We start from the raw sequence: 230,686 nt of genomic DNA, 5'->3' as shown, positions 1-230,686 counted from the left end.
ACATATAGTCCATTGCCATAAAAGGAAGTATACAATTAGTGGTCATAAACGGATAAATAGGTGGTTCTAATACATAATCTAACACTTGTCTACTTGTTTTACGATAACCACATTGTTTACAAACATATCCTGCCATATCATCAACTCCTTAGATGTTATAACCTCTATGTTTTATTTTTAGACAAACAAGCTAAAAATATACAAAAACATCCGCCTTATTTAAAGACGGATGTTCAGTATTTTTTTCTTATTAATATACATTATTTTTTGAATTGAACAGGTACTGTTTCACTTGTTAACTTTTCAAATGTAAAGCCTTGTTTTCTAAGCCCTTCTACAATTTCTGGCAATGCTTCTACTGTAGTTGTTTTAGGTGCTGCATCATGCATTAAAATAATAGCATGCTTTTGGCCCTCTGCACCATTTAGTACAGAATTGACGATTACGTTTTTATCTTGTTTATTAGCCGATGCATCCATAGAGTCTACATTCCAGTCAAAATAAACTAATCCTTCTTCTTTAACCTTCGCAATAATTTGATCCATTAAATCTTTTCCACCATGTTTTATACTAATAGTATTATTGGAACCTCCTGGAAAGCGCATGACATCTGGTTTTACTCCTGTTACACTTTCTAGATGATTCGATAAAGCATTAATATCTTGCATAAAACTATCTACGCTTGTATAAATTTGATTATATTGATGGGTATTAGAATGAATCGCTAGCGTATGTCCTTCATCTACAATACGCTTATAAATATCATCTTGATTTTCTTTACCTAATACAAAAAAGGTAGCTTTTAAATGATTTGCTTTTAAGAAGTCTAAAATCTTAACAGTGTTATCACTTGGTCCATCATCAAAGGTTAAATAAGCATATTTTTCTGTTGCTCCCGCTAAAGAATTTGCTAATTCTGGATTTTTCTTTTGTGCTTCTTCTAAATCTAGTTTTACTTGTCCTACTTGCTCTTTTATTTGTTCAATTCTACCACTATAATCTTCTAAATCTGCTTGCATACTTACCTTAGATGCTTCAATCTCTGCAAGTTCTTTCTTCACCCCACTAAGCTCTTGTACTTTATTGGGCATTTTAAATGCTAACACACCAGTTGTACATACAAAAAATATTGATAAAAATAAAAATACGAGTGTTGCCCCTACACGAGACTTTTTCCTATATGCCATTTTTCCACCTTCTACATCCCTATGCTAACTTATGTTTATTCACTCTTCATTGATTCTGGTATGACGATTGGTTCATATTTAGCTAGTTCTTGGCTAAGCCCTTCTAGCTGATTTTTATATTCTTTTTCTTGCTGTACCATCTCATCTGTCATGCTTTTTATACTATCTAGTTCGCTAGATAATTGATTAATTGTTACGTGATATTTATTTAGACTCATATTAGTATATACAAAACTTCCTAATAAAATACTCGTTACAACACATGCTCCTCCAGTAATCCATAATAAAGTCATGTAAAATCTGTTTTTTGATTTTCCAAAGTGCAAGTTGTTTCTTTTCACATTATCCCCTCCTTATTACCCAGTATACTATCTTTTTATACAGTTTTAAACCTTATTCTCTAACAATTTATTTGGTATTTAATAGCTATTTTGAACCTGGTTTTAAAAATGTATCAAAAAAAGTACTTTCTCTATATATAGACAGAATAAATACTCAAAAAGTTTCATCTATCTCTATTTATCGTTTTCTGTATTAACTTACTTAGAATTCAAAAGCTGCCTTTGCACAACTATTTATAACTATTGTTACTCATATAAAAAGAATAACCTATAAAGATTATTCTTTTTCACTTACTTCTCTTCGTCTTTGTTCTTCCATGGCTTTTAAATAGCTAATTTGTGTAGGGGTTTTCCCCGCGTATTTAATCGCATCATCTATCCCACCACTTAAAGCACCCTTTAATTCCTCAAAACGCTCTTTGCTTACTTCTATGTAGCTGTTACAGACTGGACACATCATGCAATAAGTCGTTTTATATGGAATAACTGGAATAAAAAACAAAGTAAACCATACCCTAAGTACACATAATTCCCACTGCGCTTCATTGTTACAATTCCCACACTGCAATCTTCCAATCGCTCCTAAAAACTTCTTTGTTACTTTTCCCCATCCAAATATAATCATTCTCCCACTCCTTATTTAATTATTTAAAACTCATTTTCTTACATTAATAAATCATATAGTAGCTTTACAAATAGTAGACCAATCACTACAAAAATAACATATCTTACTTTTTTAGCACCACCCTTAATAGCAAATTTAGCCCCCATATAAGCCCCTACGATGCTACAGACTGCAGCTGGAATAGCTAAGATAAAAATGACTTTGCCTTCTATAAAATAGAGTACTACAGAGGTTAAATTAGATGCTAGGTTAGAAACTTTAGCACATCCAGAAGAAGTTACTAAATCAAGTCTCAATAATCCGGAAAACCCAAGTATCATAAAAGTCCCTGTTCCAGGTCCAATTAAACCATCATAGCATCCAATAATAACTCCAATCATGCCAGATAGACTTATAAGCTTTATTGCACCTAAGCTTCTTTCTTCTAATTGTTCCCCAAGATTTTTTTGTGTCATAATAAACAGAGCTACTAAAGGAAGAGTAACAAGCATCAATACCTTCAGGTGTTTTTCACTAATATACAAAGCTAGCTTAGTCCCTATAGTTGAACCGATGATAGCCCCTATGGCTGAATAGATAGCTATTTTCCACTTAATCTTACCACTTTTGATGTACTTACCTGCTGCTATAATTGTTCCGCAGCTAGCTGAAAATTTATTGCTACCAGCTGCCATATGAATAGGCATTCCTGTCATCATATAAGCAGGCAAAGAAATTAGTCCGCCGCCACCTGCTACTGCATCTACAAAACCAGCTATAAAAACAAGAGGGCAAACAATGAATAAATTTTTAATTATCTCTTCCATGAAGTTCTCCTTAATGTCATGAATATGTATTTAGATTCTACATTATTTTTTAATTATTTTCAATTTTAAATCTTTTTATTTATAATAATTTAAATTTCATTGCAAATAAATCCCCTGAATTGTTAGTACTCACTCAGGGGATAACTTATTTATTTTTTTAACTTTGGAAAGCCTATTACAATAGCAATAATTCCACATATGCCCATTAAAATAGGATAGTGTAAGTAACCTAATATCTCCATAGGTGATACACCTACTAAACCTGCTGCTATAAGGAGCTGTGCACCATAAGGAATAATTCCTTGAATACACGCTGAAAAAATATCTAAAATACTAGCCGTACGTCTTGGATCAATATCATACTCCTCAGCAATGTCTTTAGCTAGCGGTCCTGCCATAACAATAGCTATCGTGTTATTCGCTGTACACATATCCACTAAACTTACAAGAGCTGCAATACCAAATTCAGCACCTTTCTTCGTATGGATACGGCGCTTGATAAAGCCAAGCAAATAGTCAATCCCACCATTTCGCTTAATCAGTTCTAGCGTTCCTCCAATAATAATGGATAAAATAATGATTTCTGCCATACCAATCATTCCATTAGAAGCTGCTTCTACTGCTGCAAATAAATCAAGGCTTCCTGTTAGTACACCAACAGCACCTGCTAAAAGTGTGCCACCTGCTAATAGCACAAATACATTAACACCTGCCAATGCGCCTACTAGAACGGCCACATAAGGAAGTACTTTTACCCACTCATAAGTATATCTTCCTGGTATTTCTTGATGATACTGCCATGTCATAACAGTTAATAGCACAATAGTAATGAGCGCTGCAGGCAATACAATAAGGAAATTCACCTTAAATTTATCTCTTAATTCACAGCCTTGTGTACGTGCTGCTGTAATAGTAGTATCTGAAATCATAGATAGGTTATCGCCAAACATTCCTCCACCAATAATGGCACCAATTACTAACGGAATAGGCATACCTGTTGTTTCTGCAATTCCCAGACCAATTGGTGCTAAAGCAGTAATCGTTCCAACTGAAGTTCCCATTGATAGTGAAATGAAACATGCTATTAAAAATAAACCGCCTATCAGAAACTGAGAAGGTATAAAGGATAAGCTTAAATTAACAGTAGCATCAACACCACCCATGGCTTTTGCTACACTAGCAAAGGCCCCTGCTAAAATGAAAATGATGCACATCATCATAATATCACTATGCCCTGCTCCTTCACAAAACACTTCTATCTTCTTATTTAATGGTTCCTTCCTATTAAACATAAGTGCTACAGCTGTGGCTGTAATAAAAGCTACAAGTACAGGCATTTTATAAAAATCTTTCGTAGCTATTCCAACCCCTAGGAAGAGCACAAGAAATACTGCTAACGGCAAGAGTGCAAAGGGATTTCCCTTTTGATTGTCTTTTTTCATGATGTCTATTCTCCTTCGTCATATCCATAGTTGTCGCATAGCCATTATATTAACATAATTTCTTTATAATAATCCACAAAAATATAGTAAAAGGAGAAACTCTATAGTCTCTCCTCCTATTTCTTTAATTTCCATCACCTATTACTTAATGGCTTTTTTAAAGCTTTAACTTATCATCATTTTTAATCTATTTAACTTCTCCACCTTCTACAACAACGCTCTCAGGATCTACGCTGTCACCATAAACAGGTAATAAAGTAGCTTCATAAGCTGAATGGAAAAAATTCTCTTTAGCTAGCGCTTTAATTTCATCATTAATCCAGTTTAGTAATTCTGTATTACCCTTTTGAACAGCAGGTGCAATCGTATCTAGACCACCCAGTGACTCAATGCCTGTTGTAAAACCTGGATTTTGAATAGCCCATGCAAATACTAAAGTATTATCATGTGCAAGTGCAGCTCCTCTAACATCTTTTAGTGCATTAAAGGCTTCTGTATTCTCATCATATTTAAGAAGTTCAATATTAGGATAGTTTTCTGTAAAGTAAGTCTCTGCTGTCGTTCCTTTATTTACAATTAATTGCTTTCCTTCAAGCTGAGAAACATCTGTAATAATGGCCCCATCAGGTGATACAACACCAAGAGCTACCTTCATATAAGGTAATGCAAAATCTACAACTTCAGCACGATCTTTTGTTACTGTAAAGTTAGCTAAAATAATATCTACCTTACCTGACTGCAGATATTCCACCCTACTTGCTGCTTCTACTAAAACAAACTCTACAGCATTTTCATCGCCTAATAAGTCTTTAGCAATACGCTTAGCAAAGTAAACATCATAACCTTGGTTTACTCCATTTTCATCTACATAACCAAAAGGTGGTTTATCACTAAAGACGCCAATTCTTATCTTACCTCTTTCCTTAATAGCTTCTATACCAGAAGCACTTTCCCCATTACTACTTGCCTGCTTATTACTTGAGCAAGCTGTTAAACTTCCTAAAATCACTAATAAACCTACTAATATACTTAATACTCTTAAACGTTGTTTCATTTTGTTTCCTCCTCAAAATTAAAGATATTTAAAAATTGTTTTGCTCTTAAAGTACTAGGGTTTTCAAAAAACGCTTTTGGTGTGTTTTCTTCTATAATTTCACCTTGGTCTATAAATAAAATTCGGTCTGCCACAGCCTTTGCAAATTTCATTTCATGAGTCACAATAGCCATGGTTGTTCCTGCTTTAGCAAGTTCCAAAATAACATCTAATACCTCTCTTACCATTTCTGGGTCAAGTGCAGCCGTCACTTCATCGAAAAGTAAAATCTCCGGGTTCATACACAGAGCTCTTACAATAGCTACCCTTTGTTTCTGTCCTCCTGAAAGTTGACGAGGATACGCATCTTTTTTATCGCTTAATCCGACCCGTTCAAGCAATTTCTCAGCTTGCAAAGACGCCTCTTCCTTATTCCTTTTTTGCACTTTTATAGGTCCTAATAATATATTTTCCATCACTGTCATATGCGCAAATAAATCATAACTTTGAAATACCATGCCAATCTTTTGCCTAATTTGGGGCCAATCCTTCTTACTCCTAGTAATACTTTCACCATCTAATTTAATGTTTCCTGCTTGAAAAACCTCTAAACCATTTAAGCAGCGTAATAAGGTACTTTTTCCACATCCTGATGGTCCTAAGATGACAATTACTTCTCCCTTTTGAATTTGAAAAGAAATATCCTTTAAAACAGGTGGATTGTTATCATAACTTTTATATAAGTGTTCTATTTCTAATAACATTTCTGCCATATGTATGCCTCCTTATGATTGCCACTTCATTTCTAATTTTTTAGAGAAAATAGAAATGGGATAACAAATAATAAAATACAAGATAAAGATAAAGCCATATACCCACAGAGGAGCACTAGGCACTTTTAAAATTGAGGCTTCTATAATCTGTTGACCTACCTTCAATACCTCTACAACACCAATTAGTACAATTAACGAAGTAGTTTTAACCATACGAGTTGCTAAGTTAATAGCTGCCGGCAGCATTCTTCTTACAGCTTGTGGGATGATAATATAACGATAAATTTGAATTTCGCTTAACCCAATAGCCCTGCCACTATCACTTTGTGCCTTAGGCATGGAAGTAATGGCTCCTCTTACTATATCTCCCATCTCAGCTGTTCCCCATAAAGTAAAGACAATAATCGAAATAATCTCTGCCTCTATATGATAACCAATGAGCTTTGTTAAACCAAAATAAAAGATAAAAAGCCATACCAAGATAGGAATAATTCGAATAGCTTCTAAATAAATCCTACAAATCACTTTTACTGCCTTGTGCTTGGAAGTCATCAATATGCCTAACATAATACCCAGTACACCAGATAAAATCATTGCAATGAGCGCTACTTTCATAGCTACTCCCAAGCCACCTATCAGTCTAATCAGGTTCCTGCCTTGGAAAAGCACGTTAATTCCCAAATCCTGCATATCTCATCCTCCTTTCAATCCAAGTAAATAATATGGAAAGTGGCAATAAAATAATTAAATATGCAATCACTAATAGAAAAAGGGCTTCATCTGTCTTGTAATACATACCAATTAAATCTTTAGCAACAAACATTAAATCAGCTAAAGCAACTGCACTAAATATAGATGTTTCCTTTAATAAAAAAATAATATTAGCACCTATACCTGGCATAGCAACTGCAAATGCTTGAGGTAAAATAACATGTTGTATCAGTTGCCATTCATTTAGTCCGATACTTAAGCCTGATTCAATTTGAGACTTACTAACAGCTTCTAATCCTGATCTGAAGGCTTCCGCCATATAGCTTCCACCTAGAAAAGTTAGTCCTATCACTGCACAGGTTTCCGCACTTATCTTTACTCCCAACTTTGGTAACCCATAGTATAAAAAGAAAAGTTGTATTAGTAAGGGTGTATTTCTAGATAATTCTATGTAAGCTCCCACCACTTGCTTCGCAATTGGAATCTTATAGTATCTAATCATGGCACATATAAACCCTACTAGAACAGCTAGAACAATTCCTACTCCTCCTAAGGTTAAAGTCAGTTTAGATGCTTCAACGTACAAGGGAACATATCTTTCTATAGCACTTATATCCATCTTCGTCCCTCCTTTGATTTCATTTCCTAGTATTCCTATTTGTTTTGTTTTTTATTTTATTCAGTATACTCTTATTATTTTTACTTTGTCAATATTTTTAGATTTAACTAAACCTTATTCCATATCAATTCTATGAAATGGACAATCTTATTAATGACCTTATTTCTTAATATTTTTACTAGTTTTTCGATGTCTTTTCCTTTTTTGTGTCCACATACGCCCTACACTTTTCTTTTTTATGTTGTGGACAGATACTAGACTTTTTACCGCATACAATTGATTTTTAAAATTTTTTAACTTTCATTAGGGATTCCCCTGGTTCATCACATATACATAGATGTAAAACAAAATAAGCAACTTCCTCGGCTTTAGTCTAGGTAGCATCAACTTGACGCGCTAGCAGTAGAGGTCCATCTATAAGTTGCTAAATACGTTTTTACATCTAGTAGTACCAAATAAAGTTCTAAATCAGAGTCTTAAAGTCTTAGTTTCCTATCATAAGGGTGCACCGGCTAAGACTATAGGAGCTCCTCACTCATTGGTTTAACTTTAATAGCTATCCTTAATGCCTGTTTCTAACTACATAAACATGCTGAGGAGCCATTTTATGCCTAGAATTAGGCCAATTAGGAAGGCTATGTGAGTTTCTCCCATGAGACTGTAACAAAAAAAGACCTAGACTTGTATCAATTGATACTTAAGTCTAGGTCTTTTTTTTACGCACGCGGTAGGATTCGAACCCACGACATTCTGATCCGAAGTTTGATTTTTATGTATAAACAGGTAAATAGCGTTCATTATTTAAAATATTTTTATGCTCAATCCTATTATTTTCAACAATAAATGCAAGATGTGTTCATTAACTTCATTGAATAAATTCTGTACGTAGGTGTCAGATAGGTGTCAGCCAAAACAGCGTGCAACCCCATATGCTAAAGTTGCACGCTATAAATTTGTTTAGGTTATTGTAGCAGATTAATGTTGCAAGCCTTTATTTACTATAATCGAAGTATTTAATAGTTATATAATTTTCTAACTCAATTTTATCTGTTATTTTGCTCCACTCAACAGTAGAAATAATATCCGTATCTACATACGCGAACACTCCTACACCTCTTTTATTATCCATGCTTATAATTATAGTTTTCGGACTGTCTTTTGTGATTTTTAGTTTAGATATTTTATGCAAAGTATCTCTTATAGTTGTATGAATTTTGCTATCAAAGTCGTCTTTTTCGCCATCCTTGCTAATATCTATAGCAATTATTCCATCATCTAATACTACCTGGCTATAGTCTGTTAATACGTTTTTTACACCGTCCACATCTAAATTATCCGCTCCACACCCAGTCATCATAAGGCAAATACAAACTAACAATATTGTTATAGTTTTCTTCATTCTTCCCCACCCCACAAATGATATTTACATTGAGCAATACTCGTATAAAGTTATAGAGAATAATATTAAAAGTAAAGCATAGAAAGCTATAATCATAAAATCTCCCCCTAATATCAAATAAATTTTAAGATAATTCTACACTATTTGATTATGTTATTCAATCTTTCCTTTAATAAACACCATTTTACTAATATATCTATCTGCCATTGCTTAAGGTTTTTATTATATTTTTGCATAAAAAAGACCACACCCTTTTTATTTTAGAGTGTAGCCTTATGATCTTGCTTTTAAACAAACTATCTTTTTAATTACTAATCTAAATAACTATTTAGTTGGTCAAAAACATTTTTAACTTCTTTATGTGCTCATTTACTTTACTTAAGTTTTCGTTGTTTTATTAACCAAATGCAGCCGAAACTTATAGCTAACACAGAAATTATAGGCAATATAAGATTGTAATAATAAATAGATTCCTTTGTTGATAGAATTAAAAATGATGACACTAAACTACATAAACATGTAAAAATCATAACATATATTGAATATTTTTTCTTTTTGTTCATAGAATTACCTCGCATTAATTTATATGTAGTTGTTACATAGTATACCACTTTATCCTTGTTACATTTTGTAATTTTATGCAACAAAAAAATAAGACCAGGTATTCTCACCTGATCCTATCTAAAACTATTCTTTTATTATTTATAACAGAAATCCTTTAGTTCTTTTTTATCTTTATTCCGTTTCTCAATTTTTTCAAGTAAATACTTTAAATCTTCATCATTTACATATCCACACATGCCTTGTGATAGGTTTTTTGTTCTAAAATCAATGTTTACCTCTTTAATAAACTTACTAATCCTAGTAAACATCTCAACACCCCCTTCTTCTAATCTATATTAGCATATGATAATAATGTTGTATTATGTGTATATTTTAAAGTTTAATTGTACATATCATTTGCCATAGATGATTTACTATTATTCCACAAATTATATTAATTAAAATAGTTACTAAAATACTCAATATCATGTCAACAGTATATTTATTATTTGCTCTGGCTAAATTTAGTTGGGTAATTGAATCTCCCTTAGTTATAGCAAAAGTAAACGTATCACCATACTCCATCGCAGATTCAATCACTTTTTTCCCCAATATAAATGCCACTCTTTTAACTATATTATACGTTATATATCCAAAAAAACAAATACATATTATACTTTTTAATTGATTAACAGTAATGTCAGAAACAACTTTTATAGATGTATTTGATAGGTAATACATGATCCATACTAATATGGTCCCTGCATATACAATTGGCGTTATGTATCTTATAGCATTAGCTATAGTTCCTTTATGCTTCCGTATAAATTTTAACCTATTATTAATCTGCTCTGATGCTATTAGTGTTTTGTTCCATTCTTCTACTATATTAGTAATTTCTTCGGCTAATCGGTGATTCACGAAATCCACTTTGCAAATAACTGGAGCTAAATTTCTCTCTACAGAATCCATGTCTTCTATTTCTCCACTTAGCAATAATTGAAATACCTGTTGAGCATTTAATCCTGAACTCATTCTCACCACTAGTGTGTGTTTTTGTGGAATTTCATAATTTGGTAGTTTTAATAAACAGTCCCATTTCATAATTACATTTTCAATAGCTTCAGGTATATCGAAATTAGTGTTTGTAAAGGAAAGCCAACTTCCAAAATTTTTAATCTTTCCATTATCAAATTTTATATCAATAGAGAATTCATTGGCTCCTACTATATAGTGCCCCAATTTATCTTCAACATTTTGATAGAGTAACTGCAAATCATTAAATCCTATCTGAACATCTTTAGGAAATACTTTTATCAAGCTATCAGGTTGTCCATTTAATAAGTGAAATAATGCCCTTATTTCATTTGGATCAAAACTATTCCATACTTTTGATTCATGTTCAGGATATCCTGATTGTATAATAACTTCATTATCCATATTCCCCTCCAGTATTACTCGTCTTTTTTCAAATAATATATAATATTAAAAACAATTAGTCAATATTTTTTGAACGTAATGCTAAATTATAAATTCGCAATTGCTCACTTATACTTCTAAAACAAATCTACGTTTTAGGCATAAAAAAAGAAGCTAGAGCCTAAGCCCTAGCTGGTACCATTAACCCTTTCCTTTTAGTCGCATTATCATATGTTACTTCTGCTCCTAGCATGTTAGCTAACTGGCGCATTGGGATATAAGTAACCCCATCCTTTGTAATGCTATCCACTTCAACTTCTTTTCCGTTTACATTAATCTTTTCTTTAACTAGCATTTCATCACCCTCTTCTATTTTATTCTTTACATCTATTAAAAAAGCTCTCCATGCTTGCTCATTGACTACATAGTAATGTGGACAATCCTTTTTAGTTATGTCGTAATGTCTCTCTACATCTACTAGAGGACTTAATTTATATCTAGTGCATAATTCTGCCACTAACTCAACAAGGCTCTTATACGTCAATTCTGAGAACTTACCACCCCAATCAGGATGACACGTTTCTATTCCTATTGCCATATTATTATGGCTATTGCCATGGTATGCAATTTCATCTTCTGGAACACATAAAACAACCTCCCCTTGTAGCCCTATAATGTAATGTGAACTAGCAAATATATAATTATCATATGCATTCTTCTTGCCCTCTTTAAGCCCTTCAAAGTAGTTACGATTAGCAATAGCTGAGCTACCTGCATTCCCAACCCAATGTACTGTTATCTTTTTAATATGACCTATTTTAGATCCAGGCCTACTGTACTTATTAATGGTTAATAGTTTTTGTTGTATCTCCATCTTTATTACCTCCTTGTACGTTTAAATCTGCAGCACTATCTATCTTGTCCCTAGCTATGTTAAGGGCCTTAACAATAAACTTAGGCAAGTCTATACCTGCTAAAGCTAAATTCTCTAGGTTACTAATCAACTCCCTAACAAAAATCCAAGCTAGTGTAAATGCAGTAAATATAATCTTAGTGGCTACATTTATACCCAATGTATCAGCTATAAGGACCAAACCGGAATCTAATATAAGAGTTAAAATAATAAGCATACACATACCTAGTTTCCGATATATACCTAGCATTACTTTCTTACTCTCTACTTTTTCAGTTTCGCTTGAACCTGCAGCATAGATTCTAGTTACTAGATCACAAAACATAGCTACCAGTGTTAATACTAGAAGTGGAGTAAATACCCCAAAGTAAGCACTAACCCAAATATAAATAGCTGTTACAACACCTGTTAAAGTTGCTTTTATATCGTTCATGATTTCCCTCCTCAGGAAAAAGGCATAAAAAATACAGCCTATTAAGCTGCTCCTCTATGCCTCGTATTTTATTATTTTTGTGTTACTTTAGGTGGAAAGTCTGTAATTAATTCTACTAAATCTAAATACTCTTGATCTGTAAGTAATCCGGCATTTTTATACTTACCTAACTTCTTAAGCATATCTTCTTGGTCATAGTTTTGGCTCCTAATCACGCTTTCACAAACAATATACAACATAATCATCCTCTCCTTTTATAGCATATCTATAATTTGTTCTTGTAAACTTAAAACCATTTTCTGAGTAGCGAGTAACTGTTCCTCTACTGTAGGCCCTGTACAATTATCAATTTGTTTTGGCGGTTCTTCGTCCACCCATTCTGTGCCTGTCCATTTAGGTTTACCCATTGCATTAGCAATCTGCCAATCGTTTTTTATAAGTTGCTCGTTTTCTTTAAGAGTATAGTGTAGAATATTATCATTTTCATCTATGCACACAAAAGCTGTCTTATATCCTTGCTCATTTATAATTATTCCAAACATCACTACACCTCCAAATCATATGGAATAACAGCAAACACATAATCACTTGCGCTGGCTGTGTATACATTTATGGTTCCGTTTGGTAGTATCTCTACGCTACACCCAGTCATAGCACTATTCCTAGCACCTACGCTATAACCTTTAGAAGGAATATATCCACTAGGTAATGTAGCTATAGCTGTTTGTCCTGCGCTAAATTGCCCCGTGCTTGGTTTTGCATTTATTACTAACTTGCACTCATTAAGTCCATTTTTTACTACATAAGACTCTAATGCTCCAGTAGCATAATCCACAAACCCAGAATTATACGGTAATGGAATTTGTGTTTTAGATTTTAAAACATTGATTTGTTCTTGTAAATCTGTATCTCTAGCTTCTACCTCTGTACACATAGCATTCATAACATCATATCTAACTGGTGTACTAGGTTCAAATCTAGTTAAAGCATTCATTATTCATACCCCCCTAAGCAAATATAGTTATTTCCTTGAACTAAAAAACACACCCTGTCATTTAAGGTGGGCGTGTATGATTTAGGCTTCTTATATGTGTTACTGGAATCCTCCCCATCAAATTGCACTTTAAACGGTGAGGTGCTTGTAACAGTTCCACATTTTAGTGTGGGTTGTTGTTTCTTTAGCTTTTCTATTTCTGCATTCAAAATAGCAAAAGAATCTATCATATAGCCACCACCTTCCTACTTTCGACTTTTGCTTGTTGTCCCACGGCGCATTTAAACGTAATGGCTGTTATGGTATATTTAGCGTTTATGTCTCCAACCTTTATCCATACATTTGGCATATATAAATTCATAACATCAGGATCTATTGCTGTTTCAAAGTTTAGATGACTAAACTTACTATTGCTTTCATAAGCATCTTTCTTAGCTATTGCTTGTAATGTGATTAAGTCGGTGGCTTCTACACTCTGTGCATCAACTATACTGCGTCCACGATTAACCGTAGATGTTGGACTGTCAGCGTTGTCGTTAGTATAAGTAAAGCTTAATGGAGTAGCTACGTCTAAGTTGTTAGTATAGCGTACAAATACATTAGGCACATTAAATAAATCTAGCTCATCCACCATGTCCGGTAAAATTATACTAGCTTCATTATCCTCATAGGTCTTAATGTGTATCCTGTCTGTCGGCAGTACATAAGGTTCGGCTTTAAATACTCCGTCCTTATCTACCCATAGGCTTGTATAGTTAATACTAGCAAGTAAGTCGTTAATAATCTCAAGTTTACTTGTACCAATTTCATAATTAAACTCACTATTAAGCGTTTTAGAGGAGTCAGTAATATTGTAGCTATTATTACTACCTATTAGTCGCTTAACCTCATTCACAACATTAGTTCCTACAACTGCTGTGTACCTAGTAGTCACTTTATCATCTAACAACATTTGCAATAGACTGTATGCTGTAATATTTCTAGTCTTTTTGGTTCCTGTAATATTTCTGCTAGGAGAACACAGCATAAACACTCCTAATGCGGTCTTAACTTTATTTAAAGTCATGTAAACCTTAATTCTATCCTTTAAATAATCAATGCTACTATCATCATCCATAACAATAGTAGCACTAGATTTTAGTTGGCTTAGAAATTTGTAAGAAATGGAGCAAGACTCTACATTATAAAGCTTCTTCTTGAATGTGTTTGTATCGTCTAGCAATTCATATTGGAAGCTTAAATATCTGGTAGACATCTTACTCACCCTCTCCATTAAATGTTAATGTTCCATCAAATCGATATGCTCCGTCAAAAAATACTACCGCTGTGTTGCCATCACCTTTATACATATCTTTTTCAATAAAGCTTACTTCCGTAAAAGTAAATCCTATACTATACAAGCTGTTAGTGATTGGTGTTTTTGTAACATTAGATGTAACTTTCCCATAAATCTTTTCCCCTCTACAGTCTCGATAAAGTATTACTTCGCTGCTATCAAAGATATCCATAAAGGCATCATATTCATTAGCTTCTACAGTAAAGCTACACGTTACAATCCTATATTTAACTTCTCCAATTTCCGGTTTAGGAGCTGTACAACCAGCATAAATAGTAGTAACTATCTGTCTAATTTCTTGTACCCTTACACTAGGATCACCGACAAACTCTATAGATTGCGTTAAGTCGTCGCAATTAGCAAAGTTAAAGTTGCTTATGCTAATACTTGCATTTACCACATCACTCTCTATAATTCCGCCTGTTGTTCCTATGGCACGCACTTTATAGTAATGTGTTCCACTACCTAGAAATTCATCTTCATAAGTAAAATTATTATCTAGGTTGTAGGCTATTCTAATCCATTCACTTCTAGGAGATTTTCTCCATATCTCTGCTTTTTCAAATTCGTCACTGTAAGCAATATTAAAGTTAATAACAATACTATTTTTATTAGTAGCATAAATATTTACGATAGGCTTGTTAGGCACCACAAACGCTGTAGTGATTGTTTTACTATCCCACGCTGACCATAATCCAAACTGATTTTTAACACGTACTGCGATTGTATACGTGCCATTATTGGTAAGTGCATAAGTGGATGTGTAAGATGTAGCGCTACTTACCACCTCGTTAGTATTTAATACCTCTGTTCCCGCACTATTGCTAATTTTAAAATGATAGCTTGTATAGGCATCAGAACAAGTCCAGTTAAACGTGGGAGTAGCACTATTATAAATACTTATATCTTCTAGCTGTGGTGTATTAGGGGTAGCATATGCCAAAAATGTTACAGTCTTAGTTGCTGTCCTAACCTCTCCCCAACTACTTGTATAAGTAATTGTTAATGTCATGCTTTTTGTTCCACTTTTAAGAGTTTTAGCTGGAATTACTAAGCTATCGGCAGTTGTGCCACTGTAACTTAAATTGTCCAAGCTTAAACTATATGACTGTTGATTTGTAGTAACCCAAGATACTGTGATATTATTGTCTGCATTTTGGTTTACGTTATCAGGCTCCAAAGATATAATACTAGGCTCTACTCTAGTTAATGTAGCCGTTGTGGTAATCTCCTTACTATCTCCACTTACACCAATTAACTTAAATGTCCATCCACCATTTGTGGTTAATGTACCTTTAGGAATAGTTACACTAGTTTCTGTTGTACCAGTCCAATTTTTTACTACATTACCATTTAAAATAGCTTGTAATGTCCAACTATCACAGGTTCCTTGCCAACTAACCGTAATATCATCATCTAAATTAGTGCTACTTAAAACTAAATTGGATATATCTACTTCGTTATATTCTATTGTAATATAAGGCCTATAAGTTTCCGTAGGATGTCTTGCACCATAAAACCTTGCAAAATCAGTGTTGGTATAACCATAAAAAGCATATGTCAAACTTCTTAATGTATATTCGTTTTTTAGATTTAACTCGTATGCAGTATCATGCTGACAATACAAAGGGCCGAACCATGTTGTCCCATCACCATATATAGTTATTGGGTAATTATTAGCACCATCGTTACACCTATAGCCGAGCTTTTTTAGTGTGTATTTGCTTATATTGCTAGGTATATCAAACACAATATTTACATCGGGATAGCTATACCCTAGCTTAAAGTAATCTTGCTCGGGATAAAGCTCTGGTTGTAAGCTACTTGTAGCGTATATTTTTAATGTTTTACTTGCCAACTACTCCACCCCCATTCTCATATTCACTTGTGCGTTATTGCACATTTCTACTACATCCACAAATTCTTTCACGCTGTTGGCTGGAATAGTGACATAAAAAGTGTTGTGCGTTTCACCACCGCTAACTAATTTCTCACTCTGTTGATTATTAATAATCTTCTCCCCACCACCAAAGTACATAAGTTCTCTACCTTTTTCACCTACCCAGTGCCATCCTTGACTAGCATAGTTAGTACCAGTAGCGTAACCACCGACATTAGGTGTAGCCATCGTTGTATAGGTGCTACCAGAAGCAGCTTTTTGTAATTTACCTATTTTCTCATACTGTTGCTTCAATGCCTGGTATTGCTTTTCACTCATTTCCGCTTGCTTATTACTATAAGCTTCTTCTAACTCTAACATCTTAGTTTGAGCATCAGCTTTAAGTTGTAACTTCTTTTCTTCATTGACACGATCTAAATCAACTTCACGTTGTAGTCTCTCTTTGTATTTATCAAGCTTTTCATTGTAACGCTTCACATCTTGTAAATCACTCATGTCGTACTTTTCTTTAAGTTCTTTTTCATACTCAGCTAGACGAGCATCCATGTATGATTTATAGACATCATCTAAACCCTTAAGCTTGTTTTCTAGCTCCTCTTGAATAGCTTTTATAGCATTTGCAGTAGCTTCCGCAGTTTCAGTTGCTTTTTCTCCCGTTCCGTCTATGTTAGTTTGTACTTCTTGCATTTTATCAATGCTTACACCAGGAATAAGATTTAAAGCATCTATTACACCGTTGCAAGCCTTAACTCCTACATTCTGTACGTCCGTGAAGAAATCACTCGCCCCATCAGCAGCGTCTTTAAAACCTCCCAAAATCATATCCATGTTTAAGGTAAGTACACCTAAAGCCACTCTTAAGATGCTTGCTATAACTTTTATAACAGGCTCAAGTACTAACTTAATACCTTCTAGCACATTCTTAAAACCTTCAATAAAACTATTCATAGATTCGCTTATTCTTCCAAAAACACCGTTAACAGCTTCAAATATTACGTCTAAAATAGGACTTAACAACTCTACAACCGTATTAAAAACCGCGATAACTGGCTCTATCCACGCGGTCATAATGTTTATGATATTTCCGATTATCGCAGCTACCTTGTTATACAAATTAGAAAAAAGACCTAAAACCGCATCAACCCACATAAGCATACGACTTATAATAGGCTCTAGCATTTCAAAAGTGGCAATTTGAACAGACTCCCATTTACTTTGTATACCTTTAACAAGGCCGTCTACGTTATCAGCCATAGTCTTAGCCATACGATCTGTTGCACCTGCCGAATTGTCTATTGCATCAGCGAGCTTGTTAAAATCGGCTTCACCGGCATTAATTACAGCTAAAAAGCCGGACATACCAGTTTTGCCAGCTATAGATTCCGCATTCATTATTTTTTCAGATTCACTCATTTGGTCAAAAGCTTCTCGTAAGTCTAAAATTACATCCTTAAGCTCACGCATAGAACCATCAGAGTTAGTTGTTGCGATATCCATTTCTCCAAAAGCTTTAGAACTAACCTTACAACCTGTTGCTAGTTCGGTAAACATACGTCTAAGTGCTGTACCGGCCATAGAAGCTTTAACACCACTGTTAGCCATAAGACCTGTCGCTAAGGCTACATCTTCAATACTATAACCTGCAGCACCTGCGGCGGCAGCACAATATTTAAACGTTTCACCCATCATGTCAACATTCGTATTAGAGTTACTAGACGCTTGGGCCAATACGTCACAGAATCTTGCTGTTTCTTCCGCACTCATCCCAAAAGCAGTTAAAGCATCTGTTACAATATCTGATGTTCTACCTAAATCACCATTATTAACAATAGCTAGGTTAGCAAGTGGTTCTATACCCGCTAACATATCTCCAACTTTCCATCCGGCCATAGCCATATATTCCATAGCTTCTCCGGCTTGACTTGCTGTAAGAACTGTATTTTTACCTACTTCCTTAGCCTTGTCACTTAAGAGTTTCATTTCTGCAGTTGTAGATCCACTAATTGCTTCAACTTTAGACATTTGCTTTTCAAACGCTACTCCAACTTGTACAGATGCTTTTATAAAGTCTAGAAGTGCTTTAGTGGCTATAGCTATACCAGCAACAGCTAACGCAACATAAGCGGCTTGTAGACCGCCCACGGCACTAACCTGGTCTATAAGCGTGCTCTTAAGACTTCCTAAGTTTGCACCAAGAGATTTAGTTGGGTCTAAGGCTCCTAACAATGCATTTTTTAAATTACCTAGTCCAGTTTGACCGTTTGCGCCAACACTCGTTAGACTTTCTTTTATCTTATTAAGTTCACTAGCTACATTTGTTTTATCAATAGCCACCTTAATAGATAGCGTAGCTAAATTTAAATTAGCCATTGTTATTCACCCCCTCTAACTTCTTCTTAAGACTTCTTAAGCCTTGTAAATCACACTCTTTAGTTGTTAGCCTTATACCATCAGCTAGTGCTTTTTTGCCACCATGGCATTTTAAAATGTTATTTATATAGGCATTGCGACTAAGCAAAGCGAACTCATAGAAGTCTAATTTTTTGACATCTAAATAACTCATGTTGCAATAGTCAGCTACTTGCTTGTAAGTAGCTACAACATTATCCTCGTACGTAAAAAGACTAGATATATCGTACTTTTTCCCCTCGTCATCATCTTTAAAGTGAGCAAAGGGGATTGTTAGTTTGGGTTTGCTAAAACTCCTTGGCACCACATAAAGTAATCTTGTAAAATTTCACCTTGTGTAAAAATGTCGTAACCTTGTTCGGCTAACCATTCTTTAGTAAATTCATGTTTTTCTACATTGTTATTAAGCACCTTAAGTACTAAGTCCCCAATAGTAGCGAGGGCACTAGCTACATTTTCCGTACTCATTCCGGATACTTGTTCACCTATTTCAACAAATACCTCCTGGCTACATCTTTTTACATGTACAATTTCTTTTTCTTCTTCATCTAACGCGATTTCCCATGTTTTAACCTTATTTGATTTCTTAGCCAAGTTATAAGCCACTAAAAATTCCTCCTTTATACAAATAAAAAAGAGAGGTTTCCCTCTCTCTTAAGCGCTTAATTGTGGTAACTCTTCTTCGATTATTACTAATGTTCCTTCAGTATCCTGTGCAAAGGCTTTAATCTCTGCATCAATTACGGTAGCGTTTTCTTTTTCAAAAGGTAAGCTAAATCCAGCTGTATTCTTACCTTTGATTGTCACACGAATATAGCAACCATCATCTTTTTTGTGTCTAAAACGGATAACGTAATATTTGCCGTTAGCGTTATCACGTCCACCAATTTTAGTAACACGTTTGCCTTTAGCGTCTGCTGTAGCATTTGTTGTGGTTACTCTAGCTGTTTCACAAAGCATTGCAATTATGTCACCATTCCAAGATAAAATTCCAGTTCCAAAGGTTACATCTTCTTTCGTGATGAAGCTCTTTACCACTTGCCCCTTGGAATCCTCTACATCTTTATAAGTAACTCCATACTTAAGTGTTGCACCACTATCAATATGCGCTACATTATTCGCATCTACTTCTAACTCCGCGTCTTCCGGTATAGCATTTGCATAAAGCATCATAAATAAATCGCCACTACCTAGAGTGACTTCTGTTGTATCTGCTAATTTATCCATTTAATTTCCTCCTTGATAAAATAGTATAATTTGCTTTTAATTTAAACATTTTTAGATCACCATCATACCAACACCCACCACCGTTTTGACTCACTTCTAAAATACCATTAGTAAGCGGTGTATCACCTATGGTTATAAGTAGCTCATCTAATTGCTCTTTTATTTCGTAGCACCTTAGTAAGTCGGTGTTGATGACTGTTAACTCAAATTGACTTTGCTCTTTCACACCATCACTTGTAAGAGGTATAAAGGTGTAACCTATACCATCTGTTAAAAGGGGCATAGGCATTATTTTAGTATTTGTTACTGTAGCTTTTAAAAGAGTTTTTAGTGTAGCATCATTTCTAAGTATCGTTATCAGCTCAACAAGTACCACCTAATCACCCCTTTAAAATATTTATAATTTCCGGTATATGATTATAAATTGCATCACGCAAAAAAGGGACTCCGGGAAAACTTCCGTGCCCCTCATGGAACGGTACAGCATATTCGACGTCAGTACCTACTGTGGTTGTTAAATCACTTACATCATGACTTATACTGGCGCTCAGTATACCACTACGATTATGACCTGCCATATTTTCTTTAGCTTTATTCTCTCCGAATTGGCCTACACGTTCAATTTTGTGCTCTAACATCTTATCTATTTCATCACTAACACCACTATTAATAATTATCGTAATATCACTCACTCATTACCACCTCTTTCAATAGTAACTGTGTAAGCCTACTGTCAGTATTAAATGAGTGTACTTCATAAGTTATATCGTTATTAACAATACGATAAGTGCCACACTTTTCAAATCCTTTAAACGTAGTTATACCAGTAGGTGCATACTTGCGATACACAGCGTCGTTAGTAACGGTAGAATAAAGCTTGTTAGATGTAGCCACGCTAATATCTTGTATAGGTTCCCACGACTCTTTCCACTGCCCTAAAGCATCTTGTACTCTTACAAGTTGTTCGAGCGTAAACTTTATATATCTCATAATAGCTTCGCCCTCCCTTTACCAATACAAGGTAAGCCTAAAGCTGATAGTTGGTCGTTAATATAACTAGGATAACCTTTTACAAATGTCTCAGACATACCGTTAGCTTCATAGTGGCTAGTTCCCTCGTGATTAAGTCTGTTAATCTTAATAATTACAATGTCCTCAATCACATTATCCCATATATCACTATATTCTTTACCTGTAGACTCTAACTCTTTCTTGGTTTTATCAATAAGGAGCTGTATAAGCACCTCATCGGTATTACCTGTTAGCGTTTTAATATTTTCCAACACAGCTCCTCACCAACCTCTCTATTAAGCTGTAGCTTTTGTCATTTTAATAGATTTAGTTTCATCTACAAGTGCAATTACACCATAACGAGCATAAACTACAGTGTTTTTCTTAGCTTCTACATCACGAGCTTGTTCAATAGATGCATCTTTCTTAACAAAGAATTTAACCGCATCTTTAGATGTGATGTAAACTGTATCAGCAGGTACAAGTTTGGAGAATAGTACAGGAATACCAGCAATAGTACCAAATTGACCAGTATAAAGAATTTCACCTTGTTTAGCTGCTTTAAAGTCTGCATCCTTACGAATTTCTTTTCTTTGAGTGTTGTTCATGATAACAAACATACCCTCTTCTACTTCTTGATCAATCACAGCTAATGCATCTACAATATCATCATATTTAAAAGCTGATGCTTTTGGCCATGTTGTAGCATTTGTGATTTTAGCTAATTCCGCAAAATACTCAGTCTTAACTTGATTAGCCATGAGTGTAGAAGCACCTGTTGTAGCAACATCCAAGAAGTATGGGTCTTTCATAACATCTTCATCAAGATACTTGAAAGTTTGTTGATAACGAGATACTACATAATCTGTGCCAACATAAACCACTTTACCTAGTTGAGCATCTGCATTTTTTGCACCAGCTGCTAATTTTTCTACACCACCAGAGTAAGTGTACTTGTTAATAGTTTTCTTCATACCTGCTACTTCTGTTAAGCTATAATCGATAGTCATTAAAGACTTAGCTTCAAGCTTTGTGTTTACCAGGTCAGTCATCTTGTTCTCAATTACGCTATTAGCATAAAGAGTGTGTGTAGGGTCTGCAAAGTATTGTAAAGATAAAATAGTATTTCTTGCTTTAGTAATAAACTTTTTCATGTAATCGCCCTCCTTTTGAGCATAAAAATAAGCGCCCTCTTAAGCGCCATAATAAGTTTTGTATAGTTCCGGATTAGATAAATAAAGCTTGTTTTGCTCAAATAATGGAAGCTTTTTAAACTCCTCTTTAGATACAACACCATCTTTATTATCGCCACCTCCGGCAGGTGGTGTTTTGCCTTTAATTCTAGTTTCTACTTCTGCTTTTACAGCTTCTTTAAATGCTGTTTCAAAGCTATTAATGTTAGCTAAAGTTACCTCTGCATCAGCACCAAGTAGGAAATTTGCAAAAGAAGTAGACAAACCTCTTTCTTTAAGCACATTCTCACATTCTAGCTTATCCTCAGCCTGCTTAATTTTAGCTTCTCTTTCTTCAAGTGCTGCTAACTTCTTCTTAGCTTCTTCTTCTGCTCTTTGGGTGGCGTCTAAATTAGCCAATCTAGCAGCTTCTGCTTTTTCTGCTTCTAGCTTTGCGTTATAGTCTTTTTCCCACTTAGCTTTTTCCTTAGCTAGTCGCTTAGCGATAATGTCATTAACTTGATCTTGACTCAGTTGCTTGTCACCTTGTTTGTCGTCATCATTATTGTTATCATCTTCACCAGCAAAGAATTGTAAGTTAAACAATGTAGCCTTAGTTACAGTTTTAAAGTATCTATTTTTTAATTTCATAAATTACCTCCGTTTAACGTCCGTAACGACTAGTTTCCATACTCAGTTTTAAGCCTTAAGTATGTTTAGGGCATAATAAAAAGCACTAGCAAGCTACTCTCTGCCACCTCCTAGTAACAGCTCATTCACTCATATAATCGCTAGTGCTTAATTATCAAATCTGTTTTAATAAATCTTCCTTAATCAAGTTAACATCTTTAGTTTGATTTATAGCGTGGCATTGCCGAAAGCCATAAACTAAAAGACATTCATCATTTTCCCACACCTCTATTTCGGGTGATTCACATTCATTAAGTACCTCTAAGGCAGCACACAAGTTAACAGTTACTAAACGTGTCTCTTTTTCTTCATACACGCCAGTCATAACAACGTATATTTTCAAAGCACCCCACCTCGCTCCTACTCAATTAACTTTTGATTTTCCATAATCTTCTCTTGTAGTTCAATGGTTTTTATCATTTCAGAGTTGATTTGCTTTAACTTTTCCAACTCTTCCTCAAAATTAGTTGTCATCTTAATACTTATCCCACATAGAAAACTTGCCATTACACAACACGCTCCTTTAATTTAGCTTCTTTAGCATACTTCTCAGCTTCACGCTTAGCATTTTGCCACATTTTAAAGTTTTTCTCATGTATCTTACCTTTACCGACGGTAGTTCTAGTTTTCAACATTGCCAATCTAGCTATGTCTTGTAAACGTCTAAGCTTTTCATCTGTAACCATCAAAATATGTTCTTTATTGCATCTTGGACATACCACATAAGTAATTTCTAGCTCGCCTTGCTGTCTTACTTTTATATCCGCTTCAAACTCATTGGCACAAACATCACACCTAATCGTCAACTCTTTCACCCTCATTCATTTCAACAATTATGCAACAGCGACAGTGTGGATGTAGAGGTGGTGGGCTTCCACCTTTTAAGCTAAAAAGCTTACCCTCATACTCGCTATAACACTCGTCACAAGCATCAACTTCAAGTAGCACCCTGTAGTATTCATATCCTCGTTCTATTGCTTTGTTTATTGCTGCACTATTAAGCACACGCATAGTCTCGGTTCTTACTAACCGCCTACTATCACTTAAGCCTACTTCTAATCTGCTAGCCAAGTCACGACTTACACTTTTCCAGTCCTTACCTAGCACAGCACTATTAGTAATAACCCTTGTAAGCTGTTCTTTAAGTAAGTCTTGCCTTTTCCAAATACGGTCACTAAATGCAGCACCTTTAAAGTTGGCATTAGCTACTTCATATGCTGTTTGCGTATTCAGTAAACTAAAAGAACCACTTAAGACTTCACCGCCGAGATAACGAGCGGATTCCGTGAAAGTGGTTTCGTATAAAGATTGTAATTGTGTGTTTATAATGCTTATTTCTTGTTGCCCTAAACTTGTAAGTATCTTATTTATTTGTTCTTGCATTACGATATATCGACCATACTGGTAGAGCTGCCATTGACTAATTGAGCCATTCTGCAACATCTTAAACCATAAATCATTTACTAATGCTTGAAGTTCTTTACTAGCAAGCTTATATATTTTAAGTATTTCTTTGTCCATTTTCTTAGTACCAAGTTTGAATTGATTTTCAATCAATCTTTCTTCCCAGTAGTTAGTTCTCAAGATCATCACCTAACATTCTATATGTGTTCATGAGTTCACGTTCTTTTTCACGCTGAGCATCACGCTTCTTTAACTCTTCGATAGGATTTGTGATTCCTGGTATAAGGCTTATTAGGGTTTCATCACTAATCAAGTCTCTAAGCTTGCTAATTGGGTCAGCTATTGATTCCAAACCTTGTGGGATGTTGCGATTAAACGTAATCTCTATATCTCTATAATCATAGTTGGTATCAATTCCTTTAACATTAAGTAAATGTACTATTTTTTCAAGTCGTTGCTGTAGGCCTTTTTTAAACTTCTTTTCTTTCTTACTCACCAAGTCCTCTGTAGCAAGTAAGCTGTAGAACACATGTGAAGCAGTCGTATGTGATACAAAAGCACTAGGGTCTAGGTTCGGAACTTTAGAAAGCTTGTGGATTTCATCTACTGTACGTTTCTTGGTGTTCTCACATTGCACATCATCAGCATTTTTAGTAAGCCATTGCACAACAGCAGCTTGGCCACTATCTCCACTTGTGGCTTGAATAATACGATTGTTCTTCATGTCTTGAACACTATCAGTATCAATTTCACAGTTGGCGAACAATAAGTAGGCATCGCTAAAGTAATCTAACTCATTAAGAGTATCAGAACACATTAAGTCGTAAGCGTCTATTAGGCTAATAACCTTCTCAAAGTCGCCCTCTAAAAAGTTGTTGTTGATGTACTCATTGATTTGAATGTACCCAAATACATTCTCTACAGTATCTATAAGTGTTAAGTCACCTACACTTGAACCTCTATACTCACTACAACCAACATCATCATATACCCAAGCTGTTACGGTAGTAACGAGTGTTACTGGATCCTGTTCTTCACAATAGCGTATGAAATATTTTAGGTTGTTCTCAACAGTACCATCATAAACGGCTATACTCTCTAAAGTGTTTAAGCACTTAAATCTTGTATGACCATCTTCATCTACGTACATGAGTTCATAAGCGCGACCATAAATACTTTGACTTTCAGCGATAGATAGGTCGTTATCAGCAGAATCATTGTAGTTCATAATGTCAGCAATTTCAGTATTTAAAGTATCATCTTGCGCTGAATAAGACACTGGTTTACCTACCATGTATGCCGATAGTGTATCAGTGATATATGCAGCATAAGCATGAGCCAATTTATTATTAGGTTTACTAATATCCTCAAAAGTACGATTAACAATCGTGTCATTCTTAGCTTTATAGTAGCGTTCTAGCTTTTTCAAGCGCGGCAACTCTTGTGCCTTGAACAACTCAATATATTTTTTAATTAGATCTAATGTTAATTTTCCTCTACAAGTAAACATTCGTCACCTCCTTTATAATCCTAATACTGCTTTATTCATTGTTTTTACTTTACCTTTTCTTACTTTCTGAATACCATATCTCATAGCGTCCATTAAGTGATTATATTTATCAATCGGCTCATTAGTGTACTCACCAGTTTGCTTATTCTTCTTCCAAGCGTAGTTGTTAAACTCCATAATGTGATTTTCACAACTAGGGAGCACGTATATCTTGAATTGTTGGATGTACTGTATTCCTTGAAGCACTGAACCTTTACCTTTCCAGCTTCTTTTAATTCGACTTATACCATACTGGGTTCTAAGCTCATCTATACTTTGTTGGTCTTGACAATCGGCTGTAATAACCTCTTTTTGAAAACCATGATATATAATTTCAGCAGCCAGTTGATTATTCAACAATCCCTTTTTATATATCTCATCAAATATCCATATCTCACGCTGATCTTCATTTACTACAAAAGCACTAAATGCTGCAGGGTCATTAGTATATCCGAAGTCCATTCCAAAACAAGCTATTCCAGTTTTAAGCTTTTCTCGCCAATCAAAGTCTTTAATCTCATATGCAAATATAAGCTTATCAAGAGTAGCAAAGTCACCCTCCACATATATCTTGTAGTAGATAGGGTTACTATCTTTCATAGCCATAAGTGAATCTATATAGCTTTGTGGTAAGAATTTATTATCTTTAAAAGTAGTCTTAAGCACGAACATATTAGCAGGAGTAGTCTCCGGTGCATCCCTATGAAAGTACTTGTATACCCAATTATCTTTTGATACTGGATTAAAGCTAAAATACATTTGTAGGTTATCAGCCTTAGCACGTAGACGTAAATCTAATTGACTAATATCATCTAACGTACATTCAGTACACTCTTCTACCCATATATCTGTAATACCTGCGATAGATTTAATTTTCTCAGGGTCGTCTAAACCTTTGAAAATAAAAATAGAGCCATTCATCAGCTCTATAGTTAAATCAGTCTTATTCACTTTGCATTGATCATATATTTTAAAAAATTGTAGCGTGTCCTTAATCATTTGAAACGTAGAGTCTTTAGATGTATTACCAACTTTACGTATGATTAATATTTTACGCTTACTACTCAAACCCTTAAGCACCAACTTTTGACTTAAAAAATGTGATTTACCGGAGCCCGCACCACCATATTCGCACTCATACCTATGTGAGTAATCAAATAAGTAAGGTAAGTAAGCGTCATTAAAAATTTGTGGATCTAGTTTTAATTCCATGCGCCACTCACCACTCTTAGGTAGTCCGGATATTGTTGTTGTATATTTAATAAGCCATAATACAGCATTAGGATAACAGCATCTAACCTCTCATCACGGTCATTATCAACCACAGTAACATCCATTATTCCTTTTGTCTGGTCCTGCTCATTAATCATCCAATCAACCATATTTAGTGCTGCGCCAACTAAAGCACTCACACCAGCGCATGCAACGTCTTGCCCAGCAGGAGCCATATGTGCGTGGCCCTCCACTCTAAAACCATTATTTCGTATAGTTGCTGTTATCATAACGTATCACCTTCTTTCGTGTTCTAATACCTCTATCGTTAATTGTGAGCGTCGTATAGACGTTTTATAGCGTTCAATGTTCAGATGTTAGGGTAAATCATAAGGCTTTTGTACGAGCGTGATAGCTAGGGTTATTTTTGTGTAAAAATATTTTGAGCAATGATTCACCCGCCCCCGCCATATGTCAAGGGTGGTGTACCCCATCTACGTACGCACCATCTACGTTGCTACGCTACTTTGTTTAGTCACACTGTTACTTTCATTTCAAAATTACAATTTACAAATAAACGAATACTATGTTTAACATAAATAAAAGAGCATAGCCAATGACTATCAAAGGCTACACTCTTTCATGTTCTTTATGTTACTATTCGCTAAAGAAAGCTATCGCGAAGAGTTACGTAACTATTAGGACTCACTGTCCGCCAGTGTGATAACAATTTCGCTAGGGTTTTGCGTAACGTCCACTTTCGTGTCTAAGTATCCATTCAGCTTGACGATATCCTCAGCAGCTTTCAAAGCCGTACGACTATCCTCACACCTCATAAGCTTTAGCATAGTTCTCAATGCTTCTGATAATCCATCTTGATATAATCTCTCACACGCTTGCTTATAAGCTTTCATAAACTTTTCATCATCAAACCATTTGTATAATGTTGACCTTGGAATGTCTAATGTCTCACACGCTTTAGTCTTATGTCCTCCGTTTGTAAGTAACTCTACAATCATATCCTTTTGTCTCTGATCTAACTCTTCACAGTAAGCAAACGTACCGTCTGCATTACGTGGTCTATCTTGTCTGTATCCTCTCTTGTATTGTCTTGGCATTTGCTCACGCTCCTTTCTGCAAAATAAAAAGAGATACTCTGCGATTGAGTACCTCTATTGTTTAGTTAGATATTTATTAAATAGATCTTCACTAGCTCTTGCTAGATTCTTTATAATATAATACTAGCATATATGCATAGGACATGCTAGGACATCTTTTCTAGCTTTTCATAGATTCTCTTGTATATCCTAGATGTATGCCTGTATGTATATCCTAATATGCAGGATATCTCTTCTAACGGCTTACAATCAATGTAATGCAATCTTATTAGCTTCTGTTCTTGATAGTCTAGCTTGCTAATCATGTCTATTACTTCTAACTCCTCCTCGGCTACTTTCCCCCATAATTCAATATACTTATCTCTTAGGTCTTTTAACTTACATAATGCTTCTGTAAGCTTATCATTATCCCCATGGCATATAGGCATGTTATCAAAGTTAGTACTGCTTACGCTAGTCATGCGCTCTTTTATTTCTGCTATTCTATATTCTAATTCTCTTGCTTGGTCTAGTAAGTTTGCATATCTTTGCAATTTCTGTTTAATAGTCAAATATAAGTCACCTCACAATTTTTATAAAAAGCGTGCATGAAATGCACATATTATTTTATTATTTATTCTTTACATTCTTGTTTGTGTCAACTTTCTGTTCAACTTGATGCAGTTTTGCTGTTACTTTGTTGTTGTAATTGCTGTTACTTTTGCTGTCATTCTGCTGTTATGTAGTAGCCTATAACTACTTGATAGTCATAGTGTAAAGGCTGTTACTTTTCGTACAGTTTTGCTGTTACTTTTGCTGTTATAAAACTAGCAGTTTTGTTGTTAAAAAACCTGTTCTATTTTTGAGCCATTTTTACAGCATTTTAGTAGCTATTTAAATGAATAATTATAAGTAAATATAAATAAATATTCTAAGCGATTTTGATTCCAAACAGTCCGAAAATTAACTCATTGTCACGAGGTTTCAAGTAGCTTTTAGTCATGTCGATACTCTTATGATGAGCTAACATTTGTGCCTCTTCCATAGTGAATGGTCTGCCTATTTCTTTACATAGGTAATGTGTTCCATCCGTAGTGTTTTGTAAAAAGGTATGCCTAAAGCTATGCGGTGTAAAGTATGGTGTGCTAGGATCTAGTTTCTTAAGTATTTTGCACATATCATTTACCCATCCTCGCAAGGTGCTAGTGGTTTTAGCTGGACCATACCTACTTTGCCAAAATGCTTCGCCTGGCTTCTTAACACCAAGGTGTAACTTTAGGCTTTCTTTGGCATGTTTATGTAGTAGTATGTATTCACTACTTCCGCCTTTACATATAACCTTTAAAAATCCTTTATGTGCTGTTTCTGTATCTCTAACTTGTAATACTTCATTGACACGTGCCCCTGTATCGTATAGGATATCTAATAGGCATAGATGCTGGTACATCTTATGCTCTAACAGATGTGACCTTAATAGGTCAATTTGTGTTTGGCTTAGGAAAGCATTCTCTTTGACGGGTTTCTTTTCTAAGCCTTTTATACGTGCTGCCGGATTTCTAAAGTACTCTTCATACTCGTCATCATCATCCTCAGCATAGCTCATCATGGTCCTTATTGCTGATAGCAGACGATTGATTCTAGCATTACTTGCGTTACGTTCTTCCACCATGAAAAATTTGAATTCATTAAAGTGCTTTTTCTTAAAATCCAAAACGCTCATATTGTCGTTAGATAATAAGTTCCAACAAAGGAAAAATCGTAGATCATAGCCATACTCCCTTATTGTTCGCTCTCCCTTTCTATCTGCCTTACAATTCCTTAAATACTGCTGCATTAAACGTTTGTTAATATCTAGTACGTTCTCCCACCGCTCTTTGGTGTATAATACTCTGCTCATTTTATTGCTCCTAACTAGTTATAGTTAACGTCCCCAAGATGTTTACCACTAGTCTAAAAGTCGAATTTGTTTGATGATTATAAATATTATATACTACTCTCCAATCAACATGTAGTAAACTACTTATAGAGAGGAGGTGAAATTATGCAAAGAACTACAAAACTTATAAATCTAGTTGATTCTTTAGACTATACTTTTAGCTACTTAGAAGTGACAAGTTGTCCTATATGCAAGGCTCATATTTCTCCACGTAATCTATCTTCAACACTCTTCAGAAAAGATAATGGCGAATATCATACATCTGTATTGAATTACTGTACAGCATGTAGTTCTACTTTTTTATCAGATTATATTGTGAAGCGTGATGCAAATGACACTAGAATGGATGGCTATAAGAGATTTTCTTCATGTATACCGCCAATTTGTGAACCAAATCGCTTTAAAGAAAAATCATTTGATGAGCATATTGGCAACTTATCTCCATCATTCGTAAAAATATACAATCAAGCTTTAGCTGCTGAATGTGCATCATTAGATGAAATTGCTGGACTAGGATATAGAAAGTCATTAGAATTTCTAATAAAAGATTTTGCAATTTCTGAACATCCTGATGATGAAGCAAAAATAAAATCCATGTTGCTTAGTCCTTGTATCAAAACTTATATTGATGATCCACGAATCAAAACATTAGCGGAAAAGTCTGCTTGGATTGGTAATGATGAAGCTCACTATGTAAGAAAACAGGAAGATAGAGACGTTTCTGATATGAAAAGCTTCATCACGGCCACTGTATACTTCATTTCAATGATACTTATTACAAAAGATGCAGAAACTATTTCTCCTAAATAATCTCATCATGCGAGAAACAACATACCCTATCTGTAATGTGTTGATCATTATAGAAAAAAGCAAATGGTTCTCCTGATACTGAGCTATAACCCACAACAACTCCCTTACCTTTAGTTTTGTGGGTTATTGTTTTTCCTAATAAATCTAATTCTATACAACTTGTCTCAACTATCCTTACGATATTCGTATTTAAGTGTTCCATCTAAATCCCTCCAAAAATCAGATTTTATTCACCTATTTCTATCTCAACCTTGCCTGTTCCATTCATTCTTACCGTAGCTGTTGAAGTTGGGTTATCATCTGCTACTGGCCCTATTGATTTATTCATAATGTCAGCTAATTCAACGATTGCTTTTACGTTGTCATAATCAGCTTGTGTTAATAAATTACTCCCACATTTAGGACATGGCTTGTTTAACCAATTAGAATAATCCTTAAGTTCCACTGACTGATCCATATAATCACATGTTGGGTTATCACACTTTATTCCACCTATTGCAAACTGTATTGCATCTTTCATACTTATTCCTCCTCGGTGTTTAAATCATAATAAATTCCCATACAGCCAAGTTCATCCAGCATTTCCTCTCTCATAACAGCTACTGCCTGTGTAGCATGTTCTCCTCTAGCTCCACAATATGGACAACCTATGTGTTTACAACTACCAGATAAATCTGCCCCTACAATAAATTCAAGTCCACATTCTGTGCATTCATATTTAACTAACCCATCCTGATAATAGTTTTCTCTGATTAATTTACTCAACTTTATCCCTCCAAACTTATATTTTATTAACTAAACATTCTAATGCTTCACATTCAGTTTTAAATAATGGTTGCTCACATTCTAAATTGAATGTTATACTTACTCGCTTTTTCTTATATTTATATGGTTTATTCGCTACGAAGCAATATATAAGTATACATCCACCTGTGATATGAAACTCTCTTACATTTACTTCTACCACTTCTTGTATTTCATTATCAGCATAGTAAAGTGTTTCTCCTAGCTCTATAGGTAGGACTAAGTCTCTTCTATCTATCTTCATTTTCTCTCACTCCAAACTCTGATTTTAATTAGTTAATACATTATCTAGTGTTTCAACATAAAGTTGGTCTTCCTCATATCCATGCAACACCCCTATAATCTCATAGAAAGATGTTCCATATGCTACATATTCACTAATCATAGGTAATCTTGAAAATCTTTCATTCTCAATTATTGCTATAGTTTTTTTTGTTTTTTCATCTACAATTCTTATTTTCTTATTCATTTAAACGCACCCTTTCAAATTCTTATTTTGATGTACTTTCCTATAAACTTGATTACTTTTACAAAAAACTACATTTATTAAATATAATTTTTGTAATATTATAAATATAATAATTATTATTAAATGGAGGTGTAGCAATGAATCTAGATATTTTTAGAAAATATGAATTTCTTTTTCTGTATGCTGTATTTATAGCTGCCCTATATGTTACTTGTAAAATACTATATATTTAATCCATTACTCTCCACCATGCCCTATATCTAGGGGCTTATTTTATTTAAAAGCATCTCACCTTTTAACGCATAAACTTTATATTTAGGTATATATTAATAATGTAACGATTATACTTATGCCAACAGACATTTATTCAATCTCTAACTAAGTTTCCAGGCCCCTTATTGGGGCCATTAGTATTTAAAAATTCATTTTGTTAATATAGCTTTAACTGCTCTGGATAAGGCTTGTAGTTTATTCCCATGTAGTCCATTACTTCGCCCAATCCTAACTTATTAATACAATAGTCATAAATCTTCGGATGATTCTTAGCCATTCTTGTAAATCTGTTATCCCATGGTGGCTCAAATTGAATACCGTATAAGCAAAACATGCATCCAGTCCTATCCTCTCCACTTGTAAAACATTTGCCCCATTAGGGCACTCTATATCTCCATATTCTTCTGCATAATCTATATTGTTTGTCTTAACATATGTTAGTATGTCCTGGTCTGTCCAAAATGCCATAGGAACACATTTAGGATGTTCTAAGCTATGCATCTTGCAACCATGCTTTACATATAGATCACGTCTATTTCTGCTTTCTCCTACCATTTCTGCTGTTATGGGCTTTAAACCTGTCTCTTTATCAAACTTATGAAAAGGTTTCTTCTTGATCACGTCACAACATTTATTACTTACTTCAAAAGGAGCATCTAAAAGTATTTTCCACCTTTCACTAAGCTTGCCTGCTGTTCCTTTTTCATCTCCATGAAGTAACTTATTTCTGTATTTGTCAGTTAAATTGTTATGCCTTAGTTTGTATACTGCTAAAGACTGTGCCTTGCTTACTACTGGATAACCATACTTTTCTAGTACTTGCTTAAAAGACATATCAGGCTTTAAAGTTATTGTTGCATACTTTAATCCCATCATTCTTACACTTGGGTACTCTAATCCTGTATCCACAAATACTATAGGCATAGGGCTCATTTCTGATTTATTTTTATGGTATATATCAACTAGAACCCTTGAACCTAAACCACCACTATAACTTATGTACGCTCCATCATGTGACCAGCTAGCCATTGTTTCAACTGTATGTTGTATCTTCCAGGCTAAAGGCATCTTTAACCTTTGCTCTAAGATCTTATTGTTATCCATGCCCTCACTTCCTACCTAAACAAAAGTCAATTTTAAAACTCCTCGAAATAACTATCTAATGTATCTTTGTTAATCTTTATATAACCGTACTTATCTTTTTCTAACTGTCTCAGAAAAACTTCATCCCATGTTTCAATATAATCTTCAATAAACCATTCGCTACCTTTATCTACACTAAAGCTTTCATTCTCAATTTCAAATCCATCATCATCTACTAATTGAACTTGAAACCCTTCTGTACATCTATAATTCATACTCTCACCTTCTTAAAAGATTAATTTGTACTTCAATTTTCCTTTATCTTCCGCTTGTCTCCTAATTAACTTCCATATATACTTGTCTAGGGATAGAGTTTCGAGTATATTTTTATCAAAAAGGCCTAGTATTTTCTAGTGCCTTTTTGTGCTACTATCAAAAAATTTTATCTGCATTTCTATTAATCAATAGTCTTTACATCCACCGGAATCCACATCTTAGGATTATAATTGAGAGTGTATTTGTATTTTGATACATTCTTTACGCCTAGCTGCTCTACTACATATGTAACATTATCACTTAGCCCTACGAAGTGTTTCTGATAATACCCATTTTCATCTTCTACAATAACTTCTAACTGATTGTCTGCTGCATCTGCTGTTATAGACATTTTCCCGGTCATTTGAAAAAGCACATCACCTTCAATACAATTAATTACTGTAAGCTGTCTAATCACATTAAAGTTATCAGCTTCTTGTGATAGGTTGTACGATACTCTTTGTGATTCTGTTTGGCACCCTACAAATACTGTTGCCATTATTAACATTGCTGCTACCACTACTATTATTTTTTTCATCTTATTTTCCTCCGTTTAAAAAAGTTATTTTATTATCCTTATTGCTTCAACCTTCCAGCCTATTTGCATTATGTATATTTTTCGCTTGCCTTCTTCTTGGAAATAGAATTCATAGCAAGGTTCCCAACCTTCGCTTTCATAGCAACTCCATCCACCACTTTTAGGATTGTAAAAACCTTCTTGTTGTAAACCACCTTTATACTTGCCAATTAGTGTAATTAGACCATCTAATGCTTTAATATCTATTTCTATGTTTGCGCCTGGTTCCACTGATTTAATAAGTTCAAACATTTCTTTATCAATCATTCCTCTTCCTCCTCGCAAGCATCTGGCCCTTCTCCGTATTCTTCAGCACAAGCCTTGCTGCTAGGATATAGAAACATACAAGGTCCTTCTGTAATGCTGCATTCCCATCCATGCCATTCATCCGTTTGCTTTGCACATCTACAACTCACGTTCATTCCCCCTATCAACAAAAAACACTTTGTTCTATGTATTGCTAATAACTGGCATTTCATATTTCTCTAATGCATACTTCATCCAAAACTCATACCAAATAAGTCTAGCGTAAAACCAGTCAAATCCTTGCTGTTTTTCATACGTTTCTCGTTCATTCCAACTCATGTCTTTATAGTTTTCTGGTTCTGTATATTCATATGGTATCTTTTGTTTGCATTCCGGATAATCTAATTCCCATTTTTCTTTTGCTGTAACTACTGCCTTTAAATGCCTTTTTTCAAGCGGTACGCAACCAGGATGATGCCTTAATATGCCATCCTCTTTATCATAAAACAGATTATAAAGCCCTGTTTCTCTACAAAAATTAGCCATTTGAGAATATCCAGGATGTCTCCCATTGCCTTGACCACTAATATCTCCATACCCGAAGTTAGGCGCTTCTTCATTTACTTCTCCTTCGGCTTCAACGCTTACATATGCGTCTCCTTCTTCATTGCTATATGAAATAATAGCTTTACCAATATAAATGCTATAGCTCACCTTTATACCTCCCTTAATAAAAATCAACTTTTAACAACCTTAACTATATGTTGATAGTAGTAACACTCTTCCATGTACCCTTTAATTTTCCCGTAGAAGTAATTGTCGAATGTCCTTGTTACCTCTATTTCAACTGCGTTGTCGTAGCTTATTTTGTAGTCAACTATTTGCCCTGACTTGATGTTATCCTTAAGCCATGCAATCCTACTTTTGCTTTTAATAACTGCTTCATCTAACTCTATTTTCAGCTCTTGACATGGTTTTTCTTTTAGCTTAGTCTTATCTGACTTTGCTATCTTAACGGCCATCTTTTGTGCTTTCTTAGCTGTGTTGTATAGCTCTGCATCTGTTCCTTCAACTAATTCAAGCCTTTGTTGTGCTGCAAAAACAGATATGTTGGGAAACAAGGCTTCATTTGCATCCTTTAGTGTACATTTGTTATTAATTATGTACCTCGCTATAATAATCCCCTCTTTTGCTCTATTAGGGTTGCGTGCTGGCATATTTACACCCCCTTACTGTTTTCTTCGATTAACCTGTTAATATACCATACTGCCTTTTTTAAGTCCTCTACACCGTTTTTGTGCTTCCAGCGCCACAAATACTTAACTGCATTAGCTGTGCATATAGCGTCTAAGCCTTGCAGGTCGCTTGTAATGTCTTGTAATATATCTATGCATTCATACTTGCCATGCGTGTAATGGCTCGGGTGATTAACATTGTCATCTAACGACTCTTTTACTACTTCAAACCTAGACTTACTCAAACTAACAGGAAGATTCCCATCATTAAGTATCATATATAATGTTGGGTATTCTTCTAAAACTTCATATATGTTATTTTCATTTATGCCAACTATAGGAATGCTATTAATACATCTAACCTTCATCAATCTTGCTCCTTTCATACTTTGCCTTAGCTTCTAAGTGGTCTAGCACTGCATAAACTAGACTTTGCCATAAGCCACTACCTTTATATCTGTTGCATATAGTAGGCAGCTCCTGTGCCAACTTATCAAAGTCAGTATTGTCATAGTTTTCTTCTAGCCACTTATAAGCATCATCAAACATTTGTCTTTCTTTTAGCATCTAACCACCTTCTAGAATGGAAATTTTTCTTGTCTTATTTGCTGTTTAATCTTTTCAACTTGCTCTGGTTTCCATGTATATTGTGGTCTGGCTCCTGCTATAAATATCTTGTTAACAGTATCAAAGTCAGCTCCTATTCTGAACGTATCTCCTGTAGGCCTATCCTTTGTACAGCTAATATAACTGTTATAAATATGTTGTCCACCAGCTTCTGCCTTTTGCATTTCATCTGCCGTTGCCCTTCTAACTGTAATTACTACACTGGCTAGGTTTACTACGTTAAATGATCCTGATACGTCTTTATTCTGTATGTCTAATTCGCTAGATTTATTAGGATGTGCTATTAATACAACTGTAACATTATAGTTTTTACAAAACTGCACCAGAGCATTAGTTAATTCTGTTTGTATGGAATTGAGCTTTTGGGTTTCTATTTCGCATGTTAAAGTCATAAGGTTATCTAAGAAAAACACTGTTACACCTTTTTCTTTATGCATACCCTCTAGCATTTCAATTACACTTTCTACTAGGTTGTTTTTCTTGAATTGCCCATCAAATATAAAGTATTTATTTTTAAGCCACTTCTTAATTTGATGATCTGTTTCATATGTAACCGAGTAATCAAAATCAAATGCTGAATACCTTCCACCATACAGTTTTCTTGGAGTCTTAATTATGTCTTTTTGATCTGCAAGCTTAAGCTCTAGCTTACTTAAAAACCTTTCCTTTGTTTCTTCACCAGCGTAATAAAACACCTTGCCATCTTGTTGTACTACGCTCAAACTTAGTTGCATTGCAAATTCACTTTTACCGTTTCCTGTATGTCCTGTTATTAGCCATAAGCCACCACTTTCAAGCCCTCCAGTTTTGCCATCTATCATGTCTATTTGAGTGAAATACTTCCGTATTTTAGTCTTATCCTCTGACTTCACGCTTGATATATCAGTTACACCAGGTATGCTTACATCTTCTAAATCAGTCATTAGTGCCGCCAACATATCGCTTGTAGCTTCTTCACCATACTTGACTAAAAACTCATTTACAGACCTGCAGTCTCGCAAGTAGCTAAGACTTATGGTTTTAACTTCTACATTGTCGTTACATATGCGTTTATTTGCTTCGTATAGCCATCTTTGAGTGTCGGATGTATTAATTAACACCACTCTGTTAAACTCGTGTATAAAATCAAATGCATTGCTTATAGACACATATTCATCTAAGTTATCAATCAAAGCTATAACGTTGTATTCAAGTGGTCTTACTTGGGCTATGGTTAATAAATCCCACTCATTTGTTGTTATATAAAGTACACTTCTATCTTCATTACACCTATGTATCCCCATTGGGAAAGGTGAAAGCCGTTCAAATGTCAAAGGGTTGTGCGTTATACCTACCTTTGCTTTGTTACTAAGATAATCTATAGACTTGCTATATCGTAGTCCTTTGTCAAAATCCATATCATCATAGCAATTAACAAGCAATTTTTGCCCTGTATCCGTACAACCATATAGACCACAAGCTACGGCACTATCTATATGCTTATCTTCTAAAATCATCTAATCACCTACATTGCGTCAATTGGCATATATCCGTTTTGATCTAAGTTAACAGCGTTATTAGATACAGCAGGTTCTGATTTCTTATTTCTGTTTTCCCAAGTTCTAATAGCTGCTTTCCAATCCTTCATTTTTGTGTTTCCTACTTTCCATCCCTTAGAAGAATAGAAATCAATAAACCTTTGTGCATCTATTCCGTTATTTCTCTCGCCACAATAAAGTTGTACTTCTTCAAGAGTAGGAGGAGTGAAACGACATATATTATTATTCTTTTCTTTCTTTAAATTCTTGTTTGTGTCAACTTGCTGTTTATTTGCTGTCACTTTGTTGTCAATTTGCTGTTCATCTGATGTTATTTTGCTGTCAACATCTTCTTCTCTTGATTGGTATATCTCCCAATTTTCAATGGTTATAACTCTATATTTGCTGTTCATTTTCATTGATATTATGTTTAGTTTTTCTAATGCTTTTAAGTAGTTGTCTGTAGTGCTTTCTTTTAGCCCTAATTCACTTGCTGCTTTCTTTCTTCCAGTAACAAATTGTCCAGGTATAAGCTCTATATTACTGAGTCCAATAACTTGTTCGCGTTCCTTGTGAGAAGCCTTTAATAAGCACCATATAAATACCTTTAAAAGCTTCTCATTTTCAAAAACGCTACTGGAAAGAAGTTTTCTGTGTAATCTTACCCATCCTTCCATAATTACCTCCTAAAATGGCATGTCATCCTCTTCCTCATTATTAGTTGGCGCCATATCACGATCATGAATTACTCCTTGTAATAATTTATCCTTTGGAGCATCAACACCCTTTCGTGCCTTGTCTACAGTCACAAAATAACGACATTTAGTAGAGAACTTAAGCTCTTGGTTGTTGTTCTTGTATTCCTCTCTACCGAATACACCGCCAACTAATTTGCCTTTAAACTGTGGACCAAAGTCCTCACCCCACTTAATAGCAAACCCACCATTAGACTTTTCTGCTGAGTCACAGAATGTCTTAAATCCGGTGCTTGTATTTCCGTCTTTATCTTCAACTACAACATAAACCATGCAACCCCATTTTTTATCAGCCCTTGTGTCTGAATCGAATTGTTTTTTGTAATAGCCAGCTTGTTCACCTTCTGCAATATCTAGCGCTATTTTAAGCATATCTTTACCCGTACTGCTCTTTGTTTCTTCTAGCTTAATAATCTTACAAACATGTCCACCTAATTTAAGTGGTTCAAATGCTCCTTGTACTGCTGTGTTGTCATAGTTGTTTGGTTTTTTCATAGTTATCTATCTCCTTTTATTTAAAATAGTCCTTGTTTTAATTTTTCGATTAAACAACCTGTTAGAGTTGTGTAAATCCAGTATCCACTAGCTGTAGTATCTTTTAAGTAGTTAACATGTAAGTCGTACTTATGTTCAAACTTGGTCAAGCTGGCTCTAAATGCCTTTTTATTAAACTTAGTGCCATAATTACCTCTCTCAATATCATCAAAGCTTGTATTTTCTATTAGCAAATAAATCTTGCCCTTAGAACGTTCAAATTCTGACTCAAATCTATCTCTGTTGTGAGTGAGATTGCCACTTAATTCGTTTAAATTAGCCTTTCTTTCAATAGTGATAATGTCTGTTAGGTATAAATCTCGATAAGCTGCTGGGCTTTCTATTCTTATACTGTAATCTCCATAATCTAGCTTTTCGGTGGCCCACTTGATTCCTTTTTGATTAAAGTAATCTGTGATATGCTTGTTTTCTTTTTCTCTTGTATCTACAAGAATCACAGCAGTATCAACTATTGCTTTTATTTCTTTTTCTGTATACTTGTAAATGCTAACCACCCCTTAAAGCTCCCAATATTCTCTAATTGTTTTGTCCACCAGCTTTAAGTCGTTATCTATTTCTTTATCAAACATTTCTAAAGGACTCTTAGCTGTGGTATAACCATCACTTTGAGTAATAAACTTATAATTAGATCCATCTGTCTGAGCTAGTAATACAATACTGAATAATCCTTCTACAGTTAGCTGATTATCTAGCATCTTCCCACTCGTTTTAGCTTTTATTCTCCCACTTTCATCAACTTCTGTATGATGTAAAAAGTAAACAATTACGTCTGCTGGTGTATCTGTGATGATATATGTAAGCAAGTTTTTAAAGTCTAGCGCTATATCCGTAAACTTTCCGTAGCCTGTTTCCTTGGCCCTGTCAAACATGCCAAATGCCATTAAATACTGACTATCATCTATTGCATAAGATTTAAGTGTAGGAGCCTTTAGAGCCTTATATATTTTTTGATAGCTAGCATTGTCAACCTTTGGCAATTTCTTTCTAAATGGAAGCGGCTTACTTGCTACATTTAAAATTCCAATTTCTCCTTCTTCAAAATTTCTTAAGCTTGTACTTTTACCTGAGCCACTTGGACCCATTACCATTACTGGTATTCCCATCAAACCACGTCCCTTCTAATACAAACAATGCTTATGAAAAACATCTACTTGCAATTTGCCTAAGCCATCTACATTCTTTAAATATGCTTCTTGGCCTTTAACTATAAGTGTGTTGCAATCTCTGCACCACCCAGCATAAATAACACCGTTAATCTTAGTTTCTAGCTTTCTTTTAGCTTCATCCTCTTGCTCTTGTGTGTAGTCAAGTTCTAGCTTATGTATGCCAGCATTAGGCCCATTCAAGCATAATGTTTCTATTACCTTACCCATTACAGCACCACCAAATTACGCTTTAAATAAGCTTCTAAGCAATCAATATGTATCATTCTATCGCCATGCATTATTACGCTCATTCCTTTGTATAAGTCCTTATGGCATCCGCAATCACATGCACCCATGTAGTTAGCTTGATAATCTAGCTCTCTAGGAGTTTCTAAATGAATAATTATGTGTGTATTACCAACACGCTTAAGTTGCCTGTTCTTTGCCTTTAACATTTTAATGGCATTTTGATTCCTACATATCTCTAGCTGTGTACTAAGCTTCACCATGGCACCTCTTTTCATAGCATTTACGATAATCTTTAACCTGGTTGTAAGTTAAGCCTGTAGCTCTGCAAATATCTATATTCACCATGTTAGCTGCAAACATATTAAATACTTCTTGCTGTTCTGCTTCGTTTGTTACGCTTGCTTTCTCGTCTATCGTAGGCATATGTATTCTCCCTTCTTATTCCATTTTTATTTATGTCTATAACTATTTGTCTTTCATTGTTTAACCAGTTTATGTACTTAGCTTTATCTCTACATGGCCCTCTACACCAATAGCCACTGTCAGAGCAATATCTACAAGGGCTGTCCATCTACCTCACCCCTAGCCTTTTTATTAATTTTTCAAAGCCTTTACGTCCTCCAACTTGAACATACTTCTTTCGGTTTTCTCTGCCGTGTTTGGCTATCTCTGCTACTGCCAAAAGTCTTATTGTGCTTTTAATAATGTCGTTTGTATATCCTAATTTTCTCAACTGCTTTGCATCTATAAAAAACTTATAATTTTGCGCTTTTATTAACTCATCAAGCAAATACTTTAAAAAATCTTCTTCAGCTAAAGTTAATTCGTTTATTAAATTATTAATATCTCTCATTGCACCACGCTCCTTTTTGTGGCATAATAAATTAAATGAATTTTTTCTTGTACGCATTATTTAAGTTGGCGCTTAAGTAATGCTTTTTCTTTTTAGTCAAATCTTCTCACTCTTACTTTAGGTTTATTGTTGCTCGGCTTAGTTTCATAAAACCTCTTAGATTGCTTAGATTCTTTGATAAGCTTTGCTAATTTTTTATTACTTGCTTCTGCAAGCTCATTAGGCTTAATTGTTTTCACGTTTCTTCATCTCCCTTTTGGCAATTAAAGGTTGTCCAACTTTCCAAGATGTGATTAAGATTGCTGATAAAGCTAATATGTATTCCCATGTCATAGCAGCACCGCCAGTACAAAAATAAATACGAATGATGTAACACCTGCTAAAACGTCCGCTAAAATCTCAAGCTTTGGTTCTCCTCTACATAGCTCTTTAAACTCGTCTAGCATTAAAGCTTTTCTAAGCATTAGATCAACTCCTTTGTTAATTATTAGAATTGTGTTAAAATTTATTTATCAGCTTGGCAGAGCTGAAATACAAAAGAAAGGTGGTACAAGATATGAATAGAACTCCTGTTTCTTCTAGCAACATATCATCTATTGGTTATGATCCATCTACATCTACTCTTGAAGTAGCTTTTAATTCTGGTGGTGTATATCAATACTATAATGTTCCTAGTAATGAATACTCAGCTTTAATGAATGCTTCTTCTCACGGTAGCTACTTAGCTCACCATATCAAGGGCAGATACCAATATAGACAAATCTAATCTATAACCACCAATATAATTGCTGGGCCATTCACCTTTACCTGAACATCTTTATATGGTTCAGCAATTGTTTTTTCTATACCTTCTCTTCTTGACAATTCTTCAACTAACTCTTTTGTTGTAAACCGACTTAAGTTATTCTCTTTCATGGTTCTACTCCTCCTATTCATTAACAATCTCACTAATTTCCCCTTGAACTCTCCAGTACTCTCCATAAATAAGTTCTGCCATTTCTGCTATTGTTAGGGGTCTTTTTTCACCTGTTGAATCATCTGTGGTTGTATATTCAGCCGCTTCAAGAATATATTCACCAAATTCATTTACTAGAGCTTCAATAGCTTTCTTGTTTTCTTCATCAATATCACGCTTAATAACTTCAATAATTTCTTGCTTACGTTCATCCTTTGATAAGCTGCAATCACTTAGGCTTATAAAATTACACTCAACGGCTTTCTCTACTACTTTTTCAATCACTTCTCTTTTCATTCCTATACCCTCATTTCTCTATTCTCTAAAAATTTACCTATAAAATAAGCTTGTCCTTTTGGTGTAACATATGTAGTAAAGTTGGTATGCAAGTTGCCTTCTTTGTCTTGATTAATCCTTTCAACAAGTTCAAGCACCTTTAAATTAATAGCTTTTTGAGTAGCCTTAGTAGAATTTTTTTCAACGTAACCATTTTCTCTTAGCCACGTATACAAACTTCTTTCGCCTATTTTGATACCATTTTGAGATATTAACCTAGCAAGCTCACGAACTAATATAGAATTCTTAGAAGCTGTTATGGCATTTGCAAAGGCTACTTTCGGTTCTTGTTCTTCTAGCAGCTTTCTATTTTTAGCATTTTCAAGCTCAATAACCTTTTTCTCCTCTTGCTCTTTAATCCATGCCTTAGCACGTTCTACTGGATCATCAATCATATATGAGTCTTTCTTAAGTGTTTTGTTTTCTTTCTCTAGCTTCTCTATGTACTGTGTTGTCTTAAATCTTACAACTGCTGATTCTTTGTTGAGCATTTGAAGAACACCGGCTTTATTTAGTGAGTAGCAAGGTCTTGTTTCACCTTTGCCATCTTTGTAACTAACCTCCACAAAATTGTGGGCGTTGATATTTGCGTTTTCTAATGCCTGTATTTCGCTTCTAATGTCCCTAAGAAGAACGTCATGTCTTTTATCCGTTGTATTACCTTCTTCTTTTCTAAACTGATTAATCAATTGTGTTAGTTCTAAACTTGTAATGCTAATGCCTGCTTGTCCATCGGCACCTTTTAAAATAACTTCTGTTTGATCTCCTTGTTCTAATGCACTACTCATTTGCTTGTTCATGCTGTTTCTCCTTTCTGATTTTTAAGCCATGTTATAAAATCTTTTTTTATAACCCTAAGCTTTTTTTCGCCTAGTCTAAAGCTTGGGAACCCATCACTATGGAATATGTTATAGGCTTCTGTTTTTGATACTTTTAATAACTTACTAACTTCTAATGGAGATAGACATTCAATTCCATCTTGATCAATAATTTCATAATTCATAGCATCCTCATTTCTAAAAGTTATCATTTAACATAACCACAGGTTAAGTTGATAACAAAAAAATTATTCTAAAATATCAATCTCTAAAATTTTTCCTAGTTTAATCAGATTATCTAATGACATTTTCTTTTTCCCACTCTCTAGTTGGCAAATAAATGATGGAGATACGTCTAGTAATTTAGCGATATCGCTTTGTAATAGCCCCTTATTTTCTCTTGATTTCTTAATCCTTTCTCCTAATTTAACCCAGTTCAGAAAAATCACTCCTTTCTTTAAAAAAAATGTTGACAATTAACCTACAGTAAATTATTATAATAAATGTAGGTAAATTAACTATAGGTTAATCATTTGTATTACAACAAGAAATATATGTACTTGGGGAAGTCCTTTGTTTCTTGTAGTTATATATTAACTTAACCTGTGGTAATATGTCAATACCTAAATTTATATTTTTGAAAGAGGTGTCAAATATGAACTTAGGTCAAAAAATTAAAGACCTTAGAGAAAACCGTGGGTTGAAGCAACAAGAATTAGCAGAATCTATTGGAATAACAGCTTCTATGATATCAATGTATGAGTCAAATAAAAAGAAACCAGGGAGAGAGAATATCGTTAAACTTGCAAATGTTCTAAATGTAGATCCTAATTATCTAATGTACGAAGACGTAAAAACTCTTACCGATAAAGATAAAAGAGATGTTGCAAAAACACTAGATAAAATTATGGGAGATCTTAATGATGGCACAAATGCACCTCTATTTTATGGAGATGAAATGTCTGAAACAGATAGGATGCTTTTAAAAAATGCTCTTGGTAATGCTTTAGAAATATTAAAAATTAAAAATAAGGAGAAGTATACACCTAAAAAATACAAAAAGTAGGGGGATCCGGATTGAATAATCAATTTATTCTAAACAAAATAAATCGTATACTCAAATCCTTTAAAACTGGTGACTTATATGAGCTTGCTGACTTCTTAAATATAACAGTGTTAGAGGACGATTTAGGTGAAATGGGTGGATTTTATTTCTATGTAGTAAAAAACAAGTTGATACTCTTGAATTGCAACTTATCAGAAGCACATAAAAAAATTGTTTTGGCTCATGAAATTTCACATGCAATACTTCACACTAAATTAAATTGTGCATTTTATAAAACACATACACTTATGAGTACTGCAAAAATAGAGAATGAAGCAAATTATTGCGGTGCCATTCTTTTAAAAGAATTAAAAGTCTTGAATGATGAAATGTTTTGTATTTATTCAAAAGAAATTACCGAAAAAGACGAAGGGTTTATTAAAATAATGAACGAACTTAGGACTCAGCTAGAACAAATATGTTAAGGAGTTGATTTATATGGCTAAGAAAAATGCCAATGGTGATGGATCTATCTTTTTAAGGAAAGATGGGCGATGGTGTGGAGCTATAACTATTGGATTAGATGAAAATGGTGTGCAAAAAAAGAAATATATTTATGACAGAGATAGGGATGAGCTTAGAAAAAAAATGCTTGCACTTCAAAATGATATCTCCATAAATGGTGGATATGTTAGAGATGATATAATAACTTTGAATCAGTGGGGTAAAACTTATCTTAATGAATTTGTAAAAAGCTCTGTTAGGCCAAGTACTTATGATTCCTATGAAGTAATACTAAGGAGACATATAAACAACGACTCAATAGGAACAATGAAGTTAAAAGATATCAAATCATTTCATCTTCAAAAGTTTTTAAATTCAAAATCCAGTCTATCTAAAAGCTATATCAAAAAAATGCATATGCTACTAGATATGTTCTTTAGTAATGCAGTTAAAAATGATTTAATACCTAAAAATCCAATGGATGCAGTTAATATGCCTAAATCTCAAAAACAAGTTAAAGATGTTAGAGCACTAACTCGACAAGAGCAATCAGAATATATGAAACAGCTTGAGAGCACTCGTTTAAAACCGTTGTTTTTAACCTGCTTATTTACAGGTATGCGCATGGGAGAACTAATGGCCTTAGATTGGGATCATGTGAATTTTAAAAAAGGAGAAATTAAAGTTGAGTTTAGCTATAAAGAAGTTAGGATGCACGACCAAAAAGAACCGTATTGGAAATTACTTAAGCAACCCCCAAAAACTAGTAGTGGACTAAGAACAATCCCTATTCCACAAGAAATTGTAAAAATGCTTAAGTCTCACAAAACTGCTCAGGATAAATTATCATTAAAACTAGGCAAAGATGAATTTAACAAAGAGAAACTTGTATTCTGTAGCGAGGTTGGAACTCCACTATCTAGTAGAAATATACAGAGAACACATTATTCTATATGCAACAAAATAGGGTTAAGCGGAATAGGGTTTCATGCCCTTAGACATACATTTGCTACACGCATGATAGAAGAAAATGTACCTGTAAAAACAGTACAATATTGGATTGGTCACAGCTCTATTGAAATCACATACAATATATACGTACATGTACAGGAAGAAAACAAAAAAGCCGCTGCACAAGTGCAAAGCGACCTTTTCAAAAACCTTTTATAGCTACGGTAGGTGTCAAATAGGTGTCACTACCACCATACGACTACCGTAACCCTACGCACGCGGTAGGATTCGAACCCACGACATTCTGATCCGAAGTCAGACGCTCTATCCAGCTGAACTACGCGTGCATATCTATCATATTTTAGCATAAATAGTATTGAGTTGCAATGGTTGATAACCTAGTCTATTTTTCTTGTTGTCACACAGCAACTTTTCTATTAATAAACGAATATACTCAAACAGCTGAATTAACAATATATGTAGAGAAACCACCTACTTTAGAAATATACCAAAAGCTTATTAAAGGGTGTTGTTGTAAAGAGACTATATTCTTTATCCAGATTAAAAACAATTCAAATCGAGATATAGAAAATCTAGAACTTATTAATTGGATTTATAGTAATGGGACTTTTACTATTAAATGCATTGAGCTTAAAGAAGGATGCCATCATTTACACTCCCATCATATCTCTTTCTACATTCCTCTCCTCAAAAAAAAGAGCAACTTTATATAATCTTATCTTTATGCAATAACTCAAGCCATCATATTACAAATTGCATTAAAGCTACTCATTATACTATGACTTCATCCCAAAATATAAAAAAGGAAATCTCTTTATATGGGTCAGCTATTGCTATATTGCTCACTGTAGTAATTGCCATAAAATCACATCCTTTTATACTATCTAAAATATTTTTCTATAACATACTATGAAGCAAACGACCAAAGTTGACATGCTCTAATCCTAAAATAAAAATTTGCTATTATTCCCAACTATCTTTTTGAAACTTTTTCTCTTTCTCCTTTATCTAACGAATGTAAAACACTTACAAAAAAACAAGGAGAACTTATTATGAAAACAAATAAATTTTATGCATTAGGTACTTTAACTTTAGTAGTTACAGGAGTCTTATTATCTGGATGTAATTCATCTACCTCATCACCAGAACCTACAACTTCTCCAATTACTACTAAAAAACCTAATACTGAAACTAATACGCAAACTTCAGAACTTCACGCCATTATTAAACTAATGGGTCAATCTGATTCCGCTGTGGTTGAAGCATTGGGTGAAGGTGAACCCTCTTTATCAGAAGCTACAAAAGCCGTACTAACTCGTGATTATACTTTAACTTTCTTAGATACTGAAGTAACAGCTTCAGTAGCTATGAATGAAGCAGAAAAACTTAGTTTGCTATCGATTTACTTACCTGATAATGATTTCTCAGCCTGGTCCTCTAAGTTAACTTCTCTTCTAGGTGAACCTAGTTCTACTAAACAAGATAATGGTGAAGAAGCCAATGGCCTTAATGAAGCACTCTGGGAAAATGATGGTACTAGTATTTCATTAAGAAGTGTTTATGGTGCGCTAATCATTGAACTCTATAAACTTTAAGAGGTAGCTTTCTATGAAAAAAACACTCACTTATCTTATTATGATTGCACTGATTTGTAACTTACTTTTTGGCTGCAATAAAGCACTTCCAAAGCCAGAAGGTGTCACACTTCTCGACTTCCAATTAGGCGAAAGCTCCACATTTGAACAAGATACTGAGATTTCCTATCCTCTAGACGGCCTTCTTGGTATTCCTAAAGGAGATACTAACCCTGTTGTATTTATTTTACATGGCGCACATCCTGTAGAAGATGTTACTGAAACTAGATACTACAAAGGTTTTGAATATCTTGTTCGTCATCTAGCTGAAAATGGCTATTTAGCTATTTCTATTAATATGAATAGGGCTTATAGCTTGGAACCTATAGAGGGTATTGAATCAGACCGTGCTTATAATATATTTAAGGACTATTACTCACTCTTAGAAAAAGCTAATAGTGGAGAAAAAATCTTTTCATATGACCTAACAGGAAAAGCTAACTTAGATCAAATCAATTTTATTGGTCACTCTCGAGGTGGTGACAATAGTTTACATCTTACTAAAACTTTAAAGGAGCAAGGTAACTCTTCTGTACAATCTGTTCTTTTAGTGGCACCACCCTTCAATTCTCCACTCGAAGAAGCTTATACAGATATACCAACTGGTATTATCCTTCCTCAATACGACGGTGATGTAGCGACTTTAAATGGAGTTGAAGTCTTTAACTATGTTTATCTTTTAGATTCTAATCGTAAAACGCCTATAACTTCTGCTTTCCTATATGGTGGTGATCATGGTCAATTTAATACTGAATTAGCAGGCAGAGATGTTCTTTTCACTTATGAAAATGTCACCTATATCACACCTACTGAGCAACAAGATTTTCTTAAGCAATACGCTACAGATTTTCTAAACCATTTTAATTTTAATATGACTACTACAGATTTAATTGAAACACTAGGTAATGTAGCTCCTCCTAGATATCCTGTGGACTTTATGCCTTCTATTCGTTTACCAGAAGAGAAAAAACTTGTTACTCCTAACAAAAACCTTGCAGCTTTAAAGGAAAATAGGCCGAACTTATTAGTAGAGTATGCAGAGATGAGTATTGTGCCAACAGAAGATACAATTGCACCCTTTAATCATCCCTATGCTTTAAGTGAAAATATGCCGCTTTATCGTATTTCTTGGCAAGACAATGCGCTAGAGCTTACCTTTCCTATGAAAAATATGGATTTTACCAGTTTTAACTATCTTTCTTTATATATGGCAAATAACCCGACTGTCCTACTTAATGATGATAGTACGCCTATTGCTTTTGAAATTGAATTATTAGATATGAATGGGCATAAGGCAAGCTATAAGCTTGATGCACTTAAAGATTCCGCTTTAAGATATATTGCTACGCCTATCGTCAACGTATTTGAAGGCATGGATGATTTCAGCCCTTATTGGAAGGCTAAATATTATACACCATTAAGCACACAAATCATTCCACTTTCAAACTTTAGCAATCTAGATTTTAGGGGTATTGAGTCCATTACTTTAAAAGGTATTAGCTCATCTGGTTCCATCATCTTAGGTGGTATCGACTTATACTAAAATACAACTTATTGGCAATTTCTTTGCCAGCAACCTAAAAAATCAACCATCATTTAAACTGGTGGTTGATTTTTTTGTATTTGTTAATTCTTCTGGTACTAACTACTTACTTTGGACTTTGACCTATTTTTCGTTTGGCAATATGCCATTTAACTGCGATTTCTTGATTTTCTTCTAATGCCTTTAACCAAGTTAAAGCTTCTTCCTTTGTTTCATAAGGTCCCAATTCTAAAACAAAGTTCCCTTGGTCTGTTTTTTGAATATGATGCGGGTAATCTGCTGATAAACTCTCACTAGATAAGGCCATTGCTTCATTATTAGCATAAGTTTCACTTTGCACAAAATATCGGGGTGTTGTATTTTCTCTAACTTCTTCTCTAGTCATTGTAATATGAAGTCTTCCGGGATTCTTATACTCCTCCATTTGTACAGCCACATTTTCCTTAAAAGCAACCACAATATGATAACTCGAATCATCTAAGGTAATAATATTATACACATCTTTTACTAAAGGTAGCTGTTCCAGCTTTGCTTTTACCGCTTGAATGTCAAAGCCTCTTACTCCTTGTAATTTCATTTCAAGTTCGTAGGGATACTGATGATACGTAAATTCATAAACTGGTACATCTGATTCAAGATTATTGTTTCTGGTAAAGTAAAGATCAATGCTCTCCTCTTCATAACTATCTACATTAATATATAAACCATCATTTCTAACCCCACCTTCTGCGATGCTGCCTGTGAAATTTAAGATTTTAATAAGTTCTCCTACTACAGGAATTTTAACAAGCTCTTTAGCTAAAATAGGAACATTGGCTACAGTAGTAGTTAGTCCTCCTACAATTATAATAGTTGCCACCACTAGCCTCCATTTTTTATGTCCTTCTTTATCCTTTTTATAAGTAATCCCTCTATTAATCCCCTTTTCAATAGCTGCATTTAATTCTTTCGGAACAGAAATATAATCATAATCTTTTAAATCCATCTATTTTAGCCTCCCTCTAAAATTTTCTTTATTTTTTTCAGTGCTCTATAATGTATGGTTTTAACTGTACCTTCTGACTTATTTAAAGCCTGTCCAATATGGGTAAAGGTCACGTCTCCAAAATATTTCATAGTAATTATTTCCTTTTCTTCTTCTTTTAAGTATTCTAAGGCATCATATAAATCTACTTTTTCCTCTAAACCTTTATGTGTGGTTGGTTCTATCTGTTCATGCTGGCTTTCTAGAGAAATAAGTTTTTTCTCTTTCTTAATCCTTGTTAAAGCTTCATTAATTACAATTTTGCAAAGCCATGTATCAAAGTATTGTATTTCTCTTACTTTATGGATATGGATGTAACTTTTAAATGTTGCTTCTGAAACTACCTCTAGCGCTATGGTTTCATTTTTTACATAGCTATACGCAAGTTTATACATCTTTTCTCCCCTGTCTTTAATAAGCTTTTCAAAGCTTTCATTACAGCCTCTCTTTGCTCTTTGTATCAGTAGCTCATCCTCCATCTTTCTCACCTCACTATTAGGTATTCCTTTCCCCTATTATTAGATACTCTAGTATGCGTAATAGTTTCATCGTTCATGTATCAATTTTTATCTGCCCTTGTTTTTAATTTTTATATTTACAATTCATTTTCATACTAAACTTACGATACGAGGGACATACTATTTTAGAATATTAATCTATTACTTTGAAAGGAGTACATTATGAATAAAGTACATTGTTCTGTGTCAGGTTTACAAAATTCCACTTCAAAAACTAGTCTTAAAAACGCATTAGGTAAATTAGATGGCGTTCAAATGATTAATGTGGACTTAGGACGCGGTTCTATTGAGGTTGGCTATAATGAAGCTACTTCTGAAAATGAAATAAAACATTGTATTGAATCTACTGGCTTTTCCATCCAATAACTCATTTATTTCATATTAAAGCAGGGGTTATGGTATAATTAATATTTATAAAATCTAATGAATAAAAGACCTATGAATCTAGAGGTTTACACTAGTTTCATAGGTCCTTTTGATATAAATAAACTATTATTCATTTTTGCTGGGCATTTATATATTTTGCGACAACCGCTTCTTTAAATGCTTTCATTTATTCTTTTAATGCTTCTTATCACCCCCAATATGCCTATTTTTGAGATTATTATTTTTCTTTCTCGCCCTCATAATACATCCCCCACTCTTTTCTAATAGCTGTCATAATCTCCATAACATCTGTCGTATAAGGTAACATCATCTCATCTTGTTCTCCGCCAACAGCCCTTTCCATATCCTCCATTTCATATTGTAATGCTTTAGAACCTTCTCCCAATTGAATCACTTCTTTTTCTCCTGTAGCTGTGTAAGTAATGGTTGCTTCTGCTGCTCTTGGATATTCCATAATTTCAATATAAGCTTTATCACAAGATATCATGGCACGTTTAGGTTGCTTTGAATGTAGTGTTAAGGCAAGTACTGCCATTTCACCTTCATCATTCATCATCAAAATACCTGATTGTTCATCTGCTCCACTTGGTGCATATTTCACCTGAGATGCTATCTTGTTCGGTTTAGAGATCATAAAACACCTTGCCAAGGTAATGGCATAAACTCCAATATCTAGTAGTGCACCACCAGCAAGAGACATGTTAAAGAAACGATTATTCATATCATATTCTTTATAGCTTCCGAAGTTAAGCTGAATCATTCTCACTTCACCAAGCACACCTGATGCAACCATTGCTCTAAGCTTTTTATAAAGTGGCATGTGGTAGATGGTCATTGCCTCAGCTAAAACAACCCTCTTTTCCTCAGCCAAAGCCTTTGCACGTTCTAGCTCTTCACTATTTAAAGTAATAGATTTTTCACAAAGTACATGCTTTCCATGTGCCAACGCTACCATAAGGAAATCAATATGTGTATTATGTGGAGTCGTAATATAAATAATATCTACTTTAGGATCTGTAAACATCTCGTGGAAGTCATCATATACCTTATTTATATGATACTTATTTGCAAATTCAATTGCCTTTGAATGTGTACGATTTCCTACTGCATAAATTTTCTTTCCTGCATTCGTTAAGGCCTCTGCCATTTCATTAGCCACAACACCTGTTCCTAAAATAGCCCAGTTAAATGCTCTTTTATCTTGATTCATTTCTTTTTCTCCTTATAATCTTATGCTAACTATTTTTAATTGCAGAACGTACTTGTGAAATGTGTTCTTGCATCAGTTGATGTGCTTTATCAACTTCCTTGTTTTCTATTGCATTAAATATTTTTCTATGCATAATGGCTGATTCTTTAAAGTGATTATGATTAATTGTATTTTCTTTACTAAAATAATCTTGCTTTGCTGTGACATAACGTAGCGTTTCAATCATCTGTACTATAAAATTATTATGTGAAGCAGCTGCAATGCCCAAATGTACTTCCCCATCACACCTCATCATTTCTTTTTCATCCACCTTCTTTTGTTCAAATAAAGCAAGGGTCATCTCGTGATTAATCAGTGATTTTTCTAAATGAAGCAGGTCTTCCTCTGTCCTATTAAGTGCTGCTAATTTTGCTGCATCTGCTTCAATAAGGCTTCTTGCTTCAAACACCTCTTCAATAAGAGAGCGGTCAAAAAGGCCATATGTTTGTATGATATTACCTATCATATGTGGTTTATAGCCACAAACATAAGTCCCTCCTCCCTGTCTTGTCTCTAGTATTCCCATTGTCCCTAATATACAAATAGCTTCACGTAGTGAGACTCTACTTATTCCTAATTCTTCAGCAAGTGCTCTTTCATTAGTAAGCTTGTCTCCCTCGCTAAACTCCTTTTGCTTAATCTTTTCTAGAATATAATTCACTGCCACTTCTCTTGGACTTACTTTTGCCTCCATCTACAACTCCTTTGTAATTGGTATGACCAAACTTAAATTGGTATAACCAATTTTAAAACACTCATGTATTTTATGTCAACTTTTAATTATTCTTTTCATTATAAGTCCCTTAATACCCTATCTTGTTAAAATAATATGCATCCTATATACTATTAGTTGCTATTCATCTAACATTAGGAGGTTTTTATGACAATTTCAGCTTTTCTTAAATTAGTTGAATTACCTACCAAGGTAGCCAGTGTTATTCCTTTTTTATTTGGCACGCTTTATGCCTTTTATGCCTTTGGTGAGTTTAATTTTACTAATACCATTATCATGTTTTTGAGCATGTTAATCTTTGATATGACTACTACTGCTATTAATAACTATATTGATTATACTAAAGCGCTTCAGAAAGATGGGTATGGTTATGAGATACATAATGCCATGGGGGCATATGGACTTAGCCCCAAACTAGTACGCTTTCTTATTTATGTAATGTTAATGGTATCTACAGGCTTAGGATTTTATTTAGTTTTCCGTACAAATATCATCGTACTAGGTCTTGGTATCCTTTGTTTTGCTATTGGGATTTTATATACCTTCGGACCTTTGCCGATTTCTAGAACTCCCTTCGGCGAAATTTTTTCTGGATTTACTATGGGATTAATTCTCCCCTTTATTGCTATTTATATTCAGGTCTTTAATCAAGGTATTGTAAACTTTAGTTTTGATGAATGGCAACTTCTTTTAGTACTAAATATTAAAGCACTTATAGGCATCTTTTTAGTTTGCCTTCCCTTTATTAACTGTATCGCAAATATTATGCTTGCTAATAATCTTTGTGATATGGCAGAAGACCTTATTAATAAGCGTTACACTTTACCTATTTATATAGGGAAAAAAGCTGGACTTATTTTATGGGAAGCCCTTTATTATTTAAGTTATGTTGCGATTATCATTAGTGCTGTATTAGGTTACCTTCCTTGGTTTTGCTTATTTACTTTAATTACACTTGTTCCAATTCGTAAAAATATTGCCCTGTTTAAAGAATTGCAAACTAAAGGAGATACTTTTGTCTTCGCTATAAAGAACTTCTTACTACTTAGTAGCTCGTATATCATTACGCTTATATTAGGTATTATTTTCTAATGAAAAACTAAATTGTTTCTAAAGAATGAACTAAAATAATTAAAGCGCTGCCATTGCAGCGCTTTTTTAAAGTTTCCAAATACGATTCATGATAGATAAATGCTCTTTATCAGGTGCAACGTGATCACTTAAATAAGTGCCTGTAATAACACCTATCACTAATGCACTTAGCTCTTTCTTAGTACCAGGTAAGGTAATTTCACCTCCAGCCTTAGCTTTTTCACACATTTCTTCAAAAAGCTTGCCTAAGGTTAATTCATTATAATAAGGGTACTCTTCTTCCTTGATGCCATTAAAAAAATAAACAAACTCAGCATCAATAAGTTTCATTTCATTAGCTTCTTCACCTACGGTTAATAAGAAGTTAATATAGCTGCTAGTGAACTTAGTATATTGCTTTTCTTCTAAAAACCACTGGTAAACTTCTTTTAGCTTGTCTTCAAAAGCCATATCCTCTTTCCACTGCTTCATACGAAGTGCAATTTTAACTGTAAAAATTCTAATGAAGTAGTGAAAAATATGCTCTTTCGTTGAAAAGTAATTAAAGAATGTACCTCTTGAAATCTGTGCCTTTTGACAAATCTCATCAACTGTAATCTCAGTAAACTCCTTTTGTTTCAAAAGGTTAGCTGCTGTTTTTAATATAGTGGTTCTAGTTTTAACATAGTTAATTTTCCTTAGTGAAAAATTCTCTAATGATTGATACATCATAATAAATATATCTCCTCTCAAATTTTACATTTTATATTCTTCTAAAGTATGGTCCATTTTGAGGTTCTTATACATTTTTACAAAAAAAATTATTAAAAATAATATCATTTTTTAGTTTTCTTTTATAAAGTTTGATGTTTACATTCTATTAGTATATAATGTTAGAAGATTTATGGTTATTTTTTTGAAAGGGGCCCTAAATGCAAAAAAAATATTTATCTTTTTTACTTTGCTTTATTATTTTTTCGAATTCATTATTTGCATCAGCTCTACCTGATATTAGTGCCGATGGTGCAATTCTTATAGAACCTAAAACCAATACTATTATTTATTCTAAAAATATGTATCAAACCTTTTATCCTGCTAGTACCACTAAAATTCTCACTGCTCTTGCAGTACTTCAGGATTTACCTACAGATATGATTATTACTAAAACACAAACTGCTGCAGATGAGGTTCCTGCTGATAGTAGTCAAATTGGTTTAAAGGTAGGTGATCAATATACTGTTTTAGATGGTTTGTATGCTGTACTTATGGCTTCAGATAATTATGTTTGTTATGACCTTGCTTTAGCAGATAAGGGGAATATCTCTGCTTTTGCTAAGCGAATGAATGGGTTAGCTATTGACAGTAATGCTCTATTCTCCCATTTTATTAACCCTCATGGCTATCACGATCCTGATCACTATACGACACCTTATGATTTATCCCAAATTGCTAAGGCAGCTTTTGATGACCCTATTTTAACTAAAATTGCTGGAACAAGCAGCTATAATTTTAAAGTAGCTAATAGTGATGTGGTTATTCCCCTTACACATACCTCTGCTTTATTAGATAAAAATAGCCCTTATTATAATCCTCATGTAGTGGCTTCAAAGACTGGCTATCATACACCTGCAGGACGTACTTTAGTGGCAAAGGCCGTTTATGATAATATTGAACTCATTGGTGTGGTTATGAGAACCGATGCGCCTAATCAGTTTGAAGATATGAATAAACTCTTTGAGTATGGTGCTAGTAACTTTACTTTATCTACTCATGTAAAGGGCTTCGACTATCTTACTAACCATACGTATTCTAACTGGGCAAAGCCCTATGTAACTCAGGCATTACAAGAAGGTTGGATTACTAATACCACTCATAACTACCTCTCTCCTATTACAAAACGTGAATTTGTGACTTTACTCAAGAGTGCTACCCCTACAAGCTACAATTCACTTTTAGAAAATATAATTCAGTTTAATGGTTCTTCTATTTACAAAGAAAACCTTAAAACTACCAGGGGTGAAGCCGCCAAAGTCCTTTATCAATTTTTAAGCCAATTAGATTTAGCTAATATCTTACCTTCAAAAACTATTGTTGATCTAGACCAAACCACTGATTCCTATGCAAAAGCTATTCAATTTTGTGTAGATATAGGTATTATGAGTATTAATGAAAATGGTTATTTTGGTGCTAACGAACCTTTATCTTATGAAAACGCCCTATGTATTGTTTCAAAGGTTAATGATATTATTAAGCGCTATGATTCCTATGGTTTGCCAGTATCTTAATAGCAACTAGTTAGAAACCATGATAACTATTCAGTCTTACCTCATAACGACATGTGCTATTCATTAATATAAAAATTAATATGTTATCGTATAAAAGAAAAGTGATTGGCACTGTCCTCTTAATCGTATAATCATCTCTAGCTAAATAGAATAAAAAAACTGTAGACATTGTTAGTGCCTACAGCTTTTTACTTTATTGTCTATTTATTGTACATCTTGGAGGGCCTCATATCCTTCTTCACCTGTACGAACCTTGATAACATTTTCTACATCATAAACAAAAATCTTACCATCTCCAATATGTCCTGTGTATAGTACCCGTTTAGCTTCTTCAACCACTGTACTTACTGGAATTTTACATACTACAATGTCTACTTGGATTTTAGGAAGTAAGTTAAGTTCCAAAGGTACACCACGATAATATTCAGTAGCACCTTTTTGCATACCACATCCTAATACATGATTAACTGTCATTCCTGTTATACCAATAGTATTCATGGCTGCTTTTAAAGCTTCAAATTGACTTTCTTTAGTTATTATTCTAATTTGAGTCATTTTTACATCAGAACCTACTTCTGTAGGTTTTAATGCACGCTCTACAGGAACAGCCACCTCTGGACTAACTTTCGCTTTATCCTTTGTTGTAGCAACTTCTCCCATAGCCCCCCCATTCATAGTATAAAAATCTGCATAAGCACTAACTAGACCATGTTCTGGTAAATCTAGACCACTTATTTCTTCTGCTGGTGTTACTCTTAAACCAACTGTGTGTTTTAAAACCAAAAACACAATTGTCATGGTAATTGCTACCCAGAAAAAGACTGATACAACTCCTAATATTTGAATACCTAAAAATTTAATGCCATGTCCGTAAAAAAGTCCTTCTGAAGTAGAGAAAAGCCCTGTCAAAATAGTTCCTACTGCTCCACAACAGCCATGAACCCCAATGGCACCAACAGGATCATCAATCTTTAATACCTTATCAATAAACTCAATACCAAAAATTACGACAAAGCCTGCAATAATACCAATAAAGAATGCCCCCATAGGATCTACCACATCACATCCTGCTGTAATAGCTACAAGTCCTGCTAAAGAACCATTTAATGTCATGGATACATCCGGTTTTTTATAACGAATCCAAGTAATAATCATAGTTGTTACTGTTGCTACTGCTGCTGCTAAGTTAGTAGTTGTAAAAATAGATCCCATAGCCATAAGTGCTTCATCACCTTCTGCACTCACCGTAGACCCACCATTAAATCCAAACCAGCAGAACCAAAGAATGAAAACTCCTAATGCCCCAAGGGTAATACTATGCCCTGGTATTGCCTTAGCTGTACCATCTTTAGCGTACTTACCAATTCGTGGTCCTAATATCTTAGCACCAACAAGTGCTGCAACACCTCCCACCATATGAACTGCTGTAGACCCAGCAAAATCATGGAAACCTAATTGTGAAAGCCAACCTCCACCCCAAATCCAATGACCAGATATAGGATAAATAACTGCACTAATGACTGCACTGTAAATACAGTATGAAATAAATTTCGTTCTCTCTGCCATGGCACCAGATACAATCGTTGCTGCTGTGGCACAAAAAACGGTTTGGAAAATAAAAAATACATACTTAGGGATACCTTCTGGTAGAACCGAAGCATAATCCCCCATACTAAATAGGTCAATTCCCCCCACAAGGGCACTACTTCCGGCAAACATTAATCCAAAACCAAATAGCCAATAAATAGGTGTACCAATGGCAAAGTCCATTAAGTTCTTCATAATAATATTTCCTGCATTTTTGGCTCTAGTAAAACCTGTTTCAACCATAGCGAATCCTGCTTGCATAAAAAATACTAACGCTGCTGCTACTAATACCCAAATGACACTTACTGATGAATACATACTCATTTCCCCCTTATATCGAATCTATTTTCTTATTAATCATCACCGTCACTACTTCGCGGTCTTCTAGTAAGTCAAAGCTTGTTACTTTCTAGTCTATTTTCAGCTGCTTAAAAAATAAAAAAGGCGCTATAGATTTTCATCTATAGCGCCTTTGCTATTAACTATTAGCATAGCACTTTTATGTGCTAATTTGTGTTAAGATTTCGTAAAGATTCATATCTCAATTTACTATTTGTTTAATCTCTAACCTTTTAGTGGCACCCCATCTGCATCTAAATCTAGTTGCCCACATAAAATTAAAATACCATCAATAAATCCCCAAATATATCCGATTCCAAACAAAGGTAGGGTACATAACTGGCCTACTGCTACCCCTGTGTAACCCAAATAAAATCTTCCCACTCCAAATCCACCTAAAAAAAGTTGAAGTAACCCAGCGATTAATCTAGACTTTTGATGTTCATAAACTTCTTCCTCTAAAACTTCCTTTTCATGACCACTCATTTCATTTTGAAGGCTTACTTTGTTTAAATAATCTTGCTGGAATATTTTATTAATTCCTTCTTGCTCATTCATTAAGTCCTCTTGCATTTGTTCTTGTGACCTATTGCTTACTTCATTTATTCCTTGTTCTGCTTGGCATATAGGACAAACCTTTACTCGTTCCCCTAGCTCTTGCCCACAATTTTTACATTTCATAGGTTTTCCTCTCTTTTCCTATCTCATATTACTTTCATTTTACCATGATTGGTTTTATCTTTTCAATGTTAGTACCACTATTATTCTAGTTTTAAAAATTGTATATCCTCTATACATATGTTAAAATATTCTAAATAATCTTTTACAAATTACTCATACAAGGTAGGTTATTATTATGTCAAATCCAAATCGTAAACAATGGAATAAACCTTATCTTCCCATTAGAAACCTGATTCTATGGGGTTGGGATAATAATCATAATCCTAGCTTCTTAGTGCTCTATGGGGAACATCAGTATGAAACTACTAGCTCACCTGCGGCTACTTCTACCATCTCCTCCGACAAAACAGGATTCCTCGGTTCTTTATTCAAATCTTTATTTAGCTCCTCTGCCACTCAGAACCCTGATCCACCTAAGGCTATTATCCCGACTCAATCCTCTTTTCTAGATGAACAAGTGACTTATACTCACTATGCTATTTTTAAAGGCCATAAAGGTCACTTACCTAGCTTTGAGGCTTTAAAAATACTTACTGAGGATGAGCAGAAAAAAATGTATTATAAAAAAGGTGTATCTTATGACTGGCGTTACCATACAGATGCTAATAGCCTTGTAGAAAGTTTTAAGCCACTAGAGGCTCCTACAACTTTCACTTACTTTAATCCACCACCTTATGAATACTATGTGGTGCAGTTAGAAAAACAAGGGTTAGTATTTTCTAATTTCACCTTAGCTAAGCACCCTAATGATTTTCTAAAACTTTCAGGTGATACCTTTAAATATTATTCTGAGATGTCCAAAATCCTTTCCCATCCGCTTTTGTATATGAGAAAAAAATATTTAAATGCGTTGCTTGATCAAAATCCACCTGCTGAGCTTTTACAATTGCTATTTAAAATTGGGAGCTCCGAGCTTATTTCAGGACTTTGCCTAGAACTTGCAAAACGTAAAAATCCTATCTTAATAGAAGAAACCAAGGAACTTCTTAAAAATCCTATTAACTTTGAAAGTATAAGCTACAGTCAAGGTGTTTTGCGTTGTGCTAATATTTATGTTCACACATTAGATCCTAAGTCAAAACAAGCACGCCTCCAAACTATTTATAAGATGCTGCCTGATGCAGATTTGCATTTAATCAATATTCAAGGCAAACCAGTTGCTGAAGGTAAACATTTCTCTGGTGCTCAATATCATACATTTGCTAATCAAGGTGTTTTTAAGAAAGATTACTGGACATATGACCGGGAGCTTCGTACCTCTATTAAAAGGACTTATCCCGCCTTTTATAAAGTAGGCCCTTATACCGATGGCTATGATCTTAATATTTTAGCTTTTAAAAATACACTTCAAGAAGCCATTTCCTATGACTTAGCTGATGTAGTTGGGAAATTAGCCTATTACCTAGATTCACCTAGACTTAGATATTACTTTAAAGGCTCAGGTAAAACAAAAGCTTATAACTATCTTATTGGAAGTGTAAGGCGCACCATAGATGATTATGCTAAAAACCAACCTGACTTATTTATAGCTGCTATGAAATCCTTACTGCCTAGCTATACCTGTGATGATTATCTTTGTAGATTCCCTGGTAATTTTCAGTTTAACTATTTTATTCGCCGTTACCTTTATCATGACTTCACTGAAAAGCCACCTACCAATTGGCGCAATAGATATAGTTGGTTTAGTGAAGATCAGCTGATAAAACTAAATGGACGTTATGAAATGATGAAGGAGCTATGGGATCAACACTTAGAAGATGTCCTTTACATTGCTAGTCATGCACAAATTCCTTCTATTCAGAAAGCCTGTTACTACATCATAAAAGAATCTCCTACTACAACTGAGCTAGTAACCACTCTTTCTCATCAGCAGCTTATTCTTCTTAGCCAGTCAGCTTTTTTACCTTTGGCAGAATTATTTATGCAGTATTTAAATGAAAGACTTAATGCTTGTACCACTTGTGAACCAAAGTTGCTGCTAGCTTTAATGGATACATCTAACGAAAAAATCAAAGCGCTTGCACTTCAATATATATCACAAATTAACGGCTCTTTCTCTCCTCTTTTGCTAACAGAATGTATTTTATTAGAACACGCTGATGGCTGGTTAGAGACCCTTCAAGGTGAGCTAATGGCATTAGATATGAATCAGTATGCAGATTTCATCGTCGCTTTAACCGAAAAACTCATTACTTTTAAAGACGAAACCCCAAAGCTTACAAGCGAACTTGAAGAACTCCTTATGCTATCAGCTCACAAGCTAGAAAGCTTATCTTTCGAAAAAGCCAGCTATGTTATGATGCATATAAGAAATGTACTTAGTCAGGTACCAAAGCTTTCTTCTAGCTTCTTAAATTATTTTGAATGCCTCCTTTTCTCCTTTAATGAAGATACCTTAGAAGTACTTCTTAAAGGTGACGGAAATCTAGAAACTGCCTTGCCTGTAGCTCAGCGTCAAAAGCATCTATTAGCTTTATTAACCGCTATTAAGGAGCAAACCTTACCTTCTGATGCAGCATTCAAGCTCATTTTAGAAGAAGGTAATCCCCCTATGATAAAAACCTTACTTACTTTATTAGAAAAATTACAAAGCACCTTACCGCAGAGACCTACGCTTTTACTTCTTATGCTGGAGTCTGACGTGGTCGTACTTAATGATTTAGCTACTAGTGTATTTGAAGCCTTGCCTCAAGAAGCTTCTGTATTAGCACATCAGCTTATCATTGATTCGCCTCTGCCTAAGGTCTATAACTATGGACTTTTAAATTTAGATAAGCTGTATGGTGATTTTATTCCTAAGACTTTTATCCTTCAGCTTTTAGAACATCCTAGTAGTGAAGTCAAAGCTTATATCAGTCATAAAATAGATGCTATTCTAGAGGACTTAAGTACAGAAAATGCTGAGACCTTCATGTATTATGTAAAAACCCTTTTGCTACTACCTAATAAGATTTCAAAAAGTAAAGATATCATCTACAAGCTGCTTCCTTCATTTGTTTTACAAAATCCTAGTTTTAAGGAAGTCGTTGAAGCCGAACTTTTAGCCATTGGTGGTTCAAATATTAAACGAGACAGTGAGCGTGCATTAATGAGTCTCGCCCAAATCAGAAAGGAGTTCTCAGCTTATGAAAGTTAATTATGATTATGCAAGTCCTTCTCTTTGCACCCAAGAAAATAATCAAACAACTCTAGGCCTTAGTCCTGATCTTTCAAGAAGTGAGCAAGTTTCCTTTTTAGGACGTTTAAAGCACCCTCTCATTTTTCGTGATGCTATGCTTATGCTTAGACAAATTGTTATTTCAGATGCAAGGCCCGCTAAAAAAGAGCGTGTAGAATTTTTTGACTGGCTAGATAGAGAAATTGAACGCCGTGTTGTATTACATGACCAATATGCCCCTCAGTTAAGAGCTTCTCTTTCTCAAGATATTGATGAAACCATAGAAGCACTTGGTTCAAAAGATGATGAAATTGCTAAATTACTAGAGGTAAAAGCTGCTTTAAAGAAAGAAATTGATGCTTCTGATACTTGGAAAGACTACTATAAGCTAGAACGTAGCTTTTGGCAATATATCAAAAACAAGGATTTAGACCTCTGGTTTGTTTTAGATCCTGTTATTACAGTTCATGAAGATCAAGTATCTTTCGAGGCTTTTTCTTTAGATGAATCTATTTATGGTATCTTATCCATAGACAAAGAGGAATTTGAACTCTTAGCACCTCCTAAGCTGGGCACTACCAATATTGACTTTTCTTACAAACTTGCTCAGGAAATGGAACGCTTTCGAACCTATAATGATGTAGTTCTTTCTGTTAATCCTGGTGGCTTTACTGTAGCTAGCGGTGTCCTACCTGAACATTTAGAAAAGAAAATTGACTTACCTGAAACTTGGATTAAAGGCTTTAATCAGGTCTCTGCAGCTGCTAGCTTAGATGGTTTAGAACTAGACTTATCACCTATTGATTTTTATGACATTTGTAGCTTTTTGAAAAGACATAAAGCTCATAAAAGTCCTCGTTATATGAAATGGGTGCTAACACCTAATAAGCCTATTGAAATTGTCTTTGAACCTTTTAAAACAGTTCTTACTTTACAAACCTATTATACTGGAAGCAAAAAACGCGAGGAAAAGATTTGGGGCAGACGCCGTTTTCTGGTGGCCGAAAAATTAATTCCTTTAGCCAAAAGCTTTAAAGTGAAACTTCTGGGCTTTGGTATGCCTCAGTTTATTACAGCTGACTTAGGTACTATGAAACTTACAATCGGTTTATCCTCTTGGTCTAGTAATGATTGGGTCAAAGGGACAGCCTTTAATGTTATGGCAGGTTTTATTGGTGAAGGTAATTATCCAAAAATCTACAAGCTTTTAAAAGAAAAGCGTGCCTTAAGCTTTGATCAAATCTATCACTTGATTCCGGAAGACTCTAAATCGCTTTGCAAAGCTGGCATTGGTAGCCTCTTAAAACGTGGTGAGGGCTACTTTGACTTAGTCCATGGTCTTATTCGTTTTAGACAGCTTTGTAATACACCTATTCCTCTAGCCTTATATGAGACAACACCTATTGAAACAAAGGTACAAAATCATTTAAATGAAGGAATGGATTATTTTACGGCTCAGCTTAATCCAGAACAAATCTTTACTTTTACCCATCATCTTCAAATGCCTAATGAAAAATATCACCGCTGGAATTTTAGAAATACCCCTGACTATGAAAGAGAATTTGATTTAACGGATACAACTCTTTCTATTAATAATGATGGTGAGATTTGCATGGTAAACTGCAACTGTAGAGCTTTCCAAAAAGGTCCTAGAAATATCTCTGCGCCTTGTGCTCATATTCTTGCTTTATATATGATGTCCTCAAAATTTTTAAAGCTAGATTTAGAATATCATAAGGTTTATAAAATAAATGATATTATGGAGACGTTATTATGATAGATCAAACACATTCACAAAATCAAAGACAAAGTTATCGAAGTGAAGTAAGTCAAAAAGGTAAAAAGGAATTTACTTTATTAAAAATGCAGGAATACGGCTTTTGGCCTAAAAATTTACCTACACCATATGAAAAGCAAAAAGCTGAAACTAAAGAAGATTATGAAAAGCGAAAAGCACTATTAAAAGAATACGACAAGCTTAGTAATGACCTGGCCAATCTTTATGGAGAAAAAGAGGCCATTAATCTTAAGCTTCAGGAATTAAAAAAGAAATATACTGCCACCTGGGATTATGAAAAAATCCGCCAAGACATTGCCAAAACTATTATGGCAGAGTCAATAGCTAGACGAGCTGAGCGTAAAAAAGAACGCGAAGTAGCCCAAGCTGAAAAATCAGCCGCTTGGCAAAAAGCAAAAACTGAAAACATTGTTTTTATCGGTAAAGGTTACTCTAGTGGTCTGCAAGACAAATTGACCCATACTAGCAAATTAGAAAGTTTAGGTCTCCCCCTTATCGAAACAGATCATCAGCTAGCTAGTTTTCTGGGACTTACCTATACAGAGCTAAGATTCCTTACTTATCATCGTGATGTGGTCACCTCTGACCATTACTATCGCTATGAAATACCTAAGAAAAAAGGCGGATTTCGCCAAATAGCTGCCCCTAAGCCCCTTTTAAAACAGGTTCAAAGAAAAATTCTAGTAGAAATACTAGAAAAATTACCTATTGCTGAAGAAGCTCATGGGTTTATTAAAAATCGCTCTGTTGTTTCTAGTGCCGAGGCCCACATAAAAGCGCCTACATTATTGATTACCATGGACCTAGAAAACTTCTTTCCTACCCTTACCTTTGAGCGAGTAAGAGGTATGTATAAAAGCTTTGGCTACTCAGGTTATATCGCTTCTTTACTAGCTATGCTTTGCACCTATTGTGAGCGCATGACTATTGAAGTAAGTGGAACTACTAAATATGTAAAAACTTCACCTCGCATACTTCCTCAAGGCTCTCCTGCAAGCCCTATGATTACCAATATTATTTGTAAAAATCTAGACCATCGTTTAAAGGGCCTATCAGCTACCTATCAGCTGACCTATTCTAGATATGCTGATGATATGAGCTTTAGCTATAACGAAGCTGAGGAAAATCTTAAGTTAGGGCAGTTTCTAGGATTAGTAAGTCTCATTGTAGAAGATGAAGGGTTTCATATTAAAGCTTCAAAAACGAAAATACTTCGTCCTCATAACAGGCAATGTTTAACAGGCATCGTTATTAATAATGAAGAAATAGGCGTTCCTAAAAAGTGGGTCAAAAATCTTCGTGCTGCCATTCATCACGCCAAACTCCTTAACCAAATAGGTCAGCCTATTCCTACTTCGTTATCACAAGAAATTCAAGGTAAAACCTCTTGGCTTAAAAGTGTCAATCCTGAACGCTACAAAACTATTATTGAAGCTGGTTTAAGTGTAATAGCTCATTTCTAACACTATATCATTTTTCTTACATTACACGTTAAATAATTATACACTTTTTACAATTATTATTGAATTCCATCACTTTTCATGTTATAGTTTTACTATCCAAATTGTGTACTATAAATTTCTTGGCCTTTATGCTACGGTGTTTCGCCGTGGTGCGTCATATAGCTTACATACTTCACTAGGCTCTGCGCAATTCGCTACGCTGCCACTACTGTGCACATTTAAAACCTATCCTGCGGTTATGTGACAGTAGTGGCGCTACGCTGAAGTGTCATAACCTAATCATTGGCTTGTTAGCAAGAAATTTATAGATCAATGCCTAGCGGCACAAAAAGAAGTGTCATACAACTCACATCCACAAGTTGTATGACACTTCTTTTTGTAAAATTTTATAATATTTTTCGAACTATAACCTTCATTAACTACCTAACTTTATTTTTGAGGGGCTTCAATCTTTTCTATCCCACCCATATATGGACGAAGTGCTTCCGGAATAATAACAGAACCATCTGCTTGTTGGAAGTTCTCTAAGATTGCTGCTGTAGTACGTCCAACTGCAAGACCACTACCATTTAAAGTATGAACAAATCTTGCTTTATCTTCTTTGTTATCTTTGAATTTGATATTAGCTCTTCTTGCTTGGAAATCTTCAAAGTCAGAACAGCTTGAAATCTCTACATAACGACCATAGCTTGGCATCCAAACTTCAATATCATACGTCATAGCTGAACTAAAACCTAAATCTCCTGTACAAAGTCTAACTACTCTATATGGAAGACCAAGTGTTTTTAAGATATCTTCAGCATCATTTGTTAGTTTTTCAAGTTCATCATAAGAATCTTCTGGCTTTGTGAATTTAACCATTTCTACTTTATTGAATTGGTGTTGACGAATGATTCCTCTTGTATCACGACCTGCTGAACCAGCTTCTGCTCTAAAGCAAGGTGTGTACGCACAGTGTTTAATCACTAAGTCTTTACCATCTAAAATTTGATCTCTATACATATTGGTTACTGGTACTTCAGCTGTTGGAATAAGGAAGTAATCTGTATCTACTACTTTAAAAGCGTCTTCTTCAAACTTAGGAAGCTGACCTGTACCTGTCATACTTGCACGATTAACCATAAGTGGTGGAAATACTTCTGTATAACCATGCTTATCTACATGCATATCAAGCATAAAGTTCATAATCGCACGTTCAAGTCTAGCACCAAGCCCTTTATAAAATACAAAACGAGAACCTGTTACTTTAGCTGCTTTTTCAAAGTCAAGAATATCTAAGTTTTCACCAAGATCCCAGTGTGCTTTGATTTCAAAGTCAAAGTTTATTGGCTCTCCTATTTTACGCATTTCAAAGTTCTCTGTATCATCTTTACCAACTGGCACAAGTGGATTAGGAAGGTTTGGAAGTCTCATAACAATATTTGAGATTTTCTCATCAATTTCCTTTACTTCTGCGTCTAATACTTTTACTTCATCAGAAAGCTGTTTCATTTCTGCAAAGATTGCAGTTGTATCCTCCCCTGCTTTTTTCATAGCTGGAATTTGTTTAGATACTGCATTTTGTCTACTTTTGTGAGCTTCTACTTCTTGAAGAAGGGTTCTTCTTTTTACATCTAACTCTGTAAATTCATCTAAATTGTAGTTACCACTTCTTTTAGCAAGTGCTGCTTTAACGCCTTCTAAGTCTTCACGTAATAATTTGATATCTAACATTTTCTTCACCTCATGAAAGTATAATATATAGTCTTACGCTTCACAAAACTGGCTCCGACTACTATAGAACCATACGCTAAATAGAAATTTTTCCCAATAAAAAACGTCCTTCTATTCAACGTTTTGTGAATAAAAAGGACGAGACTCTCCCGTGGTGCCACCTTCATTTATTAATAACCGAAGTTATTAACCTCCAACGCTGCTATAAAGGGCTGCTCCCTCTGATTCATCACCAGTAGCTCCAAAAGCGGACCGCCAAAGTCTATTTACTAGTTCTCACCAACCACTAGTTCTCTGAAAAATACATCTTAAGCTTTTCTTTTATCATCGCTATTATTTTATAAGATTTGCATCTATTATAAAATAGAATACCAAAGATTACAATAGTTATTTATGATTTTACTAGGCATTCATCACTTATGATCTTTCTAAACTTTTTAACAATGAATTAGTAAACTAGAGCTTTGCATTTATAGATACTTTTTCATTTCATTAGAAGTACTTAATAGTACTTCAGCAATAGCTTTGGTTTGCTTGGTACGTGCTTTATTTTTCTCAGTTGTTAAATTTGTTTCTTCTACACCTGCCATCGTTTCTTCACTAACCGCCGAGATTTCATGTATGCTATTAACAATTTGTTGGTTAGACTCAAAAACCTCTTCTACTTTATTAGATACAAGCTTGATATTATCATTAACCTGACTCATATTTCCAATTGTTTCTTTAAATATCTTTTCGGTATCTTTAATACTTTCATTCTGCTTTTCATTAGTTTGTCTAAAGTTCATCATCATTTTCACAGACTCATTTGCCATCTCTTGTAACTCATTTACAATCTGAGTAATATTTCTTGTTAATTCACCACTTTGTGTTGCTAGATTTCTTACTTCATTAGCCACTACAGCAAAACCTTTACCAGCTTCTCCAACACGAGCACTTTCAATAGTTGCATTAAGAGAAAGAATATTAGTTTGTTCAGATATAGACGTTATATTTTTGGTAAGACGTTGAATCTCTATTACCTTTTCGTTTAAATTAATCATTGACTTATATACATTATCACTATTTTCATTTAAAAGGTCTGTTTGACTACCTAACTCGTCAACTATGTTTACCCCTTTATTCATAGACTCGATGGTATCCTCTGAAATCTGTCTCATACATTCTGAGGCTGTTTTGGTTTCTTCAATCATATCCCCTATCTTACTTGTAAGTTCTGTTTGACTTTGAATATTGCCTACGGTATTAACAACCCCTTTAGAAATATCACTTACTGCATTATTTATAATATCACTAGATAACTCTAGTTCTGAAACAATATCATAAACATCCTTTGCATTTGTATCTAATACTCTCGCTGTTTTTAACACTTCTTTTAATAATTCTTGCTGTTTGTCGGCACCTTCTTGAATATGATACGTCTGACTATCATTAAGAAGTATAGCAATTTTGGTACCTAACATAACTGTAATACAAACAGCACTAATGGATATGACCTGCATAAATAAATCTCTAAAACTTGCTTGGTCTACAATAGGATGAAGTACTCCCGAAATTATCACATAAATCAAATTACATAAAATAGTACTGATTCCTATGATCTTAATCAGCTTATAATCATAGTATAGATAATAAATAACGATTAAAGGGATGATATATGTATAAAGCATTTTCATGTTACAAGTAAACATGGTGATCGTATACATAATAAAGAAACTACTGAAATTAATCCACCTTAAAGATTGATTCTCCGGATTTTGCTTATACTTGAAGATAGATAGACTCATGCTTAAGAAAATTGATCCCCATACTAACGTCGTATATATAGGATTAATATCCTTTATGATTCCTAACACACCAAAAGCAATTAATCCTTCTAATATGGCTAAATTAACTAGTACTATTTTATTAACACTTTTTCTACTTTCTGCATAATCCATCGTTGCATTATATAATAATGTTACCTTCTTAACTTCATCATTAATTTGCTCCATCTCATGTTCTTCCTTTCATCCAATTTATAGTATCTTTCTTACTCTTTTCTATTTTATTGTCCTGCATAAACATCTTTTATAAATGTTTGTACTTCATTCCATGCCTTCTTTCCTTCAGGTACTATTTGCCATGCCATTTGAAAAACATGAAACATTCCATTATAAGTGGTTTCTTGCACCTTAACTCCAGCTGCTTCTGCTTTTTTTGCTACATCTATAGCATCATCATAAAGTATTTCATGCGTCCCTACTTGTACAAGTAAAGGTGGAAAATCTTTATAATCACCATAAACAGGAGATATATACGGATCCTTTATATCATGCTCCCCTACATAATCAGGATTACTAATTTGAAGGGCTATCCCTTGTAAACCTTGTCCAAGACACGGATCTTTATCATAATTGTCAGTTCGTGAAGGTGAGGTATTCTCTAGATTAGCCCAAGGTGACATCACAATCACTGCTTTAGGCAAAGGTACTTCATTGTCTCTTAAATAAAGAGTAGTTGCTAATGCTAATCCACCTCCTGCTGAATCACCTGTAATTATAATATTTTCATTACTATAGCCTTGCTCCATTAACCATTTATATGCTGCAACTGCATCCTCGAGTGCTGCTGGATAAATATCCTTAGGTGCTACTCTATAATCAATAGTAACTACATCACAATCTTCATTAGCTTGTGAGTATTTAATAGCTATATCTCGATAAGAATTAATTAAAGGCATAACATAAGCACCACCGTGTAGTTGCAAGATCACTCTTTGACTATTACTCTCTTCTTTAGAAAGCTTTTCTATAGGCAAACTTCCTAGATTCGTTTTTTCTACAACATAACCACTTGGTGCGCTCCAATCGGCTTCATTCATATAGTTTGCATTAGCAGCACTTTTTGCTGCTACCAATTCTCTCAAAAGTGCCCCTGATAAACTTACTTGTTTTGTTAACTGGAAATCGACAATTATAAGAACAATGATTAACACCCAAAATAAAAAACCCTTTATCCCTTTCCATGCTACTTTGCTACGTATAATAATTGAGCCTATAATAATGAGACCTAGCCCTATCCAACCCCCTATATTATTTTCACAGATTAACATGGCATAGCTAGACAAGGCCACTAGTATCATTATTCCTATAATATATATAATCCAACTTATTCCCCATCTATTTTCTTTTTTCATCCCAAATACCCTCGAATCTTTTAAATTTTCTAACTTTTATATCGACATTTCATTCGTTCCATATTATAGGTTGACTATATATTAATTACATATTTTATTTTTAAATCCAATTTTAACTATTTTTTTATTATGATATTTTATTTTCAAAATATGTATATAAATAAAATTCACGGGCAATAATACTATCGTACCAAGTGTGAGGTACATCGCTAAATCCCCCCTCAGCCTAGGTTTCTCCCCCTGAAACCTAGGTCCTTTTTATGTCATCATTTATCAATAATTTGTATTTTTATACTATCCACTTATTGTTTGATAAAAAGATTTTTCGCCAATTATTTCGTTATTATTTTAACATTATTGTTTAGTAGATTTCCTTTCTATTCTTAATTCAGTCTCTTACTTTCATTAACTTGTATATTTTTTTCTGTCTTTGTATACATAAAAAACTTATTTTTTAGTATGTTAAATTATTGACAACTTATTCTCCTTATGTTAACATCAATTTGTAGTCAAAACGAAGAACACTTCGAAAAACAACTACATTTTTTCAACAAATCAATTGTTAAAAAAATAACACTTCAATACACTTACACGTTTCATATTTTCAAAAGAAACATCACATAATAAACTTATATTGTTTACATCAAGGAGGCTTACTTAAATGTCTGAAAACAAAAAAGCAAAAATTGACGCACCAGTAATTGATGCAGTAAAAATGGTAGATGAATTAGCACAAAAGGCATCTGTTGCTTTAGATGAAATGCTTAAACTTGACCAAGAACAAATCGATGAAATCATAAAAGCTATGGCTCTTGCTGGGCTTTCAAATCAAATGCATCTTGCAAAAATGGCAGTTGAAGAAACTGGCCGTGGTATCTTTGAAGATAAAGTAACTAAAAATATCTTCTCAACAGAATATATTTATCACAGCATTAAATATGATAAAACAGTTGGTATCATCGAAGATAATGATGATGAAGCCTATATGTTAGTGGCTGAACCAGTAGGGGTTGTAGCAGGGGTTACTCCAGTAACAAACCCAACTTCAACTACAATGTTCAAAGCCATCATCTCTCTTAAAACAAGAAATCCAATCATCTTTGGTTTCCATCCATCAGCTCAAAACTGTTCAGCTGAAGCTGCTCGTATTGTAAGAGATGCTGCGATTAAAGCTGGTGCTCCAGAAAACTGTGTACAATGGATTGAACATCCATCAATCGAAGCAACTAATGCTCTGATGAATCATCCAAAAGTTGCATTAGTACTTGCTACAGGTGGTTCTGCAATGGTTCGTGCAGCTTACTCAACTGGTAAACCTGCACTTGGTGTTGGTCCTGGTAACGTACCTGCTTTCATTGAAAAAACAGCTGTAGTTGAAAGAGCTGTAAATGATATTATCTTAAGTAAGTCTTTCGATAATGGTATGATTTGTGCTTCTGAACAAGCGGCTATCATCGAAGCACCTATCTATGACAAAGCAGTAGCTCTTATGAAAGCACAAGGCTGCTACTTTGCTACTAAAGAAGAAGTTAAAAAACTTGAACCAGTTGTTATCAACCTTGAAAAAGGTATGGTTAATGCAGCTATTGTAGGTAAATACCCATATGAAATTGCTGCCATGGCTGGTATCACAATTCCAAAAGAAACTAAAATCCTTTGCTGCGAAATTGAAGGCGCAGGTCCTGAGTATCCACTTTCAAGAGAAAAACTTTCTCCAGTACTTGCAGTTATTAAAGCTAAAGACGTAAACGATGGTATTACAAAAGCTGAAATCATGGTTGAAATGGGTGGTCTTGGACATACATCTTCTGTTCACTCAACTGATGATGAAGTCATCAAAGAATTCAGCCGTCGTCTTAAAACTGGTCGTATCGTAGTTAACTCACCATCTACACACGGTGCAATTGGTGATATCTATAACACAAATATGCCATCATTAACACTTGGTTGTGGTTCTTACGGATGTAACTCTACAACTCAAAACGTAACAGCAGTAAACTTAATCAATACAAAAAGGGTGGCAAAACGTAAAGTGAATATGCAGTGGTTTAAAATTCCAGAAAAAATCTATTTTGAAGCTGGTTCAATAGCATACCTTGCTAAAATGCCAGAAGTATCTAGAGTATTAATCGTAACTGATCCAATGATGGTTCAATTAGGTTACGTTGATAAACTCGTTTACCAATTAAATAAAAATCCTAATAACCCAACAATTGAAATCTTTAGTGATGTAGAGCCAGATCCAGACTTAACGACAGTACGTCGTGGTACAGAAATGATGAACTCATTTAAACCAGACACAATCATTGCTCTTGGTGGTGGTTCAGCACTTGATGCTGCTAAAGGTATGTGGTTATTCTATGAACAACCAGAAGCAGACTTTATTGCTATGGCTCAAAAATTCGCAGATATTAGAAAACGTGTTTATAAATTCCCTAAACTTGGTCAAAAAGCACAAATGGTATCTATTCCTACAACTTCAGGTACAGGTTCAGAGGTTACTTCATTCGCTGTTATCTCAGATAAAGCAAACAATATGAAATATCCACTTGCTGACTACGAATTAACTCCAAACGTGGCAATCATTGACCCTGACTTTGTTATGAGTGTACCTCCAGTTCCAACAGCTGATACTGGTCTTGACGTATTAACACATGCTATTGAAGCTTACGTTTCTATCTTAGCATCTGACTATACTGATGCGCTTGCACTTAAAGCGATTCAACTTGTATTTGAATACCTTCCACGTTCATACAAAAATGGTGCTAAAGACCCAGTAGCTAGAGAAAAAATGCATAATGCATCAACTATCGCTGGTATGGCCTTCACTAATGCCTTCTTAGGTATTAACCACTCAATGGCTCATAAACTTGGTGGTGAATTCCATATCGTTCACGGTCGTGCAAATGCCATTTTATTACCACACATTGTAGAGTACAACGGATGTACAAACCCAAGTAAGTTTGTTATCTTCCCTAAATATGAAAAATATATTGCACCACAAAAATTCCAAGAAATTGCTAAAGCATTAGGTCTTCCAGCTTCTACGCCAGAAGAAGGTGTTAAATCTCTTGCTAATGCAATCCGAAACTTAATGAAAGAGCTTAATATGCCTCTTACTATTAAAGAACTTGGTATCGATGAAAAAACTTACATGGCTAAAGTTGATGAATTAGCTTACAAAGCATTCGAAGACCAATGTACAACAGCAAACCCAAGACTTCCAAAAGTAACTGAGCTTGCTGAACTTTATAAAAAAGCTTACTACGGTAAATAATTAATCCTTAATTATTTCCTTTCAATTCAATCAATCCCTCACAAAAAGAAGCTGTTACAAACGTAACAGCTTCTTTTAATTTCTCTTCTTTAATTTTAGTAGACGTTTTAATTAATAATGAAAGTCTCTACACTTGCATCTAGCGTTTCAATACTAGTCATAAGTTCACTTGCTAAATGTGCAAGCTGCTGCATAACAGCTTTTTGTTCTTCACTTAATGCATTAACTTCTTCTACCGCTGCTGCATTTTCTTCGGTAACGGTAGTAATACTTTCAATTCTGATACCCATCTCATCTTTATACATAGTCATTTCGCTAACGCGATTATTAACATTTTCAAGTTCTTCGCCCATTTCATGTAGGCCACTAATCATTTGCTTCAAGGAGTCATTTGTTTTGCTAACAGCTACTTCCTGTTTACTAAATACTTCATTAGATTTAGATACTAAATTCGCTGTATGTAGAACCTTCTTCTCTATATCTCTTAAATTTTCTTTAACATGACTAGAGGATTCTTTTGATTGGGTTGCTAAATTTCTTACTTCATTTGCAACTACTGCAAAACCTTTTCCTATGTCTCCAGCCCTAGCCGCTTCAATACTAGCATTAAGCGCTAATAAATTGGTTTGTTCGCTAATACCATCTAGTAAACTCATTACCTCACCAATAGCCTTTGTTAATGCACTAAGTTCCTTAATACTCATACTGATCTCATTAGAAATAGTATGAGTAGATGCCATAGTTCCATCTAAAAGTTGCATATTTTTGTTAGCTTCTTCGATAATTTGTCTTGTTCCTTGATTATGTTTAAAGAGAGTAGATGTATCTTCAATAACCTGACCAATGCTTTCAGAGAGTTTCTCCATCACAATAGCACTATTTTGTGTATCCTCTGCTTGACTATTAGAACCTTCCGAGATATTTTCAATAGACAATGCCAATTGTGAAAAAGTCTCCGTCGAATTACTAGTGCTCTTCTTTAAAATATCGCCTGCTTCTAAAGTATGATTAATAGTATTTTTAGCTTCTTGTAGTAAAGCTTTAATATTCTCAATCATATGGTTAAAGCTATGACCTACTTCAGTAAATTCATTATTTCCTTTAATATTCGCTTCGACAGTTAAATCACCTGTTTCTGCTTTCTTCATTAAATCCTTAAGCTGTTTTAAAGAAGTAGTAATACCTCTAGAAATAAAAACGCCTGCAAAAACTGCTACTAAAGCTGCTATCGCAATAACTAGCCATACAACTCGAACCACCTGGCTAATACCTGTGGTTAGTGCGCTCTCTGGAATTTCAGCCACAATTTGCCAACCATTATTACTTTTCGCATAAGTCACTAAGCTATTACCAACTGTTATAGGCTTTTCAGATTCTTCAAAGTTAATATTACTTTTTACCGCATCACTCATAGGAATATCAGAATTAGAGCAGACGATTTCTCCATTCATATCTACAATACTCACCTTAGAATTATCAAAAAGCTTAATGCTATTTACCTTTTCTTGCAGTACTTCTAAATCAACTTTAGCTATTAAAATACCTGCTGCTTTACCTCGTCTTAAATTGGCAAGCTTCCTGATTGCATAGATTTCTTTACCTTCATCAGTATTTACAAGGCGCCAAAGTGTACCATTACCAACTTCTTCTTCTAAAAAGCTTACTAAATTAGTGGTTGTCTTCATACCTATAGTAGAGCTTATTTGATTTTCTTCATCTATCACAATAGCGTACCCTTCTATAGATTCATCTAAAGAAACACTATAATTAAGCAATTCTCTAATTTGCTTAGATATGTTAAACTTATTCAACTTTCCTATATCACTATCTTCATTCTTTATTGCAGTTATATATTCATTAATTAAATTAGTTGATGAAGCATTTAAATCATTAATAATAATTCTCGTCATGCTTGTTTCAACACCATCTGTATAATAACTTATATTGGCACTTGTCTGCTTAACCATCTCTAATGCTAACTGACTGCTGGTTTCTTTTACTGTTGACTTAGATTGACTAGAAGAAAACAAATTCACTAGTACCAAAGGAATAACTACACAAAGTACATAGGATAAAATGAGTTTATCCTTTATTGTTCCTGCTTTTTTAGGTTTAATTTTTATTTCTTTAGATTTATTTTTTATCTTCTTTACTTTAGGGCTAGTTTCCTTTTTATTTCTTACTTTCTTCTGTTTCTTTGTAACTTCCTTGCTTAGCTTTAGTTTTTTCATGTCCACTCCCCCATTTACCTTTTAGCTATTTTTTTTATTTTTTTAGCTTATTTTTAAAGTCATATATTACTATTATGACCTATTTTTTTAGTTAAGGGAATAGATTTTCTTATATTTTTCTTATTTTTTCTAATTATTTATACTTGACCTATCTTATCCACTAGAAAAATTTATACTTTAAAATGTTTAACGCTCTTATCTAAGCAATCCATCACTTTATTAAGCTCCAATGCCATTGCTGAAAGCTTCTTCATAACATTCTTTTGTTCTTCACTTAAGGCATTTACTTCTTCAGTAGCTGAGGCATTTTCTTCTGTTACCATGGTGATTCTTTCAATTTTATTACTCATATCATCTCTTAATTGTTGCATATCTATGGCTTGATGATTTACTAGTCCTAATTCTGTGTCAATATTTTTAAGTCTATCGATTATCTCATTAAAAGCATTATAGGCTTTTTGTACAGCATGTTCTTGCTCTTTAAAAATAGCATTGGACTTGGTTACCAGTTGAACTGCTTGAGTTGTCTGCTGCTGAATTGTATTTAATGTTACTCTTACATTCCCTGTAGATTGTTTAGATTGCTCTGCAAGATTTCTAACCTCATGCGCAACTACAGCAAATCCTTTACCTACTTCCCCTGCCCTTGCTGCTTCAATACTTGCATTAAGTGCCAATAAATTAGTTTGTTCACTAATACCATCCACTAAGCTCATAATTTGTTCTATACTCTTAGTTAACATACTTAATTCCAGAATACTTGCTTTAATCTCGTCTGACATACTAATAGAAGAAACCATAGTTTTATTAAGGAGTTCTATACTATCTGTAGCATCCTCAATCATACGTCTTGCACCCTTAGTATTTTCAAATACATTTTGTGTATTAGACCTTACCTGCTGAATGCTGCTTGATAGAGCCTCCATAACTACAGAGCTAGTAGCTGCATCCTCTGTTTGTCTCGTTGAACCTGCTGTTATATCCCCAATAGACGTTGCAAGCTGTTCAAAGGCCTCAACAGATTTTTCTGTATTGCTACTTAATACTTCTCCATTTTCCAAGGTTGTATGAATCACATCCTTAGTTTCTTCAATTAGCTTTTTAATATTAACAATCATATTATTAAAGCTTACACAAAGCATGTGCATCTCGTCCTGACCCTTTGCTTCTACTTGTACCGTTAAATCTCCACCTTCTGCCGCTTTCATCTTCTTCATTAATTCAATAATAGATGAAGTAAAGCCTTTAGAAACCAAATAACCTACTAGTACAGCTAATATAGCTATAATACTTACCAACCCCCATACTAATAGGTTAACACTCTTAACTGAACTAGTAAGTGCTGCTTCTGGTATTTCAGCAATGATTTTCCAACCATTATCAGAGGTTGCATATGCATATAAGGTTTTATTAACAATTTCACTCCTTACTTCTTCCTTAGTTGCTAGAAGTGTGTTTAATGCATCACTTAAAGTCTCTGGAGACTTGCCACATAAAATAGTATTTTTTTCATCTACTGCATATACATTCGCACCGTTGAACAACTCAATATTAACTAAATCATCTTCTAAACCTTCCATATTCACCCCAGCTACAAAATAACCATTATCTTGACCTGTAAGGCTATTTTTAATTGCTTGCAAATAATAGATATTATCTTTTCCATCTCTATACCATAGGCCATCTTTTGATACTTCAAGCGTTCCAAAGGCTTTCTTTTCTTCTTCACTTAAGGTCCCCACAGTTCCTAATACTGTTCCATCTTTTTGTACAATCATTGCACCGCTTATATTCTTCTCAATAGCAGTAATACCAGCTAGAAGCTTCCTAATATCATTTAACGCTGCCATTTTTTTATTACTATCTTCTGCTGATATGTATTTATTAAGTAAATTATTACTCGTATCATTTAAACTATTCAAGATAAATTTAGAGACATTTTTTTGAATATCATTTGTAAAATAATTAAGATTAGATCTTGCTTGCTTTACCATTTCTGTTGTAAGCTGCTTACTCGTATTTCTTAAGGTAGTTGTAAATCTTCCTGATGCCACCATATTTACAATGAGTAGTGGAATAGCTGCAAATAAAACGTAGGATATAATTAGCCTTGATTTAATAGATTTTTTACGTGTTTTACTTCCCTTCTCCATGATTTTAGTAGATGGTTTGCGCACTTTTAAACTTCCATTAATTCCTTCCTTCATGCTAAATCTCCCTTCGTTTTCTTTTATTACTACTGCACTTTAATATCTAAAAATAATTTTGCAATAATATCACTGGTATTAAGTAGCACCACTTCTGTGATTTTATTATTTTTATCTATTGTTATTTGTGTTTGATCACTCATGGCAATTTTTTCTACCTTTTCCCCCTCTTTTTCTACTGGAATAATTTGATAATTAACATCAAAGGTATAGGTTTTTAATTCATTACCTTGCTTCGTAACACTTTTGCATACAACACTTTTTATTTTTACCTGATCTGCATTTGTTTGATAATAGAGTTGTGGATACATATATCCTACTACATCATCCAAATACTTTTGGTAACTTTCTTCTGTGAAAAATTCCGAGAAACTTTTTTTTAAAATAGCTTCATCACCTTGAGCTTCTTTATAAGTTTCACATTGCACTTGTTTAATTATAAATTGCTGTAATACCTTGATGCTGGCATCTTGCTGACATCCTGATAAAATCAAACTTAAACTAACTATATAACTTAAGACAAAAATTATTTTTATCCTCTTCATTTTTCCTTCTTTCCTTTTCCATTCATAAGTTTATTACATTTGGTAAATATTAAACATAAATCATATTCTATTGGAGGTAATTATGAAAAAGAAATCCTTGCTTATTTTTATTTCTATTCTGCTCATATTTTGTTTAACAAGTTGTTCCAAACAAGAGACTGAGAATCCTGGAGAAACAGTTGTTAATTTTCTTAATGCACTTCAGCAGCAGAATTATGCTAGTGCTAAAGCCTACTATAGTGAGAATCTAGATAACTTACCTAACTTTAGAAATAAAATAGAAGCTATTTCTCCCGCAGTAGCAAATGAACTCTTCAATAAACTAGCTGACTTTAGTTACACCATTAAAAAAGTAGAAATTGATCCTAATGATAAAAATAAAGCTAGTGTAACTGTTAGTTTACAATGTTATGACTTAGGTAGTGCTTTTCAAAACATTATTTTAGACTATCTCAAAACGGATTTAGAAATGACTTTTGATGGTGCCAAAGATGAGGAAATTATACAAAAAGCTGAAGAGACAATCTTGGCTGACATTTCAAAGAGCGAAAAAAACTTTCGCCAAGCGATTATAATTGCTTTAACTAAAGAAGATGATGTTTGGAAGTTAGATAAGATTAGTGAAAATCGAGAATTGCTTAACGCTCTGTCCGGTAATATTATTAATACTATTGAAGAAATTAATAATGACATCAATACTATCAAATAAGCATATAAAACTCACTGGAAAATTTTCTAGTGAGTTTTATATCTTTTGTTTTATTGTATCATCATTTTTACAAATATTTAATAAATTATTTTACTGTTTAAGTTGATTTTCTTGTTGTTTTTATATAAAAGACTCATTATCAATTGCTATATTTTATACAAAGAATAGCATACATTAATTCCATATATTGTATAATAAGTTGATTTACTCAAATAATATAAACCTTATTTCTCACCTAATACACTTAATAGAACTCTCATTTCTTCATAGTAAGTATCAATGATAAAACGCCTTAAATGGTCTGTTGTTTTTCCTTGATCAATGAGATTCTTTCTTTCTAAAGCCTCATACCATACCTCTGGCTTTGTTATAAGTTTAACTTGTGATGCCGTTAGTAATCCCTGCCTATAATTTACAACCTTATAATTTTTTAATTCTAAATAGTCTCTTATTTTAGCATAAGTAGTTTCAAAAAGTCTTAAATAAAATTTTTCTAAGGCTTCTTGGTCCAATTCACCTAAAATATTTTTTTCTATCATGTTTCCTAACATTTGTGTTAATTCTGCATAGCTTAATGATTTACCTTCTCTACAAAATGTTGTTTCCATAGCCTGTCCCCCTGTTTCGACATTAATTTTATATCATTATAACATCATTGTTTTTAACTTTGTATATTTTTATATAAAATTTCTTATTTTATATACTTATTTACATTCATTTTATTGTATTTTTTAGTATAGACAAAAAAACAAGCTTAATGTTTAGTGCATATTTAACTAAACATTAAGCTCTGTTACTAAATTTGATAAATATCGCAAGCTTTCATCATTTCCATTTGATGACTGCAAAGACTTTCTATTGTTTTTTCACAACTTTCCGTTCTTAAGATAATAGAAGCATCACTTCCTATTGAGAAAGCATACATATATTCAATGCTAATATTATCTTCAGAAAGGTAAGCTAGCATTTTCTTTAATCCCCCTGGCTTATTAGGAACCTTACAACATATAACCGGTGTGATTTGTACAGAAAAAGCTTGCTCTTTTAATAAGATTAAAGCTCTGTGAGGATCACTTACAATGAGTCTTACAATGCCATAATCAGATGTATCTGCAATTGATAATGCTGACACATTAATACCGTTATCTCCTAGAATAGCCATAACCTCATAAAGTCTACCTGATTTGTTCTCGATAAATACAGATAATTGTTCAATAATCATACTTATTCCTCCTTTAATCCTATTTAGGACGCTTATCGATGATACGCTTTGCTTTTCCTTCGCTACGTTCAATCGTCTTAGGTTCCACTAATTTCACCTTAACTTGAAGTCCTAAAACACTTTTAATCTCTTCTGTAATTCTCCGTTCGATTTCCTTCATATAACGCATGCCATCAACGAATGTAACATCTTCCTTACCTTCAACCCATACTTCCAGGGTATCTAAGTTATTCGTACGATCTACAATAAGAAGATAGTGTGGTGCTGTCTGACCTAATTTAAGAAGAACACTTTCTATCTGTGATGGGAATACATTAACGCCTCTAATAATTAGCATATCGTCAGTACGTCCATCACACTTAGTCATACGCACGGTTGTCCTACCACAAGCACAAGGTTCAGTCACCAAACTAGAAATATCCTTGGTTCGATAGCGAAGAAGTGGAAGTGCTTCTTTAGTAATACAAGTAAATACTAATTCACCTTTTTTCCCTGGTTCAAGAGGCTCTAGTGTATTTCTGTCTACAATTTCAGGTACAAAGTGATCCTCATTAATATGTAAATGTTGTTGCATACCACACTCAAAAGCTACACCTGGCCCAATGACCTCACTTAAACCATAGCTATCATGTGCCTTCATTCCCCACTCAGCTTCAATTTGATTTCGCATTTCATAGCTCCAAGGCTCAGCTCCTAATGGTGCTGCTTTAATCCCCATTTCTCTTGGATCAAGTCCCATTCCCTTAATGGTTTCAGCTAGGTATAAGGCATAGGATGGTGTACAAATCAAAACGTTACTTTCAAATTCTTGCATGATTTGAATTTGCTTTTTAGAGTTACCTGTAGAGATGGGGACAATAGTTGCCCCTAGTTTTTCAGCACCATAGTGGAATCCTAGGCCACCAGTAAAGAAGCCATAACCTAAGGCATTTTGAATAATGTCTTCATCTGTTACCCCCATAGCTGTATAAAAACGTGCAATACAATTAGCCCATATGTCTAGGTCGTTCTTGGTATAGCCTACTACAGTGGGTCTACCTGTAGTTCCTGAAGAAGCATGAACTCTAACTACTCGTTTCATAGGAACTGCAAATAATCCATAAGGGTAATGATCCCTTAAATCTTGCTTAGTTGTAAAAGGTAATTTAGATAAATCTTCTATGCCTCTAATGTCTCCTACTTCTAGTCCCATGTCATCCATTTTCTTCTTATAAAAAGGCACATTCTCATAGACACGTTCAACTGTTGCAATTAATCTTTCACTTTGTAACTGGTTCATTTCGTCTCTAGATAAGCACTCCTCTTTCTGCCATATCACAACCATCACCCCTATTTTTTTCTTTTATCAATAATACGTTTGGCTTTTCCCTCACTACGTTCAATTGTTTTTGGTTCAACTAGCTTGACTTTTACATGAAGTCCTAATAAGCTAAATAATTCACTTGTGATATGCTTTTCTACTTTTTCTAGAGATTTAATGGCATCTGTAAATAACCCTTCCTTAGCTTCTACCCATACCTCTAAAGTATCCAGGTTATTAATACGTTCTACGATAAGAACATAATGAGGTGCTACCTCTGCTACTTTTAGAATAACACTTTCAATTTGAGAGGGGAATACATTAACGCCTCTAATAATTAGCATATCATCACTACGCCCTGTGATTCTGCCCATACGTACTAAAGTTCTACCACAGCTACAAGTACCACCTTGTAAACTTGTTAAATCTCTTGTTCTATAACGAAGAAGTGGTAATGCCTCTTTAGTCACACAAGTAAATACTAATTCTCCTTCTTTGCCATAAGGTTGTACTTCTAAAGTGTCTGGATGAATAATCTCTGGTACAAAATGATCTTCATTGACATGAAGGCCGTTCTTTTCCTCACAGTCAAAGGCTACACCAGGCCCCATGATTTCACTCAGTCCATAAATATTCATAGCTTGTATACCTAGTAAATCTTCAATTTCTGCTCGCATCTCTTCTGTCCAAGGCTCTGCCCCAAATATACCTACACGTAAATTGGTACTTCTAGGGTCAATCCCCATATTACGCATACTTTCTCCTATGTATAAAGCATAAGATGGTGTGCAAGCTAAAACAGTGCTTCCAAATTCCTCAATCAATTGAATTTGTTTTTTTGTATTACCACCTGAAATAGGAACAACTGTTGCGCCTAAATGCTCGCCACCATAATGAGCACCTAGACCACCTGTGAAGAGGCCATAGCCATAAGCCACTTGCACGATATCCTTTTTTGTTACACCATAAGCAGTAAAACATCTTGCTACCATATCTGCCCACATGTCTATATCATTTTTAGTATAACCTACTACTGTTGGTCTTCCTGTGGTACCTGATGAGGCATGAATACGAACAACTTCTTCCATGGGCACTGCAAATAAACCATAAGGATAATTATCCCTTAAATCTTGCTTGGTTGTAAAAGGAAGTTTGCTAAGATCATCTATACTTTTTATATCACCAGGCTCGATACCCATGTCTTGCATTTTTTTCTTATAAAAAGGTACGTTTTTATATACACTTTCTACAGTTTGAATAAGCCTTTCCCCTTGTAGTACCTTTTTTTCATCTAAACTCATTGTTTCTTCTTTCTGCCAATAACCCATTTGGTACCTCCTTATATCTCCTGTTTACTATGACATACACCTAAAAATTCTAACATTTTTTATTTTATGTATCAATAATATAATATTACATATTAAACATAATATTTAGTCTATTTTTCATAAAATCTTTGCATATTTAAAAGTATACTGTATTTTTATACTTAATATTTCTTCATATCAGTTATTCACCTCTTTTCTTACAAAAACTACATACGCTGTCACAAGAAAGTAATTAAGTAATCTCTTATGAAAAAACTCGCCAATAAAAATGTTTTTTACACTTTTATTGGCGAGTTTTCTAATTCCCGTAATAATACATTAACCTTGGCGTTTTATTCACTTCAATATACTTTTGTATCTCACTAAATTGGCTTAGTAAATCTTTACTTTCCGTCTTAGCACCTAAAAGCATATCTAATAACCCCACAGTAGGTGCATCTTCGCTATACCAACCACAATTTTCTAGCTGATTTTCACTCATCATGGCATGCATGGCATCTTCTACCGTACCTACTTCATCAATTAATCCTAAATCCTTTGCCTGTAATGCAGAATACACTCTACCATCAGCCAATTCTTTTACTTTCGCTTCGGTCAGACTTCTATTTTCTGCTACCACATCTACAAAAATATTATAACTTTCATCAATCATCGTTTGAAGAATTTGTCTTTGTTCATCTGTTAAAGGATTACCCATGGCTTTATTCTCACCTGAGACAATATTTTCAGTTTTAATGCCTAATAATTCTTGCAAGCCAGTGGTATCTGTCATTGACATAATAACACCTATAGATCCTGTCATTGTCATACGATTGGCATAAATTTTATCTGCCGCCATACAAACATATAAACCACCAGAAGCCGCTGTTTGTGCCATGTAAGCATAAACAGGTCTTTCGGTAACTTCCTTATATTCTTTAAGCTTTAAGTAAAGTTCATCCGATTCATAAATGCCACCACCTGGCGAATTAACATATAAGAAAATCCCTTTATTTTGTTTATCATACATTAGCTCATTAATACGATTAATCGTCCAAGCATGATTATAATTCATTTCACCCTCTGCAATCGTTCCTTGTACATAAATGGTATCAATGATATTACCTACTCTAGGCATTTTACTTTCTGTTCCTGTTAGACCACTAATAACTGCCCCCCAAATGTTAACAAATACAATAATACCAATGATAATGCTAATGCCCACTACTGGTCCACTTATTCTTTTTTTATATCTGTTTTTTTCCACCTTGGAACCTCCAACTTCTATTTACAGTACTTGGTCTTTCCTGTTTCATATAAATTATTTCCCTTACTATCAATGGTTACAATAACGGGTAAATGCTCTACTTCAAGCTTGTAAATAGCTTCTGCCCCTAAATCTTCATAGGCAATACAAGTCATTTGCTTCACACATTTTGAAATGAGTGCACCAGCACCACCTATAGCTGTTACATAAACAGCACCTTCTTTCTTCATTGCTTCAATAACAGCTTCATTTCTAAGGCCTTTACCAATCATCATGGTTTCTCCCCATGCCATAAAAGTAGGTGCATACGCATCCATACGCCCACTAGTTGTAGGACCACAGCTTCCTATTACTTGACCTGGTTTAGCAGGTGCTGGACCAGCATAATAAATGGCTACATCTTTCATATCCATTGGGAAAGGTTTACCTGTCTCATGTTCTTCAATTATACGTTTATGCGCCGCATCTCTAGCTGTATAAATAGTTCCGTTTAAAAGTAATTTTTCTCCTGCTACTAAACTTCTTGCTTCCTCTTTTGTAATAGGTACATTTACTATTTTACTCATTTCCCTTACTCCCCCTATAATCTCACATGTTTATGTCTATTGACATGACAGCCCATATTAATAGCTAATGGCATAGAGGCAATATGACAAGGATAATCTTCAATATGTACAGCTAAAGCTGTTACGACGCCACCTAATCCTTGTGGTCCAATACCTAGTTTGTTAATTTCTTCTAGTAATTCTGTTTCTAATGCTGCCATACGTGGGTCTTTATTATGACTGCCAATTTCTCTTGTAAGTGCTGTTTTTGCCAGTAAAGTACACTTTTCAAAGTTACCACCAATCCCAATCCCTACAACTACGGGCAAGCACGCATTGGGGCCTGCTAAAGTGACTGCCTCTAGGACAGCTTTTTTCACACCTGCTACTCCCTGTGATGGTGTTAACATATATACCTTACTCATATTCTCACTACCACCACCCTTTGGTGCTAGCATAATATCAATATTTTCTCCCTCTACTATTTCATAATGAATAATAGCTGGTGTGTTATCCTTTGTATTAACACGATAAAGTGGATTTTCCACAATTGACTTTCTAAGATAGCCTTCTGTATAGCCTTGTCTAACACCTTCGTTAATGGCTTCTGTTAATAAGCCCCCTTCAAGGTGTACTTCTTGCCCAATTTTAACAAAAACAACTGCAGTTCCAGTATCCTGACAAATAGGAATATCTTCTGCTTTAGCAATATCTGCATTAGTACAAATATCTGTTAAGATATCTTTTCCTACCGGACTTATTTCCTCTTCTTCACCTTTTTTAAGTGCTGCATAAATGTCATCTGGCAAATAATAATTAGCTTCTATACAAAGCTTTTTAACTGCTGCTGTTACTTCACTTACTAGAATGCTTCTCATGAACTTTTTCTCCCCTACTATCTGTTTTCGCTATGGGCTTAAATTTGGGTAAGGCCCCAACATTTTGCAGCATCTTTAAAATAACCGCTAATGCTGGCCCTATAATAAGCCCTATAAATCCCATGGTTCTATAGCCAATATAAACCGCCATAACGGTTACAAGTGCGTAAACACCTATTTGTGTAGATAAAATCTTTGGCTCAAAAATTTGTCTTGTTACAAAAATAATACCATAAATACAAAGTAATCCAATAGCTAAAGTGTATTGTCCGGTAACCAAATTATAAAGTGCCCACGGAATCAAAATAGTACCACTTCCAAACACTGGCAGCGCATCTACAATTGCAATAATGACGCTTAGTAAAAGTGCATAGCTCACTTGAAAAATGAACAAGCCTACCATACAAATACTAAAGGTAATACTCATCATAATCACCTGTGTTCTTACATAACCACCAATAGCACTAAGAACGCCTTTTTGCATAATGACAACCTTATCTACAATAGTATCAGAAAATTGTGCTTTAACAAAGTCTTTTATTTTATAATAATCCTTGGTCATAAAGAAGGTTGCCACTAACATAACTACCGTAAAAAGCACGATATCTGGTACCTTAGACACTGCATTATATGCCACAGGAATGACTGAACCTAAGTAACTACTTAATTTATCCATAATTTGTTCAATAAGTTGGTCTAAATTACTAATAGCACTAGGTGTCTTGCCTGTTCCAAAAAAAACTGAAAAACGTTCTTCTAATTGACCAACTTGCATAATCAGTTCTTCTGTTAAACTAGGCAAATTATATGCAATAGCTACCACTTGCTCCCATAGCTTCTTAATGAGAAATGTTAATAGCCCCAGAACGCCACTTAAAATGGTTAGCATACTTAAAATCGTTCCTAAAGCTCTAGGAAGTCCTGTCTTCTTATTAATCCAAGTTACAAAACCATTTAGCAAACTAGCAAATAGCCACGCTACAATAAAAGGTGCAAAAAGACCTAGTATATTAAGCTTTATAATGACAAAAGCAATAAGTAAAATAACTAAAATCATTACTACTTTTTTTCCTCTTTTTTCATACCACACCTCTAGTTTATCCTCTAGCATTCCTTTCTCACCACTTTCTTCTTTAACAAATGTATTTTTATTAATTCTTTCTTTAGTTTATTTTTATAATTACATCACACTTATGTATAAATATAGCCGAAAAAGGTTCATTAAAATCATCTCACAAATTAATTTTATTATAGTATAACTGGATAATATGTAAGAATCATAAATTATATTTTTTAATTTCTAGGGATACTCCGTTTTACCATAATCCAGATCTAAGCTAATTAGGATCCGTTCATACTATGACATTAGCTCAGGAGTCCCTCAAGATGAGTATGGTCAAGCATCACCTATATTTTCTAGAAGTCCTCTCCCCAAGGAATATTCGATGGGCTCTTCCAAGGTATATTGACCTAGATAATAGGTGCTACTGACTACTTGTCGGCTTTGGGACAACACAAAAGGAGGCTCATGCAAATAAGCCTCCTTTTGATGCGTTAAAACGCCTTTCCTTATAATTCTATTTCTACTTGTACACCATGATGATCCGATATCACAGCTTTATTACTGCCATTAAAAATAACTTTGGAACTTCTAACCTCTACTTTTTGATTTGTAAAGATATAATCTAAACGAAGGCCTCCGGCATTTTCTTCCCAGCCATGAATCTTACCTTGAACAGTAACCCCATTATCTTTATCCTTGGCAAGCATATACGTATCTTTCCAGCCTAATCCTAACATATAGTCATAGCCTTTATCTCTTACATTAGCATTATTATTAAAGTCACCTAACAAGAAAGCCCTGCGCTTAGGATGTAACTTTGCATTTAGTTTATTAAGCTGCAGTTTAGCTGGTTCTTCTTTATCTTCCCACCATCCTAGGTGACAGCTATAGCAATCTATTTCTTCTCCCTTATAATTAATAGTCGCTTTAACAATCCTTCTTGATTTCCAGTTTAAAGTATCCTTAGTCTGACTAACAAAGAAGCTTTCTTCTTCTATAATGGGATGTTTACTTAGAAGGCATAGGCCTTCTTCATAAACTTGAAATCCTATGTGTGCAAAATCCCAAACTACCTCATAATGATTTACTCCTAATTTCTGCAATGCTTCTTGTAGTATAACTACATAATTATCTGTTTTAAGTTGACCTTTAAACTGCTTGCCTAACATATGCTGGCTAACTTCTTGAAGTGCAATAACATCATAGTCGTTTTCTTTGATGGTTTTAGCCAAATAGTTAATCTTATCTAATTGGTGATCTTCCTGCCAAGAATGACAGTTTAAAGTTAATAATTTCATCTTTATACTCCTAATACGTCTTGAATATGAGACTTAAGCACATCTGCTTTAGGTCCGTAAATAGCTTGTACCCCTTTATCTTTCATAATAAGACCAAGAGCACCATTTTGTTTCCATTCTTCCTTACTTCCTACTTTGGCTGTCTCTTTAACCGTCACACGTAATCTTGTCATACAAGCATCTACATCAACGATATTTTCTCTTCCACCTAAAAGCTCGATAATAGCCATTACTTGCCCATCTGCTGACTCCTTTGCCTTACTTGTTTGCGTCGTAACTTTCGCTTCCTGAGCTACTACTGGTTCTTCCTCGTCAATGTAGTTGCCATTACGCCCTGGTGTTGCAATATTGAATTTCTTAATAAGAATATTAAATATACCAAAATTGATACCAAAGAATACAACACATGTGAGTAAAAAGTTAACAATATCAAGTCCAATACCTGCATTTACCATCATTGGTACTCTTGTTAAAAATTCAATGAAACCAAAGGCATGAATTCTTAGATTTAAAACATCCGCTAATGCAAAACCAATTCCTGTAATAATAGCATAAGCTACATATAAAATAGGTGAAACAAACATAAACATGAATTCAATAGGTTCAGAAACACCTGTTAAAAATACTGCTAATGCTGCTGATAGGAAAATCGTTTTGTATTTTGCTTTCTTCTCTTTATCTACATTACGGTACATAGCAAAAGCAATACCGATAAGAGAAGCTGATGAAAGAATCACTTGGCCTACTTTAAAACGAGCTGGTGTAATAGATGTTAAGAGTGTGTTATAAGCTGTCATATCACCAGCCGCTTTTAAGTTGTTAAGGTCTGTTACCCATGCAAGCCATAATGGGTCTTGTCCTGCTACAATTTGTCCTGCCGCAGAACCAGTAATCATTGTATAAACACCACCAAGTTCTGTATAGTTCATTGGCACAGTTAACATATGATGAAGTCCGAATGGTAATAAAAGTCTTTCTAAACAGCCATAAATAAATGGAGCGAGTACTGGTGCTGTATCTTGTGAACTTGCAATCCATGCACCAAAGCTATTTAAGCTTCCTTGAATAAATGGCCATACTATAGATAATATCACAGCTGTTGCTGTTGAACCAAGAATAACTACAAAAGGTACAAAACGTTTTCCATTAAAAAACGCCAATGCTGATGGTAATTTATCAAAATTATAGTATTTATTATATAAATTAGCACCTAAGAAACCTGAAATAATCCCTACAAATACACCCATGTTAAGCGCTGGTGAACCCAAAATAGAAGTAAAATAATCTCCTACTGCCATTGGCGCCCCAAGTAAACTATTAACAGTAGCTGTTCCTTCTGCCAACATAGCACTTGTCACACCAAAAATAGCACCTGTAATACGATTAATTAGTATAAAGGCTAGAAGTGCTGCAAATGCCCCTCCTGCACGTTCCTTTGCCCATGATCCCCCTATTGCTACTGCAAAGAGGATGTGTAAGTTCCCTATAATGGCCCAACCAATGTCCTCCATTACCCTTGCAATCACTTGAACAAAATTTACATCCACATACATACCTAAAAGCTTCGCGAGTGAGATCATAATACCTGCTGCTGGCATAACAGCAATAACTACTAAAAGGGCCTTACCAAACTTTTGCCAAAAGTCAAATGAAAATAGCTTTGTTTTTTTTACTGTTTGTTCCATTTTGTCTTCCTCTCTTATCTCTTTCTAGTCTATTCTTAGTATTTTTCTAGCTCTTTTGCTTCTCTACTGCTTGTACAACTCTTATTTTTATGTTCTTATTTCTTCCCTTATATTTTTACCTATTACTTTTTATTGCCTATTCTTATATTTCTGCTAGCTTAAACGATATAGTCTTGCTTCATAAGGCCTTATTACTTCCAGCTGATGCTCTTGCTGAATTTCATAATTGCTTAAAAGTAATTCTCTATCTTCTAAATCAAAGTCAGCCGTAAACTGAGCTTCTTCACCTGTTAGATTACAAATAATAAGGAACTTGCCATGATCATCTGTTCTTGTATAAGCATAAAGCTGAGTATCCTCTGGCATGACTAACTCATACTTTCCTTCTATAAAAGTAGAATTTGCTTTTCTAATACGAATCAAGTCTTTATAAAAGTTTAAAATAGATTGTGAGTCCTCTAATTGATTTGCTACATTAATAGCTTTTACATTAGGATTCATTGCAAGCCACGGTTCTCCTGTGGTAAACCCGCCTTTTTCACTACCATCCCACTGCATAGGTGTTCTAGCATTATCTCTTGAAGCTGCCCACTCATGCTTTAAAGCCACTTCTTTTAACATGCCTTCTTCTCTATTTTTAATATAACGATTATAGGTTGCAATATCGTTATAATAGAAGATTTCCGGATAATGAACATTTGTCATCCCAATTTCTTGTCCTTGATAAATAAAAGGTGTCCCTTGTTGCATAAAGTACATCATAGCTAAAGCTTTACTACTTTCTGCCCAATACCTCTCATCATCTCCCCATTTAGAAACAACCCTTACAATATCATGATTTTCTATAAAGAGAGCATTCCAGCCTTCTTTATAAAGAGAGTTTTGCCAACGACTAAGTACTTTCTTTAAAGCTAAAACATCTAGCTTCTGCTCCCCTTCAGTATCCCATAAATCAAGATGTTCAAATTGGAAAACCATATCAAACTTGCCATTCTTTTCTCCTACCCACAGCTTAGCTTCCTCGGCATTTACGCCATTAGCTTCTCCTACCGTCATAATGTCATATTTAGAAAAAGTTTCTTTATTTAACTCCTCTAAAAAATCATGAATTCCTTCTATATTCATATGCTTATCGAACGATGAAACATATTGAAGTCCTTCTGGATTGGGCATATCTAATAGACCTGGTTCTTTCTTAATATGGCTAATAGCATCTATTCTAAAGCCATCTATTCCTTTATCTAGCCACCAATTAACCATTGCATAAAGTGCATGTCTAACCTCCTTATTCTCCCAGTTTAAGTCTGGTTGTTTTCTACTAAATAAATGAAGGAAATACTCATCTGTCGCTTCATCATATTCCCAAGCTGAGCCATGGAAAATACTTTCCCAGTTGTTAGGCTCTTTGCCTTCTTTGCCTTCTCTCCAGATGTACCAATCTCTTTTATTACTTTCTTTAGACGCTCTTGATTCTAGGAACCAAGGATGTTCATCTGATGTATGATTAAGTACTAGATCAATAATAAGCTTCATACCTTTTTCATGAACCTTTCTTAAAAGTTCATCAAAATCAGCCATGGTTCCAAATTCTTTCATAATGCCTTGATAGTTACTAATATCATAACCATTATCGTCGTTAGGTGATTCATACATAGGACAAATCCAAATCACGTCAATCCCTAAGTCTTTTATATAATCTAATTTAGAAATGATGCCTTGTAAATCACCAATGCCATCACCATTTGAATCCATAAAACTTCTAGGATAAATTTGATAGCCTACGGCCTCTTTTCTCCAATTCATTTTTTCCTCCTGTGCAACCGGTTTCACAGTTGCTTAAAAAATATTTCTTTTATATTATTTATGTTAACATATGAAAACGGTTTGTGCAACCGTTTTCATTAAATTAATTAAAAGATTCACGTTCTATCAGCTTGGTTTCAATAATAGCATGCATATGATCCTTTATATAACCCTCTAATTGTTCTACTAGCAACTTAGCAGCTGCATACCCCAATCTTTCTCCATAGATTTCTACAGACGCTAAAGCTGGTTTTTGATAAGCCGCTAACATAGTATTATTAAATCCCACCAAAGCCTTAACCTCTCTCCCTATTTTGTTTAAATAGTCATTTACGCCTACTGCTATCAAATCATCCGTAGCAATAATGGCTGTAGGTGATTCTTTTATAAGTAAATCCATTGCCTCTTTTCCTGTTTGCTCATTAAAGGCTTCTCCATGATAAACCAACTTTTCTTCATAAGATATGTTGTGAACTTCTAGTGCTCTTTTATAACCTTCAAGACGATCTTTAGATACAGTCCATTTCTGCTTTGCTCCTACAAAAGCAATTTTTTTATGTCCCTTCTTAATCATCGCTTCTGCTATTTCATAAGTAGCTCCAAAGTTATCATTATCCACCCATAGCACAGATGTTTCACGTCCCGGACGCCCTATAACTACAAAAGGAAATCCACTTTCTCTTAATTTCTTAATTGTTTTATCATTTACCTCTGATTTCAAAATAATAATCCCATCTACAATACCATTTTGACTAAATTCATCTATATTACGTTCCTCTTCTTCTTCCTTTCCAAAGGCATACATTAGAAAATAATGTTTTTCTTGAGCATACATACTAATCCCTTGCATCATTTGAATAAAAATAGGATTACCAAAGGATACACTAGCATCCATAGGTAAAATAACACCTATAGTCTTGGTTTGATTTCTAGCTAGGTTTCTTGCCATCACATTAGGCTTATACCCCAAGCGTTCAATAACTTCTTTAACCTTTAATCTTGTTTCTTCACTAATCCGTTCATTATTAGACAGTACCCTTGATACTGTTGCTTTTGATACCCCTGCTTCGCGAGCCACATCATTAATTGTCACCTTCATAAAATAGTCCTCTCTTACCTTTTCTCTTATTTTGATTATATCGTAATTTATAAGACCTATCCAATAGAATATATTTAACTTCCTTGGCATTATGCTCTTTTCCTTTTAATACCATGCCTATAATTGTCTACTTTTTCTTGTTTCATCTTTTATTGTATATTATAATCCTGTTGTTATGTTAACTAAAGGAGACTAATTTATGAGTAAATTAATTAAATGTAAAACTTGTACTACAGAAATGGCTTCATCTGCTACCACCTGTCCAAAATGTGGTGCAAAAAATAAACAACCTATTTATAAAAAATGGTGGTTTTATGTAGTTATTATTCTAATAATTGGAGCTTTAGCTGGTACCACAGAAGATACACTATCTTCAGATGCTACTAACAAACCTAATACTGAAAATCCAGTTACCACTCCAGAGAATACTACTGCAAGTGCTACTCCAGAATCAACGCCAACACCTGTAGATAAAAATCCTGCTATTAAAGCTGGAACTTATAAAATAGGTGCTGAACTTCCTGCTGGCGAATATTTATTTATTGCAGATTCTATGGGTTACATGGAAATCACTTCTGATTCTACAGGTAGCTTTGATAGCATCATTGCTAATGATACAGTTACTAGTCATCGCTATATTACTGTAAAAGATGGTGAATATCTAAAATTACAAGGTGGTAAAGCTTATGCTTTAGCTGATGCTCCAAGTATCGTGCCTGAAAATGGATTATATCAAGATGGTATGTATAAAGTAGGAACAGATATTCCTGCTGGAGAGTATAAAGTGATGCTTACTTCTAGTATAGGATATATTGAAGTAACTTCTGGAAGTAGAGGCGTGTTTGATGAAATCGTAACAAATGATGCCCCAACAGGAGATACTTATATTACCGTTACTGAAGGTCAATATTTAAAATTACAAGGTGTTGAAATTCAAAAATAATTAATTAGTCTTATATAGATTAATAAACAAAAAGGTATTGTACTTATAATAAATGTACAATACCTTTTTTGTATTTCATTTCTATATTAATAATTAGCCTAACCTCAAATTTTGAGCAAAAAAAATACACCAAGTTGGGGGACTCGGTGTAAAAAATAGAGTTTTGTAAGGGTTTGCTATTTGGATGAATAATGCTACTTTATGTGTTTAGGGGAGTTTCGAGTTTAGGGGAATAAAGTAACATTACTTCCATATGTAATCGTTTATTCGATTACTGTTCCGTTCGTATATAAGAATAACATCATTTCTTGTCTATTTTACCTCTAATTTGTAAACAATATGTGAATAAATCAGATTTTGTGAATTTTTTGTTACTTAAAATTTAATAGAAATAAGATTTCTATAATCTTCAATTGTGCCGTCATTTAAACAACATTCAATAATCTCTCTACCTAATGGATTTAAGTCAGGAGATAAATATTTTTTAAGTTCTTCTTTAAAGAAATCACCTAAAATAGTTGCTCCTTTATCATAGCCTTCAATTCCTATTTCAGGTTGTAATTCTGTACGAAGCAATACTTTTGGTACATGTGTACCGTCTACTCTTAAATTTTCAAGAGAGTAGCCTAGAAGTGGACATCTTGACTCTATTAATTGCTCTTCTCTAAATTGTACACTGCCTCGTCTTGCTAAGTAATCACGAGCAATCCATTGAGACATGAAACCTACTTCATAAGCGCCAATATGCTGGTTAGGAATAAGAATATATCTTGTATCTGGTGTTGCTAAAATTTGCTCTAATAGTAAATTAGCTTGATCTACTCTTCTTCCTGTAGCAAATGGCCAATAAGATCCTACACCTTCACTCTTCATACCACCATCACTATCTAGAATACTTGGGTTAGCATGGCCTCTTGGTGCAACAAGACGCCAAATCCAAGCAAGTGCTGGAGGAAGGATATGGAACATACCCATAATACCATAAGTAGGTTCTTCTTTTGTACAAAGAGGTGCACGTACACCAAAGCTACGAATATCTACTTCTGCTGGACCATCTTCTACATTTGGCACAAAAGCTCTAGGCATAATAATGCGTGGGTTAGGACAAGGTTTTCCAAGTTCTTCATCTATTGTATGTTCCCAAATTAAGCAAGTTGAATCTGGTGTTGCATTCATATTTAAGAACACAAGTGGTGTCTTAGGATGGATACACATTTTTTCATAATAAGGGTCTGTCCCATATTCAGTAATATGATTAACACGAAGGAACCAACCTTCTTCTCCATCAATAACCACAAGCTTTTTGCTATCATTTTGAATACTTGGATGACACATAGCCATATCATCTGTTACTGGTCTAAGTTCACATTTTGCACTAATATTAACATAGCTGCTGTCACCTGTTACCATGTTAGTTGCAAGACGTACGCGTCCTTCTGCATCTTTATGCATTTGCTCAGCCATCTCACTCTTACCACCGCCACTAGCACCTTCGTGCATAATAGTAAGTACATTTTCATATGGCGTAATAACTTTTACAGTTGAAGCATGAAGTGTTACCCATCCTTCTCTTTCACCGATATCTAAAAGGACACTATAAACACCCTTTTTAGCACTTGGGCCTGGATAAAGGTTATATGCAAATACTTCATGTAAGTTATCTAAACGATTATGTACAACAACTTGTTTACCATCAAAATGCGTATGTCTAAATGGTGGTGCTACATAAACAATAGCTCTTGGTGTGAAACCATCTCTTATCTCTTCTGCTGGAATAAAAGCTTGAAGGTCAGAAAGTGCTGTAGCAAAGAAAGCAGCATTGCGTGGTCCTATCATAAGAGCTTCATACCCCATTTTGCTGCCACCTGCTAAAAATGGCATTACTATAAGGTCTTGTTCATTAAGCCATTCGAAAGTTTCTTCTCTAACGCCTTCAAAATCCATACCAAACTCATCTTTATATCTTCTTTTATCTGTTGGTTTATGATCTCCAATCACCATTGAGTTTGGATCACGTCTTCTCATGTACATATCTTTATAATTAACTGATATACCATTTTTGCAACGTACTACATCCGCTTCTACTACAGGTCCTTTTCCTTTTACATTATAAGCAACTTGAAAGGTTTTCTGATATTTTTCACCTAGCGAAAGCTCTAAAAGTTGTTCTCTAGATGACGGTACAATAATATTATCTTTCTCATTTAATAGATTTTCCACTTCTTGTGGCAGGTTCATTTTTTCCCAAGTTTTCATCTGCTTCATCTCCAGTATAAATTTTTTAATGTTTTTATATAAATAGATACAAATAAATCCTTACTTATTTTTTCTTGCATTTTTCCTATCTCTACCATCATACAATATTTAATTTTAAGAGTAAATAAAATACAAGAAAAAAATTTTTAGTTTACTTATTATTTTTTATAATTTCACTTATAAATTGCGTATTTTTGTATTATATTATAATTTATTCTGTATATTTATCTTAAAATTATTTTTATTCATTAATGTTTATGTTTTTGTAATTTCATGTTAAGAATTCCATATGTATACAAAAAAAGACCATTGTAATAAATACAATGATCTTTTTCATCTTAATGCGATTGGGGGGACTCGAACCCCCAAGCCCGTTACAGGCACTAGATCCTTAGTCTAGCGCGTATGCCAATTCCGCCACAATCGCATTTTTCAATATTAATATTTTCAGGACAGATACTATTATACCTAAACCTATTACATATGTCAACACTTATTTTTTATATAGCCTATAAACTCAATCTTCTCTATGCAAAAACCCCTCTTTTAACAAGTAGTTAAAAGAAGGGTTTTTCTACTGCGATTGGGGGGACTCGAACCCCCAAGCCCGTTACAGGCACTAGATCCTTAGTCTAGCGCGTATGCCAATTCCGCCACAATCGCATTTATATCTGCCTTATCTCTTAAGACAAGACATATTATATCTAATACATTGGCATATGTCAACTCTTTTATCCATTCATTATTTATTTAAACAGATAATAGTACTTTTTTGATTTTTTATAGTATAATTGTCTTGTATTTTTCTAAATTATCTATTTTTTAAAGGAGTGAGCTATTTGATTTGTAAAAACTGTGGTGCGAATAACCCTGCAGACGTTGTTACCTGTCCCTACTGTGGTACAGTAGATGATCAGGCTTTAATGGAAGTCAAAAAAATAGAACAGCAGGAAAAATTGCAAGCCCATTTAACCGCTAATAGTGACGAAATGATTACAAAAAAGGCTTCTAAAGTCTTTGGTCGTCTTACTATTGCTATTTGTGCTGTACTTAGTGTTATTATGATTGTGTTTGGTATAGTAACCTATTCTTGTGAACACCAAGAGGAATGGTATAGAAAATCACAAGTATCAGGCGCTAATTATAAAGCTAATTTAGAACGAATTAGCAACTATCTTGATAACAAACAGTATAGCCGCGCTCTTGCACTTGTTTATGCTACTTCTCCAGATTATAGTTCTCTTGATTATTATCCAGACTTTTATAAAGAACTTTTTATGATTGACTCCTACGCTTATTTTATATATGATATCCAAAACTATATTACTTATGATGACTCTTTATCTAGTATCGAACTCTCTACTTTTAAGTTAGAATATGCTAAAGATGTATATGATACTACTCCTACTAATGAACGCTGTGCTGCTATTAAAGAAGAGCTTAGTGAAAGTCTTGATTTATATCTAAGATATTATTATCGTCTAACAGCTGAAGAATTAGAAGAATTAAAAGAGATTCCTAATATCGAACAATTTCAAATAGAAGGTACGACTCACTTTGAAAATATCATTCAAGAAAGGATGGCTGAATATGAAAAAAACAACTAATCCTTTAAAATACATTATCATCATCATTACTTTTGTTATCATTTTTGTCGTAGTAATGATTAATCTCTATACTAAATATAAGGAAGTAGCTAGCCGATATGAATATAATTCTATTGCTAGTAGATTGAAAATGCTAGAATGGGATAAGGAAGATGGCTATCTTAAAAATGTAGCTAATAAGCTTTACATAGACCAAAACTTTGAATCAGATTTTGATGAATATTGGGAGTTTGCAACAATAGAATCTTGCTATTTACAGGGCTTAACTTTAAAAAGGGCTATTGCAGAGGGGGACACCTCTAGACGTACTCAACTAGACTTTTGTATTCAGAAGATTTCTGACTATGTTTCTACGGTAAATGATCAAAAGCTGAAAAACAATGCTAAAAGTTTTCTAAAATCACTTACTAATAATTAGCATATTATTCCTTAAGTGCTTAAGACTAATTCATTTTAATTATTCTTAGGTACTTTATTTAATTTTTCTTAAGATTTCTGTTGGATTTTTTAATACTTTATATGTTCTTTTTAAATCTATAGTATGCTAAAATTGAACCATTATCTGCGGAGGTATAGTCATGAAAAACTTTTGGAAAAACAATTCTTATTTAAAAGTTTCTTTATACGCTATTATGGTCGTAGTGGTGTCTATTCTTTTTTATCGTATTTCTTCTAATACAGATAATATTGCACCCTCGATTTTAGCTTTCTTTAAAGGAATTATTAGTATTATCGCCCCAATCTTATATGGATTACTCATTGCTTATTTATTTAATCCTATAATGATTTTCTTTGAAAATTATTTTATTAAATGGTTTAAACCTTCTACTGTGAATCAGAAAAAAGCCATTCGTAGCATTTCAATTGTGGCTGTTTACATTTGTATTATAGGTACTGTTATCCTTATGTTCCGTTATCTTGTGCCACAAATCACAGAAAATATTAAAGATCTTTCTGTGGCCTTACCTGATTATGCTAATAACTTAGAAGAGAAAATTAATGCCCTTGAAAAATCCGTTAATCAAAGTATCTCTGGCTTACCTTATCAGTTAGATACTTCTCAAGTTTTTACGATGATTGATCCTGCTAAATACCTTAACACTGACTTTCTTGGAAATATCGTAAGTAATTTAATGGGACAAGCTATGAGCATTGTTTCTTCCTTATTTAACTGGGTTATGGGACTTGTGATCGCTTTTTATGTACTTATGCAAAAAGAGTCATTTTCTTATGGTACTAAACGTCTATGCTATACTCTTCTTAGCCGTCAAAAAGCTGATAAACTTATTGCTGTCTTTTCAGAAGGACATGAAATCTTTATTAAATTCTTTGTAGGTAAATTTATCGATTCCTTTATTATTGGTGCCATTTGTTTTGTAGGCCTATCTATTCTAGATAATCCTTATGCGATTCTATTGTCCTTCATTGTAGGTGTACTTAATATGATTCCTTACTTTGGACCACTATTAGGCGCTATTCCTGCTGTTATCATTACACTTTTTACTGGTTTTATGCCAGCTGTTGTCGTCGGTATTTTTATTTTCCTTCTTCAACAATTTGACGGACTTGTATTAGGTCCAAAAATCTTAGGCGATTCTATCGGACTAAGTCCATTTTGGATTATCTCAGGTATCTTAATAGGTGGTGCACTTTGGGGCCCTCTAGGTATGTTCTTCGCTTCTCCTATTATCGCTGTACTCCTTAAGAACCTTAATCGCTATATGGACCGTGTATTAAGCCAGAAGGATGTTCATCTAGACCCCATTCCTGTAGATACTCCATTGCCTTCTGAGGAGAAGCCTGTAAAAGTAGGTAAAAATAAAACTAAATAGATGAAACTAAGCAAATAAAATATAATAAATAAAAACGCTGATTTCCTTACATAAGGAACATCAGCGTTTTATTTACTATGCTATTTATTTTAAAGCATACTATTGATTTTTTGTTCTAAAACTGTTTTTGGAACAGCACCTACTACTTGATCTACTACTTCACCATTTTTAATGAAAAGAATCGTTGGAATGCTCATAATATTGTATTTAGAAGCAGTTCCACGATTTTCATCTGTATTCACTTTCCCAATACGTACTTTTCCTTCATAATCGCCTGCTAACTCATCAATAACTGGAGCCATCATTTTACATGGTCCACACCAATCAGCGTAGAAATCTACTACTACTGGAATTGAAGATTCAAGTGCATCTGTTTTAAAATTATCATCTGTAAATTTATATGCCATATTTATTTCCTCCTTATAGACGTATATATATGTCTAGTTGATTTTTATACTATAATATAAGGTTAGTTTATTATATCTTGTCATTAAATGCAACATATAATTATTCTTAGTTAGTATATCTTACTTTTCATATTCTATGCATGAGAGGAGAAAAAAACTTTTTTAATATATCGTCATTATAATTGATTACTGACGTGGATTAACTGCTTCTAGGCGGTTAATCGTGAAGCCTAGCTCTGAGAATTTTTTTTCGTATTCTGTCATAATGTTATCTTCCATGCCACTGTTATGAAGGTCCAAAGTTACATTTTTCATAAGCCAGCCACTAACTGAAAATTCTTCGATTGAAAAAGCAAAAAGGCCTTTGTTATCTGTTTTAAAGTGGATTTCTCCCTCTTTTTTTAGAATATCAGCATATTTTTCGAGAAAACCTCTGTAAGTTAACCTTCTATTAGCATGTCTTGTTTTTGGCCATGGATCAGAGAAATTAAGGTATAGACGTTCTACCTCTCCTATTTCAAAAATTTCTTTACAATTACTAACATCAAAATATAAGAATCTTAAATTACTTGGGGTTTCTTCTGATAAATTTGCTTTTTTACATGCTTTATACACGACTGTCTCTGCTCTTTCAGCTGCAATATAATTAATGTGTGGATTTCTTTTGGCTAGTTCTGTAATAAAACCGCCTTTTCCACATCCAAATTCAACATGAATAGGGTTATTATTGCCAAATACTTCATGCCATTTTCCTCTAAAGCTTTCAGGATTTAATACAACTCTTTCATCTTGTGCTAAATACTCAGGTGCTCTATTATCTCTTCTTAAGCGCATGGGTTATTCCTTCCTCTTCTATATGAAACTCACCAGTATCATGATTTTTCGTTTTTGTCATACTTAACTATTATAATAAGTCCATGACTTAAAAGCAATATATCTAAATTTGGTAGGTCTCTGAGGAACATCTCTTTTGAACTCTCTCATTTAGTGAAAGTAATTTTCCCCTCTTGATAGCTTACTTTATATCCTAAATTTTCACCTACAAAACGTATAGGTAAATACGCTGAGCCTTTATAAAGTTCTACTTTAGCTCCCTCTATTGTTAATACGGTTTCGCCATTTTTAACTGCCTTATTGTAATATAAGGGAAGCTCTAAGGTCACAGCGCCTGAATCAATATAAGCCACCTTATGCTGCGGAGCATATGATACACTAATACCCAATGCATTTCCTAATGCACGAACCGGTAAAAAGGTCTTTCCTTCTACACTCATAATAGGTGCGCTTAACTCTATTTTTTTATTTCCTAAATAGAAATCCACCTCTGGAAAAGTCATTTTACTTGCGTCTGATACTTGCTTCTTTTCTGTACTCATTATTTTTTGTACTGCTTCGCTTAGTTTGTATTCCTTCTCTTCTGCCCCTAGAATCGTTCCTTGAAATAATGTTACTCCCAATAAAATTACACCTAACTTTTTTAACCGCATGCTTTTTCCCCCTTTAATATAAATCATAGATGTCCTTTTTCTTCCGATCACTAAAAAATTAATAATAAAGCATTTTATTATTAGCCTGTACTTTTTTATTTTATCATACACTAAATATTCTGTTAATAACAATTAACAGTTTTCATGAATATCCTATCTACTTGCCTTTCTGCTGTCTCTCTCTTTTTCCATGAGCTTTTGTATCAAATAAGAAAAAAACTATCACACAATATCGTAATCGTGTGATAGTCTTAGTGCATTTTACTCTTTCACCTTTACTGTGGCATTGTACCACTTACGACTGCATCATTGTAAAGTACAACAGCCCCATTACTGTAAGAGTAATCATTACTTTGGTCAAAGTTTGACCAATTCGTATTTGTTAATCGCCCTTCTATTTCCAGAGTATCTCCTACTTCTAGGTCATATCCAACCTTTTCGAAAGTTAGCTCTAAATACGTGTCAGCACCATTAACAGGTGTATCTAAGTTAACAACTTTATAAGTTATATCACTTGTTAACGCTGCATACCAAGGTGCTTTATTAAAGGTCATGCTTGCATGGTCACAGAAATAGGTTTGCCCCACATTCCCCTCTTTAGTGAAATAGTAACGTACACTTAAAGCCGCTAAATCAACTGACTCACCTTCTGTATTTTTCATTATTATTTTTCGACCTATTGTGTTGCTAGTAATTGACTCACTTCCTTGCATTTTAAAACTAAAACCTTCTAAGTCACTTACCACTACTGGTAATTTAATTTGCATTGTTACAGGCTTACCTTCTTTTTCCTCTCCATTTGCTAAGGTAGCAACTGCTTTAAATGTTACTGTTAAGTTACCACTAGCTCCGCCTTTAGATGGCGTATTATAAAGCGTTGTATAGGTTAGTCCACTGCCTTCTCCTAGCTTTTCATTATTAGCATAAATAGCAATCTTCGTCACAGCTTCATTTTCACTAACGGCTGTCACTGGTATACTTACACTTCCTTTAGTAGCATCCACTATACTTCCTTCTGCAGGCTCTATAAGTTTTACAACAAGGGCTTCTGGCATGCGATATACAACAGTTATAGTAACAGGCTTACTTGTGATTGTTGTACCATTTGCCAAATGAGCTTTTGCACTAAAAGCAATTTTCCTTTGTTCAACGTTAGAGATATTATCTGCCACATAATCAAAAGTATATGGTGCATTTTGAACTTCTCCAATTTGAATACCATCTGCATAATAAGCAATACTTGTAACAGATTCTTCTCCAGCACCAACAATTGCTTCTAATGTAATAGGCTTTTCTCCTTCTATGTAGCTTATTGTACTACCTTCAACAGGTGTATTAATACTCACATTATAACTTGTAGGCTCTTTGCCAAATACTTTCTCACCATTTAAATAAACAGGCACATACTCTGTAAGTACTTCTACCTTTGTTAAACCTTCATGACTCCAGTCATTTGTAAAATCCCAATGTACCTTATACTGACTATCTTGAGCTGGCACAAGGCCAAAATGAATTTCACGATTACCATGAAAACTATTTTGAGACCAGTCTAATTCTATATAAGCAATATTTTTTTCCTCATCCCACATAAAAGGTCCATTGATATTGGTTTTAACACCATCCACAATACTTGCTTGGTCATACATTACTTGCACTGATAATTCTTTTAAACTTTGCCCTGCCTCTACCATCTCAGAAATATCAAAGAAATACCTAGCTTTTAGTCCACTTTCAAAACTTGGTGGGCAGCTGGTATCATTATGAATTTTCACTGTTATTTGAGAACGCTCACTATTTTCTTGTTCAATCTTTGCTGTAGCATAAAATGGACGTTCATCTTTTTCCTCCGGTGGAAAGTTTTCTAGAGGTGCTTGTCCTTTTCCATAAAGCTCATAAAGTCCGGCAAGGGCACCTACAAAACCTGCATTATAATCGATTGCCACTTCATTATAGACATAGTCTGTAATATCATCTTTATGATAATCTTCTCCATCTGGTCCACCTACTAAAGCACCCCAAAGTGTATGTCTCTCTACTACGGGCTCAAGCATACTATTGGTTAATGAACCATGTGCTGCGCGGTGGTGTGGATAAATAGCAGAGATATCAGAGTATCCTACTTCATAACAGCGGTTCATCGGATTATCTCCTAATAAATAGTCCATTTGTGATTTACACCACTTAGTAAAATCACTATTGGCTTTATACTTATTATAAACAAGTGCACATAGTTGAGCTGTTGTTTCATACCTTGCAGATCCCCAAGTGCTTACTACCTTATAGCCTGCTGGTGTACTTGCCATGTAAGTGGTATCATTAGGATTTTCATGTGGCACACCTGACCAGTATTCAATATTCCATCTAAAAAAGTACCAATGCTCAGGATTATTGGTAAGTGGTGCTAATTTAGCAAACACACCTCCCCAAACCGTATCCCACGAATGTACCCAAATATTTTGCCAAGTACTTGAGGTTGTACTAATAATACGACTCATATAGCCTGTATAAGCGCCATTTGCATCTACAGCTGTAATATCCGTAAGATAAGATTTATCTCCCGTAGCAATGCTTAGCCATACAGCTGCCCAAGACATCTCATCCTCATCATAGCTTGAATTATAAAATCCTCCTGAAAAACCAAGTCCTCTATTTTCTTTTGCAAATTCATAGAGTGCCTCGGCTGTTTCTAAGCTTTTCTCTGCATAAACAGGGTCAGAATCCTTAAAGTTTAAGTAGTTAATAGCAAGTGAAGCTGCTGCTCCTGCACATTGGTCACTAGCAGGTGTCTGTGCTGATGCAAAAAAGGCCGGTCTGGCTGTTTTTTGAAGTTCAGGTGGTCCCCAATAATTATGGTCTGTTGTACCATCTCCTACTTGATAAGCAAAAGCAACAACTTCACCCTCACTATTTTTAAAGGTACAACGCATAAAATAATCATTAAACCATCTTAAAATACTTTCAATATGCTCCTTCTCTCCAATTGCTACATAAGACTCTTTAAATTCATAGTACCCCCACCCTAATGTAGAGCCAGAATAACTTTGAGGTAATCCAAATTTTACATGATCTCCTGCATCATGAAAACCACCACTTAGGTCTACAGTGCCATCTCCATCAGGATCTAAAGCCTCCTTATTTTGTTTAATGAAACTGGCTGATAGATTAGTTCCCATGCCTGTCACATCATCTTTGGGTACTAAGGGAACAAACTTGTCCTCTGTATGACAATCTCCACGCCAAGTTAATTCCCCTTCACCTACACCGGACCCACATTTGTTTGCATCATAGAAATACATGGATTTTTGGAAAGCTTCAGCATAGTTAAAGGGTGGTTCTACAGGGCCTGCAATAATAGGCATACTAACACCTAGATTGAGTACCATAGAAGTTGCCATTAAGCTGACCATAATTTTTTTATACCTTTTGTTCATAAAACTCCCTCCTTTGTATTTTCTAAATATTTTGTACTTTAATCCTATCACTGCTACCTTTACTGTAAATATATTTTGTATACTATGTAAAATATCTACACTTATTGTGTAAGTTTGTAAAATAAAAAAGTAGTATAACTAAAAGGTCTCTGAGAAATATGCCTCTCGATGACCTTTAGTTATACTACTTCTACTCTCTCATTCATTTAATCTATCCCTAATCTTCATTCCAAATCTCATTACTACTCTAAATATTATCCTTTATTCTCCCAGCATCCACAAGATTGCTATCTCTAAGTACTCATTCCAGAACTTCCAGTCATGCACACCTTGGCTTTCTTTATAAGTTACATTCACCCCTTCTGCTTTTAAGAAATGATGAAAAGCTCTGTTTTCTCTTATTAAAAAGTCTTCTGTTCCACAAGCCATAAAGATAGGTTGAATCATTTCTCCCTTTTTCTTTCTTTCCTTCACTAGATATTCTGGATTATTTACACTTCTTTCTAACTGATTTAAATCTCCAAAAGTATTTACATAATAATCATAATCAGCTTTAGCATCTCTAAAACCTTCTTTTTTATTTTTAATATTATGTATGATGAGAGCTGATGATAAACCAAACATCTTTCCAAAGTTCTCTGGATATTGAAGCCCTGTATGGATTGCACCAAAGCCCCCCATAGATAAACCACCAATAAAGGTATCTTCCTTTTGATTAGATAGCCCAAAAGTTTTTCTAATATAGGTCACTAATTCTTGACCTGTAAACTGTCCATAGGCCCTTCCTGTTCCTTTTCCATCTAAATAAAAGCTATTTTCTCCAGAGGGCATGACTATTGCAAGGTTATATTTGATTGCCATCTCCTGGGCCAGACTTCCCAACATCCAATCTACAGTGTTCCCTGAAAAGCCATGAAGTAAATACAAGGTTTTAGTTGCTCTTTCATAATGCTTATTACCCTGTATCATTCCTGATGGTACATCATTAGGTAAAATGACATGAATTGTATTACTCCTCATAAGTGAGTTTGAAAAAAAGTTGACTTGTAGTAATGCCACAATCTTACTCCTCTCATTCGTGAATTTTATAAGGCTAATCTTTTATCTATGGTAGCACATGGATATAGGACTGTCTTATTAAGCATTTCGGCTTATAGTGATTATTCATTAAGGCCATTTCATTTGATTTAGCCCAACAAATGATATATTAATAAGGAATATGCTTTTAGTGGGACAGTCCCATAGATCTATCAGCTCATCAGCTATATACTTTTTATAATGTCACCTGCAAATTGCATTAAATAAGGCGCTGCTGCTTCTCCATATGCTTCAACTATTTTTACAATGGCACTACCTACAATAATGCCATCAGCATAGTCTTTTAATAAAGTCGCTTGTTCTTTGGTAGAGATGCCAAAACCTAAGGCAGTTGGTATAGTGCAGTGCTCTTTAATATTTTCAAAAAAGCTTCCTAAATCAGTTTCTATGCTTTCTCTCGTACCTGTTACACCCAGAGAAGAAACACAGTATAAGAAACCTGTAGCCGTTTCACATATGGCCTTTATACGTTCTCCCGAAGTAGGTGCCACTAAAGCGATTAAATCTACTCCGTTTGCTTTTGCATAGCTATTAAACTCTTCCTTTTCTTCTAAAGGCACATCTGGAATAATAATGCCATCCACGCCTACTTCCTGACATCTCTTAAAGAAGCTCTCTATTCCGTAGTGATGAATGGTATTCGCATACATTAAAAATACCAGTGGAATCTTCGTTTTTTCTCTTACTCTTTCTACTAGTTCAAAAACAGCTTCTAAACTAAAACCCTTTGCCATAGCCCTTAAATTAGCTCTTTGAATGACTGGACCATCTGCTACTGGATCTGAAAAAGGAATACCAAGCTCAATAAGGGTACTTCCTGCTTTCTCTAAGGCATAGATAAATGCCTCTGTTGCTTCTATATGTGGGTCACCTGCTGTAATAAAAGGAATAAAAGCCTTTTTTCCTTCTTCATGCTTTTTATCAAATGCAGCTTGTATATTACTCATGTACATCTACCCCCTTATATCTAGCAATAGCGGCTACATCCTTGTCGCCTCTTCCTGAAACATTGACTACAATGGTTTGATCCTTGCTCATGGTACCTGCTATTTTCATGGCATAAGCTATAGCATGAGAGCTTTCAATAGCCGGAATAATACCCTCTGTTTTTGAAAGATATTCAAAAGCAGCTACTGCTTCTTCATCAGTGGCAGGAACATAGGAAGCTCTTCCAGTATCAAAAAGATAAGCATGCTCTGGTCCAATCCCTGGATAATCAAGTCCTGCTGAAATGGAATACACAGGTGCAATACTGCCTTCCTCTGTTTGTAAGAAATAAGATTTCATGCCATGAAAAATGCCTACTTCACCCTTACTTAAGGTAGCTGCATGTTCTGTGGTATGAATACCATGCCCTGCTGCTTCTACACCTATAAGTTTTACTTCTTTATTGGGAATAAATTCATAAAAAGCGCCCATTGCATTACTGCCTCCACCTACACAAGCAATCACCACATCTGGTAATTTGCCTTCTGCTTCTAGCATCTGACTCTTCATTTCTTTACCTATAATACTTTGAAAATCTCTTACCATTTCTGGATAAGGATGAGGCCCCATAACAGAACCAATACAATAAAAGGTATCTTCTACTGTCCTGGTCCAATCTTGAAGTGCTGCATTAACTGCATCTTTTAAGGTTCTAGTGCCCGTTAAAACCGGTGTTACCTTAGCACCTAGAAGCTCCATACGAAATACATTAAGTGCCTGTCTAATGGTATCTTCTTCCCCCATAAACACCTCACAACTCATTCCCATAAGTGCTGCTGCTGTGGCTGTGGCTACGCCATGTTGACCTGCGCCTGTTTCTGCAATAATACGTTTTTTACCCATACGTTTTGCTAATAACACTTGGCCTAACACATTATTAATTTTATGAGACCCTGTATGATTGAGGTCCTCTCTCTTTAAATAAATCTTAGCACCACCTAAGTCCTTTGTCATCTTCTCTGCATAATAAAGTAAAGAAGGTCTACCCGTATACTTTGCAAAAAGTTCCTCTAGCTCTCTATTAAAAGCTTCATCTTCTTTATAATAGGCATAAGCTTCCTCTAATTCCTTCACAGCACTCATCAATGTCTCTGGGATATATTGTCCTCCGTAAATGCCATATCTACCTGTTTCTTTCATATCATTCTCACCCCATTTGATTCTTATTTTATTTTTTAATTTCTTTCATTACGCTTCATAAGCTCTATATTTTTGTATCAATTCACTCACTTTTATAGCATCTTTTACCCCATTAGTTTCTACACCACTGCTGACATCAATGGCAAACGGTTTCCATTTACAAGCTTCTTCTATATTATGAAGTCCTATCCCTCCAGCTAAGAAGTAAGACCTTTCAACTACCTCCAATAACTTCCAATCGAAGCTCTTGCCACTACCGCCATAAAGTCCTTCCTGATACGTATCAAAAAGTAGATAATCTGCCGTCACTTCTTGAATAAAAGGTAACAAATGCTTTAATTGCTTTTCATCCTTAATTCTCATAGCCTTAATCACGGGGATACTCACTTGCTGCTTTAGTTCCTTGATCATTTCTAAGGACTCGTCTCCATGAAGCTGAATGACATCAATAACCTTATCCTCGGCATACTGACCTATTACCTCAAGGCTTTCATTCACAAAAACTCCAACAGCCAAAATCGAAGGATTGAGTAATGCTTTTAGCTTCTTAGCTACCTCGTAATTAACCCGCCTTTTGCTAGGAGCCAAAATAAATCCCACATAATCAGGCCCATACTTATTCACAATTTTTACATCATTTTCAGACTTTAATCCACAAATTTTAATTTTACTCACATTTCTATCCCCTCTTGTTTCTCTCGTTGTGTCTAATAAGCTCCTTTAAATAGCTGTAGTTTCTCCACTCTATTAGGCGCAGTCATCAAACTTTCTCCTATTAATGCTGCATCACAGCCTATTTCTTTTAATAAAGCCATATCCTGAGTTGTATGAATGCCACTTTCAGCTACAAATACTTTGTCTTTAGGTACTAAAGCTCTTAGCTTAATAGAGGTTTCTAAACTTACTTCAAAGGTCCGTAAGTTTCTATTATTAACCCCTATTATCTCTGCCCCGGCTACTAACGCTATATCTACTTCCCTTTCATCATGGGTTTCTACGAGTGTTTGTAAATTCAAACTCTTAGCTAAGCTTAAATAACTCCTAAGCTGAGTTTCAGATAAAGCAGCTACAATAAGTAAGATAGCATCTGCTCCTATTGATTTTGCTTCATAGATTTGCCACTCATCAATAATGAAATCTTTTCTAAGAATAGGAAGTCTCACCTTTTCCTTAATAGTTGTCAAATAACGATTATCTCCCTGAAAATACTTAGGCTCAGTGAGTACTGATATAGCAGATGCACCTCCTATTTCATAGTCTTTAGCAATAGTTAGATAATCAAACTCCTGACATATTAAACCTTTAGAAGGAGAGGCTTTTTTTACTTCAGCAATAATATGGATGGACCTTTCATCTTCTCTTTTTAGTGCTTTCTTAAAATCCAAAGTAGCAAAGTTTTGAAACTCTATATCCCCCATTAACTGCGAAGTAGAATAGCGTTCTTTAAGTGCTGCTACTGCCCTTTTTCTATCCGCTATAATTTGATCTAGTATCATATGGCCTCCTTCACGAAGCTTTGTGTTGCTTTAATGAAAGCTTCTAATTTCTCCATAGCCTTGCCACTATCAATAAGCTCCTCTGCTAAGCTAATGCAGCTTTTCAAATCTTGATTTTCTAAAGCAGTATAAAGTGCCACACCTGCATTTAAAGCAACCATATCTCTTTTGGGTCCCTTTTCACCCTTTAAAATACTAAGGGCAATTGCCTTATTTTCCTCTGCCCCGCCCCCTGTTACTTCACTTAAAGGTGCTACGCTAAGCCCTAGACTTATTGGGTCAATGCTATAGCATGTAAGCTTCCCCTCTCTTACTTCACACACCTTAGTCTTACCGCTAATAGAGACTTCATCTACCCCATCTTCACCATGAACTACCATAGCTCTTTTCACTCCTAGGTTAAATAGCACCTTTGCCATAGGTTCTACTAAAGCCTCATCATAAACCCCCATCACTTGAAGATTGGCATAAGCCGGATTAGCTAAAGGCCCTAAGATATTGAAGATTGTTCTAACCCCTAAATCCTTCCGGGTCTTAGCCACATACTTCATGGCACTGTGATAAACTGGTGCAAACATGAAACAAATACCTATTTCTTTTAATACCTCTTCATTTTGTTCTTTGGTTAAGTCTAATTTCACGCCTAAGGCTTCTAGTACATCTGCACTACCACATTTACTAGAAACACTGCGATTTCCATGCTTAGCTACCTGAATACCTGCTGCTGCTACCACTAAGGAAGCTACCGTAGACACATTAAAGGTATTTGTACAATCTCCTCCTGTCCCTACAATATCAATAAGATTACCTTCTCCCTTCAGCTGCAAACACTTTTCTCTCATACCTTTGGCACTGCCTGTAATCTCTTCTATGGTTTCTCCTTTCATACGAAGAGCAGTTAAATAGCTTCCTATTTGTGCTTCTGAAGCTTCTCCACTCATAATCCAATCCATTGCTAAAGTGGCTTCTTCGATGCTTAAGTTTTTACCTTCTAACACTTTTTTTGCTATTTCATTCATAAACTACACCTCCAAAAAGTTTTTGATTATTTTTTTACCTTCAGGCGTTAAGATGGACTCTGGGTGAAACTGAAGTCCAAAGGTTGGATGACTTTCATGTTTAAGAGCCATAATAGCTCCTTCTTTATCCTCTGCTACTACAACAAGTTCTTTTGGCAAGCTCTTTCTCTCCACAATAAGGGAATGATATCTACCAACTAGAAGCTCCTCCGGTAATTCACTAAAAAGCTTACAGCTCTGATCCACCTCAATATAACTGGTTTTACCATGTAAGATTTCTTTTGCTCTCATTACCTTCCCACCAAAAGCTTCTCCTATAGCTTGATGTCCAAGACATACCCCTAAGATAGGTACCTTCCCACTAAAATACTTAATCGCCTCTAAAGAAATGCCTGCGTCTTTAGGATACTTAGGTCCCGGAGAGATGACTAAATGACTAGGCTTTAACTTTTCTATTTCAGAAAGCGTGATCTCGTCATTTCTAAAAACTTTTATATCTTCATTCATGCTTCCTATAAGCTGATAAAGGTTATAAGTAAAGCTATCATAATTATCAATCATTAAAATCATAAAATCTCCCTCACCTTCTTCATGGCTTCTAATACGGCTGCTCCTTTATTAACACTTTCCTCATATTCCTTTTCTGGAATGGAATCTAGTACAATACCACCACCTGCTTGAATATAAGCATAACCGTCTTTTTTCACAACTGTACGAATAGCAATGCATGTATCTAAATTACCATCGTAGCCAATATAGCCAATAGCGCCTCCATAAACACCTCTTCTTGATTCTTCTAGCTCTTCAATAATCTCCATAGCCCTTACTTTAGGTGCTCCTGACAAAGTCCCTGCTGGTAAGATGGAACGAATCGCATCTATGCTTGTTAAACCTTTCTTAAGCTTTCCTTGAACCGTACTGGTGATATGAGTCACATGAGAGAACTTTTTAAGCACCATATAATCTATAACTTCTACAGTATTAAATTCACTAATGCGTCCTAGATCATTTCTAGCCAAATCCACTAACATGTTGTGTTCAGCTAATTCTTTAGTGTCTTTTAATAGTTCTTCATCTAACAATGCATCCTCTTCTGGGGTCTTACCTCTGGGTCTTGTTCCTGCAATAGGCATGGTAGTCACTACACTACCTTGCACTTTTACTAAGGTTTCTGGTGAAGCCCCTGCCAGCTGCAGATCATCGAACTGCATTAAATACATATAAGGTGAGGGGTTAATGGTCCTAAGTACCCTATAAACATCAAATAAATTACTTTCTAGTTTTGCTTTGAAAACCTGTGAGAGAACAACTTGAAAAATATCTCCATTGCGAATGTATTCTTTGGCTTTTTCTACACGTTTCATAAAAGCTTCTTTGCTGGTGTTACTTTCAAAGCTTAACTCTTCTTCAAATTGCACCTTTCTACGTTTAGTCGGTCTACTAATGAACTCTGCTAATTCTTCTAACCTTCTTTTACCTTCACTATAAGCTTCCTCTATAGCTCCACTCTTAGTATCTACGTTGAAAATAAGAATGAGTTTTTGTTTAAAGTGATCAAAAGCAATGATCTCATCGAAAAACATAAGTTTCATATCAGCAGCCTGAAGTTCGTCTTTATTACTTAACTTCAGCTTCTCTACATATTTCACAGTTTCATAGCCAAAGTAGCCTACCGCACCGCCTGTAAAAGGTGGCAAACCTTCTAGCTTTGGTGCTTTATAGCCTTCTAAAATCCCCTTTAATACCTTCAAAGGATTTTCCTCACTACAGCTCACTTTCTCTCTAGTCACATAAAAGCTTTTACCATCCTTTACGAAAAAATTGGCTTTTGGATTGCAACCAATAAAGGTGTATCTAGCAATCTTTTCGCCGCCCTCGATGCTTTCTAACATAAAATAACGATCATACTCTTCCTTAATCCTACTGAGTATTGCAATAGGCGTTTGAAAATCCATATACATCTCTAAACGAATAGGGATTTTGTTATACTTCTTGGCTAAAGCCTTTACTTCTTCTAAACTTGGTTTAAATATGTCCGGTCTTTTTAATTGGGTTTCGCTCATTATTACTCCTCCTTTTCGTTCATAACCTTAATCACTGGCTTTTTTTGGGGTTTGCATTGATTATCAAATCAAATATAAACTAGGAATAATGGCCTCTTATGAGAGAGAAGTAAGCCTGTAAACCAAATAAAAAACGCCCATCCTGGATGAAAAATCATCAAGGATGAGCGTATAGTTAGTCTATGCCCACGGTACCACCTTGCTTCGTATGAAAAAATCATACGCACTTATGCAGAATGCCATCACATTCCTCACCCGTAACGGAGGTGCATCGTCATAAGATACTTAGAGACTTGCTCTTTTCATTATGCCCTCAGGAGTCCATTTGTCTAATTCGTTTACTGCTAGGTTTCCACCACCCCTAGCTCTCTGGAAGTTCGTGATTAGTTTTATCTCTCCCTCATAGGTTTTTAAGGTCTATTTGATTAATATCTAATATAGACTTATTTTTTAAAAAATTCAATACTTTTTATTTTATTTTTTAATATTATTTTTATTAAATGTATTTTCTCTTTAAATATCATATATATCAGAGAATTCAATGTTACATTTTTCTTCTATTTGTTGACTTGTACTTCCATAATAAATATCTTTCTCATCTGAAATCTGCACGATAGGGATTTCAAAGATAAAGCTAGAGCCTTTATTTAGTTGACTCTTCGCCCAAATGCTTCCCTCATGCAATTCCACCAAATATTTACTCACTGTAAGCCCAGTACCACTACCCTCACATTTTCTATTAAGTGAGGTATCAATCTTTGCGAAACGTTTAAATATGTACTCTAATTCTGTTTTTGGAATACCAATACCATTATCTTTCACTGTAACTCTTACCTTATTATCCTTTACTGTTAAACTTACTCGTACTTTGCTGTCATCTTTCCTATATTTTATCGTATTAGATAACAAGTTAAGCATAATTTGTTCAATAGCTGATGGATCACAAGCTGTTATTAACTCTTGTATATCTGTGTCAAAGGTTATTTTAACTTTGGTACTTTGCATATGGTCTGCTACTGCCAAGCTAATTTGCCTAACTATACTTACAATATCACAGTTTATAAAATTTAACCGATATTCATCTGATTCCAGCTTTGCTATTTCAGTCAAATTTCTAATCAGTCTTAACAACCGATACACATTACGCTGAATAATTTTATCATGTCGTTTAAGAATATTTAACTCTATTCCTTGCCCATTCTTTTCTAGCGCACTCTTTATTTCTTCAGATTCTAACTGCAATGTCATATAAATGACATTAAGAGGTGTCTTTAATTCATGAGACATATTAATAAGAAATTCATCTTTTAACATTTCTAACTCTTCTGCTTCTCGCTTAGCTAGGCGTTCTTCTTCTTGTTCTTTTTGCAGGGTAATATCTCTCCCTGTAAGCAAATGAATTTTTTTATTAGCTATATATTTACCACGCCACTCGATCCACTTATATTTTCCATCTTTACACTTACATTTTGCTATATTTGTAGCTACTTGCCCACTTGCTTTACACTCATTGATGGCTGTGATAATTTGAACAGCATCAGGAGAATCAATAAACTCCACATAGTTCTTTTTTAACACCTCGGACTCTTCCCACCCTAAGATATCCTGAAAACCATTATTACAACTAATAATCTCTAAATGCTCATTTAATATAGCATGTATGTCTGTTGCTATGTTTAAGAAGGTTTGAAGCTCTTGTTCTAACGCTTGGTATCGTTTTAGTTTTTCCGATGAATGTTGATGTACTATTGATTTTTGTGCATTGCAAAATTGAGTTTTTGCTACCTGATCTGTAATTAGCAATTGGTCATTTAATTGATCAAAAATATTAAACACGAAACCCCTCCTTTTCCCTTTCCCCTAGTTTATCTATATTTTATCAGTGAATTCTTTATTTTCCTATGATTATATACAATATCGTCCTATTTTTTGTTTTAATTTACAGTTTTTATAAAAATACTATATTTTACTTAGTTCTTCAACTTTTTTTGTGATTTTGGAGGCTCCTATAAATATAAACTTCTATTAGGATTACTAAAATTTTTATCTATATTATTGTTTTGTTTCACACATACTAGAGTTAAGACATAGAAAGGAGCTTTTATATGAAAGCAGGTATCAAATGGTTAATCGGCATAGTTGCCCTTGTTCTTATTATTATTTTTGTAGGAGTTGGTTTTTATAACAGCTTAGTCACACTTGAGCAAGATGTGGATACTGCTAAAGCTAATATAGATACTCAGCTCCAGCGTCGCTCGGATTTAATTCCTAATTTAGTCAATACTGTTCAAGGTTATGCCTCACAAGAAAAGGAGATTTTTACGCAAATTGCAGATGCTAGAACTCAGCTTGCTGGTGCAACTAATGTAGCCGAAGAAGCAACTGCAGATAGAGCTTTATCTAGTGCTTTATCTCGCCTACTTTTAATTGTTGAAAACTATCCAGATCTAAAATCCAATCAAAACTTTAGAGATTTATCAGTTCAATTAGAAGGTACTGAGAACCGTATTGCTATTGCAAGACAAGATTATAATACTGCTGTTACTAGATACAATACCACGAGAAGAAGATTTCCAAATAATATTATTGCCGGCTTATTTAATTTTGAGCCTAGAACTTTATTTGAAGCAAGTAGCGGTGCTCAGGAAGTCCCTACTGTAGACTTTAATCGTTAGTCATGAAAATAAAAGGGGCATTGAAGCGATTTTCTTCTCTGGTTTTACTTGGTATACTCATTTTTAGCAGTTTTCAGCTTAAAGCAGCTTATCGCTTTCCTGAGCCTACACCTAATAAGTACGTCAATGACTATGCAAGTGTAATCGATGAAGCATCCGCAAGGCAGATGATTGACTTAGGCTATGAACTGGAACAAAAAACAGGAGCACAAGCCATTATTGTAACTATTTCTAGCTTAGATGGTGCACCTATTGAAGATTATGCTAATCAACTTTTTCGCTCTTGGGGTATTGGACAAGCTCATAAAGACAACGGGCTTCTTATTTTATTAGCTATTAATGATCATAGTTGGCGTATTGAAGTAGGTCGCGGTCTAGAGGGAGCCATACCTGATATCCTAAGTAATCAAATTATGCAAGAACTAGCTAAACCTGAATTTGTACAAAACAATTATGGCGTTGGCCTTGCTAAAGCTTATAGTAAATTCTGCGATACTATAGGTACCGAATATAATGTAACCCTTACTCACTCTCTAGGTGTAGCCTTACCAGAAAGTACCACCGCACCTATCAGTCACAGAAATGGCTATATCGGTACACTAACTATTATTCTCTTTGTTATTATTGACCTTCTTTTTAATAGAGGACGTATTTTTTCTTTTATTTTACAAATGCTCTTTTGGAATAACTTCTATAACAGAGGTGGTCCTAGAGGAGGTAGTGGTGGTGGAGGCTTTGGAGGCTTTGGTGGTGGCTCCTCAAATGGTGGAGGTTCTTCTGGTAATTGGTGAGTGACACCATCCATTTATAATAAGAAAAAGCTTTTTTTTAAATACAATATAAAAAGGACTATAACATGTCCCTTAATCGGGCGATAGTATAGTCCTTCTCTATTTCTAGCAATGTATCATAAAATTCATGTCCTAACAACTAAGAAAGCCACTGAGTACACTAGCTATTCATTTATCTCAGTATAGCCATGATAAATTTTCTATGATGTTGCATTTAATTTCTTTTGTATAATCTTTTTATATGAAAGCACGAAACAAATAACTGTTGTTGTGGCAGCTAATGTATCTGCAATAGGTTCTGCATAGAAAATCCCATTAAATCCTAATCCTAATGGAAGAATGAGTACTAATGGCACAAGTAAAATGACCTTTCTTAATAATGCTAAGAATAAAGAAATTTTTGCTTGCCCAAGAGCTATAAAGGTTTGTTGGCAAGCCATCTGTGCACCCATTACCCAAATCATACTAAGGAAAATACGCATACCCCAAATCGTCATCTCTGTTAATTCCGGTTTATCATTAAATAAACTCACGAAGAAACCTGGGAAAATCATAACCATTGCCCACAATGTTAAAGCCATTGTTACAGAACTAATAAATAATACTTTAAAAGTCTTTTTAACACGGTCCATATTATTAGCCCCATAATTATAACTAATAATAGGCTGGGCACCTTGTGCTAAACCTGAAATAGGCATGAGCATCACTTGAAGCACACTAGAAATAATCGTCATAGCACCTACTGCCGTATCGCCATATGCTTCTCCCCCTACTTTACTGCCGTAGATAAATAAACTTTTATTAAGCACAATATTAACAAGACTTTCTGTAGCTTGCATAATAAAAGGCGCTACACCTAATGCTACAATAGGTAATAAAATCTTTTTACTTATTTTCATGTTGCTTTTTCTAATTTTTAATTTTGTCTTTTTTCCAAGCAAAAACCACATTACCCATACAGCAGATATGGTTTGAGAAATAATAGTTGCTATAGCAGCTCCTTTTACTCCCATTCCAAATCCAAAAATAAAAATAGGATCTAAAATAATATTACTAATAGCACCAATTAAAACGGTAGCCATACCCATTCCTGCAAACCCTTGAGTATTAATAAAAGGATTCATTCCTAAGGCTAATTGGACAGATATAGTTCCCAACAAATAAATACTTAAATAATCATTGGCATACCCAAAAGTATTACTACTAGCTCCAAACATCATCAAAAGAGGTCCTTTAAAGCTATAGAAAAATACCATTAAGATGGCCGAAATAACTAAAAGTGCTGATAAGCTATTTCCTAAAATCTTTTCTGCTTCCGCCTTTTTACCCTCCCCCATTTTAATAGCGGCACAAGGTGCTCCACCCATACCAATAAGTGAACTAAATGCTGTAATAAGCATTAATATAGGGAAAGTAAGCCCTATTCCTGTTAATGCTAAATCCCCTGTTTCAGGGATACGCCCAATGTAAATTCTATCAACGATATTATAAAGGGCATTAATAATCTGTGCTAAAATAGCTGGCACAGCTAACTTAAAAAGTAATTTCCCAATTGACCCCCTGCCTAGGTCATTGCTTGCTGTTTCCATCCTTTTCCCTCCTCGTGATTATTATTATGTCATCTATGCACTAATTTTCATTGTAGCAAGCCCTTTTGTATTTTTTATGAATCACTTTATAAGCTCAGAATAAAAACCTTTTTCATCCATGTTTTCTTTTAGCATTTCTTCGTATAGCTACAATTTTTTTAATATCTTCTAATCTATCCCCCTCGTCTTCAAGATCAATCATTAACCAGCATTGTCCCATTCCTTTGTCTGTTTTATGATACAAGTCTTGTAAATCCTTTGTTAATTCAGTAAGTAACTTAATAAATTCTTCTTTTTCATTTTCTCCTATTACCACAAGAACTTTGAAAAAACCTTCATGTGGATATAGTGTACATAGGGTTTTACCTAATCTTTTTAGTTTTATATTCCAGCCTGGAGCCCAAGAACATTTACTATATTCAAGTATAGTCTTTACCCCATATTCCTTTATCAAATAACTATAAAATTCATCCCATAAGCTATTATTTACATAATCACTTATCTCATATAATGCTGGCATTCGATCTCTCTCTAATATATCTATCATATCTATTCTCCCCCTGAACTCAAAATTAAGTATTTTAACTTATCTCATCTATTTATTACCAACTTATGATTTCAATGCAACAGGCTTTACCCAAATCTCCATAGACGTAATCTCTTTATCATGACTTTCATAACGTTCAACAGAAAACGGCTCAATAAACAACTTATGATTGGGTAGCCAAACGTTAAATAAATATTGTTGTGCTTTATAAAGTCCATCCATTACCAAGCTCTCAAAATTTTCAGTTTCGAATGAGCAGACAATATACTCCCCTTTTTGAAGCTCCCAATTACTAAAGTCTTTTAGTATTATTGGTGACTTAACCTGTGCTCCTGCAAAATAAACGAAGAATCCTTCTTCTATACAAGAGTATGCGACACCAATTTCATATCCTTTGTTTACTAAACCTGGAATATTCACTTTACGTTCATGAAAGTTTCTCCAGAACTTATCCAGTGGATCAATACCTGATTTAATGCCAAGTCCTTCAATAAATTGGATAGGTGTTTTTGTTTCTAAACCCACGTAATATTCTGGCTCCAGAAGCTTCTTTCGACTGATTTCGATTACAATCCCATCACTGATTAGTGGCACATTTTCGTCAATAAGTGTGTAATTAAGACTAAGCTGCGGCTTTGTCATACGGTTTAATGCCACTGGATTTTTACGATAGCTCTCTGGAGTCATATCAAAAGTTTGTTTAAAAATACGTGTAAACTGTTCATGGGAAGAAAACCCTAAATCTAATGCAACATCCAAAATACGCTTATTCCTTTGAAGCAGACCTTCCGTTGCTTTTGCCATACGACGTAGTTTGATATATTCCATCACTGATTTCTTTACTAGCCTACTGAATAATCTTTGATAATAGAAAGGTGATAAAGCAGTCATTTCAGCAAGCTTTTTAATTTCAATTGTTTCGGATAAGTGTTCATCAATATAATCAAGCGTCATTTGTATTTGTTCCCATGCATGCATAACAACATCTCCTTTTATTTATATCTTATGCCTAGAATAACACAAAAACAGTTTATAAGCTTGACTATCAATGCTCTTTTTACACATCATTTATTTAATATCCAACTACTTGTTTCCTAAAAATATTTACTGAAATTAATTGACACGCAATAAAAAACGGTATAACATCAGAAAATGTCATACCGCTATACTTATTATTCAATTTCCTGCTTCTCTATTGCTTCGCCCATCCTAGCTCTGATAGCTTGTAATCTTTTATCAATTTCTAGTAAATAATCCCTTTCTTCAAGTGCTTCTGAATCTAGTAATCCTTCTACCTCACTCATTTCATTAATACATTCTATGGCTTTCTTAGGATTAGTATCTAAACCAGGCTCTTCCTCCTCTTCCTCTAGCATATCCTCAATATTAATCTGCTGAGATATATAACGAGACTCTATGGTCTTTTGGATATGAGCTTTGTCAAAAAGTTTTTGACTTTGAGGAATATTACTCATTTTACTAATTTGCTCTTCTAATTCTCTAGCTTTTTCTTCTACTCTCTTATCCTTACTAATGCTATCGATAATTCTCTTTAATTCCTTGGTAATCGGCTCTGTACTCGTTTCCTTTGTTAGGTCGCCTACCACAGCACCTTCTGGTAAAATAAAGTCTTCCTGCTCTTCCACCCTTGGCTTAGGACATATAGGTTTGCATATAGGCTTACAAACGGATTGCTGTGCTTCTTCTTTATGCTCACATGGCATTTCCTTATGCATATACTTTTCCTTGTGCTCACATGGCATTTCCTTATGCATATACTCTTCTTTGTGCTCACATGGCATTTCTTTATGCATATGCTCTTCTTTGTGCTCACATGGCATTTCTTTATGCATATGATCTTCTTTATGCTCACATGGCATTTCTTTATGCATATGCTCTTCTTTGTGCTCACATGGCATTTCTTTATGCATATGCTCTTCTTTGTGCTCACATGGCATTTCTTTATGCATATGCTCTTCTTTGTGCTCACATGGCATTTCCTTATGCATATATTCTTCTTTATGCTCACATGGCATTTCCTTATGCATATGTTCTTCTTTATGCTCACATGGCATTTCCTTATGCATATACTCTTCTTTATGCTCATATGGCATTTCCTTATGCATATACTCTTCTTTGTGCTCACATGGTAAGATAACAGGACCTGGTTCTAGCGGTACTTTTGGCTTTGGTAATATCACAGGTCCTGGCTCCATTGGTACTTTTGGCTTTGGTAATATGACTGGTCCTGATTCCTGTGAAACTACCACTTTAATTTTTTCTATGGAAATTGTCTTTTCAGCTACTACTGGCACCGGCAATATGACTGGAACTGGTTCCTGTACTACTGCTTTAGGCTTTTCTACTGGTACTGGTTCCTTTACCACTATCACTTTGACCTTTTCCTCTGGCTCTGGTTCCTTTACTACTACTTTAGGCTTTTCTACTGGCATTGTTTCCTTTACTACTACTTTAGGTTTTTCTACAGTTCCTGTTGGCTGCTTTGTTACGGTTTTAGGCGACACTTGATTCGTAGACTTTTGTTCATTTCTTGGAAATAGACTATCGACCATCGATAAAAGCATATACCTATCTCTACTAAAGCCAACTACTACAGCCTCTGCCCCTCTCATTTCATGTTCAGCCACTAATGCTACACCGTCAATCTCCTCTAACCTTAAGCCACTTCCTAGAATATTTTTTTCATCTACAATCCATTTTGTTTCCTTTTCTGTCCCTAACTTTCCCACCTTAATGCCTTCGTTATGATTTTTACTAAATATACAAAACACATAACGATTACCTGATGGTAATGCCTTTAGATTTTGTACATAGCATTTAATCATACCTGGAGAAGAAAGTGTTACATGCCCTGTTACTTTGCGGTCGTCTATGCCATATGTAGAAATGTTTTCTTGCAAGCTAATCAAATTATTTACATACATTTCTCTATCCCTCCGTTGTCCTTGTTAGTCATTCTATACTATGTATATGAAACTTCTTTATATCCTATGACAACAAAGGGATGAGCTACTTTGAATAATTATAGCAATTCGTTTAATTTGCTAAGTACTATCATCATTTCCGCCCTTGTAAGTGTTTTGTCTGGTGCCATCTTTCCATTATTCATACCCTTTAGCAAACCTACTTGATTACAGTATACAATGGCTTCTTTATAAGGTGATTCCTCAATATCTGTAAATGTTGTTATTTCATTAACTATTTCTAACTTACCTTCTGTTATCTCATATAATACCTGTGCAAAAAGCTCTCTAGACAAAGGCTTTTCTTGTAAAGCAGCTACTTCTTTTAAGGTTTTCTCACTTAATTTGCTGCCTATAGACATTTTATGAGCATAAGACCAGTTAGTCTTATCTGTCCAATACTGACTTACTACATCTCTTGATAATTTAGTTTTCATCTGTCCATTTAAAAGCAAAACGCGGTCTAAGAAGGTAAAAGCATCTGCAACTCCTAAAGCTTGATTTGGTGCAAAGTTTTCTTCGTCCATACCTCTAGCTAAGCCTAATTGAAGCGCCTTCTCAATATTTCCATATGCCCAATGAGTGTTAGCTACATCTTTAAAATTCATCTCCTTAATAGGTGTAAGAGTTACATAATTTAGCGTTATACCCATTTTTTCTAAAGCCTTTGGATCAGTTAATAAAGCTTTTAACTGTTCTGTTGTAAATATAGAACCTGTTAGTTCATCTAGCCATTTTAGATCTTGACTCGTTTGTAATAGGGTATAAGGCATATACTTACTAAGCTTTTGAGTAATCTCCTCTTGCTTAGAGGTAGATAAGTTATTATAGGCGTTTAGAAAACTATTACTTGATGTACTAGAGGTTGTTTGTGTTGTATCACCACTATCTCCACCTGTACTACCTCCACCGTTATTGCCAGTATCAATTTCTTTAGAATTTAAGTAGCAGACAAAATCATCTATGGTTCCCCAACCATTTGCATCACATTTAATAGCAATACCAATCGTTAAGGTACCCTGTTCTACTAAAATATCTTTAATCGTTGGTGTGTTCCAATTAGCCCAACCTTTAACGCCTGTCTCAGCTTTATACGTTTTGTCTCCTACTTTAGCATAAATAGTCATCTCACTATTATTGCAATCGCCCCCTTGTAAGGAAGCGCTAAAATCATAATAGCCTTTTTCTAGTCCCGTAAGTGTTTGCTCTACAGTAAAATTGATAGCTTCATCATTCCAAAAATGCACACTATAATTCCCTGTTTTTGCATCAGAAGCTTTGTTTTGATAGCCTACATAATCAGAACTTTCTCCTAAATAATCAATCTTCCACATACTATGATCTGATTGTTCAAAGCTTGGGTTAAGTACAAGGTTCTTTGGACGAATAACAAGCTGACATTTAACTTGAGCCCCATCTATTAAGGTACCTGTGATTTCATAAGTTCCTGCACCTTTTTCTTTAGCTACTGCAATAGCCGCTTCATCCCAAGTAACATTAAATGTCTCCTGTGTCCCATCATTAAAGAAACCTTTGATAGCTTCTGGTAATACAATCTCTGCTCCTACTTCTGCTGCTACTGAAAGTGTTTCATAGCTTGTAAGCTTACGATCAGTTACTGCTCCATTCTTCAAATAGCTATAGGTATATAATGAAGGAAGTGGCTTACCTTCTTTATCAAATAGAGCTTGATTATCCCAAGAGCTACCACCATACCATACCCCTGCATCTTCTGGGTCATATTCTTTTGCATAGCTAGATGCCCAACCTGAACCATAGCGTTCCCAAGTCTCTTTTCTTTCTTCTAAAGTAATTTGTGGTACAGTAATCCAGGCTGGTTCCCAGTAAAATATACCTATTCCCGCTTCTCCCACATTAACCACTGCTTCTGCTACGTCACGAAGTGAATTAGCTTGGCCTTGTGCAGAGATTTCATAGTTAAGATCCTGACCTGATTCTTTAGGTGCTGAATTTTCATGTCCATCTGTATCTTCTTTAGTATAAACATAAGAAGTTTCTGCTACCATTACCTTTTTACCATATGTATCTGCTACATTTTTAAGTACAGAAGTAAGATTACTTAATGTACCATGCCAAAATGGATAGTAGGAACTAGCAAATACATCATAGTCTACATTATACTCATTCAAAGTCTTAGCAATTTTTGCATACTTACCTGAAGTTTCAGGATTGGTAAAATGTAATGCTATTAGTATATTAGCATCTATTTCTCTAATAGCTCTGCTACCTTCATTAAATAAGGCGCACATATTGGCCCAATCTGTTTCTCCGCAAAAACCATTTGTTGTTTCATTACCTACTTGAATCATGCCTACATCTACGCCTGCTGCTAATAATGCCTGTAAACTTGTCTTTGTGTACTCATACACAGCTAATTTTTTCTCTTCTAAAGAATAGCTCTCCCATGCCTTTGGAGCTTTTTGTTTAGCTGGATCAGCCCAAAAATCAGAGTAATGGAAGTCAACTAAAACCTTCATCCCTGCCTGGGTTGCACGCTTACCAATTTGAATAGCTTTAGCTAAATCATTATTACCGCCACCATAGCCATTTCCATTAGCATCATACGGATTATTCCATACGCGTACACGCACATAATTAGTGCCTGATTCCTTTAAAGTTTTACAAATGTCTTGTACATTTCCAGCTTTATTATAGAATTGAACACCACTTTCTTCTAATGCAATTAAACTTGATATGTCCATTCCTCTAATGAAATCATCACTAATACCCGGAACATAATCAATAAATAAATCACCTTGCTCTGGTATTGGTTTTTCGTCAGGTTTTGGTACATCTGAATCTTCATACGTCTTTAAGCTTACTTCATCTATGTAACCATAAGCATTAGGTGAGCCTTCTATTGTAATTTGGATAGGTACATCTTTTGTTTCCGTTGTTTCAAATACTAAATAGACCTTTTCCCATATATTCCAGCCTTGTGTTGCCGCCGCCTCACCGGATTCATCTAATGCATTAAGGATTACCTTACCACCATCGCCTCCCATAGAATAAACACTTAGGGTATACTTACCAGCTGGTAAATCTTTTACTGTTTGTTGTAACGTAATCGTATGACTAACGATTTCACTACTATCAATCCAATATTTGATGCACTGCTGACCTTCTCTAGCTAAAATATCAGCATTACTTGCATAAGCAAATTCTTCTGGTTTAGCTTTATTCCAATCTGTTGTATCAATCTTCCAATCAGACCACAGCGTACTACTTTCTTCAAAACCACCATTAACAATGGATGGTGCATCCGTCTCCTCTTCCTTAGCAGGTATTGCCTCTACTCTTATATCATCGATATAACTATAAGCTCCCGGGGTAGCTGCTATAGTAAGCTTTATGGGTATATCTCCCGCCTGTTCTACTTCAAAGGATAGTTCCACTCTCTCCCAAGTGTTATAGCCTTTATTAATAGCAAGTGCTGATGAAGTAGTTGTTCCTGCACTTAGCTGAAGTGTGGCAGACTTCTCTCCCATAATATACGCTGATAAAGTATACTCTCCCTTAGGTAAACCTTGAATGGTTTGCTCTAAAGAAATCTCATAGCTATTTACTTGCTGATCATTTACCCAGTAAGTTATAGCTTGCTCTCCTTCTTTGCCCTGGATATACGAATCAGTATTATACTTAAAGGACTTTACATTTGCATCAGCCCATGACTGAGTCATAATCGTCCAGTCCGTCCAAATAGTAGCATCATCTTCAAAGCCACCATTTGTTATGTAATTAGTAACCACTTCTTGACCATAAACCACTATCTTATCCACTGGTATACCTGTTAAACATAAACATAGCATTAATAAATAAGTTATTCTTCTTCTCATTCTATCATCCATCCTTCTCTCATGGTTGTATACTAAATTTGAAAATGACTTATTGCTTGTTCTAGTTTCTTCGCATCTTGATCTAATAACTCCGCTGCCTTACCCAGTTGTTCTACAGCTTCTAATTGTTTATCTGCTGTATTTTGTACCTCTTGTGAAGATACTGCTGTCTGCTGTGATACTGCAGTAATATTACCAATAGCACTTAATGTATCATCCTTGACTACTTCAATTTCCTTAATATCCTTTGAAACTTCCCCCAAATTAATAACCAAGTTTTTAATATTTGAATTGATATCATTAAAGATTTCTACAGTTAACTTAAGTGCTTCTTCTTGCGATGAGGCAATTACTTCTGTTTGCTTAACAGCTTTTACTGTCTCTTTAGTTTTCACCGCTATATTTCCTAAAAGCTCTTCTATTTTTCTTGCACCTTCCGCAGATTGCACTGCCAATTTATTAACTTCTTGAGCTATAACGGCAAAACCTCTACCCGCTTCCCCTGCTCTTGCTGCCTCAATAGAAGCATTTAAAGATAATAAATTCGTTTGTTCAGCAATGCCATTAATAACGCCTACAATGCTTTCTATGGCTGCAGAAGCTTTTGATAGTTCTTCAACATCTTCAATGACACTACTAGTGGCACCAATCGTTTCCTTTACCTTTTGAGTTAGATTATCTACTAATCCAACCCCTTTTTCTACAACTATCTTAGTCTGACCAGTAAAAGTTTCAATTTCACCTGTACTTTTATATAGACCTTCTATTCTATCTGATAAGTCACCCATTTGCCTTAAGCACTTACTAGAATCCTCTGCTTGCAAAATAACACCTTTTTCAATTTCACCAATGGCGCAGTTTATTTCTTTACTAGCCGTTAATAGTACATTAGAAATATGAGACATATCCTTAGAAGACCTTACAATCTCTTCCCCTACATCTGTCGTTTTATGTATGAGCCCTTTCATATCCGTGAGCATACCCGTTATGCTCTTAGATAACTGTCCGAACTCATCTTTTCTATTTCCCTTTATTTCAACTGTTAAATCTCCTTCAGCAGCTTTGGATAAGGCTTTTTGCATATTCTTTATGTTCTTTTCAATCCCCCCTGCCATAAGAGAACCTATTAAAATCGCTACTATGCCTGCTATAATCACCATAATAAAAGTAAGCCTTTTAATAGTTTCGGCTTGTGCAATAATTGCGTTCTTAGGAATAAGCGTGGTAAGCATTGCCCCTGTATCTCCTATTTTGGAATAAACCAACAACTGCTGAGCGCCATTATAATCTACATAACTATAGCCCGAGGTCTCCTCACTTGCCTTAAAATCCTTTAAAACCTGAAAGGTACCAAATACACTAGTTTCCTTAGTCCCTAGTAAAGTTTCTCTTTCATCAGGTGCTATAAAACCCACAACATTGCCTTCTTCACCACTAAGCTCTTCTAAGCTGTTTACAAGCTTCTCCTTACTAATATCAACGATAATGTAGCCCTCTCCTTGAATAAATTGACGCGTGTAAGACATCACATAAGCTGCGCCTTCACTGCCTGTTGCTTCATCTAAGAAAAGATGATAACCGTTCCACTCATACTGCTTCCCACCAGCTGCTAGCGCTTTGTTTTCTTCTGAATCTAAATACTCCTCATAATGCTTAGTGCTTAAGGTACCTCCTGTAGCATAACTTTTGCCATAAGCCGATAAAACGTTAAAAGAGTTAACAAAATCATTACTAGTAGCTACTTTAACAAAGGTCTTATAAAGTGCTTTTTGTAAATCTTCCTCTTCTGACTTTGTAGTACAAGCTGCTGTATAGTACTTAATAAAATTTGAATCTGTTAATAGCTTAAGCACTTCATTTTCAATATTTTTTGTTACTAAGCCTAAGTATTCCCCTTTACTTTCTATAGTCCTTACAAGGCTTGTCTCATAATTTTTCCTCAAGGCCGTTGAAGATTGTAAATACGAAATAACACCTAATGAAATCATTAATAATACAGGGATTAAAAAAGCAATGATAAGTTTATTTTTTATTTTATGCCACTTCATACTTTCTTCCCTCCTTTAAACACTTTTCCTTAAACCTTACCTCATAAAAAAAGTTACCCAACTCTAATAATCTTTAACTTATTGTTGGGTAACTTTTGTCACAGTTATCATGTCATTAGCATTAGTTCATTAAGAAATAGCATGCTTATATTCCGTCATTACTTCTACACTCATTAGTTCACAAGCATAGCCCTTTTCCATTGTTGGCCATTCTTCTAAGAAGATTTCTGCATTCTTTTGTAAAGGCATAATTTCTACTTTAAGTGTTTTAGGGAATCCAAAGTGTTTCAAACCAATCTCCCACGATCTACCAGTATAGAAATGGTCATCTACATACTCATCATTGATATATAATTTTGCACTATCTCCTACATAACGTAATTTAATAAATAAATCATTTGCTGATTGATCTCTTTGACCAATGTTAATCTCATAGGTCTTCTTTTCCTTGGTCTCTTCTAATAGCTTATAGCTCACTATGGATGTCATCATTTCTTCTTTCCCTTCATATACTGCAAATTGGCCTTGATCTACTTTTCTTACAAAGCCTTTTGGTGTTTCCTTTAGCGCTGGATAAGCTTTTAAACCAGCTTTACCTCTTCCTATTAATTGAGTACCTTTGTCTGTTTGTAGAACTGCTCCCTCAGTGATGATTAAATATTCTTTATCTAGCTTAATCTTCCATGCATTTTTAGCTTCTTGTCTCGATAAAGTCAATAATTCACTTTGCTTTAACTCACCTTCAATTTGATAGCAAGGCTTCTTATCTCCATAAAAAACATAAGTTGTCATATCTTCATTATTTAATTTGCAAAGTGGTGTTACTACAGCTGTTTTAAGCCAAGTGTCTCCTAACTTCATATTAAATGGGAAGAAGAAAAAGTCTTCATTTCTCACATCTATAGCTGGGTAAGTAAGTGTTTCATCCTTTAAAGGTACTGTTAACACTACATTTTTATGTTCTGCCATCTGGCAGCGTCTTTGATAGTTATTAATGAAAAGGTAGCCTGATTTACCATTATGTCTATAGCTCGTTCTTAAGTCTGTGAAATTGGTTGGGTATAGTGGATTACTTTCTGGCATAGTAGCTGGCATTTCACAAAGTTCACTACCAAAATCTTTGATAAACATGGTTAATAGCTTAATTTCTTTATAGGTTTCTGAAATCTGACCATATTGCCTAATAGGTGCTCTAAAGTCATAAGATAGTTCTGGCAAGTCATTAATAGACCCTGTTTCCTTTGATTCTTGTAAAAAGGAAAGCTTACCTTTTGGATTAGTACCACCATGATACATATAATAACCTAATAAATTAACACCACTTCCTAACTTCACCATAGACATAGCCCCAATATCCTTTGAAGTTGCTATAGGCCTTCTATGATGTGTCACTTGATGACCACCTCCAAGTTCAGCTGTTAAATAAGGGAACTTATTCATATCAAAGGTAATCCCTGTACCAAAGCCGTAATCACTACCAATATTATGGTCATTACGTTCATGAGTAAAAATATAATTACCACTTGGCTCAATATCTGTTAGGCGTTGGTCCCAAGGCGCTTCACAATAACCGCCCATTACAGGAAGAAGTCCTCCTGTTACTGCACCTCCCCAGCCTGTGGCTGTATAAATAGGGACTTCAAAGCCAATCTCTTTTGCCATTTGTGTCAGAATACGCATATGTTCTTCGCCTTCTTCTCCTGTTAATCCACCACAATGACCGTATTCATTCTCTATTTGAAGACCAATAATAGGGCCTCCATCTTTTAATAACAATCCCTTTACTTGCTCATAGATTTTACTATAAAATTTTCTTACTTCTTCTAAGTATGCCGAATCATTCGTTCTTACTTCAAAGTCCTTCTGTAATAACCAATCAGGAAAACCACCATTTCTCACTTCGGCATGACACCAAGGCCCTATACGAAGAATCATATAAGCATCACAAGCTTTGCAGGTCTCTACAAAGCTTCGTAAATCTTTATCACCTGTAAAATCATACTCTCCTTCAATTTCTTCATGGTGAATCCAAAGGACATAAGAGGAAATAACATCTACCCCTCCTGCCTTCATTTTATAAATAGATTCTTTCCAATATTCTCTTGGATACCTAGAATAATGGATTTCACCCATAATAGGAAACCAAGGCTTTTGATCTTTCAGCATGTATTTTTCATTGTAGCTAAATGTTGTACTTTTCATATCTGATCCTCTTTCTCTCACTATTCTTTTACAGCAGATCCACCCATACTTGTAATCATTGTTTTTTGCATAACTACAAAGAAAATAATAAATGGGATAGCGATTAATAATGCCCCTGCTGCAAAGGTTGTAAATTCATTTTTCTTCTCTGTTAAAAAGCTACTATATAATCCAAGAGCTAAGGTTTGTTTATCTGATGAACGTAGCACCATTTTAGGGAAAATATAATCCATCCAAGGTGCTGTAAAACTAGTAATACCAAGGAAAATAATAATAGGTCTAGCTATTGGGAAAATAATGCTTCTAAAAATTCTAAAATGACTTGCACCATCTATTCTAGCGGCTTCATCTAAGCTTTTAGGAATCGTATCAATGTAGCTTTTAACCATCCAGGTATTATAAGGAATATTACCTGCTAGATAGACTAAAATAAGGCCCCATAGTTTATCTAAACCACCAATTCTAAGTAAAATAACATAAATAGCAACCATCCCTACAAAAGAAGGAAATATTTGTAAAATAAGCATTGCCATCATCATACTCTTCTTCATTGCAAATTGAAAACGAGAAAAAACATAAGCGCCTAATGAAGCAATCAGAATTGTAGCTAACGAAGTACATACTGCTACATATAAAGTATTTTGGAACCATTTCACATAGTTCGTATCATTAAATAAACGTTCAAAATGCTTAAAAGAAATACCATCTCCAAAAGGAATAATGCTTAGTGAAGCTATAGAGTTTCCTGGTGAAAATGCCCCACTAACGACATACATCAAAGGATAGATTACAAATAATGAAGTCCCTATTAAAAATAAGAGGATGAAGGCTAAATTAATTTTTTTAATAACTTTGTTGTTCATTAGATTTCACCGTCCTTATAGGATTTTGTCTTTCTAAAGTTGTAGATTGCAAATGGCGCAAGGACAACGAAGATTACCACTGCAAGCACGGCAGCATAGTTGTATTTCAGTAAGTTAACTGTTAACTTATAAATCCAGGTTACAAGTATATCTGTTCCGCCAGCACCTGTGGTTGTGCTATCTGCTACAACAGGGTTACCACTGGTTAAGAAGAAGATTGCACCGAAGTTATTGATATTGTGAGTAAAAGACATGATAATCAGCGGTGTTGTTTGATAAAGTACAATTGGTAAAATCATTTTCTTAAAGATTTGGAATTCACTTGCCCCATCAATTTTAGCTGCTTCATAAATATCACTTGAAATAGCTGTCATAGACCCCATAATGAGTAACATGAAATAAGGGAAGCCAGCCCACAAGTTAATGAGTACACAAACGAATTTAGCAAGCCATTCATTACTCAGCCAAGGAATTGTCCCTGATATAAGTCCTAGTTCTACTAAAGTACGATTCACAATACCAAAACTACCATTTAATAAGTTTTGCCATACAAGCATACTTACAATAGCTGGTACTGCATAAGGCAAGATAAAAATTGTTCTAAAAACGGGTGCTAATTTTAATTTACTTTGCTGGAGAATTACAGCCATTATCATGCCACCGAAATAACAAGTCATCGTAGCAAAAGCACCCCATACAACTGTCCATATTGCCACTCTTGCGAATCCTGTAGACCACGCTGCACTTCCACCAAACATCGCTTTAAAATTAGCAAATCCAACCCAGTCTACCGTATTATTAGGCGGAATATGATTGGGTGCTGCATAGTTTGTAAAAGCCACGCAAGCAGAGAAGACTAAAGGAACAACAACGAAAAACAAAACAAGACCTACAGTAGGCGCAAGCCCTAAAATAGGAAAGGCTTTCTGAGCTGTATCTGATAGGATTTTTTTCTCACTTTTAAATTGACCTTGAATACAATATTCTTCATAGGACTTTAAAGCACTACGTACAGAAATCACATAGATTGCAATGAAAATAAAAACAACAGCTAAGATAATGACACCATCTATCAGCATAAATATGGAGTTATCTCTTTGTTTCACTGGTAAATTCGGTTGAGGACTTCCTAAAGTAATCATATTTATTAACTTCTGAACCACTATTGGTGAGAAAGCTAACATCATTAATTCGATAAGTGCATAGAATGCACCTTTAATATATTCTTTTAAATAAACGATATGACCTAGCCCCATAAATAATATGGATGTTAGCAGAACTTTTTTTCTAGAAGAACCATCTGTCTGTAGATTGGTTTGCATAAATTCACCCCTCTTTATGTATTTCCTTTATTAAAAAGGTGCACAGATTCCTCTGTACACCTCATCTTTAGGCTAGCACTTATTGGGCTAAGATAGTTGCATTACAAGCGTCTAATTCAGTTTGAACGTCTGCACCGTCCCAAATATTAGCACTTGCAGCTTTCATAGCATCCCAGAATGCATTCATTTGTGGTATAGATGGCATTGGGAAAGCGTAGTCTAATTGTTTTAAGAAACCTTCGATATATGGACTATCTACTTCAACATTGATTGCTGGTAATGCCCCTGTAAGGTCAAAACGTAATTTTTGCATTTCTTCTGACATTAAAAATTGTGAGAATAAGTTAGCTTCTACTGGATGTTCACTATAAGCTGATACGAACATCGCTCTTGTTCCTGAGAAAGAAGCTGATGGTGTATCATTGCCTGGTAAACTTGGAAGTGCTGATACTCCAAAGTTAAGTCCTGCACCTTCAAAAGTAGCTACGTTCCATAAACCAGTAATATAAAGTGCTACATTACCACTACTAAATGCTGAATCACAGGCTGCTGTTGTAAGGTCAGCTGAAGGAACGTCTAATGCACTTCTAAGGCTTTGGAAGAATTTCATTCCTTCTACTGAAGCTGCTGAGTTAATATTAGAATTGGTTGTATCTGTTCCATCTGGTCCAAACATACGGTTATCTTGGCTTGTTGTAAAGATAATTGTATAGTAACCATTTTGTACGTCCATCATGAAACCATATTGATTATTATGTTCTGCATTGAATTTTTCACTAAACGCTTTTAAATCTTCCCATGTAGTTGGTACTTCTTCTTCAGCAATAAGGTCTTTATTATAGAATAAAGCATAAGTTTCTGCTGATACTGGGTAACCATACATAGTACCATCATATGTAAGCGCTGATGTAGATGCTGCTAATGCAGTTTTTGTAACTTCTTCAGCATTTTCTGTTGGAAGTACATGACCACCTGCTACTAATTCCCCTAATTTATCATGTGGTGCTGCAAATACATCTGGTCCTACCCCTGCTGGACCATCTAATGCGATTTGTGTAGTTGTATCACCTAATTCTACATTCACATATTCAACTGTAATATTAGGATATTTTTCTGTAAAAGCTGCTCCTGCTTGTTTAATGAACTCATCAGGTCCAGCTGTTGATTCCCATACTGTTAAAGTAACTGGATCTGTTGAGACAGCTGGCGTAGATGCCTCAGTACTTGCCGCTGGTGCTTCACTTGCTGCAGGTGAAACTGCTGCCTCACTACCCCCATTACTACTACATCCTACTCCCATTGTACCTGCCACACATACTGCTGCTGCTAAAGCTAACTTTTTAAGTTTCATATTAAAATACCTCCTCGTAAATTTTTACATGGTTGATTTTTTTAAAACTATTTCATAATCTAATAAGGTTTTATTTACTATTTCTTTACCTGCAATGAGGTTAATCAAACACTTGCCCGCTTCAATACCCAAGGTTTTAATATCAATCCTTAATGAGGTAATTGGGGGATTATAATTTTCTAGGTAAGCGCTGTCATAAAAGGATGCAATCTTTACATCCTTTGGCACACTGTACCCAGTCTCATTAAGTCTTGTGAGTACTCTGCTACAGATAATATCATCACTACATACAATGCAATCTACTTTCCTATTCATAATCGTATCTACTGCTCTATCAATCAGAACATTGCTAGTCATATCTGTGTAGACAAGTGTTTCATTAACAGGTATGCCATTATCTTTAAAGGCTTTTAAGAAACCTTTATAGCGATTTGTATTAACTATATGACGCTGATTACCTGCCAGTAAGGCCATGGTGGTATAACCAGATTTAATGAGGACAGATGTCAGTTCACAACACCCATCTATGTGATTATTATCAATCTGTATAACCTCATCCTCTTCACTAGAACCTACTACTACAAAAGGAAGGTGTGTTTGCTTCAGATAGTCGATAGATCTATCATTCACTATTGGTCTTGTTAGAACGATACCATCTACCTTATTATTTTTTATTAATCTTTTTAACAAACTAATATCATTTTCTGTTGCCGTTGTAACAACTACATCATAATCAAAGCTTGCCGCTACATCACAAATACCCATTAAGCAGCTTTGAAAGAAAGGAATTTCTGTTAGATTTGTATCTGCCGGAAGCACCACCCCAATATTAAAGGTTTTGGATTGCGCTAAACTTTTTGCGATTAAATTAGGTCTGTAATCATGTTCATGAATATATTGTAGAACACGATTTCTGGTAGCTTCACTAAGCCTTCCTTTTCCTGATATAGCTCTGGAAACAGTTGTTTTAGATACGCCTAACTCTCTAGCAATATCACTAATAGTAAGGTTTTTAGATACTTCACTTACACTTGCATCTTCCACAAATACACTTCCTTTCATTGAGCAACCGGTTGTTTATATATTCAGATTATCACCAATTTTTTGCACTGTCAATGTCTATTTTATATACTCAAACCTTATTTTTTCGTATATTTTTTAACATTTTTCACAATGCATTGATTTTACTTCTTTGCAACATTGCGCAACCGATTATTCTTTTTTAAATTTTTTATCAAATTTAATTTTACCTCTATTTACTTACATTAGCACACCTTTTTTCTGATTAGTCTAAATCATTTCGCACTATTTTTGCACCTACGTTGCGCTTTTATAATAATTATTTTTGTACTCTTACTTTTTTATATTTATTTTTACACTTCGTCACCTATTTCGCTACATTTTAAGCTAATATCTTCCGTGTTTACATTTATTTTTATATAATATTTTTAGATTCAAATTTATTTTCATATTTCTTAATAAAGGAGCAAAAAAAATGTTAAAGTGTTTAAAAAAGATTTTCAACTATTCACTATCCGTTTTTGTAGCTATTAGTGCCATGGCTATTTCTCCCTCTTCACTTCTAGCTGCTTCTAGCATTACCCTTAAAAGTAGCGGTGCTTGGTTCGAGTCTGCTTATGCTGAATGGGAACAATACAACGGCGCATCTAGCTACAACGTGTACTACAAATCTTCTTCCAATGATTACACTCAAGTAGATAACGAGCTTATCCGAGGTACTCGTGTTGATATTCCAGGTCTTAGAGGTGATACTAACTACACCATCAAAGTAGTTCCTGTCGTATCTGGAGCTGAGGTTACTTCTGCAACTGCACAATTTAATGTCACACCAGCTACTTATGATCGTTCTGGTTATGCTTTCTTTAATGGTATGACTACTGGTGGCTACAACGAAGATGGTACTGTTAAGTCAAATGCCAATATTGTTTATGTAACAGATGCAACAAAAGATACTGTGCAACTTAACGGCTACACAGGCATTGCCAATATCCTTTCAGAATCTGCAAGGAAAAATGATAAAACACCTTTAATCGTTCGTTTTATCGGTACAATCAATGTTCCTAAAGGTGCTACAAGCTATCCTGAGAATATGGTTAAGGTCAAAGCTGCTGATAATGTAACACTCGAAGGTATTGGACCAGATGCTAATATTTCTAAATGGGGTTTTTGTTTCCAACGAAGCTCCAATATAGAAGTAAGAAACCTTGATTTTTACTGGTATCCAGAAGATGCTATGGGGTTTGAATCAAACTGTTCTAGAATTTGGGTACATAACAACACCATTAGAACCGGTCACCAAGATAATCCTTCTGAGTCAGATAAAGCTCATGGTGATGGTGGTACAGACTTTAAATATACCGATTATGTAACAGTGTCTTACAACCATTACGACAGTTGCGCAAAAACCTCTTTATGTGGTTTAAAAGAAAATGCAACTTATCGCCTTACTTTCCATCACAACTTCTTTGATGGAACCGGCTCTAGAACACCTCGCGTACGTTACTTTGATATTCATGTTTATAATAACTATTACAAAGGTGTATCTACCTATGGTATTGGCGCTTCTGTTAACTCTAATATTTTCTCTGAAAACAACTATTTCGAAGATACAAACAAACCAATGGTTATTTCTATGCAAGGTAATGGTGGGACAACTTTCTCTAGCGAAAATGGTGGCACCATCAAAGCATATGGCAACAAATTAGTTAACTGTACTAATTATCTTCCTGGTACAGATTACTATGAAGCTGCATCTAGAGACCAAATCATTAATTTCTCAGCGAATAAAGGCGGCTCAACCTATAACAACTTCGATACCAATGCAAGTAAATTCTATGTCAATGATTATGTACTTCATTCTGCTGATACTGCTAAAGAAATGGTTCTAAGCTACGCTGGAAGAATGAAGGGTAGTATATCCGATTCTACTACTCCACCTGATACAGGCGACAATAATGGTGACACTGATAATGGTGACACTGACAATGGCGATACTGATAATGGTGGCACTGATAATGGTGATAATAATACGGGCGACATTTCAGATTGTGTTGCATTAGGTACTTATGACCTTAATAAATCCACCATTCCAGCAACAGAATGCATTGTTAATAACATTACTTTTAATGTAAGAAGTGTAGAATCTACTGGTGTTAAATTAAGAAGTAATAATACGATTACTTTTAAAGTAGCTTCATCTTGTACACTTAAGATAGAGACCACTGGTAAAGGGGTTACTGTTTCTTCTACTGACGGCCAAATCAATTTCAGCGGCTCTACTTCAAACTCAGTCACGACTGAAGCAGGCTCAACAACTATGGCACTTACAGCTGGCACCTATACGATTACAGGTGCCGAGTCAGGTAGCAATACCTTAATGACTAGCATTGCATTTTATTAAAACAAAAAGGCAGAGACTTTTTATATGGTCTCTGCCTTTTTTGAGAGCTTCCTCTCTATTTGTTATTTTATTGATTAATAACGCCTTGTTCTACCAATAATGCCAAGATCTCCTCATATGCAGCTACTTCTTTTCCTGTCCATAAGTAAAAGCTATGAACAGCCTGATTGATGAGCATACCTATGCCATGAACTACCTCCAAGCCATTGGTTTTAGCCCATAAAAGTAGTTTAGTATCATGTGGTGTATAAACAATATCACATACTACCAATCCCTTTGGTGGACTAATAGCTTCATCTATTGGGCAAGAATCTTTTTGCTTACTCATCCCTACAGGCGTTGTATTAATTAAAAAATCCACACCTTGCAAATCACTTTCAGTCATATTGAGTGATTCAATTTGAATACTTACTTTTGTAAAACGCTCTTTAATTTGTTCCCCTAGCTGCTTGGCTTTTGCTAAGGTGTTATTACAAATAATAAGTTTATTTACACCAGCTGCTGCTAACTCTACGGTAATCGCACGACTTGCACCTCCTGCGCCTAGAACCATAACTGTTTTCCCTTTTAAGGTATGGCCTGCTTCTATAACGGATTTTACAAAGCCTACACCATCTGTATTATAACCAATAAGCTTTCCATTGTCGTTTTTAATTGTATTAACAGCTCCTATAATAGCTGCATTGGGATCAATCTCATCTAGATAATCCATTACCTTAATCTTATAAGGAATCGTTACATTACTCCCCACTATACCTAATGCTCTAATTCCCTTTACAGCAGCCTCCACTTGATCTTCCTCGACATCAAAGCATACATAACGCATATCTAACCCACATTTCTCTGCTAAATAATTATGTATATAAGGTGAAAAACTGTGACTTACTGGATGTCCTAAAAGACATGCTAATTGGGTAGTTCCACTTATTTTCATTCGAATCACGCCTCTCCTATGTTCCTCAAATTTCCTGTTTATCTCATTTTTATTATAAAAGGTTCTATCACCAAAAACAATCAATCCAGGCTACTCTTTTAGCTATTATATTCATCAACTAAAATTTAAACGGTATACTATATAGAAAATAGGTCAATTTAAGAAACTGCTCTTAAATTGACCTATCTCATTTACCTTCTATATCTTATAACAAATACAACCCTAATATACAATCTCAATAGCTTTTTCTGTAGGTAACCAAAGCACATTAGCTCCTACTGTTTCTGAAACAAATCTAAGTGGTACTAAGGCTCTTGCACCTTTAATCAGCATACCATTTGTACTACTTAATGTTAGCGTTTTACCATTTAAAATAATAGTTGCTTGTTTGGCTTCATGATCCCATTTTACTTCTGCACCTAAATTTTCCACAATAAAGCGGATAGGTACCATTGTTGTATCCTTTACAATCATAGGTGCAACATCATTAACAATTATTTTACCATTTACTTCTGAACTTGTTTTACCAATAATTAGATTTAATTTAAAGAGTTCTTGCGCCTCTAAAATGCCGTAGTTACCTACCTGGTCTACCTTAGCTATGAAAGTTTTTGCTTTGGCATCATAGTTACCACCCAATTTCACAACTTTAAAGGTACCATCTTCTTGTTTTTCATATCTTACAAGCGTTAATTTATCAGCATTCTCAATATTAGCTTTTGATAAATCAAAGGTCAGTGTAGCTGGTTCACTCATCACTTCTACTTTTTTATTTGTATTCATTTCAAAAGCTATTGTTGCTACACTACCAGCAAGTGTCTTGAAATTTTCATCTTGACTTAGTTGTGCTTTAATAGCTTCTAATTCACTAGCTAATAGACTTGGCGCTTTAATCGTTAGACTTAGTTTTTCTTCCTTTGTTATTTCTTTAATGAGTTTCTCATTGAAGGTAATGGTTACACCATTTCCTTCAATAACAATACCTGTTTGGCTACCTATTAACTCGCTTATTGCCTCTGCAACTAATTGAACCGCATTGTTTCCATCTATTTTAATAACTGGTGTTTTACCCTCTTTAAGTGCTTCTATAATTTTATCTATCACTGTTGCTATCGGTTTTGTTGTACTAGAATTTGTGGAGCCTCCACTTGATGAACCGCCACCTGTTGAACCTCCGCCTGTACTAGTCCCACCAATTTCTTTACCAATGGTTATTACTGTTGGATTTGGATTCTTAGTTAATACAGCTCCTACACCATCTGGTGCACTTGCTGTTAATACTAAAAGACCTTTCATATCAATACTTCCGTCTTCTGCAATAGTAGGAACGATAGTTGTATCCAAATTGGTAAACCAGTCATCACCAACAGAGGTACCTTCAGTATTCACTCCATTAATATAGTTACTTCTATCTGCTAATGAATCTTGACCCTTAAGATCCATTGTATCGCTATCATTTCCTTTATAGGATATAAAGTTTTCTAATACCCAATCTGTTATTTTGGCATTCGTATTAAAGAATAGATTCTTACCTTCATTACCATAAGAAGTTGTATTATAAACCATACAGCTTGGATTACTATTACTAAATACACCATTATTTAAGTTTGCAAAAGAAACACTATTTTTTAATACATGTGGTACAGATATACTTTCACCACCTAGTTTGAAACCATTACCTTCACCTGTTTTACTTAGATTACCAAGTAATGTACCATTTGCATAAGCTACAGAGCTTTCAATCGTCACCGTACCAATTGGTCCTGTCGTTGATTTCGCATATAAATCCCAACCATCATCAATATTATGATGTGCGATACAATAGCGGAATACATTACCTTCTCCAGCGGTTAATTTAGCTGCAAAACCATCTGCATCATTCCCTAACGCATCACAGCTGTTATAAACCTCACAGCTTAATATTAAGTTATAGGATGGCCACATAGTGTTTGGCTCATATGCACTACCACTAATTTGAAGGCCTGTATCTGCATTATCATGAATTAAAAGTTTTTCAATCGTATTATAATGTCCACTCACTTGTACCGGACGTTTAGCATTTGGTGAATTCATAAGCTCAATATTATAAATATGCCAGTAGTTACCATTTACTGTAATACCATTTGTGCTGCAGTTTGATAAATCAAAAACAACTCGTTTACCCGGCTCTGACATTAATACAATAGGCTCTTCCTTTGTACCATTGTTACCTCTAGCAATATTAATACCCTTTGTTAATTTATAGGTACCATCCAAAAGAACAATCTCTTGACCTGGCTGTGCAAAGTTAACAGCTGTTTGTACATCTAAAGGACTGGCTTTTGTCCCTTGGTTAGATGCTGAGCCATTTGCTCTTACATAAATGGCATTTTCACTTGTTCCATATTGTTTGTAAGTTATGCTAAAAGGTATTTCAATAGACTCATAGGAACTAAGTTCCTCATTATCTGCTAATAATTCTCCTTGACCTAATTTATCTGCTGGAGTAAATATAGCTGTAAATTGATTTGTTTCTCCTGATAATTTCACTGGAGCTACCGCTCTAAAGGTGCTTGCCTCTCTAGGATCAAGTACAACCTTAGAAGCCACTACATTTCCTGCTGCATCTTTAATATCAATTGTTCCTACTACATTAGCTTTAAAAGCAGCTTCATAGTTTTTATTAGACGTTGTTGTTGTAGAATCTAGACTAACTGTTGGTGTTACATATTTTAATGGTCTTTCTTCCTTTGGCTCATCTGCACTTGGATGAATAGTTGTAAAGCTATAATCAAGTACAGTCACCATAATTTTACGGCTTGCACACATACCTACATAATATTTACTACTATCTTGTTTCAATAAAAGTTCTGGCTCATAGCAAATCACTTCATTCGTTTTGTCATTACTCATATATGCATGGAAACCAGTATTACTCTTTCTAAGTGTTAAAGTATACACTTCCCCATCTTCAAACTTAGGTGGATTTGAATTAGTTGCTGTTGTATAGTCTTTCTTAAATTCCCAATCAAATGGCTCTGTATCAATCGTCTTTCTCGCTGAGTTTGCAACAGTTGGTCCCGCTGTATAACCTGTTACAAAATAACCTCCTGGAATACCATAACCATTAATGAGTGTGCCATCTACTGTTTTCACATACTTTCTAAACATAGCACCCGCTGAGTTAAAGTAACGTGCACTACTATCTCCAAGCACCATTGTATCAATAGCCATTACACCAAAACCTGATTGATTATCTTTACTACCAGAGTCATCTACTCTGAAAGTAGCTGTTAAAGTAAAGTTTTCTGTTTCTGGATTGATTTCTGTATAATAGTATAAGAACCCATCTTCACTATCTGCTAGCTTACCTCCAGTATTACCACCGACAGCTCTAGCATCTAAGGTAATAGAACCGTCACTATTTTCAGTGATGGTTCCAGAAGCACCTGAACCTACTAAACCGCCTAAAAATCTTTCTACGCTAGCTGCCACCTTTTTAATTGTTGTAGCCGACTTAGATTGACCACTACCATAAGCAGTTACCTTAATTGTATAGGTTTCACCTACTGTAAGACCCAAGATGTCACAAGTCGATACTTTTAAATCCTTTTTTTCAAAAAGATTATTGGCTGTATCCTTAACTTCCACATCATAGGTTTCTGCATTGAGTGCATCATCCCAATCTATTGTTAAAGTAGCATTTGTTGGTGCTTCAATAGCTGTCGTTTTGACATTCGTAATCTTAACATCACCTAATGGTACAACAAAATCATTCAGTGCAAATATATCACTGCTATAGCTTGTTTTACATCCCTCACGAATAGCTTCTGCCACTATTGTGTAATCCCCTGATTTTTCCAGGGTTAAAGCAGCAATGCCTGTTCCATCTGCTTCTAGATTGTCAAGTAATTTACTCGTTGTTAGCTTATTAGAACTATCATAAATCTTTACCCATATTTTATCTGTCTCAGCATTTGGAAGTGTACCAGATACTGTAACATTCACTTTTCTTTGATCAACAGTATCTTGCACTGCACTTACAACAGAAGGCTTAGTACCATCTGCAAAAGTAACTGTTTCTACAGTTCCTTGTATTACTTTTACATAATAAATATTGATTCCACTACCAGTTGAACGGATATTATAGGTACCTGCCGCATCAATAGTTGCTTCACTCATAGGCAATTTTCCATCTGAATCACTGCTTTTACCTACTGCTTTTAGTGTAGTTACCTGATTATCTGCTTCATCATAAATACCTAATGTCCTATCTGTAGAAGAACTGCCACTTAAAGCAAATACTTGAACAGTAGCTGATCCCGTTGTTGTAAACTCAATAGTACGCGCTGCAGCATTTCCGGTACCATTTAGCTTAATACGTTTGCTAAAGCTATGATAATACTCACTCATATAACTACTGCCATCAATATCTACCTCTTTGCCAGCTGCTGCTTTAATTGTAAAGTCCCCAGCCACCTTATCTGCTGCTAACTTAGCATTTTCTAAATCACTAGCATTCAGTATTTTTATGCTGCTCTCTGTAGTCGTTGGCATCATACTATCATTAAATACCTGGATGCTCGTATCTACTGGTTCTTCTTGCAATAACATCGTTGCATTTAATGGTAACCCTAAGGTTAACATGATCACACTCAGAACCCATGCTACTACCTGATTCTTTACCTTCTTACTCATAATAGATCCCCTTTCAATAATTTAATTATGTATATTAGTATCATTACATACGGATGTATGTAGTTTTACTCAAATAAGTAATTAGGACCTTCTAGTTTAATTTTGTATAATAATTATAATTATTACCTAATTTAATAATTATTTTAATAATTTTAATTATATATTACACCATAACGCAAATTAATTTTATGATATTTTTTAACTTTTTAACGTTTTTATGATATTTTTTGTTAAATTTTTATATTGTCTTATTTTTATTTATTCATCTCAACCTATATCCATCTACTTATTTGTCATGGAACAGAAAAACTGCATCAGCCTTTAATGATTTATTAGAGTGAATTTTTAATCCTTTATATTTTGCTCGTATTCGAGAAATAATAATTTCAAATCTAAAAGGGGGCTCTTATGTTAGAAGAATTAATCATTCGCTATCTTCCTCTTCCTATTCATCTCCTCGAACTAATGGGAATTACCGTTATTACTATCGGTGCCTTTAAAGCCTTTTACCAATACGTAAAATCCTTGCTTTTGAAAGAACATTACCCTGTCAAATACCAATTTGCTGAAGCCATGGCTATGGCCTTAGAATTCAAACTCGCTGCTGAGATTTTAAAAACGGTATTAGTTAGAAGCCTTCAAGAAATCGCTATCCTTGGAGCCATTGTCCTCCTTCGTATTCTTATCACGCTTATCATCTACTGGGAAATCAAACAAGATAACGCCGAAAATGCTCCCGAATATAACTCCAAACAAAAAAACTGACCTTGATGGCCAGTTTTTCACTTTACTCTGGTGGTAAATAGATTAAACAAATATTTGGTATTGCAGCATTAGGTAAAGCAAGATTATGAGAAAAAAGTTCTGAATTGAAATAAGCTTTATTTTCTATTGTTGTAAATATCATCCTTTCCTTCACAATATGCGCCTAATCTTGGATTAAAATAATCCTGATTATTAATCACAATATCACTTCTTTGCTCAGGTCTGTATTCTTCAAGATACTTCCTCTGTACTGGTATATACTTATTTGTATATTTTTTTATAAATCCTTCTCCATATTTCGGGACATCCCTTACCTGCATCCGCCTTAATACTTCATCAAAATCAATATGCAAAAATACAGTTGTATCCAAATATTTGAGCAATGGTTCTCTAAACAAAAGCACCCCCTCTATTAGTACAATGGTATTTTCATCTATATTGTAATGAATAAAATTTTCGTATTTATTAGTATCTAAATTTAAACACAAAATATCTTTGTCAATAGAGCCCAACTTATTCAATGGACCTAAAATTTCATCAATAACTTGGTCATAGTTAAAAGCATTATGATAATAAGCTTCTATTTCATTATCTCCCTTACAACGCAATTCAGCAGGATTATGGTAGTCATCAATATGTATAATCGTATTCTTGATTTTTAAACTTGAAAGAAACTTAGAATATGCTTTTGTAAATACTGTTTTTCCCGATGTATCTACACCGTTAATACCTATTACCTTTTTGCCTTTTCGTATACTTCGGTCTGTTATGGTATAAAAGATTTCTATTCGATTTACATATCCGATGATGTCTGTAACATTCTGTATAATATACGTAGCCGCCCCCAATTCATTTATATTGCCATAACCATACATAGCAGCTATAGATGGAATATTATTTTCCGCAGCTGCCTCTATATCTGATAGAGTATCTCCTATAACAACTGCTGAGGAATTATTGTCTAATATTTTTCTTATAACCTCTCCTTTATTGTTAGCCTCTTTTGCGCTATATATATTAGAAAAATATTTAGTTATTCCTGTCTTTTTTAGTACAAGTTCAATATATTCTGAGCTTCCGTTTGAACAAATAATAAGTGTATGTCCCTTCGATACAAGTTCTTCAAGCAGCTCTATAACATTTGGGAATAATATGCCATTTTCTCTTACTTCTTTCTGCTCTAATTCACGAAAACGATCATACACATCTTGCTGTTTTATATGAGGAGGCAGTATGTTTGTTAAAAACTCAAAAGTTTTTTTCCCAATATTATATGTTATTACCGTATCATCTACTTTTTCTATCGCTAACTCATCAAACAAGTGATTTACAGCTGCAATATCGCATAATGCTGTTTGAAATAAAGTCCCGTCCAAATCAAATATAATTATCATTCTGGCCTTCCCCCTTAAATTCATCTCTTCTATACCACTACTAACACTAATAAACCTAATTCTTATATTGTTAGGTTAGGTGCTAATTGTATTTTTACTTTATCTCCTAATAAAGTGATGTCCTTGTAGCACCCCTCTCCTTATCCACTGACATAGGTATACCATAGGTATAAAACTTGTATGTCCTCATGTCACATCCCTTTCTGTGATTATGTAAAAATATTACTATTTATAGCATAACTTGTTATAGTATAATTTTCAATTAGATGACCAAATTTTTTGACATTTTAGTAAATATAAGAACTTCTTTTAAACATAGTGTTCTAGAAAAACTATGTTTAAGCTTGAATAAATGGATAACAAAGTTCTAGATTGAAAAGGAGTGTTGCAAAACTAGGTAACTAGTTCGCAACACTCCTTTTTAGCGTGCTAATTTATATGATATAAATCATTGTTATCTATTCAAATTCTCATAATCGAGATACAATAAATCTATAATTCAAATTTTTAAACAAATTATTAATAGTGTATTTCCCCAGTAACACAGATTTATTGAGCTCTTAATAAGATTATCGCTTTCAACATATGCCAATTTTTCTTACAACTTGCCCCTATTTTTCTGACAATTAATCTCTTTATAGTATAATTTGTATTGTCTTAGACATCACGTCTTATCACTTTTAGAAATAATTTGTTAAATCTAAATCCAAAATTCTAAGGAGGAACAGAGTATGAAAAAACGTACTCACATGAAAAGAAATGTGGCTTTACTTACAGGTTGCACCGTTTTTGGCTCTATATTCTCACTACTAGGTAACTTCAATCCAACTCAAGCTGCTACTGATTATGACTATTTAACCGCATTAAAGTATGGTATCCAATTCTATGATGCCAATAAATGTGGTAAAGAAGCTGGTACTAATAATGCCTTTGACTGGCGTGGTGCCTGCCATGTTAATGATGGCAAAGATGTAGGCCTTGATTTAAATGGTGGTTATCATGACTGTGGTGACCATGTTAAATTTGGCATCACTCAAGGTTACGCAGCAAGTGTACTTGGTTGGAGTTTTTATGAATACAAGGATGGCTTTGATAAAGCGGGTGCTACAGAAAAAGCATTACAAACGCTTAAACATTTTACAGATTATCTATTAAAATCTCATCCTAATGCAAATGTTTTCTATTATCAAGTAGGAGATGGTAATGCCGATCATAGTTATTGGGGTGCCCCTGAAGCTCAAGGTGACCGCTCTACTATGTTTAAGGTAGATGCGAATAATGCTGGTTCAGATGTTGCCGGTGAAGCTTCCGCTGCACTTAGCTTAATGTATCTTAACTATAAAGACATTGATTCAGCTTATGCTGATCGCTGTTTAGCTGCTGCCAAATCACTTTATACCTTAGCTAAAGTTAAACCAGGTACTAGTCAAGGCCAAAGCTTCTATACTTCTAGTAGTTACAAAGATGATTTAGCTTGGGCTGCTACTTGGTTATATCAAATCACTGGTGATTCAGCTTATCTTAACGATGCTGAAAATTATATGAAAACCTCTACCGGAATTGCAAAAGATGAATGGACTATGTGCTGGGACAATATGCTCAGTCCTGCTACTATTCAGCTCTATAAGCTAACTAATAACTCGGTTTATTTAGATGCCATTAAACATAATTTAAATTACTGGTATAACAGTGTTCCAACCACACCTGGTGGATTAAAATACTTAAATAACTGGGGAGTACTCAGATATTCTGCGGCTGAGTCTATGATTGCCCTTCAGTACTATGATTTAACAGGAGATACTGCTGCTAAGTCCTTAGCTACTACTCAAATCAATTATATTCTTGGTAAGAATCCTAATAATATGTCTTACATGGTTGGCTACGGCTCTAAATACCCGCTCTATCCACATCATAGAGCAGCTAATGGTTATACCTATGCAGATAGCGGTAACTTAAAACCTGCCAAACATGTACTTACAGGTGCATTAGTGGGTGGTCCTAACTCTAACGACCAATATAGTGACAATGGTAATGATTATGTTTATACAGAAGTAGGTATTGATTATAATGCTGGGCTCGTTGGTGCACTTGCAGGTTTAGCCTCCAATCAGGACGGACCAGTTCCTACACCAACACCTACTCCTACACCAACACCTACTCCTACTCCTACTCCTACACCTACTCCTACACCAACGCCTACTCCTACACCAACGCCTACACCAACGCCTACTCCTACAGAAGGTGTTATTCCTAAGGTTAGTGTTACTACGCAGTTAGGTAGCTCTGTCAATCAACAATATGCTATCACCTCTATAGGTAGTCAAAATCTTGATCTTTCTAAGCTCACTATTCGCTACTACTACACCAAAACAAGTACAAAGAGTCAAAGCTTCTGGTGTGATAGTGCAGGTCTTCAGCTTAATGTATCTCCATGGTATGTGAACCTTTCTTCTGGAGTAAAAGGTACTTTTAAAGATGGTTATCTAGAAATCACTTTTGATACTACCTATAGCATGGCACCAAACTCTGGTTCACTTAATTTAGGTGTTCGCTTTGCTCAAAGTGATTGGTCTGGCTATGAAAATCTAGTTGATAAAGGCTATGAAGTTTATTACAACGGTACATTAATTAAATAATGATAGATAAAATGCAAATAGAGCCGAACAAATCGTTCGGCTCTATTTGTATCTTATTATCTACTTTTCGGTAAAAATACAGAAAAGCAGCTTCCTCTTCCTACGTCTGAAGTCACCTTTATGTAACCGCCCTCTGCCAATACAATTTCTCTAGCTAAGTATAAGCCTATCCCTACTCCCTCTTTTTTTGCAACTCTAGGACTTCTGTAAAAGCGTTTAAAAATAAGAGCCAACTCTTCTTCTGTAATACCTATTCCTGTATCTATAAAATCAACTCTACAAAACATCTCATATTCACTGATCTTAATAGTAATGCTACCTTCCTCAACCGTATACTTAATGGCATTGTCTAATAGATTAGCAAACACTTCTTGCGTCCATTTACCATCAAAGCTTGCTATATCTCTTCCCTCACTTGGCTCCCATTGAAGTTTTATCTTCTTCTCCTCTAGTTTTGCTTTTGCTTCCTCTAATACCTTATTAATAAGCGGCGCCAGGTTATTGGTTGCTGGCGTTACGGTAATGATGCCATTCTCAAGACGAGAGAGTTTCACTAAGGAGCGTATAAGAAAATCTAATTTTTCGCTTTGAAAGCTTATTTGTGTCACTAACTCACTTGCTTCTTCTGTCAATTCCTTCTCTTTTAAAAGCTCACTATAAAGTAATAGATTAGCAATAGGCGTCTTGGTTTGATGTGAAATATCAGAGATTAAGCTTTTAATATGCTGATGCTGTACTTTAATACTTTGCTGAGATAGCTGGCTACTTGTGAGAAATTCTGCTAGTTTTGCTTCTAATCTTGATTGCCTAGATTCATTAAAGCTACTTTCTTTAAACTCATCTTTAATAACAAGCTCTAACATCTTCTCTAATCCCTGCATAGTTCTATTAGCTTCTTTATAAGCTCGTATACCTATAATGATACATACTAATGCTATTAAACAAACTATTATCATGATAATGACTAATAGCTTCATTCTGCCTCACTCCTTATCACCCAGGTATAGCCAATACCATAAATGGTTTTGATATATTGAGGCTTTGCAGGATTATCTTCTAATTTTTCTCTGAGCCTGCGAACTGTTACTGAAAGCGCATTTTCATCTACAAATTCGCCGCCATCCCAGATGCGCTCCAATAGATCCTCTCTGGAAAGGATTCGTCCCCTATTCATTACTAGTAATCTAAGTAAGCGTTGCTCTGTTTTACTTAAAGCCAACGCTACATCCCCTTTTAAAAAGGTCATGGCATCAAAATCAAAACTAAAGTTCCCTAAACAAATGATTTTCTTATCTACCTGTTCTTTTCTTCGCAAAACTGCTTGTATTCTAGCACGAAGCACCGCTAAGCTAAAAGGCTTGGTAATATAATCATCTGCCCCTGCCTCTAATCCTACTACCTCATCCATCTCTAAGTCATTGGCTGTAATAAAAATAACAGCTGAACTGAATTTTTCTCTTATTTCTTTACAAAGCTCTAGGCCGCTTCCATCAGGCAGATTAATGTCTAAAAGGATTAGGTCAAAAGGCTTAAGACTCAGCTTATGCCTAGCTATTCTTAAATCCGAAGCTTCAGACATTTCATAGCCTAGTTGCTGCATAGCTAGAGCAATTCCTCTGGATAAGGCTAAATCATCTTCTACAATAAGAATGTTTTTCATGCTACTTCTCCCTTTAACGACTGACGATCATTATTTAGTCTATAGTGCAATATTAAATATTACGAGAAAATGAGAAGGGCTAGGTATCCTCAATTGCCCTCCCCTATTTTCTTAATTATATAACATTAATAGGAGCTTTGTAACACTTTCTCTTAGAGCCTGTTATGTACTTACTCACCATCTTTTAGTTCTTCGACAATGGACTTCTTGTGATTGGTGTGATAAGACCAACGAGGTATAATGGCTGTTAGAATGACTAATAAGGTACATGCTATTAATAGGGGTGCTAAAGTAAGTTCAAAACTTAGAAACCACATAGCCTTGGTTAAGCTTTTTAAGACTGTATAGGACACCAGTAAAGTAATGACTATAGAAACTATGGAAGTGTATACTGCATAGTAAATGCCTTCAAAGGTAAGCATGCTGAGCAATTGCTTTTTGGTCATGCCTATGCTTTTTAACATGGCAAATTCTTTTTGTCTTGCAATAATACTCGTACTCATGGCATTGACAAAGTTAAGTAAGCCAATCAAACCAATAATTAAACACAACGCTCCTCCTACAAGCACTAATACATTTCTAAATTCAAAAAATTCCTGTTTATAGCTTTCTCTTGAACAATAACTCATGGTCTGATTGACCGCTTCTGTGTAATTTTTAAGGAATAATTCTATTTGTGACTCTTCCCCATCTATGCTTTCGCATAAATAAGTCATTCGGCTTATTTGTGGTGTATAGGTTTTAAGCTCTTCTACTGGCATAGCAAAGGTTACTAAATCTCCATAGGTTCTACTAGTATTGGTATAAGTCATGCGATAGAAACCCATGATTTCATATTCCTTTTCTCTTCCGTAAACTTCAGTTGTTGGCTGCTTTATAACTTTCCCCTCTTTGTCATAAGCTACCCCAGCTTCATCAAAGTAACTAACATTAGGATCTGTTATTGTCTCTTCAAGTACCTTAAGCTTTACCTTATCTCCTATATCATAAAGGGCTTCATCATAAACAATATTGCCATAGTCATCATCCATTAGCCCTAGTAGCAAGTAATTTCCTGACTTGAACTTTTCTAAATCTAATTCACCTTTAACGATATCCAAGTTTTCAAGGTTAAAATCATCCATTGCATAAATTCCTGTATAAATACCTTGCGTTTTATCAAAATGCATCTGCTGTCCATAATAAGTAACTTCCCCTTCATATTCAGCCCTAATATCTACTCCCATAGGTGTATAAACGCCTCCACCTCCTGCAAAAGCTGGTTGCGCTTCAAGCATTGCTACTAATTCCCCATCTACCTCTTTTTGCTCCTGAAGATAATCATTACTAAAGTAGCTAGCATGAGCCACTTGAAAATCACAATCTATAAACTTGCTTACGAATTTATTCATATCAAAGCTATTGGCTAAACAAAATACAGCATTCATCAGCACTAAGCTAAGTGACATGGAAATCACAGCTATAACGGTTCGCTTTCTATTTCTACCTAAGTTAGCAAAAGCCATTTGATAAAGCTTAGACCCATTGGTTCTTTTCTGTTTTTTGGTATAGCCTTGGTCTACGCCGCTAAATTTAACGGCTTCTACCGGTGTTATCTTAGCTGCAGCTTTGGCAGGCTTATTACAACTCAGGAGTACTGTGGCCATAGCAAATAGAGCTGAACCTATAAAAATCATAGGACTAAAGTTTAAACTACTTTTTCCTCCATTCATATGAGCTGTTAAAAGCGGCAGAAAAAGCGCGCCCAATCCAAAGCCTAGTATAAGCCCCATAGGAATTCCCCATAAACACATTTTAAGGGCTTCTTGTTTAATAATACTTTTAATTTGTCTTCCTGTAGTTCCTATAGTTTTTAATAAACCATAAAAACGTATTTCTTTGATAACTGAGATTTGAAAAATATTATATATAATTAAATAGCCTGTTAGCATAATAAGCACTATGCCTAAAACAACTGCCACAATGCTTCCAATGTTATTATCTAAGGAAGCGCTCATATAAGACCAATTCACACCATAATGAATACCATTATCAGCATTTTCTTCTATAGCATAGCCACTATCTGTAATCACCTTCTGCACATTACCTTCGATATCCTTGCTATTGTTAAAGTAAAGATCTGCTCTAATAGAACCATTGATATCAAAGTCTTTTTTATAAGCTTGTCCTCTCCCCGGTAAGTACGCTTTGACAAAGCTTTCTGAAACAAGTCCTATTCCAACGGTAAAGGCAGGCTCGCCTTCATACCAACCACTTAAAATAAAATCTACCGTTTCAATTCGGTCATTAAAATCTATGTCTAAACTAACCTTTTCCCCTACCTTAGGTGTTATACCCAGCCTTTGGAGGGTTAGATCATCTAATACAATGTGATTTTTATCTCGCGGAAAAGTGCCTTTCTTTAATTCGATAAACCCTAGCTGGGCACACACCTTATCATAGTAATCAATCTCAACAGGCCTTTTAACTAAAGTTTCATCTGCTACTGTTCCTACATAAATACATTTACCGACCTTATCAATCAAAGGGTGTTTTGTTAACTTCTGATACTCCTCTTCGCTTAAATACTTTAAAGAAGCATGGGCAGCCCCTCCCGCCATACGCATATTGTTATATTCCATACTTTTGATAATACCTGCACCTAAAGTAAATAAAGTGGTAAATAAAATAGTCGTTAGAGTGATGGCAATAATAGCTGTTCGGTTACGTTTTTTATTACTCTCATAGTTCTTTTTTGCAAGATTACGAATAGCCTTGGTATTTTGCACCTTAAACATGAGCCTCACCTGCCTTAACCAGTAAACCATCTTCAATACGCACAATACGGTCAGCTAGCTGAGCAATTTCTTCATTATGGGTAATCATCACTAAGGTTTGTCCAAATTGATCACTGGTAATCTTAAGCATGCCTAAAACATCTTGAGACGTACGGCTATCTAAATTTCCTGTTGGCTCATCCGCTAAAATAATGGCTGGCTTAGCTGCTATAGCCCTGGCGATAGCTACTCTTTGCTGCTGCCCTCCTGAGAGCTGACTCGGTAAACTCATGAGTTTCTTTTCCAAGCCCAAGGTATGTATAATTTTATCTATATAGGCTTTATCCGGTTTATTGCCATCTAGTTCAATTGGCAAAACAATATTTTCATAAACATTAAGTACTGGTACAAGATTATAACTTTGAAATACAAAGCCGATTTTGCGCCTTCTAAAAATAGTTAGCTCCTCTTCTTTAAGTTTAGATAAGTCCTTACCATCTACTATTACGGTTCCGGAAGTAGGCTGATCAAGCCCTCCTAACATATGCAAAAGCGTAGACTTTCCACTTCCTGAAGTGCCTACAATAGAAACAAATTCTCCTTTTTCCACCGTAAAATCTATTCCATCCAAAGCATGTACAGCTGTATCCCCCTGTCCATAGTACTTTTTTAGATTTTCAGTCATTAATATCTGCATCTTATTCCCCCCTTAGCTTATAACTCTATTATAGCTCTAACATATGTCCATAATCTTTCCACTCCTAAAACAAATCTAACAGTATTGAAAGATTGTCTATTCCTACTTTATATCATGATGACTTAATCATATAAAGGACTTTTTCTCTTCCTCTTACTTTGTGTTATAATCATTCATAGCGACATAAAAGTAAAAATATGATTATTTTGAGAGGAAGTGGGTAATATGAAGCATTACTCTAATAGTAAAAAGAAACTATGTCTTATCCTGACCACTGTAGGTGTTATACTAGCTGGTCTTATCCTTGCCTTTTTTATTTATGTTAATAACTACTATCATACAGAATCATTAGCTATGAGGTTCTTAGAAGATAATCAAACTATTAGCTTAACCTATGAAAAGGATTATCTTGTTCTGGCTCCAAAAGAAAATGCACTAGACACAGCCCTTATTTTTTATCCTGGTGGCAAAGTAGAATATACAGCTTATGCCCCTATGCTGAGCAAACTGGCAGAAGCTGGCTACATTTGTATTATTCCTAAGATGCCTTTTAATCTAGCTGTTTTTGATCAAGACGCGGCCACACCTATTATGGCAGACTTTCCTGAAATCAAGCATTGGTACTTAGGTGGTCACTCACTAGGTGGTGCTATGGCAGCAAGCTATGCTAGCAAACATAGCGAAGCTTTAGATGGCCTCATTTTATTAGGCGCATATAGCACCCAAGATTTATCTCAGCTTCCTCTTAAAGTCCTTTCTATCTACGGCAGTGAAGATAAAGTCTTAAATAAAGCAAACTATGAAGAAGGCAAAGCTTTTCTTCCTAATGACTTTACTGAGCTTTGCCTTGAAGGTGGTAACCATGCCTATTATGGTGAGTATGGCGAGCAAGCAGGTGATGGTCATGCTACAATCACTAGTGAAGAGCAAAAACGACTTACTGTGGAGGCTATCCTCGAATTTTTCCATTAACATAGAAAAGGTAGCTAGTCTAGCACTTCCCAAAATAGTGGCTAAACCCTTAGGAGATGTCATTCTTTTTATACCCAACTACTACAATAGCGGACTGTCAACTTATTAATTGACAGTCCGCTATTAGATTTATAGATTTAACTATGATTGTATTTTAATTGTTGGGGATAATCATTATTACTTTTTGCTATCTTATAACCTTTTCTAAACTGCTTAGGAGATGTATTTTTATATAGCTGAAATAACTTGATAAAATAACTCGTTGTACTAAATCCCACTGTATGAGCAACCTCTGTAATATTCAGTGTTGTGGATATAAGTAATTTTTCTGCTTCTGTAATTCTTATTCGATTAATATACTCACTTAAATTCATTCCCAGATATTCATTAAACGTTCTAGAAAAATAACTATAGCTCATATTACAAAGGTTGGCTAACTCTGCGGCTTTAATTTCTTCGTCGTAATGATGTAGTACATAATCAAAAGCAGGCTGCAATCTTTTCATCGTTTCTCTATTTACATCTACATCAATCACAATATCTATTCCTTGCTTATGAAAATATCTTAGTAGCCATAAAAATATTCTTCCTATATGATTTTTTATGGCTAGTTCATACCCATAACTCCTCATTTCAAATTCATCCAACATTTCATAAAGAAGCTTTGGAATAAATGTATTTTCAATCTCAGACTTGTCAATGACCTTTTGATGTTTCCCGTTTTCTAGAATAAATGGTAAGACATATTTTAGCTGCAAATGATCTTGAAACATTGTATTATAAATGACTTCTGGTTCAAATCTAAGGACAATATACTTTCCTCCTTCACAAGAATGTGAATCAATTTGATGCACTTCTTTTGAATTAATAATCACCAAATCTCCTTGCTTGAATAAATGGGCTTCTCCATTTAAAAGCACTTTGTATATACCTGATATACCATATAAAATCTCGATATAACTATGATAGTGTGCTGGAAAAACGTTTCCCTCTGCCTCTACATTGTGAATATGACAGAGATAATTATAAGATATTCCATCAATAATTTCCTTTTTTTGTTCTAGATAATGCATATCACCCTCCACGACAAAATATTTCTATTTTTTTATAAAAATATTATATCATCTATTTTATCAATCATTTATACTTATTTTATCATCAAATTTTGGGAGGTAAGATAAATATGCATAAAATAGGTATTCCTTTAGAAGGATTTGCTGAATTTTCCAAAATAGTTGCCGCTAACGGTGCTGTATTAATAAAAAATCAAGAACAAATTCTTCCTATAAAACCAACTGACAGGGTATCCATCTTTGGAAGAACTCAAATCAACTATTATAGAAGTGGCACCGGATCCGGTGGTAGCGTCAATGTGCTTTATAGCACTAATCTTTTAGGCGCTTGTAGAACCCATGAAGCGATTACAATAAATGAAGATTTAGCTACTATTTATGAAACTTGGGTCTCCCAAAATCCTTTTGATAATGGCGGTGGACGTTGGGCCTGTGAACCTTATCACCAAAAAGAAATGCCCCTCTCAGATCACATTGTAAAAGAGGCAGGAGGCAAATCAAACAAAGCAATCGTTGTTATTGGACGTACTGCTGGTGAAGATAAGGATAATACCAATGAACCAGGTAGTTATCAGCTGACAGACGAAGAGAAAAACATGCTTCAACTTGTAACAAAACATTTTGAGCAAGTTGTTGTTATTCTAAATGTAGCCAATATCATTGATATGAATTGGATAAATGACCCTAGTCACCGTCATCCTATCCAAGGCGTTCTCTATGTTTGGCAAGGTGGTATGGAGGGCGCCAGTGCAGTAGCAGATTTACTAGTTGGTACGGTAACACCTAGTGGTAAGCTTACAGATACAATAGCTTACTTTCTTGAGGACTACCCTTCTGCTTCAAACTACGGTGATCCCATCAGAAACTTCTATCAAGAAGATATCTATGTGGGCTATCGCTACTTTGAAACATTTTGTCCTGAGAAAGTCCAATATGAATTTGGATATGGTCTATCTTATACACAATTTGAGATTACTCCTAGCGAAGCTTCTGTTATTACAAAGAACAATGAAAAGCATATCCAGCTTGAAGTGCTCGTTAAAAATATAGGTACTCATTTTGCTGGCAAAGAAGTTGTCCAGGTCTACTATAGTGCACCTCAAGGAAAATTAGGCAAACCTGCTAAAGCTTTGATTGCCTTTGAAAAAACAGATTTACTGGCACCAGGTACCTCTCAAATACTTCATATAAGCTTTCCTATTAACCAAATGGCTTCCTATGATGATAGCGGTATTACTGGTTATAAATCTGCTTATGTACTTGAACCAGGTGAATATATATTCTATATTGGAAACAGTGTAAAAAATGTCACAAAGCTTCATATCGATGGCAAAGCTAGTTATCACCAAGCTTCACTTGAAGTCACTTCTCAGCTTACAGAGGCTTTAGCACCAACAGAAGCTTTTACAAGAATAAAACCTGGTGCAAGAAATGCTGATGGTACTTATGAACTTACTTATGAAAATGTCCCTACACAAAGCATTTCTCTCTCAGATCGTATTCAAGAGAATCTCCCTGAATCATTACCTATAACAGGGAATAAGGGCTATACCTTAAAAGATGTTTATGAAAAGAAAATTCCCATGGCGACCTTTATCGCTCAGCTTACAGAATACGAGCTAGCTACACTTGTTAGAGGGGAAGGGATGAGTAGCCCTCTTGTAACCCCTGGTACAGCTTCTGCCTTTGGTGGTGTATCCGATAGCTTAGTAGCTTATGGTATCCCTGCCGCTTGCACAGCTGATGGCCCTTCTGGTATTCGTATGGAAAGTGGCCATCATGCCACCCAAGTTCCTATTGGCACACTTCTTGCAGCAACCTGGGATACCAAACTTGTTAAGTCCCTTTATGAACTAGAAGGTAAAGAATTGTTACGCAACCAGATTGACCTCTTACTTGGACCGGGACTTAATATCAAGCGTTATCCTTTAAATGGCCGTAACTTTGAATATTTTTCTGAAGATCCTCTGATTAGTGGTATTTTTGCTACTGCTATAACACAAGGTCTTGAACTTGGTGGTGGTTATGCTACCCTTAAGCACTTTGCTTGTAATAATCAAGAAAAAGAACGTTCAGTGGTAGATGCAATCGTTTCAGAACGTGCCCTAAGAGAAATTTATTTAAAAAGTTTTGAGCTTGCCGTTAAAGAGGGTGGTGCAAAAGCCATTATGACAGCTTATAACCCACTAAATGGACACTGGACAGCCTCTAATTATGATTTGAATACTACTATCCTTCGTGAAGAATGGGGATTTAAAGGTATTGTTATGACAGACTGGTGGGCAAAAATGAATGATGTGGTAGAGGGCGGAGAAGCAACAATTCAAAATACTCATTTTATGGTACGCTCACAAAATGACTTATATATGGTAGTAGGTAATTACGGTGCCGAAAACAATATCTACGGTGATCATACGATTGAAGCTTTAAATAGTGGCACATTACAAATTGGTGAATTACAGCGTTGTGCCATGAATATATGTAATTTTTTAATGGAAACGACTGCATTTTCTAGAATGACTGCTAATAAACCAAAACTTCGTTTTATTAAAGCTTCCTCTGAACCTACTTCAATAGAACCACATAGTTTAGCCGAAAACCCTGAAGTAGCTTTTGACCCAGTTAGTCCTCCCTGTATTCAAGTTTCTACTGCTGGTGCCTATGATCTTATTGTTCATATGATGTCACCTGAAAGTTCCTTAGCGCAAACCGCTTCTAATGTGTACTTAAATAACGAATTAATTGCTACCATCCAAACCAATGGTACATCTGGTAAATGGATTACTCAAAAACTTGTTACAGTAGAACTTGAATGTGGCAATTATCAACTTACCGCAAACTTCATTAAACCAGGTCTTCAAATCGGTTCAGTCACATTCCAATTAGTTTCCCGAAATAGCTAATTTATTTGACTACTTCTTATCTCTCTCAATCAATAAAGGCTATATCTTTTTCCTACCAATGGATATAGCCTCTATTCATCCAATCATATGTTTTGCTCTCTTTCTCTACTTTATTTTGTTAATATGACTATAAGCAACTAACTTCAACCCATAAACCTTTTTAAAGTAAAACGTATTGATTTTTATTAGCTGCTCATACTACTCTTATTATCAAGAATTTATTACTTTGTATGACTACAAAAGGAGACCTTATAATGAGAAAAAAATTTTTAGTTATGAGCATTTTACTAACTACATTAAGTGCTACTTCCGCTATTGCCGCATCTCATATTTCTATCAATGACGCTAGAGCTATTGCACTTAAGAAAGTACCTGGAGGCACAGTCACAAGTATTGATTTGGATTATGAAAGAAATAAAGCCATTTACGATATTGATATTATCCTTAATCAATACGAATATGAGTTAAAGCTAAATGCCCAAACAGGTAGTGGTATCTCTATTACCAAAGAATTAAGAGATGATTACGCCTCTTCCCAAAGCACCAAGTTTATCTCCATGGAACAAGCTAAGAATATTGCACTAAAAAAAGTCCCTGGTGCAACAGTTGACAACATTGAACTAGATTATGAAGGTGGCAGAGGGATTTATGAAATTGAATTATCTCTTAAACGCTATGAATATGACTTAAAACTAGATGCACGAACAGGCAGTGGCATTTCTATAAAAAAAGAATTGCGCGATTAACAGAAACCCCTTCTTTAAACTTTTAAATAGCATAAAGACCTAGTAAGACTTATGTAATATGCTTCTCCTTAAGTAGCCAAGGTAAATACCTAAAATCTACTTAAAAGGAAGCATATCAAGCCACTATGTCTTTTCTTCTTTCGTAAGCGTAAAATATCCCTGGACCTAAGTAGCTAAGTAGTCACAGGGATATTTTACGCTTACAAACTTTCTCTTCCAATAGTGATACTGATCAGGTGAAACGGCATTTGCCTTACACCACTCTTGAATACTAAGTTCGCTACTTGTACGCTCATCAATACGCTTACGCCATTGCTCTTACTTTGATATCATTGTCATATATTTTAGACATGTTTAATGGTAAAATCATTAGCTATAACATTTCTCTTCACTCAACATTTAGTCAAACTCTGGATATGTTGGACAAGGCTTTTGTAAAAATCTCTAATGGTACAGATCTTATTCTCCATTCAGATCAAGATTGGCAGTATCAAATGAAACAGTATCAATCCCGTCTCAAAGAAAAGGGGATTATTCAAAGCATGTCTAGAAAAGGGAACTGCTTGGATAATTCAGTAATGGAGAATTTCTTTGGATTACTAAAAACAGAGATGTTCTATAATCATGAATTCAATTCAGTAGAACATGTGATTAATGAAATAGAAAATTACATAGAGTATTACAATAATAGAAGAATTAAGTGCAAACTAAAAGGACTGAGTCCAGTGCAATACCGAATTCAGTCCCATAGAATTGCCTAAATATAAACCGTCCAATATTTGGGGTTCAGTTCATTAGCAATGGATATAGCCTTTTTTCATCAATTAATTAAAATATCAATCGCCCTTTAACGACTATATGACGTCGTAATATGATATACATCTTCTTCTCTTAAATAACTTAAGAGTCCTTATATCTCCCACCTATTTTTATCTCTATTTAGTATACTCAGTTTAGGTAAACGCAAATTTTCTAATCTTCCACGAAAGAAGTAGCTACTCTTATCAATGATACACTTGCCCATCATATACGAGAACAATTTTCTTTTCAGCAAAGTTAGTAATCTCACTCCAATCATTATTGGCATAGCGAACCTGTAATTGAATACTTCCTGTATTAGGTTGTAGCACATAGTTTTGATTGAGTTTGACTTCTAAGTAATTACCATTGGTGTCACTACCAAAGGTTCCCGTTACACCATTAAAAGCAACATACCAAGGTGATACGGTTAATTGCGCTGCTGCATTATCACACCAAAAATTCATGGTCTTAGTATCATTTTTTGTATAATAGTATTTAATGCTAAGCTTAGATAAATCTACAGCTTGAGTCGTTTTAGGTATTAACGTATATGTTTGATTAATAGAACTTCCTGCTGTTGTTACAACTTTTAGATCTACTATTGTATTTGGTGTTTCCTCTCCAGGATTGCTACCTCCACCTGGGTTTTCGCCACCTCCTGGATTTTCACCACCACCTGGGTTTTCACCTTCTCCAGGGTTTTGACCTTGATCAACCTTTCCTACTAAATCCAGTCTAGTAAGCGTTGCTACAAGTGGTGAATTCCAATAGATGTCCACCTCATTGGTAGAGTAACTTTCGATATGGTCTAAGTAGCATTTAGCTGGTGCCATCCCTTTTAAATAAGCTTTTGCATAGGTATCTTCTAAACTGGCATTAGGTCCACCCACAAGCATTCCTGGAATAGCTGCTTTTTGTACAATAGAAGGTCTATGGTGTGGGTTCTTAGGAGAAGTTGCTCCATAACCTGTTACATAGCATAAACCTATAGCATTTTTACCTAAACAGTAGTTAAGGTGCTCTTTAGCCCATTTGAGATAGTCTGCATTTGCTTCTACGCTGTAAGCTGTAATCAAAGTAAGCGCATTATTTAAAGTAGACATATTACTTCCCCAATAATAATTCACGCCATTTGAAACGCCATAACTGTCATTTTTAGCTGCTGTTACAATATCGTTAGCTTGGCTGACTATACTCGCTTTTACTTTATTATATGTTGCTGTATCTGTAGAAGCTGCTTTTAAGTAAGCGGTGTTACCGTAGTTACCAACACCGCCCCAATCAAAGCCTATTTCCACTTTTTGATTGACGTAATTTTTAAATGCCTCATGATATTTAGCTTCTCCTGTTGCTTTAAAGAGCTGTGCAGCTGCCCAGTATCTCTCATCTCTGTCACTTGTGTCACCATATTCACCTGTTTCAATATCAGATGGGTTTTTAAAGTTACTGCTTGGTGCTTGTTCTAAATAACTCCATGCTTTCTTAGCTGCTGCAAGGCATTTATTAGCATAAGCTAAATCACTGTCTTTATAAGTCTCATAACCCATAGCCATAACAGCTGCAAAATCAGCTGTAGCTGTTGTAGATATAGGACATACGATTAGCTGTTCCGTTTCTTCTTGTGGCATCACATATCCTGGGAAACTGGCACAAGTTACCTTATGATAAACACCTCCATTTGTTTGATTTTGCATTTTAAACATCCAGTCTAACTGGTTTTTCACTTCATCGAGTAAATCTGAAACACCATTTCCACTTTCTGAAATCCCCATTTGATCAGTAAATGCTGCTTTGTTATCCCCATAAGCAAGTAGTAAATCAGCTACAGCTTTGGAGGTTGCCACTACATAACGTCCATAATCTCCGGCATCATGCCAACCACCTGAAACATCAATGGTTTCATTAGTACCATAAATCTTAGCTTGGGTTGTATGGCAAGTAGGATGTGACCATTTCCCTGCAAGGGTACTTGTAAGTTCTTGTCCACATCGTTGCATATAAAACATCTTGAAAGCATCTTTAAAGACATTTTGATAAACATCCTCACCGATTTTAAAACTATAAGATTCTCCAGCATGAGTTGTTACAATCTTATAAGTACCAGGTGTTTTTACTGATGAAAAATCTCCTGAGCATGTATTTTCTTGTGTTGCAGCATCATAGCGACTATTTGATATATTGCTTTCATAAACAGTAGTACCGGTATCTACTGACACCACACTAAACTTAGTGTCCTCAATAGCCCCTCTAAAGACAACCGTTTTGGTTTCTTCTGGTTTATAACCTATTTGGTTTAAAACCACCTTTTTCTCTTCAACTGGTTTGTCTTCTTCGTCATAAACTACATTGCTGTCATCTATAAGGTAAAGCTCTACATTGTCGATTCTAACCTGATGGCTAGCAACAGCTCCATCTACATTTCCAAGGTTAAAAGCAAGCCTAGGCATTTTGTCTGTTTCATCTAGCATGGTGAATGTTTTGGTAATGGTCTGCATGACAGGAGTAGTGCTTATTCTATCATCTACATACCCACGATAATCCCCGCTATTAAGCTGAATCCTATAATCTACTTGTCGATTAACGCTTGAACTAATATCAAATTTTAAAACATACTTTCCATTTTTATATAATTTAAAGTCATCGTAATTAACCTGCATACTATAGGACTCTGTTCCACAATCTTGAATGTTTGCTTCAAGCTGTCCTTGATTTACTCCTAGAGTTCCCTTGCCTCCTAGAGTAGTGAAATATCCCCAAATCCCTATACCACTTTCAAAGTTACCATCTTTGATTAAATTCGAGGTGCTAGACTGTGTGGTCTGTGCCCATAGCATAGAGGTACTACTACTTACAGTACAAAAAAACATACATGCTGATAAAAATAAGGTGAACGCCTTTCTCATCATATCCTCTCCTTTTCATTGAGTTCATTACTTCCACTTGCATTATATGTATACATATAGTTCATCTTATTCTAACAATTAAAAATAATTTTTAAAATGATGTATCATGGTATTTAACTGATAAATCATGTTGTTTAAGGAGGTTTTATGATGAAAATTACGTACATTGGGCACAATCATACTCATGATATGGATTTTGAGATTCAACGTCCTCATGGTTCTGGAGACTACTTAGCTCTGCTTCTTAGAAGTCATGGTCTCTTTCTTTTAAATAACCAACCTGTCGTTCTATCACCAAATACCTTTTTCTTATATCAACAAGGTACGCCTCAGTATTACAAAGCTTATATGGAGCCTTTTTCTAATGATTGGTTTCACTTTACCCTAGAGGATGATGAAACTGATTTCTTTGAGTCTTTGCAAATTCCTTTTGAGACTCCTATTTCACTCCATCATTCACCTTTCTTTTCTTTACTAATCAAGCATATGACCTGCGAGTATTATACAAAGCCCTATTTTTATAATCAGAGCCTAGATCACTATCTCTCATTGTTTTTCATTAAGATTTCAGAAGCTTATCAGACTTACTATGAGCCTCTAACATCTTTACATATTAATCAGCTCGTCCTTCTTAGAAGCAAAATCTATAGTCGTCCTTATGAAAAATGGACAGTGGAAGGCCTTGCTCACGAGATTAATCTAAGCCCCTACTATTTTCAAAAGCTGTATAAAAAACAGTTTAATATTTCCTGCTTAAAGGATATTATTAACGCACGTATCGAATATGCCAAGCACTATCTCACCCTCATTGATATACCGATTAAATCTATTGCTGAAAATTGTGGTTATGAAAATGATGTCCACTTTATGAGGCAGTTTAAATCGGTTACAACTTATACGCCTAGTGAATATCGCAAGCTCCATACTTAGTATACTTATTACAAATCAAAACGGGTTGTCTTAAATGGCACTAGCCAATAATCTTTCTAAAACACTTGCTATTGAATCTGTATTGATCAATTAATGAATACTAAAAAATCCTACAATACTTTGAAACCAAGTATTGTAGGATTTTATTTACTCTATCTCATACGATAAGAACTTGTAATGCACGGTTTAGGAAAACTGCTGAATATACTCATGTTTATCATATTCTTCTAAATGATCTATAATCCCAAACTCTGCAATACATGGCACTTTTATCCCCTCTATTTCTTGTGACTTATAATCCACTCAAATATTTCTTCTTCATTTTTATCTCCACTAGCCACAGCTAACCCTAATTCTATAAGTTCTTGTTGTGTATAAGCTAAAATAATGCCATTCATCTTGCAAAGTAAGTTCATTACAGCTACACCGATACGCTTATTTCCATCTACAAATCCATGATTACAGATAAGGCTATATGTTATGACTGCTATCTTGCTTTCATCTGGTGTATATAGTTCTTCTCCCCCGAATGTCATATTCCCTCTACCTAAAGCACTTTTTAGAAGTCCTGCATCTCTAACTCCACTACTTCCACCTGTTCTTGCTACTATCTTTTTATGGAACACTACTAATTGTTCAAATCCTATATCCTTCACTATTTAGCAAGCTCCTTTAGTGCTTCTTCATTTTCAAATATAACTTCATCCATAAGATTTCCTATCATTTTCTCATTTTTTTGTTTTAAAAACTCTACAAAATCTATTACTTCCATTTTCTGATTGTCTGTTAGTGCTTCAAATTCATTTACTAACTTTTGAGCAAGTGTCATGCCTCTTCCTCCTCTTATTTTATTATTTATCTTTATTATACAATATGAACAACATTCTTGTTAACTATTCATTTATAAGCTTTTCCACTCCTCAAGTTGCTTGATAAGCACTGGAATATGACATACAATAGCATCTCTTGAATAATCATAGCTCCCATCTTTTAACTCATATTGCTGATAGACAATAACCGTATCTCTATTTAACTTGTTTAACAAAATTTCATTCCCCTCAAATTTTCCTTCCCTTATATGGCAAGATAGTAAGAATTTTTTTATTTCTTCATACATCTCATCATACATTTCAGACTCAAAAAAATCTTTCAATCTCTTATCCATATTTTCATTCCTTTCATTTCCCTATTCTTAGCCTTCTACACAAATTTAGTATAGAATTCATAGCAGGTCCACTTCTCTATACAAGCTATTATTTCAACCTTTGACCAAGTCACCACTTTCTCCACTGGATTCTCCCAATCATACTCCTTTACCACTTGTATGATATAATTCCCGCCATTTTCTCCATTTACATACCATCCTAAGTCAATAATTATGTTAGCTTTATCACTTATAAGCTGTAACAAGTCTTCATTCAATTCATAGGAATATTCTTCACCGTGTATTGAGATATCATATTCTGTAAAGTTATTATAAGTAATTTTCCATCCAGCTTGAATTCTGAGTGGTTGTAATTCAAAGAACATTTAATCCCACCTATCCATCTCTTTCTTTTATTCTAACATGATTAATTTTACTAGTAATATTAATTTATAAAATATACTTCTAAAGTCAATATTTCTTACTATTTATTATATACTTGTCAACTCATAGATGGACATTCTAATCATCCTTTGCGATGTCGTAACGACGACGACTAATTGAAACTACCTGGTATTACTTAAAAATGCTTATTATTTTCTTACAAACAGAAAAACTCGTAAGCTATTGATAGTCAAAAACTTACGAGTCTCATATAATTGTACCTGATAGAATGAATTCTTATGACACACGGTTTAGAAAATCCTATTCTATGCCTTTTATCTCTAAATCAACCCTTCTGCTTCATGCTTTGCAAGGAATTTTATGAGATAACTTAAAGTGCAAAAATCATTGTCGATTTTGCCTTTCATTAGTGTCAAACCTTTAATTAAAGTTGTTTCTTCAAATTGTTCTAAAAGTCTCATCATACTAATGGTATTGATTTCACCCTCTTTGGTATCTAATACTCTAGAAGCTTTTACATATTTATTCTCCATAGCTAGTGCTACTGCTTCTTTTAAAGGTTCACTTATTTCTATAGTTGGTGCTTCTTCATAAATCTTAATATTAACGCTAATGGTATTTAAGTTCTTGGCTTTAGTCACATCTGTCCCTACAAAAATAACATTTTTAAAGACCGCATCAGAGAAGTCTACACCATCTAAATTAGCTCCTTCAAATACCACATCCTCAAATCTCGCTCTTTTAAAACGGCTTTTCTTTAAATTACTCCCTACAAACTCTGCTGCTTTAAAAGAAGCGCCATAGAAATTACAAGATTTAAAGTGGGCTCCTCTAAAGCTAGTAAAATCAAAATTAGAACCTGAGAAGTCGCAATCATAACAATGGCTTCTTCTTAAATCCTGATACATAAAATTCTTATTTGTTTTCTCAGCATTTTTGTAGTTAATGCCAGGCTCAGCTTTTTTCTTCATTGGTGGTTTCTTCCCACCTGTTTGCTTATTTTTAAAGTTACCACCTTGATTACCTCTGTTATTTGATTTATTAACATTTTGCTTATTAGTCTTGTTTTCGTTAGTCATTATTTTCCCTCCAATATGATAAAAAGCCTTAAACTTTACCTATCTGTTTTCTATTATAACATATCTAATCAATCTCATACTTAGCTTTGTTAATTGAGGTCTATTGGCAAAGGGAATACTACGTAATCCTTAAATATCTCACAAGGCAAAGTGGCTATAACACTTTTTAGGTTATAGCCACTCTCTATTATTCCTATCTCAAGATCTATTTAAGCATCGTATAGCTTACTCTATTACTCATCCAGTCTCTTTAACAACCCTCATTGCTCTAATGGCATTAATCCCTCTTCGCCTTCTTCAACCACATGCATAATCCCCCACATACCAGATTCTATATCCCAAGTAATGTTAGCAGATTGATACATATAGTCTCCTGTTTGATATACTCCAGCTGTAGCTCCTCCTATTAGGTCTTTCCTATAGTTATCACCGATTGTAATAGCTCCATCTACTCCTATAATAGGTGAATTCATATTGGTACTCTCTGAATGCTCCGCATGACCATGCACATAAAATGTGGTTGCTCTTGGTTTTTCAGCTGGCATGAGTAATTTAATGGTAATAGGATCACCTGGATTTGCATAAAATACAGGGGTTGAAATATCCGATAAATCCGGCTCATCTGAAGTAAATACATTACCTATTACAGGATCTTGTAACAGTCTATTATAGAAGGGCTCACTTCTTAGGTTATATCCCTTCATACCTTGATCTTCTGTATCAAGATCTTCATCATCTACTGCAATCTCTGGATTAAAGAAGAATTTAGGGAGTAAGTCACCTTTCTTATCTTCTAGATAAATACCATTATGAGCCAGCAGTACAAATTGCCTATAATCAGGTAGAAATGGATTCCTAATAACCAGTTGATCTCCCTTATCCTTTTCACATCCAGTAAATGGATCGTAAGACTTAGAACCCACCTCTGCAAAGCTAAGTGCTCCAAATAAACCATGTTTTCTATGATTCATTGAATCACCAAAGTCTACAACTATAGCTTGTGTGGCTGTTTCTGGATAATACCATCTATAGGTAATAGATTCTCCTACTCCTATAGTCTGATCTGGATTAAATCCTATTGTTGCACCATCAGAACCAAGCACATCATATTCTGCACCTTGGGTATTCATAGAGACTCTTGAACTATATGGCCAACATTTCTGTACAGGTACCTCTGGGAACTGTGGTACATCTAGCTCCTTCGGCATAAGATTCACTAAAGTTAATTCTATGCCTTCTCCTGCATTAATAGTGAGTATAAGCGGCTCTGGATTCTTCTCTCCACATAATACCTTCTCTACATCTTCTAGTAATACAAATATCATGCCATATGGGTCATTATCACAAAATTGATTATAGATGATAGGCTTTTGCACCGCAGCTACATTGAAGTGATTTACTTTAGTTCCACAGGGGAATGGATTACCCGGTGAAGTCGCTTTAGGTGGTGGGCAGCATGTCTGATATGGCATAGGCTCTTTTCGTCTATGAAGTAGTGGTCTATCTTTTAGCGGATATAAAGTAGGTATCGAGGTTCCCCTTACCCTAGTGATTCCCCATGTTCCTAACCAAAGATCATCCATACCACTAGAATAATACAAAACATCAAAGTCTTCTCTGCCACTTAAGCTCTCTAATGAAAATTCAAAGGTAAAGGTTTCTGAAATCCCTATATGCTGCTCTGCTACAATAGTTGAGTCTACATCTGTTCTATCTCTATGCCATTCATACCTGTTAAAGTTAATAGCATGAGATTCTTCATGAGCTCCATCAATGAGCCTTACTCTTACAGGATCCCCTGCATAACCTTCAAATAGTGGTGTCCAAGGATCTCCATGCACATAAGAACTAAATACGTGGGCTGGTTCACCACCTCTTATATCAAATGGTGCATTGGTATAATTAAAAGCTATTACCCCCATATCATCCATGATGCCAGGCTCATCTGGTGGATTTAGTGCCTTACCTTTTCCATCATAAACTGGTGCCCAGTCATGAACTGCTAAACAGAATTCCCTGAAATCTGGAATAAATGGATTCTGTATGATAGCCTGCGTACCTGCTGTCATACGTTTTCCTGTGTGAGTATCTAAGAACTTAGATCCTTCTGACTCTACTATCAGTCCACCAAATAAGCCATGTAGCTGTACAGAATTTGCAAAAAGGTGATCATGGAAGAAACATACTTTTAGCTCTACATCGGCATACCATCTATAAACAACTGTTTGTTCATGAGCAGTTCCTGTAAAGTAATTCCAACCTGTATTAGCGCCATCAGATGAAAGTACATCGAATTTTACAAAGTGTACGTGAGTAGAAGCAAATAAGGTATTAATTTGAATTTGAAATGCATTAGGTCCTAGTTTCTCTGGAAACTTATTCGTAAAATGAATCTCTATACATTCTCCTGCCTTAGCCCTAATGAAGAGCGGTTCAGGTTTTTTAGTTCCATTTCTAATAGCTTCTTCATCTTTTTTGAGTACATAAAATCTTCCTTCTGGGTCATGCCAATCGGCTTCGTTATAAACAAGATTTTGCTGAATTCCTACTATATCATAGCGACGTACAGGGGCATCTTCTGGACAAGGATTTACAAATAACGCACCTAGTTCAGCGTTACCTACTAATGCATCTTTCTCTAACTCTGTTATTGGAAAATCTCGATCATAGCCTTTAGGTGGTACTGGACTTCTACATCCTACTTTGCCTGGAATAAAGAATGGAAAACCTGGGTGCTTTTCTGTAGGTTTGGGTGGACAGGGTCTATCTGGAAGTGGCATGAGCCTTGTAACGGGTGTGCCATCAGGATAACAACGATTTCCCTCTTCAAGTACATCATGGATACGTTGAATGCCCCACATGCCCTCAGCAAAGTGAGGATATAAATGGCAGTGATAAACAACATCTCCATAGGCCTTTTGCAAACTACCTGCTCCATATAAAATATCAAAGGCAATGGTCTCTCCTGGTCCAAAGGCACGTGAATCATTTAAGAAAGATTCTTGTACTTCTGGTTCAGATAACCACTGTTGCAAATGTAAATGGAAAATATGGGTTTCCTTTACGCCACCATGAATGGCATACCATCTTACAGGGTCTGCTTTATAGCATCTAGGAAGTATAGTAGGGGGTGGATCTCCGAATACCCATGAATCATGGTGTACTTCTTCCCCTTCACAGTAAGGACATACTACTTTTTCCATAATGAGCTGCATTTTATTACGCATAGGTTCTGCACGGTAGTTAATAGAATGCGTCATTTCTGGAAAACCGGTCATAGGATCTATAGGTGTTTCACCAAACCTGTTTTTAACAGCTGCTTCATCATGAAAAATCGTTACAAATTCTCTAAAATCTGGCCTGAAAGGATGGTGAATATCTGCAAACACACCACTTTCTAGTGGACATCCGCTCTGAGGATCTGTCCATGTACTACCTGGTGCTTCTACAACTATGGCACCAAATAAGCCATGTATATTACTCCCTATTTCTGAACTTAGTGCATTTCCTAAATCACTAAAATGAAACGCTCCTTGCGCCTGGGCATACCATCTATAATAAATGGTTTTTCCTGGCGCTGCTAATGAACTTTCATTGTCTCCTACAAACGCACCATCTGAATTCTGTACCTCATAAGGTAGGCCTTTGACATTCATAGAAGCAGAAAAGCAAAGTTCGTTCTTAAAGGTAATTTCAACAACATCGCCCTGGTGTGCACGTATGACTAAAGGCTGTACGAGATCCACATATGTTCCTGGACATTTTTTTATCCTTTTTTTAATCTTTTTTTTGTTTTTATCTAGCACGTACATGAGGCCATTCGGATCCACATCTCCGTATTTATTGTAGACAATAGGAACTTGAATGGCTGATACACAAAAATGTCTAACCATTATTATCTCCCCTTCCTATTTACCACACAACAGGAATTTCTCCCTCACTTTCTTCAGCATAAAATGTTGCAATGTGTTCTAATTGGATAGCAAACTCTTGATTCTTTAATGGACCCGGTACGCCAAATTCACTTATGACATGTATGGTGTCAGGTTCTACTTTTATGAGTCTACCTACTACAAAAAATGGAAAAGCGCCTGTCATAACAAGTACTCTATTTCCTACGCTAAGACTTATTCTCTCTACTAATGTTAGATTCATTACTTTCCCTCCCTACTAAAAAAGTGAAAATCTAATTGAAGGATCAAATGGTGTAAACCATACAATGTTAATCAGTGGAATGATGAGCGGTGTTGGAAAAATAAATTCAGGTGCATTACTCATCTTAATATTTACATTTTCAAGTACCACATACTCATCCGTTACTTCTACCACATCGCCGCAAAAGATAGGCCTAAATACTTGATTAAGTATATTGAGTTGATTATCATCTAAGACAACTAGCAGTGATTCTCCCATAAAGGCCTCTAAATCTTGCGCTAGGTCACGCCTTGCAAATAAGCTTTCTTGATCACTTGAATGGCATTTCTCTCTACATTTATCCTTATGATTACAACTACTCTTTCCCATATTCTATCCCCCCATTTTCTAATGCTCATGCACATTATGATCTATATATAATTTAATGTCTCCAGCTATTAGCGCTCCACCTAAGTTAGTAGCTCCTGCCTGCACAGATGTACTATAGATGAAAATCTGAGTTGATCGTTCCTCATGTCCTGGATGTCTTTGATTTCCTTGCTCTACTTGATGCCCTTGTTCTTTTTCTTTTTCTTTTTCTTGTTCACTTTGTTCTTCTTGATATACTGTAATGACAATATCCCTAGTACTAGCTTCCTCATGGAATATAGCGAGCATATGCGTTTTACCGTTACTTTCAAAGAATTTAAGAACATCTGCTCTCACTTTAATCTCCTTACCTATATCTTGCAATTCAAGCTCTCCCTTATAAACTTGCATTTCACGTTCCACAAAAATAGTAAAGCAAATTTCCTTCTGACTCTGGGTGTCTAATAAAATACCCTGCCCATCCACTAATACCTCATGATGAGGTATCCTAGGCACATTACATACCTCAGGTGCACATACTGGTGCAAATACACCATTGCACATGCTACTAAACATATGGCACATAGCGGGCCCTTTACAGCCTGTATCCCCTGTTCCACATCGCTCCATTTCACACGTATGGCACATTTCTTTACAGTCTGTATCTTCTTTTTTACATCTTTTCTTTTTAGACATATAAGCTCCCCCTTTCTCACTTTAAAGTTTTCTTTCTCATTACTATCTCTACTAACTCGTCACGCTTGTTTCTGCTATCATAGTATGTTCGATATGCTATTTGGTTCTATTTATTTAATAAATTTCTACATAATAAGACAAAGGAACTATGCTGCAGCTGCAATAGTTCCTTTAAATAAAATATTATATTTTTAACGATAAGCTGTTTTTATAGCCTTAGCTAAAACTTTAGGATCTTTATTATAAGGTGTAACAGGGCAGACTTTCTTATCCTTCACACCAAACAAGGTATAAACAGCTATTCTAGCGGCTCTTACTGAATACTCTTCAGTAAATACCATGTCTTCCGGGATCTCAACAAACTGGCTAATCATGGCAAAATTAGTAGAGCCTTCTGGTACTACCTTTGGTCTATCCTTCATTTTACGTGGTTGGAACTGTGCAACAATATAAGGCATCATACATGGAATGACATTGATGACTGTCTCCATTACCTCTTCCAACTCTTCTTCCATATGAAGATGATGAAGGAGCTCAGTTAAAATCTCTTCACCGCTGCAATCTCTCATAGGCTTTTTCACATAATCACCAATGCGGTCTGTATAAAGGCCATAGCCCCAAAAGATGGTGACATCCATAGGCTGCTTCTTAAAATGAGGCTGGGCAGCAACAACAATACTCATAAGCCAGCTAGAATCCTTAAAGGTCATGAGTGCTCCACTACCTGGGATATTCCCTGAGAATTTTTCTATCATTTTAAGAAGCTTATTACCACGGCAGGTAACCGTAAAGCTTTCCCAATTAGTTTCACTAGGATGTCCAAAAAAAGGTGTTGGATTTCCTAGATTAGGCCTCTTTCTAGCAACTTTCTTCCACAATTCTCCTGAAATGGGATGCTTGGGTTCATAAGGTGCTGGCGTATTAAAATCTCCCAAGGTTGCACAATCTGTCATACACCCATTGGTCATTATACAAACATCTTCTTCCTTTAAATTAATAATCTTTTCGCCTTCCTTATCTTCTATATGAAGCGCTGAAACTGTAATACCGGGCCCTTGTTTAAACTCTATATCTGTCACAGTAGCATTAATGCTAAAGTCTACATTGAAAGCATCTAAATAGGCTTTTAGCGGTAGGATAACAGACTCATATTGATTATAAGGTGTACGTGTAACCCCTTCTAAAGTTTCAATTCTAGAGAATTCGAAAATCATACGATCCATATAACGTTTAAATTCAAACAAGCTAGACCACTTTTGAAAAGCAAAGGTAGTTTGCCACATATACCAAAAGTTAGTAGTAAAGAAATGTGGGGTATCTGCAAACCATTGTTCAATAGTCATATCATCAAGTTTACTTTCTGGCGTAGCCATAAGTTTTGCAAGAGCTAGCCTGTCGGCCTTATTAAACCCCATGCTTTTTACATCTTGAATAACGCCCCTCTTGTCTACTAAACGTGCTTGAGCATGAGTAGGATGTAAATGGTCAAAATTTAAGATTTCTTCTGTCACACTCATACCTGGCATATCTAAGGAAGGAATACTAGAAAATAACTCCCAAAAATTCTCATAGGTTTCTTCATTAAGCATACGACCTCCACGACATACAAAGCCATATACGGCTTCACCTGCACCGTCATTGCTACCACCTAATACTTTTAAACCTTCAATAATATGGATGTTTTCGCCTTTAAATTGGCAATCTCTAATCAAGTATGCTGCTCCAGCTAGAGACCCTAAGCCTCCACCAACAAAGTACACATGTCCCTTCTGATGCCTTAGACCATGAGCTGCTCTGGTGGCTGCCTCCCAGCTTTCTCTTTGTGACTTTTCCTCTTTTTGCTCTTTTAACTTCTTGCCACTTAACATAGCAATAGCTCCTGCTGCTGCACCTATAACAACGCTAGCTGCTACTATAGGCGTGGGTGATGCTTTTTTTCTTCTTCTTTTCATAAAAACAACCCCTTCGGTTCTCGTTAAATATTGTCAAAATGACTTCCTTTATAACTTAGACCAAAGAGGCTATTATTATTCAATATTATTTACTTTCTTACTCGCTTTGCTTATAATTCCCTAATATTTTAAAATAAGGACACTCGTCTTTAATCTTACTCAGCGCTATAAGCACATTAACATCTTGTAGATTACCTTCTAAGTCTGCAAAGAAATAATACTCCCATTTCTTTTCAAGTAGTGGTCTAGATTGAATCTTTAGGAGATTTAATCCATTGTACGCGAAATGACCTAGAATATTATAAAGTGATCCACTCGTATGAGCTGTGTTAAAAACAATACTGATTTTATCACACTCATCTGTAATATGCATTTTTCTAGCTAATATAATAAAGCGAGTAAAATTATTTTTATTAAAATGGATATTCGATTTTAGAATATCCAGACCATAAAGGCTTGCAGCACGTTTACTAGCAATAGCAGCTTTACTAGCATCTTTAAGCTCTGCTACATGTTGACACGCTGTAGCCGTATTGATATAAGGTATTTGTTTCATTTTGGGATGTTCTTTTAAGAAAGCTTTAGTTTGTGAAAGACCTTGAGGATGAGAATAAACCTCTTTAATATCCTCTATCTTTGCTCCCTTTAGCCCTAATAAGTTATGTTCAATCTTAATGGTCTGCTCCCCAACAATGTAAAGCTGATGTTCCTTGATTAAATCATATGTATCAAAAACCTCACCTGCACTAGAATTCTCTATAGGCACTACCCCATAGTCAATACTGCCTTCTAAAAGTGCTTCAAAGACATCTTCAAATGAGTCATGGGCGATAAGCTCTGACCACTGACCTTTAAAGTAGGTATAGGTAGCTTCTTCCCCGTAAGCACCTGGTACCCCTTGGTAGCCTACTCTAGGAGAGGGTTTAACAGTTTCGTTAATACCCTCTTCTATTTGGTTTAAAATATAATCACTATGCTGATATAAGTTTTCAATAGATAATTTTAATCTGTCCGTAATGCCTTTATAGTCTGCTTCTCCCATTTATTTCACCCCGCTGATATGACGATCTTCTACTGCTGCGTATTTAGCAACTTTACTGATAATGTGGCTGAAGCCTTCTGGTGTTACAGATTGTGGCCCATCACAAAGTGCTTTTTCTGGATTGTTATGAACTTCAATGATTAGGCCATCTGCTCCTGCTGCAATAGCTGCTGCGCACATTGGTTCTACCATATAACGAAGACCTGTGGCATGGCTTGGGTCAATGATAATAGGTAAGTGACTAAGCTTTCTAATAGCTGGAATAGCTGATAAATCTAAAGTGTTACGTGTATAATTTTCAAAGGTTCTGATACCTCTTTCACAGAAGATAACTTGCTCATTACCGCCTGCCATAATGTATTCTGCTGACATAATCCACTCTTCAATTGTAGCTGAAAGACCTCTTTTAAGTAAAATAGGTTTTTTAGTTTGACCAAGCTGTTTAAGGAGTGAGAAGTTTTGCATATTTCTTGCGCCTACTTGGATAATATCTACATCTTCTACGAATTGGTCAAGTGTTGCTGGGTCCATAATTTCTGTAACAATTGGAAGGCCAGTTTTAGCTCTAGCAATTTTAAGAAGCTCTAAGCCTTCTGCTTCAAGTCCTTGGAAAGCATATGGAGAAGTACGAGGTTTGTAAGCCCCTCCTCTAAGGAAAGTGGCACCGGATGCTTTTACTGCTTCTGCAATCCCCACAATTTGTTCTTCACTTTCTACAGAGCAAGGTCCTGCAATAATAGCAATGTCCTTTCCTCCGATTTTTCTGCCCCCAATTTCAAATATACTATCATCTGGATGAAAAGCTCTATTGGCTTTCTTATAAGGTTGTTTCACACGCATAGCTTTATCTACTCGGCTATCTCTTGAAATATCATCGACTTCAATAGATGATGTGTCTCCAATGAGTCCTAAAACTGTACATTGGCTTCCTGTAATCTTTTGAATTTTTATGTCATAACTAGATGTCAATTCTTTCATTAATCTATTAATTTCCTCTTCTGGTGTGTTGTTTTTCATTACAATAATCATATTAAATGACCTCCCATATTTTAGTATTTACTATTTCTTAAAGTTTATTTTTAACGGTTGTTATTTTTTGGCTATTACTTCTGCTTACATGATTTAATCTACATTTTGAACCTATTTCTTACAGCAACTCTTTCACTTTAAAATTAAACTACTCTATTTATATCAAATTATTGAAATCATCCTTGACTTACTAGAATACTGGGCCCTTTCTTCGTTGTAAGTCATCTTATTTCAATAAATGAGTTTTCTATGGTAAAAAATAAAGGCCTTATGCTCCTAGGAACATAAGGCCTTTATATCTTTTATGAGTTCGGAAATAAGATATATTGACTTAGACTAATATGCTAGAAGACTTTAACTTATTTTGTTTGCAGCAAAAATAACCAGCGCTAAAATAAAAATAGCCCCAGCTAAAAAAGTAAAAGTTAAATTGTGCTGCAAGTTTTTTAGTTAAAGTACTCATCAATAGATCTCCTTTCCCTCAAAATTTTATTTTCAAATTTTCAGTATTTACTAGTAGTTTTAAATTAGGTTTATTATAAGTGGATAATTTTTGTTTGTCAATGTTGTTTTTTTAATTTTGACAGCCAGCCTTACTTCGCTATTAATAGGTTTCCTTTGTCATTTGGTCTTTGAAAGGCCTTTCATCAAGGGCCCTTACCTGACAAATAATCTGACTATTTTTGTATGTTTTGCACAAATAAATCATTTTATAAACGTACTCATGTCCTATCTTCTCTGCTTAAATGCCTCTAATATTATTAGCTCCTTTAGCTTAAAATAAACGCGGTACAATATAGCTTTGCCCTGCTTCTTCTATGAGATGCAATTTTTGATGATAGACACGCTGTAATTCTATGCCTTGCACCATTTCTTGTGGTGTACCTGACATAATAATCTTTCCCTCTTCCATAAGTAGTAACTCCTGACAGCTTTGGAGAGCTAGATTAAGGTCATGGAGCACCATGACAATCGTTAAATGACGCTTTGCTTTGAGCCTTTCGATGCAATGCATCAGCTCAATGCTATTATGCATATCTAACATAGAGGTGGGCTCATCTAATAATAAAAGTGGGGTATTTTGAAGTAATGCCCTACCAATAAACACCTTTTGTGCTTCGCCTCCACTTAAGGTATTAATAGGCTGGTCTTTAAGGTGCAAAATCTGTAGTTCCTTTAAAAGCTCTACAACTTCCTCCTCAACTTCCTTAGAAAGGTTTCCCCATAGATCCATTTCTGTGTATTTTCCCATTAATAGCATTTCATAGACGCTAAAGTCCACTTGCCTTGTATTTTCTTGAAAAACAAAGCTCACCTTTTTAGCATAATCCTTGACATGAAAGCTTCTTATATCTTTATCCCCATAAAAAATCGTATTTTTAGGTGGCACGATGAGGTTCATCATATGCTTAAGGAGGGTACTTTTTCCTGCGCCATTAGGTCCAATAATCCCATAGGTTTTGCCTTCTTCAAACTGGAAGGAAATACTGTTTAAGATTGTCTTATGACTTTTTTCATAGCTTAAGTTTCGAATACAAATCACTAGCTTTCCCTCCTGCGCTCTTTATAAATCAAATACATAAAATAAGGTGCTCCGAATAAAGCAGTCACAATACCTAATGGCACTTCCCCTTTACTAGACACTGCCCTTGCTAAGTCATCACAAAAGAGGACGAAGTACATCCCGAAAAAGCCACACAATGGTAAGGTACGCTTATAATTAGAGCCAAATAACAACCTCACCATATGGGGAATAATAAGTCCCACAAAACCAATAGTCCCTGTAAAAGCCACATTAGTGGCAATTAAAATACTGCTGGCTACTAAAAGCCTTTTCCTCACTTTGCTTACGTCTACCCCCATTGCTTTAGCCGCTTCTTCTCCCATTAAAAGTAAATTGAGCTCTTTACGATAAACAAAAAATAAGCATAGAATAGGCACAGTAATAGCTAGTAGAATACCAACTCGCTTATAAGAAGCTGCATTTAGAGAACCCATCCCCCATACAAATACGGCTAACTGCTTATCTTCGCTTTGAATTCGTATATAAGATAAGAGGGCAGAAAAGAAATAGTTAATAGCAAGACCTGAGAGCAGCAGCCTAATAGGTGATACTTTTCCTTTAATGCCTGATAAGCTAATGACTAAACCATTAGCAAGCATAGCACCTACAAAAGCCCAAACAGGTAAAAACCCTCCTAATATAAAACCCATAGCCGCACCTAAAGAAGCCCCTGAAGAAACGCCTAACATATAAGGGTCTGCCATATCATTTCTAAAAAGGGATTGGTAAACAGCGCCAGTTATGGCTAGATTAATGCCTGTAAGTAGTGCCATTAAAATTCTTGGGATTCTTAGATTCCACACAATGGTTTCTTGTCCCTTGGAAATAGATTCACTAAGAGGAACTAGCTTTAACTTAGCGCCAATAATATTGATGATGTCACCTACAGTAATATCAGCAACACCTATAATCACGGAGATACACGCAAATAAAATCAGACATAAAGTTAATAGGAAATATAAATAGCTTATATTTCCTATTAACGCCTTTTTATGTTTCATCTTATTTTGCAAGTTCTGGATGAATTTTTTGCGCCATCTCTACGAGGGCATCTGCTACTCTAGGGCCTTGTCTTGAAATACTATCTCCGTCTATTTCATAAACTTTGCCTTCTTTCACAGCTCTTAAATCCTTATAGAAATCAGTTGTTGCCATGTCAGCAGCCATATTTACGCCTGATGGTACAATAATTATATCTGGGTCACCATCAGCGATTTGCTCTTTGCTAATAGACCAACCTGAGATATCCTGGGCAATATTTGTAGCACCTGCTAAATGAATGATTTCACCAATGAAAGTATCTCCACCTGCACCGTAATCACTTTCACCAAAGCCTGTTGCATAATATACTTTTGGGAGTTCAGTTAAGTTAATTCCTTTAAGAGCTATTTCTAAGTCAGCTACTTTTTGTTTCATTTCAGCAACTACCTCTGCTGCTTTTTCATCTGTACCTGTAAGCATACCTACTTTTTCAATAGCAGAGTAGGTTCCTTCAAAGTTTTCTTGTTCATTAAGGAAAGCCACATTAATCCCTACTTCTCTTAATTTACCAATGACTTCTTCTGATACGTGAGTTGCACCTACTACTAGGTCTGGATTTAAATCTACGATTGCTTCTACATTAGGGTTAGAAGTACCCCCTATTTCTGGAAGTGCTGTAATGCTTTCTGGATAGTTGCAGTATTTTGTACGACCTACCATTTTATCTTCTAAACCTAAAGCACAAAGAATTTCTGTTGTACTTGGTGCTAAAGAAACGATTCTCTCTGGTTTCTTCGTTAAAGTAATTTCTGTTCCTGTAGAATCAGTAATGGTCACGTTAAATGCTTCATCTGCAGTTTGCTCTGGCTGACTTGTGGCTTCTGCTGAGACTTCTGGTGATGTACTTGGAGCTGTTTGGTCCCCTTGATTTTTACTGCCACAGCCTACTAATAATAAGCCCATTAAAAAGGTTACTAATAATAAACTAATGACTTTTCCTTTAAGTGCTTTCTTACTTCTCATTTTTAGCCTCCTATGCTATTTTTTAGAAGAATCCCTTTTCTCATCTTCTTTTCTTAGAGCCCTTTTAATCACTTATACTTTGACAAAAGTTCCCTTTATCTCTGCCTGCTTTTCTTTGAAAAATTTTTCGGCAAAATAAAATAGCTGCCCAAGATTTCTTAGGGCAGCATTAATAGCACCATCAACTATTTTTGATAGTTTCACGTACTATTCTCTCCCTCCGAAAGAATACTTTCTCACACATACAAGGCAGGTCTCCTGGCTCATAGTTCTTCCTCCGGCGCCTTCCCATAAACCTTGGTTTACAGTGGCTTTTGCCTTCGTCCCTATTAACAGTAGCGGGGGCTGCAGTTCTTAACTTTCCCTATTAAGTCCTTACGGACACCTTCTATGCTTTATTCATTTGTATTATTTCTGTATTATCATGTCATACTATTTTAATGCTGTCAAGCTTCAGTCTCTACTACTATTCTTATGAAGCTATGATTATTTTTATACTATTTAATGAGATTTGCCCCTTGGCACTTAACACCTTTCTATGATGCCGCTATACGGAAGGCACTCTTTGATTTGATTATTTTCAAATCATATCCTTAACCATTCTACAAACTCTAACAACTAGCATCTTAGATTAATTCAGCCTTCTTCAAAAGCTTGATAATAATAGTTGCACTTTCTGCTCTTGTTAAGTTATCTTGTGGAGTAAGCCTTCCCTTATTATCTCCTGTAAAAATACCATTCTCTATGCAGATTGTAGCTGCCTGTCTTGCGTATAATGAAATACTCTCAGCATCCTTAAATAACTTAAGTTGATTACTCACATCCGTATCAGATACTGTTACATTCATACCTGCTATCTTCATGGCTTTCGCAAGCATTGTCATTGCTTGCTCTCTGGTAATTAAGTCTTGTGATCCAAAATTTCCATTTGAATAACCATTAAGTATGCCATACTCATAGGCAGTATAAATATAATCATAATAGGAATCCTCTTTGTGAACATCACCAAACTTTTCTGAGGAATTTGTTCCTTTTAGTCCAAGTGCTTTGACTATCATTGAAGCAAATTCTGCTCTTGTTATCGCTCTGTTTGGAGCAAAATTCCCATTACCCACACCATCATCAATTAGTCTTGAACCAACATCATTCACATAATCCTTTGCCCAGTGTTTTTCTACATCCTTAAATGTTACCGGATTCCAAATAACTGTATAGGTACTGTTAGTAAGGCTGTTGATCTTTGCATAATATCTTTCATCAACATACTTGACTATGGTAGAAACATGTGTGAAAGTGCCATCTTTGTTAAATACTACCCCTGTCGTTATTTGATTCGTATCAACTCCCTTTGGTAAAAGCACTGTTCTTTCTACGTAATGGTTAAACTGAGATACCTCAACCGTTTTGCTACCGTTTGTGCAAGTTATTTCAAAGTCCGTAGGATGTACTACTAGCTGGAAGTTATTCATTTTAGCACTGGTTTCAACCTTCGTTATTGTTTCTTTTGATGAATTTGAAACACTAATGTTTACTTTGATATCTTTTAACTGAACCTGACTACCTATTTTTTCTGAAATGCTACCTATATTAATAGCTGCTGCAGGTAGCGTATAACTAATATTCTCTGTTTTAATCTCAAGGGTTGCAGCTTTATCTTGCATGTTCTTAACCGTTTGACTGTTGAGCTGTCCTATTACAATATCTGAGTTGTTATATACAGGAATTATAATCGTGCTCCCAACATTTTCTGTATTTAGCTTGGCAGTAAGCTTTTCATCATCTAGTTGAATGGTTGTTTTCTTTCTGCCATTTTCCACTTCAATTTCAGAGGTTGCATAGTTCACTTTATCATTGTTAATCAATATTTCAATAGTTGGAGTAATGACTGCCTTAGGAGAATATGAACCACCACCACCACCACTTTGTCCTGATTTCTTTCCTACAACACCTGTTCTTACACTTTCTACTGCTGTCCCCTGTGCTATTCCAGTTGCTGCTACTGGGATTACTTCAAAGCTGATATATTTTTCTTCATCTGAACTAGTAAGTACATAGGTGATACCTATTGCTCCTGCTATCGCAGTCTTGTTAAGTCCTGATGCATTATCTGCTCTGTACCATTTATAGGTGCTGGCTCCTTGTTCATCTCCGTTGACATCACTATAAGTATAGTGACCTGTAAGTGTTTCTCCTACCTGAAGTGTTCCTGTTATAGGCTGCACTGCTGCTGTAGGCGCTACTTGAGCTAATGCTACTGGTCCTATCCATGCGCTCTCTACTGCAATACCTTGAGCAACTCCAGTTGTTGCTACTGGTGTTACTTCAAAACATATATACTTTCCTGCATCTCCACTAGTAAGTACATAGGTTGTTGCATTTGCTCCTGCTATTACTGTTTTATTTAGTCCTGATGCACTATCTGCTCTGTACCATTTATATGTGCTAGCTCCTTGTTCATCTCCATTGACATCACTATAAATATAGTGACCTGTAAGTGTTTCTCCTACCTGAAGTGTTCCTGTTATAGGCTGCACTGCTGCTGTAGGCGCTACTTGAGCTAATACTACTGGTCCTATCCATGCGCTCTCTACTGCAATGCCTTTAGCAATTCCAGTTGTTGCCACTGGTATTACTTCAAAACTTATATACTTTCCTGCATCTCCACTAGTAAGTACATAGGTTGTTGCATTTGCTCCTGCTATTACTGTTTTATTTAGTCCTGATGCACTATCTGCTCTGTACCATTTATATGTGCTAGCTCCTTGTTCATCTCCATTGACATCACTATAAATATAGTGACCTGTAAGTGTTTCTCCTACCTGAAGTGTTCCTGTTATAGGCTGCACTGCTGCTGTAGGTGCTACTTGAGCTAATGCTACTGGTCCTATCCATGCGCTCTCTACTGCAATGCCTTTAGCAATTCCAGTTGTTGCCACTGGTATTACTTCAAAGCTTATATATTTTCCTTCATCTGAGCTAGTAAGTACATATGTTATACCTGTTGCTCCTACTATCTCAGTTTTATTAAGTCCTGATGAATTATCTGCTCTATACCACTTATAAGTACTTATTCCTTCTAAATCTCCATTGATATCACTGTAAGTATAGTGACCTGTAAGTGTTTCTCCTACTTGTAATGTTCCTGTGATTGGCTGCACTGTTACTGTAGGTGTTACTTCAGCTAAAACGATTGGTCCTGTTATCCCACTCTCAACTGCAATTCCTTGAGCAATTCCAGTTGCTGCTACTGGCGTTACTTCAAAACTTATGTATTTACCTATATCTCCACTAGTAAGCACATATGTTTTCGTTGTGGCTCCTGCTATTACTATTTTATTTAGTCCTGCCATATTATCTGCTCTATACCATTTGTAAGTGCTTGCTCCCTCTAAATCGCCATTTACATCACTGTAGGTATAGTTTCCTATCAAAGACTCTCCCACCTGTAGTGTTCCTGTTATTGCCTGTACTGTTGCTGTAGGAGGTGCTTCAGCAGGTACTATTACTCCTGCCCATGCACTCAATACTGCTGTTCCCTGTGCTATTCCGGTTAAAGCTACGGGTGTCACCTCAAAGCTTATATATTTTCCTTCATCTGCACTCTGAAGCACATATGTTTTAGCGTTCGCTCCTGCTATCTCAGTTTTATTAAGTCCTGATGAACTATCTGCTCTGTACCATTTATAAGTGCTTGTTCCCTCTAAATCACCATTTACATCACTATAGGTATAGTTTCCTGTCAAAGACTCTCCTACCTGTAGTGTTCCTGTTATAGCCTGCACTATTGCTGTAGGTGCTACTTGAGCTACTACTACTGGTCCTACCCATGCACTCTCAACTGCAATGCCCTGTGCTATTCCAGTTGCTGCTACTGGTGTCACTTCAAAACTAATATATTTACCTATATCTGCACTCGTAAGCACATAGGTTTTGGTTGTTGCTCCTGCTATCTCAGCTTTGTTAAGTCCTGATACATTATCTGCTCTGTACCATTTATAAATACTAGTTCCTTCTAAATCACCATTGACATCACTGTAAGTATAGTGACCTGTTAGTGTTTCTCCTACCTGCAGTGTTCCTGTTATAGCCTGCACTGTTGCTGTAGGTGCTACTTGAGCTACTACTATCGGTCCTGTTCTCACACTCTCTACTACAATACCTTGAGCAATTCCAGTTGTTGCTACTGGTATTACCTCAAAGCTTATATATTTACCTATATCTGCACTGGTAAGTACATAGGTTATACCTGTTGATCCTACTATCTGATCTTTGTTAAGCCCTGATGCATTATCTGCTCTATACCATTTATAAATGCTTGCTCCTTCTAAATCTCCATTGACATCACCGTAAGTATAGTGACCTGTTAGTGTTTCTCCCACCTGTAGTGTTCCTGTTATTGCCTGTACTGTTGCTGTAGGAGGTGCTTCAGCAGGTACTATTATTCCTGCCCATGCACTCAATACTGCTGTTCCCTGTGCTATTCCGGTTAAAGCTACGGGTGTCACCTCAAAGCTTATATATTTTCCTTCATCTGCACTCTGAAGCACATATGTTTTAGCGTTTGCTCCTGCTATCTCAGTTTTATTAAATCCTGCTGAGTTATCTGCTCTGTACCACTTGTATGTACTGGCTCCCTCTAAATCACCATTTACATCACTGTAGGTATAGTTACCTGTCAAAGTCTCTCCAACTTGCAGTATTCCTGTAATAGCTTTCACTGTAGCTGTAGGTACTGCTTCAGCTAAAACGACTGGTCCTGTTCTAGCACTTTCAACTGCAATGCCCTGTGCTATTCCAGTTGCTGCTACTGGTGTCACTTCAAAACTAATATATTTACCTATATCTGTACTCGTAAGCACATAGGTTTTGGTTATTGCTCCTGCTATTACTGTTTTATTTAATCCTGCCATATTATCTGAGCTATACCATTTATAAATACTAGTTCCTTCTAAATCACCATTTACATCACTGTAAGTATAGTGACCTGTCAGTGTTTCTCCTACCTCCAATGTTCCTGTTATTGGTTGTACTATTGCTGTGGGAGGTGCTGGAATCTCAGATATATAGTCAACAGTCAGGGTAGGATTGCTTATAGAACTTATTGAAGTATTTCCGGCCATATCGTAGAGCTTTACACTTACAATTCCACCTAATGCAACTGCCGCCTGCAACTCAGCATTGTTGTTTGTTCCTAAATTAAAGGTGACCTGTGTATCTCCTGATGTGATTGACGTATCAGATGCAATCAGTGTATCTGATAGATAAAGTTCTGCCTTACCACCTGTTACATCAGCCGCAGTAATTGTCGCTATTGCAGTCATGTTTGTATTTGACTTATTTAAACTATTTGCAATAACCGTTCCACCTATAGGTGTTACTGTAACCGCTGTTGGTGCTGTTGGTGCTGTCTTATCAAAAATGATCGGACTTCCTGCTGTTACTGCTGTCATTTGCATTGCCTCATTGTTTACTATATCCTTAAAATTAAGTGTGAATGGTATTGTCCCCTCTGTATCTGATTCTTGCATTATATAGGTAGCCTTCCAGGTCTTCGCATCACCATCACCAGCATCGTTAACAATAGCAGTCTGCCCAGCAATTGTTACAGTTGGACTTTGAATATTTTCATTGGTTGTTATGCTTAGTGTAATTTGATCTCCTACCTTTGCTACTGTTGTTACATTTGCATTATCTGAAGTCATTGTTAAACCCAATATGATTGGTGGAACTTCATCTACGGGAGTAACATCATACGTAAGCGATTCTAAATATCCTGAGATTATATCAAGATTTCCTCCACCCAGGTCAGCCCCGCATATTCTAATTTCATCGACATTCTTAAACTCACTGTCTTTGCTACGCATATCAAAATACTCATCTGCAGTTGTGTCAGAATAATTGATAAACTGTTTCTCAGTAACCTGTATACCGTCTCTCCAACCAGTTACAAACATACTATGTATAGATGAACCCGTAAAATTAAATCCGCCAAAATTAAACTCATCTCCGTTACTATTTAAAATATGTAGTTCATCCACCTGGCCATATCCAGTAGATATTGAAAGCCCTGCTGGTCCTGTCCATTTCTCTATAGCTCCATCGTTAGCAGCAGCACCATCTATCTTTGCAATAAATCTCCAATTATTGTATGTATATACCCCTCCACTTAATGCAGGAGTCCCGTCTATAAATCCCCATCCCTCAAAATCTTCAACCATATCTGCAGCAAAAATACTTACTGGATTTGTTATTAGCATACTACCAATAAGTATAACGGATATTATAATTCTTATTATCCTAGATTCCATTTAAATCCTCCCTTTTTCTTTATGCCAGCTAAGTTACTTTCATATATCGATAGATTATATTAAAAAATCCAAAAAAATATACTACTGCTTATTGTAATATCTTTTCATTATGAACATTAAAATATCTAAGCACATTAAATAAAGTATTCAATATGCTTAGATATTAACTTTAGAAGCACGTCATAAAATTAAACCCTATTTATACTTAATGTATAATTTTTAGTCCCTATAGCTCCTGATTTTGAAACTACCAATGAAATGGTGTTAACTGCATTTGGCAAAGAAATAGCAGAGGAAGCCACACTACTTGCTACAGTTTGACTACTACCATTACTAGTTATTGTAACTGATGCTCCATTATCTTCAGCAATTGGCATAATAACAACGCTACTGGCTTTTAAACTTACTACTGCGGTATAGTTAAATGTTGCTTGATTCATGTGAGCAACATCACTATATGTAAATCTGTTTCCAGTATATGCTAAATTAACCCTATCTAAATACAGACTGTTCTCTCTTACCACTGTTATGGTATACGTTTGTGAAGCAGCACCATTTGTGACAGCAATATTTATCGTATTGCTACCTACATTTAGATTGACCGTTGAAGGCTGATTACTAGTTGCAGTATTTCCATTTACCTTTATTGCGCAGCCTGCAATATTTGTAGCAGGTGTCACTGTGACACTCTTGATATCATAGACCACATTTTGAGTGGTATAATTTAAATGATTGCTTGAGAAGGTTGGATTAAGTGCTCCGCTACTGATTACTAGATTACTTATGATAGCTCCCTGTTCTCTTTCTACTATAATAGTATAATTCTTGGTAGTCACACCATCTAAAGCCTTTACCAATACGTTTATGGTATTGGCTCCAACATTTAGATTGACTGTACTTTGTCCGCCTGTCATTACTGTGCCATTCACTATTATAGTTGACGTAGCATCTGCTGCCGCTGCAGAAACAGTAATACTTGATGTACCGTAGGGCACATTTGCAGTCGTATACGCTAAAACAGCAGGATTAAATGTGGGTGTAAGCGAACCACTGCTAATTGCTAATGACGACAGGTTTGCATTAGGTGGATGACCATTAATTTCAAGATCCATAAGAGAAGCATATTGAGGATTTACTCTTAGACCTTTGGTTACATTTAACTTTACATATCTATAAGCCCCCACTATGCTTCTTGAGGTTATAGCTGCTGTATTATTCACAACAGAGTCTATCACTACCCAGTTTGCATTATTATTGCTTCCTTGAAGTGAATAATCACACATATTATAATCAGGAGTTGCCCAACCTGCCGTACCCATATGTCTTACAGTCCATGCTGTAATAACAAATGTGGCACCCAAATCAACAGTCATATAAGCTGGAACGGTATTACACAGCCATCTGCTTGTGGGCTGTAATGTGCCGTCAACCGCTCTTGAAGGCGAATAAGGTAATACGTAGCTACTTGCTCCAGCAGCTTTATTTAAAGCAATATTAGGATCTGCCATATTCTTTCCATCCTTTCTCCATCAAAATACTTTCCGTATTTTGATAATTGACCTTGAAGACAAATGTTATTAATGATTCAATATAGCCATTACTGTCTTTGTGGATAAATCCCTTCTGTTGCAATATAGTACTTCATGTTTGGCAATGGCTCTGCACCTTTCAAGTTTGGTAATGCAAATGTCCCCTGCGCTGCATTCCCACCATATGTATTTCCAATTAATGAATATAAAGCCTGATTTTGTGCAATGTTTAAGATTTGCCCTTCACAAGACATCCAACCCATTGGTGCAAAGGTATAGGGAAACAGTGTAATTTCGCCTAATAAATAATCCATAATCCTACCTCCTAAAATTTATATTTATATTAAATCTTGTTACTTAAATAATTAACTGCAATTTGAGGACAATTGTTCCTGCAATCATTTAAATATTCTGATATACCTAACTTCTAGGTGGGTAAAAGCTTTGATGTCATTTTAATCATAATAAAGTGAAAAAGATGTGCGGATAATAAAAGTTAAAACAAGGTGACAGGATGCTTTAGAACTGAAGAAGGTAACAAAAGTTTTATGACCATGATATCTTATATTAGTATGACTCAAAAGCATAATATAGGTTCTATGAAAGCAATAACAAAAGCGCTGATTAATGAAGGTGATTTTATTTTTGTATAAGTAGTGACTAAAAAGCCATTTAAATTATATAATATTCTAAAAATTTTTTAAACATTTTTATGTAAAATATTTAAAATTTTATTACAAATGTAAAACATTGTATGTTGCATGCATGTAAATACATATGTTTAACTTTCTCTTCTAGTAGTGATACTAGTCTGATGAAATAGTGTTTACCTTACACCACTCTTGAATACTAAATCCACTACTTGTATATTCATCAATGCGCTTATGCCATTGTTCTTCCCTGGATATCATTGTCATAAAAAATATACCTCCATACATCATTAATGTATAGAGGTATATTTTTTATGACATGAGGTTGACGGGATAGGAGGATAAGGTGTTATTCTCGCTTTCAATACGTTATTTTACTGTTGGTCAATCTCCTAGGGATTTTTACACTATTGAACATCGACGAAATTTTTTTAATAAAATTTTTAGGGAATCAGCTTGCTCATCACATATAGTATAGTGTAAAGATAAAACAAATAACTTCCCATAGCAGAATCACCACAGCTTCAATCTGAGGAACTGACCGGGTCAGCCAAGTCTCAATCTATTGTTATAGGTACCTCTGGACTTAAGGAAAATGTTCACTGATGCGCTGCAAGGGAGGCGCTTCTTATAAGTTATTTGCCCATGCTTTACATCTAACAGTACCCTAAATAAAGTTAAAACCAGAGTCTTAAAGCCTTAGCTTCCTCATCACGAAGGGTGCACCGGCTATGACTTTTAGGAGCTCCTCACTCTTCGGTTTGACTTTCATACTTATGTCCTTAGTCTCTGTACATGCAAGCTGTGCTGAGGAGCTGCTGCTATGCCCGTTTAGAGCTAAAGCATAGGTATAAAGGTCAAAACGAAGTGGCTGGCAAACAAAAGCCCATCTTTTCAGTTATTTACTAGAAAGATGGGCTTTTGCTATGTCTTAGCTTATATTTATAACAAAGACGGATTAATACCCTATTTCATGTGTATTAATCCGTCTTTTGCCTTCTTAATTCTCAACCCTTAATTCTTAATTCTTATCGATGTTCATCAATATAATCTGAAAGTCTTGCAAACTCTTCAATGGATAAGGTTTCCCCTCTTGTTTGAGCGCCTATACCACTTTCATCTAAAATCTCTTTAAGCTTATCTTTATCTAGGCCTAATTCTCCGTGCGCTGCTAAGGTATTAAGTAATGTTTTTCTTCTCAGCAAGAACGCTGCTTTTATAATACGAAACATTTGTTTCACATTATTCACCTTTACTGGTGGCTCTTCATGTACGGTTAATTTAATAACTGCTGAGTCTACATTAGGTCTAGGCATAAAGCAGTTTCTTGGCACATTAGCCACTAAGTATGGCTCAGAGAAATAATTAACGGCTACTGAAATAGCGCCGTATTGCTTCGTACTTGGTTTAGAAGAAAGTCTATCTGCTACTTCTTTTTGAACCATAACGGTAATACTTTCGATAGGTAACTCATTTTCAAGTAAAGTCATAATAATAGGCGTTGTAATGTAGTATGGTAAATTTGCTACTACTTTAACTCTTTTATGAGGTGACTCTTCTGCTATGAGTTTGGCTAAGTCTACCTTCAGCACATCTTTATGAATCAGTTTAAAGTGAGGCTCTGCTCCAAATTGCTCCGTTAAAATAGGAATGAGCTGATCATCAATTTCAATGGAAATAACTTTCCCTGCATGCTCAAGTAAGGCCTGTGTCACACAACCAATACCTGGGCCAATCTCAATGACGCAATCTTCCTCTGTAATATCTGCGGCTCTAATAATTTTATCAAGTACATGTGGGTCTATTAAAAAGTTTTGTCCGAATTTCTTTTGAAAAGCAAAAGGGTATTTACTAATAACTGCCTTGGTGCCTTCCACTGTTGCTATCTTTTGCATAGTGTTAGTCGCTCCTTAAAATTGTTCATTGCCTTATCATAGCATATTTTTCTTTAGTATTAAAGTAATTGCCTCTTCTAAAACTTTCAAGATATAATTTTTCTTAATTCTATCTTTAACTCAAATTGTCAATATTATGACATAATCAAAGTAAAAAAAGCTTAGCACTATTTTCATCTTGCTAAGCCATTAATTTTTCTATTAAACTTTTAGTATCTATAGATTTAATTCATCTAATGCATTCATCGCTAATTTAATGCAGCCTTTGATTCCCTGATCATCATTTAATGATGCAGGTACAATGTATTCATCCATTTTTTCAAATTCTTTTGTTTGAATATAATCATTAACTAAAGCCTTCACCTTATGCCTAATAAGTGGGAACAGTTGTTTCTGATTCATAACGCCTCCACCTAAAATAATCTTCTGTGGACTTAAGATCATCATATAGCTAGTTAAAGCTTGTGCTAAGTAGCTACTCTCGAGTTCCCAGACTTCTGCACGCTCAGTAAGCTCATAAGCTTTTTTTCCCCATCTTTCTTCAATAGCTGGACCTGAGGCCACTCCCTCTAAGCAGGTTCCATGATAAGGGCACTTTCCAGTATAAACATCATTTATTTCTGGCTTTACAGGGATATGACCTGCCTCTGGGTGTAGCATACCATGTAAAAGCTTTCCATTTATCATAATACCAGCACCCACACCAGTTCCTACTGTTAAATACAGTGCATCTGTTAATCCTTTTGCACATCCCCATGTAGCTTCACCTAATAAAGAACCATTCACATCGGTGTCGAAACCAACAGGTATATTAAGTGCCTCCTTAAATACGCCTACAATATCAAAGTTTCTCCATGCAAGCTTTGGTGTACTTGTGATATACCCATATGTTTTTGAACTATGATTGACATCTATTGGTCCAAAGCATCCAATCCCTAAAGCACTAAGCTCTTTTCCTTTAAAAAACTCAATCAATTTTGGCATGATTTCCCCTGGTGTTGTCGTAGGAATAGAAATTCTCTCAATAATTTTCCCCTCTTCATTTCCTATGGCACACACCATCTTAGTACCGCCTGCCTCTAATGCTCCAAATATCATTCTATTCATCTCCTTCATCTATTAGTTTAATAGGCTTTTAGCCACCTATATACTTTTCTTATTGTTGCTCTATGATATATTCTAGGTTAAACTATAATTAAAATTATCTCTATCAGTTATGTAATTAAAAAATATCAAGCTTTATTTTTATAACAACCTCTTCATTCTCTACATAAGGAGTCTCTCAATGGCAAAAAACTATTTATTACACTATGAACGTGATCACTTCATTACGATGAACGATATGCTTCAATGCCACTACTATTTTGATTATGGTGAACGTTCATTTGATATTAATATGGAATTTCAGCACTATCATGCTTTCTATGAAATCATGATTCTTCTTAGCCCTCAAGCTCAGCATTTAATTAAAGGTATTCCTTATGATATTGTTGCTGGAGACCTAGTTCTTTTACCACCTTCTGTTCTTCACAAGTCTATTTATCCAGAAGGGGAGCCTAGCAAACGCTTAATTGTTAATTTTATACTCCCTGATGATACGTTTAATGAGCTTGAATATTATAAACCGCTTCTTAATATTTTTGAGGAAGAAGTACCTATTTTTCGATTTGAACCTCATACCAGAAAAAGGCTATTTGCCCCTATTGATGATATATTTACATTGACCAAAAGTACTTCCTATGAAGCTGACCCTACAAGCCAAATGATTATACATATGAAATTTATAAACTTTCTTTATGATCTAGTCCATGCTAGAGATGAGAATATTTATATTCCTCATAATACCTGTTCACCAAAAGACATGAAAATTTATGATATTGCCTTCTACATCCATAATCATTATCATGAGGACTTATCACTAGCATCTTTGGCCAAACAATTTTTCTTAAGTCCATGTTACTTATCCCACCAATTTAAAGAAGTAACTAACTTTACCTTAACACACTATATACAAATTAGTAGAATTCAAAATGCCAAATATCTGCTTCAAAACACTGATTTCTCTATCACTGAAATAGCTCAAAGATGCGGATTTCAAAGCTTTTCTCAGTTTAATCGTATTTTCCGACGTGAGTGCCAGGTTTCTCCTTCAGAGTTTCGAAAAACCGGTATATCTTGGAAACCAGAGTCCTAAAAAAGCAGACCGTTAAGGTCTGCTTTTTTAACTATACCACTTTCTTTCCGCTTCTAATTTTAATAACCTTATCAAATTCCGTATACTCCGTTAAATAGAGGGTAAAAGCATATTTTGATTGCTCTTCGCTTCCAAATTTTCCATTGGTAAATAGATGTGTTCCAAAACCTGGTCCTATTTCTAAACTATCACTGCTATTAGAAAATACTACATTTCCCTGTTTTAATATCATGCTATTACCTAGTGCTGCTTGTACAGTAAATTGCTCATTCCAAAGCAGGTCTGCTCCTGATACTGCTATTTCTACACGGAAGGGTGCTCCTTCAACCCCAGAAGCTTGTATATGAACATTTATACCGTCTTGCTCTTCTTCCACCTGAACTTTAAGTTTCATTTGTGGTCCTTCAAATGTTTCACGTCTCTCATTGTCCATCTTCCACCAATCACTAGTAGCTGGCTTTTCTTTAAAGGGTAAATAGTACCAGCCTTTCATGACTTGTTCTAAACAATGTCCTGTATCTGTTTTTTCTAGTACTTCTGGAATAAAGCCTCTATGTTCGAAAAAGCTGCCACCAAGCTTCATTTCCATATGTATTGTCTGATTACTAAAGTGCAGGAAGCCTGACTTTTGAGCCATTAATGTATAGCTATATTCTCCATGGCGTACTCTAAGTATCCCTGACTCTTGATAGAGTCTAGAAAAATCTAATACATTACGTATGCCTTCATGCTCTAGCATCTTTAGTTCTGGGCGATTCATCATATGAATCAGATGATCTGGTGCAGTAATACCCTTTTCTTCAATGATTTTAAAAATATAGTTTGCCATATCTAGATACTCTGGTATATTTCTTCGATATCCCATATCCAAATATTCCATATAGTAATCCTTTGGGAAAACCAATGCACCATTATCCTGCCTTGTAGAATTGGCAGTAAAAATGCTGCCATTAGGCTCTATGTAAGTAAGCATCATTTCTAGATTTTTGACAGCATACTCATAAAATCTTTCTTCACCTGTTATATCGCCTAACGTTATCATGGCATCATTATTAATCCTATTGTAATTACCAGATGACTTTTCAGCGAACTCTCCATCTTCATTACAGTCAATACCTTCATTAAGATACTGATTGGCGCATAAAATCATTTCTTCATCATCAAAATATTTGCCACACTCCATTAAATTAGAAGCAATAGCCCAGCGATGATTAGGTGTATGAAAACCACCTATTTTTAAGCCTTCAGCACCTTTTCTTACAATACCTTTTATAGTTTGGTAAATATGCTCTTCTTCTTGTGTTTCTCTCTGTTTTTCTAAGTACTTTAAGCAGGGTAGAAATCTTTTAATACAAAATGCTGTATCTGGTGCAGAGAAGAAATTACAACTAATTAAATCAAAAAGCCCATTATCATGTTGAACCCTAATGACATAATCTAATGCTAGATTAATCATCTGATAAACACGGTGCTCTTTATAATAAACAGAATCACTATTACAATAGGCCGCAATGGCTGTCGTAGCACAATAAATGGCGTGTTTCCCATGTATCAATCCTTTTTTATCTACAAAGCCCCCTTGTGTAGGACCTTCTGCTAACACTTGTGATCTTAAACTATGTTCTACCCTTTTTTCAGTATCCTTTAGTATCTTCCAATAATGAGCTAACATCATTTCCTCCTAAATATAACGTTTCATCTTTACTTTATTAATAAAAATCAAAAAGATTCCAAAGAAACAAAGTAAACTAATAGGTAATATCATAAATCCAATACGATATCCAAATAAATCGATAGTTTTTCCAAAAACTACATTAAATACAATATCAAACAGAGTGGCTAGGCTTATAATGGTTCCAGTTGCTGAAGCCACACAATCCTCTGGATAAAATCCCTGTACAGAAAGTACCAAGGTAGGATAAATAACAGACAAAAACAAACCAGATAATCCTAATAAGAAAAGTGTTCCTTTGATTCCAAAAGCAACTGCCCCTATGTAGAAAATAACCCCTACTACGCCAAAATACTTAATACTTTTTATGGTCCCTAGTTTTTGAACAACTGGTGCAAAAATAAACCGTCCTATTGTTATGCCACCGAAAAACAAAGATAAATATAAGGAAGCTTGTCCTTCAACTAACCCAAGTTGTTCTTTACTATATATAACAAACCAGTTCATAATGCCATGTTCTGCAACAAAGTAGCAGCCAAATATCAAGAACAAATAGATAAATGCTGGATTACTCACTACTTCTCTTATAGAGCTACCTTTTTTATCAACTCTTTCTGTTTTTTCTGGAATCTCCACTTTGTAAAAGAGTAAAAAAGCAATAATTCCTAGTATGAGTAACACTCCATTAGTTAACTTCCACCAATTAAAATCAGAAGCAAAACGTCCGAGTATACCTTGGCTTGCACTGGTTCCCATACCCTGAGCAAAAAACAAAGTATTTACAATCATAACTGGTGACAAGAATAATAGCGGCGTTAAAAGATTAATCATGGTATTTAGTAAGGTGGATGCTCCCATCGTTATAAATACACCTATGAGAAGCATCCAATAACTATCTGTCACTAAATAAAGACCGACTGCTAAAATCCATAAAAGTAATACACCTAAAAACACCTTTTTCTTCTGATAACGATCAGCTAACTTTGTCCCTATCAGAAGAAAAAGTAAATTACCTGCATAGCTCACTGTCATAATCATAGAAATCTGAAAAGCATTTAATCCAAAATGAGACTGAAAAACTGGAGCAAATATACCTCTTAGTGCATCACTGGCACCTAATGCAACCATTAAAATGGCTAGGGTAACATATAAAATTCGTGATTTATGGGTCTCTTTCATGTTACATAGTTTCCATATTCTCTACTTGAAGAATATGCTTTTCTCCTGCCACGAATTCTTTCATATTTTCCTTACAATTTACTTTTACATTAGAAAGCTTTATACCATCAACCTTATCTATATACATACCATAAAGCTTAGATGGTATAATGCCTTCACCTTGACATGGTCTAATATCATAACTATCAGAAGGCCATTTAGATGTTTTTTCAAGAGTTACATTAATATTTTCTAAAACCAGATCTTTGATAATATGTCCTTCGCTACCTGAAATAAATATACCATTTTCACTCTTACAATTCACATTGCTTATTCTCACATTACGAATCTGCCCTGCTGTAACACCATCTTTTCTATTGATAGCAGTAATATAAATAGGTTCTGCTCTTCCCCACCATTGCTCTGAAAATCTTCTGGTCTCAATGGTCACATTAGAGATTTGAACATTTTCAATATTGCCTTTGTCTCTTAGTTGTAAAGAGATTCCTCTATTGCTACGGCTAATACAACAGTTTTCAATAATGATATTCTCAAAATTGCTCTCACTTTCTGTACCAAACTTAATGGCAGCACTTGTTGAAATCAAAGTACAGCCTGAGATGATAATATTTTTGCATGGTCCATATTTTTCATACCCTTTAGTATTTTTTAAGACAATACAATCATCTGCACATTCAATATGGCAATTGATAATTCTTACATTCTCACAGTGGTCTGGGTCAATGCCATCGCTATTAGCCATCTTTAAGCTATTTAAAATACGAATGCCTTCGATTAAAACATCATAGCAACCTGCCATATGTAAAGTCCAGAAGCCACATTTAGTAAGTGTAATGTCCTTTACCGTTAAATGCTTAACTTCTTCAATTAAAATCATTGGTATACGTGGATAGTATGTTCCTTCTATGTGATACTGACCCTCATGTCCATGATATATTTCTTCACTTCCATCTATACTTCCGAATCCTGTAATTCTTATATTTTCTCCGCCTTGTGCATAAATAAAGTAGTGGCGTGGACGACCATCATACTCACAATTAATATAAGAGGGTACATTACTTTCTTTCTTTACTTCCACTCCTTCAAAAGGATCCAAAGCTTGATAATCATTTAAATCATCACTGGCCTTTAAAACAGCTCCACTTTCCACATGAAATTCAACATTAGATTTTAATATAATAGATCCAGCTTTATAAACCCCTCCAGCTGGTAATACTACTCTGCCGCCTCCAGCTTTTGTACATTCATCAATTGCTGTTTGTATAGCTAGTGTATCCTTTGTGATGCCATCGCCTATTGCTCCATATTCTAATACATTATATTGCATCTATTTTTCCTCCTTTAATATCTCTAACATAAATAGGATTGCTAGTGCCTGTCCATATGGCATTGGTCTTAATTCAATGTTTTTATAAAAATCCTTATCTTCTCTCCCCATTGGTGTACCATATGATACTTGATGTAAAATACCTTCTTCATCTGTATAATCTAGAATAGGTGCAACAGCTTTTTTGGCATACTCTACATATTCCTGTCCTAATAATCCTAAATGAACCCCTTTTAATATACCGTAGGCAAATCCGCAGGTTGCACTAGCTTCTAAATAAGACTCTTTATCGTCCACTAATGTATGCCACATACCATCTGCTGACTGATACTTAACCAAGGCATCTACTTGGCTTTTTAATGATTCAGTTAAAAAGCGTTTTACACTTTCTTCGCACTCTACCATTTCAATGAACTCTGGAATAGCCGCTGTAATCCAGCAGTTTCCTCTGCCCCATAATGCCTCTGCAAAATTATGATTGCCATTAAAGGTGAATCCATGGAACCATAATCCCGTTTTTCGATCCGTTAAATATTTTATATGAAGTAAAAATTGATATTTAGCTTCTTCTTTATATTCACTCTTATCTAGAATTCTTCCCATATTAGCTAGAAATAGGACTGCCATAAATAGTGTATCATCCCATAGTTCTTGTTCATTTAAAGTATCCGAGGTTAAATGCTGAAATCCCCCTTCTTTGGTACGTGGAAAAGATGTTATCATCCATTCTGCCCACTCTTTACATATTTCCATATAGTCTTCACGCTTTTCATACTCAGCTAAAAAGGACATTGCTAGGAGTGGTGCTGTGGTATTGACATTCTTTGAAGGCAAGCCAATTTTTAATTGTCTATCATAGTATTCATTAAGGGTTTTCAAATATCGCTTATCCTGGGTATGTTGATACAGCTTCCAAAATCCAAATAATCCAACACCCTGTGTCCATTCCCAAAATTTGTACTTTTCAATATCATCTCCTACGAGATTATGATTCTCCATTCCTTTCAGAAAAATATCATCTACCTCGTATAACACTTTTTCAAAACTATTCACATAGAGGTCTATTGTTCTAAGAATGTTTTGTTTCTCCATAGTATTCGACATTATATTTCTATTCCTTTCCCCTTAATATATATTGAGTCATAAAAAGCCGTCACCGAACTAATTCTTTTCGTATGACGGCCTTACTTCTAATCTGCTAAAATAATAGTCCTATTCATACACACCTGTTAAAGTTTCTAGCTGTGTCTTTATTACGTAATCCATAATACCTTCGCTATCCATTTCTCCTGCAATAGCTTTATCTAATGCATCTCTTACAGCATTACCATAAGTTTCATTAGCATGGTATTGAGTTGTTACCATTTTGTCATAGCTTGATTGACTATTAGATTCATTAATTTCTGTGTTAAACACATCTAAACCTTCTACTGAATATTTAGGCTCAATACCTTTTTTACCTGGTAAGTAGTTACCTAAGCTGCAATATTCTGCATAATTCTCATCTTCGAAGAACCATTCAAGGAACTCAACTGCTTCTGCTTCATGACCTGTACCTTCCATAGCATAAAAATAGTTTCCACCAAGGCTAGTAGCCTTATCTGTTTCATATGGCATAAGTACTGGAGCCCATTCAAAGTCTTTAATATTTTGAGCATAATCACTCATTACCCAGCTTCCTGCATAGTGAGCTGCAACAGTACCTGTTTTGAATACATCTTGTGCATTTTCTGTTCCTACACCTACAGATGCTTTAGAAATGCCACCTGCTTTATACATATTAAGTAAGTAGTCTAAGCCTTGTTTGGTTGCATCACTTCTAAATGTTAGTTTGTTGTAATCGTTTGCATCAAAAAGTTCCATTCCAAATTGATATAAGAAGTTGTTAATTCTTTGCTGAGAGTGATCCATTACAAATCCTGTTTGAATGTTAGTATTCTTCTCTTGTACTTCTTTTACAGCTTCTTCAAATTCAGTCCATGTCCATCTTTTTTCTTCTGTAAGTGGATAAGCAACACCTGCATTATCAAAGGCAGTTTTGTTAATAATCATACCAACTGCAGTCGTATTAATTGTAGGTGCATAGAATCTTCCATCAATAGTACCATCTAAAAGAAAATCTTCTGCTTTCAATGAAGAATCTTCTAATGGATGAATGTAATCTGCAAATTGAACCAGCTCGGTTGTCTTAACTAATGATGGCAACTCATTTACAGCAGCTCTATTTTGAAGTTGAGTTTTAATATCTGCGTATGCAACTTCATTAAGTTTTACTTTTATTCCTTTATCTTTATATTCCTCATTGAATTTTTCAACCATATGGGCCATGGCTCCACCTTCTAATGTATCATCACTTAATAATAATTCTAGTTCTACTACTCCCTCTGATTTCTCAGAGCATCCTGTTAATATAGTTGATAATCCCATAGCCAGGCCTAATGTTAATACTGCAAACTTTTTCTTCATATTATCACTCCTCCAATTTTTATTTAACCTTTTACTCCAGAAGACATATTAGAACTCATAATTTGTTTATTAAATATAATAAATACAATAAGTACTGGAATCATAGAAAGAACTGATGCTGCAAGTAATACTGTCCAGTTAACAGCTTCTGCACCTGATAGTGTTCTTAACGCTAACTGCAATGTATACTTCTCTGGACTTCTAAGTGAAAGTAGTGGCCAAATATAATCATTCCATCTCCATCTAAAGCTTAGGATTGCTAATACAGCAATCTGTGATTTACAAATAGGAAGCATAATCTTTGCAAAAATCACTCCTTCATTTGCTCCGTCGATTCTAGCAGATTCCATTAACTCATTTGGTACTGTAATGAAGAACTGCCTCATCATAAAGACTCCCGTCATGGTTCCTACTGTTGGAATAATACATCCCCATAGTGAATCATAAAGTCCCAATTTATATAAAATAGTGAAGCTTGGACGCATAATAACTTCTGTTGGAAGCATGGTGGTAGCTAATAGTGCAAAGAACAAAATATTAATCCATTTATATTTGTACTTTGCCAGTCCATAACCGCACATACAGCTCATTAAAATGGTACTAACAGTAGCTATTATTGTTACAAATGCAGTATTTGCTGTGTATCGTATGAAATCGAATTGCTCAAGTGCCACTTTATAGTTTTCCCATGTGGGGGATTCCGGTAAAAATGTTAATGGATATCTAAATAGTTCACTGCCGTCTTTAAAAGAACTTATGAGCAGCCAGAGCACAGGAAAAATCCAAATAGCCGCAAAAGCAATTGAAAAGATGTATGTAAAAATTTTTCTAGCTTTTTTCATTTTCTGACTCTCCTTTAATCATTATTATTATTCATTCTAGTCTGTACTATGGACAATACCATTAAAATAAAGAATAATACCATAGATGCCGCACTAGAATAACCAACCTTCATCTTGTCAAATCCTGTGTTATAAATGTACTGAATCATATAGGTGGTTGATGTACCAGGTCCACCATTTGTTAACGTCTGTACCATTGCAAATGCCTTGAAGGATGTAATAATAGATAAAATAATGACCATAAAAGAAACTGGTTTTATACTTGGAAGTGTAATACTTTTAAATACATTCCAACTATTTGCCCCATCAATAACTGCTGCTTCTTTGAGTTCTCCAGGAATCTGTTTAAGTGCTCCTATGAAAATCAGCATATTCGTTCCACATCCTGCCCATACACTGGCTATAATGGTTGTAATAAATGCAGCAGTTGGATTAGTTGCCCAACCAATTGGATCCATTCCAAGTCTTCCTAAAACATAGTTGAATAGTCCAAAGCTCTCTCCAAATATCCATTTCCATGTAAGACCTACCATAATGGTAGAAAGCAATGTAGGCCAATAAATTAAAATCCTTAGTATAGAAATACCTTTTATTTTCTCTGATGAAAGTAGTAGCCCTAATCCCAACGAAGCTATATAGCCAATTGGTACTGATACTACTGTAAACTTCACTGTATTCCATAGGATTTTATAAAATTCTACATCCTTAAATAATTTAATATAGTTTTCTAATCCTATAAAATCCATTTGTTTTAACCCATTGAAATTAGTTAAAGAATACCAGATTCCTACAATTGCGGGCGCCACAAAAAACACAATAAAAAATAATATATTAGGTAAGCAAAAGGCTAATGCCCATTTGTGGAGATAGTCCTTTTTTTTGTGTGTTCTGTTTTTCAAAACCCCTGTTTTTACCACACTATTTCCTCCTCTGTTAATTATTTATGTTAAGCTAATTATAAACAGTAAATATTTCTAGTGCTATGCATTTTTTTAGTATTAATTGAAATAACATTGCATATTTTGCTTTTATCATTTAGTCAATATATCCATATACTTACAATAAAACTTGTCAATTTCATCACTATTGTACTAATCCCAATACTCATAGTTCTTAGTTATAAGTGCACTATGGACATAAAACACTCTATTTGTAGATAAAAAAAACACCTCCTCTTAATTAATAAGAGGAGGTTAACAACAAAACTATAAGTCCTTTACAAAGAAATCCTTTCACCTATACGAAGGCATTTACTGTCTTTGCCATGTCCTATTTGCATTGTTTTAGCAATAGGGATATCTCTATCCCCTATTAATTCTAGTAACAGTTCTTCTATGGTTGGGCTTAAAGCTTTTTCTTCCATTTCTAAGAAACTGCCTAGTAAAATCCCTTTGACTTCATCTAATACACCCATTTGCTTATATTGATTCAAAAAGGTAGCCATTTGAGCTGGCTTACCGCTCATACCTTCTAAGAAGAGGACCTTATCCTTAAAATCAGGGAAATAAGGCGTACCTGCTAATTTGAGTAAGCATCTAATATTACCACCTATGATGATACCCTCTAATTTTTCACCTTTTATAAAGTGATAATCAAATTGAAATAAATCCTCTTGTTCTTCAAATAAGCTTTTATAAAAGGCTTCTTGCTGAACCTTTGCATCATCTCCTATAAGGAATCTGACTTGGTATAAATAAGAGCTTATTCCCGTTTTAGCATAAATACTATCAATGACCGTCGTTAAATCACTATAACCAAAGTATGGCTTATTGGCCTTTTTTATCCTCTCAAAATCTAAGAAAGGTAATACCTGATTGGCAATATCCCCTCCTGAAATGTCAAAGATAGCTTTTACACTTTCGTTTTGATAAAAGTTCATTAATGCCGCTGCTCTATCTTTTCCACTTGCCGCAAAAACATCCTTTTGGGCATAAATATATGGGCTACTTAATACTTCTAGCCCCCAGCCTTCTAACACTTCTTTGAGAGCTGCTATTGTCTCTTGCATCCCTGTGCTAAGTCCATTAGAACAACCTACTAACGCTACTGTATCACCTGTTTTTAATAATGGCACGATCTCCACCTCCTTATATCTTGTTATTCTTTTATCTTTTCAAATTAAGTATACTATAGTTTTCCGCACTCTGTTTATTTTGCAAGCTTAAACTTTATAAATTTCTCAAAAAAGGTAAGGCCAGCCAACAATAAAGCAAATCCAAGTCCCACATAGAAAAATGCAATCAACCAATCTGCCCATAAATGCTCCATACGAATTATAATGCCACCAGACATCATCACTGCCATGATTATAAAAGACTTCTTATCAAAAAAATGCCAAAACCACTGCTTTTCCATTTCATAAGATGTAATTCTCTTAGTATGCTTTTTAACAAGAGGCCCAAAAACTATGAATTGAAAAAATGCAAAAACTAAAATAGATAATGCAATTAAAAAAGCAGAAATATGGCCTACATAAGCCTGACATCCAATATGTAGTACATTATATCCTGCAATGCTCCATACTAGCCCTGCTAGAAATAATAAATTAAATTTTTTAACCATCTTAATCCCCCCTTAAAGGATACTTATCAATATAGTAATTTATCAATTAGTTTTATCAGAGTAGAATAATTTTTTTGGTTACCTTTTGCACTGAGAACAATATTTGAAAAGGTAAAGTTAATGAATTCATCTCTAGTGAAGGAATCATCAAAAATCCCTTCTTTAATCTTTTTATCATTTTCAAGAACTTTTTTTAAATGGTAATGAATATGTGTAAGATATTTCTCCATCATCATACGGCCTTTTTCTAGCTCTTCTTTCTGATGAATACTATGTGGATGTGCAGTCAGTATGTCTGGATACTCACTACAACACTTATCAATCATACTTATTAGCCATATAAGACAGTCATGGAAAGAATCTAGTTCTTTATATCCCTCAGCATTATGAAATATATCACACCATATAGCAGCAATGGTTTCGCTTATTAAAGCCTCTTTATTTTTAAAGTAATTATAAACAGAACCTACGGAAACATTTGCCTCTTCTGCCACGTTTCTTATATTAATAGCCTTAATTCCCTTTTCAGCAGCAATCTTTTTGCTTGCATTCAATAATAATTCTGCAGATGTTATAACTATATTCAAGTTATCTCCTCCTCGTTTGAACTATGTTCATTTTAATTCAAAATAATTTCTTTGTCAAATTTCCTTTTAAAATCAAATAAAATCGAGATTTATGTAGCTAAATCAACTTTTAAAATAAAAAACAATTATTGACAAACCAATAATAAATCCATAAAATGAACATTGTTCACATTTGAAACATAGATTAATCCACAAAGAAAGGATGAAAAATGATGCAAGCTATAGTTGAAACCATATTTGACACCGTCTACTTGATATCAGTCATAACAATAGGTATCTTAATGATTCTAAAAAGCAAAGGAAATAACCAGTATAAGCTTTTCGGGATTATGGCAATCGTTTTAGGCGTAGGTGATTCCTTCCACCTTATCCCTCGTGCCCTAGCCTTATGTACAACTGGCCTCGAAAATTTCACCACCGCACTAGGTATAGGGAAGTTTATTACCTCCATTACCATGACAATCTTTTATATCATTTTATATTATGTGTGGAGACTACGATATCATGTCAAAGGACAAAAGGGCGTCACCGCTGTAGTATATGTATTATCCGCTTTACGTATTGTCCTTTGTCTATTTCCTCAAAACCAGTGGCTAAATGATGTATCATCTATCTCATGGGGAATTTACAGAAACATACCATTCGCACTACTCGGCTTACTTATTATTGTGTTATTTTATAAGAGCACTAAAGAAAATCATGATACTTCCTTCAAATGGATGTGGCTCACGATTGTTCTTAGCTTTGGCTTTTATATTCCAGTCGTATTATTGGCAGATGCTATCCCTATGGTGGGTATGCTGATGATTCCAAAAACTTGTGCCTATGTATGGACAGTTGTTATCGGTTACAAAGATATGCAGCGTAGTTAAATTGAACCCAATAAAAAATGACGATTCTTAATACACAAAAAGGACTACCAAGAAACTTCTAATAAATACAAGTGCTATAAATCTTCGGATTTACCAGCATCTATCTCTTGTATTAAAAGTTGTTTCTCAGTAGCCCTTTTTTAACTATCTATGTTTCAATCCCCTTCTTTAAAGCTTCTCATTCCTTCTTCTTTTAACAAATTAACAAACTCATCTGCCTTACCTTTTTCAACTATACTAATTACTTTCCAATAAGGTAAGTAATAGTCTTATCTTTATCTTCTACGGCATCATGATATTTAAACACGAGTGCTTCTTCAGTCTCCCACACCAAATTAATATTATCTTGAGACGTTAATGGCATATCAAACGTATAGACATAATATTTGGCTTCTTTTTCTTTTTCTGTTCCTTCAGGAATAAAATCCAATATCCTAGTAATCTTACCATTTACTAAATCAATAACATGAATGGTATTTTGATATCTACCTACTATATAGTTATTACTATAGCTAATTGGAACAAAACCTTCTCCACCTAATTTTTCTTTTAGGTTATAAGTTTTAACTAAAGTCCCTGTTAAATCATCATATATTTTAAATTCAGTTCCTGTACTAATAGCAACTTCATTATTTTTGTAGAGTATGCCAGCTTCAGCTTGAATACTTGGCTTTTCTACTAGCTTGTCAATTACCTTACCATCTTTCATATAAAAAGTCGTACGAGCTATCTGAGTGAGTGCGCCCTGAATAGCATAGGTCACACAAACCATTTCACTCCCTGCGTTAGTTCTTCTTAAAGTTACATTCTTCCCATCTACTACGTCCTCATCATAAGTATTAATATCTCCCACTACCTTTTTCCCACTGGCAGTCCTTACCATTAACTTTTTGTTCGCCTCATCAACTGTATATTTTCCTTCTAATGCCACCTTGTTTTCTTTACTCCACTGAACACCCATTTCCAGAGCCTCACTCACAAAGCGAAGTGGTATATAAGTCACACCATTGATCGTTTGAGGCGCTACATCTATGGTTACTACTTTGCCATTAACCTCTGCTACTTTACTCCCCACCTGCAATACAACCTTATAAACTCCATCTACAATCTCAATCTTACCTGTTGCTTGCTCCCAGTTCACCTTATACCCTAATTGCTCTGATAGGTCTCGTAGTGGGAGCATGACGCTTTGATTAATCACCTTCGGTTCATTACTTAGCATTAACTCCTGATTATTATAGCTAACACTTATCTTGCTTGCTGCCATAAGCTCATTCATCTGTGGTGTACCTAATAATAGTAGACTTGCTACTATCCCGCTAAAACTTTTTACTATTCCTTTTTTATTAATCCCCTTCATAGCTCCACCTTTTCTTTTATATAGACGTTTTTTATGTTTTCATTATACTCATCCTTCTATAGCAACACCATATGATTAACTGAAACTTAATTCATTTGTAATATTCTGTATTTTCCCCAACTTATACTTGGTTATTATTTTTAATAAAAATCAAAAACATCGTCTTAATGTTATGCTTTATACCAGTGAAAAACTATCCAATGCTTCTATTTAAAATCATATCAAATTAATAGAATATAAAAAAGCACTAGATAACCTCTATCTTCTAGTTATCTAGTACTTATCTATTTGTATTATATATCACTCATACTGTATTATTTTACTTTAAACTGTTCCATTTGTTCTGTTAATTCCACAGTCAATTGATTAACGGCTTTGGCAACATCTCGAATACTTTCACTAGATTGATTAAATTCTTCTGCTGTAGCAGCTACTTCCTGTGAGGCTGCCGCTAATTCTTGAGAGGCATGGGCCACTTTTTCTATACTTGCTTTAATGCTATCCTTTTGACGTTTATTAGCAACTGAAACAGCTGCCATAGCCTCTGTTTTGGGTAGGATACTTTTCATTGCGTCTGCCATATGTTCAAAAGTCACTACCGCTCTATCAATATTTTCTTTTTGCACTTGCATCTTCACATTGATTTCATCACTAGAATTTGTTAAATGTTCCCCTTCATTTAAAACTGCCTCAATAATCCTACTAATTTCACGCACTGACTCTTGACTTTGTTCAGCTAATTTTCTAATCTCTTCTGCTACCACGCTAAAGCCTCTTCCTGCTTCCCCAGCTCTAGCTGCCTCAATAGCTGCATTAAGGGCTAATAAATTCGTCTGTTCTGAAATTTGTGTAATGGCTGCAGTAATCCCATTAATAGAAAAAATTTTCTTGTTCATGTTTTCAATCATATTTCCAAACTGGTTAAAGGATTGATTGAAGGTATCTACTGAAGTAACTAAGTCTCTTACTTGCTCCTGACTCCCTTTAATCTCGTTTTCTGCTTCTAAAGTAACATATATAACCTCTTCGATGTTGTTTTCCATCTCATCTAAGTTAGCAACAAATTCATCCATCTGCTGATTCATATTTGTGATTTCTATAGATTGATTTGTATTTTCTGTGGCGGTATTTGTCATAGAGGCTGCAATATTATTAGCACCCTCATAGATTTCATGTGATACTCCTTCTAAGCCTTTCGCTTGTCCCATTAATACGGTTGCATTATGTTCAACTGCAGTTAGTGTCTTTCTTGTGGCATCTATACTCTTTTGTAGTGCCTCTGCCATAAGAGTTATTTCATCCCTAGTCTTTTCATCCTCTGTATTAAGTTTAATAGTGAAATCACCTTGAGCCATTTTATCAATTTCGCCTTTAAGATAATTCAGTCTTTTTCCTAATGGCTTTGCAGTTATAACCATCCCTATACATAATAAGATCATTGCTATACTACATGATAAAGTATTAACTGTTGCTATTTCAATGACCTCACTAATGATATCTTTTCTTTTCACCTCAAAAGCAAGGCTCCACCCCTGGGAATGAGGTACATTATGATAGACGATATATTTATCCATACCATCATTAATCACTTCAGCCCCCTCTCCACCTTCAATCATTTTTTGATGGACCTTAGCAATATCTTCTAAGTGAGTAAGTGTAGGGTCTTGTTCTAATTCCTTGATAACATTGTATCTCTCGGCTACCTCTGATGAATTATTAGAGGCAATTACTATGCCTTGTTTATTAAGCACATAAGATTTACCTTCCTGTAGATATTCTAAATCCTGAATCATATCCGAGAGGAATTTACCATCAAAGGTACATGTAATAGCTCCTACGACCTGCGTACCTTGTTTGAGCGATGCTCCCATAAATATAATTTGTTGTCCAGTTTTTATATTATAACTCGGACTGCTTATATACTTCTTATCTTGCATTAAATCCTTAAAATAATCTTTATCAGATATATTATTCTCAAATCCATCGGTTGAAGTTAATTGTCCCCCCAAATCAATATATCCAATAGATTTGACTCCATATTTCTCTCCATATAAATCTACATAACCTCTAAGTACATTTTCTTTTTCATCAAATCCAATCTCTGGATCACATAAGCGTTCATCTACTGAAATAGTATCCACTAACATCAAGTATTTATCTAATCTTCCTTCTAATAACCTAGCATTATCTTCTACCATCTTAATAGTGCTCTTGATTGTAAGATTTTCTATACGTGTAACCCCTACTAGATACATAGCAACAAGTGCTACACTAAAACTAAGTACTGCTATGTACCATAATCTCTTAGTTAATTTACTTACTACACTTGTCTGCTTAAGTTTTCTTGCCATCTTAACTTCTCCTTATTTAGTAATCATTATAGTAACTCTTTACTAGACAGTGAGAAATTTTTGCCCCAATTTTTTATGTTTTTTAGCAGTATGCCTTACTGATACTTTCTCCCTTTAAGTACTTCTAACTGTCTAGTTTTTCAGCAAGTCACCTGTATATCGGCATAGCTTTAATTCATCATAATGAATTGAATTAATTTTAAAAAATTAATTTAATTCATTTATTTCAAATAATTTTAAGTGTATTGTATTTTAACCTCGGTTAGTTCTTACTCAAGATGGTATTCGATTTTCCTATCATATAAGTAATTGTCTTATCCTTATCTTCTACACTATCAAGATACTTAAATGGTAGTGCCGTATCCCTCTCCCAAACTAAACCAATATTATCTTGAGCAGTTAGAGGCATATCAAACATATAAACAAAATACTTTGCTTTCTTCTCCTTATCTGTGGCCTCTAGAATAGCATCTAATATCCTGGTTACCTATCATTTTTGATAACTTAATATGTCTCATATTCTCTGCCTTTTATCATTATGTTTTTCTTTCTTTGTTCGTCATACTGATTATCCTATAAGATAAGAATTAACTTACAGAAAGTAAATTCTATTGTAACCAACATATACTCTTATTTTATTACATAAAAATACGACCTCTTTTGAGGTCTTATTCTTCAAAATACCTTCCTTTATAAAAATTCTCATTTCCAAGTTTCTTTGCTGTTAGTCTAAAAATAAAATGTGCTTTTACTTAGTGTAAAAGCACATTTTATTTTTAGCATTATTCTACTTGATTTTATTAAGCTTCAAGGACTCTCTTTAGGAATTCTTTGGTTCTTTGTTCCTTTGGTGCATTAAAGATATCTTCTGGTCTGCCTTCTTCAGCTATAACGCCTTTATCCATGAAAACAACTCTATCCGATACTTCTTTGGCAAAGCCCATTTCATGGGTAACTACTAACATAGTTAAGCCGCTATCTGCTAATTCCTTCATAACCTTTAGTACTTCTCCAACCATTTCTGGGTCAAGCGCTGAGGTTGGTTCGTCAAAAAGCATCACATCTGGCTCCATAGAAAGTGCCCTAGCAATAGCTACACGTTGCTTTTGTCCACCAGAAAGCTGTTTTGGCTTAGCATGAATATATTGATCCATACCTACTATTTTTAAATACTTCATTGCAATCTTTTCTGCTTCTTCTTTGCTACGTTTTAACACCTTCATTTGTCCTACAGTACAGTTACTAAGCACATCATGATTATTAAATAAATTAAACTGCTGAAATACCATACCTAATTTCGTACGATAGGCGTAAACATCATGCTTATCATCTAAGATGTTCTCTCCATTATAAATAATTTCGCCACCACTTGGCTTTTCAAGTAAGTTAACACAACGTAGTAAAGTAGATTTACCTGAACCCGAAGACCCAATAATACATACTACTTCTCCTTTATTAACAGAGAAATCAATGTCCTTTAATACTTCGTGAGCGCCGAAGGATTTATTCAAATGTTTAATTTCTATTACTTTTTCCATATGTATCTCCTCCTTTACCCTATATCATCTCTTTATTATGCTTTAAAGCTTCTTCAGGTGTTTGTACCTGCATTTGATTACCTATCATATTATAATTCTCAGGACCATCCAGTTTCTTTTCAACATAACGAAGAATTTTAGTTACTGTATAAGTCATAATGAAGTATAAAATACACGCCACAAAGAAAGACTCAAAATATCTAAAGTTATTTCCTGCTACAGACTTAGTTTGGAAGAACAATTCATTAACACTAATAACATTAAGCACTGAAGTATCCTTAATGTTAATAACAAATTCATTACCTGTAGCTGGAAGGATATTACGAATAACCTGTGGTAATACAACATGTCTCATTGTTTGTAAGTGATTCATACCAATAGCCTGTGCTGCTTCAAATTGTCCTTTATCAACAGAAATAATGCCACCACGCACAATTTCTGCCATATAAGCACCAGTATTAATAGAAACAATAAAAATAGCTGCCCTCAGAACATTCATATCCATGCCAAAAGCCAAAGCTGAACCGTAGTAAATAACCATTGCTTGAACAATCATTGGTGTACCACGGAAAAAAGCTATGTAAGCTGACAAAATCGCATTGATTACCTTTAATAAAATACGTTTAATCCCTCTCTCTGGCATAGGCACTGTACGTACCACACCAATTAACAATCCTATTATAGAGCCTAAAATAGTACCTACCATAGAAATCAGCAGTGTTAAACCTGCACCTCTTAAGAACATAGGGCCGTTGGTTGAAATAATTTTTACAATCCACTCAAAGCTCATTTGTTTCCTCCTGTTTTTCTTAACTGCATCTATTTATGTATCCTATCAAACAAAAACTAAGGGCATGCTACCATTAGTCTCGTTTTTATTACTCTTCATTTAATTAAATCTACTTAGTTAGCAGCTGGTTGATTCACAATAGCTGTATCCATAATCGTCATACGTTCTTCTTCTGAAATACCCTTTAAGATTTCATTCACCTTAGCTGTCAAATCACTATTTTTTGCAATACCTACTGCAATAGCTGTATCATCATCTGAAGTCTCAAAGCCCTCTGTAAATTCAACCATAGCAAAGTTTGGATTTGCATTAGTCGCACTTACACCTTCTGGTCGTTCTGAAACATAACCATCAATCATACCTGATTCAAGGGCTACACGCATTGCTGGGAAGTTATCCATAGCTGATTGTTTCTCTACACCATTTATTTGATCAATAACAGTATAGTGGAAAGTATTTAATTGAGCTGTAACCTTAGCACCACTAAAATCTTGAATAGATGTAGCATTTTCATATGCACTGCCTTTTTTAATAACCATAACTAAATCAGATTTGTAATAGTTATCAGAGAAATCAATGGTTTCTTTACGTTCAGCTGTTGGTGACATACCTGCAATAATGGCATCTATTTTCCCAGAAGTAAGTGCTGGTACAAGACCATCCCATTCTGTTTTGACGATAACTAATTCTTTTCCTAATCCCTCTGCAATTTTCTTTGCGATTTCCACATCATACCCACCTGCATATTCAGCACTGCCATCAATTTTTACACCACCATTACTATCATCCATTTGCGTCCAGTTAAAAGGTGCATAACCACATTCAAGTCCTACTCTAAAAGTACTACTTTCTTCTCCTGCTTTAGTTCCCGAACCACAACCTGTAAGTAAAGTAGTTCCCATAACTACTGCTGATATTAATGCTGCTAATTTTCTCCTCATATTTTCACACTTCTTTCTTTTTTTACAATTTTTGAGAGTAAAAAAGGCACTCCACAACTAAGGACTTTACCTCATTGTAAACTGCCTAAAGATTCCTTACTCAATTTGTAGTCATTTTATCACTTTTCCGCATAAAATACAATTATTATTATTTTTAAATTATGTTATTAAATTAACAACATGATTGTTCTATATTTTATTACGCTGTTTCAAACTGCATATTATAAAGCTGAGCATATATACCATTTTCACTCATTAAAGCTTCATGTGCACCTTTTTCTGCAATACCTGCTTTCGTTAAAACGAGAATCTCATCGGCATTCCTAATAGTACTTAAGCGGTGGGCAATGACTAAGGTTGTTCTTCCTTTAGATAACTCATCTAACGACCTTTGTATATAACGTTCACTTTCATTATCTAAAGCCGAAGTTGCTTCATCTAAGATAAGTATCGGCGGATTTTTAAGAAATACCCTAGCAATGGCAATACGTTGCTTTTGTCCACCTGATAACCTTACACCTCGTTCACCTACGAAAGTATCATATCCTTCTGGAAGGCTCATAATAAAATCATGAATATTAGCTTTTTTTGCCGCCTGGGTTATTTCCTCATCACTAGCATTAGGATCTCCATAAGCAATATTTTGTTTAATGCTGCCACCAAATAAATACACATCTTGCTGCACAATACCTATGGCATCCCTTAAAGAACTTTGTGTAATATGTTTAATGTCTTTACCATCTACTAGGACCTTTCCTTCACTGACTTCATAAAAACGAGGAATCAGTGAGCAAAATGTGGTTTTACCTCCACCTGAAGGGCCTACCAATGCAACTGTTTTACCAGTTGGAATATGAATGTTCATATTACTTAACACATTCTTTTCTTCATCTGCATAACTAAAAGAAACATTTTCAAAGGTAATATCTCCTTTTACTTCTCCTATTGGTTGTGCATCTGGTTCATCATCAATTTCTGGATTAGTACGTATAACGCTTAAGAAACGTTCAAACCCTGTCATACCTTTTTGGAACTGTTCGGTGAAGTTAATTAGCTTCTCTACTGGATTTAAGTAGGTATTAATATAAAGAATATAAACCGTTAAATCGGCTAAATTCATTTCGCCTCTTGTAATAAATAATCCTCCTATTAGTACAGTAGCTAAATATAAAATGTTTTTAAAGAAGCCATTACCACTAAAATATTTACCCATAATAAGGTAGCTTTCACTCTTAGTCTCAACGAAAGCTTCATTGCCTGCTTCAAACTTTTCCATCTCTATTGCTTCATTGGCAAAAGATTTAACCACACGAATACCACCTAAAGCATCTTGTGTAATGGCATTGACCTCTGCAATCTTTTGTCTATTCTTTGCGAAAACTGCTTTCATTTTACGATTATAATAGAGGGAGAAAGCCAGCATAATAGCTGTAAAGAAAATAAGGATAAGCGTCATCTTAATATTAATCATACTTAAAATAGCAAAGGTCCCTACAATCTTTATGCAAGATATAAAAATATCCTCTGGTCCATGGTGAGCAAGCTCTGATATGTCAAAGAGGTCATTGGTAATACAAGACATTAATTTACCTGTATTGACTTCATCATAATAAGAGAATGAAAGCTTTTCTAAATGACCGAAAAGTTCCTTTCTCATGTCTGATTCCATTCTAGCCCCCATAATATGTCCCCAGGTAGTAATATAATATTGGCAGAAAAATGCGAGTATATACATGCCAAGAAGAATACTTCCTATGATGATGATAAATTTAATAATCTCACTACCATCATTTAAGACGTATACTTCATTCATTAAGAACCTTACCAAGAGAGGGAAGGTTAAATCTATACCTGAGAGAGTAAGGGCACAGCCCATATCATAATAAAACATTTTACGATACGGTTTATAGTACTTTATAAACTGTTTAATTGTGTCCATTATTTCATCTCCTACTTTTAGTTGTATCCAATGATTGTAACATAATTTGATATGAGGTATCAAATCCTAGATTCACCAATCTTTTTCTAATAATGATTATTTTATTGTTTACTTTTATCAGGCCTATCCTGAGAATGCAAACTTTCTTATTCAATAATAAAAGAGCAATTCACTTCTAAAGTGAACTGCTCTTTTATTTAGTAAGCTTTACGCTCTGCTTTTACATCGACATCTTGGTCTTTTAGTACATAGACATTAAGACCATACTGGCGTCCAAATTGGTAACATTCTTTATTACTGTTAAAGAATAAATCAACAATATTACCTTTAATAGCTCCACCTGTATCTCCAGCAATGGCAATACCATAACCTTCAACATAGATTTTTGTTCCTAGTGGAATAACCTTCGGGTCAACTGCAACCATGCCTACGAATGTAGTCATACCACTTGCAGTACGGTTACCCCATCCATCATTACCATTTGTATACGCTGTAGCTTCCATCTCATATACTTTTGTATATGCATAACTTTTTCCTGTAAATGAGTCTTTGATAGAATTCTGTACACCTTTAAGTACAATCTTTTCTGTAGGTTCTTGTGTTACATTGACATTTAAAACCTTTTCGTCAACCACTTCACCACCAAAGTAAGTTCTTTCTAGACTTACTTCTTTAAGCCCATTTTTACCTTCTTGCTTAACTTTCGTTTCACCAAATGCTAAATCAGCTGTTTCAACAACTTTTGTTTCAAAGCCGATTTGTCTTGTTTCGTTTACTGTTTCAACTTTTTTTGTCTTAACAGTAATTTTCATACCGTCTGTAATTTTTGTTTCTAAGCTAGGTTCAACTGCTAAGCCCTCAGCATTTATTAAACCTTTTGCATCAATGATATCCCCTACTGTAGTAAGTCCAGTTTTGAATTCAACTGTTTCTCCATTTTCTGTATAGCTTACTGTAGGTTTCCATCTTTCTATAGTGATTTTCATATTGTCTTCAATTTCAGTTTCTAATGCAGGTTGCACAGTATCTTTGTCACCAAGGGTAACCTTCAACTGCGTTAATAGTTCTTTTACGCTACTTGCGTCTGTTTCATATTGAGTCACTTTCCCGTCATCGACTAAAGTAATAATCTTTGACATGGATTGATAGGCTGTAATACTAACTGCACATAGCATAAACAACGCTACAATCAATAAAGCGATTCTACTTCGATTCTTCATGATATCCTCCTTAAAATGATTGTCTTGATAAAAGTTTAGTTTTATCTTTACTAATCAAAACAATTGGTCTTTCTCACTTGATCTGGTGAATCGGGCTTTACTACAACGATTTGTTAATAAATGTAATTTTTAGTTTATTGCAACTACAAATACGATTGTAATATATATTTTTTAGTTTTTCAAGCTTTTTGTAACAAGTTTTTATTTGAAAATCAGAAAATTACACCAAAATTCCACCTACACCCACGATTTATCAATGGTTTTACGCATTATAAATTTCTTTTTCAAAAAACCACTTTTAACAATTATGTAATATTTTATTAATAACTATTATATGTCCTTTTCATTATTTTTATGACACCCATCTTTTTTTATTTTATTTCATTAAAATTCTTACTCATTTGCGAGATATTTTTTCTCTTTAATATACTTTTTTTCTATTTTATTCCATATCATTTTCTTACCCTTTATAAAGCATAAGTTTAGTATTTGTATACAAAATAAAAAAACAGCTTTTTCCAAAAGCTGTTTTTTTATTTTCTTTTTTTCTCTTTTCTCCCAAGCCTTCTCGTCTAAATTCTAAATAATGTTTTAGCATTTTGACAGCTTATGCTAGCCACTTCTTCTGGGGTCACACCTTTAATTTCTGCAATTTTCTCTACTACATATTTTAAGTAAGATGAGTCATTTCTCTTTCCTCTATGAGGTACTGGTGTTAGATAAGGTGAATCTGTTTCAATGAGTATATTTTCGAGTCCAATAGTCTCCACTACCTTAACTGTTTTTTTGGCGTTTTTAAAAGTTAAAGAACCACCTATTCCTATGAAAAAACCTTTTTTAACATATTCTTTAGCGAGTTCATGACTTCCTGAAAAACAGTGAATAACACCTTCTCTTACTCCGCTTTCCATAATCAAATCAAAAGTCTCCTGCGAAGCTTCTCTACTATGAATAATTACTGGAAAATCAAGCTCTTTTGCTAAAAGAAGTTGCTTTTTAAACCATTCTCTTTGTACTTCTCTGGGTGAACTATCATAATAATAATCTAACCCTATTTCACCAATAGCTACAACCTTCTCATAACTAGCTAGCTTTCTCATTTCTTCTAAATCTTCTTCTTTTAAGCTTTTTACATCATGTGGATGTACTCCAATGCTGCAATATATAAAAGGATATTTTTTAGCTAAAGCGATACCTGTTAAACAAGAAGCCATATCTGCGGCTGCATTAACAATAAAATCAACCCCCTTAGCTTTCATCCCTTCCAGTAATTCGTAACGATCTTCATCAAAGCTTTCATCATCATAATGTGCATGTGAATCAAAATACATTTTCTTTTCTCCTTCTCATTTTCAAGCAGTATTTGTCTCTTATGCTGTTATTGTAACGGTTCTATGTCAAAATCACAAGGGTAGGCCTTTTTCTTAAGCATACATCCTGTCCATCTAAATGGTTATTTAATCTCTCCTTATTTCCATTCACTATTATATAGAAGAAACTCATACTTTTTTGTTCAAAATAACAAAAGATACCTGTTGTTATCATGCCTAACACAGGTATCTTTGTTATTCTTCTTATTGAACTGATGCATTTTCCTTTTCTAATACTTCTGTTTTATAATCAGTTCTTTTATTACTATAGAAAGCCAAAAATACAATAGCAAGTGCTGCAGCAATAGCTGATGTTAAATAAACCCTTTGGAAACCAACATTTAAAGTTATTTGAAAGCTTTCTTCTAAAACCACCTTTTTATCATCAATGGCTTTTAAATAATTATCTTTTGCTTTAGCAAAGCTATCTGGAATGGCAGCTTTTAAGCTATTCATCTTCGTAACCATATCATTCATCTGCTCCTCGGCAGTCTCAATACCTCTTAGACCTGCTTTCATTCCTTCTTGACCCTTCTTACTTTTTTCTAATTCTGTCTCTAGATTTGCTATAGCTTTTGTCAATCCTTCTTCTTTAGCTTTGAGTTGTTCTAATGATTTAACTTCTTCTAGCTCCTCAAGGACTGCTACTGGCATTTGCTTCTTTACAGCTACTGGCAGAAGGTCCGCTAAGCTCATGCCTGAAGGTAGGGTATTATTAGCACCTTGTTTACTCATCATCTCTAAAATACTTTGTAATTGAGTAAGTACTGCTTTTTGTTCTTTGATACCTGCTTCCATTCCCATAATGCCTTGACTAAGACCTGTGTAACCCTCATTTAATTTTTCCTTTTGTTTTTCTAATTCAGGTATTCCGGCATTAATACCTGCGATCCCTTGATCTATTCCTGCTTCGATAGAAGCGATCACATTAGGCGTCATCATGTCAAACATACGGCTAGAAAGTGTTTTACTATTTTCTACGATAGTCGTCACATCTGAATCCTTCATTAGATTCTCTAGGTCCTCTGGCATCTCAAAATCTGAGCTTCCATTAAAGTCAATTTTAACCGTTTGCATAGCTGTTAAATCTGGAATAATAATATCTTTTAACTTTTCTGCCATTTGAGGATTTTCTTTAAGTGTATTAAAAGTATCTGTGATTTCCTTCTCATAAGGTAAGTCTGGTACTGTTAGCTCTTGTGGTAAAAGGTTCATCACATTGCTTTGAATATTCCCTCCAGCGGCTGCAATGAAACCTACCATAATTGTAGGGGCAATAGCCGTTCCTATAGAACGCACTAAAGAAACTGTTGCAAGTGCAGAATTAGATTCTGCTTCATCTGTATTAGCCATCATCATATAGTTAATTGGCGTTCCCATAGTAAAGCCAATACCAAGTCCCGTAAATACCAAGCCTATTACAACTGTTAACATATTAGGATAGTAAGTTGTTACAAACACAAGGAATACTGATCCTACTATGGAAATAATAAAGCCAAGTGCTAAAATAAGTTTCGCTCCAAACTTATCAATAAGCTTTCCGGATACAGGAGCCGCAACCCCTGCAAATAGTCCTAAAATGATAACCAAGTAGCCACCACTACCTGTTTTAATCTTAAGTACATTCTCTGAAAATTGAGGTACGAAAATCATTCCCATCATGACAACCCCACTAATAAAAGAAATAATTAAGGTGACCACGATATTTTCATTATTAAAGTATTTTAAATTCATAACTGGGTCTGCTGCTTTTTTCTCTATGAGCACAAATACAGGTAATAATAAAATGAAAATAAGTAAGTATGGATAGACATCTGTTGATTTCATACTATTTAAAAACTCGAAGAAATCAATATTTTTAAGTCCATAGAGTAATGACAGCACCATTACTGTAAGGGTGAGTATCCCTAAGCCATCGACCTTCTTGGTATCTCTTCTTTCACTACGAGGTAAAACAAAAATACCTGCTAAAATAATAAATAAAGTAATCGGTATATTCACATAGAAAATAAATTGCCAATTATTTTGCCCAAACAAATCTAAGATGGCACTTCCTGCAGAGGCACCAAAAATATTGGCAATACCATAAACGCCTCCTACCATACCTAAAGCCATCCCACGCTTTTCCGGCGGATAACTGGTGCCAAACTCTGCTGTAGCCACTGGTACAATGCCACCTCCACCAATAGCTTGAATTGCTCTAGCAATCAGTAGCATACTAAAGCTACCTACCTCTTGTGAAAGACCACATAAAAGTGAACCCGTACCAAAAAGCGTTACGCTTAATAGATAAACATACTTTCTACCAAACTTATCCGCAAACTTTCCCATAATCGGAATACTGGCTGCATAAGCAAGCGTATAAATGGTAATCATCCATATTCCTGTTTGCCCATCAACACCTAGGTTACTTTGAATAATAGTCCTAGCTGGTGTTACAATTCCAGTATCAATAGCTCCCATAAATATGCCTGCCAAATATATAATTGTAATTAGAACCAAATTAGGTTTTTTAATGACATTGGTCATTAACATCATCTCCATCTTTTAAATGATTAAGTACGTTCTTTGAAATAGTTCCTACTAATTTTTCAACCGTCTTTATCTCTTCTACACTCATTCCTTCAAAAATAGCAGCATTAAATTCTTTTAGAAGCTGTTCCATTTCAGTGATAATCTCCTTGCCGCTTTCACTTAAAGTAATGATTTTTTCTCTTTGATTTTCTTCATTCACCTTTCTGATAATATATCCTTTTTCTTCTAGCTTTCCTAAGGTTTTTGCTACAGCTCCTTTATCCAGTTTATAAAACTGAGCAATGCTTTCTTGATTAACACCATTGTTTTTAGCTAAAAACGTCAATACCACATGTTCTGCGCACCCCACGCCATACTTTTGAAGCTTTCTTATTAAAAAAGCATTGGAATGTCTAACAATAATAGACAGATCGTTCATGAGCATCTTAAAAACCTCCCATTGGTAACTCATTTTTATAGTTGTCAAAACAACTGTTGTCTTGGCAACTTTTATATTAGCACCTCCTGAAAAATTGTCAATATATTTTGAATATATTAATTTGTCGTTAAGAATTTACAAACCAAAAGAAAAGGCAAGCTAGACTTCTGTCTTTGCTTGCCTTAAAGGTTTTATCATCATTATTATTTATTCATGGCTTATACTACTTCCAAAGCTTCCTCATCAAAATAACGCTCCATAAGCTCTGGGTAGCATAGTTCTATAATCATTCGTTCAAAATTTTTCCAATTAGTAACACGTCTATAGTTACCTGGGGCAGTCTTGTTATGAGACCTTTCGAAAACGATAGGTGTTCCACCTGCCTTAGCAAAGTCTTCTATATTATGCATACCATCATCTAAAAGATAGTCTCCTTTAATCATGTACTTTCTTCTACAGACAATGACACGTTCTTCTGGGAAGAAAGGTAGATGTTCCTTAATCCATTCGTGCTTAGCTTCTACACTGCAGGGTTGTGCTGCTGTTACAATGTACATTTCAAATAAACCACTATGATATAATCTTGTAAATACCTCTAATGCGTCTGGTGTTGGCTCTAAGTGCCTAAATAGCTCTGGTTCATGCATCACCGTTTCTACTTCTTCACCAAACACTGTATGCAGATTCCAATTATTACACTCTTCTGGGCTTATGTCTGTCTTGTATTTCTTATTATAGGCCTCTGTAACGCCCTTGATGTATTCTGCTAATACATCATCTTGGTCTATTAGTAATGTCACTTTTTTCTTTTCCACGGTGTCTCCTCCTTATTATTGTCCTCTTATTTTATAAGCGAATTTATTATCATTTTATTATACAATCTTTATTTTAGTTCCTAGTTTTTAGTGCTTCTCATAAAAAATATTCTTATATGTAAAGCTTTACTTCATTTAACACTAAAAGGGCATTGACTATGCAACGCCCTTTCCTTCTAATAAATATGCCACATACCACCTAAACTAATCCACTCAGCATACTTCTCTGGAATTAAAAAGCCTGAATAAATAGGATAGCAAAATGCAAACACAAGTACTGCTATAATACCATACCATAGATAAATAGGTTTTTTACTGGCTTCATCTAAAGTCTTAATAAGTCCTACTAAAGCTAAAATCATCAGAGGTACTACTGGGAAGTAGTGGTATAAATACATAATGCGAGGTACAAGCATATAAGGTACATATACCGCTAATATAGCAGCTACTAAAAAGCTATATTGCTTACTTCTCTCTAGAATCATTTCTTTAACAGCGTAAATCATAGCTACAATCCCTGTCCACCAAATGAACGGATTACTAAAAAGGGCTATACTAGACACCATCCCCTCTGCTACCTGACCATCATAATACCATACTGGCTTATAACCAATCGGCCAAAAATACCATGGTGAACTAAAGGGGTGTGTTGCATTAAGTTGTGAGTGATACTCGTACATTCTTACTTGTTCATTACACAGAAACTGTACAAAGCTATCTTGCCCGCTAATCAAGTAATAAGGAATAAATGAAACCACGTAAATTGTAATCGGAACTACACCAAAGAAAATAAAGCAACTTAATACGATTTTCTTACTTTGGCTCCTCCAATTTCCATAGCTTGTAGCCGACTTTGAACGTATAAATAAATCTACAAAGAAAATAACGGCTAGGCCTATAGCTGCATAAGCACCATTCCACTTAGTAGCCATGGCCATCCCTAGGAATATCCCTGAACCAAATAATTGGAGTAGTTTCTTACCTAAAGAACCTTCTGTCTTACACGAAATATATTGGTACATAAATAAATAGGACAAAAGAATAAACAATACAAGGAAGCTATCCACTGTCCCAATCCTCGTCTGTACAAAATGCATCCCATCTGCTGCAAAAAGAATCATGGCTAAAGCTGCGTATTTAGTAGATCCAAAAAGTCTTTTAGCAAATACATAGATAACAAGTAACATCAACAAACCTGCTATATTTCCCATCAATCTATAAGCAAATGGATTCATACCTAAATATTTAATAGGAATACTCATGATTAACTTGCCTAATTGCGGATGGGTCCATTCATAAATGTCCATACCATGAACAAACTCATAAGCTGTACGTCCATGATAAATCTCATCGAAATACGTAGAGTTCAAATAACTAATTTCTCCTGGAACTACCTTTGCTTCATCAACAACTGCTTCTGCTCCCTCTAGGGCTGTCACCGGTAATACCTGGCCTGCTTCATTATACAAAGCTATTTCTCCAATAATACCGTAAGGTGCTTCTGCTTCAATGGCTAAATAACGTATATCTGCATCTATTTCTAAATCTTCCCAAGCAAAAACCCGTTTTTGTTCTAAATCACTTAGAAATTCATAACCTATATTATCTTCTGATGTATAAAGTTTAAATTTACCAAAGCGGGCACCACTATAATGTCTTATCTTACTTACATGAACCTGATCTCCTAAATCTACTACAATACGAGCATTATTTTCTTCAGGTCCCCAAAAGCTTTGTGGATTCTCCATGCTTCCTAAATTAAAAAAGGATAAAACACCATATATAAGCACAATACAAAGCATCCAAAAGCTATCCTTCAAGGTCAAATTATATTCTTTTTTAGGCATAAAAATCATTTTTCCTCTTTAGTAGCCTCCTATCTAAGCGCTACTAAATCCTCCTTATCATCTGATATTCCTGCGCCTAATGTTCCTATTCACTCTTTATTCACCTTAAAGTAAATCATTAAGCATACTCCATTATGCAAATTATACCCCATATTCTCACTTTATTAAAGGTAGAGTTTAAATTTATTCTGGTTGCACAGCTACTACCCTACATTTAATCCCTGTTGCCTCTGGATCTTCATGCCACATAGTGAGCATCTTACATACTGACTGAGGTTCAATGGCACTTAAATTAGTTAAATTCTCAATGACAAAAGTGCCATACTTTAAGAAAAGCTTGTCTGCTTCTACATGATCCTTTCCTTTTCTTAAATCCGGTGCATCAATCCCTACAAATTTAACACGTTCCATCGCCAATTCTTGAATAAGCTCCCAAGAAAATTGGGTGCTGCTACTAAAATATAAACCACTACCATAAGGATGCCTTTCAATAGAACCTGTGCGAAACATGACAAAGTCTCCTGGTTTCACATAATCTAGATCTACATCATCAATGGTTATTTCCCTATCTTTAATATGACTCACATCAAATAATACGCCTCTAGTTTGCATATATTCTAGTGGTAATTGTACTTCTCCATATATATCAAAATGAGTACCTACATGGCCCATTACAATATGTTTCTTTAACTGAACTTCCGCTTGTTTATAAACACGATTACTTTTCTTTACCTGTAATGTTAAATCAATATACCTCACATCATGTCCCCCTCTTTTATTGTCCTTGTCATCATTATACCGATTTTTCCATTTTCTGTCTATGTCACACCATAGAAAAAGCATCTCTATGAGAGATGCTTTTCATGTACTAGATTTTTAATCCACTTATTAGAACGTAATCTAAAATATTCAAAGGGGACCTTAATCATTTCCTCTGTGCAAACAAGGAAAAATACGCTATAAACAGGCCACTTGAGTGCGAGTGCACCTATAAACGCCAATGGTACTGAATAAAGCCAAATCGTACCAGCTTGTACTAGCATGGAGTAGGTGGTGTCTCCGCCTCCTCTAAATACACCGATAATCATAATGGCATTAAACGAACGCAGTGGCATAAAGATAGCCATAGTTCTTAAAACCAGTATAGCTGCTTTATAGGTCTCTGGCTGAATGTTAAACCATCTCAGGATTGTTGGGGCCGAGATCCATATACCAATACCTAATATAATCCCTATAACTGGTGTTAGCTTAGCTACTTTATGTGCATAATCTTTAGCAACCGCTTCTTCTTCTGCACCGATTTTATTCCCTATCATAATGGCTGCCGCTGTTCCTACTCCCGTAAGAAAAATAAAAAACATATTGATAAGCGTGCTAGAAATTTGCATGGTAGCAGAAGCATTAGTACTTATTTTAGCATAAGCTACTGAATAAGCTGCTGAGCCTACTGAAAAAACAAGTTCATTAGTAATAACAGACCATGATGTTTTAAAATAAACACCTACTGTTTTTAAACTAAAGCTATATAATTCTTTTAGTTTGGCTGCTACTTTATTTTTAGTAAAGTAAACAATACTTACTATAAAAACAACCTCCACTAAACGTGCTAACATTGTTGCTAATGCCGCTCCCTCTACTCCCATCGCAGGTGCACCAAGCTTTCCAAAAATGAAAACCCAGTTTAAAATAATATTTACACCTACTCCTATTAAGCTTGCAAACATAGGTAATTTTGTTTGACCTGTACTCCTTAATGCAGAAGAATAGGCTTGGGTAAAATTCATAAATAAACAACTAACGGCTACAATTTTTAAATAGTTAACGCCTAAGGCGACAACTGCTGCATCATCTGACATAATATCCATAATCACTTCTGGAAAGAAGAATGCCATTATAGCAAATAAGCTAGCTGCTACAAAACCTACAGTTAAATCTATCCCTAGAAAGGCCTTAATTCCCTGTAAATCTTTCTTTCCCCAATATTGAGCCATAAATACACTGGCTCCAGCATTAATCCCTAATATGCAAAGCGTAAAAATAAACATATATTGATTAGCGAGTCCTACTGCAGAAATAGCTGTCTCTTGTAAGCTTCCTACCATCATAGTATCCACTAAATTAAGGGATGAGGTCACAAAGCTTTGAAGTGTAATAGGTACTGCTAAAGTAAGCATTGTACTTAGAAATACCTTATCCTTAAATATCTTTTTCATATCGCTCCCCTTTCTATAAATCAGTTTACTAAAAAGCAAAAAGAGCAAATGGGTTGTTAGCCGCCCATCTGCTCTTTTTTTATGTGTTATCACTTTTCATTTAATACTGCTTTGTTTTAACCAGAGTACATTTTCATATAAAAGCGAATAAATGTCAATAGCTAATTGAAATTTTTATGTTAATAGGATCTAGATATTATTTCCAGTTTTCCTTTTTTCCCCTATAAACTAATGACTTCACGTGCTATACTGTACTTAAAAGTATGCGTAACTATTTAAGAAAACAGGAGGTATACGTATGGGAATTTTTGGAGGTACCAAATCTACTAACACTAAGTATTTTGAACGTTTTTTAACAGAAGGTGAAGAAATTGAAGCCGTTTATCGTTTAGTAGTAGACGAAATGTGTTTTACTAATAAACATATTATTTTCTTTGATAAGAACGCCTTCTCTACTAAAAAAGGAAAGGTATCTATTCCTTATCGTAGTATTTCTCATTATATGATTGAAGATGACGGTATCCTAGACAGAGATATAGAGATTAAGCTTATTGTTCATAACGAAGAATTTATACTTAAGTTTTCTAAGGGTTGTGACTTTATAGAAATTGAAAAACTCCTTACCTTCTATGTATGTGATTAAAACTTCTTAAATCAAAATAAGGTGCCAAGTACAAATATGCAACTTGGCACCTTATTTTCTATTGAAACTAAACTTCTTATTTTAAAAGGCTACCATATCTTCTTGTTGTTCTTCTGCTTTCACTATACTTTTTACATAAAATATTGGTCCATCACCTTCATATACTTCAGCTGGTTCCCAACGGATTTCACCTAGTATTTCTATACTATCCTTATTTTGAAAACGTGGTTTCCCAATATTTTTACAATATAATCCCATAAATGCAATATCATCCTCACAGCATGGCATGGCAAATCGGCCAAAGTTAAAGCAGTCCTTTGGATCTGTGGGCTGCTGAAAAAATAAGCCTCTTACCTTTATCTTTTTCCTCATGTAATGTTCAGGATGATCCCACAAATCAATATACCAAGTCCCATAGTGTTCTTTTGCAACATCGATTAATTCTGCACTTAAATCATAGGGTAATTCTTCCTCAATGGGCTCCATTACAAAATCTTTAGAACTAGTGAATAACCTTGCTTGCCCATTAATAGATTTCACAGCACCTCTTAATAATGCTAGATTAGTTGTAGGTAAGCAGCGATTAATAATAACCAGGTCTGCTATTTTAAAATGTTCTATCATCAGTGATCTCATATTATTCATGTAAAGCTCAAAGGTTTCTCCATTAACTAGAACCAAGCTTTGATATAAAAACCAGTTTTCCGGTAAGGTTACATCAAAGGCACTTTCTAAATTCCACATCCCATTAAATTCAATAACAACACGCTGTGGCTCATAAGTGTTTGCTAACTCTTCCAATAATTCACTTGTAAATGCTTCTTCCTCTTCAAGGTTAATTAGGGTAATATGATTCTTTTGAAATAGTGCTTTATTGTACTCCTCCACGCCTTCTTCGCAGCAAATAACAAGTGTATTTTTCCCATCAGCGAAAGCTGGCTTTTCTAAAAGACTTTCAATAAAAGCCGTTTTCCCCGCTTCTAGCAAGCCATTAAATAAAAATATTGGAATTCTCATATGATCTTCTCTCTTTCTCTCAGTATTCTCCTAGTAATTCTTTAAGTCCTGCTTCATCTAGCTTTGTACCTATTATACATAAGCGGCCTGTATAATCTGCTGCTTCTTCCCTTATTTCATACTCTCCCGGCACCATATCAAAACAGAACCAATTCCCCTCTTTGTCTTGCAAAATACCTTTGGCTCGTAAGATAACACCATATGTCTCTGTATGAGCTAGCTTTTCTAAAATAGTTCTTATTTCCTCTTTATCAAAACGTCGTGGTGTTTCCATTCCCCAACTAGTGAATACCTCATCTGCATGATGATGCCCGTGTTCATGATGGTAATCATGCCCACAACTACAGCTTTCATCATGTTTATGATGATGTTCCTCCTTCTCACTTTCAGCATGATGCTTACAGTCACAATGCTCATCATGATCATGTCCTTCTTCGTCATGATGTTCATGATGATGTTTATCTTCATGGTGATCATGTTCATGATGATGCCCTCCACAATGTGGACATATCTCTTCCTCTTCTAATAACTCCCTTTCTAAATAATTGCCACTTTCCATAACAGCTAATAACTTATCACCTGTAATCTCTTCCCAAGCAGTAGTTACAATCGCAGCTTCTGCATTACGCGTTTTAATAAGCTTAACAGTTTCATGCAATTTTTCTTCTGAGCAGTTTTGGCTACGACTTAAAATAATAGTGCTAGCACTTTCTATTTGGTTATTAAAGAATTCGCCAAAATTCTTCATGTACATCTTACATTTTAGCGCATCCACTACTGCTACCTTGCAATTAAGACTTACTTCATTTCCTAATGCCACTTGTTTAACTGCTTTAATGACATCTGAAAGTTTACCTACTCCAGACGGTTCAATGATAACTCTGTCTGGATTATACTCTTCTAATACCTCTTTTAATGCAGCGCCAAAATCCCCTACTAATGAACAACAAATACATCCGGAGTTCATCTCTGTAATCTCTACGCCCCCCTCTTTTAAAAAGCCACCATCTATACCAATCTCACCAAATTCATTCTCTATAAGCACAAGCTTCTCACCCTTAAAGCCTTCTTTAATGAGTTTTTTAATAAGCGTTGTTTTCCCTGCTCCCAAAAAGCCTGATATAATATCTATTTTTGTCATGTGTATAACCTCCCTATCTTATCAAAATATCTATGACCTAGTTCACATGCATTTCAATTATATGACTTAATTATGGGTATATCAAATATTTTTATACATTAATCAGAAATAAACATACTAATTCTCGGATAAATTCTTTATAATATGCTTATGTTTATATATGATGTTTACGAAAATGTTTGTTGAGGAACTAATAATAAGAGAATTACGATTTTAACCAAGCACAAACAACTCTTATAGAAATAGCAGCCATAATCAATAAAAAGGTGGATTGAATCCACCTTTTTATTGATTTATTTCATTGTAAAGTTCAGTAAGCTTTTCATAAGGTTGAGTTCCAAACTCTTTATGTAGCATTGCTTTAATATGCTTATAGGCTTTCAAGGCTTCTTGGGGCTTGCCAATTTTAATAAGCATATCAATAAAGTAATAATGAATTTCTTCGTCAAATTGTTCTTTTTGTAAAACACTACGACAAATAGAATGAATCTCCTCATATTTTTCTTGCTCTTGCAAAATCTTTAGAGTGCTGTGTAAAGCTTTTATATATAAACTATGATAATAGGTCTGAGTAGAAAACATCCATTGCTCTGGTACAGTCCCTTGTAAAAAGTCCCCTTTATAAAGCTTTAAGGCCTTTTTATAAAGAATCAGTCTTTCCACTTTTGTGATTTCTTCTTTATCTGCTTCTTTACATAGTCTCTCGAACTCATTGCAATCAATACGGCAAATATACCCTTTATTCCAATGATAAGTACCACCACTTTGTACAATTAATTCTCTAGCATAGGGAACCTGTAGCTTTTGCAGTGTTTCTCTTAAACGATACGATAAAGTTTTAAGTGCATAGTTAGGTTTTTCAACCTCTTCTCCTGGCCAAAGTACTTCGATTAATTCTTGTTGAGTAATCTCTTTATCCTTAAACACAATAAGGTACTGTAGCATAAGCCACATTTTTTTTGAACGATTCATAGTTGAGGTAATGCTTTTATCACCAATAGCAATCTTAAAATCCCCTAGCATAGAAATTTCTATAATAGAATGATCTTTAGCCCTATTATATTCCCAAACAACCCTATTTTTCCCCATTTCCTTAGCCCAATATAAATGTCTATCAACTATATCAATGAGATCATCAAGTACCTCACCTTCTTTGGGTGACTTAGTCATCCCACCTATACTTACAGTCACTTTCTTAGCAATAGTTGATTGACTATGAGGTATATTTAGATTTTCTACTGCTTGCCTAAGCTTTTCTGCTATTATTAATGCCTCTTCTTTTTCCGTTCCTAGTAAAATAACAATAAACTTCTCTCCACTATATCTATAAACATAATCACTTTTATTAGGAAGATTTTTGCTAACAGTTCTAGCAATATTTTTAAGAACTTCATCTCCTTTAAGGTGTCCATAATAATCATTATATTGTTTAAAGTAGTCCACATCCAAAAGCATGGCTGTAAAAGCATATTGCTTACTTATTGCCTTCTTCCACTCAATATCTGTGTGTCTATCATAACTTCGTCTATTACCTATTCCTGTTAGTCCATCTAGCATAGCCAAATTCTCTATTTTTTTACGATATAGATAGAGGTCACTATGGGCTTTAACTCTAGCTTTTACAATAATAGGATTAAAGGGTTTTATAATATAATCAACTGCCCCTAGGCTAAAACCTCTTTCTTCGCTTTCATCATCTGTAAGGCTCGTAATAAAAATAACGGGGATGTCTTTCGTACTATCTATTGATTTTAATTTCTTAATCACTTCAAAGCCATCCATCTCTGGCATAATAATATCTAATAAAATTAAAATGGGCGCTTGCTCAATTGCCTGTTTTATACCTTCTTTTCCATTTTTACAAATAGAAACCTTATAATCTTTAGCCAATATATTACTTAAAATTTTTATATTTGCCACGCTATCATCAATAATTAAAATACGCTCCATTGTCGTGCCTCCAGACTTGTTCTAGTCTTATTATAGCAGATAAATATTTAATAATTATTAATTTTAAATTATTTCTAACAAATAATTTGTCTTCGTTCTAAAAAAATCCCCTGTAAGTTCCATACTCTTTTGAGTATCTGACTTACAGGGGATTTACTATCATTTATTTTACTACTGCGCCACTTACCATTTCACCAAGAGGGCCTACTGCAACTAAGTTACCGTTATCATCTGATGCACAAAGTACCATACCTTGTGAAACAATGCCGCGAAGTTTAACTGGTTTAAGGTTCGTTACAACCACTACCTTTTTACCTACGAACTCTTCTGGTGAATAATAAGCTGCAATACCTGATACGATTTGTCTTATTTCATCACCTATTTTAATCTTAGATACAAGAAGTTTATCAGCTTTTGGTACTTTCTCACATTCGATTACTTCACCAATTTTAAGCTCAACCCTTGCAAAGTCATCAATCGTGATTTCTGCTACTTCTTCTATCTTTTCTTCTTTTTTAACTTCTACTTTTTTGCTGTCTTTAGCTTTTGCTTCTTCTTTTTGCTCAGCTGTTGGTGCTTCTGCTTCAAGAATGGCAAGTTCCTTTTCTTTATCAATACGAGGGAACATGTTGTCACCTTTTTTAGCTGCTACAGTTCTTGAAAGTGCTCCAAAGTTATGAATAGAATCCCAAGCTGTTAATTCGCCTCTTACAATGCCAAATTGTGCCCAGATTTTTTCTGGTGTTTGTGGCATAAAGGGTTCAATCATAATGCTGACAATACGAATCACTTCTGAAAGAGTATAAAGTACACCTGCAAGTTTAGCATGGTTAGCTTCATCTTTTGCAAGTACCCAGGGCATTGTTTCATCAATATATTTATTCATTCTTCTAATGATTACCCAAATGTCTTCAAGGGCATTGTTGAAGAAAAGTTTCTCCATATTGCTTTCCATTTTAGCAATTTGCTCTTTAACAACCTTTTGTACATCCACGTCAAATTCATTGCCTTCTTGCAGCTCTGGTAGTGTGCCAAAGTATTTTTCGATCATCGCTACTGTTCTTGATGTTAAGTTACCAAGGTCATTAGCAAGGTCTGAGTTGATTCTTGAAATAAGGGCTTCATTAGAGAAGTTACCATCTTGACCAAAGGCAATCTCACGAAGTAAGAAGTAACGGATTGCATCGCTACCATAACGACCTACGAGTACACTAGGATCTACTACTGTCCCTTGTGATTTACTCATTTTCCCCCCGTTAATAACTAACCAACCGTGACCAAAGATTTGTTTTGGAAGTGGTAAATCTAATGCCATAAGCATTGCTGGCCAAATAATAGTATGGAAACGAACGATTTCTTTTCCTACTAAGTGTACATCTGCTGGCCAGAACTTTTTAAAGTTACTGTCATCAGCTTGAAGGTAGCCAAGTGCTGAGATGTAGTTTGATAACGCATCCAGCCATACATATACCACGTGACCTGGATCGAATTCTACTGGAATACCCCATTTAAAAGATGTACGAGATACACATAAATCTTCAAGCCCTGGGCGAAGGAAGTTATTAAGCATTTCGTTTTGTCTTGTATTTGGTTGAATGAAATCTGGATTTTCTTCAATATGCTTAATGAGTCTATCTTGGTAAGCTGATAATTTAAAGAAATAAGATTCTTCCTTTACTTTTTCTACTGGTCTACCACAGTCTGGACATTTACCATCTACTAATTGGTGTTCTGTAAAGAAGCTTTCACATGGTGTACAGTAAAGACCTTCATATTCACTTTTGTAAATATCACCTTTGTCATAAAGCTTTTTAAAGATTTTTTGAACTGTTTCTTCATGTTCTTTATCTGTTGTACGGATAAATTTATCATAAGAAATGTCCATTGTTTTCCACAAGTCTTTAATCCAGTCAACGATATGATCCACAAATGCCTGTGGAGTAACACCATCTTCTGCTGCTCTTCTTTCGATTTTTTGCCCATGTTCATCTGTTCCTGTTAAGAACATGACATCATAACCACGAAGACGTTTATATCTGGCCATAGCATCAGCTGCTACTGTTGTGTAGGAATGTCCAATATGAAGCTTGTTACTTGGATAATAAATTGGTGTTGTAATGTAATACGTTGGTTTACTCATTTAAATGCTCCTTTTCTTATATGATTATTTTATATAGTAGTTTTTCTTATTTATTTAGTTTTAATCTATCATTTAAAAACTAACTACTACTACAAAAATGAACTGTTTAATGGAATTTAGTGAAACGCCTAAGTAAATGAGATTCTAATCCTTCATTAAAAACAATCAAAAAACCTCGTCCTCATAACAAACTGTTATAGAGGCGAGGTCATCACACGCGTTACCACTCTACTTCACTTATACCTTACAATATAAGTCTCATTAAGTACTTCCACTCTACTCTTAAGGTTTTCATTTCTTTTTTCTTTAAAAGTCATTTGGAGTTATACTCTTTCGCTATAACAGGCGAAACCTGTTGCAGCCTAAATCCTAGGATCGTCGGTGCACCATTCCGAGGCCATGTTCAGTTTAATTTTCCTTGCTTCTTCTCAGCTCCCGAAGCTCTCTTTAAAAGATCCTTAAACCTACTCTTCTCTTCACTATGTTTAACTATTTAACTTGTGTTATTTTATCATAGTTTACCCAATATTTCAATATATAATCTCTCACCTATTCAATTGCTAGCTGACTACCTTTAAGCTCAATAGATGTTCAAAATGTTTTACTGCCACACTAGCTACTCGCGGATCATACATCCTACCTATATTAGATTGTATTTCATTTTTGCAATATTCTATAGATAAAGTTTCTCTATAAGCTCTTTTACTAGTCATAGCATCTATGGAATCACAAACCGCTATGATTCTAGCTTCTAAAGGAATATTTTCTTTTTCTAAGCCATAGTAGCCTTTACCATCCCATCTTTCATGATGATAAAGAACGACATCACTTAATGGCTTAAGTGCTTCCGATTTTTTCAAAATATTAGCTCCTATAGAAGTATGACGTTTCATACATTCCCACTCTTCTTCAGTTAGCTTACCTGGCTTATTTAAAATATGATCAGGAATACCTATTTTCCCAATATCATGTATATGACTTGCTATATGCACCGTTGCTTTTACACTATCTTTTTCACCTAAATAATCGCATAATAAATCAGCCATTCCTCCTACTCTTCTGGAATGATTAGCTGTATAGGTATCTTTGGCATCTAATGCCGTAACAATACTTTCAATCACATCATAATAAGCAAATTGGTTATTTAGTAAAGACGGCATATTTGTGTTCACGTCATTTCCTTCTTTCATCCAGTCTAATAGCTAGCTTATTGCATCTTTTTTAAGTGTATTACGGTTTTTTTAGATTGTCAATTTCAATGCTGTAAATTATATTGTTATTTTTTGTTTTTTATCATTTATTTAGTATATTGGCGAAATTTAATGCATTTTTAAAACATATTTTGTCACTTATAATCTTACCGTAATTTTTGACCAGCTCATTGTAAAAACACTCTACTTTTTCAATATTAGGTAAATCCATAGGCATAGTAGCACCATCAAAGTCAGAGCCTAGGGCAATGACATTCTCTCCACCAAGTTCTAGAAAATGTGAGATATGAGGTAGTAATTCCTTTATACTGGCTTCTGTAGTCCCATTAATAAAGGTAGGGTAAAAATTCATTCCCACTAGTCCCTTCCTTTCTACAATTGTCTTAAAAGCCTCATCACTTAAATTTCTTGGATGATCACATACCTTCTTACTATTAGAATGCGTTGCAATAAATGGTTGGTCACTATGGCTTACTACATCCCAAAAGCCCTTTTCTGCTAAATGTGACACATCTATAATCATACCTAATCTATTCATTTCACTTACTACTGCTTTTCCAAAGTCTGTTAAGCCACCTGCTGATTTTTGCATACACCCATCAGCTACTTCAGAGCGGCCATTCCATGTTAATGTCATGAATCTAATCCCTTTATTATAAAGGTCCTCTATATGTTCTAGCTTACCACCAAGTGCTGCAGAACCTTCTACAGCTAATAAGGCCACCCTTTTCCCTTTTTCTAATGCTTCATTTATTTCTCTACCACTTGTACATAATTGCATCACAGCTTCATTCTTTTGTAGCTCTAATAATAAGTAGCTATACACTTTACAAAAATGCTCATATGCGACTTCTCCTCTAAGGTTGTCATTCATCCAAATGGCATAAACTTGTACCCACTCTTCAAAATTCAAGCCTCTTTCTATACTTAATTGCAAGTTGTTTCTGTAAAGTCCTAGACGCTTTTCAAAACATTCTGTAGCTGTATCACAGTGTAAATCAAAATATTTCATTCTTTTCACTCCCTTTATTAGCTCCTATATTCCTATTATACTCCTCATACTAAAAGGACTGCTGCATCATCTCACAGCAATCCCTTATTTTCTTTAGAAATATTTTAGTCATTAACAAATTTAAAGGTACTCATAATAAGGGGAATGTACTCCTTATTAGTCCAGATTACGACATACTTATAAGGTACCCCATCTATTGTAATAGGTTCCTTATATTGTACCACTAATGCAGCATCTCTGTCTTTAAAAAAAGCAGATTGATCCTTAGATGGATAAATAACTCTTGCAGGTTGCCCATCTACAATAAAATTTCTCACTGTAGGATTAGAGCCATAGGGTTGATAAGTTTCA

At 34.9% G+C, this 230,686-nt stretch carries 214 protein-coding genes, 3 tRNA genes, 2 pseudogenes, 1 riboswitch and 2 other annotated features (2 of these 222 running past the window's edge); of the genes and pseudogenes, 32 read left to right on the top strand and 187 right to left on the bottom strand.

Annotated features, from left to right (window positions below; all coding sequences use genetic code 11):
* The 41 genes from EKH84_RS07495 to EKH84_RS07310 all read right to left on the bottom strand — a co-directional run.
* Positions 1-136, bottom strand: partial view of a hypothetical protein gene (locus EKH84_RS07495; RefSeq protein WP_013655923.1) — the 5' portion only. The gene continues 62 nt to the left of window position 1, outside the view; only the first 136 of its 198 coding nucleotides appear in the window; the start codon lies at positions 134-136; its stop codon lies off the left edge, out of view.
* A gap of 124 nt (positions 137-260) precedes the next feature.
* Positions 261-1,187, bottom strand: coding sequence for a polysaccharide deacetylase family protein (locus EKH84_RS07490; protein WP_013655922.1), 927 nt, complete (start codon positions 1,185-1,187; stop codon positions 261-263).
* A gap of 35 nt (positions 1,188-1,222) precedes the next feature.
* The gene (locus tag EKH84_RS07485; RefSeq protein ID WP_013655921.1) at positions 1,223-1,528 is read right to left on the bottom strand and encodes a hypothetical protein; all 306 of its coding nucleotides are present in this window, start codon (positions 1,526-1,528) and stop codon (positions 1,223-1,225) included.
* Positions 1,529-1,805: 277 nt separating this feature from the next.
* Positions 1,806-2,153: a zinc-ribbon domain-containing protein gene (locus EKH84_RS07480; protein WP_013655920.1), complete on the bottom strand. Its 348-nt coding sequence runs from the start codon at positions 2,151-2,153 to the stop codon at positions 1,806-1,808.
* Between the two features lie 38 nt (positions 2,154-2,191).
* On the bottom strand, positions 2,192-2,959 hold the full coding sequence (locus EKH84_RS07475) for a sulfite exporter TauE/SafE family protein (protein WP_127065824.1): 768 nt from the start codon (positions 2,957-2,959) through the stop codon (positions 2,192-2,194).
* A 149-nt stretch (positions 2,960-3,108) separates the two neighbouring features.
* Positions 3,109-4,401, bottom strand: a complete 1,293-nt coding sequence (locus tag EKH84_RS07470; protein ID WP_127065823.1) for a Na+/H+ antiporter NhaC family protein — start codon at positions 4,399-4,401, stop codon at positions 3,109-3,111.
* A 187-nt stretch (positions 4,402-4,588) separates the two neighbouring features.
* Entirely contained in the window at positions 4,589-5,455 is an 867-nt protein-coding gene (locus tag EKH84_RS07465; RefSeq protein ID WP_127065822.1) for a cysteine ABC transporter substrate-binding protein, read from the bottom strand.
* Complete coding sequence (locus EKH84_RS07460) at positions 5,452-6,207, bottom strand: amino acid ABC transporter ATP-binding protein (protein WP_013655916.1); 756 nt, start codon at positions 6,205-6,207, stop codon at positions 5,452-5,454. The genes EKH84_RS07465 and EKH84_RS07460 overlap by 4 nt, the downstream gene beginning before the upstream one ends.
* Before the next feature lie 12 nt (positions 6,208-6,219).
* Complete coding sequence (locus tag EKH84_RS07455; RefSeq protein WP_127065821.1) at positions 6,220-6,897, bottom strand: amino acid ABC transporter permease; 678 nt, start codon at positions 6,895-6,897, stop codon at positions 6,220-6,222.
* On the bottom strand, positions 6,878-7,537 hold the full coding sequence (locus EKH84_RS07450; RefSeq protein ID WP_127065820.1) for an amino acid ABC transporter permease: 660 nt from the start codon (positions 7,535-7,537) through the stop codon (positions 6,878-6,880). Before EKH84_RS07450 ends, EKH84_RS07455 begins: the two co-directional genes overlap by 20 nt.
* Positions 7,538-8,528: 991 nt before the next feature.
* Positions 8,529-8,936 (bottom strand): hypothetical protein, encoded by a 408-nt coding sequence (locus tag EKH84_RS07445; RefSeq protein ID WP_127065819.1) that lies wholly within the window; start codon positions 8,934-8,936, stop codon positions 8,529-8,531.
* Between the two features lie 698 nt (positions 8,937-9,634).
* Positions 9,635-9,808, bottom strand: coding sequence for a hypothetical protein (locus tag EKH84_RS21950; protein WP_190283529.1), 174 nt, complete (start codon positions 9,806-9,808; stop codon positions 9,635-9,637).
* Between the two features lie 64 nt (positions 9,809-9,872).
* Positions 9,873-10,919 (bottom strand): hypothetical protein, encoded by a 1,047-nt coding sequence (locus EKH84_RS07440; RefSeq protein WP_127065818.1) that lies wholly within the window; start codon positions 10,917-10,919, stop codon positions 9,873-9,875.
* Positions 10,920-11,079: 160 nt separating this feature from the next.
* Positions 11,080-11,772 (bottom strand): N-acetylmuramoyl-L-alanine amidase, encoded by a 693-nt coding sequence (locus EKH84_RS07435; RefSeq protein WP_127065817.1) that lies wholly within the window; start codon positions 11,770-11,772, stop codon positions 11,080-11,082.
* A complete protein-coding gene (locus tag EKH84_RS07430) occupies positions 11,741-12,244 on the bottom strand; it encodes a phage holin family protein (RefSeq protein ID WP_127065816.1) in 504 nt (167 codons plus the stop codon). The genes EKH84_RS07435 and EKH84_RS07430 overlap by 32 nt, the downstream gene beginning before the upstream one ends.
* A 71-nt stretch (positions 12,245-12,315) precedes the next feature.
* The gene (locus tag EKH84_RS21945; RefSeq protein WP_190283528.1) at positions 12,316-12,483 is read right to left on the bottom strand and encodes a hypothetical protein; all 168 of its coding nucleotides are present in this window, start codon (positions 12,481-12,483) and stop codon (positions 12,316-12,318) included.
* A 15-nt stretch (positions 12,484-12,498) separates the two neighbouring features.
* Positions 12,499-12,786, bottom strand: a complete 288-nt coding sequence (locus tag EKH84_RS07425; protein ID WP_127065815.1) for a hypothetical protein — start codon at positions 12,784-12,786, stop codon at positions 12,499-12,501.
* A 2-nt stretch (positions 12,787-12,788) separates the two neighbouring features.
* The gene (locus tag EKH84_RS07420) at positions 12,789-13,238 is read right to left on the bottom strand and encodes a hypothetical protein (RefSeq protein WP_127065814.1); all 450 of its coding nucleotides are present in this window, start codon (positions 13,236-13,238) and stop codon (positions 12,789-12,791) included.
* Positions 13,238-13,468, bottom strand: coding sequence for a hypothetical protein (locus tag EKH84_RS07415; RefSeq protein ID WP_127065813.1), 231 nt, complete (start codon positions 13,466-13,468; stop codon positions 13,238-13,240). The genes EKH84_RS07420 and EKH84_RS07415 overlap by 1 nt, the downstream gene beginning before the upstream one ends.
* Positions 13,465-14,493: a hypothetical protein gene (locus EKH84_RS07410; protein ID WP_127065812.1), complete on the bottom strand. Its 1,029-nt coding sequence runs from the start codon at positions 14,491-14,493 to the stop codon at positions 13,465-13,467. Before EKH84_RS07410 ends, EKH84_RS07415 begins: the two co-directional genes overlap by 4 nt.
* A gap of 1 nt (position 14,494) precedes the next feature.
* Positions 14,495-16,432 (bottom strand): hypothetical protein, encoded by a 1,938-nt coding sequence (locus EKH84_RS07405; RefSeq protein ID WP_127065811.1) that lies wholly within the window; start codon positions 16,430-16,432, stop codon positions 14,495-14,497.
* Entirely contained in the window at positions 16,433-18,844 is a 2,412-nt protein-coding gene (locus EKH84_RS07400) for a phage tail tape measure protein (RefSeq protein WP_127065810.1), read from the bottom strand.
* The gene (locus EKH84_RS07395; protein WP_127065809.1) at positions 18,837-19,187 is read right to left on the bottom strand and encodes a hypothetical protein; all 351 of its coding nucleotides are present in this window, start codon (positions 19,185-19,187) and stop codon (positions 18,837-18,839) included. Before EKH84_RS07395 ends, EKH84_RS07400 begins: the two co-directional genes overlap by 8 nt.
* Positions 19,157-19,489: a hypothetical protein gene (locus tag EKH84_RS07390; RefSeq protein ID WP_127065808.1), complete on the bottom strand. Its 333-nt coding sequence runs from the start codon at positions 19,487-19,489 to the stop codon at positions 19,157-19,159. The genes EKH84_RS07395 and EKH84_RS07390 overlap by 31 nt, the downstream gene beginning before the upstream one ends.
* Positions 19,490-19,537: 48 nt before the next feature.
* The gene (locus tag EKH84_RS07385; protein ID WP_127065807.1) at positions 19,538-20,110 is read right to left on the bottom strand and encodes a hypothetical protein; all 573 of its coding nucleotides are present in this window, start codon (positions 20,108-20,110) and stop codon (positions 19,538-19,540) included.
* Entirely contained in the window at positions 20,103-20,486 is a 384-nt protein-coding gene (locus EKH84_RS07380) for a hypothetical protein (RefSeq protein WP_127065806.1), read from the bottom strand. Before EKH84_RS07380 ends, EKH84_RS07385 begins: the two co-directional genes overlap by 8 nt.
* Before the next feature lie 4 nt (positions 20,487-20,490).
* Positions 20,491-20,802 carry a hypothetical protein gene (locus tag EKH84_RS07375; RefSeq protein ID WP_127065805.1) on the bottom strand — a complete coding sequence of 104 codons (312 nt, stop codon included), beginning with the start codon at positions 20,800-20,802 and terminating at the stop codon, positions 20,491-20,493.
* Positions 20,795-21,100 carry a hypothetical protein gene (locus tag EKH84_RS07370; protein WP_127065804.1) on the bottom strand — a complete coding sequence of 102 codons (306 nt, stop codon included), beginning with the start codon at positions 21,098-21,100 and terminating at the stop codon, positions 20,795-20,797. The genes EKH84_RS07375 and EKH84_RS07370 overlap by 8 nt, the downstream gene beginning before the upstream one ends.
* Positions 21,097-21,393 carry a hypothetical protein gene (locus tag EKH84_RS07365; RefSeq protein ID WP_127065803.1) on the bottom strand — a complete coding sequence of 99 codons (297 nt, stop codon included), beginning with the start codon at positions 21,391-21,393 and terminating at the stop codon, positions 21,097-21,099. The genes EKH84_RS07370 and EKH84_RS07365 overlap by 4 nt, the downstream gene beginning before the upstream one ends.
* Positions 21,394-21,417: 24 nt before the next feature.
* Positions 21,418-22,275, bottom strand: coding sequence for a phage major capsid protein (locus EKH84_RS07360; protein ID WP_127065802.1), 858 nt, complete (start codon positions 22,273-22,275; stop codon positions 21,418-21,420).
* Between the two features lie 39 nt (positions 22,276-22,314).
* Complete coding sequence (locus EKH84_RS07355) at positions 22,315-22,944, bottom strand: DUF4355 domain-containing protein (protein ID WP_127065801.1); 630 nt, start codon at positions 22,942-22,944, stop codon at positions 22,315-22,317.
* Positions 22,945-23,098: 154 nt separating this feature from the next.
* Positions 23,099-23,326 (bottom strand): hypothetical protein, encoded by a 228-nt coding sequence (locus EKH84_RS07350; protein WP_127065800.1) that lies wholly within the window; start codon positions 23,324-23,326, stop codon positions 23,099-23,101.
* A 17-nt stretch (positions 23,327-23,343) separates the two neighbouring features.
* Positions 23,344-23,490, bottom strand: coding sequence for a hypothetical protein (locus tag EKH84_RS21940; RefSeq protein ID WP_190283527.1), 147 nt, complete (start codon positions 23,488-23,490; stop codon positions 23,344-23,346).
* Positions 23,490-23,789: a hypothetical protein gene (locus tag EKH84_RS07345; RefSeq protein ID WP_127065799.1), complete on the bottom strand. Its 300-nt coding sequence runs from the start codon at positions 23,787-23,789 to the stop codon at positions 23,490-23,492. Before EKH84_RS07345 ends, EKH84_RS21940 begins: the two co-directional genes overlap by 1 nt.
* Positions 23,779-24,567, bottom strand: a complete 789-nt coding sequence (locus tag EKH84_RS07340; RefSeq protein ID WP_190283526.1) for a hypothetical protein — start codon at positions 24,565-24,567, stop codon at positions 23,779-23,781. Before EKH84_RS07340 ends, EKH84_RS07345 begins: the two co-directional genes overlap by 11 nt.
* Positions 24,557-25,897 carry a phage portal protein gene (locus EKH84_RS07335; RefSeq protein ID WP_127065797.1) on the bottom strand — a complete coding sequence of 447 codons (1,341 nt, stop codon included), beginning with the start codon at positions 25,895-25,897 and terminating at the stop codon, positions 24,557-24,559. Before EKH84_RS07335 ends, EKH84_RS07340 begins: the two co-directional genes overlap by 11 nt.
* 12 nt (positions 25,898-25,909) lie before the next feature.
* Positions 25,910-27,148: a PBSX family phage terminase large subunit gene (locus EKH84_RS07330; RefSeq protein ID WP_127065796.1), complete on the bottom strand. Its 1,239-nt coding sequence runs from the start codon at positions 27,146-27,148 to the stop codon at positions 25,910-25,912.
* On the bottom strand, positions 27,139-27,438 hold the full coding sequence (locus tag EKH84_RS07325) for a ribosomal-processing cysteine protease Prp (protein WP_127065795.1): 300 nt from the start codon (positions 27,436-27,438) through the stop codon (positions 27,139-27,141). Before EKH84_RS07325 ends, EKH84_RS07330 begins: the two co-directional genes overlap by 10 nt.
* A gap of 408 nt (positions 27,439-27,846) precedes the next feature.
* Complete coding sequence (locus EKH84_RS07320; protein ID WP_127065794.1) at positions 27,847-28,266, bottom strand: phBC6A51 family helix-turn-helix protein; 420 nt, start codon at positions 28,264-28,266, stop codon at positions 27,847-27,849.
* 146 nt (positions 28,267-28,412) lie between these two features.
* Positions 28,413-28,817 carry a hypothetical protein gene (locus EKH84_RS07315; RefSeq protein WP_127065793.1) on the bottom strand — a complete coding sequence of 135 codons (405 nt, stop codon included), beginning with the start codon at positions 28,815-28,817 and terminating at the stop codon, positions 28,413-28,415.
* 359 nt (positions 28,818-29,176) lie between these two features.
* A complete protein-coding gene (locus tag EKH84_RS07310; protein WP_127065792.1) occupies positions 29,177-30,142 on the bottom strand; it encodes a tyrosine-type recombinase/integrase in 966 nt (321 codons plus the stop codon).
* Positions 30,143-30,286: 144 nt separating this feature from the next.
* Here EKH84_RS07310 and EKH84_RS07305 point away from each other — a divergent pair, with 144 nt between their 5' ends.
* Positions 30,287-30,991, top strand: coding sequence for a DUF4145 domain-containing protein (locus tag EKH84_RS07305; protein WP_127065791.1), 705 nt, complete (start codon positions 30,287-30,289; stop codon positions 30,989-30,991).
* Here EKH84_RS07305 and EKH84_RS07300 read toward each other — a convergent pair.
* The 25 genes from EKH84_RS07300 to EKH84_RS22630 form a co-directional block, all read right to left on the bottom strand.
* On the bottom strand, positions 30,984-31,193 hold the full coding sequence (locus EKH84_RS07300; protein ID WP_127065790.1) for a hypothetical protein: 210 nt from the start codon (positions 31,191-31,193) through the stop codon (positions 30,984-30,986). The genes EKH84_RS07305 and EKH84_RS07300 overlap by 8 nt on opposite strands.
* 24 nt (positions 31,194-31,217) lie before the next feature.
* Positions 31,218-31,511 (bottom strand): hypothetical protein, encoded by a 294-nt coding sequence (locus EKH84_RS07295; RefSeq protein ID WP_127064948.1) that lies wholly within the window; start codon positions 31,509-31,511, stop codon positions 31,218-31,220.
* 2 nt (positions 31,512-31,513) lie between these two features.
* Complete coding sequence (locus EKH84_RS07290; RefSeq protein ID WP_127064949.1) at positions 31,514-31,756, bottom strand: hypothetical protein; 243 nt, start codon at positions 31,754-31,756, stop codon at positions 31,514-31,516.
* 16 nt (positions 31,757-31,772) lie between these two features.
* A complete protein-coding gene (locus tag EKH84_RS07285; protein ID WP_127064950.1) occupies positions 31,773-32,039 on the bottom strand; it encodes a hypothetical protein in 267 nt (88 codons plus the stop codon).
* A gap of 24 nt (positions 32,040-32,063) precedes the next feature.
* Positions 32,064-32,264 carry a hypothetical protein gene (locus tag EKH84_RS07280; RefSeq protein ID WP_127064951.1) on the bottom strand — a complete coding sequence of 67 codons (201 nt, stop codon included), beginning with the start codon at positions 32,262-32,264 and terminating at the stop codon, positions 32,064-32,066.
* A 501-nt stretch (positions 32,265-32,765) separates the two neighbouring features.
* Positions 32,766-33,641, bottom strand: a complete 876-nt coding sequence (locus EKH84_RS07275; protein ID WP_127065789.1) for an aminotransferase V — start codon at positions 33,639-33,641, stop codon at positions 32,766-32,768.
* Between the two features lie 32 nt (positions 33,642-33,673).
* Positions 33,674-33,895: a hypothetical protein gene (locus EKH84_RS07270; protein ID WP_127064953.1), complete on the bottom strand. Its 222-nt coding sequence runs from the start codon at positions 33,893-33,895 to the stop codon at positions 33,674-33,676.
* A gap of 182 nt (positions 33,896-34,077) precedes the next feature.
* Positions 34,078-34,473: a beta-sandwich lipoprotein gene (locus tag EKH84_RS07265; protein ID WP_127064954.1), complete on the bottom strand. Its 396-nt coding sequence runs from the start codon at positions 34,471-34,473 to the stop codon at positions 34,078-34,080.
* A 24-nt stretch (positions 34,474-34,497) separates the two neighbouring features.
* The gene (locus tag EKH84_RS07260) at positions 34,498-34,779 is read right to left on the bottom strand and encodes a hypothetical protein (protein WP_127064955.1); all 282 of its coding nucleotides are present in this window, start codon (positions 34,777-34,779) and stop codon (positions 34,498-34,500) included.
* The gene (locus tag EKH84_RS21935) at positions 34,776-34,928 is read right to left on the bottom strand and encodes a hypothetical protein (protein WP_190283593.1); all 153 of its coding nucleotides are present in this window, start codon (positions 34,926-34,928) and stop codon (positions 34,776-34,778) included. The genes EKH84_RS07260 and EKH84_RS21935 overlap by 4 nt, the downstream gene beginning before the upstream one ends.
* A gap of 34 nt (positions 34,929-34,962) precedes the next feature.
* Complete coding sequence (locus EKH84_RS07255) at positions 34,963-35,472, bottom strand: hypothetical protein (protein ID WP_127064956.1); 510 nt, start codon at positions 35,470-35,472, stop codon at positions 34,963-34,965.
* 23 nt (positions 35,473-35,495) lie between these two features.
* A complete protein-coding gene (locus EKH84_RS07250; RefSeq protein ID WP_127065788.1) occupies positions 35,496-35,975 on the bottom strand; it encodes a hypothetical protein in 480 nt (159 codons plus the stop codon).
* A gap of 2 nt (positions 35,976-35,977) precedes the next feature.
* Positions 35,978-36,361 (bottom strand): DUF3310 domain-containing protein, encoded by a 384-nt coding sequence (locus EKH84_RS07245; protein ID WP_243118652.1) that lies wholly within the window; start codon positions 36,359-36,361, stop codon positions 35,978-35,980.
* Positions 36,351-36,560: a hypothetical protein gene (locus tag EKH84_RS07240; protein ID WP_127065787.1), complete on the bottom strand. Its 210-nt coding sequence runs from the start codon at positions 36,558-36,560 to the stop codon at positions 36,351-36,353. Before EKH84_RS07240 ends, EKH84_RS07245 begins: the two co-directional genes overlap by 11 nt.
* Positions 36,561-36,571: 11 nt before the next feature.
* On the bottom strand, positions 36,572-38,116 hold the full coding sequence (locus EKH84_RS07235) for an AAA family ATPase (RefSeq protein ID WP_127065786.1): 1,545 nt from the start codon (positions 38,114-38,116) through the stop codon (positions 36,572-36,574).
* Between the two features lie 8 nt (positions 38,117-38,124).
* Positions 38,125-38,814, bottom strand: coding sequence for a transcriptional regulator (locus EKH84_RS21930; protein ID WP_190283525.1), 690 nt, complete (start codon positions 38,812-38,814; stop codon positions 38,125-38,127).
* A gap of 9 nt (positions 38,815-38,823) precedes the next feature.
* Positions 38,824-39,387 carry a hypothetical protein gene (locus EKH84_RS07225; RefSeq protein WP_127065785.1) on the bottom strand — a complete coding sequence of 188 codons (564 nt, stop codon included), beginning with the start codon at positions 39,385-39,387 and terminating at the stop codon, positions 38,824-38,826.
* A gap of 20 nt (positions 39,388-39,407) precedes the next feature.
* A complete protein-coding gene (locus EKH84_RS07220; protein WP_127065784.1) occupies positions 39,408-39,941 on the bottom strand; it encodes an ERCC4 domain-containing protein in 534 nt (177 codons plus the stop codon).
* A 3-nt stretch (positions 39,942-39,944) separates the two neighbouring features.
* Positions 39,945-40,550: an AAA family ATPase gene (locus tag EKH84_RS07215; protein ID WP_127065783.1), complete on the bottom strand. Its 606-nt coding sequence runs from the start codon at positions 40,548-40,550 to the stop codon at positions 39,945-39,947.
* Positions 40,551-40,565: 15 nt separating this feature from the next.
* On the bottom strand, positions 40,566-40,820 hold the full coding sequence (locus EKH84_RS07210; protein ID WP_127065782.1) for a hypothetical protein: 255 nt from the start codon (positions 40,818-40,820) through the stop codon (positions 40,566-40,568).
* A complete protein-coding gene (locus EKH84_RS07205; RefSeq protein ID WP_127065781.1) occupies positions 40,820-41,098 on the bottom strand; it encodes a hypothetical protein in 279 nt (92 codons plus the stop codon). The genes EKH84_RS07210 and EKH84_RS07205 overlap by 1 nt, the downstream gene beginning before the upstream one ends.
* On the bottom strand, positions 41,088-41,264 hold the full coding sequence (locus tag EKH84_RS21925; protein WP_190283524.1) for a hypothetical protein: 177 nt from the start codon (positions 41,262-41,264) through the stop codon (positions 41,088-41,090). Before EKH84_RS21925 ends, EKH84_RS07205 begins: the two co-directional genes overlap by 11 nt.
* A gap of 148 nt (positions 41,265-41,412) precedes the next feature.
* On the bottom strand, positions 41,413-41,694 hold the full coding sequence (locus tag EKH84_RS07200) for a hypothetical protein (protein WP_127065780.1): 282 nt from the start codon (positions 41,692-41,694) through the stop codon (positions 41,413-41,415).
* 92 nt (positions 41,695-41,786) lie between these two features.
* Entirely contained in the window at positions 41,787-41,933 is a 147-nt protein-coding gene (locus EKH84_RS21920) for a hypothetical protein (RefSeq protein WP_190283523.1), read from the bottom strand.
* 90 nt (positions 41,934-42,023) lie between these two features.
* Positions 42,024-42,158, bottom strand: coding sequence for a hypothetical protein (locus tag EKH84_RS22630; protein ID WP_256372390.1), 135 nt, complete (start codon positions 42,156-42,158; stop codon positions 42,024-42,026).
* Between the two features lie 92 nt (positions 42,159-42,250).
* Between EKH84_RS22630 and EKH84_RS07195 the strand changes: the two genes are divergently transcribed.
* Positions 42,251-42,460, top strand: a complete 210-nt coding sequence (locus tag EKH84_RS07195) for a KTSC domain-containing protein (protein ID WP_127065779.1) — start codon at positions 42,251-42,253, stop codon at positions 42,458-42,460.
* Here the strand turns inward: EKH84_RS07195 and EKH84_RS07190 are convergent.
* The 5 genes from EKH84_RS07190 to EKH84_RS22935 form a co-directional block, all read right to left on the bottom strand.
* On the bottom strand, positions 42,457-42,609 hold the full coding sequence (locus tag EKH84_RS07190) for a BC1881 family protein (protein WP_127065778.1): 153 nt from the start codon (positions 42,607-42,609) through the stop codon (positions 42,457-42,459). The genes EKH84_RS07195 and EKH84_RS07190 overlap by 4 nt on opposite strands.
* A 13-nt stretch (positions 42,610-42,622) precedes the next feature.
* Positions 42,623-42,946 carry a hypothetical protein gene (locus EKH84_RS07185; RefSeq protein ID WP_127065777.1) on the bottom strand — a complete coding sequence of 108 codons (324 nt, stop codon included), beginning with the start codon at positions 42,944-42,946 and terminating at the stop codon, positions 42,623-42,625.
* A 2-nt stretch (positions 42,947-42,948) separates the two neighbouring features.
* Positions 42,949-43,785, bottom strand: a complete 837-nt coding sequence (locus EKH84_RS07180; RefSeq protein ID WP_127065776.1) for a phage antirepressor KilAC domain-containing protein — start codon at positions 43,783-43,785, stop codon at positions 42,949-42,951.
* Complete coding sequence (locus tag EKH84_RS07175) at positions 43,782-43,988, bottom strand: helix-turn-helix domain-containing protein (protein ID WP_190283522.1); 207 nt, start codon at positions 43,986-43,988, stop codon at positions 43,782-43,784. The genes EKH84_RS07180 and EKH84_RS07175 overlap by 4 nt, the downstream gene beginning before the upstream one ends.
* A gap of 63 nt (positions 43,989-44,051) precedes the next feature.
* A complete protein-coding gene (locus tag EKH84_RS22935; RefSeq protein WP_442861337.1) occupies positions 44,052-44,252 on the bottom strand; it encodes a helix-turn-helix domain-containing protein in 201 nt (66 codons plus the stop codon).
* Between the two features lie 206 nt (positions 44,253-44,458).
* On the opposite strand from EKH84_RS22935, the gene EKH84_RS07165 reads away from it, so the two are divergent.
* From EKH84_RS07165 to EKH84_RS07155, 3 genes are read left to right on the top strand one after another with little or no spacing between them, the layout of a single operon-like run.
* Positions 44,459-44,869, top strand: coding sequence for a helix-turn-helix domain-containing protein (locus EKH84_RS07165; protein WP_190283521.1), 411 nt, complete (start codon positions 44,459-44,461; stop codon positions 44,867-44,869).
* A gap of 11 nt (positions 44,870-44,880) precedes the next feature.
* The gene (locus EKH84_RS07160; RefSeq protein WP_127065772.1) at positions 44,881-45,333 is read left to right on the top strand and encodes an ImmA/IrrE family metallo-endopeptidase; all 453 of its coding nucleotides are present in this window, start codon (positions 44,881-44,883) and stop codon (positions 45,331-45,333) included.
* A 13-nt stretch (positions 45,334-45,346) separates the two neighbouring features.
* Positions 45,347-46,522, top strand: coding sequence for a tyrosine-type recombinase/integrase (locus tag EKH84_RS07155; protein WP_127065771.1), 1,176 nt, complete (start codon positions 45,347-45,349; stop codon positions 46,520-46,522).
* A gap of 54 nt (positions 46,523-46,576) precedes the next feature.
* Here the strand turns inward: EKH84_RS07155 and EKH84_RS07150 are convergent.
* Positions 46,577-46,650 (bottom strand) — tRNA-Arg (locus tag EKH84_RS07150).
* A gap of 726 nt (positions 46,651-47,376) precedes the next feature.
* On the opposite strand from EKH84_RS07150, the gene EKH84_RS07145 reads away from it, so the two are divergent.
* Positions 47,377-47,919, top strand: a complete 543-nt coding sequence (locus tag EKH84_RS07145; RefSeq protein WP_127065770.1) for a hypothetical protein — start codon at positions 47,377-47,379, stop codon at positions 47,917-47,919.
* A 13-nt stretch (positions 47,920-47,932) separates the two neighbouring features.
* On the top strand, positions 47,933-49,501 hold the full coding sequence (locus EKH84_RS07140) for a hypothetical protein (protein WP_127065769.1): 1,569 nt from the start codon (positions 47,933-47,935) through the stop codon (positions 49,499-49,501).
* 106 nt (positions 49,502-49,607) lie between these two features.
* On the opposite strand, the gene EKH84_RS07135 is transcribed toward EKH84_RS07140, so the two are convergent.
* Both EKH84_RS07135 and EKH84_RS07130 read right to left on the bottom strand, forming a co-directional pair.
* On the bottom strand, positions 49,608-50,486 hold the full coding sequence (locus tag EKH84_RS07135; RefSeq protein ID WP_127065768.1) for a hypothetical protein: 879 nt from the start codon (positions 50,484-50,486) through the stop codon (positions 49,608-49,610).
* A gap of 5 nt (positions 50,487-50,491) precedes the next feature.
* On the bottom strand, positions 50,492-51,004 hold the full coding sequence (locus tag EKH84_RS07130) for a sigma-70 family RNA polymerase sigma factor (protein WP_127065767.1): 513 nt from the start codon (positions 51,002-51,004) through the stop codon (positions 50,492-50,494).
* A 201-nt stretch (positions 51,005-51,205) separates the two neighbouring features.
* Between EKH84_RS07130 and EKH84_RS07125 the strand changes: the two genes are divergently transcribed.
* Positions 51,206-51,409 carry a heavy-metal-associated domain-containing protein gene (locus EKH84_RS07125; RefSeq protein WP_127065766.1) on the top strand — a complete coding sequence of 68 codons (204 nt, stop codon included), beginning with the start codon at positions 51,206-51,208 and terminating at the stop codon, positions 51,407-51,409.
* Between the two features lie 238 nt (positions 51,410-51,647).
* Here EKH84_RS07125 and EKH84_RS07120 read toward each other — a convergent pair whose 3' ends face one another.
* Together EKH84_RS07120 and EKH84_RS07115 are read right to left on the bottom strand one after the other, a co-directional pair.
* Positions 51,648-52,640: a Gfo/Idh/MocA family protein gene (locus EKH84_RS07120; protein WP_127065765.1), complete on the bottom strand. Its 993-nt coding sequence runs from the start codon at positions 52,638-52,640 to the stop codon at positions 51,648-51,650.
* Positions 52,641-52,665: 25 nt separating this feature from the next.
* On the bottom strand, positions 52,666-53,373 hold the full coding sequence (locus tag EKH84_RS07115; protein ID WP_127065764.1) for a FadR/GntR family transcriptional regulator: 708 nt from the start codon (positions 53,371-53,373) through the stop codon (positions 52,666-52,668).
* A gap of 186 nt (positions 53,374-53,559) precedes the next feature.
* Between EKH84_RS07115 and menA the strand changes: the two genes are divergently transcribed.
* A complete protein-coding gene (gene menA / locus EKH84_RS07110) occupies positions 53,560-54,504 on the top strand; it encodes a 1,4-dihydroxy-2-naphthoate polyprenyltransferase (protein WP_127065763.1) in 945 nt (314 codons plus the stop codon).
* Between the two features lie 66 nt (positions 54,505-54,570).
* On the opposite strand, the gene EKH84_RS07105 is transcribed toward menA, so the two are convergent.
* The gene (locus tag EKH84_RS07105; protein WP_127065762.1) at positions 54,571-55,215 is read right to left on the bottom strand and encodes a TetR/AcrR family transcriptional regulator; all 645 of its coding nucleotides are present in this window, start codon (positions 55,213-55,215) and stop codon (positions 54,571-54,573) included.
* 200 nt (positions 55,216-55,415) lie between these two features.
* Here EKH84_RS07105 and EKH84_RS07100 point away from each other — a divergent pair, with 200 nt between their 5' ends.
* Positions 55,416-56,768: a D-alanyl-D-alanine carboxypeptidase family protein gene (locus EKH84_RS07100; RefSeq protein ID WP_127065761.1), complete on the top strand. Its 1,353-nt coding sequence runs from the start codon at positions 55,416-55,418 to the stop codon at positions 56,766-56,768.
* 204 nt (positions 56,769-56,972) lie between these two features.
* Here the strand turns inward: EKH84_RS07100 and EKH84_RS07095 are convergent, their stop codons facing one another.
* Both EKH84_RS07095 and EKH84_RS07090 read right to left on the bottom strand, forming a co-directional pair.
* A complete protein-coding gene (locus EKH84_RS07095) occupies positions 56,973-58,679 on the bottom strand; it encodes an ammonium transporter (RefSeq protein WP_190283520.1) in 1,707 nt (568 codons plus the stop codon).
* 240 nt (positions 58,680-58,919) lie between these two features.
* Positions 58,920-59,375, bottom strand: a complete 456-nt coding sequence (locus EKH84_RS07090; RefSeq protein WP_243118651.1) for a TM2 domain-containing protein — start codon at positions 59,373-59,375, stop codon at positions 58,920-58,922.
* A gap of 175 nt (positions 59,376-59,550) precedes the next feature.
* On the opposite strand from EKH84_RS07090, the gene EKH84_RS07085 reads away from it, so the two are divergent.
* From EKH84_RS07085 to EKH84_RS07075, 3 genes are read left to right on the top strand one after another with little or no spacing between them, the layout of a single operon-like run.
* A complete protein-coding gene (locus tag EKH84_RS07085) occupies positions 59,551-62,511 on the top strand; it encodes a hypothetical protein (protein WP_127065759.1) in 2,961 nt (986 codons plus the stop codon).
* Entirely contained in the window at positions 62,501-64,309 is a 1,809-nt protein-coding gene (locus tag EKH84_RS07080; protein ID WP_127065758.1) for an SWIM zinc finger family protein, read from the top strand. Before EKH84_RS07085 ends, EKH84_RS07080 begins: the two co-directional genes overlap by 11 nt.
* A complete protein-coding gene (locus EKH84_RS07075; RefSeq protein ID WP_127065757.1) occupies positions 64,306-65,793 on the top strand; it encodes a reverse transcriptase domain-containing protein in 1,488 nt (495 codons plus the stop codon). The genes EKH84_RS07080 and EKH84_RS07075 overlap by 4 nt, the downstream gene beginning before the upstream one ends.
* A gap of 429 nt (positions 65,794-66,222) precedes the next feature.
* Here EKH84_RS07075 and serS read toward each other — a convergent pair whose 3' ends face one another.
* The 3 genes from serS to EKH84_RS07060 all read right to left on the bottom strand — a co-directional run bounded on the left by serS (position 66,223) and on the right by EKH84_RS07060 (position 70,684).
* Positions 66,223-67,506 carry a serine--tRNA ligase gene (serS, locus tag EKH84_RS07070; protein ID WP_127065756.1) on the bottom strand — a complete coding sequence of 428 codons (1,284 nt, stop codon included), beginning with the start codon at positions 67,504-67,506 and terminating at the stop codon, positions 66,223-66,225.
* Between the two features lie 131 nt (positions 67,507-67,637).
* Positions 67,638-67,843, bottom strand: a binding site (T-box leader).
* A 133-nt stretch (positions 67,844-67,976) separates the two neighbouring features.
* On the bottom strand, positions 67,977-69,500 hold the full coding sequence (locus EKH84_RS07065; protein ID WP_127065755.1) for a methyl-accepting chemotaxis protein: 1,524 nt from the start codon (positions 69,498-69,500) through the stop codon (positions 67,977-67,979).
* 53 nt (positions 69,501-69,553) lie between these two features.
* Positions 69,554-70,684 (bottom strand): alpha/beta hydrolase, encoded by a 1,131-nt coding sequence (locus EKH84_RS07060; protein WP_207669763.1) that lies wholly within the window; start codon positions 70,682-70,684, stop codon positions 69,554-69,556.
* 661 nt (positions 70,685-71,345) lie between these two features.
* On the opposite strand from EKH84_RS07060, the gene adhE reads away from it, so the two are divergent.
* Positions 71,346-73,961, top strand: a complete 2,616-nt coding sequence (gene adhE, locus EKH84_RS07055) for a bifunctional acetaldehyde-CoA/alcohol dehydrogenase (protein WP_127065754.1) — start codon at positions 71,346-71,348, stop codon at positions 73,959-73,961.
* Between the two features lie 107 nt (positions 73,962-74,068).
* Here adhE and EKH84_RS07050 read toward each other — a convergent pair whose 3' ends face one another.
* The 3 genes from EKH84_RS07050 to EKH84_RS07040 form a co-directional block, all read right to left on the bottom strand.
* Positions 74,069-76,192: a methyl-accepting chemotaxis protein gene (locus EKH84_RS07050; protein WP_127065753.1), complete on the bottom strand. Its 2,124-nt coding sequence runs from the start codon at positions 76,190-76,192 to the stop codon at positions 74,069-74,071.
* 170 nt (positions 76,193-76,362) lie between these two features.
* Positions 76,363-78,399 (bottom strand): methyl-accepting chemotaxis protein, encoded by a 2,037-nt coding sequence (locus tag EKH84_RS07045; RefSeq protein ID WP_127065752.1) that lies wholly within the window; start codon positions 78,397-78,399, stop codon positions 76,363-76,365.
* A gap of 29 nt (positions 78,400-78,428) precedes the next feature.
* Positions 78,429-78,944, bottom strand: a complete 516-nt coding sequence (locus tag EKH84_RS07040) for a hypothetical protein (protein ID WP_127065751.1) — start codon at positions 78,942-78,944, stop codon at positions 78,429-78,431.
* 82 nt (positions 78,945-79,026) lie between these two features.
* On the opposite strand from EKH84_RS07040, the gene EKH84_RS07035 reads away from it, so the two are divergent.
* Entirely contained in the window at positions 79,027-79,653 is a 627-nt protein-coding gene (locus EKH84_RS07035) for a DUF4878 domain-containing protein (protein ID WP_127065750.1), read from the top strand.
* Positions 79,654-79,877: 224 nt separating this feature from the next.
* Here EKH84_RS07035 and EKH84_RS07030 read toward each other — a convergent pair whose 3' ends face one another.
* From EKH84_RS07030 to EKH84_RS06975, 12 genes are all read right to left on the bottom strand, one after another.
* Positions 79,878-80,261 (bottom strand): nucleotidyltransferase substrate-binding family protein, encoded by a 384-nt coding sequence (locus EKH84_RS07030; protein WP_013655808.1) that lies wholly within the window; start codon positions 80,259-80,261, stop codon positions 79,878-79,880.
* 188 nt (positions 80,262-80,449) lie between these two features.
* On the bottom strand, positions 80,450-80,875 hold the full coding sequence (locus EKH84_RS07025; protein ID WP_127065749.1) for an acetolactate synthase: 426 nt from the start codon (positions 80,873-80,875) through the stop codon (positions 80,450-80,452).
* 19 nt (positions 80,876-80,894) lie between these two features.
* Positions 80,895-82,193, bottom strand: coding sequence for a phenylacetate--CoA ligase family protein (locus tag EKH84_RS07020; protein ID WP_127065748.1), 1,299 nt, complete (start codon positions 82,191-82,193; stop codon positions 80,895-80,897).
* An 11-nt stretch (positions 82,194-82,204) separates the two neighbouring features.
* The gene (locus tag EKH84_RS07015) at positions 82,205-83,503 is read right to left on the bottom strand and encodes a phenylacetate--CoA ligase family protein (protein ID WP_127065747.1); all 1,299 of its coding nucleotides are present in this window, start codon (positions 83,501-83,503) and stop codon (positions 82,205-82,207) included.
* A 298-nt stretch (positions 83,504-83,801) separates the two neighbouring features.
* Positions 83,802-84,749, bottom strand: a complete 948-nt coding sequence (sppA, locus tag EKH84_RS07010) for a signal peptide peptidase SppA (RefSeq protein WP_243118650.1) — start codon at positions 84,747-84,749, stop codon at positions 83,802-83,804.
* 17 nt (positions 84,750-84,766) lie between these two features.
* Complete coding sequence (locus tag EKH84_RS07005; RefSeq protein ID WP_127065746.1) at positions 84,767-85,315, bottom strand: Fe-S-containing hydro-lyase; 549 nt, start codon at positions 85,313-85,315, stop codon at positions 84,767-84,769.
* 14 nt (positions 85,316-85,329) lie between these two features.
* On the bottom strand, positions 85,330-86,172 hold the full coding sequence (locus EKH84_RS07000) for a fumarate hydratase (protein WP_127065745.1): 843 nt from the start codon (positions 86,170-86,172) through the stop codon (positions 85,330-85,332).
* A complete protein-coding gene (ytvI, locus tag EKH84_RS06995; protein ID WP_127065744.1) occupies positions 86,150-87,283 on the bottom strand; it encodes a sporulation integral membrane protein YtvI in 1,134 nt (377 codons plus the stop codon). Before ytvI ends, EKH84_RS07000 begins: the two co-directional genes overlap by 23 nt.
* Positions 87,284-87,741: 458 nt before the next feature.
* A complete protein-coding gene (locus EKH84_RS06990) occupies positions 87,742-88,533 on the bottom strand; it encodes an endonuclease/exonuclease/phosphatase family protein (protein ID WP_127065743.1) in 792 nt (263 codons plus the stop codon).
* Between the two features lie 2 nt (positions 88,534-88,535).
* Positions 88,536-90,218 carry a PTS transporter subunit IIBC gene (locus tag EKH84_RS06985; protein ID WP_127065742.1) on the bottom strand — a complete coding sequence of 561 codons (1,683 nt, stop codon included), beginning with the start codon at positions 90,216-90,218 and terminating at the stop codon, positions 88,536-88,538.
* Between the two features lie 153 nt (positions 90,219-90,371).
* Positions 90,372-92,021 carry a glycoside hydrolase family 13 protein gene (locus EKH84_RS06980; protein WP_127065741.1) on the bottom strand — a complete coding sequence of 550 codons (1,650 nt, stop codon included), beginning with the start codon at positions 92,019-92,021 and terminating at the stop codon, positions 90,372-90,374.
* Between the two features lie 103 nt (positions 92,022-92,124).
* On the bottom strand, positions 92,125-93,120 hold the full coding sequence (locus EKH84_RS06975) for a LacI family DNA-binding transcriptional regulator (protein WP_127065740.1): 996 nt from the start codon (positions 93,118-93,120) through the stop codon (positions 92,125-92,127).
* 199 nt (positions 93,121-93,319) lie between these two features.
* Between EKH84_RS06975 and EKH84_RS06970 the strand changes: the two genes are divergently transcribed.
* Positions 93,320-94,063: a zinc ribbon domain-containing protein gene (locus EKH84_RS06970; protein WP_127065739.1), complete on the top strand. Its 744-nt coding sequence runs from the start codon at positions 93,320-93,322 to the stop codon at positions 94,061-94,063.
* A 375-nt stretch (positions 94,064-94,438) separates the two neighbouring features.
* Here EKH84_RS06970 and EKH84_RS06965 read toward each other — a convergent pair whose 3' ends face one another.
* The 3 genes from EKH84_RS06965 to EKH84_RS06955 form a co-directional block, all read right to left on the bottom strand.
* Positions 94,439-96,319 (bottom strand): DUF4914 family protein, encoded by a 1,881-nt coding sequence (locus EKH84_RS06965; RefSeq protein ID WP_127065738.1) that lies wholly within the window; start codon positions 96,317-96,319, stop codon positions 94,439-94,441.
* Positions 96,320-96,661: 342 nt separating this feature from the next.
* Positions 96,662-96,746: transfer RNA gene (locus tag EKH84_RS06960), tRNA-Leu, on the bottom strand.
* A 151-nt stretch (positions 96,747-96,897) separates the two neighbouring features.
* Positions 96,898-96,982: transfer RNA gene (locus EKH84_RS06955), tRNA-Leu, on the bottom strand.
* A gap of 176 nt (positions 96,983-97,158) precedes the next feature.
* Between EKH84_RS06955 and EKH84_RS06950 the strand changes: the two genes are divergently transcribed.
* The 3 genes from EKH84_RS06950 (at position 97,159) to EKH84_RS06940 (ending at position 99,758) form a co-directional block, all read left to right on the top strand.
* A complete protein-coding gene (locus tag EKH84_RS06950) occupies positions 97,159-97,926 on the top strand; it encodes a zinc-ribbon domain-containing protein (protein ID WP_190283519.1) in 768 nt (255 codons plus the stop codon).
* Positions 97,910-98,344: a hypothetical protein gene (locus EKH84_RS06945; protein ID WP_127065736.1), complete on the top strand. Its 435-nt coding sequence runs from the start codon at positions 97,910-97,912 to the stop codon at positions 98,342-98,344. The genes EKH84_RS06950 and EKH84_RS06945 overlap by 17 nt, the downstream gene beginning before the upstream one ends.
* Positions 98,345-98,504: 160 nt before the next feature.
* Complete coding sequence (locus EKH84_RS06940; RefSeq protein WP_127065735.1) at positions 98,505-99,758, top strand: AI-2E family transporter; 1,254 nt, start codon at positions 98,505-98,507, stop codon at positions 99,756-99,758.
* 89 nt (positions 99,759-99,847) lie between these two features.
* Here the strand turns inward: EKH84_RS06940 and trxA are convergent, their stop codons facing one another.
* The 13 genes from trxA to EKH84_RS06875 form a co-directional block, all read right to left on the bottom strand.
* Entirely contained in the window at positions 99,848-100,165 is a 318-nt protein-coding gene (trxA, locus tag EKH84_RS06935; protein WP_127065734.1) for a thioredoxin, read from the bottom strand.
* Positions 100,166-100,351: 186 nt separating this feature from the next.
* Positions 100,352-100,999, bottom strand: coding sequence for a tRNA (guanosine(46)-N7)-methyltransferase TrmB (gene trmB / locus EKH84_RS06930; protein WP_127065733.1), 648 nt, complete (start codon positions 100,997-100,999; stop codon positions 100,352-100,354).
* Between the two features lie 146 nt (positions 101,000-101,145).
* Positions 101,146-101,652, bottom strand: coding sequence for a stalk domain-containing protein (locus EKH84_RS06925; protein WP_190283518.1), 507 nt, complete (start codon positions 101,650-101,652; stop codon positions 101,146-101,148).
* A 275-nt stretch (positions 101,653-101,927) separates the two neighbouring features.
* On the bottom strand, positions 101,928-105,083 hold the full coding sequence (locus EKH84_RS06920) for a glycoside hydrolase family 9 protein (protein ID WP_127065731.1): 3,156 nt from the start codon (positions 105,081-105,083) through the stop codon (positions 101,928-101,930).
* A 261-nt stretch (positions 105,084-105,344) separates the two neighbouring features.
* Entirely contained in the window at positions 105,345-106,142 is a 798-nt protein-coding gene (locus tag EKH84_RS06915) for an alpha/beta hydrolase (protein WP_127065730.1), read from the bottom strand.
* 203 nt (positions 106,143-106,345) lie between these two features.
* Positions 106,346-107,128, bottom strand: a complete 783-nt coding sequence (gene trpA, locus EKH84_RS06910; protein WP_127065729.1) for a tryptophan synthase subunit alpha — start codon at positions 107,126-107,128, stop codon at positions 106,346-106,348.
* Positions 107,121-108,308 (bottom strand): tryptophan synthase subunit beta, encoded by a 1,188-nt coding sequence (trpB, locus tag EKH84_RS06905; RefSeq protein ID WP_127065728.1) that lies wholly within the window; start codon positions 108,306-108,308, stop codon positions 107,121-107,123. Before trpB ends, trpA begins: the two co-directional genes overlap by 8 nt.
* 48 nt (positions 108,309-108,356) lie before the next feature.
* Positions 108,357-108,983, bottom strand: a complete 627-nt coding sequence (locus EKH84_RS06900; protein ID WP_127065727.1) for a phosphoribosylanthranilate isomerase — start codon at positions 108,981-108,983, stop codon at positions 108,357-108,359.
* Positions 108,984-109,015: 32 nt separating this feature from the next.
* Positions 109,016-109,804 (bottom strand): indole-3-glycerol phosphate synthase TrpC, encoded by a 789-nt coding sequence (trpC, locus tag EKH84_RS06895; RefSeq protein ID WP_127065726.1) that lies wholly within the window; start codon positions 109,802-109,804, stop codon positions 109,016-109,018.
* Positions 109,801-110,823 (bottom strand): anthranilate phosphoribosyltransferase, encoded by a 1,023-nt coding sequence (gene trpD / locus EKH84_RS06890; RefSeq protein WP_127065725.1) that lies wholly within the window; start codon positions 110,821-110,823, stop codon positions 109,801-109,803. Before trpD ends, trpC begins: the two co-directional genes overlap by 4 nt.
* A gap of 3 nt (positions 110,824-110,826) precedes the next feature.
* Complete coding sequence (locus EKH84_RS06885) at positions 110,827-111,393, bottom strand: anthranilate synthase component II (protein ID WP_127065724.1); 567 nt, start codon at positions 111,391-111,393, stop codon at positions 110,827-110,829.
* The gene (trpE, locus tag EKH84_RS06880; RefSeq protein WP_190283517.1) at positions 111,390-112,886 is read right to left on the bottom strand and encodes an anthranilate synthase component I; all 1,497 of its coding nucleotides are present in this window, start codon (positions 112,884-112,886) and stop codon (positions 111,390-111,392) included. The genes EKH84_RS06885 and trpE overlap by 4 nt, the downstream gene beginning before the upstream one ends.
* Before the next feature lie 156 nt (positions 112,887-113,042).
* Positions 113,043-113,299, bottom strand: a binding site (T-box leader).
* Positions 113,300-113,399: 100 nt separating this feature from the next.
* Positions 113,400-114,722 (bottom strand): PAS domain-containing sensor histidine kinase, encoded by a 1,323-nt coding sequence (locus EKH84_RS06875; RefSeq protein ID WP_127065723.1) that lies wholly within the window; start codon positions 114,720-114,722, stop codon positions 113,400-113,402.
* A 269-nt stretch (positions 114,723-114,991) separates the two neighbouring features.
* Here EKH84_RS06875 and EKH84_RS06870 point away from each other — a divergent pair, with 269 nt between their 5' ends.
* Positions 114,992-115,561 carry a LemA family protein gene (locus tag EKH84_RS06870; RefSeq protein ID WP_127065722.1) on the top strand — a complete coding sequence of 190 codons (570 nt, stop codon included), beginning with the start codon at positions 114,992-114,994 and terminating at the stop codon, positions 115,559-115,561.
* A 20-nt stretch (positions 115,562-115,581) separates the two neighbouring features.
* Positions 115,582-116,352: a TPM domain-containing protein gene (locus tag EKH84_RS06865; RefSeq protein WP_330547592.1), complete on the top strand. Its 771-nt coding sequence runs from the start codon at positions 115,582-115,584 to the stop codon at positions 116,350-116,352.
* Between the two features lie 200 nt (positions 116,353-116,552).
* Here EKH84_RS06865 and EKH84_RS06860 read toward each other — a convergent pair whose 3' ends face one another.
* The 11 genes from EKH84_RS06860 to EKH84_RS06810 all read right to left on the bottom strand — a co-directional run bounded on the left by EKH84_RS06860 (position 116,553) and on the right by EKH84_RS06810 (position 134,159).
* A complete protein-coding gene (locus EKH84_RS06860; RefSeq protein ID WP_127065720.1) occupies positions 116,553-117,941 on the bottom strand; it encodes an MATE family efflux transporter in 1,389 nt (462 codons plus the stop codon).
* 112 nt (positions 117,942-118,053) lie between these two features.
* Positions 118,054-118,488, bottom strand: a complete 435-nt coding sequence (locus EKH84_RS06855) for a DUF3788 domain-containing protein (protein WP_127065719.1) — start codon at positions 118,486-118,488, stop codon at positions 118,054-118,056.
* Positions 118,489-118,551: 63 nt separating this feature from the next.
* Entirely contained in the window at positions 118,552-119,466 is a 915-nt protein-coding gene (locus tag EKH84_RS06850; protein WP_127065718.1) for an AraC family transcriptional regulator, read from the bottom strand.
* A 194-nt stretch (positions 119,467-119,660) separates the two neighbouring features.
* Positions 119,661-121,433 (bottom strand): DUF7922 domain-containing protein, encoded by a 1,773-nt coding sequence (locus EKH84_RS06845; protein WP_127065717.1) that lies wholly within the window; start codon positions 121,431-121,433, stop codon positions 119,661-119,663.
* A 98-nt stretch (positions 121,434-121,531) separates the two neighbouring features.
* Positions 121,532-125,329, bottom strand: coding sequence for a glycosyl hydrolase 53 family protein (locus EKH84_RS22705; protein WP_150132752.1), 3,798 nt, complete (start codon positions 125,327-125,329; stop codon positions 121,532-121,534).
* Positions 125,330-125,361: 32 nt separating this feature from the next.
* Positions 125,362-127,377 (bottom strand): methyl-accepting chemotaxis protein, encoded by a 2,016-nt coding sequence (locus EKH84_RS06835; RefSeq protein ID WP_127065715.1) that lies wholly within the window; start codon positions 127,375-127,377, stop codon positions 125,362-125,364.
* A 129-nt stretch (positions 127,378-127,506) separates the two neighbouring features.
* Positions 127,507-129,579: a beta-galactosidase gene (locus EKH84_RS06830; protein ID WP_127065714.1), complete on the bottom strand. Its 2,073-nt coding sequence runs from the start codon at positions 129,577-129,579 to the stop codon at positions 127,507-127,509.
* 20 nt (positions 129,580-129,599) lie between these two features.
* Entirely contained in the window at positions 129,600-130,442 is an 843-nt protein-coding gene (locus tag EKH84_RS06825; RefSeq protein WP_013655726.1) for a sugar ABC transporter permease, read from the bottom strand.
* On the bottom strand, positions 130,442-131,764 hold the full coding sequence (locus tag EKH84_RS06820; RefSeq protein ID WP_127065713.1) for a carbohydrate ABC transporter permease: 1,323 nt from the start codon (positions 131,762-131,764) through the stop codon (positions 130,442-130,444). The genes EKH84_RS06825 and EKH84_RS06820 overlap by 1 nt, the downstream gene beginning before the upstream one ends.
* A gap of 79 nt (positions 131,765-131,843) precedes the next feature.
* A complete protein-coding gene (locus EKH84_RS06815; RefSeq protein ID WP_127065712.1) occupies positions 131,844-133,115 on the bottom strand; it encodes a sugar ABC transporter substrate-binding protein in 1,272 nt (423 codons plus the stop codon).
* 24 nt (positions 133,116-133,139) lie between these two features.
* The gene (locus tag EKH84_RS06810; protein WP_243118649.1) at positions 133,140-134,159 is read right to left on the bottom strand and encodes a LacI family DNA-binding transcriptional regulator; all 1,020 of its coding nucleotides are present in this window, start codon (positions 134,157-134,159) and stop codon (positions 133,140-133,142) included.
* 451 nt (positions 134,160-134,610) lie between these two features.
* On the opposite strand from EKH84_RS06810, the gene EKH84_RS06805 reads away from it, so the two are divergent.
* Positions 134,611-136,536, top strand: coding sequence for a pectate lyase family protein (locus tag EKH84_RS06805; protein WP_127065710.1), 1,926 nt, complete (start codon positions 134,611-134,613; stop codon positions 136,534-136,536).
* Positions 136,537-136,603: 67 nt separating this feature from the next.
* On the opposite strand, the gene aroE is transcribed toward EKH84_RS06805, so the two are convergent.
* Both aroE and EKH84_RS06795 read right to left on the bottom strand, forming a co-directional pair.
* Positions 136,604-137,470 carry a shikimate dehydrogenase gene (gene aroE, locus EKH84_RS06800; RefSeq protein ID WP_127065709.1) on the bottom strand — a complete coding sequence of 289 codons (867 nt, stop codon included), beginning with the start codon at positions 137,468-137,470 and terminating at the stop codon, positions 136,604-136,606.
* 222 nt (positions 137,471-137,692) lie between these two features.
* The gene (locus tag EKH84_RS06795) at positions 137,693-142,147 is read right to left on the bottom strand and encodes a copper amine oxidase N-terminal domain-containing protein (protein ID WP_127065708.1); all 4,455 of its coding nucleotides are present in this window, start codon (positions 142,145-142,147) and stop codon (positions 137,693-137,695) included.
* Positions 142,148-142,555: 408 nt separating this feature from the next.
* On the opposite strand from EKH84_RS06795, the gene EKH84_RS06790 reads away from it, so the two are divergent.
* Positions 142,556-142,912, top strand: coding sequence for a DUF1622 domain-containing protein (locus tag EKH84_RS06790; protein ID WP_013655719.1), 357 nt, complete (start codon positions 142,556-142,558; stop codon positions 142,910-142,912).
* Positions 142,913-143,028: 116 nt separating this feature from the next.
* On the opposite strand, the gene EKH84_RS06785 is transcribed toward EKH84_RS06790, so the two are convergent.
* Positions 143,029-144,306, bottom strand: coding sequence for an HAD-IA family hydrolase (locus tag EKH84_RS06785; RefSeq protein ID WP_190283516.1), 1,278 nt, complete (start codon positions 144,304-144,306; stop codon positions 143,029-143,031).
* A gap of 731 nt (positions 144,307-145,037) precedes the next feature.
* On the opposite strand from EKH84_RS06785, the gene EKH84_RS06780 reads away from it, so the two are divergent.
* A complete protein-coding gene (locus tag EKH84_RS06780) occupies positions 145,038-146,942 on the top strand; it encodes a glycoside hydrolase family 9 protein (RefSeq protein WP_127065706.1) in 1,905 nt (634 codons plus the stop codon).
* A 56-nt stretch (positions 146,943-146,998) separates the two neighbouring features.
* Here the strand turns inward: EKH84_RS06780 and EKH84_RS06775 are convergent, their stop codons facing one another.
* The 4 genes from EKH84_RS06775 to EKH84_RS06760 form a co-directional block, all read right to left on the bottom strand.
* A complete protein-coding gene (locus EKH84_RS06775; protein WP_127065705.1) occupies positions 146,999-147,919 on the bottom strand; it encodes a sensor histidine kinase in 921 nt (306 codons plus the stop codon).
* A complete protein-coding gene (locus tag EKH84_RS06770) occupies positions 147,916-148,602 on the bottom strand; it encodes a response regulator transcription factor (protein WP_127065704.1) in 687 nt (228 codons plus the stop codon). The genes EKH84_RS06775 and EKH84_RS06770 overlap by 4 nt, the downstream gene beginning before the upstream one ends.
* A gap of 170 nt (positions 148,603-148,772) precedes the next feature.
* Entirely contained in the window at positions 148,773-151,379 is a 2,607-nt protein-coding gene (locus EKH84_RS06765; RefSeq protein ID WP_190283515.1) for an ABC transporter permease, read from the bottom strand.
* Positions 151,372-152,055, bottom strand: a complete 684-nt coding sequence (locus EKH84_RS06760) for an ABC transporter ATP-binding protein (RefSeq protein ID WP_127065702.1) — start codon at positions 152,053-152,055, stop codon at positions 151,372-151,374. Before EKH84_RS06760 ends, EKH84_RS06765 begins: the two co-directional genes overlap by 8 nt.
* Before the next feature lie 225 nt (positions 152,056-152,280).
* On the opposite strand from EKH84_RS06760, the gene EKH84_RS06755 reads away from it, so the two are divergent.
* Positions 152,281-153,027: an alpha/beta fold hydrolase gene (locus EKH84_RS06755; RefSeq protein ID WP_127065701.1), complete on the top strand. Its 747-nt coding sequence runs from the start codon at positions 152,281-152,283 to the stop codon at positions 153,025-153,027.
* Between the two features lie 137 nt (positions 153,028-153,164).
* Here EKH84_RS06755 and EKH84_RS06750 read toward each other — a convergent pair whose 3' ends face one another.
* Positions 153,165-154,100, bottom strand: a complete 936-nt coding sequence (locus tag EKH84_RS06750; RefSeq protein ID WP_127065700.1) for a helix-turn-helix transcriptional regulator — start codon at positions 154,098-154,100, stop codon at positions 153,165-153,167.
* Between the two features lie 110 nt (positions 154,101-154,210).
* On the opposite strand from EKH84_RS06750, the gene EKH84_RS06745 reads away from it, so the two are divergent.
* Together EKH84_RS06745 and EKH84_RS06740 are read left to right on the top strand one after the other, a co-directional pair.
* Complete coding sequence (locus tag EKH84_RS06745; protein ID WP_190283514.1) at positions 154,211-157,003, top strand: glycoside hydrolase family 3 protein; 2,793 nt, start codon at positions 154,211-154,213, stop codon at positions 157,001-157,003.
* Between the two features lie 254 nt (positions 157,004-157,257).
* Positions 157,258-157,749: a PepSY domain-containing protein gene (locus EKH84_RS06740; protein WP_190283513.1), complete on the top strand. Its 492-nt coding sequence runs from the start codon at positions 157,258-157,260 to the stop codon at positions 157,747-157,749.
* Between the two features lie 165 nt (positions 157,750-157,914).
* Here EKH84_RS06740 and tnpA (EKH84_RS22930) read toward each other — a convergent pair.
* Positions 157,915-158,055, bottom strand: a pseudogene (gene tnpA, locus EKH84_RS22930) (IS66 family insertion sequence element accessory protein TnpA); the annotation flags it as partial.
* A 26-nt stretch (positions 158,056-158,081) separates the two neighbouring features.
* Here tnpA (EKH84_RS22930) and EKH84_RS06735 point away from each other — a divergent pair.
* Positions 158,082-158,510 (top strand): annotated as a pseudogene (locus EKH84_RS06735) (IS3 family transposase); the annotation flags it as partial.
* 243 nt (positions 158,511-158,753) lie between these two features.
* Here EKH84_RS06735 and EKH84_RS06730 read toward each other — a convergent pair.
* Positions 158,754-161,453 (bottom strand): glycoside hydrolase family 9 protein, encoded by a 2,700-nt coding sequence (locus EKH84_RS06730; RefSeq protein WP_127065697.1) that lies wholly within the window; start codon positions 161,451-161,453, stop codon positions 158,754-158,756.
* A gap of 150 nt (positions 161,454-161,603) precedes the next feature.
* Between EKH84_RS06730 and EKH84_RS06725 the strand changes: the two genes are divergently transcribed.
* Entirely contained in the window at positions 161,604-162,383 is a 780-nt protein-coding gene (locus tag EKH84_RS06725; protein ID WP_127065696.1) for a helix-turn-helix transcriptional regulator, read from the top strand.
* 278 nt (positions 162,384-162,661) lie between these two features.
* Here the strand turns inward: EKH84_RS06725 and EKH84_RS06720 are convergent, their stop codons facing one another.
* From EKH84_RS06720 to EKH84_RS06630, 22 genes are all read right to left on the bottom strand, one after another.
* On the bottom strand, positions 162,662-163,039 hold the full coding sequence (locus EKH84_RS06720) for a type II toxin-antitoxin system death-on-curing family toxin (protein WP_190283512.1): 378 nt from the start codon (positions 163,037-163,039) through the stop codon (positions 162,662-162,664).
* Positions 163,039-163,212 (bottom strand): hypothetical protein, encoded by a 174-nt coding sequence (locus EKH84_RS21915; RefSeq protein WP_190283511.1) that lies wholly within the window; start codon positions 163,210-163,212, stop codon positions 163,039-163,041. The genes EKH84_RS06720 and EKH84_RS21915 overlap by 1 nt, the downstream gene beginning before the upstream one ends.
* Positions 163,213-163,284: 72 nt before the next feature.
* Positions 163,285-163,548, bottom strand: a complete 264-nt coding sequence (locus EKH84_RS06715; RefSeq protein ID WP_127065694.1) for a hypothetical protein — start codon at positions 163,546-163,548, stop codon at positions 163,285-163,287.
* A gap of 35 nt (positions 163,549-163,583) precedes the next feature.
* Positions 163,584-163,913 carry a hypothetical protein gene (locus tag EKH84_RS06710; RefSeq protein ID WP_127065693.1) on the bottom strand — a complete coding sequence of 110 codons (330 nt, stop codon included), beginning with the start codon at positions 163,911-163,913 and terminating at the stop codon, positions 163,584-163,586.
* 339 nt (positions 163,914-164,252) lie between these two features.
* Positions 164,253-165,011, bottom strand: a complete 759-nt coding sequence (locus EKH84_RS06705) for a pentapeptide repeat-containing protein (protein WP_127065692.1) — start codon at positions 165,009-165,011, stop codon at positions 164,253-164,255.
* Between the two features lie 260 nt (positions 165,012-165,271).
* A complete protein-coding gene (locus tag EKH84_RS06700) occupies positions 165,272-168,904 on the bottom strand; it encodes a multicopper oxidase domain-containing protein (protein ID WP_127065691.1) in 3,633 nt (1,210 codons plus the stop codon).
* 19 nt (positions 168,905-168,923) lie between these two features.
* A complete protein-coding gene (locus EKH84_RS06695) occupies positions 168,924-169,166 on the bottom strand; it encodes a hypothetical protein (protein ID WP_013655702.1) in 243 nt (80 codons plus the stop codon).
* 15 nt (positions 169,167-169,181) lie between these two features.
* Positions 169,182-169,535, bottom strand: coding sequence for a hypothetical protein (locus EKH84_RS06690; RefSeq protein ID WP_207669761.1), 354 nt, complete (start codon positions 169,533-169,535; stop codon positions 169,182-169,184).
* Positions 169,536-169,553: 18 nt separating this feature from the next.
* The gene (locus tag EKH84_RS06685; RefSeq protein ID WP_127065690.1) at positions 169,554-170,210 is read right to left on the bottom strand and encodes a hypothetical protein; all 657 of its coding nucleotides are present in this window, start codon (positions 170,208-170,210) and stop codon (positions 169,554-169,556) included.
* A 191-nt stretch (positions 170,211-170,401) separates the two neighbouring features.
* A complete protein-coding gene (locus EKH84_RS06680) occupies positions 170,402-172,162 on the bottom strand; it encodes an oleate hydratase (RefSeq protein WP_190283510.1) in 1,761 nt (586 codons plus the stop codon).
* A gap of 97 nt (positions 172,163-172,259) precedes the next feature.
* Complete coding sequence (gene pheA, locus EKH84_RS06675; protein ID WP_127065689.1) at positions 172,260-173,204, bottom strand: prephenate dehydratase; 945 nt, start codon at positions 173,202-173,204, stop codon at positions 172,260-172,262.
* Positions 173,205-174,233, bottom strand: a complete 1,029-nt coding sequence (gene aroF / locus EKH84_RS06670) for a 3-deoxy-7-phosphoheptulonate synthase (RefSeq protein ID WP_127065688.1) — start codon at positions 174,231-174,233, stop codon at positions 173,205-173,207. It abuts the gene before it with no gap.
* A 775-nt stretch (positions 174,234-175,008) separates the two neighbouring features.
* Entirely contained in the window at positions 175,009-175,776 is a 768-nt protein-coding gene (locus tag EKH84_RS06665; RefSeq protein ID WP_127065687.1) for an ABC transporter ATP-binding protein, read from the bottom strand.
* On the bottom strand, positions 175,776-176,798 hold the full coding sequence (locus EKH84_RS06660) for a FecCD family ABC transporter permease (protein WP_013655695.1): 1,023 nt from the start codon (positions 176,796-176,798) through the stop codon (positions 175,776-175,778). The genes EKH84_RS06665 and EKH84_RS06660 overlap by 1 nt, the downstream gene beginning before the upstream one ends.
* Position 176,799: 1 nt before the next feature.
* Entirely contained in the window at positions 176,800-177,801 is a 1,002-nt protein-coding gene (locus EKH84_RS06655; RefSeq protein ID WP_127065686.1) for an ABC transporter substrate-binding protein, read from the bottom strand.
* A gap of 72 nt (positions 177,802-177,873) precedes the next feature.
* Complete coding sequence (locus EKH84_RS22620; RefSeq protein WP_256372388.1) at positions 177,874-178,005, bottom strand: hypothetical protein; 132 nt, start codon at positions 178,003-178,005, stop codon at positions 177,874-177,876.
* Positions 178,006-178,032: 27 nt separating this feature from the next.
* Positions 178,033-178,205: riboswitch (cobalamin riboswitch) on the bottom strand.
* 222 nt (positions 178,206-178,427) lie between these two features.
* Positions 178,428-184,109 (bottom strand): S-layer homology domain-containing protein, encoded by a 5,682-nt coding sequence (locus EKH84_RS06650; RefSeq protein WP_127065685.1) that lies wholly within the window; start codon positions 184,107-184,109, stop codon positions 178,428-178,430.
* A gap of 188 nt (positions 184,110-184,297) precedes the next feature.
* Positions 184,298-185,617, bottom strand: coding sequence for a cadherin-like beta sandwich domain-containing protein (locus EKH84_RS06645; protein ID WP_127065684.1), 1,320 nt, complete (start codon positions 185,615-185,617; stop codon positions 184,298-184,300).
* Between the two features lie 89 nt (positions 185,618-185,706).
* The gene (locus EKH84_RS06640) at positions 185,707-185,952 is read right to left on the bottom strand and encodes a phage tail protein (RefSeq protein ID WP_127065683.1); all 246 of its coding nucleotides are present in this window, start codon (positions 185,950-185,952) and stop codon (positions 185,707-185,709) included.
* 492 nt (positions 185,953-186,444) lie between these two features.
* Entirely contained in the window at positions 186,445-186,555 is a 111-nt protein-coding gene (tnpA, locus tag EKH84_RS22925) for an IS66 family insertion sequence element accessory protein TnpA (protein ID WP_410495218.1), read from the bottom strand.
* A 761-nt stretch (positions 186,556-187,316) separates the two neighbouring features.
* On the bottom strand, positions 187,317-188,183 hold the full coding sequence (gene rsmA / locus EKH84_RS06635) for a 16S rRNA (adenine(1518)-N(6)/adenine(1519)-N(6))-dimethyltransferase RsmA (protein ID WP_127065682.1): 867 nt from the start codon (positions 188,181-188,183) through the stop codon (positions 187,317-187,319).
* Between the two features lie 216 nt (positions 188,184-188,399).
* Positions 188,400-189,281 carry an ROK family protein gene (locus EKH84_RS06630; protein ID WP_127065681.1) on the bottom strand — a complete coding sequence of 294 codons (882 nt, stop codon included), beginning with the start codon at positions 189,279-189,281 and terminating at the stop codon, positions 188,400-188,402.
* A 187-nt stretch (positions 189,282-189,468) separates the two neighbouring features.
* Here EKH84_RS06630 and EKH84_RS06625 point away from each other — a divergent pair, with 187 nt between their 5' ends.
* Entirely contained in the window at positions 189,469-190,377 is a 909-nt protein-coding gene (locus tag EKH84_RS06625; protein WP_127065680.1) for a helix-turn-helix transcriptional regulator, read from the top strand.
* A gap of 31 nt (positions 190,378-190,408) precedes the next feature.
* On the opposite strand, the gene EKH84_RS06620 is transcribed toward EKH84_RS06625, so the two are convergent.
* The 10 genes from EKH84_RS06620 to EKH84_RS06575 form a co-directional block, all read right to left on the bottom strand.
* Positions 190,409-192,049 (bottom strand): hypothetical protein, encoded by a 1,641-nt coding sequence (locus EKH84_RS06620; protein WP_127065679.1) that lies wholly within the window; start codon positions 192,047-192,049, stop codon positions 190,409-190,411.
* A gap of 9 nt (positions 192,050-192,058) precedes the next feature.
* Positions 192,059-193,228 carry an MFS transporter gene (locus tag EKH84_RS06615; RefSeq protein ID WP_127065678.1) on the bottom strand — a complete coding sequence of 390 codons (1,170 nt, stop codon included), beginning with the start codon at positions 193,226-193,228 and terminating at the stop codon, positions 192,059-192,061.
* 1 nt (position 193,229) lies between these two features.
* Positions 193,230-194,555, bottom strand: a complete 1,326-nt coding sequence (locus tag EKH84_RS06610; protein WP_127065677.1) for a glycoside hydrolase family 28 protein — start codon at positions 194,553-194,555, stop codon at positions 193,230-193,232.
* Positions 194,556-195,659 (bottom strand): beta-galactosidase BglB, encoded by a 1,104-nt coding sequence (bglB, locus tag EKH84_RS06605; protein ID WP_243118648.1) that lies wholly within the window; start codon positions 195,657-195,659, stop codon positions 194,556-194,558.
* A 108-nt stretch (positions 195,660-195,767) separates the two neighbouring features.
* The gene (locus tag EKH84_RS06600; protein WP_127065676.1) at positions 195,768-197,021 is read right to left on the bottom strand and encodes an ABC transporter substrate-binding protein; all 1,254 of its coding nucleotides are present in this window, start codon (positions 197,019-197,021) and stop codon (positions 195,768-195,770) included.
* Positions 197,022-197,044: 23 nt separating this feature from the next.
* A complete protein-coding gene (locus EKH84_RS06595) occupies positions 197,045-197,863 on the bottom strand; it encodes a carbohydrate ABC transporter permease (RefSeq protein ID WP_127065675.1) in 819 nt (272 codons plus the stop codon).
* A 14-nt stretch (positions 197,864-197,877) separates the two neighbouring features.
* Positions 197,878-198,780, bottom strand: a complete 903-nt coding sequence (locus tag EKH84_RS06590; RefSeq protein WP_127065674.1) for a carbohydrate ABC transporter permease — start codon at positions 198,778-198,780, stop codon at positions 197,878-197,880.
* A 299-nt stretch (positions 198,781-199,079) separates the two neighbouring features.
* Positions 199,080-199,937, bottom strand: coding sequence for a S66 family peptidase (locus EKH84_RS06585; RefSeq protein WP_127065673.1), 858 nt, complete (start codon positions 199,935-199,937; stop codon positions 199,080-199,082).
* Positions 199,938-200,011: 74 nt separating this feature from the next.
* Entirely contained in the window at positions 200,012-200,425 is a 414-nt protein-coding gene (locus EKH84_RS06580; protein WP_127065672.1) for a hypothetical protein, read from the bottom strand.
* A gap of 26 nt (positions 200,426-200,451) precedes the next feature.
* Positions 200,452-201,012, bottom strand: a complete 561-nt coding sequence (locus EKH84_RS06575; RefSeq protein WP_127065671.1) for a TetR/AcrR family transcriptional regulator — start codon at positions 201,010-201,012, stop codon at positions 200,452-200,454.
* A gap of 212 nt (positions 201,013-201,224) precedes the next feature.
* Between EKH84_RS06575 and EKH84_RS06570 the strand changes: the two genes are divergently transcribed.
* Positions 201,225-201,884 carry a hypothetical protein gene (locus EKH84_RS06570; RefSeq protein WP_127065670.1) on the top strand — a complete coding sequence of 220 codons (660 nt, stop codon included), beginning with the start codon at positions 201,225-201,227 and terminating at the stop codon, positions 201,882-201,884.
* Between the two features lie 241 nt (positions 201,885-202,125).
* On the opposite strand, the gene EKH84_RS06565 is transcribed toward EKH84_RS06570, so the two are convergent.
* The 14 genes from EKH84_RS06565 to EKH84_RS06500 form a co-directional block, all read right to left on the bottom strand.
* Positions 202,126-203,244, bottom strand: coding sequence for a copper amine oxidase N-terminal domain-containing protein (locus tag EKH84_RS06565; protein ID WP_127065669.1), 1,119 nt, complete (start codon positions 203,242-203,244; stop codon positions 202,126-202,128).
* Positions 203,245-203,558: 314 nt separating this feature from the next.
* Positions 203,559-205,595 (bottom strand): methyl-accepting chemotaxis protein, encoded by a 2,037-nt coding sequence (locus EKH84_RS06560; RefSeq protein WP_127065668.1) that lies wholly within the window; start codon positions 205,593-205,595, stop codon positions 203,559-203,561.
* An 800-nt stretch (positions 205,596-206,395) separates the two neighbouring features.
* Positions 206,396-207,133 (bottom strand): amino acid ABC transporter ATP-binding protein, encoded by a 738-nt coding sequence (locus EKH84_RS06555; protein WP_013655685.1) that lies wholly within the window; start codon positions 207,131-207,133, stop codon positions 206,396-206,398.
* Positions 207,134-207,152: 19 nt separating this feature from the next.
* On the bottom strand, positions 207,153-207,923 hold the full coding sequence (locus EKH84_RS06550; protein WP_127065667.1) for an amino acid ABC transporter permease: 771 nt from the start codon (positions 207,921-207,923) through the stop codon (positions 207,153-207,155).
* Positions 207,924-208,036: 113 nt separating this feature from the next.
* Positions 208,037-208,864, bottom strand: coding sequence for a transporter substrate-binding domain-containing protein (locus EKH84_RS06545; RefSeq protein WP_127065666.1), 828 nt, complete (start codon positions 208,862-208,864; stop codon positions 208,037-208,039).
* Positions 208,865-209,063: 199 nt separating this feature from the next.
* A complete protein-coding gene (locus EKH84_RS06540) occupies positions 209,064-210,803 on the bottom strand; it encodes an ABC transporter ATP-binding protein (protein WP_127065665.1) in 1,740 nt (579 codons plus the stop codon).
* 197 nt (positions 210,804-211,000) lie between these two features.
* Positions 211,001-212,023: a 3D domain-containing protein gene (locus EKH84_RS06535; protein ID WP_127065664.1), complete on the bottom strand. Its 1,023-nt coding sequence runs from the start codon at positions 212,021-212,023 to the stop codon at positions 211,001-211,003.
* A 572-nt stretch (positions 212,024-212,595) separates the two neighbouring features.
* Positions 212,596-213,354, bottom strand: coding sequence for a TatD family hydrolase (locus EKH84_RS06530; protein WP_127065663.1), 759 nt, complete (start codon positions 213,352-213,354; stop codon positions 212,596-212,598).
* 243 nt (positions 213,355-213,597) lie between these two features.
* On the bottom strand, positions 213,598-215,922 hold the full coding sequence (locus tag EKH84_RS06525) for an MDR family MFS transporter (RefSeq protein WP_127065662.1): 2,325 nt from the start codon (positions 215,920-215,922) through the stop codon (positions 213,598-213,600).
* On the bottom strand, positions 215,906-216,352 hold the full coding sequence (locus EKH84_RS06520; RefSeq protein ID WP_243118646.1) for a MarR family winged helix-turn-helix transcriptional regulator: 447 nt from the start codon (positions 216,350-216,352) through the stop codon (positions 215,906-215,908). Before EKH84_RS06520 ends, EKH84_RS06525 begins: the two co-directional genes overlap by 17 nt.
* 212 nt (positions 216,353-216,564) lie before the next feature.
* Complete coding sequence (locus EKH84_RS06515) at positions 216,565-217,161, bottom strand: 5' nucleotidase, NT5C type (protein ID WP_127065661.1); 597 nt, start codon at positions 217,159-217,161, stop codon at positions 216,565-216,567.
* A gap of 176 nt (positions 217,162-217,337) precedes the next feature.
* On the bottom strand, positions 217,338-219,008 hold the full coding sequence (locus tag EKH84_RS06510; protein WP_190283509.1) for a phospholipid carrier-dependent glycosyltransferase: 1,671 nt from the start codon (positions 219,006-219,008) through the stop codon (positions 217,338-217,340).
* Positions 219,009-219,191: 183 nt separating this feature from the next.
* Positions 219,192-219,767: a cyclase family protein gene (locus tag EKH84_RS06505; RefSeq protein WP_190283508.1), complete on the bottom strand. Its 576-nt coding sequence runs from the start codon at positions 219,765-219,767 to the stop codon at positions 219,192-219,194.
* Positions 219,768-219,853: 86 nt separating this feature from the next.
* Entirely contained in the window at positions 219,854-221,221 is a 1,368-nt protein-coding gene (locus EKH84_RS06500; RefSeq protein ID WP_127065658.1) for an MATE family efflux transporter, read from the bottom strand.
* A 298-nt stretch (positions 221,222-221,519) separates the two neighbouring features.
* Between EKH84_RS06500 and EKH84_RS06495 the strand changes: the two genes are divergently transcribed.
* Positions 221,520-221,864 (top strand): PH domain-containing protein, encoded by a 345-nt coding sequence (locus tag EKH84_RS06495; protein ID WP_127065657.1) that lies wholly within the window; start codon positions 221,520-221,522, stop codon positions 221,862-221,864.
* A gap of 81 nt (positions 221,865-221,945) precedes the next feature.
* Here the strand turns inward: EKH84_RS06495 and EKH84_RS06490 are convergent, their stop codons facing one another.
* The 7 genes from EKH84_RS06490 to EKH84_RS06460 form a co-directional block, all read right to left on the bottom strand.
* Positions 221,946-222,881 carry a TIGR03943 family putative permease subunit gene (locus EKH84_RS06490; RefSeq protein ID WP_127065656.1) on the bottom strand — a complete coding sequence of 312 codons (936 nt, stop codon included), beginning with the start codon at positions 222,879-222,881 and terminating at the stop codon, positions 221,946-221,948.
* A 19-nt stretch (positions 222,882-222,900) separates the two neighbouring features.
* On the bottom strand, positions 222,901-224,022 hold the full coding sequence (locus tag EKH84_RS06485; RefSeq protein WP_127065655.1) for a CobW family GTP-binding protein: 1,122 nt from the start codon (positions 224,020-224,022) through the stop codon (positions 222,901-222,903).
* 285 nt (positions 224,023-224,307) lie between these two features.
* On the bottom strand, positions 224,308-225,972 hold the full coding sequence (locus tag EKH84_RS06480) for a diguanylate cyclase (protein ID WP_127065654.1): 1,665 nt from the start codon (positions 225,970-225,972) through the stop codon (positions 224,308-224,310).
* 163 nt (positions 225,973-226,135) lie between these two features.
* Positions 226,136-228,112: a methionine--tRNA ligase gene (gene metG / locus EKH84_RS06475; protein ID WP_127065653.1), complete on the bottom strand. Its 1,977-nt coding sequence runs from the start codon at positions 228,110-228,112 to the stop codon at positions 226,136-226,138.
* 560 nt (positions 228,113-228,672) lie between these two features.
* Positions 228,673-229,284 (bottom strand): HD-GYP domain-containing protein, encoded by a 612-nt coding sequence (locus EKH84_RS06470; RefSeq protein ID WP_127065652.1) that lies wholly within the window; start codon positions 229,282-229,284, stop codon positions 228,673-228,675.
* Between the two features lie 121 nt (positions 229,285-229,405).
* Positions 229,406-230,335: a dipeptidase gene (locus EKH84_RS06465; RefSeq protein ID WP_127065651.1), complete on the bottom strand. Its 930-nt coding sequence runs from the start codon at positions 230,333-230,335 to the stop codon at positions 229,406-229,408.
* Between the two features lie 104 nt (positions 230,336-230,439).
* Positions 230,440-230,686: the end of a hypothetical protein gene (locus tag EKH84_RS06460; RefSeq protein WP_127065650.1), read on the bottom strand. The gene runs 308 nt beyond the window's last position; only the last 247 of its 555 coding nucleotides appear in the window; the start codon falls outside the window, past its right edge; the stop codon is at positions 230,440-230,442.

Origin of the sequence: Cellulosilyticum sp. WCF-2 (assembly GCF_003990395.1) — a bacterium.
GTDB lineage: Bacteria > Bacillota > Clostridia > Lachnospirales > Cellulosilyticaceae > Cellulosilyticum > Cellulosilyticum lentocellum.
The sequence above is the reverse complement of the archived record's forward strand: the minus strand, read 5'-3'. Positions and strand labels throughout refer to the sequence as shown.

What these genes read in the sequence shown, in the direction of transcription:
- EKH84_RS07490 (WP_013655922.1), bottom strand. Translation starts at nt 1,187, where the DNA reads ATGGCATATAGGAAAAAGTCTCGTGTAGGGGCAACACTCGTATTTTTA.
- EKH84_RS07480 (WP_013655920.1), bottom strand. Translation starts at nt 2,153, where the DNA reads ATGATTATATTTGGATGGGGAAAAGTAACAAAGAAGTTTTTAGGAGCG.
- EKH84_RS07475 (WP_127065824.1), bottom strand. Translation starts at nt 2,959, where the DNA reads ATGGAAGAGATAATTAAAAATTTATTCATTGTTTGCCCTCTTGTTTTT.
- EKH84_RS07470 (WP_127065823.1), bottom strand. Translation starts at nt 4,401, where the DNA reads ATGAAAAAAGACAATCAAAAGGGAAATCCCTTTGCACTCTTGCCGTTA.
- EKH84_RS07465 (WP_127065822.1), bottom strand. Translation starts at nt 5,455, where the DNA reads ATGAAACAACGTTTAAGAGTATTAAGTATATTAGTAGGTTTATTAGTG.
- EKH84_RS07460 (WP_013655916.1), bottom strand. Translation starts at nt 6,207, where the DNA reads ATGGCAGAAATGTTATTAGAAATAGAACACTTATATAAAAGTTATGAT.
- EKH84_RS07455 (WP_127065821.1), bottom strand. Translation starts at nt 6,897, where the DNA reads ATGCAGGATTTGGGAATTAACGTGCTTTTCCAAGGCAGGAACCTGATT.
- EKH84_RS07450 (WP_127065820.1), bottom strand. Translation starts at nt 7,537, where the DNA reads ATGGATATAAGTGCTATAGAAAGATATGTTCCCTTGTACGTTGAAGCA.
- EKH84_RS07445 (WP_127065819.1), bottom strand. Translation starts at nt 8,936, where the DNA reads ATGAAGAAAACTATAACAATATTGTTAGTTTGTATTTGCCTTATGATG.
- EKH84_RS21950 (WP_190283529.1), bottom strand. Translation starts at nt 9,808, where the DNA reads ATGTTTACTAGGATTAGTAAGTTTATTAAAGAGGTAAACATTGATTTT.
- EKH84_RS07440 (WP_127065818.1), bottom strand. Translation starts at nt 10,919, where the DNA reads ATGGATAATGAAGTTATTATACAATCAGGATATCCTGAACATGAATCA.
- EKH84_RS07435 (WP_127065817.1), bottom strand. Translation starts at nt 11,772, where the DNA reads ATGGAGATACAACAAAAACTATTAACCATTAATAAGTACAGTAGGCCT.
- EKH84_RS07430 (WP_127065816.1), bottom strand. Translation starts at nt 12,244, where the DNA reads ATGAACGATATAAAAGCAACTTTAACAGGTGTTGTAACAGCTATTTAT.
- EKH84_RS21945 (WP_190283528.1), bottom strand. Translation starts at nt 12,483, where the DNA reads ATGTTGTATATTGTTTGTGAAAGCGTGATTAGGAGCCAAAACTATGAC.
- EKH84_RS07425 (WP_127065815.1), bottom strand. Translation starts at nt 12,786, where the DNA reads ATGTTTGGAATAATTATAAATGAGCAAGGATATAAGACAGCTTTTGTG.
- EKH84_RS07420 (WP_127065814.1), bottom strand. Translation starts at nt 13,238, where the DNA reads ATGAATGCTTTAACTAGATTTGAACCTAGTACACCAGTTAGATATGAT.
- EKH84_RS07415 (WP_127065813.1), bottom strand. Translation starts at nt 13,468, where the DNA reads ATGATAGATTCTTTTGCTATTTTGAATGCAGAAATAGAAAAGCTAAAG.
- EKH84_RS07410 (WP_127065812.1), bottom strand. Translation starts at nt 14,493, where the DNA reads ATGTCTACCAGATATTTAAGCTTCCAATATGAATTGCTAGACGATACA.
- EKH84_RS07400 (WP_127065810.1), bottom strand. Translation starts at nt 18,844, where the DNA reads ATGGCTAATTTAAATTTAGCTACGCTATCTATTAAGGTGGCTATTGAT.
- EKH84_RS07385 (WP_127065807.1), bottom strand. Translation starts at nt 20,110, where the DNA reads ATGGATAAATTAGCAGATACAACAGAAGTCACTCTAGGTAGTGGCGAT.
- EKH84_RS07370 (WP_127065804.1), bottom strand. Translation starts at nt 21,100, where the DNA reads ATGAGATATATAAAGTTTACGCTCGAACAACTTGTAAGAGTACAAGAT.
- EKH84_RS07360 (WP_127065802.1), bottom strand. Translation starts at nt 22,275, where the DNA reads ATGAAAAAGTTTATTACTAAAGCAAGAAATACTATTTTATCTTTACAA.
- EKH84_RS07355 (WP_127065801.1), bottom strand. Translation starts at nt 22,944, where the DNA reads ATGAAATTAAAAAATAGATACTTTAAAACTGTAACTAAGGCTACATTG.
- EKH84_RS21940 (WP_190283527.1), bottom strand. Translation starts at nt 23,490, where the DNA reads ATGGCAAGTTTTCTATGTGGGATAAGTATTAAGATGACAACTAATTTT.
- EKH84_RS07335 (WP_127065797.1), bottom strand. Translation starts at nt 25,897, where the DNA reads ATGTTTACTTGTAGAGGAAAATTAACATTAGATCTAATTAAAAAATAT.
- EKH84_RS07330 (WP_127065796.1), bottom strand. Translation starts at nt 27,148, where the DNA reads ATGGAATTAAAACTAGATCCACAAATTTTTAATGACGCTTACTTACCT.
- EKH84_RS07325 (WP_127065795.1), bottom strand. Translation starts at nt 27,438, where the DNA reads ATGATAACAGCAACTATACGAAATAATGGTTTTAGAGTGGAGGGCCAC.
- EKH84_RS07320 (WP_127065794.1), bottom strand. Translation starts at nt 28,266, where the DNA reads ATGCCAAGACAATACAAGAGAGGATACAGACAAGATAGACCACGTAAT.
- EKH84_RS07310 (WP_127065792.1), bottom strand. Translation starts at nt 30,142, where the DNA reads ATGAGCAGAGTATTATACACCAAAGAGCGGTGGGAGAACGTACTAGAT.
- EKH84_RS07305 (WP_127065791.1), top strand. Translation starts at nt 30,287, where the DNA reads ATGCAAAGAACTACAAAACTTATAAATCTAGTTGATTCTTTAGACTAT.
- EKH84_RS07300 (WP_127065790.1), bottom strand. Translation starts at nt 31,193, where the DNA reads ATGGAACACTTAAATACGAATATCGTAAGGATAGTTGAGACAAGTTGT.
- EKH84_RS07295 (WP_127064948.1), bottom strand. Translation starts at nt 31,511, where the DNA reads ATGAAAGATGCAATACAGTTTGCAATAGGTGGAATAAAGTGTGATAAC.
- EKH84_RS07285 (WP_127064950.1), bottom strand. Translation starts at nt 32,039, where the DNA reads ATGAAGATAGATAGAAGAGACTTAGTCCTACCTATAGAGCTAGGAGAA.
- EKH84_RS07280 (WP_127064951.1), bottom strand. Translation starts at nt 32,264, where the DNA reads ATGAATAAGAAAATAAGAATTGTAGATGAAAAAACAAAAAAAACTATA.
- EKH84_RS07275 (WP_127065789.1), bottom strand. Translation starts at nt 33,641, where the DNA reads ATGGATAACAATAAGATCTTAGAGCAAAGGTTAAAGATGCCTTTAGCC.
- EKH84_RS07270 (WP_127064953.1), bottom strand. Translation starts at nt 33,895, where the DNA reads ATGAATTATAGATGTACAGAAGGGTTTCAAGTTCAATTAGTAGATGAT.
- EKH84_RS07265 (WP_127064954.1), bottom strand. Translation starts at nt 34,473, where the DNA reads ATGAAAAAAATAATAGTAGTGGTAGCAGCAATGTTAATAATGGCAACA.
- EKH84_RS07260 (WP_127064955.1), bottom strand. Translation starts at nt 34,779, where the DNA reads ATGATTGATAAAGAAATGTTTGAACTTATTAAATCAGTGGAACCAGGC.
- EKH84_RS07250 (WP_127065788.1), bottom strand. Translation starts at nt 35,975, where the DNA reads ATGCCAGCACGCAACCCTAATAGAGCAAAAGAGGGGATTATTATAGCG.
- EKH84_RS07245 (WP_243118652.1), bottom strand. Translation starts at nt 36,361, where the DNA reads ATGAAGGTTAGATGTATTAATAGCATTCCTATAGTTGGCATAAATGAA.
- EKH84_RS07240 (WP_127065787.1), bottom strand. Translation starts at nt 36,560, where the DNA reads ATGCTAAAAGAAAGACAAATGTTTGATGATGCTTATAAGTGGCTAGAA.
- EKH84_RS07235 (WP_127065786.1), bottom strand. Translation starts at nt 38,116, where the DNA reads ATGATTTTAGAAGATAAGCATATAGATAGTGCCGTAGCTTGTGGTCTA.
- EKH84_RS21930 (WP_190283525.1), bottom strand. Translation starts at nt 38,814, where the DNA reads ATGGAAGGATGGGTAAGATTACACAGAAAACTTCTTTCCAGTAGCGTT.
- EKH84_RS07225 (WP_127065785.1), bottom strand. Translation starts at nt 39,387, where the DNA reads ATGAAAAAACCAAACAACTATGACAACACAGCAGTACAAGGAGCATTT.
- EKH84_RS07215 (WP_127065783.1), bottom strand. Translation starts at nt 40,550, where the DNA reads ATGGGAATACCAGTAATGGTAATGGGTCCAAGTGGCTCAGGTAAAAGT.
- EKH84_RS07210 (WP_127065782.1), bottom strand. Translation starts at nt 40,820, where the DNA reads ATGGGTAAGGTAATAGAAACATTATGCTTGAATGGGCCTAATGCTGGC.
- EKH84_RS21925 (WP_190283524.1), bottom strand. Translation starts at nt 41,264, where the DNA reads ATGCCTACGATAGACGAGAAAGCAAGCGTAACAAACGAAGCAGAACAG.
- EKH84_RS07200 (WP_127065780.1), bottom strand. Translation starts at nt 41,694, where the DNA reads ATGAGAGATATTAATAATTTAATAAACGAATTAACTTTAGCTGAAGAA.
- EKH84_RS22630 (WP_256372390.1), bottom strand. Translation starts at nt 42,158, where the DNA reads ATGCTTAGAAAAGCTTTAATGCTAGACGAGTTTAAAGAGCTATGTAGA.
- EKH84_RS07195 (WP_127065779.1), top strand. Translation starts at nt 42,251, where the DNA reads ATGAATAGAACTCCTGTTTCTTCTAGCAACATATCATCTATTGGTTAT.
- EKH84_RS07190 (WP_127065778.1), bottom strand. Translation starts at nt 42,609, where the DNA reads ATGAAAGAGAATAACTTAAGTCGGTTTACAACAAAAGAGTTAGTTGAA.
- EKH84_RS07185 (WP_127065777.1), bottom strand. Translation starts at nt 42,946, where the DNA reads ATGAAAAGAGAAGTGATTGAAAAAGTAGTAGAGAAAGCCGTTGAGTGT.
- EKH84_RS07180 (WP_127065776.1), bottom strand. Translation starts at nt 43,785, where the DNA reads ATGAACAAGCAAATGAGTAGTGCATTAGAACAAGGAGATCAAACAGAA.
- EKH84_RS07175 (WP_190283522.1), bottom strand. Translation starts at nt 43,988, where the DNA reads ATGAATTATGAAATTATTGATCAAGATGGAATTGAATGTCTATCTCCA.
- EKH84_RS07165 (WP_190283521.1), top strand. Translation starts at nt 44,459, where the DNA reads ATGAACTTAGGTCAAAAAATTAAAGACCTTAGAGAAAACCGTGGGTTG.
- EKH84_RS07155 (WP_127065771.1), top strand. Translation starts at nt 45,347, where the DNA reads ATGGCTAAGAAAAATGCCAATGGTGATGGATCTATCTTTTTAAGGAAA.
- EKH84_RS07145 (WP_127065770.1), top strand. Translation starts at nt 47,377, where the DNA reads ATGAAAACAAATAAATTTTATGCATTAGGTACTTTAACTTTAGTAGTT.
- EKH84_RS07140 (WP_127065769.1), top strand. Translation starts at nt 47,933, where the DNA reads ATGAAAAAAACACTCACTTATCTTATTATGATTGCACTGATTTGTAAC.
- EKH84_RS07135 (WP_127065768.1), bottom strand. Translation starts at nt 50,486, where the DNA reads ATGGATTTAAAAGATTATGATTATATTTCTGTTCCGAAAGAATTAAAT.
- EKH84_RS07130 (WP_127065767.1), bottom strand. Translation starts at nt 51,004, where the DNA reads ATGGAGGATGAGCTACTGATACAAAGAGCAAAGAGAGGCTGTAATGAA.
- EKH84_RS07125 (WP_127065766.1), top strand. Translation starts at nt 51,206, where the DNA reads ATGAATAAAGTACATTGTTCTGTGTCAGGTTTACAAAATTCCACTTCA.
- EKH84_RS07120 (WP_127065765.1), bottom strand. Translation starts at nt 52,640, where the DNA reads ATGAATCAAGATAAAAGAGCATTTAACTGGGCTATTTTAGGAACAGGT.
- EKH84_RS07115 (WP_127065764.1), bottom strand. Translation starts at nt 53,373, where the DNA reads ATGGAGGCAAAAGTAAGTCCAAGAGAAGTGGCAGTGAATTATATTCTA.
- menA (WP_127065763.1), top strand. Translation starts at nt 53,560, where the DNA reads ATGACAATTTCAGCTTTTCTTAAATTAGTTGAATTACCTACCAAGGTA.
- EKH84_RS07105 (WP_127065762.1), bottom strand. Translation starts at nt 55,215, where the DNA reads ATGATGTATCAATCATTAGAGAATTTTTCACTAAGGAAAATTAACTAT.
- EKH84_RS07100 (WP_127065761.1), top strand. Translation starts at nt 55,416, where the DNA reads ATGCAAAAAAAATATTTATCTTTTTTACTTTGCTTTATTATTTTTTCG.
- EKH84_RS07095 (WP_190283520.1), bottom strand. Translation starts at nt 58,679, where the DNA reads ATGAGTATGTATTCATCAGTAAGTGTCATTTGGGTATTAGTAGCAGCA.
- EKH84_RS07090 (WP_243118651.1), bottom strand. Translation starts at nt 59,375, where the DNA reads ATGAAATGTAAAAATTGTGGGCAAGAGCTAGGGGAACGAGTAAAGGTT.
- EKH84_RS07085 (WP_127065759.1), top strand. Translation starts at nt 59,551, where the DNA reads ATGTCAAATCCAAATCGTAAACAATGGAATAAACCTTATCTTCCCATT.
- EKH84_RS07080 (WP_127065758.1), top strand. Translation starts at nt 62,501, where the DNA reads ATGAAAGTTAATTATGATTATGCAAGTCCTTCTCTTTGCACCCAAGAA.
- EKH84_RS07075 (WP_127065757.1), top strand. Translation starts at nt 64,306, where the DNA reads ATGATAGATCAAACACATTCACAAAATCAAAGACAAAGTTATCGAAGT.
- serS (WP_127065756.1), bottom strand. Translation starts at nt 67,506, where the DNA reads ATGTTAGATATCAAATTATTACGTGAAGACTTAGAAGGCGTTAAAGCA.
- EKH84_RS07065 (WP_127065755.1), bottom strand. Translation starts at nt 69,500, where the DNA reads ATGGAGCAAATTAATGATGAAGTTAAGAAGGTAACATTATTATATAAT.
- EKH84_RS07060 (WP_207669763.1), bottom strand. Translation starts at nt 70,684, where the DNA reads ATGAAAAAAGAAAATAGATGGGGAATAAGTTGGATTATATATATTATA.
- adhE (WP_127065754.1), top strand. Translation starts at nt 71,346, where the DNA reads ATGTCTGAAAACAAAAAAGCAAAAATTGACGCACCAGTAATTGATGCA.
- EKH84_RS07050 (WP_127065753.1), bottom strand. Translation starts at nt 76,192, where the DNA reads ATGAAAAAACTAAAGCTAAGCAAGGAAGTTACAAAGAAACAGAAGAAA.
- EKH84_RS07045 (WP_127065752.1), bottom strand. Translation starts at nt 78,399, where the DNA reads ATGAAGGAAGGAATTAATGGAAGTTTAAAAGTGCGCAAACCATCTACT.
- EKH84_RS07040 (WP_127065751.1), bottom strand. Translation starts at nt 78,944, where the DNA reads ATGAAGAGGATAAAAATAATTTTTGTCTTAAGTTATATAGTTAGTTTA.
- EKH84_RS07035 (WP_127065750.1), top strand. Translation starts at nt 79,027, where the DNA reads ATGAAAAAGAAATCCTTGCTTATTTTTATTTCTATTCTGCTCATATTT.
- EKH84_RS07030 (WP_013655808.1), bottom strand. Translation starts at nt 80,261, where the DNA reads ATGGAAACAACATTTTGTAGAGAAGGTAAATCATTAAGCTATGCAGAA.
- EKH84_RS07025 (WP_127065749.1), bottom strand. Translation starts at nt 80,875, where the DNA reads ATGATTATTGAACAATTATCTGTATTTATCGAGAACAAATCAGGTAGA.
- EKH84_RS07015 (WP_127065747.1), bottom strand. Translation starts at nt 83,503, where the DNA reads ATGGGTTATTGGCAGAAAGAAGAAACAATGAGTTTAGATGAAAAAAAG.
- EKH84_RS07005 (WP_127065746.1), bottom strand. Translation starts at nt 85,315, where the DNA reads ATGAGTAAAATAGTAAATGTACCTATTACAAAAGAGGAAGCAAGAAGT.
- EKH84_RS07000 (WP_127065745.1), bottom strand. Translation starts at nt 86,172, where the DNA reads ATGAGAAGCATTCTAGTAAGTGAAGTAACAGCAGCAGTTAAAAAGCTT.
- ytvI (WP_127065744.1), bottom strand. Translation starts at nt 87,283, where the DNA reads ATGCTAGAGGATAAACTAGAGGTGTGGTATGAAAAAAGAGGAAAAAAA.
- EKH84_RS06990 (WP_127065743.1), bottom strand. Translation starts at nt 88,533, where the DNA reads ATGAAATTATTAACTTTAAACTGTCATTCTTGGCAGGAAGATCACCAA.
- EKH84_RS06985 (WP_127065742.1), bottom strand. Translation starts at nt 90,218, where the DNA reads ATGGAACAAACAGTAAAAAAAACAAAGCTATTTTCATTTGACTTTTGG.
- EKH84_RS06980 (WP_127065741.1), bottom strand. Translation starts at nt 92,021, where the DNA reads ATGAATTGGAGAAAAGAGGCCGTAGGCTATCAAATTTATCCTAGAAGT.
- EKH84_RS06975 (WP_127065740.1), bottom strand. Translation starts at nt 93,120, where the DNA reads ATGAAGGTGACAATTAATGATGTGGCTCGCGAAGCAGGGGTATCAAAA.
- EKH84_RS06970 (WP_127065739.1), top strand. Translation starts at nt 93,320, where the DNA reads ATGAGTAAATTAATTAAATGTAAAACTTGTACTACAGAAATGGCTTCA.
- EKH84_RS06965 (WP_127065738.1), bottom strand. Translation starts at nt 96,319, where the DNA reads ATGAAAACTTGGGAAAAAATGAACCTGCCACAAGAAGTGGAAAATCTA.
- EKH84_RS06945 (WP_127065736.1), top strand. Translation starts at nt 97,910, where the DNA reads ATGAAAAAAACAACTAATCCTTTAAAATACATTATCATCATCATTACT.
- EKH84_RS06940 (WP_127065735.1), top strand. Translation starts at nt 98,505, where the DNA reads ATGAAAAACTTTTGGAAAAACAATTCTTATTTAAAAGTTTCTTTATAC.
- trxA (WP_127065734.1), bottom strand. Translation starts at nt 100,165, where the DNA reads ATGGCATATAAATTTACAGATGATAATTTTAAAACAGATGCACTTGAA.
- trmB (WP_127065733.1), bottom strand. Translation starts at nt 100,999, where the DNA reads ATGCGCTTAAGAAGAGATAATAGAGCACCTGAGTATTTAGCACAAGAT.
- EKH84_RS06925 (WP_190283518.1), bottom strand. Translation starts at nt 101,652, where the DNA reads ATGCGGTTAAAAAAGTTAGGTGTAATTTTATTGGGAGTAACATTATTT.
- EKH84_RS06920 (WP_127065731.1), bottom strand. Translation starts at nt 105,083, where the DNA reads ATGAACAAAAGGTATAAAAAAATTATGGTCAGCTTAATGGCAACTTCT.
- trpA (WP_127065729.1), bottom strand. Translation starts at nt 107,128, where the DNA reads ATGAGTAATATACAAGCTGCATTTGATAAAAAGCATGAAGAAGGAAAA.
- trpB (WP_127065728.1), bottom strand. Translation starts at nt 108,308, where the DNA reads ATGAAAGAAACAGGTAGATATGGCATTTACGGAGGACAATATATCCCA.
- trpC (WP_127065726.1), bottom strand. Translation starts at nt 109,804, where the DNA reads ATGATACTAGATCAAATTATAGCGGATAGAAAAAGGGCAGTAGCAGCA.
- trpD (WP_127065725.1), bottom strand. Translation starts at nt 110,823, where the DNA reads ATGAATGAAATAGCAAAAAAAGTGTTAGAAGGTAAAAACTTAAGCATC.
- EKH84_RS06885 (WP_127065724.1), bottom strand. Translation starts at nt 111,393, where the DNA reads ATGATTTTAATGATTGATAATTATGATAGCTTTACTTATAACCTTTAT.
- trpE (WP_190283517.1), bottom strand. Translation starts at nt 112,886, where the DNA reads ATGAGCGAAACCCAATTAAAAAGACCGGACATATTTAAACCAAGTTTA.
- EKH84_RS06870 (WP_127065722.1), top strand. Translation starts at nt 114,992, where the DNA reads ATGAAAGCAGGTATCAAATGGTTAATCGGCATAGTTGCCCTTGTTCTT.
- EKH84_RS06860 (WP_127065720.1), bottom strand. Translation starts at nt 117,941, where the DNA reads ATGGAAACAGCAAGCAATGACCTAGGCAGGGGGTCAATTGGGAAATTA.
- EKH84_RS06855 (WP_127065719.1), bottom strand. Translation starts at nt 118,488, where the DNA reads ATGATAGATATATTAGAGAGAGATCGAATGCCAGCATTATATGAGATA.
- EKH84_RS06850 (WP_127065718.1), bottom strand. Translation starts at nt 119,466, where the DNA reads ATGCATGCATGGGAACAAATACAAATGACGCTTGATTATATTGATGAA.
- EKH84_RS06845 (WP_127065717.1), bottom strand. Translation starts at nt 121,433, where the DNA reads ATGTATGTAAATAATTTGATTAGCTTGCAAGAAAACATTTCTACATAT.
- EKH84_RS22705 (WP_150132752.1), bottom strand. Translation starts at nt 125,329, where the DNA reads ATGAGAAGAAGAATAACTTATTTATTAATGCTATGTTTATGTTTAACA.
- EKH84_RS06835 (WP_127065715.1), bottom strand. Translation starts at nt 127,377, where the DNA reads ATGAAGTGGCATAAAATAAAAAATAAACTTATCATTGCTTTTTTAATC.
- EKH84_RS06830 (WP_127065714.1), bottom strand. Translation starts at nt 129,579, where the DNA reads ATGAAAAGTACAACATTTAGCTACAATGAAAAATACATGCTGAAAGAT.
- EKH84_RS06825 (WP_013655726.1), bottom strand. Translation starts at nt 130,442, where the DNA reads ATGAACAACAAAGTTATTAAAAAAATTAATTTAGCCTTCATCCTCTTA.
- EKH84_RS06820 (WP_127065713.1), bottom strand. Translation starts at nt 131,764, where the DNA reads ATGCAAACCAATCTACAGACAGATGGTTCTTCTAGAAAAAAAGTTCTG.
- EKH84_RS06815 (WP_127065712.1), bottom strand. Translation starts at nt 133,115, where the DNA reads ATGAAACTTAAAAAGTTAGCTTTAGCAGCAGCAGTATGTGTGGCAGGT.
- EKH84_RS06805 (WP_127065710.1), top strand. Translation starts at nt 134,611, where the DNA reads ATGTTAAAGTGTTTAAAAAAGATTTTCAACTATTCACTATCCGTTTTT.
- aroE (WP_127065709.1), bottom strand. Translation starts at nt 137,470, where the DNA reads ATGAAAATAAGTGGAACTACCCAATTAGCATGTCTTTTAGGACATCCA.
- EKH84_RS06795 (WP_127065708.1), bottom strand. Translation starts at nt 142,147, where the DNA reads ATGAGTAAGAAGGTAAAGAATCAGGTAGTAGCATGGGTTCTGAGTGTG.
- EKH84_RS06790 (WP_013655719.1), top strand. Translation starts at nt 142,556, where the DNA reads ATGTTAGAAGAATTAATCATTCGCTATCTTCCTCTTCCTATTCATCTC.
- EKH84_RS06785 (WP_190283516.1), bottom strand. Translation starts at nt 144,306, where the DNA reads ATGATAATTATATTTGATTTGGACGGGACTTTATTTCAAACAGCATTA.
- EKH84_RS06780 (WP_127065706.1), top strand. Translation starts at nt 145,038, where the DNA reads ATGAAAAAACGTACTCACATGAAAAGAAATGTGGCTTTACTTACAGGT.
- EKH84_RS06775 (WP_127065705.1), bottom strand. Translation starts at nt 147,919, where the DNA reads ATGAAGCTATTAGTCATTATCATGATAATAGTTTGTTTAATAGCATTA.
- EKH84_RS06770 (WP_127065704.1), bottom strand. Translation starts at nt 148,602, where the DNA reads ATGAAAAACATTCTTATTGTAGAAGATGATTTAGCCTTATCCAGAGGA.
- EKH84_RS06765 (WP_190283515.1), bottom strand. Translation starts at nt 151,379, where the DNA reads ATGTTTAAGGTGCAAAATACCAAGGCTATTCGTAATCTTGCAAAAAAG.
- EKH84_RS06760 (WP_127065702.1), bottom strand. Translation starts at nt 152,055, where the DNA reads ATGCAGATATTAATGACTGAAAATCTAAAAAAGTACTATGGACAGGGG.
- EKH84_RS06755 (WP_127065701.1), top strand. Translation starts at nt 152,281, where the DNA reads ATGAAGCATTACTCTAATAGTAAAAAGAAACTATGTCTTATCCTGACC.
- EKH84_RS06750 (WP_127065700.1), bottom strand. Translation starts at nt 154,100, where the DNA reads ATGCATTATCTAGAACAAAAAAAGGAAATTATTGATGGAATATCTTAT.
- EKH84_RS06745 (WP_190283514.1), top strand. Translation starts at nt 154,211, where the DNA reads ATGCATAAAATAGGTATTCCTTTAGAAGGATTTGCTGAATTTTCCAAA.
- EKH84_RS06740 (WP_190283513.1), top strand. Translation starts at nt 157,258, where the DNA reads ATGAGAAAAAAATTTTTAGTTATGAGCATTTTACTAACTACATTAAGT.
- EKH84_RS06730 (WP_127065697.1), bottom strand. Translation starts at nt 161,453, where the DNA reads ATGAGAAAGGCGTTCACCTTATTTTTATCAGCATGTATGTTTTTTTGT.
- EKH84_RS06725 (WP_127065696.1), top strand. Translation starts at nt 161,604, where the DNA reads ATGAAAATTACGTACATTGGGCACAATCATACTCATGATATGGATTTT.
- EKH84_RS21915 (WP_190283511.1), bottom strand. Translation starts at nt 163,212, where the DNA reads ATGACACTTGCTCAAAAGTTAGTAAATGAATTTGAAGCACTAACAGAC.
- EKH84_RS06715 (WP_127065694.1), bottom strand. Translation starts at nt 163,548, where the DNA reads ATGGATAAGAGATTGAAAGATTTTTTTGAGTCTGAAATGTATGATGAG.
- EKH84_RS06710 (WP_127065693.1), bottom strand. Translation starts at nt 163,913, where the DNA reads ATGTTCTTTGAATTACAACCACTCAGAATTCAAGCTGGATGGAAAATT.
- EKH84_RS06705 (WP_127065692.1), bottom strand. Translation starts at nt 165,011, where the DNA reads ATGACTAACGAAAACAAGACTAATAAGCAAAATGTTAATAAATCAAAT.
- EKH84_RS06700 (WP_127065691.1), bottom strand. Translation starts at nt 168,904, where the DNA reads ATGGTTAGACATTTTTGTGTATCAGCCATTCAAGTTCCTATTGTCTAC.
- EKH84_RS06695 (WP_013655702.1), bottom strand. Translation starts at nt 169,166, where the DNA reads ATGAATCTAACATTAGTAGAGAGAATAAGTCTTAGCGTAGGAAATAGA.
- EKH84_RS06690 (WP_207669761.1), bottom strand. Translation starts at nt 169,535, where the DNA reads ATGGGAAAGAGTAGTTGTAATCATAAGGATAAATGTAGAGAGAAATGC.
- EKH84_RS06685 (WP_127065690.1), bottom strand. Translation starts at nt 170,210, where the DNA reads ATGTCTAAAAAGAAAAGATGTAAAAAAGAAGATACAGACTGTAAAGAA.
- EKH84_RS06680 (WP_190283510.1), bottom strand. Translation starts at nt 172,162, where the DNA reads ATGAAAAGAAGAAGAAAAAAAGCATCACCCACGCCTATAGTAGCAGCT.
- pheA (WP_127065689.1), bottom strand. Translation starts at nt 173,204, where the DNA reads ATGGGAGAAGCAGACTATAAAGGCATTACGGACAGATTAAAATTATCT.
- aroF (WP_127065688.1), bottom strand. Translation starts at nt 174,233, where the DNA reads ATGATTATTGTAATGAAAAACAACACACCAGAAGAGGAAATTAATAGA.
- EKH84_RS06660 (WP_013655695.1), bottom strand. Translation starts at nt 176,798, where the DNA reads ATGAAACATAAAAAGGCGTTAATAGGAAATATAAGCTATTTATATTTC.
- EKH84_RS06655 (WP_127065686.1), bottom strand. Translation starts at nt 177,801, where the DNA reads ATGAGAAGTAAGAAAGCACTTAAAGGAAAAGTCATTAGTTTATTATTA.
- EKH84_RS06650 (WP_127065685.1), bottom strand. Translation starts at nt 184,109, where the DNA reads ATGGAATCTAGGATAATAAGAATTATAATATCCGTTATACTTATTGGT.
- EKH84_RS06645 (WP_127065684.1), bottom strand. Translation starts at nt 185,617, where the DNA reads ATGGCAGATCCTAATATTGCTTTAAATAAAGCTGCTGGAGCAAGTAGC.
- EKH84_RS06640 (WP_127065683.1), bottom strand. Translation starts at nt 185,952, where the DNA reads ATGGATTATTTATTAGGCGAAATTACACTGTTTCCCTATACCTTTGCA.
- tnpA (WP_410495218.1), bottom strand. Translation starts at nt 186,555, where the DNA reads ATGACAATGATATCCAGGGAAGAACAATGGCATAAGCGCATTGATGAA.
- rsmA (WP_127065682.1), bottom strand. Translation starts at nt 188,183, where the DNA reads ATGCAAAAGATAGCAACAGTGGAAGGCACCAAGGCAGTTATTAGTAAA.
- EKH84_RS06630 (WP_127065681.1), bottom strand. Translation starts at nt 189,281, where the DNA reads ATGATATTTGGAGCATTAGAGGCAGGCGGTACTAAGATGGTGTGTGCC.
- EKH84_RS06625 (WP_127065680.1), top strand. Translation starts at nt 189,469, where the DNA reads ATGGCAAAAAACTATTTATTACACTATGAACGTGATCACTTCATTACG.
- EKH84_RS06620 (WP_127065679.1), bottom strand. Translation starts at nt 192,049, where the DNA reads ATGTTAGCTCATTATTGGAAGATACTAAAGGATACTGAAAAAAGGGTA.
- EKH84_RS06615 (WP_127065678.1), bottom strand. Translation starts at nt 193,228, where the DNA reads ATGAAAGAGACCCATAAATCACGAATTTTATATGTTACCCTAGCCATT.
- EKH84_RS06610 (WP_127065677.1), bottom strand. Translation starts at nt 194,555, where the DNA reads ATGCAATATAATGTATTAGAATATGGAGCAATAGGCGATGGCATCACA.
- bglB (WP_243118648.1), bottom strand. Translation starts at nt 195,659, where the DNA reads ATGTCGAATACTATGGAGAAACAAAACATTCTTAGAACAATAGACCTC.
- EKH84_RS06600 (WP_127065676.1), bottom strand. Translation starts at nt 197,021, where the DNA reads ATGAAGAAAAAGTTTGCAGTATTAACATTAGGCCTGGCTATGGGATTA.
- EKH84_RS06595 (WP_127065675.1), bottom strand. Translation starts at nt 197,863, where the DNA reads ATGAAAAAAGCTAGAAAAATTTTTACATACATCTTTTCAATTGCTTTT.
- EKH84_RS06580 (WP_127065672.1), bottom strand. Translation starts at nt 200,425, where the DNA reads ATGGTTAAAAAATTTAATTTATTATTTCTAGCAGGGCTAGTATGGAGC.
- EKH84_RS06570 (WP_127065670.1), top strand. Translation starts at nt 201,225, where the DNA reads ATGCAAGCTATAGTTGAAACCATATTTGACACCGTCTACTTGATATCA.
- EKH84_RS06565 (WP_127065669.1), bottom strand. Translation starts at nt 203,244, where the DNA reads ATGAAGGGGATTAATAAAAAAGGAATAGTAAAAAGTTTTAGCGGGATA.
- EKH84_RS06560 (WP_127065668.1), bottom strand. Translation starts at nt 205,595, where the DNA reads ATGGCAAGAAAACTTAAGCAGACAAGTGTAGTAAGTAAATTAACTAAG.
- EKH84_RS06555 (WP_013655685.1), bottom strand. Translation starts at nt 207,133, where the DNA reads ATGGAAAAAGTAATAGAAATTAAACATTTGAATAAATCCTTCGGCGCT.
- EKH84_RS06550 (WP_127065667.1), bottom strand. Translation starts at nt 207,923, where the DNA reads ATGAGCTTTGAGTGGATTGTAAAAATTATTTCAACCAACGGCCCTATG.
- EKH84_RS06545 (WP_127065666.1), bottom strand. Translation starts at nt 208,864, where the DNA reads ATGAGGAGAAAATTAGCAGCATTAATATCAGCAGTAGTTATGGGAACT.
- EKH84_RS06540 (WP_127065665.1), bottom strand. Translation starts at nt 210,803, where the DNA reads ATGGACACAATTAAACAGTTTATAAAGTACTATAAACCGTATCGTAAA.
- EKH84_RS06535 (WP_127065664.1), bottom strand. Translation starts at nt 212,023, where the DNA reads ATGAAGAATCGAAGTAGAATCGCTTTATTGATTGTAGCGTTGTTTATG.
- EKH84_RS06530 (WP_127065663.1), bottom strand. Translation starts at nt 213,354, where the DNA reads ATGTATTTTGATTCACATGCACATTATGATGATGAAAGCTTTGATGAA.
- EKH84_RS06525 (WP_127065662.1), bottom strand. Translation starts at nt 215,922, where the DNA reads ATGACCAATGTCATTAAAAAACCTAATTTGGTTCTAATTACAATTATA.
- EKH84_RS06520 (WP_243118646.1), bottom strand. Translation starts at nt 216,352, where the DNA reads ATGCTCATGAACGATCTGTCTATTATTGTTAGACATTCCAATGCTTTT.
- EKH84_RS06510 (WP_190283509.1), bottom strand. Translation starts at nt 219,008, where the DNA reads ATGCCTAAAAAAGAATATAATTTGACCTTGAAGGATAGCTTTTGGATG.
- EKH84_RS06500 (WP_127065658.1), bottom strand. Translation starts at nt 221,221, where the DNA reads ATGAAAAAGATATTTAAGGATAAGGTATTTCTAAGTACAATGCTTACT.
- EKH84_RS06495 (WP_127065657.1), top strand. Translation starts at nt 221,520, where the DNA reads ATGGGAATTTTTGGAGGTACCAAATCTACTAACACTAAGTATTTTGAA.
- EKH84_RS06490 (WP_127065656.1), bottom strand. Translation starts at nt 222,881, where the DNA reads ATGAGAATTCCAATATTTTTATTTAATGGCTTGCTAGAAGCGGGGAAA.
- EKH84_RS06485 (WP_127065655.1), bottom strand. Translation starts at nt 224,022, where the DNA reads ATGACAAAAATAGATATTATATCAGGCTTTTTGGGAGCAGGGAAAACA.
- EKH84_RS06480 (WP_127065654.1), bottom strand. Translation starts at nt 225,972, where the DNA reads ATGGAGCGTATTTTAATTATTGATGATAGCGTGGCAAATATAAAAATT.
- metG (WP_127065653.1), bottom strand. Translation starts at nt 228,112, where the DNA reads ATGAGTAAACCAACGTATTACATTACAACACCAATTTATTATCCAAGT.
- EKH84_RS06465 (WP_127065651.1), bottom strand. Translation starts at nt 230,335, where the DNA reads ATGAAATATTTTGATTTACACTGTGATACAGCTACAGAATGTTTTGAA.